Source organism: Undibacterium sp. Ren11W, from assembly GCF_049340485.1.
In the GTDB taxonomy this organism is placed as follows: Bacteria; Pseudomonadota; Gammaproteobacteria; order Burkholderiales; family Burkholderiaceae_D; genus Undibacterium.
The window spans coordinates 1-230,686 of record NZ_JBMPPB010000007.1; the positions used below are offsets into that span (position 1 = coordinate 1).

The window sequence follows — 230,686 nt, forward strand, 5'->3', positions numbered from 1 at the left end:
CCCGAACAGGACCGTGAAACGACTCCGCGCCAATGATAGTGCTGCAACCAGTGTGAAAGTAGGTCATCGTCAGGCTTTTATTAGAAAACCCCTCAACAGATTACTGTTGAGGGGTTTTTGCTTTGCGGCTTCCAATTCACTGCGATTCTGATTTGCTCGCCTCTTCCCCCCTCATTGCTTCATCCCTGCTACCGGCCGGGGCGAACTGCACTTGCATAGCCATCGCAAAGATACTCCGCCATGTATATTTACAATACGCACGTCGTCCATGCGCAATTGGGTTGTTTCAGGGAAATATTGAGGGGGTATATGCTTAGCAGGTATGATTTCTGATGAGAATCGGCCATATTCTGCGTTACGCGTAATACATATCTGTCACAATGTTTGATTTTTCAAACACTATTCCTACTCAATTCCAGTCCAAATATACTTAGCGTTGCTGGGGGGGGTCTATGCAGCGAAAAAATTTTCCACGCATAATGGCTTCATAAAAAATCGAAAATGGATAATCAAGCAAGAGTTAAAAAGATAGCGTTTCTGGGTATTGGCTTGATGGGCGCGCCTATGGCCAGGCGGTTGCTTGCCGCAGGCTACGACGTCAGTGTTTGGAATCGAACTCAGTCCAAGGCACAAGAGTTGGCCGTGGATGGTGCTCTCGTTGCCGACAGTCCTAGTGCTGCAGTCACCAGCAAAGGAAAAACGGCAGACGTCATTTTTACTATGCTTGAGGCGGGCGGTGCGGTAAGGCAAGTAATACTAAATATTTTACCGGTGCTTGCAGAGCGTTCTATTGTGATTGATATGAGTTCCACGCAGCAATCTGAGGCGCAAGAATTTGAACGATTGCTTAGAGAGCATAATGTTGGTTTTATCGACGCGCCGGTGTCAGGCGGTGTCTTGGGAGCGGAATCTGGCAGCTTAGCAATTATGGCCGGTGCCCACGTATCCGACTATCGACAGGTTGAGGGACTCTTGAGCGTGTTCGGTAGATCAACACTTGTTGGACTACCTGGCTGCGGTCAATTAGCGAAACTTTGTAATCAATTGATAGTCGGAGGAACGATTGGGATCGTCGCTGAAGCTTTGTTATTAGCACAGTGCGGTGGTGCGGATCCCGCCGCTGTGCGAAATGCGATCCGTGGTGGTTTTGCCGAGAGCCGTATTTTAGAGGTACATGGGCAGCGTATGTTAGACAGAAATTTCATACCGGGCGGCCAGATTAAGAGTCAGGCTAAGGATATGGAAAATATTTTGTTGGCTGCCAAATTATCGGGTCTGGAGTTGCCACTGGCAGAGATGGTCGCTGCCGCATTTCGCTCTTTGGTGGCCACAATACCTTTGGCAGATCATTCCGCATCATTATTGGAGTTGGAGCATCGCAATCCTGGCGCAAGGCTGGGAAACTCAGAGAATATTCTGCCAAAGTAAGGTATTGCGGTTGCCGCGCGCGAGCAATTTTTTGAGTATTCTCGGGATGGAAGCCGGAACCTCCTCCCGCCAGAACATCAATACAGTTTTGATATTTTACTGGGCCGTAGCCAGTAGTCATACATTGAATGAGAGATTGAAAATATGAGTACCAATATAGTAAGGGCGGTATGCCCTCACGATTGCCCAGACACTTGCGCGCTACTGGTCACCGTTAAGGATGGTGTAGCAACCGAGGTTCGCGGTGATCCTGATCATCCGACCACGGCCGGGGTCTTATGCACTAAGGTCTCTCGGTATACAGAAAGAACTTATCATGCTGAGCGATTGCTGTATCCGCAGAAACGGGTTGGAAAAAAAGGTGAAGGGAGATTCGTCCGGATTAGTTGGGACGAGGCTTTAGACATGATTGCTAAGCGCTTAAAGAGTATCGCTGCAAAAGATCCTTTAGCGATACTCCCTTACAGTTACGCCGGAACTATGGGTTTGGTGCAGGGTGACAGTATGTCGCAACGATTTTTTCATCGCATAGGCGCGTCGTTTTTAGACAGAACGATTTGCGCCACCGCCGGCGGTGTTGGATATAAGTACACGATAGGTGCACGTATTGGCACTGACATAGAGCAGACGCAAAACGCTAAGCTGATCATTATCTGGGGTGGCAATCCGATCGCATCGAGTCTGCATTTTTGGATGCGGGCGCAAGAGGCGAAACGCAATGGCGCCAAACTTATCGCGATCGATCCGTATCGATCTTTGACTGCAGAAAAATGTCACCAGCATATCGCCTTATTGCCGGGCACAGATTCGGCACTAGCTTTAGGCATCATGCATGTGTTGATCAACGAAGATTTGTTAGACCACGACTATATCACTCGGTACACCTTGGGCTTTGATCAACTGGCAAATCAGGTGCGGGAATGGCCCCCCGAGCGGGTTGCAGAAGTTTGCGGAATTACCGCTGCGGAGGTGATAGATCTGGCTCGTCAATATGGCACATCTGCGCAGCGTGGCGAGCCTAGTATGATACGCATGAATTACGGCGTACAACGGGTACATGGTGGTGGCATGGCGGTGCGAAATATAGCCTGTCTGCCAGCTTTGGTCGGTGCCTGGCGTCATGCTGCCGGTGGCGTCCAATTGTCCCTATCTGATTCCTTTCCCAAGAATATGGCGGCCTTGCAAAGACCGGATTTATTCCCAGTGGACGCTAATCAGCGAACCATCAATATGAGTACCATAGGAGATGATTTATTGCGAGAAAGTAGCGAGACATTTGGACCAAAGATAGACGCTCTGATCGTCTACAACTCAAATCCTGTCGCTATCGCTCCAGAGTCTAGTGTGGTTGCGCAAGGCTTTGCTAGAGAGGATTTGTTTACTGTCGTGCTGGAGCATTTTCAGACAGATACTGCCGATTATGCGGATATATTATTGCCAGCCACAACACAGCTGGAACACGTAGATGCGCATAGTGCATACGGCCATCTGTATATGATGGCGAACACTGCCGCGATTGCACCTATGGGGGAAGCTAAGCCGAATACCGAGATATTTCGTCTACTCGCTGAACGTATGGGTTTGCATGATGCCTGCTTCCAGGAGTCAGACGATGAAATTGCTGCACAGGCTTTCAAAATGAGCGATGCACGCGCGCGACATACTGATTGGGCTACGTTAAAGAAAAATGGCTGGAGCAAACTGCGGGTCGATGCGGCACCTTTTGCGTTAGGACGTTTTCCTACCCCTTCAGGTAAATGTGAGTTCTATAGTGAAACCATGTTGCAACATGGTTTTGACCCCTTACCTAGCTATATACCGCCCTATGAATCGCTAGCAAGCAACCCTGACTGCGCCGCGAAATACCCGCTCGCCATGATCTCTCCTCCAGCGAGAAATTTTCTCAATTCTAGTTTCGTTAATGTCAAAAGTTTGCGCGATACTGAGGGCGAACCTCATTTGGATATACACCCTGAGGATGCTTTGCTGCGCAATATCAGTACCGGCGACATGGTCCGTATTTATAATGACCGTGGTTCTTTCGTGGCCCTGGCGCGCGTCACCGAAAAAGCCAGAACTGGCTTGGTGGTGGGGCTTTCGATTTGGTGGAAAAAATTCGCATCGGACAAAAAAAATGCGAATGAAGTCACCAGTCAGAACTTAACCGATATGGGAAGCGGCCCAACGTTTTATGATGTATTGGTGCAAGTCGAAAAGGCCGAAATTGTCGGAAGTTGACATTAAATGTAACGACCGTGCTTTTTTGTAACACTATGTAAAACTAAATGCAAACCCTGTTTTAATTATCTTTTCATGTTGTCGTATTTTGCTAGAGGATGTACTCGGCTTGAATGCAAAAGACTTGCCTAGGCTTATTGAAGTAGATAGCATCAAGTTATGACATGGTGTATTGTCGATCACATAGCTTGCGTTATGAGCTGTGATACGAACGTGTACAAACAAATATAAAATCAGAGACGAGGTAATGAGTATGGATAAGTTTTGGCTGAAGTCGTACCCGGAAGGCGTTCCCGCAGAAATCGATGTATCGCAATACAAATCGTTAGTGCAGCTCCTGGAGGAGTCGTTTCAGAAGTTTTCTGCGCGTAACGCCTATGTGTGTATGGACAAATTTCTGACCTACGGCGAACTCGATACTCTCTCAAAAAAAATCGGAGCATGGCTGCAAAGTAGAGGACTGAAAAAAGGCGCTCGGGTTGCCATTATGATGCCCAATGTCTTGCAATATCCAGTTGTTATGGCCGCTATATTGCGTGCTGGTTTTGTTGTTGTGAACGTCAACCCTTTGTACACACCACGGGAGTTAGAGCACCAGTTAAAAGACTCCGGTGCTGAGGCGATTTTCATTTTAGAAAACTTTGCTACTACCTTGGAAAAAGTCATCGCTAAGACCGCAGTAAAGCATGTCGTGGTGGCCAGCATGGGAGATATGTTAGGAGCACTTAAGGGGACGATAGTTAATTTTGTCGTGCGTAACGTTAAGAAAATGGTTCCTGCTTTTTCCTTGCCGAACGCAATCCGCTTTAAGCAGGTGCTTGCAGAATCTGCGCAAATGCAAATTCAGCCAGTGAGTTTGGGTCATGACGATATCGCATTTTTGCAATATACCGGTGGCACTACCGGGGTATCCAAAGGTGCAACGCTGAGTCATAAAAATGTCGTCGCCAATGTGTTACAGAATGACGCCTGGCTAATGCCCGGCATGCAAGGCCAGCATGGTAAAGAACAAAAAATTATCGTGTGCGCGTTACCGCTCTATCATATTTTTGCCTTGACAGTATGTAGCTTACTAGGAACACGAATAGGTGCATTAAATCTGCTGATTCCTAATCCTCGTGATATGCCCGGGTTTATCAAGGAGTTAGCAAAGTACAAGGTGAATGTTTTCCCAGCGGTGAATACTTTGTATAACGGCTTGTTAAATAATCCTGAGTTCGCAAAGCTGGATTTTTCTGGCTATGAAATTTGCAGTGGTGGCGGTATGGCAGTACAAAAAGCCGTGGCTGATAAATGGTTAAAGGTTACCGGCTGCGCGATTGCTGAAGGTTATGGCCTATCCGAAACTTCACCGGTGGCGACTGCCAATCCTGCGACCACTAAAGAATTCTCGGGAACGATAGGAATGCCTATACCTTCGACCGAAGTGGTGATTTTAGATGACGACGGTAATCATCTTCCGCTGGGACAACCTGGAGAAATCGCAATTCGAGGACCGCAAGTCATGGTTGGTTACTGGAATCGTCCGGACGAGACCGCAAACTCGATGACGGCCGACGGCTTTTTCAAAACAGGTGACGTGGGAATTATGGATTTTCGTGGCTACACGACCATAGTTGATCGTAAAAAAGACATGATTTTGGTCTCCGGATTCAATGTATATCCGACAGAGATTGAAGGTGTGGTAGCGATGCATCCTGGCGTTTTAGAGTGCGCCTGTGTTGGCGTAGCAGATGACAACTCAGGTGAAGCCGTTAAGTTGTTTGTGGTCCGTAAAGATCCAGCGTTGACTGCTGAGCAGTTGATGGACTATTGCAAGGAGCAGTTCACGGCCTACAAAAAACCAAAATACATAGAATTCCGAAATGATTTGCCCAAAACAAATGTGGGAAAAATACTGAGACGAGAATTACGCGACGAGAAAAAAGCCGCCTAAGTTTTTTTTAGAAATTTCTATTTGTTTAGATTCGTGAATTGTTTTTTGATGCGTTATCTTGAATTAGGAGTGTGATTAAACTGCATGACGTAATTTCGTTAGGACTATTCACTATTTCACAAAAAGAGGAAGGCCGATGCCTTCCTCTTTTTTAGTCAAATTCGATGAATTTGACAGGGCGACAATGGAAGCCGCATTGTCGTCACAGTATACTTATTAGCAACTAGGAAAAAAGCATGGACAAATTTTGGTTAAAATCGTATCCGCAAGGCGTGCCTGCAGAGATTGATGTTTCGCAATACAAATCGCTGGTTCATTTGCTGGAAGACTCATTTCAAAAATACGCGTCTCGAAATGCCTATGTTTGCATGGACAAATTTTTGACCTATGCTGAACTCGATGTTTTGTCAAAAAAAATCGCAGCTTGGTTACAAAGTAAGGGACTGAGTAAAGGCGCTCGGGTTGCAATCATGATGCCGAATATTCTTCAATATCCGGTTGTCATTGCCGCAGTCTTGCGCGCAGGGTATACCGTAGTGAATGTCAACCCTCTCTATACTCCGCGTGAACTAGAGCACCAGCTTAAAGATTCCGGCGCCGAAGCGGTCTTCATATTAGAAAATTTTGCCATCACCTTGCAACAGATCGTCGCGAAGACAAATGTTAAGCATATTATTGTTGCTAGCATGGGCGATTTGTTAGGCAGCATAAAGGGTAGGCTGGTTAATTTTGTAGTTCGTAAGGTAAAAAAGATAGTTCCTGCTTACGCACTTCCTAGTTCTGTCAGCTTTAAACAGGTCCTTGCAGAGGCGGCTGTATTGCCGTTTCAGCCCGTCAGTCTTGAGCATGATGACATCGCTTTCTTGCAATATACTGGCGGTACAACCGGGGTCTCCAAAGGAGCTGTTTTAAGCCATAGAAACATTGTGGCAAATGTCTTGCAAAACGATGCCTGGCTGATGACTGGTGCCGATGGTCAACGTGCGACAGATCAGAAAATTATGGTCTGTGCTTTACCGCTGTATCATATCTTCGCCCTTACCGTTTGTAGCCTGGTTGGTACTCGTATCGGTGCGCTGACTTTACTGATACCAAATCCGCGCGACATGCCAGGTTTTGTCAAAGAATTGGCAAAGTTTAAAGTGAACATCTTCCCGGCAGTCAACACCTTGTATAACGGATTATTGAATAATCCCGACTTCGCCAAACTGGATTTTTCAGGTTATCAAATTTGTGTCGGCGGCGGTATGGCAGTGCAAAAAGCGGTTGCTGACAAGTGGCTTAAGGTCACTGGATGTGCCATCCTGGAAGGTTATGGCCTTTCCGAAACTTCGCCAGTCGCCACCGCTAATCCGGCTACCACCAAAGAGTTTTCAGGCACCATAGGCTTACCTTTGCCGTCTACTGAAATTGCTATTTTAGATGATGATGGTAATCGTTTACCCTTGGGGCATTCAGGGGAAATTGCTATTCGTGGTCCGCAAGTGATGATGGGATATTGGAATCGTCCTGAAGAGACCTCAAATTCTATGACTGCTGATGGTTACTTTAAAACTGGCGATGTCGGTATTATGGATTTTCGCGGTTATACCACCATCGTTGATCGTAAAAAAGACATGGTTTTGGTGTCTGGATTCAATGTCTATCCAAATGAAATAGAAGGCGTGTTAGCTTTACATCCCGGAGTTTTGGAATGCGCTTGCGTTGGCGTACCTGATGTCAATTCAGGTGAGGCGGTGAAACTATTTGTGGTTCGCAAAGATCCTAACTTAACCGTTGAACAGTTAATGGATTATTGCAAAGAGCAATTTACCGGATATAAAAAGCCCAAGTACATAGAATTTCGTACGGATTTACCTAAAACAAATGTCGGTAAAATTTTACGCCGCGAACTGCGCGACGAGAAAAAAGCCGCGTAATTTGTGACTTGTACATGGGATGCATCTCTGTCAGCAGAGTTGCATTTATCCTAAGCGATCAGGACAGGCGTCGGTGCCGTACTAACACTTGTTCTGATTTTTTGAAGTAGGCCGCCAGTTTTTCCACCATAAAAACTGAGCGATGTTGTCCGCCCGTGCAGCCTATTCCTATCGTCAAATAACTGCGGTTGTCGCGCTTAAAGGCGGGCATCCATTTTTCTATGAAATGACGTATATCTTCGTATAATTCCTGCGCCATACTTTGTTCATCGAGAAAATCCACTACCGCTTTGTCGCGCCCAGTCAATGGACGTAGATTGATGTCATAGTAGGGGTTGGGCAGCATACGGACGTCAAAAACAAAATCCGTATCCAGCGGCACGCCTATTTTGAACGCGAATGATTCGAACATCAGCGTTAAAGGTGCATGTTCAATTTGAATTACATCTTTCACCCAGTCCCGCAAAGTGTTTGCGCTCAAGCTCGATGTGTCGACTACATGTGCAAGAAACTGTAACGTTGCTAGCATCTCCCTTTCTTCCTCTATGCACTCAGTCAGGCTTAGCCTATCCCCAATTGCCTGGGTTTTTTGCAATCTGTGGGAAAGCGGATGACTGCGGCGCGTTTCGGAAAATCGAGCCACCAATGATTCAGTGCTAGCTGTCAGGAATAAGATAATAACTTCATGCCCAATTAGTCTTAACTTTTCGATAGTGTCAGGCAGGCCAGTTAGCAAATGCGCACTGCGTGAATCTATCGCCATCGCGGCTTTTTGTATGCCTTCGTTCGTTAACGTGGTGATAAGCTCTGGCAAGAGGCTAGGTGGAAGATTATCTACGCAATAGTAGCCAGCATCCTCCACGACATTAAGTGCAACCGATTTTCCTGAGCCGGAAATACCTGAAATAAGCAAGATGCGCATAAGTGGTGGCGATAAAGAGTGAGAACTTACTATTCGTTATCTTCGTTCATGGCACGTCTTTGTCGCTCCATGAATTCTTCTAAGGTGTTAATTCCGCGTAGCTGAAGAATCGTGTTGCGAACCGCAGCCTCTAGCAAAACTGCAATATTTCGACCTGCAGCAACTGGAATGACTACCTTCTTGATTGGCAAGCCCAACACTTCTTCTGTGACCGAATCGATAGGCAAACGTTCATAGTTTTCTTCTAAGGTACTACGTCTAATCAGATGAACGATCAATTTCAAACGCATTTTACGACGTACCGCCGTTTCACCAAAAATAGTCTTGATATCGAGTAGGCCCAAGCCTCGCACTTCCAATAAGTTCTGCAATAGATCGGGGCAACGTCCTTCTATCATATTCGGCGCAATGCGCGAAAATTCAACCGCGTCGTCTGCCACCAGACCGTGACTACGTGAGATCAATTCCAATCCTAATTCACTCTTGCCTAAGCCAGACTCGCCAGTAATCAGCACCCCAACGCCTAGTACATCCATAAACACGCCATGCATGGTAATCCGTTGCGCCAGTTTTTTGGATAAGTAGACCCGCAGATAATCAATTACCTGGGCTGCAGGTAAGGGAGTGGAGAACAGGGGAATACTATTGTCATCGCAGGTCGTCAGGAAGGGCGCTGGCGATTCCAAGCCTTGTGCGACGATCAGCGCAGGTGGTGCGCCAGCGACTAATTCTTTAATTAGATTGCCACGTGAAAGTGGTGATAGCCTATGGTAGTAAGCAAGTTCTTGATGACCTAAGACCTGGATACGGCCAGGATGTATCAAGTTAAGATGGCCCACCTGATCGGCCGAGGATGTTGCATCACCCGTAATTTGTTTTTCTCCACCAGAAAAACCAGCGAACCATCCTAGTTGTAAAGCGTCACGATTGTCATCATAGATTTTTTGTACGGTCAATTCAGTGAGTATTGGCATAGTAGCTGCTTAATGATAGATCGTCGTACGCATAAGGATGAATTACAGAGGGCAATTAGGAAATAGATTGTAAATCGGGCTTCCAGGTTGTAATTTTCTCGTAAATCGCATGAGCATCCGTTTCTGTACTCAATGATACTCGGAAAGCTTCACTTGAGAGCATTTCAGCAATTTCTGAAAGAATTTCCAAATGCTGTTGTGTCACATGATCTGGCATCAATAAAAATATCAGCAGATTCACTGCTTGCCCGTCCGGTGACTCGAAAGGAATCGGCTCCGCTAAGCGCACAAAGGCAGCAATAGGAGCTTTTAAACCCTTGATTCTCCCATGGGGCACGGCAACACCATGTCCTAAACCAGTCGATCCAAGGCGTTCTCGCGCAAACAAATTATCCGAGACGATGGAGCGAGCAATGCTGCAATTATTCTCAAATAAGAGACCAGCTTGCTCAAAAGCACGTTTTTTGCTGGAGACTTCGAGATCTAGCAGCACATTAGCGAGAGGGAGTATTTTTGCGATATTCGTCATGATGCAAAATCAGTGATGGTGCTCATTGGTAAGGCGTGGACAGTCCGCGCGCGCCAAATTATAGACTTCTTTTTTACACTACGCGCAAATCATCACTTGGGAGTGTGATTAATAAGTAAATTTTCAAAATCATTTGCGGATAATGGCTTACTGAAAAGAAAACCTTGCATTTCTTGGCAACCAGAGTCGGTTAAAAAGCGTAATTGCTCGGTTTTTTCCACACCTTCGGCAGTGACGCTTAAACCTAGCGCATTCGCCATAGCGATAATCGCACGTGTCAGCACCACCGAGTCTTGTTTTTCCGGAATGTCACGAATGAAGGATCGGTCTATCTTTAAATTGTCGATAGGAAAGCGTTGCAAATAGGACAAAGACGAAAAGCCTGTACCAAAATCATCTAGAGAAATGCTGACGCCTAATTTTTTTATGGCATTAAATACGGGGAGTAGTAGATCTAACTCGCCCATGAGTAAGCCCTCCGTAATTTCCAGTTGCAAGCCTTGTCCAGGTAACTTAGTCTCATTTAAGACTTGTTGAATGAAGTTAAACAAGCCAGGGTCTTGAAACTGCTTAGGTGAAATATTCACGCTGATCACGAAATCGGGAGAGAATTTGTCTCTCCATAATTTTGCCTGCAAACAGGCTTGCTCCAGGATCCAGCGACCGATAGGCAGTATCAAGCCTATTTCCTCAGAAATAGGAATAAACTCATCAGGAGGAATAATGCCAACATCGGGCATCTGCCAGCGAATTAATGCCTCGGCACCCACGATGCAGGACGTTTTCAGGCAGACCTTAGGCTGATAAAAAACCAGAAACTCTTGCTCAGACAGGGCCCGGCGCAGATTTTTTTCTAATGCATAGCGATGCTGAGCTCTTACATTGAGTTCCGTCGTGAAGAATTGGTAGTTATTGCGGCCAGATTCTTTGGCTAGGTACATCGCCGAATCGGCGCAACGTAACAAGGTAGAGCCATCCGCTGCATCATGCGGATAGACGCTAATCCCTATCGACGTGCCGAGATGGTATTCATTTCCATCAATCAGAAAGGGTTCTCGCATACGCGCCAAAACACGTTCTGCCAGATCTTTCAAGTGCAAAGCACTATCAAATTCCTCTGCCACGATGACAAACTCATCCCCGCCTAAACGTGCCAACATGTCTGAGGTACGTATGCAGGAACTGAGGCGCGTGGCTACATCGCATAAAAGCGTGTCGCCGGCGGCATGTCCGGCAGTATCGTTAACGTTTTTAAAACGATCCAGGTCTAAAAAAAGAAGGGCGATTTTTTTCTGTTGATGCTGTGCATTTGCCAGTGCCTGCGCCAATCTTTGACTTAATTGATGGCGGTTGGGTAAGCCAGTCAATGCGTCATGAGCAGCGATGTATTGCAGTTGTCGCTGCGTTTCTCTGACCTCGGTGGTATCTGTAAAAGAAATGAGAACTGCGCTAGTGAGGCTACTATTGGCCTCATTGATCGGTAGTACATTGACCAACAACCACACTACGGTATGGTCTTCTAACTCCAATCCTATCGATAAATTGAAGATAGGGTGGCCGCTGCGAAATACCAGGGAAGCCGGGTCGTTGCGAATATCAATTGTCGCACCATCTTCACTGATGATACGTTTAAAGTAGCGATGTCTGCGTCCCACCGCATTGCAGTCGGAAATTTTTAAAATGCGTTGCGCACTAGGATTGCAGGTCAAAATTTGACCCTGCGACGCCAGCACCATGATGCCTTCGGTTAAGTTAGTGACGACCGCTCGATAGCGTTCTTCGCTCTCTTCCAGACTGCGCTCCATGTTTTTTTTGTCGATTGCCAGAGCAACCAGCGCACTGACATCGATCATTAAGGCTTGTTCGTCCTTGCTGGGAGTGTGCGGTGTACGGTGGTAGACATCGATGGTGCCGAGTATGGTGTTAAACGCGGTCTTAATCGGCAGCGACCAGCATGACAGGAGATCATGACTTAACGCCAGTTCGCGGCAATTTCCCCAGAGCGGATTACTGGCAATATCTTCGACTATGCTGAGCTGTTTGCTGGCCATTGCCTCACCGCAAGAACCTGAATGCAAGCCTTTGCCTTGTTTTTCTAACTCTTGGAAATATTCTTCGGGCAGCGAGGGCGCGGCACCCAAATTTAAGCTTCCTTTGTCCGCATCATATAAAATAATAGCGCACAGACTGCCATTGTCCAGCAGGCGTTCCATGCGATCACACACATCTTCAAGTATATGCACCAGCGGCTTGTCTTGAGCGATCATCTCAAGAATTTCCCGCTCATGATGCAAGGCCTCATTAGCCTGACCAAACACGTTTTGAGTAATGATCTTCGCTTCTGGCTTGAGCTTGGCCGTTGCAGAAAAAGGATGGAAATTCAGATCCCGCACAGTGAGATGCATGATGCTGCGTGCATTGTCAATAAAACCCTGGCTGCGTACTTCAACCTCTATTAATTGCTCGTCCAGAGTTCGGCATAAGCAGTAGAGAGGGCCTGCGCCGAGCAGATCTTTGACTAATCTTTTCTGGAATAGTTGTTGATCGTTCAGCGTAGGATCTTGCAAAAATGCCGAGGGCATCATGCCAAGTAGCTGCTGAGATTCGTCGGCCCTAAGCAAACGCAAGGCCGCCAGATTGCTGTGAACAATCAGTCCATCGAGCAAGAAAAAACTGGCATCTTGCTCGTGTTTTAAGCGCAAGTTCTGCCAAAAAACATCGTCATCGACGGGTTTCGGTCTTGTGGATAATGGGGCTAATTGACTCACTGCAGGGTCTGCTTTTGCTTATAATAAAATTGACAGCTACTGTAGCGTAAGCAACGCGCGCTCACAACTACAATTACAATTCATGCCATTCCTGTCAATGGCGATTAATTCAGGTCTAAGCGCAAAAATAAGAGCAGCACGTCGCCGTTCCCTTTGTTTTGCGATAGACGAGGTATATACGCCGCCATCAGTTTACTGCTACGAGTACCGATAGAAGCGACCGGTAACACTCCTGGAAATGGTATGCCAGAAAAATAATCGGTACGGCTAATTAAAAGGGCAGTGTAACCAACACCCGCTTCGAAATTACCACCTATCGGTTGCATCCATTGATGCATATAGCCGGCCATAAATTGCGGCTTGAAATGCGAGTCGGAAATGGCCAGACCATACAGGGAGTCTTCATTATCCTTTTTATTCCGGACGGCCTTGCTAAACCCCAAGCCCCAGGCTTTTTCATTGAGTTCTGCGATGCGTTCAGCGGTATAAGTATTGCGACCATGTCTGGCGTAGCCAGATAGCACGATGGAGAGCGCACCGTGGTCGACGATGTTCATAGTCCCGGCCTTGGTTTGATCCCACCAGCCAGCTTCTGTGCTCGCGGTAGTTGCGCTGGTGACTGTTGCTTCGGTGGTGTTTGGCGTTTCTTGTGCCCAGCTGGTGCTGCTTAGACTTAATAAGAATGTCGTGAGTGCCAGTACAGGGATGAGTTTTCGAAAATTAAATAGTGACATAGGATATGCTTAAATTAAAGGACTTAAATCTAGAATGTGTACGCTGATTATTGGCGCGCATTACGGGCATTGGGAGGTTTTTGGGAACTACTAAAATTGCTGCGCCATGGATTGATATCGAGTCCGCCGCGCCTGGTGTAACGGGCATACACAGAGAGTTTTTGTGGCGTGCATTGCTGCATGATGTCGGTAAAAATACGCTCGACACATTGCTCATGAAATTCATTGTGTTCGCGAAAACCGATTAAGTATTTCAACAGACTTTCCTGATCGATAGGCGCACCGATATAACGTATCTGTACGCTACCCCAGTCTGGTTGTCCGGTCACCAGACAATTCGATTTGAGTAAATGCGAGACCAGGGTTTCTTCTACCGGTGCGACCAGATTATCGCTCTTGAGTAAGGCTGGATTTGGGACATAGCTATCGACTTCTATATCTAGTCGGTCGAGCAGAATGCCGTCCAGTTCCTGCATGGATAGTTTGCAGAAATCTTCTTGCGTGACCAGCGTCACATGAACTGCCGCACCAAAGCCTGCTGACAGATCAGTGCGCAGCAGATTGAGTAGTGCATCAGCGTCCGCCAATTTGGTCTGATTGAAGGAATTCAGATACAGCTTAAAAGATTTCGATTCTATGATATTGGCGGAATCGGCTGGCGCCATAATCGTGGCAATCGCCACTTGCGGCTTGCCGCGCAGATTTAGCCAGGATACCTCATAGGCGTTCCAGATATCCATGCCGAAGAAGGGCAAACTACTGGTGATGCCTATTTCCTGGCGCTTGTCGGCTCTAGGTATAGGGAAAAGCAACGAGGCGTCATACTGTGCTGTATAGCTCGCGGCTTTGCCTAGCTCCGATTGCTCGGGGCTATTGTGTTTTTCTGTGATGGTCATGGGGCAATTACTAAAGGGCTTAACCTAAAAAAAGTTGGTAGACAGGGTTATTGCTTTCGTCCCAGTAGCGATAGCCAAGTGTGTTCAAAAATTCTTTGAAGGCTTTCATTTCTTTTTTCGGGACCTGCAAACCAACCAAAGTCCTACCGTAATCTGCGCCGTGATTGCGGTAGTGGAACAGGCTGATATTCCAGTTCGGTGCCATGCTATTTAAAAAACGCATCAAGGCACCCGGACGCTCGGGGAACTCAAAGCGATACAGCAACTCATTTTCCGCCAAAGCACTCTTGCCGCCAACCAAATGGCGTATGTGCAGTTTGGCCAGTTCATCATTGGTCAAATCTAAAGTCGGAAAACCATTTTTAATGAAATTTTTCGCGATCTTCTCAGATTCGCCACGATTCGTCACTTGGATGCCGACAAAGATGTGCGCCGCTTTTTGATCGCTGATACGGTAATTAAATTCGGTGATGTTGCGGGCACCTATGGTTTCGCAGAAGCGCCGGAAACTACCGCGTTCTTCCGGTATCGTAACGGCGAACACGGCTTCCCGGGCTTCACCAATTTCTGCGCGTTCCGCAACGAAACGCAAGCGGTCGAAGTTCATGTTGGCACCGCAGGCGATGGTCACCATGTTCTCGTTTTTTAGCGGTTTTTTATTTGCTTTGGCGCGTTCGATGTAGGCCTTGCAACCGGCAATTGCCAAGGCTCCGGCGGGCTCCAAAATGCTGCGGGTATCCTGAAACACATCTTTAATCGCAGCGCATACGGCGTCGGTATCGACCAGTATGACTTCGTCTACGTATTGCTTTGCAAGGCGGAAAGTTTCCTCTCCTACCAATTTTACCGCCGTGCCATCCGAGAACAAGCCCACATCGGCCAGCGCCACGCGTTTTCCGGCTTTGAGGCTGCGTGCCATTGCGTCGGAATCGATACTTTGCACGCCAATGATTTTGATGTCAGGACGCACCGCCTTGACATAGGCAGATACGCCTGCGATCAGACCACCGCCACCGATGGCGACAAATATTGCATGTATCGGCGCTGCGTGTTGACGCAAAATTTCCATGCCTACCGTGCCTTGGCCTGCGATCACATCCGGATCGTCAAACGGGTGAACGAAGGTCAGCTTGTGCTTTTTCTCAAGAGTCAAAGCATGCTCATACGAATCGCTATATGAATCGCCGTGCAGCACGATCTCAACAAACTCGCCACCATGCGTGCGTACCGCGTCAATTTTTACCGCCGGTGTGGTGGTCGGCATCACAATCACGGCTTTACATTTGACGCGCGCTGCGCTCAGTGCCACGCCTTGCGCATGGTTACCAGCCGAGGCGCAGATCACTCCACGTTTGAGCTGTGCCGCGGTCAGATGGGCAATTTTATTGTAGGCACCACGCAGTTTAAAGCTGAACACACTCTGCATGTCTTCACGTTTAAAGTGAATCCGGTTTTCCATGCGCGCTGATAGGCTAGGAGCAAACTCCAGCGGAGTCTCTATGGCGACGTCGTAGACGCGCGCCGTAAGGATTTTTTTCAGGTAATCAGTTGTCATGAATGGGCCACATGTTGAAAGTTCAAAGCGATTAAATTTGCGTCATTATAATGTATGGTTTTTATAAAGGCTCAGGATCACGATGATCGTTGCTGCGGTTTACTGGTTATTGGGAGTGCTGGCGTTGCCGCAAGTCGGCTTGAGCGCGGTTTTTTTGATCAGCTTTATCGCCGCCACTTTGTTGCCTTTAGGTTCAGAACCGACCGTGTTTGCGGTCATTAGCGCCAATCCCTCTTTGTACTGGGCGGTGATTGCAGTGGCCACTTTGGGTAACTCACTCGGTGGGGTGGTCGACTATTGGATGGGCTATTATGCCAAGCAGACTTTTGCGGCGGAGCGGAGTAGTCGCTGGTTTGCTTACTTGAGTCGGTTTGGGGCCAAAACTATGTTACTGGCTTGGCTGCCGGTGATCGGAGACCCTATGTGCACCTTGGCGGGTTGGCTCAAATTACCTTTTTGGCCTAGCGTGATGTACATGACGATAGGGAAATTTTTGCGCTACATCAGCATGACCTGGATCTTGCTCAGTCTGCCTGATGGCTTTTGGAGAACTTTGGGAGAGTGGTTTTTTTGAAAAACCGCTCTAATACCAATTTTAATACCAGTTTGCTTGATAAACTCGGTAGTAAACATATACTGGTAGGGGGTATATTTTATATCCGCCGTCATATGTGCGTAATGAGCATCGTTTTAGCATATACCCCCATAGTAGTGAGAAACACTGGCCTAACCACTTGCCGAATATTCTTAGGCGAAAATCCGATTTTTCCCCATTAAATACTTTGTTAAGGCGTAGCGACTGTAGGGCTGTTCGCTCATGGTGCATCGCAATACGCTAGAATGGCTTAATTCTGTCTTTACGCTTTTAAATCGCTTTTTAAATTTCCTTACTCATATCGTCGGTCGAGTTACGGTTCGCCATCCTCAGCCTTCAGTCTAAAAGATCCCACTGATGAATGCTCCAGCACAAATCCAGGCCTTACTCTCTGATGCTCCTAAGCCCGCCAACACTGCTGGCAGCAGCCGCGTGCGCGAAATTCCGTATAACTACACTTCTTTTTCCGATCGTGAAATCGTCATACGCTTATTAGGTGACGATGCCTGGCAATTGCTCGATCAGTTACGCGGCAAACGCCAGACCGGGCGTTCGGCGCGCATGTTGTACGAAGTCTTGGGTGATATCTGGGTGGTGCGGCGCAATCCCTATCTGCAAGACGATATGCTGGATAATCCCAAGCGCCGGCAAGAGCTGATCGATGCACTTAACCACCGTCTGGCAGAAGTTGAAAAACGCCGCCTGAGTACCGCCAGCGATGCCGATGCCGAGCGCAGCAATAGCGTAGAGATACTGGTGCTGGCCGCGCGTAAAGCGGTTGCGGCTTTTTCGCAAGAGTTTCGCGATACCTATGATTTGCGCAAAAAAGCGAATAAATTACTCGCCAAATACACGGCCAAAGACAATATCAAGTTCGACGGCTTAAGCCGGGTTTCGCACGTAACCGATGCCACCGATTGGCGCGTCGAATATCCTTTCGTGGTCTTGACACCGGATACCGAAGACGAAATGGCCGGCCTGGTGAAAAGCTGTATCACACTAGGTTTGACCATCATCCCGCGTGGCGGCGGAACCGGTTACACCGGCGGTGCGATTCCATTGACGCCGTTTTCGGCCGTCATCAATACCGAAAAACTAGAGCTGTTGGGCGCGGTTGAAATGACCATGTTGCCTGGCGTAGACCGCGAATACGCGACGATTTACTCGGGTGCCGGGGTTGTCACCAAACGTGTTTCCGATGCTGCCGATAAGGCCGGTTTCGTGTTTGCGGTCGATCCGACTTCGGCTGAAGCGTCTTGCGTAGGTGGTAATGTCGCTATGAATGCCGGCGGTAAAAAGGCCGTGTTGTGGGGCACCGCGCTGGATAATCTAGCGTCCTGGAAAATGGTCGACCCGAACGGCGACTGGCTGGAAGTGACGCGTTTAGAGCACAATCTGGGCAAGATCCATGATGCGCCTATGGCCAAGTTCAAATTGGAATGGCGTCATCCGGGTGAAAGCAAGGTGTTCAAATCTGAGCAGCTCGATATCCCTGGTCGCAGCTTCCGCAAAGAAGGCTTGGGCAAAGACGTTACCGATAAATTTTTGTCCGGTTTGCCTGGCGTGCAAAAAGAAGGTTGCGATGGTCTGATCACCTCGGCGCGCTGGATTTTGCATAAGATGCCTAAGTTCACGCGCACCGTTTGTCTGGAGTTTTTCGGTCAGGCACGCGATGCGATTCCTAGCATCGTCGAGATCAAGGATTACCTCGATGGCCTTCCAGTAAAAGGCGGTGCCGGGTTTGCGTCAATTAGATTGGCCGGTCTGGAGCATCTGGATGAGCGCTATCTGCGTGCGGTCGGCTACACCACTAAATCCAAGCGCGGTGTCTTGCCCAAGATGGCTTTGTTCGGCGACATCGTCGGTGATGATGAAAACGCGGTAGCGCAAGCCGCATCGGAAGTGATACGCATCGCCAACACCCGCGTTGGCGAAGGCTTTGTGGCCGTTAGCCCGGAAGCGCGCAAAAAATTCTGGCTCGATCGCGCTAAAACCGCGGCGATCTCCAAGCATACCAATGCCTTCAAAATTAACGAAGACGTGGTCATCCCGCTCAATCGCATGGGTGAATACACCGATGGCATAGAGCGTATCAATATCGAACTCTCGATACAGAATAAGCTGGCGCTGGTGGCCGAGCTGAAAAACTTCTTTGCCCGGGATCATCTGCCGCTAGGAAAGAGTGAAGATGCCGATGGTGATGATATTCCAGCCGCCGAATTACTCGAAGATCGCGTTAATCAAGCCGATAGCCTGTTGCAAGCGGCCGAGGCACGCTGGACCTATCTACTCAATAATCTGGACAAGCCACTGAGCGATGCCAAGAGCGAGATGCTGGCGCTGGGGCTAGACAAGCTGGACTTTGTATTCGATCAGCGACTCTTAAGTCAACCAGATGCCACCGTGTTTTCTATCGTTCAGGATCGCACCGTGCGTATCTCGTGGAAGGCGGAGATACGCGCAGTTCTGCGTCAAATTTTCAATGGTGCCGCATTCAAATTGATACTCGACGAATGTACTGCCCTGCACCAATCGGTCTTGCGTAGCCGCGTGTTCGTCGCTCTGCACATGCATGCTGGTGACGGCAATGTGCATACGAATATCCCAGTCAACTCGGATAACTATGAAATGCTGCAGGTCGCGCATCACGCGGTAGCGCGCATTATGCTGCTGGCTCGTTCACTCAATGGCGTGATTTCGGGTGAACACGGTATCGGTATCACCAAACTAGAATATTTGACCGAAGACGAGATCAAGGATTTCCGTGCATACAAATTGCGCATAGATCCGGAAGGGCGTTTCAATAAGGGGAAGCTGCTTAATCTGCCTGAATTTGCGGCCGATCTGCGCAATGCTTACACCCCATCGTTTGGTCTGATGGGACATGAATCTCTGATCATGCAGCAAAGCGATATCGGCGCGATTGCCAATAGCGTCAAGGATTGCTTGCGTTGCGGCAAATGCAAGCCGGTCTGCGCCACCCATGTGCCGCGCGCCAATTTGCTGTATTCACCACGGAATAAAATTCTCGCCACTTCGCTGTTGGTAGAAGCCTTTTTGTACGAAGAGCAGACCCGGCGCGGGATCTCGATCAAGCACTGGGAAGAATTTGAAGACGTGGCCGATCATTGCACGGTTTGCCATAAATGTCTGACACCTTGCCCGGTCGATATCGATTTCGGTGATGTCTCTATGAATATGCGCAATTTGCTGCGTAAGATGGATAAAAAATCCTTCAATCCCGGCACCGCCAGCGCCATGTTTTTCCTCAATGCGAAAGACCCGGCCACCATCAAGGCGGCGCGCCAGGTGATTTTCGGCTGGGGCGTGACGGCGCAAAGATTGGGCAATACCGTCTTGAAAAAACTGGCGAAAAAACAGACCAAGGCACCGCCGGCCAGTTTAGGTAAGCCAGCGATGCGCGAGCAGGTGATTCACTTCATCAATAAAAAAATGCCGGGTAATTTACCCAAGAAAACTGCGCGCGCTTTGCTCGATATCGAAGACGATAAGATGGTGCCTATCATCCGCGATCCGCAAACCACTACGGCCGATACCGAAGCGGTGTTTTACTTCCCCGGTTGTGGTTCCGAGCGCCTGTTTTCGCAAGTCGGATTAGCGACCCAGGCCATGCTCTGGAATGTCGGGGTGCAAACCGTGCTGCCGCCGGGTTATCTGTGCTGCGGTTATCCGCAACGCAGTGCCGGTCAGTACGATAAAGCCGAGAAGATGATTACCGATAATCGCGTACTGTTTCATCGCATGGCAAATACCCTGAATTATCTCGACATTAAGACCGTGGTGGTCTCTTGTGGTACTTGTTATGACCAGATCCAGGGCTATGAATTCGATAAGATTTTTCCAGGTTCGCGCATTATCGATATTCACGAATATTTACTGGAAAAGAACGTCAAACTGGCAGCGGTCAACGGTACCCGGTATATGTACCACGACCCTTGCCATACGCCGATGAAACTGCAAGATCCTTTAAAAACCGTGAATGCGCTCATCACGACGATAGACGACGTCAAAATCGAGAAAAATGAACGCTGCTGCGGCGAGGCCGGTACTTTGGCGGTATCGCGTCCGGATATTTCTACCCAGATCCGTTTCCGTAAAGAAGAGGAAATGACTAAGGGTGCCGATAAATTACGGGCCGATGGCTTTACGGGCGAGGTCAAAATTCTGACTTCTTGCCCGGCTTGCCTGCAAGGCTTGACACGTTTCGATGAAGACTCAGACACCAGCGCCGACTATATCGTGGTGGAAATGGCGAAACATATTTTGGGGCCAAACTGGATGCCAGAGTACGTCGCCAAAGCGAATAACGGCGGTATTGAAAGGGTCCTGGTCTGATGTCTAGTTGCGAACTCTGCGTAAGCGTAGCGGGCGGTTCTGATTTGCTACACGCGACTGAAAAGTGGCGCGTAGTCTTGGTGGATGATGCCAATTACCCGGGTTTTTGCCGGGTAATCTGGAATGCGCACGTCAAAGAAATGAGCGATTTGTCAGAATCTGAGCGTAATGAGATGATGGCCGTGGTCTGGATCGTCGAACAAACGATCCGCGATGTCATGGCGCCGCACAAGATCAATCTGGCCAGCCTGGGGAATGTGGTGCCGCATTTGCATTGGCATATCATTCCACGCTATCAGGACGATGCGCATTTTCCCAATCCGGTATGGGCGGTCGCTAAGCCTATCTTGCCCGACGTCAGTGTACGCATGGCTTTATTGCCCAGCTTGCGCGAAGAATTGCTAAAGCGCCTAAAATAAGCGATATTAATTGCCGCTAGCATCAGTATTTATTATTGGATGTGGCGGCCAACAGTATCAACAGGAGCAATAAAATCAACATGAACGCGCCCAAAAAACTTATCCCTACGCCAGCACCCACCGCGCTCAATGTCCGTACCCAGTCACGCGTGCTGGAAATCAATTTTGACGACGGCAAAGAGTTTTCTTTACCGTTCGAATTATTGCGCGTGTATTCGCCCTCGGCCGAAGTGCGCGGCCACGGCATCGGTCAGGAAACCCTGCAAACCGGCAAACGCGAGGTTGGCATGACAGGTTTGGAACCAGTTGGTAATTACGCGGTCAAACCTTTGTTCTCGGACGGTCACGAATCCGGGATATTTTCCTGGGATTACCTGTATTGGTTAGGCGACAATCAGGGTAGTCTGTGGCTAGATTACATGGAAAGACTGCATGCGGCCGGGCATCCGGATGATACTGGCCGCGATCTGACGGTGCAGATCAAGTCCGGTGGCTCTTGTGGGCACAAGCATTAGACGCAAGCTAGAGTGGCGGCGCTAGCTCGGGGATCGGGCTTGCCCTATAATGCCCGCAATTCCCGCGCCTGCAACGCGCACCTATCATAAGGGCCACATCATGAGCAATACCACCCATTTCGGTTACGCCACCGTAGAAGAAGATCAAAAAGTCCATGAAGTGGCTAAGGTCTTCCACTCAGTCGCGGCCAAATACGATGTTATGAACGACCTGATGTCGGCTGGCTTGCATAGAGTCTGGAAAATCTTCACGATCGCACAAGCAGGGGTGCGTCCGGGGTTTAAAGTTCTCGATATCGCTGGTGGCACTGGCGATCTGGCCAAGGAGTTTGTCAAGCAAGCCGGCAAGAGCGGCGAGGTCTGGCATACAGATATCAATGAGTCCATGTTAAGAGTAGGGCGCGATAGGCTCTTGAATAAAGGTCTGATCACCCCCACCTTACTTTGTGATGCAGAGAAACTACCATTCCCTGATAATTACTTTGACCGTGTCAGCGTGGCCTTTGGTTTGCGCAATATGACGCACAAGGATAGAGCTCTGGCGGAAATGCGCAGGGTCTTGAAGCCGGGCGGGAAATTGCTAGTACTGGAATTTTCCAAAGTGCCGGAGATCATACAAAAACCTTATGATCTGTACTCTTTCAAGGTCTTGCCTTGGTTGGGGCAAAAAATCGCTAATGACGCCGAGAGTTATCGTTATCTGGCAGAATCGATACGCATGCATCCGGATCAAGAGACTTTAAAAGGGATGATGCAAGAGGCCGGTTTGGAAAGAGTGGAGTATTTTAATTTAACCGCCGGTGTAGCTGCGCTGCATGTCGGTATTAAGTTTTGAATTTTAAGTTTTAAGCAAAATTTTAGGAGCAAAGAATGAAAAAATTTCTGTTTGCAATGATGTTAATGGCGGGTGCCTTAACCATGACAGTAGGCGATGCCGAAGCCAAGCGCATGGGCGGTGGCGGATCTATCGGCCGTCAGTCAAGCAACGTCTCGCGGCAAGCTGCCCCCGCTGCGCCTAATCAGGCTAAGCCTGCTGCGGCTCCAGCTGCGGCACCCGGTGCGACTCCACCGAAACCGGCTAGTCCTTGGAAGGGTATCGTTGGTGGTCTGGTTGGTGGTGCCTTGTTAGGCGCGATGTTCTCGCATTTTGGTATGGGTGCCGGTTTGGCTGGTGCTTTAGGTTCTATCTTGCCGATGTTGCTGTTGGCTGGTGCTGCCTTCTTCCTGTATCGCTTGTATCAAAACCGTAAAGGCGGCGGCGCTGCGCCTTCCGCATTTTCTCAGCCTGCCTACGCTGGTGCCTCATCGACGGCCTTGCCTGAAATCGGTTCACGCATAGAACCGCAGGCTTTCCTGTCGAACTCATCGAGCTTCGGTTCCGCAGCTGCCACTAGTAATGCGGCAGACCAGGGTACTTGGAGCATTCCTGCAGATTTCGATGTGCCTGCCTTCCTGCGCAATGCCAAGACCTATTTTATTCGTCTGCAAGCAGCATGGGATAAAGCCGATATCAACGATATTCGGGAGTTCACCACGGCCGAAATGTATGCAGAGATTAAACTGCAAATTCAAGAGCGCGGCGCTTCTGCCAATGTCACCGATGTGGTGACTGTGGATGCCGAGTTGCTTGGTCTTGATACTGTCGGCAATGAGTATCTGGCCAGCGTCAAGTTCAGCGGCATGATCAAAGAAGATCCAAACGCCCCGGCAGAAGCCTTCAAAGAAGTCTGGAATCTGACTAAAGCTTTGAATGGTCAAGGCGGCTGGACCTTAGCTGGCATACAGCAGCTATAGTTTTCGCTGGCACAAGCTGCTTTATGTAGCTGTGCACGCCAAGTTTGATCAATCACAGGCTCCCTTCGCGGGATAAACTGTTAAACTTGAAACCGCTCATGATTTTCATGGGCGGTTTTTTTATTTCATTATGATTCCTCTCTCTCCGCCCTTCGCCCTGTTCGTCAATCATTTGCTGGCTCAAGAATCCTGGGCCAGAAGCAAATTGCAAAAGCACGCAGGAAAAGTCGCCTGCATCGATCTGCAAATGTTTTCCTTGAGACTACAAATTACCGGCGATGGCATGCTGCAAGCGGCTGCTGGCGAGGCTGCTCCTGATGTCACAATACGCCTGAAAGCGGCAGACCTGCCCTTGATCGCACAACACCGGGAACACGCTTTTTCTTACGTGAAAATCGAGGGCGATGCCGATTTTGCTAACAGCATTTCGCATCTGAGCCAACACCTGCGCTGGGAAGCGGAAGAAGACCTGAGTAAGCTGTTCGGTGACGTGGCGGCAGTACGCATAGTGACAAGCGCTAAATCGCTGCTAGACACCGTCAAGCAAACGCATCAAAACATCCAGGAAAACCTGGCAGAATATTTTCTGGAAGAGCAGCCCATGCTGGTGCGTCCGGCGGCGGTGCAGGCTTTTGGCAGTGAAGTCAATAAAATACGCGATGATGTCGAACGACTCATGAAGCGCGTCGCCAAATTAGAAAGGTTGTCGTAGATGGGCTTGAAATTTTTAAGGTTGTTTAAAATCATACGGGTGGCAGTGCGCTACGGTATCGATGAAATCGCCATGTCCGGTTTGCCGGTGCCGCGTACCGCGCGTTTTATAGAGGCGCTCTTGTTCTGGCGCGATTTGTCTGCTCCGCGTGGCGAGCGCTTACGTAAGGCACTAGAAGATCTCGGCCCTATCTTCGTCAAGTTCGGTCAGGTCTTGTCGACCCGCCGTGATCTGATGCCGCCCGATATCGCCGATGAGCTAGCCCGCTTGCAAGACCGCGTGCCGGCCTTCGATACAGATCTGGCGATCGCTCAGATCGTCAAATCCTTAGGCGCGCATCCGGATCAATTGTTTGCCAGTTTTGATCGCGTACCGGTGGCCTCGGCGTCCATCGCGCAAGTCCACTTCGCCACCCTCAAAGATGGACGGGAAGCGGCGGTTAAGGTGCTGCGCCCGGGTATGAAAGGCGCGATCGACAACGATGTGGCTCTGATGCAGATCGCGGCTGGCTGGCTGGAGTTTTTATGGGCCGACGGCAAACGTCTGAAACCCAAAGAAGTGGTGGCTGAGTTCGATAAATATCTGCATGACGAGTTAGATCTGATGCGCGAGGCCGCCAATGGTAGCCAGTTGCGTCGCAATTTTGCTGATTCCGATTTGCTGCTGGTGCCAGAGATGTACTGGGATTATTGCTCGCCTTCGGTGATCGTGATGCAGCGCATGAAAGGTATTCCGATTTCACAACTAGACAAGTTGCGCGAGGCCGGCATCGATCTGCAAAAACTCTCACGCGATGGTGTCACCATCTTTTTTACGCAGATCTTCCGTGACGGTTTTTTTCACGCCGATATGCATCCGGGTAACATCCTGGTCTCTACCGAGCCTGCCACTTTTGGGCGCTATATCGCGCTCGATTTCGGTATCGTCGGCACCCTCAATGATTTCGATAAAGACTATCTGTCACAAAATTTTTTGGCCTTTTTTCAGCGCGATTACAAGCGCGTGGCCGAGGCGCATATAGAATCAGGCTGGGCCCCGAAAGAAACGCGCGTCGATGAATTAGAAGCGGCCGTGCGCGCCTGTTGCGAACCTATTTTCGATAGACCCTTAAAGGATATTTCTTTCGGTCAGATCTTGCTCAGACTGTTTCAAACTTCGCGCCGTTTCAATGTGGAAGTACAGCCACAACTGGTCTTGTTGCAAAAAACTTTGTTGAATATTGAGGGCTTGGGGCGTCAACTTGACCCAGAACTCGATCTCTGGAAAACCGCTAAACCTTATCTGGAGCGCTGGATGAGCGAGCAAATCGGCTGGCGCGGCTTGTTTGAAAAGCTCAAAGCCGAAGCGCCGCGCTACAGCCATATTTTTCCGCAATTGCCACGACTAGCGCATCAAGCCCTGATGCGTGCTGCTGATCCACCGCAAAACGATGCCATGCTGGCTGCTTTGCTGAACGAGCAGCGCGCTACCAATCGTCTACTGCGTACTATTATTTACTTCGCCGGCGGGATGTTTGCCGGAGTTTTGCTGGCGCAGTTCCTGTTCCACTTTGTCGAGTATTGAGATGAGCACGTTGCCGACGTTTCCCGGTAAAGACCCGACGCAAGCCGAGTTCTGGAATCAGCGTTTTGCGGCGCAATTTATGCCCTGGGATAAGGGCGGAGTGCCGCAGGATTTGCAAGAATTTGTGCGCCTGGCAAAGCAGCCTATGGCGACTCTGATACCCGGTTGCGGTATTGGTTACGAAGCGGCTTTTCTGGCGCAATCTGGCTGGGATGTGACGGCCATCGATTTCTCCCCAGCCGCAGTGGCCAGTGCCAGGGCTGCGATAGGTGAGTGGGGCAAGCACGTGATCGAAGCCGATTTTTTTCAATACCAGCCAGCGCAGAGGCTGGACTTGATCTACGAACGCGCTTTCCTGTGCGCCTTACCGCCAGCGATGCGGTCAGCCATCGCCAGACGTTGGGCCGCATTATTGCCGGCCGGTGGCATCTTGGCAGGTTTTTTCTTTCTCGATGAGTGTGCCGAACGTAGTCTGAAGGGCCCGCCCTTTAGCATCACTGCCGCCGATTTGCAGGCGCTGTTATTACCGTATTTTGAATTGCAAGAACAGCGTGCCGCCAGCGATTCTATCCCCGTGTTTGTCGGCAAAGAAAGCTGGCAAGTATGGCGACGGCGCAGTGATTAGCAAGTAACGAGTAGCGATTAACGAGCAGTAAGTAAATTCGCTAGATTTCTAAATTTAAAAATGCATGCCGCCCTTGCGCATATCCCATGCGGGTTTGCGGACAGGCAGGCTGGAAACCCGCATGGGATATGCGCGCTGGGCTAGGCAGCTTTTAAAACTGCTAGTCAGAGCAGCGCCGCTACAATAAATAGGCTGCCATGATAAAAACCGATGCGCCCCGTTTCGTTCCCAAGGGCTTAATCCCTACCGCCGAACAAGTGGCAATCCAGCTGGCCAAAAATAAGACGGTCATCATCAAGGCCAATGCCGGTGCCGCTAAAACCACCACGCTGGCGCTGCGAATCGGCGAGGCGATTGCGCGCAAGTTAGAGCCTGAGAATATTCTGGCGCTGGTGTTTACGCCCGAAGCTAAAGAGGTCTTAAAAAAACGCCTGCTGGAAATCGGCATACCGGCCACCACCGCCGCCCGCCTGCACGTCGCCAGCTTTAATGACTTTGCCAGCGAGATACTCGAGAAGATAGAGTTGCGCAAGGTGCCATATCTGGCGCAGAGTAAAGACCTGAAAGACTATGTGATCGCGGCGATGGAAAATCTCAGCGACAAGTGCAGTGAACAATACCGCGACCAGGTCGAATTTTTAGAGATCAGCACGCATAGTCTGGCGATTAGCCAATTCATCAATGCGCAATTGGCGATGAAGGCCAAAATGTCGCTGCAAGGCGATTTTGAGTCTATGGAGCTGGAAGAAGTCAGTACTCTGCTCGGGGTACAACTGGCCGAATATCTGACAGCCATCGAGTATGAGCTGATTCGCCTTGGCAATGATGACAGGGTGCTGTTTCGCGGCCCGTTTGATGCCAGCTACGATCTGGCCAGAATACTTGATGCCGAGCCGTATACTAAAAATCTGCTACCACGCTATCGCCTGATTTTATGCGATGAGCTACACGATCTGAACGAAGCATCGTTCCGCATCTTGCTGCATTTGATCGATCCTAGTTATACCTATTTTGTCGGTGCCGGTGATAAGGATCAGGTCATCCATTCCAAGCTCGGCGCCAGCGACGAATACATCAATAGTCGCTTCAAAATGAGCTTCCCTGCGATGGTCAGCTACCCGCTCACCAACTGCTACCGGCATGGTCCGCATCTGGCCTACGCCATGGAGGCGTTTAAAAATAAGCCTATAGAGTCACCGCTGGCGCTGCGCACCGAGATCAGTCAGCTCACTTACGACATGCAAGAAAATGGCGACAACAGTGCCTGTGCGGCACAGGTGATAAGCGCCATACAGCGCTGGCACAAGGCCAAACATGCTATTAGTGCTTGCGCGATTCTGGTACGCGAAAGGCATCAGTCTATCGCCATAGAAAACGCCCTGATGCAAGCCGATATCGCCTACCACACGCTGGAGATGAAGAGCTATTTACAACGCGAAGAGATTTTGTTTTTGCGCGGTGTGATTGCGATTGCACTGAAAAATTTTGGCAGCGTTAAGTCAAAAAAAATCCGTGGCGAGATCTTTGATTCGCTCTTGATTTTTGCCGAAATCAGTCTGGCAGAAGGCGAGAATATAGAAGACTTCCGCGCCAGTGCGATCGATACCGAACATACGCCAGAAGCGCTCAGCTGGTTCTTCGCTGGCCGTCTGAGTCAGGATGGCAGCAAGGAGCTCAGGCAGCTTCTGCACACCCTGCTGGAGCAGTTGCAAGCTAGCGCAAAAACGCAGAGCGCCGAGCTGGTCTTGGGCCAGCTCAATAGCGCGTTGGCGGGGTTACTCGACTATGTGCGTGCGGCCGTAGTGCATGGCCTAGAGTCGCAGGTGTTTGGCGAGGTCGAAGACAAACTGCAAGAAATTAGCGCCTACCTGCAGCGCAGTATTTTGGCCTCAGAAGCGGAGTTGCTATTGCGCGAATTACGCAATAGCCTGCTCAGTCTGCAAAACAGCCTGGATCGCAGCGTAGAGCAGGGCGTCAAGAATCGTATGGCGGTGGTGGTGGCGTATGTCGCCAGTCTGGATGCCGATACGCCGGCCGACGCAGTGTTGCGCGAGATCTGCCGGCTGATCGATATACAAGCGCTGGCCAAGCGCCTGTATGTGCATGCTTACGACGCCATGGTGGTGAGTAAATCGGTGCAAGGTTTTATCGCGGCCGCGGCGCAAACAAAAATGAATCTGCGCGATTTTTCGGTTTGGATAGGTGCCGCCGACGAGTTTATTTCGGCCCGTAAAACCAAGCAATCTGTACTGCTAGAATGCGCCGCCAACGCCAAAGGCAAAGAGTTCGATCACGTGATCTTGCCTTATCTTGAGAAGACCGAATTCCCTTTCGCCGGACAGACTTCGACCGAAGAAGAGAATCTGTTTTATGTCGCCGCCACCCGCGCCAAATTATGCCTGACCCTGATCAGCCCAAAAGAGGAAGCGCAGCGCAGCCCCTACATCGCGCGCATGAAAATCAGCGGCAGCAAAGCCCGCGCCGATGCCGCAGTCGACAAAAACGACGAGCAACTTAGCGGCCCGAACAACAATACGCGCATAGAATTTAAAGCCAATGGCGATGATTGGGCACTGGCAAAATCGCTAGGTGCTCATTGGGATTTCGCCCGTAAAGTGTTCTACCTAAAAGAAGACCAAGACCCCATGCCCTTCGTCAAGTGGCTGCGCAGTATGGATAGGTTTTAGATTTATTGGGCTAACTGCTTCACCAGAATTTGCAAGCGCAATCCAGATGCGGCCGCTGGCACGATATTGGACTGGAAGGCGCAAGGGATATGCGGGTGGGGTTTTGAATTTCGCATGAATAAGACGAGCGTTTGAAAATTATAGAAATGAGCAGCCCGATCATTACCCCCGAATTGATAGAAAAAATTTTTAAGCTGATTGAAGCGGAAACTAGCTTTCCAAGAAATTCAATTTGGTATGAAATACAAGACGATTTTCAATGCATATTAATTTTGATCTCGATTGACGAATTTGATGAGGAGGATCTTAATCCAGCATTTCGGCTTGTCGCGGATATATTGAATCGGACGGTGCCTGGAAGAGATGACGATCTATCTTGGTTGGTCGCTTTTATGAAAAATGACAAGAGGATTGAGGCATATTTTGGTGGCAATTTGAGCGCTCCAAAGATGGGGCTTCCATAAAAATAGCCGGGCGGGTGTAACCTGGATTGATCATGCGGTGCTCTTGATTATTGGCTGATTTATCGCGCTAGTTGTATGCGCCCTACATGGCTAAATCACCTTATATATTTTAATAAAATAGCCGGTAGGTGCGATTAGCTAGGCGTAATCGCACGCATATCGATGTACCGTAAGGTATTTAAAAGCCGACCCTGCCATCACGCATATCCCATGCGTTTCTTCAGGCATGTTGGCCTGCGAGCCGCATGGGATATGCGCAGTGGCAGGGGGCTTGGTTTACTTCTGTCGTTGTTGTTCGATTGCCAGTCTACCACCGGCCAGCAATCGCACATAAACGACGGAAGTAAAAACACGACCTGGCCACAGCAAACCAAAAGCACCAGAAAACCAAAAACACCAGCAAGCCACTGCGCATATCCCATGCGGCTGCTGGCACGATATTGGTCTGGAAGGCGCATGGAATATGCGTGTAGCATTTTTAAAATTCACTGTTCAGAGCAATCTGCTTCATACCAGCAGCTGTTTCTTATGAGATAGTTGAGTTTTTAGCACTTTTTCAATAAAAGCCCTTACAATGCGACCCTGTCGTTTTAATCGAAACGATATGCTGTTTGTCTTTATATCCCTGCATTTTAAAATTATCTAACGTGGATTGTTCTATGCGATATCGCTATTTGGCTTCAATAGGTTTTTGTCTGCTGGCGCTTAGCGCTTGTGGTGGTGGTGGTGGTGGTGGTAGCTCTAGTCCGGTTACCGCGGTGGCATCGGTCGCTCTAAGTTTGATGGCTGACGATGCCAGCGTTTCTTGGAATAAACCTAGCAGTATTCCTGTCTTGCAAAATGATAGCGCAAGTCGCGGTAGCCTCACTCTAAGCGCAGTCGGTGCGCCGGCGCACGGTAGTGCAAAGTTGCTTGGCAATGCCATAGAATACACTCCCAACGCGGGCTATTTCGGCCCCGATACGCTGAGCTACACGGCAGAAGGGGAAGGCGGAGTCCAGGCCAGTGCCAGCGTTAATATCAAGGTCAGTGCCGATATAAAAATTAGCGGCGTGGTAAGCGATGGCCCGATTGCCAATGCGCAGTTGAGCGTCACTCTGGGTGCCCAGACTGTTAATACGGTCGCGGCAGCCGATGGCAGTTATAGTCTGACGCTTAAACTGGATAAACCCGAGGATATGATTAGCATTGTCGCTACTGGTGTCGGTGCGCAGAGTAAGGTCAAGCTGCAGAGTTTGATTGGCGACGCCGCCACTCTGGCGAAGTTGGCGAATAACCAGGGTGAGGTTAGTGCCGCCGCGACGTCATCATTAAATGTCAGTCATTTGAGTACCGCTTCAGCCATGCTGGCTATACAGGGCAACGGTAAACAAATGCCGAAGTCACAGCTGGAATTGAACTCGGCAGTCTCGAGCTTGCATATTGAAGATCAAATAGAAATTGCGACGGCGATCAAGCTGATTGTTGATAAAGGGGTTGCCTTACCAGCAGGTATTGCCGATACCTTAGTTTTTGCTAGTAATCCGGTATATTCAAGCCAATTGTATTCTTTTGTTGAAGATCAAAAAATCACTAATAACGCTCTTTTTAATGAAACCTATGGCGAAGTATTGAGAGCTATTTCAACTGATGTGCGCCCAGTATTCGCCCCGACCAAGACACTAAGTTTGGTCTATCTTAACGGAAAAACATCGGAAACTGACGGGATGGCTGTTGATTATCAACCTGATGGTAATGCTAGCGTACATACTGTTTACGGTAGCCGCCCTGCCACTTGGTCGCTTGATGCCGGTCGGCTGAATATTAAGTTGAGCACTCCCTATTTAATTGATGACTTCGACAGTTCTACGCACGATCGAACAGTCTTTGAAGTTGATGCCTTTAGCTTCGTATTGGTAGCCGGTCGTGCCGATTCCGGCACTGTAAATATTTATCGCAGTGGAAAAATTACTTTATTAGAGGGACCGAACGTCGGAAAAGTGACGGTGTTTGATAGTGGCGCAAATGGAACTTTTAATAAAGTGATGGATCGTGCAAAATCAACGCCTCTTAGCGCCGCTGATTTTAGCGTAGGTTCAAAATGGGCTGGTATTGAGAGTAACTTAAATTTGTTTGATAGCGGTCTTATAAAAGAAACCGATATTTTTGAAGTCACCGGTAGTAATAGCGGACGCATGTTACGCGGTGGCCTATCCGTCACGTGGTCGTTTTCAATTGATACATTAACCTTAGCGGGCGGCACGAAGGTGGTGAGGTTTTCTCGCTTAATCCGGGATGAAAAGAGTGGTACTGAAATATGGCTGATGAACGATGGTGAAAAAATCAATTTAAAGACAGTCGCTAAAGTTGAGCCGAATCGCCGTTTTGTACGTGATGGTTCGTTTTATCGGCAGTGGCAGGTAAATACAAACAGCGCTCTTATTAGTTCTGTTTTCTCAGATGGTAAGGGTATCGATAATAGTCAAGGACCAACAATATGGGTGCTGGATGATCAAGGTGTTTTAACCCAAACCGAACAATTCAATACTGACTATCCAGTGAAACGTGTTTGGTACCTATTGAGCGTCAAAGAAAATTTCTATACTGTGATGGAGCATAGATATATTCTTGCGAGCGGATACAGCCAGTGGTTCGTCAAAGTAATTAAAGACGTAGGTCCCGCAAGCAAATAGCAATTGATACGGTGATCTTATACGCTTTAAATAACACCCTGATTTGTGGAATTCCAGGTCAAAATTCAAGTCAGACGTAGAGTAAGAAGCAGCACCTGATTAGCTTTACTCAAAATGTTGGAATATTTGCCGTTCGGAGAAGAGGAGGTCACAATCGGGATGATTGGTTTTGATTTTCAACTTGCACAAGCGGTTAGTTCACTATACGGTCGTTTTTTTTGCGAAGGGCTTCGCCAAGAAAAGTAAGCAAAAGAAGGCGACGCAAAGTCGCTGCCCTTCGGGTGCCCAATTATGCAGGTCGTAAAATGGGAAATGAAGCAAACTCGCTGCGCTCAGACAGCTTCACTTCTGATCCATTTTCCGCCCCGCACAATTGGCAGCGCCACATGCGAATTCGATTCAAAAGCAGAGTCAAAAGCCAGGTCAAAAACAAAGTCAAAAACCAAGTCAAAAACCAAGTCAAAAACCAAGTCAACAGCAGCAGATTGCCGTAGCTCGATGTGTTTGGGCGTTGCCTGTTCAGTTGAACGGCGGCAGCACCACGGATGTGTTGACGTTTGCCTTTCGCATGTGGCGCTGCCGCTTGTGCATGGCAGAAAATGGATTAGAAATGAAGCTGTCTGAGCCGCAGGCGAGTTTGCTTCATTTCCCATTTTTTGACCTGCACAGGCGGGCACCCGAAGGGCAGCGACTTTGCGGCGCCTTCTTTTGCTTCCTTTTCTTGGCGAAGCAAGAAAAGGAAGTAGCCGCCGGTCTACCACCGGCCAGCAATCGCACAACAACGAAAGAAGTAAAAACACGACCTGGTCACAGCAAACCAAAAGCACCAGAAAACCAAAAACACCAGCAAGCCACTGCGCATATCCCATGCTGCTTCTGGCACGATATTGGTCTGGAAGGCGCATGGAATATGCGTGTAGCGTTTTCAAATTCACTGTTTAGTGCAATCTACCTCATATCTCCAGTTGTTTTTTTTATGAAATAGTTGAATTTTTGGCAGTTTATTCACTAAAGCCCTTACAATTCTGCGCTATTAGTCGCTATAGCGTGTCTTGCGAATTCCGCTGTGCCTGCCATTCTTGGATAGCAATAGCTCTCTTTACGAAAGAAAACCATGATGCCATTTTCGACTTTCTTCGCCTCTCGCTACAGCTCGACTGCGATGCTGGTTTTTGCTTTGCTCAGTGCCACAGCGCCGCTTACGCTTAATGCTCAGCCTGCTGAGAACCCTGTCTTGCCAAAGACCGCTGCCGATTGGCGGCATGCAGCGATTATTGATATCGATGCTGCGTATCAATTGAGCATGGAAAACCATCCCGGCGTTTACGATACGGCTAATCCTGATTTCTTAAAGAATCTGCAGGCGGCTAAAGCGTCTGGCTTGGCTTTGGCGGTTAGGGTGGAGGATGCGGCTGGGTATGTGGCCGCGACTCAGGGGTTTAATGTGCGGATACACGATGGTCATGCCGGTATGTCTCACAACCTGGATGTGAGTCAGTTGCCTGCAGAACGCTGGCCTGGCTTTATTACCGTGTGGCGCGGCGATGCTCTGTATGTGTATGCTGCCGAGATGGGTGGGCCATCTGTGGGGGCCGAAGTGTTGGCCTGCGATGGTAAGCCTATCAAGCAAATTATCAGTACGAATGTGTTCGGCTTTCAAGGCCGTAGTGATGAGGCTGGCCACTGGTGGGTGCGGGCACCGCGGGTATTTTTAGATAGAGGAAATCCTTTTCTGGCGTTGCCTAGGCGCTGCCAGTTTAGTTTGAATGGCAAGAGCTCGCAGCATAGTTTAGTCTGGAAAGCGTTGAGCGAACAAGCGAGCAAATGGAGGACGGAAAGTTATAACGGCGAGCAGCTTGAGGTCGGCATGAGTGAGCCGCGCAAAAAAATATTATGGTTGGCCATGCCCACATTTGCGCCGGATGAAAAACAGCGCGAGGCCTATCGCCTGATGCTAAAAGGTCTGGCTGAGCATAGAAAAAATTTCCTCGAGGCCGATGCTGTTGTGATCGATTTGCGTCAAAACCAGGGTGGCTCGTCTGAATGGAGTCAGCTTTTTGCCGAAGCTCTGTGGGGTAAGGGCAGGGTCGATAGGCGTGTGGCTGCATATGGTGCCAAGACTGAAGTCTGGTGGCGTGCGTCGCTAGGGAATACCGATTATGTTGCGGGTTTGGTCGAGGTGCTGACGCAGCAAAAACAAATCGAAGGCGCGCAATGGGCCAGAATCCAAAGTGAAGGCATGCAGGCGGCCTTAGCGCGTGGTGACAAATTTTTTGTCGAGGCTGAACAAAAAGCGTTAAAGCAATCGACTCAAGAGGCAAATGCCGATGTGTTTGGCGATCCGCCTGCATTTAAGGTGCCGCTGTATGTGATTGTGCCCGGCCAATGCGCCAGCGCTTGTCTCGATGCGATCGACGTTTTTTCTCTATTTTCTAATACCAAACTGATAGGCGCGCCTAGTTCTGCCGACTCCACTTATATGGATGTGCGTACCCAAAGACTGGCCTCAGGACTGGCCGATGTGATCATCCCTAACAAGGTTTATGTCAATCGTCCTAGAAAGAATGGCCAGGTGTATTTACCAGCGATCTATGTGAAAGATCTGCAGTGGTCAAACGCCAATTTATTGAAGGCGGTGGAGGCCGACTTAATGCAAACAAAACTGCAAACAAAACAGCAAAAAAATCAGTGAACTTGCTTAGCCAAGCTTAGGCAATATCATCGCTTTGCAGCATGAAGTTCGCTGGTAAATAAGTGAGGCACATGTTATTTTTTACTTCTTGCAGACTATCCTAATCGTATGAGTATCCTGTCCTCAGACACCATGTCGTTCTATTTGCTGGGCGAGAGCGCTGCCGTGATACAGACCTGCGCGCCAGTCAGTCTGTTTTGTCAGCGCCGCCTGTGGTCGCTGGCGCAGCAGTTGCGCGCTATCGGTAGCTACCGCGAGGTGGTGCCTGGCATGAATAATCTGACACTGGTGTTTGATCCTGATCTCACTAGCGGGGCGGAGCAACTGGCACTGTTGGCCGACTTATGGGAGCGTAGCGAGGCGCAGGATTTTAGCTCGCGATCGGTGCAGATCGCGGTGACTTATGGCGGCGAGTTTGGTCCCGATCTGGAGTTAGTCGCCGAACACACCGGGCTGAGCCCCGAACAAGTGATTGTTGAACATACGGCGGCCGACTACATGGTGTATTTTTTAGGTTTTCAGCCCGGCTTCGCTTATTTGGGTGGCTTGCCGCCAGCGTTGGCGACGCCGCGCCGCGCAGTGCCGCGCTTGTCGGTGCCAGCCGGATCTGTGGGTATAGGCGGCATGCAGACCGGCATCTATCCGGCGGCAAGTCCAGGCGGCTGGCAGTTGATAGGACGCAGCTCCATGTCGCTGTTTAATCCAGAGCTGGCTCAGCCTAGTTTGCTGCAGCCTGGCGATTTGGTACGGTTTGTCGCGGTATGACAATCGCTAAATCTACTCAGTCCACTTTAGAGGTGGTACGCGCTGGGATACAGTCTACGGTGCAGGATCAGGGCCGTGGCGGCTACCGGCATCTAGGCGTCGCACAGAGCGGCGCTTTGGATGCGCCGGCGCTGCTGTTGGCGAATCGTCTGGTGAATAATCCTGCGCATTTTGCCGGTCTGGAACTCGTGGTAGGGCCGATCGCATTGCGCTTTTCATCTGCCAGCTGGTTTGTTATCTGCGGCGCTGATTTTGAAGCAGAGCTCGATGGCGACCCAGTACGCAGCGGTTGGCGTAGTTACGCTGCGGCCGGGCAGTTGCTCACTTTGCGTGGTGCCAAACAGGGGATGCGGGCTTATCTGGCCGTGGCGGGCGGGATTGCCGTGCCGCAGATCTTGGGCTCGCGCAGCACCGATATCGCGGCGCAGTTTGGCGGATTTTTTGGACGCGCTTTACAAAACGGCGATCGTTTGCCAATTGGCGTAGTGGCGGCCGGGGCGGAGTGCGATCGGCCCGCCGGTTGTTTGCAAAGGCTGTGGACGCCGGAATTAAGGGTCTTGCCCGGGCCGGAATATCAAGAGTTTGGGGACGCCGCTCAGCAGGCATTCTGGCAGCAGGCCTGGGGTGTTAGTCATCAGAGTAATCGCATGGGCTATCGGCTAGAAGGCACGCCTTTGCTGCGCGCAACGCCCGGCGATTTGTTGTCGCATGCGGTGCTGCCGGGGGTGATACAAGTGCCGCCGAATGGCTTGCCGATAGTCTTGCTGGCCGATGCACAGGCCACCGGTGGGTATCCGCGCATAGGGGTGGTGATACAGGCGGATTTGTGGAAATTGGCGCAGGCACGGCCGGGTACGCGTTTTTGCTTTATCCAGAGCGATCTGGCACAGGCAAGGGCAGCCCAAAAAAAATGGCAACAGGAACAATATCGTTTGGAATGGAGTTTGTATGGGACATGATTTTGGGCACGCGGTGCCGGCCACTGAGCTAGGTATTACCAGCATCGATTTAAATGCCGATCTGGGCGAGGGCGCGGACTGCGATGCGGCGATCTTGGCCTGCGTCAGTTCGGCCAATATCGCGTGTGGCGGCCATGCCGGTGATGCGGACAGTATGCGTACGGCAGTGCGTCTGGCGCTGCAGCATGGGGTGGCGATAGGCGCGCACCCTAGCTTTGTCGATAGAGAAAATTTTGGCCGCAGCGAGATGCATTTGCCGCTAGATCAAGTGGCTGAAATGCTAGACGGGCAGATCCGCGCGTTACGCACGATAGTGTTGGAACAGGGTGCTCAGCTAACGCATGTGAAACCGCATGGTGCACTGTATAACCAGGCCGCGCGTGATCCGGCATTGGCGCAGCGTATCGTACAGACGGTGGCGGCGATCGATCCTGGTTTGCGTATCTTTGGTTTGTCTGGTGGCGCACTAATCAGCGCGGCACAACAGGCCGGTTTGGCGGTGGCGGCAGAGGTGTTTGCCGATAGGCGCTATCAGTCCGATGGCGCGCTGGCATCGCGCAGTTTGCCGCGCGCCACCATAGACGATGTGCAACTGGCGCTGGCGCAAGCCCTGTGCCTGATACGGCAGGGCAAAGTGCTGGCGCTGGACGGTCATTACTTGAGTCTGCAGGTCGATACTGTTTGTCTGCATGGCGATGGTGCCCATGCTCTGGAGTTAGCGCAATTGTTAAGGCATACCCTGACCCAGCAAGGTATCGCGGTGCGCGCATTTGGGCAAGCGCAATAGGCTTAGCGACAAGCTCAAAAAATATATTTTTAATTTAGGAGTTTGCATGGATCTTAGCCTTTGGCTGCCCTTGATTGGTATCCCCATCGTGGTGATGGGATTTGCCTTGCGTTTTAATCCGCTGATGGTGGTGACGGTGGCTGGTTTGGCGACCGGTTTGGCGGTCGGCATGGATACGCTGAGCCTGCTTGAAACCTTCGGCGAAAAGTTTATGAGTAGCCGCCAGTTGGCCAGTGCTTTATTGATTTTGCCGGTGATAGGTTTGCTGGAGCGCTATGGTTTAAAGCAGCGTGCGCAAACTTGGGTGGCGAGCATACGTAGTGCCACCACCGGGCGTATTCTGATGCTGTATTTTGTGGTGAGAGAGGCCAGCGCGGCCCTGGGTTTGTTGAGCCTGGGCGGACAGGCGCAGACGGTGCGACCCTTGTTGGCACCGATGGCAGAAGCGGCCGCCAGTAATTTGCATGGCGATTTGCCGCAGCCACTCCGTGATCGCATCGCTGCCCACGCGGCGGCTTGCGATAACGTCGCACTGTTTTTTGGCGAAGATATTTTTATTGCCTTCGGCGCGGTGTTGTTGATGACCGCCTTCCTGAAAGAAAACGGCATCAGCGGAGTGGAGCCACTGATGATAGGTTTGTGGGCAATCCCTACCGCCTTGTGCGCTTTGGTGATCCATTTATTTCGGTTGTCGCGTCTGGATGCGCGCATCGCCCGTGACATGCAGGCCTGGCGTTTGGCACAAAGCGCGCTTGCCGTTTCCGCCAAAGCCGAGGTGGTGGCATGAGCGGCATAGACAGCATTATCAGTATCAATCTGGTGTTCTATCTGATCGGTGCGATCGCCATGCTGGTTGCTGGCCTGAGCTGGCGCGATGCCAGCAATCCTAAGCGCTATAGCACCGCTCTGTTCTGGTTTTTATTTGGTGTTAGTTTCTTGTTCGGCGACCTGATGCTGAGTCTGCTGGGCAAGCAGCTCACTTACCGGCTGGTTGGTGTGATCGTATTGCTGATCGCTGCGCTGGCCGGTGCCAATCTCTTGGGCGTCGGCGTGCCGCCGCCTGAGGATGAGGCAGAGCATCAGCGCTCAGCCAAGACCTTAGGCAATCGTCTGTTTTTACCGGCGCTGGCGATACCCGTAATCACCGTGTTGTTGACCTTGTTTGCCAAAGAACTCAAGTTTGGCCACTGGTTTTTACTCGACCAAAAGAATTTGACTCTGGCCTCGCTGACCATCGCTTGCCTGGCCGCGCTGCTACTTGGCAGCAAGCTCACCGGCGGCTCTCCCTTGCTGGCGGTACGCGAATCGCGCCGCCTGGTCGATGCGATGGGGTGGGCGCTGTTGTTGCCGCAGATGCTGGCGATGCTGGGCGGGGTGTTTGTGGCGGCGCAGACCGGGCGCTCGATACAGGCTATCGTTACGCTGTTCGTCGAGCCGGAAAATCGTCTGGCGCTGGTGGCGATTTACTGTGTTGGCATGGCCTTGTTTACCATGATTATGGGGAATGCCTTTGCCGCTTTTCCGGTGATGACGGCTGGTATCGCTTTACCGTTTTTAATCCTCGGGCATCATGCTAATCCGGCTCCGCTGGTGGCGATAGGCATGTTCTCCGGTTATTGCGGAACCTTAATGACACCGATGGCGGCCAATTTTAATATTGTGCCGGCGGCTTTGCTGGAGCTGAAAGATAAATATCAAGTCATCAAGATACAAATCCCGACCGCCCTGGCGGTGCTGGCCTGCAATATACTGTTAATGTATTTTCTGGTTTTTCCTTAAAGGTAGGGACGCATGAAGACTATTTTACTCACCGGTTTTGAGCCCTTCGGCGGCGAGCATAACAATCCCTCCTGGGAAGCGGTGCGGCGTCTGGACGGCAAACATTTACACGATGGTAGCCGCATTGTGGCGGCGCTGTTGCCGTGCGCCTTCGGTGCTGCGCTCGATACCCTGGCCGTCAAAATCCGGCTAGTCGCGCCTGATGTGGTGGTCTGTGTCGGGCAGGCCGGCGGCCGCGCCGATCTGACGATAGAGCGGGTTGCAATCAATGTCGATGACGCACCGATGGCCGATAATGCGGGCCAGCAACCGATCGACGCCCCTATTGTGGCCAATGGCCCGGTCGGCTATTTCGCTACTCTGCCGATCAAAGCCATCGTTCAGGCCTTGCATGCCAAAGGGATACCGGCGTCGGTCTCGCAAACGGCCGGCACCTATGTCTGCAACCATGTGTTTTACGGCCTGATGCATATGGCAAGTAGCCGCCATGCGATACAACATGCCGGATTCGTCCACATCCCTTATCTGCCTGAGCAAGCGGCGGCACATCGTGGCGCGCCCAGTATGTCGCTCGCTATGATGATGGACGCTCTGATGATTTTGCTGGAAACCACCATCAGTGTGAAGCACGATAGCCACGTCAGCGGCGGCAGCACCCATTAGTAGATACCCCTCTCTAGTATATTTTTATCGCGCTCTATCTATATGCGCAAAACGCTAGTTTTATTCGAAAATGGGGGGAGTATGCTTATATCTTGGCCTATTCTCGGGTGATTTATAGAGCTGCACGCTGGTCAGTGCCGGTATTTTAAAAGTCGATCAGCCAAGGCTAACGATCTGCGCTATTCTTTACCTTATTGTGGTATTTCAGCTTTTCACCAGGAGGCAAACATGCCGGCAGCACCGCTAGAGGATGGCAATGCCGAAGACGGTGCCAACTTCGCACTACTCGAGCGTTGTCGCGAATTATGTCTGGACGAAAATTTCCAGGCCCTGGCGCTGCAGATGCAGACTTTGCGGCAAAAAACTTTGAGCCCATTGCACGCATTTCTGGCTGATTTGCTGCAACTGTATCCGGGCGTGCTGCCCGAAGAACTGCCGAATACCCTGCTATTGCAACGCGCTACCGCCCAGCTAGAAAACACCGTTGCGCTAGAATTTCCGCTGGCGCAGGCGTGGATCTGGGAGCTCATGCAATCTTTGCAAATTTCCATCAATCTGTATCACCCAGCGTTGCACAGCACCGCCATGGCCGCTGATTTGTATGCGCGTTGCGGTCGCGATAAGGACGTTGCCAGCATGCGCGCCAGCCGCTGCCGCGTCATGATGCTGTGTGAGATGTATCCGGCAGTGGTGCAACTGAGCGATGCTATTTTGGCGCATAGAGAGCACCTAAGCGCTACCCGGCTCTGTGGCGTGCTGAGTAATGCCGCCTCGTCGCGCTATTTTCTGGCGTTGGAAGCCGGGGTGTCTTTGGGCGCGCAACCATGGGAGGCGGCGCTGGTATTGCATCAAGAGTGTCTACAAGTAGCGCAGGCTGCGGGCCTGACCAAAATGCTGTTTTATAGCAATGCCAATATCGCCATCCTGAGTGCCTTACTGGGGCGACCTGACAACGTGCACCGTCATATGCAGGCATTGGAGCAAATTCCTTTTGCGAATAGCCATACGTCCTGGCCGTATTGGGCGCGTTTGTGTGAGGCGTTGTTGTTGTGCCAAAGTGCAGAAAGAGAGCGGGGCTGGGTCGCCTTGTTGCGCTTGGCTCAGGATTTGGCTGAAATGAACACGGAGGTGCACGCCGATCATTTACCAGTACAAGAAGCGGTATTGCGCATGATCGTCCTGATCGGGCGGCAGGCTGGCCGATTTGAAGCTGCTTTGCTGGCCAGCGAACTCCATATCAGCCTGCAACAAAGGCAAAGACGCATGCTCTCCAAACAATTGGGTGAAAGTGTCGATGGCGTACTGGCCTTGCCACAGTTGCAAAGCAAAAATAAGCAACTCACTGCCCACGGTGAGTTACTGGAACATTCGCTGCAGCAGCGCAATAGCGAGTTGCGCAACGCTCTTGATAGTTTGCAAGCTGAGGCCAAGGTGAGACTGGCAGCAGAAGTCGCTCTACAACAAGCGCATGACGAGTTGGAGCATAAGGTCAGAGTCCGTACCGCTGAGCTGGAGCAGGCCATGAGTTTAGTCATGCGTCAGGAAAAACAGCTGGCGCTGGGGCGCATGGTGGTCGGCATCGCGCATGAGATGAATACTCCGCTAGGCAATGCCCGTATGGCCGCCAGTACCATTTATGATCAATGTCAGCAACTGATTGCCGATTTGCTGGCGGCCAATCTGCGCCGCAGTGAATTGCTGACATCCCTGGAAGGCTTGGCGCAATGTGGCAATATCGTCGATCGCTCGCTGGTGCGCGCTTCTGATCTGGTGCAACGCTTTAAGGCGCTGGCGATAGGTCAGCACACCGAGACCAGTGTGGAGTTTGATGTGGTGGCGCTGATACATCAGTTGGTCGAGAGTTGGCAAACCCGACTCGCGCTGGAGCGTGTGCAATTGGTGCTGCAGATACCTGAGCATTTGTGCGTGATTGCTTACCCGAATGCCTTGTTTCAGGTATTGGATCAACTGTTTGAAAATAGTCTGGCGCATGGTTTTCTCAATGCCGAACAGGGCCAGATTAGTCTAGACATACTAGCGCAGGAAGAACAATTGACGATACAGCTGCGCGACAATGGCTGCGGCATCAGTGACGCCAATTTACCGCATGTATTCGAACCGTTTTTCACTACCCAAATGGGGCAGAGCGGTGCCGGATTGGGCCTGAGTATTGTCAGTAGTCTAGTCTGCGATCTGATGGGTGGACGTGTGCAGATAGAGAGTAAGCCAGCATCGGGTACTTTGATACGCCTGAATTTCCCGGTTCAGCATCTGGCACGTTTGAGTTAATTTCCTTGCACGATAACGGCGTGGTGTATTTTTTGCCGTTGATGCTAGTCTATATCCTGACGATACTTCGCTATAATGCCCGCAATAAATTGTCAGGCGAATTTTTCGCTTTTCCTAGAATATTGTTGGCTTTTGCATGAATACCTTACTTTGGTTTGTCGTTTTATATTGGGCAATTTCGGTCGGTATCGGCCTGTACGCCGCCCGCTATGTCAAAAATTCTAAAGACTTTGCGCTGGCCGGGCGCTCTTTACCTATGTCCGTGGTGACTGCCACTGTGTTTGCTACCTGGTTTGGCTCGGAAGCGGTGCTGGGAATTTCGTCCACCTTCGTCAAGGAAGGTTTGCGTGGCGTAGTGGCTGATCCCTTCGGCTCATCGCTGTGCCTGGTCTTGGTCGGCATCTTTTTTGCGCGCCCGCTGTACCGTATGAACCTGCTAACCATAGGCGATTATTATAAAAATAAGTTCGGACGCACGGTCGAAGTGCTGGTCAGCCTGTGTATCGTGGTCTCTTACTTAGGCTGGGTGGCTGCGCAGATCAAGGCGCTAGGCCTGGTGTTTAATGTGGTATCCGGTGGTTATCTGTCTATGGAGATAGGCATGATGATAGGAGCTGCCAGCGTCTTGATCTATACCCTGATGGGCGGTATGTGGTCGGTGGCGATTACCGACTTTTTACAGATGATTATCATCGTGCTCGGTATGTTTTATATAGGTTGGGAAGTGTCCGGTATGGTGGGAGGCGCTGCGGCTGTGATTACGCATGCCTCAGACGCCGGCAAACTGGCGTTCTGGCCGGCACCGACCGCGCGCGAGTCGCTCTGGTTCTTCGCCGCCTGGATCACCATGATGCTAGGCTCAATTCCGCAGCAAGATGTGTTTCAGAGGGTGGCCGCGTCTAAAAACGAAAATATCGCACGCAACGCCTCGATCTTGGGAGGGCTAATGTATTTTTGCTTTGCCTTCATTCCCATGTTTCTGGCGTATTCGGCCACTTTGATTGATCCTGCCATGGTGGCAAATTTGATCGATAAGGATCCGCAAATGATCTTGCCTACCCTAATCATGACCAAGGTGCCTATGCTGGCGCAGGTGATGTTTTTCGGCGCCTTGCTGTCGGCGATCAAGAGCTGTGCCAGCGCGACCCTACTGGCGCCTTCGATTACTTTTTCCGAAAATATACTCAGACCTATGTTGCCTGCGCATAGTGACCGCCAATTTTTGATGCTGATGCGGGTGGTGGTATTGGGCTTTACTGCCATTGTGACGGTATTTGCCATGCATACCGAGGCCAGTATTTATAAGATGGTAGAGAATGCCTACAAGGTGACTTTGGTGGCCGCTTTCGTGCCGCTGGCATTCGGTTTGTACTGGAAACGTGCCAGCACCCAGGGTGCCTTGCTGTCGATATTCTTAGGCTTGTCTTCCTGGATCTTATTAGAATATCAAGCTCCCGAAGGACTATGGCCGCCGCAATTGGTCGGCGTATTAATGAGCATGACGGGCATGTTGTTAGGTTCCTGGCTGCCGCAGAGAGGGGAAAAACAGTTAATGGCCAGTAATTGAGGCGTAATTGAGGTGTAATTGAGCTAGACAGCCAGTGGGCAGTACCAGGGTAGCTGTGAAAAGCACTAAAAAAGCTTTATAATTCAGGGTTTTACAAGATTTTTTTCGGATTGATAAAATGCCTATTTATGCTTACCGCTGCGAAGAATGTGGATTTGCCAAGGACGTATTGCAAAAAATGTCCGACGAGCCTTTGAGCGTTTGTCTGTCCTGTGGCAAGCCTAGTTTTAAAAAGCAAGTGACCGCTGCCGGTTTCCAATTGAAGGGATCGGGTTGGTATGTCACTGATTTTAGAGACGCAAAAGGTGGAGCTCCGGCTGCAACTGGTGGTGCGGTGGCAGCGACTGGTGAGACCTCGTCCGCCAGCGACGCACCGGCAAGTTCAGGCACGACTGACGCAGCGCCAACTGCCAGCACAGCGCCGGCAGCCAGTGCTCCTGCAAGTAGCGGCGGCGAGAATAAAGCGGCTTGACGTGCATGCCAACTCCAAACCAGGGCGAATAAAAAATCATGCGTAAATATTTTATTACCGGACTACTGATTTTAGTGCCATTGGCGATCACGCTTTGGGTACTGCATTCTGTCATCAGCACTATGGATCAATCCTTGTTGCTGCTACCTGCACAATGGCAGCCTGAGCAATTGTTTGGTTTTAAAGTGTTGGGTATTGGTACTATCTTGACGCTGTTGATTGTGTTTGTGACCGGCTTACTGGCACAAAATTTTATCGGCAATTATGTGGTCGAGGCCTGGGAGGCTTTGCTTAAACGCATCCCTATCGTCAACTCCATCTACTCTAGCGTTAAGCAGGTGTCAGATACCTTGTTTTCATCGAGCGGCAATGCCTTTAGCAAGGCCTTGCTGGTGCAGTATCCGCGTGAAGGCAGTTGGACTATCGCCTTCCTGACCGGGGTGCCTGGCGGCGCAGTGGCTAGCCATTTAATGGGCGAGTACATCAGCATCTACGTACCGACCACGCCGAATCCTACCTCTGGTTTTTTTCTGATGGTGCCCAAGGCGGACACGATAGAACTCGATATGTCGGTCGATGCAGCGCTGAAGTATGTGGTGTCTATGGGTGTGGTGGCGCCGGATGCCTTACCGCAAGTGAAAAATAAGTAATAAAAAATTAGTAAGACTGAATAAGTAAGACAGAATAAGTATAGGACTTACGCAAAATTGTTCCAGCAAGGCGAGTGCAACAACGCTGGGGCGGTTTTTCTTAAGTCTTAAAGTAAATAAGCAGCACGTAACATCTAATTCCATATTTAAATAAAGACAGGTAGAAACTATGTCCATGCGTACCAATTACTGTGGCCTCACCAATGAGGAATTACTCGGTCAAACCGTTAGCCTGTGCGGCTGGGTACATCGTCGCCGCGACCATGGCGGTGTAATTTTTATCGACTTGCGCGACCGTGAAGGTCTGGTGCAGGTCGTCTGCAATCCAGATGCAGTGGAAGTGTTCAAGGCGGCCGAATCGGTACGTAATGAATTCTGTCTGCGCGTGACCGGTGTAGTACGCCCGCGCCCAGATGGCACAGTCAATAACAATCTGAAATCGGGCAAGATAGAAGTAGTCTGCGATATGCTGGAAGTGCTGAATGCTTCGGTCACGCCGCCGTTCCAGTTGGATGACGATAACCTGTCCGAAACCACACGCCTGACGCATCGCGTACTCGATTTGCGCCGTCCGCAAATGCAAAATAATTTGCGTCTGCGTTACAAGGTAACAATGGAAGTGCGTAAGTTCTTGGACGCTAACGGTTTCATCGATATCGAAACCCCTATGCTGACCAAATCGACGCCAGAAGGCGCGCGCGATTATCTGGTGCCTTCGCGTGTCAACGCTGGTGAATTTTTCGCTTTGCCGCAATCGCCGCAATTGTTCAAGCAACTGCTGATGGTGGCTAACTTCGACCGTTACTACCAGATCGTTAAATGCTTCCGCGATGAAGATCTGCGTGCTGACCGTCAGCCAGAATTTACCCAGATCGATTGCGAAACTTCTTTCATGTCCGAGCAAGAAATCCGCGACATGTTTGAAAACATGATGCGCCTGATTTTCAAGAATACGCTAGACATCGATTTGCCAAATCCTTTCCCTGTCATGGATTACTTCGAAGCCATGGGTCTGTATGGTTCGGATAAGCCAGACATGCGCGTCAAGCTGCAATTTACCGACTTGACCGCAGTCATGAAAGACGTCGATTTCAAGGTCTTCAGCGGTGCTGCGAATATGCCAAATGGCCGCGTGGTTGGCTTACGTGTACCAGGTGGCGCCAACATGCCACGTTCCGAGATCGATGCTTACACCCAGTTCGTGGCGATCTACGGCGCTAAGGGTCTGGCTTACATCAAGGTCAATGAAGTGGCCAAAGGTCGCGATGGTTTGCAATCGCCTATCGTCAAGAATCTGCACGATGCAGCACTGGCACAAGTGCTGGCATTGACCGGCGCGCAAGACGGCGATCTGATTTTCTTCGGTGCTGATAAGGCCAAGATTGTCAATGACGCTATCGGTGCTCTGCGTGTCAAAGTCGGACACAGCGAATTCGGCAAAAACAACGGCTTGTTCGAGAATGTCTGGAAGCCATTGTGGGTAATCGACTTCCCTATGTTCGAATACGATGAAGCGAACGACCGTTGGTCTGCTACGCACCATCCTTTCACTGCGCCAAAAGACGGCCATGAAGATTTGATGGAAAGCGATCCGGGCAATTGCATCTCGAAAGCCTACGACATGGTCTTGAATGGTTGGGAGCTCGGTGGCGGGTCAGTCCGTATTCACCGTGCCGATGTACAGAGCAAGGTATTCCGCGCCCTGAAGATCGATGCCGAAGAAGCGCAATTGAAGTTTGGTTTCTTGCTGGACGCATTGCAATACGGCGCGCCTCCACATGGTGGTCTGGCCTTCGGTCTGGATCGCATCGTTACTATGATGACTGGTGCCGAGTCTATCCGTGACGTGATCGCTTTCCCAAAAACCCAGCGTGCCCAGTGTCTGTTGACACAAGCGCCGTCAGCAGTGGACGAGAAGCAATTGCGTGAATTGCACATCCGTTTGCGTGCTGTAGAGCCTGTGATCAAGGGCTAATCGCGCTTGATGATGAATAAAAAAAGACACAGTGATCTGTGTCTTTTTTTTATCTTGATTTCCGCTTATTTTGAATCCACACTATTCATGCGCGCTGTAGGGCGAAAATGCCTGAAGAGGCCCATCGATAGTGTGTTGTCGAAAATTGTTTGTGTAATTAGTTGGGCGCTAATGCCTACTCCACGGCAAAGTGGATATGGTCGTATTTGAATTAACCTGAGCAAACGCAACAAAGTATGAATTTTAAAATCCCTGAATCTGTCCTGGTCGTCATTTATACTTCAGAATTGGAAGTGCTGTTAATCGAGCGTGCCGATAAACCGGGTTTCTGGCAATCGGTAACCGGTTCCAAAGAGAGTCCGGATGAAGCCTGGGCCTTAACGGCACAGCGTGAGGTGCAAGAAGAAACCGGCATTGGCAGCGAATTGTTTGCATTGCGTGACTGGCAGATTTCTAATGTGTATGAAATTTATCCGGTCTGGCGTCATCGCTATGCACCCGGTGTGACACAAAATACCGAGCATGTTTTCGGACTCTGTGTGCCGCGTGATATCGCGATTACTCTGGCGCCGCGCGAACATTTGCGCTACCAGTGGTTGCCACATAGAGCCGCAGCCGACCTGTGTTTTTCGGCCTCGAATGCGGAAGCCATTTTGCAGTTACCGAAGTTAAAGTAAACGGAGAGCAAGGATGAAACTGCGCATTGCCACCTATAATATTCACAAAGGGGTCAGCGCTTTTGGGCGCAAGGCGCGAATTCACGGTCTCAAAGAAGCTATTAGTTTACTCGATGCCGATCTGGTGTTTTTGCAAGAAGTGCAGGGCCAGCATGATTATCACGCTGAAAACCATACGCGCTGGCCAGAGATGGGGCAAGATGCCTTTATCGCTGGTGATACTCATGAAGTCGCGTATGGCATGAACGCCGTCTATGAGCACGGTCATCATGGCAATGCCTTACTGAGTCGTTTTTCCATCAGCTCTTCTTTTAATCATGATGTCTCCGACCATGCCTATGAGCAGCGTGGGATCTTGCATGTGGTGATACGGGTGGCCAACATTGATGTCCATTGTTTTGTGATACATCTGGGTCTATTTGCCACTAGCCGAAGGCGTCAGGTGCAGGCTTTGATCAAAGAGATACAAAGCAATTTGCCGGCCGATGCGCCTCTCATTATTGCGGGTGATTTTAATGACTGGAGCAAGGGTCTTAGCCAGATCTTGTATCAAGAGTTGGGGGTCAGGGAGGCTTTTGACGGCGAACGCAGCCAGAGCGCTTCTTTGCTCAGTCTGAGCGGTATGCGCGGCTTAATTCCTCAGGCTCGCTTTAAACACGCGCATACCTTCCCGGTAGAAATGCCCTGTTTATGTCTGGATAGGGTGTATCTGCGCGGTTTTCAGGTAGAGCAAGCCAAGGTCTTGCGAGGCTCACCCTGGACCACCTTGTCGGATCATTTACCTATCCTTGTTACACTCGATTTTTCCTCAGCAATTGCGGCTGCCAGGCGAGTCGATGTCGCAGCTGTTTAAATGCGAAAACTGATTTTAATTCCAGGCAATAAGCTGCGTTTGTTGCATTGCGGAAGTGATTATTTCTCCAGCCTGTTAGAAGAAATTGCGCAGGCACACAGCGAAATTTATCTCGAAACCTATATTTTTTCTGATGACGCGATCTCGTTGCAGGTGCGCGATGCCTTGATCGCTGCCGCCACCCGCGGTGTGCAAGTGCGTGTCATTATTGATTGGATAGGAAGTGGTGATCGTCGTTCGCAGTTGCTGATGCATGAGTTTGCGATGGGCGGGGTGGAATGTCGTTGTTTTAACCCCTGGTTTAAGCGCGGGTTGGCGCGCACGCATAGAAAAATCGTGGTGATCGACCAGAGTGTCGCCTTGCTCGGCGGCCTCAATATCATTGATGACTATGTGGCAGATGACGGATCGGGCTTGATACTGGCGTTTCCGCGCTGGGATTTTGCGGTTACAGTTCAAGGTGCTTTGTTGGCGCATATCCATCTTGAGGTCGAGGCGCAATGGTTGCGGCTGGGTAAGCTTGCCTTGACGACGCGAGTTAAACTGATACGTGAGTTGCGCAAACAATTGATAGTGAAGTCGCATCAGCCTATGTTGGCAGCACTGGTGGTCAGAGATAATCTGCGTAATCGCAGCACCATACAGCGCGCCTATTTACATGCATTGGGGATGGCAAGAAAGCGTGCCATTTTAGCCAATCCCTATTTTGCGCCAGGACGTAAGCTGCGCAATGCCTTGATATCAGCCGCTGCGCGCGGGGTCGATGTCACTCTCATCATCGGTGTGGGTCAGTTTGCATTGCAGGATGCGATCACCCATTCTTTCTATCCCAAGTTATTGCAGCATGGGGTAAAAATCGTCGAGTACAGAAAAACCCAATTGCATGCCAAAGTGGCGGTAATCGATGATGAGTGGGCTACGGTAGGTTCAAGTAATTTCGATGGTCTGAGTTTATTCGTGAATCAGGAAGCAAATGTTGTCATTCGCGATCAGGGGTTTGCCCGTGATTTAAGCGAGCATCTGGAGCAAGGTATCAAGGATGGGATTACGGTGGCGGCAGAGGATTACGCGAATCATCCCTGGTATCGACGTTTCTGGTACGGCACCGCCTACCTGATGTATCGCGGTTTGATGCGTATCGCCACTCTGGGTGGCTATACTTAGGAATAGTTCGGCACCAAGCTTACTGAGCTAATTATGTGAACAAAAGTGGCGAGTCGCCTGGGTCTATGCGGCGATCGGGAAGCTGATGAAAAAACAGGTTCCCTCTCCGGCCTTAGATTCGTAGCTTATCTTGCCGTGCATCAGAGTGACTAAATCCCGTGTAATCGATAACCCCAACCCGGTACCACTTACTTTGCGGGTGTCGGACGAATCTGCTTGTGCAAATCGTTGAAACATTTTGTCCTGAAAGTCTAACGGTATACCTTGTCCTTGATCGCGTATGCTAATGCATATCAGTTCGCCAATTTGGTGTGCGCTTACTGTGACGCAGCTGTCGGCTGGAGAGAACTTGCAAGCATTCGATAAAAGATTTGCCATGATTTGCTGGAAGCGACCTTCATCGACGCAGACTGCAAGCTCAGGAATGTCACCATCGATCACGATGTTGACCCCGAACTGTGTGGCGTAGGCTTGATTTGATTGGCAGGCATCTTCGATTAGGCCGCCCAGTTTAACTGCACTCAGTTTAAACTCCATTTGCCCCGCTTCCATTTTTTGGATATCGAGCAAATCATTGATCAGCCGTGTTAATACCTCGGTGTTTTTATAGGCCATCTCCAGCATGTCGGCACCGATTTTTGGTAAGGCTCCAACTACGCCACCACGCAATAAGCCAAGCGCGCCGCGCATGGCAGTAAGTGGAGTGCGTAGCTCATGGCTAACTGTCGAGATAAATTCGGTCTTGGCTCTCTCCATTTTCTTACGCTCGCTAATGTCCCTGAGAATAATCACTTGGTGTTGCTGCCCTGAAAGCTGAAAGTTGGCGGTAGAAAGTTCACACGGAAAGTTCACTCCACTTCCACGTTTGGCTACATGCTCATGGTTGATTTTGGCATCGGGCGAGAGATCCAGATTTAAGTCTAGGATCAGAGTATTGACGGCATGAGCGTTGATCGCCTGCGCGGGCAAAGCAAAGATTTGTTCTGCCGCCCGGTTGCAAGAGATGATCAGTCCTGCTGCATCGGTAATGAGGATCGCATCTGGTGCATTATTAAGAATGGCCGCCATATGCTCGGACGAGTCTGTTAGTGCTTGCTGATTGCGCGAAAGATTTTCTAATAAGATCGATTTTTCATTGTTTGACTGCTCCGCATCCTGTTTTAGACCTATTGTGGTCAGCAGATTCTGTTCATTTTTGCGCAAGGCGCGAACCAGCAGAGTGAAGGCCAGTAGCAGGGCAATGATGCTGCTGGCCGCAACGATTAATATTACTCGGGTAGTAGCGCGCCAGGCACCGAGATAGACATCTTCGTCTATGGTAAAGTTGACGATCAGCGGATATTTTTTAACCATGCGTACCGCACCCATGCGCGTATGCCCAGGCTCACTATTGCTGGAAAGACGAGGCGCATCGGTGATCAGCACGCCCTCGCTACGTTGTTGATCATGAATCACTTTATACGTGGTGCCAGTCAGATTTTTTTTGCCCAATATATCGTCGAACATAGGCCAGCGTGCCAGAATCGTAAAATCATCGCGTAACAAGATAAATGCCGCCTTGCCGCCCATACTTATGCGTTCATAAAAGTCGGAGTAGTAATCGGTAGAAATACCCAATAAAACCATCCCTATGAAATTTCCTTGCGGGTCGTTGAGGCGACGGCTAATGTAAAAAGTCCATTTGCCATTGCCTTTATTGCGCACCGGATCGCTGACTAATACGCCTAATTTTGCATCGCCGTGATGCGCCTTAAAATAATCGCGTTCTGCCAAATTGATTTTTGGCGCAGGCCATTTGCGAGTGAAGTTGATGACGTCGCCATTTTGAGCAACTACGGTCGCGACATCGATTTGTGGTGAGTTGGCGGCCTTGGCTGCCATGATCTGGAAAAAATCTTCACTCCCTATCAGTGCTCGTAGCGCTTTGTCATCGGCCGGTGTTTTTGCTTTGATGCGGTCAGCGATATCGTCCAGGGCGAGATAGGCCGTGGTCATTTGCTGTGCGGTGTTTTCAGCCAGTATCAAGGCGATGTTGCTGGCCTGCTGACTCCAGTCACGGATGGCCTTGTCACGTAATACCTTGATCGATATGCCGGTGCCTAGCGCAATAATCAGGCTAAGAAATATGCCTAACATGATCGCCGCATTGCTGATGTTGATGCGTTTCATCCCATGATCCCAGGTCGAGGTAGTCGTCGCGTGGACTGACAAATTGGCGGCTAAGAGCTAACAATGCGATGCCTATTCTAGCCGAGAATCACGAATTTTTATGGCATATGGAAAGGGCGGATTATTGATTACTTAAGAAATCTCAAAGATTGAGAGGTGAATTACTTAAATAATATGACATGTCGTTTTATAAACCACGATTTTCTTCATATTCTCTTCTTATGCTGTAGAAAACGCTGTGTAAGCGTGAATAAAGTGAAATCCATCGTAGAAAATAGTATGATCGTTTTTAAATTAATGGAGCGTGCTTTTTTTATGAGTGAGACTGTTCGAATTGATAAATGGTGCTGGGCCGCCAGGTTTTTTAAGACCCGTAGTCTGGCCACGCATGCCATCGATCTGGGTCGAGTTTTGCAAAATCAAGAACGCGTTAAGCCTTCGCATACAGTCAAACTCGGTGACCTGATCGAGATACAACATGCCGATCAAGTTTGGCAAATCAAGGTGCTCAAGCTACTCGAGGTACGCGGCTCGGCCAGTGTGGCGCACACCATGTATCTGGAAACCGAGCCGAGCATAGAGAAACGCGCCTTAGTCGCGCAACAAAAGAAGCTCTATCAGGAGCCAGGCGCCGTTTTGGCGCGCCGACCTACCAAGCGTGAACGCCGTCAGCTAGATTTTGCCAAGAGCTGAAGCCGTTTTAAGAGGAACATAGCCTATGCATAAGTAGATACTCTCCTCTAAAGCATCTTTCTAGTTTGACTTTTAGTGCGCTGTGATTAATAGTACGAGCGTTCGATTAATTTTACTTTTTGCATTAACTAAATGCATTCACGAATCATCTTAATAAGTACAATGTAATATGAATATGACATCGAAATTCATGCGCAAGGGGGAACTCACCCGCGCAGCCATCCTGGACGTTGCCCTCGATGCTGCCAGTCGCGATGGTATCGAAGGTCTGACGATTGGCTTACTAGCCGATAAGATGAATATGAGTAAATCTGGCGTGTTCGCGCATTTTGGATCGCGTGAGGATTTGCAAATAGAGGTGTTGAAGCTTTACCACCATCACTTTGAGCAGGAAGTGTTTTACCCGAGTATGAAGGAAGAGCGCGGCCTGCCGCGTTTGCAGGCGATGTTTGCCTTATGGGTTAAGCGTGTCACGGTAGAGATTGCTTCTGGTTGTATCTATATCAGCGGCGCGGCGGAATACGATGACCGTCAGGGCCCGATACGGGAAGAGTTAGTCGGAATGGTGCATGCATGGCAAGGCGCCTTACAGCGTGCGGCAACCCAGGCAATCGCCTTAGGTCATTTGAATGCCGACGTTGATCCGGATCAAATCGTGTATGAAATGTATGGATTGATACTGGCTTTGCATCATGATGCGCGTTTTCTGCGCAAGCCCGGCAGTGTTAACCGGGCGGAAATTGGTTTTGAAAGAATGATTGATTGTTATGCACCCGCCAAAAGCTGAAAAGTAGAATTTCCGGCTTTGGCATTAATGTGTGCAACATGAAATTTTGAATTTGTGAATTGTAATTGTTTAAATTAGCTGTTTTAACTTTGTCTTCAGGAGAAAATTATGGGTCAATACGTCGCTCCCTTGCGTGATATGCAATTCGTTTTGCATGAGCTGTTAGCCGTTGAAGGCGAACTAAAACATTTGCCAAAATACGAAGAAATTGATGCCGATATCATCAATCAGGTATTGGAAGAAGGCGGTAAATTTACTTCCGAGGTTCTGTTTCCTTTGAACCATTCAGGTGACCGCGAAGGCTGTCACCACGATAAAGTCACAAAAGAAGTGACGACACCAAAAGGTTTTAAACAAGCCTATCAGCAATACGTTGCAGCCGGCTGGCCTGCACTGTCTTGTGATCCTGAATTCGGCGGCCAGGGTTTGCCTTTGGTATTGAATAATTCATTTTACGAAATGATGAATTCCGCCAATCAGGCCTGGACTATGTACCCTGGCTTGTCACACGGTGCTTACGAATGTATCCATGAACACGGTACTGCCGAGCAAAAAGCCCTGTATCTGCCAAAATTGATCTCCGGCGACTGGACTGGCACAATGTGCCTGACCGAGCCACATTGTGGTACCGATCTGGGTATGTTGCGCTCTAAGGCTGATCCTCAGGCTGACGGTTCGTATAAAATTTCCGGTGCGAAGATTTTCATCTCTGCCGGTGAACACGATATGGCTGACAATATCGTCCATCTGGTGCTGGCACGTTTGCCAGGCGCGCCAGAAGGTTCTAAAGGTATTTCGCTGTTCATCGTACCTAAATTTTTGCCAAATGAAGATGGTTCTAATGGCGCACGCAATCCGATTTTCTGCGGTGCGATCGAAGAAAAAATGGGTATCCACGGTAACTCTACTTGCCAGATGAATCTGGATGATGCGACCGGCTGGTTGATCGGTGGCCCGAACAAGGGTCTCAATGCGATGTTCGTGTTCATGAACGCGGCTCGTCTGGGTGTTGGTATGCAAGGTTTGGGCTTGACCGAAATCGCTTACCAAAATGCTTTGGTTTACGCGAAAGACCGTATCCAGATGCGTAGTCTGTCTGGCGTGAAAGCACCAGAGAAACAAGCAGATCCAATTATCGTGCACGCCGACGTACGTCGCATGTTGTTCACGGCAAAAGCTTACGCAGAAGGCGCGCGCGCATTCTGTTCTTACGTTGCCTTGCAACTTGATAAAGAACTCAATCATCCTGACGAAGCAGTGCGTAAAGATTGCGCTGACGAAGTCGCCTTGTTGACACCGATCATCAAAGCCTTCATTACTGACAATGCCTGGGTTGCGACTTCTGAATGTATGCAAGTGTACGGCGGTCACGGTTTCATCTCCGAATGGGGCATGGAGCAATACGTGCGCGACGCTCGTATTAACATGATTTACGAAGGTACTAACACTATCCAGTCTCTCGATTTGTTGGGTCGTAAAATCCTGGGTGACAACGGCGCGAAATTGCGTAAGTTTGGCGCTAAAGTGCAAGCCTTCGTCGAAGCCAATGGCACCAACGAAGAGCTGTCCGAGTTCATCACACCTTTGGGTGAGTTGGGCGACAAAGTCACTAAACTGACGATGGAAATCGGCATGAAAGCGTTCCAGAATGCAGATGAAGTCGGCGCTGCTGCGGTACCTTACCTGCGCGTAGTTGGTCATTTGGTGTATAGCTATTTCTTCGCACAAATGGCGAAGATCGCTCTGGAGAAAAAAGATTCCGGCGATACTTTCTATACCGCCAAACTGGCAACTACCCGTTTCTACTTCGCTCGCTTGTACCCTGAGACAGCGATGTTGATACGTCAGGCGCGTTCCGGTTCTGCCAACTTGTTGTCCTTAGATGCGGATTTGTTTTAAAGCCTAAACACCTAGTCCACGAAAGGCAGTAAACAGATAAACGGAAAATTCCAAAAGCGACTACGCAGTATGGATGCGGCTTACAGGGCGAAAATGCTCCAAGAGGCGCGCCGTTATTGCGTATTGCCTTTAAATTTTCTTGAATATCGTGTCTTGAGTGGATAAAAAAGATTTTGCTTTTCGCCGTTGTTCGAATTTCACATGAGGTTAAAAATGACCAATTTCATCGTTAAAAAAGTCGCCGTTCTTGGCGCAGGCGTGATGGGTGCGCAAATTGCCGCACATTGCATCAATGCTAAAGTGCCAGTTATCTTGTTTGACCTGCCTGCTAAAGAAGGTCCTAAGAACGGTATCGTGTTGCGCGCTATCGAGAACCTGAAGAAACTCAATCCTGCGCCTTTGGGTAACAAAGATGATGCAGCTTTGATCGAAGTAGCTAACTACGAAGACAATCTGGACCTGTTGGCAGGTTGCGATCTGATCATCGAGGCGATTGCCGAGCGCATGGACTGGAAGCACGATCTGTACAAGAAAGTTGCTCCGCACATTGCCCCTAATGCGATCTTCGCATCCAACACTTCTGGCTTGTCGATCACGGCATTGTCTGAAGGTTTTGATTCTGAATTGAAAGCGCGTTATTGCGGCGTGCATTTCTTCAACCCACCACGTTACATGCATTTGGTTGAGTTGATCCCTACCGTGGCAACTCGTCCTGAGATCATCGACCAGCTCGAAGGCTTCCTGACTACCACACTAGGCAAGGGTGTAGTGCGCGCTAAAGATACGCCTAACTTCATCGCTAACCGTGTCGGCGTGTTCGGTATGTTGGCAACCATCTATCAAGCACAACAGTTTGGTTTGTCTGTCGATGTCGTCGATGATCTGACCGGTAAAAAACTCGGTCGCGCTTCGTCCGGTACTTTCCGTACTGCTGACGTGGTGGGTCTGGACACCATGGGTCATGTGATCAAGACCATGCAAGACAATCTGACAGATGATCCTTTCTTCGCTGTCTACCAGACACCTGAAGTGCTGGCTAAATTGGTCGCTGCCGGTGCCCTGGGTCAAAAAGCCGGTGCTGGTTTCTACAAAAAAGTCGGTAAAGATATTCAACGCCTCGATTTCGCGACAGCACAATACGTGACTGGCGGCGCTAAGGCGGATGAAGTTGTGGCCCGCATGTTGAAAGAAAAAGATCCGGTCAAGAAGATGAAGACCTTGCGTGAATCGACCAATGTACAGGCGCAGTTCCTGTGGGCGATTTTCCGCGATGCTTTCCACTACATCGCCGTGCATAGCGCCAGCATTGCAGACAATGCACGCGACATCGATTTCGCGATGCGTTGGGGTTTTGGCTGGAACGTCGGTCCTTTCGAAACATGGCAAGCTGCAGGTTGGCAAGAAGTCGCTGGCTGGGTCAAAGCAGATATCGATGCTGGCAAAGCACTGTGCAATGCACCGTTGCCAGCTTGGGTATTTGATGGCCGTACTGGTGTTCACACTCCAGAAGGTTCATGGTCTGCCGCTAGCAGCACATACGTGCCACGTTCGACTCTGGCTGTGTACGACCGCCAAGCTTTCCGCGCCACCGTATTCGGTACTGGTGTGGCGACTGGTGCGACTGCCGGCACGACTTTCTTTGAAGATGAATCAGTGCGTATCTGGCACGAAGGCACAGTTGCACAGCCTGATGATGTGTTGATCTTGTCGCTGAAAACCAAGATGCACGTTCTTGGCCCTGGCGTGATCGACGGCATGGAAAAAGCAGTTGCTGAAGCCGAGAAAAACTTCAAAGGCTTGGTGATCTGGAGTTCTGATGCTGCTGAAGGCGGCGCCTTCTCCGCTGGTGCTGATTTGCAAGCGATGTTGCCATTGTTTATGTCCGGCGGCGTCAAAGCCATAGAGCCAGCCATCGTACGCTTGCAGCAAGCGCATCAAGGCCTGAAATACGCTAACGTACCAGTGGTGGCAGCCGTATCTGGTCTGGCACTGGGCGGCGGTTGCGAACTGATGATGCACGCAGCCAAACGCGTCGCTTCTATCGAATCGTATATCGGCTTGGTTGAAGTCGGTGTTGGTCTGATCCCTGCTGGTGGTGGTCTGAAAGAGGCAGCAGTACGTGCCGCTAAAGACGCTAAAGGCACTGACTTGTTGCAGTTCCTGAAGAACTACTTCACCAATGCCGCGACGGCTGCTGTCTCCAAATCCGCTCTGGAAGCACAGAAGATGGGTTACCTGTCGGCTGACGACGTGATCGTTTTCAATGCCTACGAGTTGTTGCATGTGGCTAAGGTAGAAGCGCGCGCCATGTTTGATGCCGGCTATCGTGCACCGATGAAATCGCCAGTGCCAGTGGCAGGTCGCTACGGTATGGCAACTATCACGGCACAGTTGGTGAATATGCGTGATGGTGGTTTCATCTCTGCACATGACTACAAATTGGGCGCGATGATTGCTGAGATCGTTTCCGGTGGTGAAATCGAAAACGGCGCTATCGTCAATGAACAATGGTTGCTGGATCTGGAACGCAAAGCATTCATGGAATTGCTGAATCACCCTAAGACGCAAGAGCGGATCATGGGCATGATGCAGACCGGCAAACCAGTCCGTAACTAGTCAATAAGTAGTCAATGAGTAATCGGAGCATATAAAATGACAAAACAACTTCAAGACGCCTACATCGTAGCCGCAACCCGCACACCTATCGGTAAATCTGGTCGCGGTATGTTCAAGAACACACGTCCGGATGATTTGCTGGTACGTGTATTGCAATCGGCGCTGGCACAAGTGCCGAATCTCGATCCGAAACTGATCGAAGATGCGATCGTTGGTTGCTCTTTCCCAGAAGCCGAACAAGGTAGTAACCTGGCTCGTATGGCAGTGTTATTGGCAGGTTTGCCAAAATCGGTAGGCGGTATCACAGTCAATCGTTTTTGCGCTTCCGGTATCAGTGCCATTGCGATGGCGGCTGACCGCATTCGTGTTGGCGAGGCCGATGTGATGATCGCTGCCGGTGCTGAATCGATGTCCATGGTGCCTATGATGGGTCACCACCCATCGATGAACATGGGTATCTTCAAAGATGAAAACATCGGTATGGCCTATGGTATGGGTCTGACTGCCGAGAAGGTTGCTCAGCAATGGAAAGTCTCGCGCGAAGCGCAAGATGCTTTCGCTTTGCAATCGCATCAACGTGCCATCGCCGCACAAAATGCTGGTTACTTCGATGCTGAAACAACTTCGGTTGAAATCATCGAACGTATCCCGAATTTGGCGACTGGCCAAATCGAGTTGAAAACACGCACTGTCAGCCGTGACGAAGGCGCACGTCCAGAAACTTCGCTCGAAGGTTTGGCTAAACTGCGTCCGGTATTTGCTGCTAAAGGTAGCGTTACTGCCGGTAACAGCTCGCAGACTTCGGATGGCGCTGGTGCCTTGATCCTGGTCAGCGAAAAAATTCTGAAACTGTTTAACCTGACTCCATTGGCACGTTTCGCCGCTTTTGCGGTACGTGGCGTACCACCGGAAATCATGGGTATCGGTCCTAAAGAAGCGATCCCTGCGGCTTGCCGTGCGGCTGGCATCACACAAGATCAGATCGACTGGTTTGAACTGAACGAAGCCTTTGCTGCGCAATCTATCGCTGTAGTACAAGACCTAGGCCTGGATCCAGCCAAAGTCAATCCTATGGGCGGCGCGATTGCTCTGGGTCATCCGCTGGGTGCGACTGGTGCGATCCGTGCGGCTACTACCATCCATGCTTTGCATCGCAATAACCTGAAATACGGTATGGTGACGATGTGTGTTGGTACTGGTATGGGCGCTGCTGGTATTTTTGAACGCATGTAATTTTGGCTGCTTAGCCAAACGATAGGCCAAAAAGCCGCACATGATTTTTTGTGCGGCTTTTTTTACGGAGGTAGGATGGAGACGATACAGATAGTCACTGCGGACCAAACCATACTGGCGGCCAAAAAATTCACGCCGGCTGGGGAAGTAACAGCGGTAGTGGTGATGCCGGCAGCAATGGGCGTAGCGCAGAGTTTTTATCTGCCTTTTGCTGAATTTCTGGCAGAGAACGGCATTGCGGTTTTGAGTTTTGATTACCGCGGTATGGGCGAATCCATCCCTGTAGAATTTCGTGATTCTTTACGCGGCTTTAGGGCGAATCTTAACGACTGGGCCGAGCAGGATTACAATGCCGCGCTGCACGCCGCTAAAGCTTGGCAACCCGCTGTGCCGCTGTTGGTGGTCGGGCATTCTCTGGGCGGGCAGTTGCCAGGTTTGGTGCCCGATCATGGCTTAATCGATGGCATGCTGACGGTCGGTTCCGGGAGCGGTTACTGGCGCGACAACGCGCCGGCTTTAAAACGCATAGTCTGGCTCATGTGGTACTTTGTGGTGCCCTTGTTTACGCGTCTTTGCGGTTATTTCCCGGGCAAAAAACTCCGTATGGTTGGTAATTTACCCAAGGGAGTGATTTACCAATGGTCGCGCTGGTGTCGCAGCCCCTATTATTTCGCCGATAAATTTGGTCTGCGCCTGCAAACGGCGCATCACAAAATGCAGATACCGATACTGTCAATGAGCTTTACCGATGATGAATTGATGAGCCGTCGTAGCATCGATAGCCTGCATGATTATTACAGCGGCGCGCAAGTCGAGCGTCGTTACATCCATCCGCAAGAAGTCGATGCCAAACGCATAGGGCATTTCGGTTTTTTCCGTCCCCAGTTCCGTCATACCTTGTGGCAGCAAGCCTTACAATGGCTGCTTGCCACACCTTCCAAACCCCCTATTTAAAATACCAGAGACCACTATGGATATCCTGACCCACAAAGAAAACGGCATTTTAACCATCAGTTTTAATCGCCCTGAAAAGAAAAATGCCATCACCTCGGCCATGTATCAGGCTATGGCAGATGCCTTGATCGCAGCCGAGACCGATGTTGCGGTGCGCGCGATCTTGATCACCGGTAAGCCAGAGATTTTTACCGCCGGTAATGATCTGGAAGATTTCATGAAGAATGCCGCTAGTCTGGCTTCCAGCACCACGGTGCCGCCGGTGTATCAGTTCATGCAAGCGCTGAATAATTCCGGCAAGCCTGTGATCGCTGCCGTGAGTGGTGCCGCAGTCGGTATCGGTACCACCTTGCTGATGCATTGCGATTTGATCTATCTGGCCGATAACGCCAAATTGTCTATGCCATTCACTCAATTGGGTCTGTGTCCGGAATTTGCCTCAAGCATGATCTTCCAAAATATCGTCGGCTACCAACGCGCCGCTGAAAAGCTGATGTTAGGCGAAGCGTTTAACGCCCAAGAAGCGTACCAGATGGGCTTCGTGAACAAGGTCTTGCCATTGGAAGAGTTGCTACCGTATGCGCTGCAGCAAGCGGCCAAACTGGCAGCGCTGCCAGCCGCTTCAGTGCGCGTCACCAAAGCCTTAATGAAGGGCGGCCAACCAGCAGCCATCGCGAGCAAAATGAAGGAAGAAAACCAACACTTCGCCAGCATGCTGAATGCCCCGGAAGCCAAGGAGGCCTTCATGGCTTTCTTTCAGAAACGTAAGCCAGACTTTGCTCAGTTCAATTAAATTCAAATAAATTTAATTTGGCACCACGCCAGTGCGCAATATCCATGCGGGTTTCCAGCCTATCTGGCCTGTAACCCGCATGGGATATGCGCGCTGGCAGGGGCACTTATAAAAACCTCTTGCTCGGGTGCATCGCGTCCTTACAAATCCTCGCAATCCCGAGGTATTGCTGCGGTTTGTGCCTGGCGCTGCATCCCGATTAAGGGTTTTTTAGAAGTTATCAGGGGACGGTTAGGCGCCCCAGCAATCAGGCGGAAGTAGACTTTTTTGCTTGCGCAATTGCAGGATAGACCGGCCCGAAACTGGCTGCGGCCATCCTGCATCCGGACTAAATCTCGGCCTTATTTTCCTGCATCCTGTGCCATTTTGCGCAGGGTTTGTAAGCTCGCTCCCGGTGTGATCAGATTGCCGTCATAACGCAATTCTATCAAGGCCGGCAGCTGATACTGGCGTGTATGTGCCAACGCCCTTGCCAGTGCAGGGGCGAACTCTTCCGTGCTGTTGACCACTTCGCCGCTGGCACCATAGGCGCGCGCCAGTGCCGCGAAATCCGGATTGTGTAATTCCGTCCCAGAGACACGCGCCGGGAATTCTTTTTCCTGATGCATACGTATGGTGCCGAACATGCCATTGTTAAAGACGATGATGACGAGGCCGGCTTTGTATTGCACGGCGGTGGCCAGTTCCTGACCATTCATCATGTATTCGCCATCGCCTGCGAAGGTGATGACGGTGCGCTCAGGATGGACGATTTTTGCCGCCACTCCTGATGGTACGCTATATCCCATAGCGCCCGAAGTGGGGGCTAACTGCGTACGGAAACCGCCGTAGCGATAGTAGCGGTGCGCCCAGGTGGCGTAATTGCCTGCACCATTGGTGATGATGGTGTCGTCCGGGGTATTCGCCTGGATAGTCTGCACCACTTGCCACAGATTGAGGGGCGCGTTTTCTTGTGCAAAAATCGCTGGCTCTTGTTGCCATGCCTGCAGATCGGCCTTGGCCTGTGCCACCGTATGCTGCCAGGCGCTGGCGTCTAGCGGGGCCATAGTCGACAATGCTTCAGCGATTTCTTTCATGCCGCTATTGATCATCATGTCGGCCTGATACACACGTCCCAACTCTAAGGCATCGCTATGGATGTGGATCAGTTTTTGTTTGGCAATCGGTGCTTCCAGTACGGTATAGCCGCCGGTAGTCATTTCGCCCAGACGCGGTCCGATCGCGATCACCAGATCGGCGTCTTTGATGCGTTGCGCTAATTTTGGGTTTATCCCTATCCCGACGTCGCCTATGTAATTGGGGTGGGCATTGTCTACCAAATCCTGGAAGCGGAAAGCGCAGGCCAAAGGCAGATGGTTGATTTTTGCAAAGTCACTGATACGCTGACAGGCCAGCGTATCCCAACTGGTACCACCAAGTAGCACGAGTGGTCTTTGTGCTGCGGCTAAATGTTCACGTAATTGGCTTAATTGTGTCGCCGATGGCGAGGCTTGCACCGGCGTGTAATGGCGGGTGTCCGCTACTTGCGCCATGGCGGCCAGGCAATCTTCCGGCAAGGCCAATACGACCGGGCCGGGGCGGCCGCTGGTGGCGACCTGAAAGGCGCGCGCAATGTATTCAGGGATGCGTTCGGCTCGGTCTATCTGCGCCACCCATTTCGCCATTGGGCCAAACATACGGCGATAATCGATCTCTTGAAATGCTTCGCGTTCGACGAAATCGTTGCCGACCTGGCCTATAAATAAAATCATCGGGGTCGAATCTTGATATGCGGTATGTACACCGATAGAGGCATTGGTGGCGCCAGGTCCGCGTGTCACGAAGCAAATACCGGGTTGACCGGTGAGCTTGCCGTAGGCGTCCGCCATGAATGCCGCGCCACCTTCCTGACGATTGATGATGAAGCGTATCTTACTGTCGTGCAGGGCATCAAGCACAGGCAAATAACTCTCGCCCGGTACTCCAAAAATAAGTTCGACGCCGTGTACTTGCAGTGCGTCCACGACCAATTGACCACCAGAACGAGATATAGACATGACAAGAAGATGAATTTAAGGAAAGCGATACGCTACCAGAAAGTCAAGACTTCGTGCGAATTCTTCGGCTCTAGTGGTAATCACACTGGCAACAGCGCGGGATTACTCAGCAGGCTAGTCGTCATGCTGTTACAATAGCGCCCGAAGCAGGCCAGACAATCGCTGGTCGCCATGTTTTGCATGGCGGCGGGAGGAAGGTCCGGACTCCATAGAGCAGGGTGACGGCTAACGGCCGTACGTTGAAAGCGCAAACGCAAGTGAGCGTATAAGACGAGGAATAGGGCCACAGAGACGAGCGTATTTAGTTACGGTGAAACGCGGTAACCTCCACCCGGAGCAATTTCAAATAGGCACGCGTTGAGGCGGCTCGCGGAGCGTGCGGGTAGAAAGCTTGAGCCTGGGAGTAATCCCAGGCCTAGAGGAATGATTGTCATAGCATGAAGCAGCAATGCAAAGTGCCGTAACAGAATCCGGCCTACCGGCCTGCTTCACTTTTTATGCAAATGGCTAGCGCATAAAATCACCACAATAAAATGCTTTGAAGCATTTTTACTCAATTTTTTCGTATCTCATTGGCATTATTCTTTTTTTGCTTGCGAAATTTTGCTTTCTCCAATGTTACACTGAGTCTCATATTTTCCCGTCCGGATTAATAATTCTCAAACATGTGTACATTCAAATTCTTTGGTTTTTATTCACAACCGGTGATGAGAGCATGTCTTTGCTGAGCAAAGGGCGCGCACATGGTTTCCATGCATATCAAGGTATTGCATGAAGAAGGGGTTCCGTATTCGGGAGCCTTGGGATATGTCTTCCATAGGTTTCGCATTTTGCACTGTCTTGATCGTCCTCGTGATCACGGGGCAAACGTGGTGGTCTATTGTTCAGGATAAAAAAACGACACTGTCTTCTGCGCAGGAGAATAGTTTTTTGGCCGTTCGTATTTTGGAAGAGCATGCCAATCGTATTCTGCATGATGCTGCACGCGCCATAGGTGCCGCCGCTGACGAGATTCAGGGGGAGGGCGAGGCTGTGCTGCATGATGAGACCTTGATACGCCAAATTTTGATTGGTCAACGGCAAGATTCGCAATTTTTGCAATCCATTGCGATTGTTAATCCTCAAGGCATACTCTGGGCGAGTTCTTTTCAATTTCCAGCCGAACCAATTGATCTGAACTTACAGCAACATGTGCTGTATTTGCTAGAACATCCAAATGATAGAAATGTTGTGGTCGGCAGGCCTGTGCAATTTCAGCGTAGCAAACGTTGGGTATTGCCGGTGGCAAAAAATATCTTCAACGCGCAAGGCGTGCATCTGGGTTTAATCCAGACCGATATCAATCTCAATTATTTTAAAGATTTCTATGAGCGTGTTGCCCGAGATGGTGCCGCGGTTATTTCTTTGCACAGTAAAGAGGGCGCCTTGTATCTGCGCGCGCCTTATGACGAGCGTTATGATAATGTAAATATCACTTGGTCCGCTCTGGTCGCGGGGATTAAGTCGGATTCTGTCGAAGCTGCGGTGACTGATGCCCCCTTAATCGGTGGCAACAGCAGTCTCATTTATACCTATAGGAAAATGTCTGACTTTCCCCTGACTTTGGTATACGGTCGGAATGTCGAGGATATTTTGGCCGAGTGGCTACAAAGGGCGAAGCAAAAGCTATTTTTTGCAGCACTGACAATCTTATTTATCGTCGCTTTAGCTTTCTTGTTGCTCAAGAAAATTAAGCACTTACGCAGCTCTCGCGCCAAGCTGGCCGACAGCGAAAGTCGTTATCGTTTATTGTTTTTAGATGCGCAGGACGCGATTATGTTGATCAATCGCGACTATGTGTACGTGGACTGTAATAACGGCGCTTTGAACCTGCTTGGCTTGCAGGATGCCGAAGATTTGCTAGGAACTGAAGTCGGAAATTATTCGCCAGAAAATCAGCCCGGTAGCCTGCAAACACACTTAAAAAAGACTGAGCTGATTAAGCAGTATATTGACGCAACGTTTAATGGCGAGCCACAAAGATTTGAATGGATAGTTAAGCGCAAGGGAATATTGCAGTACAGCGATGTGAGCTTGACTCAGGTCGAAATTGGTCGTGAGGTATTGGTTTTTTGCGTGATGCGGGATGTGAACGCGACCAAATACGTAGAGCATCTGCTGGAAGGACAAAATCAATTATTGCAGTTGATAGGCGGCAGTGAAAACCTGTCATTGATTTTGGAGGAGACCTGCCATTTCGTCGAAAAAATGATGCCGCATTGGCGTTGCGGCATACAACTTCTGGATGAGAATCAACGTTGTTTTAAACAGGCAATCGGACATCAGTTTCCGCCAGCCTTGTCTCAGCAATTGATCGATATGCCTGTCAGTTACGGGAATGGCGTATGGAGTGAAGCTGTGCTAAGCGCTGTGCCAATCTGGATTAGTAATATTCAGAACTCGCCCTCAATGCAATTCGTCAATCAACTGGAAGATCTGAAAAATTTTTCTGCTTGCGGATCATGGCCCATCATGGGGAAAAATGGTCAATTGCAAGGAACGTTTACTTTGTTTATTGAGTCTAGCGTTCCTTTGAGTACTGATGATCTCGGGTTTATTAGTATTACAACGGATATTGCGAGTATCGCGATCGAAGGAAAACGATCAGAAGAAAAAGTCTTGAAGTTGGCACATTATGATGAGTTGACCGGTTTGCCTAACCGCTTCTTATACAACCAGCATTTAAGTAAATCACTCGCGTACGCCGATAGAAGTCGGACTAAATTGGCCGTGCTATTTCTTGATCTGGATAGGTTTAAAAATATCAATGATACCTTTGGTCACAATGAAGGTGACGCGGTCTTGAGAAGTGTCGCGCAGCGCTTTAAACAATGCCTGCGAGTCTCAGACACGATTGCGAGGGTTGGAGGCGACGAGTTCATTTTGTTGGTCGATCAATATACCGAGCCTAGAGACCTGGGGGATATTGCGGACAAGCTTTTGGTGGCAGCAGCGTTGCCTTTTGAGATTCATGGGCAAGAATGTCAGCTAAGTGCGAGTATAGGAATTGCCACTTATCCTGATGACGGTGGTGATGCGCAAACTCTCATGAAAAACGCTGATATCGCCATGTATAGGGCCAAAAACAAAGGGAAAGACAATTATCAGTTTTATGCATCAGAAATGAATGTGCATACGATAGAGCGTTTGGCTTTTGAGGCGAGATTAAGACGGGCTTTAGAGCGACGCGAGTTTGTCGTCTACTATCAGCCTAAAGTGTCGGTAGCAAGCGGGCAGATCGTCGGTGCTGAGGCCTTAGTGCGCTGGAATCATCCAGAGCGAGGAATTTTATTGCCGGGAGAGTTCATTGCGCTGGCGGAGGAGGCTGGACTAGTTGGGCGTATGGGGATGCTGGTTTTGGATATCGCGTGCCGTGATATTCTTGCTTTCAGAGCCGTCGATAAAAATTTTGGCAGAGTCGCCATTAATCTCTCCGGCGCCCAGTTTAACGACCAGCGCTTGTTGGAAGACGTACAAAGTGTGGTCGATTTTTGGCGAGTTGACAGCGGTTGTATAGAGTTCGAAATTACCGAAAGTATGGTCATGCATAATCGTGACCAAGCGATCGTACTCATGGATGGCTTGAAAAAAGCCGGATTTACCCTTTCCATCGACGATTTTGGCACCGGTTATTCCTCCCTTGCCTATTTGAAGCGCTTCCCGGTCGACAGCGTCAAGGTTGATCGATCCTTCATTAAAGACATTCCTGAGGATCCGAATGACACGGCTATCGTACTCGCGATTGTTGCTATGGCTCATACTTTGGGTTTGAAGGTGATCGCCGAAGGTGTAGAAACCCCCATACAGCTACAAACACTGGTCGATTCTTGTTGTGATGAATATCAGGGTTTTTACTTCAGTAAAGCAGTTCCTGAGCATGAATTCTTGCAGTTGCTTAGCCGGCAAATGAGTAGTTCTCTTTCCTAAAGTGTCTTTCTAAGGCACATCTCCCCGTAGTCACCTTTGCCAATAAACACATGGGTATATGTGATGTGGCACTTTCACACCTTATCGTAAGTCCCTAATTTATTGGGATATTCTCTTTTTCTGTTGATTTAAGTAAATACGCTAAGTCATTGACTTTATTCAGTAATTTCACATTTACTCACATGAATTCACTTGACCGAGCGCAAGTCATCCTCTAAAGTGGGTGATAGTGTGAAAAAGTGTATATTTGTGGTGTAAATTAAATCCTGACCCTAGAAATAATCGGGGTAAATTTAGAAAAAAGGCGATATCGTGTTTCAAGGGGCGGCAGCACTCAATCTCGATGCAAAAGGCAGAATGTCCATTCCTGCCCGGCATAGGGACGCGCTTGTTTTGCAATGCGAAGGGCGTATTACGCTTACACGTCATCCGCACGGATGCATCTTGCTGTTTCCACGCCCGGTGTGGGAGTCGCACCGCGAGCAAATCGCTGCGTGGCCTATGAATGCCCGAGCCTGGCAAAGGATTTTTCTGGGCAACGCCTCAGATGTCGATATGGATGGTGCTGGTCGCATCCTGATCGCGCCTGAGTTGCGTCATGCGGTCGGCATGGATCGCGATGTCATGTTGCTCGGCATGGGTACGCATTTTGAAATATGGGATGCCGCAAAATTGGCAGAGAATGAAGCGCAAGCTTTGGCTGGTGGCATGCCCGAAACTTTAAGTAATTTTTCTTTCTGATTGAGAATGATGATAGTCAAACAATCAGACGAATATATCCATCAAACGGTGTTGTTGGCTGAAGCGGTTGACGCTCTCGCGCTTGCTGGCGAGCGTGCTGGCGGTATATATGTCGACGGTACTTTTGGACGCGGCGGCCATAGTCGTCGAATATTAGAAAATCTCAGTTCGTCAGGTCGCTTAATCGCTTTCGATAAAGATTTGCAGGCGATTGCTAACGCGCAGCAGATCAATGACTCTCGCTTCGAGATTGTTCATGACAGTTTTGCTGAGATGAACTCTGAACTGAGCTCTCGTGGAATTACTCAAGTTGACGGTATTTTGATGGACTTGGGTATTTCTTCACCGCAGGTAGATGAGGCTGGGCGTGGTTTTAGTTTTAGAGCTGATGGCCCCCTGGATATGCGTATGGATACCACCCGTGGAATTTCTGCCGCGGAGTGGTTGGCAACAGAAGATGAGCAGATAATTAGAGAGGTAATAAAAAATTATGGGGAAGAACGGTTTGCTTTTCAGATTGCAAAGGCGATTGTTGCTCGCAGGCAGATCGAGCCCATTTCAAGTACTCGACAGCTCGCCGAGATTGTCGCACACGCCGTCAAAACTCGCGAGAAGGGCAAGGACCCGGCAACTCGCACCTTTCAGGCTATACGGATTTTCATCAATAAGGAATTGGAAGATCTCGAAATAGGCCTGGCTGCTGCTTACGCATGTCTGGCGCCATTTGGACGTATGACAGTGATTAGTTTCCACTCATTGGAAGATAGAATCGTCAAACAATTTTTTGCTTCCAAGGTCAATGTCTTGCAGCCGGACCGGCGTTTACCTATACGCACCGTGGATTTACCTAAGGCGCAAATGAAATTGATCGCAAAGATCAAGCCGTCGGAGCTAGAGATTGCCGGGAATCCTAGAGCACGTTCGGCCATCATGCGAGTCGCAGAGCATTTACCGGGGGCTGTATCTTGAGCGGGCGCTTAAATGTTTTTTTTGCAATCGCTTTGATTGCTTGTGCCTTGTCTATGGTGAACTCACAATACCAGGCACGCCGCTTGTTTATTGAGCTAGAGCGTGCGCAGACTGTAAGTAAGCTATTTGAACTGCAATGGACGCAGTTGAAGTTGGATCAATCCACCTATGGTAAGCATGCAAGAATTGAATCAGTTGCCACCAAGGAGCTAAATATGGTGGCGGTAACGCCGGAGCGCACGCAATATCTTACAGCCGCAGACGCAAAATGAGCCGTTCCGCTAAAGGAGTCTCGTTTTCATCTAGCCCTGTCCTTGCGGTGAAGCTACCGGTGTGGCGTTCTAAGCTGGTCTTGTTTTTTTTGTTCGTCGCATTTTTTGCTTTGTTGGTGAGAGCTTTATGGTTGCAAGGGATGACCACAGAGTTCTTGCAAAAGCAAGGTGCGTCGAGGTACACGCGGACCTTGGAGTTGCCTGCCACCCGAGGCAAGATTACCGATAGAAACGGTGAAGTTCTGGCCTCATCAGTTCCGGTGAAAGCGATCTGGGCTATTCCGGATGATGTTTTGGATGCGTCGAAAGAGAAATTGCGTGAACTGGCCGGCTTGTTGGAAATGAGCGAGGCTGAACTTCGCAAAAAACTTGATTCGGATAGGCAGTTTGTGTATCTGCGCCGTCAAGTTGAGCAAGATGTGGCGGACAAAGTGCTAGCGCTTGGAATTGGTGGAATCGAAACTCGGAAAGAATATAAACGCTTTTATCCTGAGGGTGAGGTGATGGCGCATGTGGTTGGCTTTACTAATGTAGAAGATATAGGGCAGGAAGGCATTGAACTGGCGTCGCAAAATAACCTGGCTGGAAAAACCGGTAGCCGTCGGGTTATCAAAGATCGTTTGGGTCGTATAGTTGAGGACATAGAGTCGATACGTGAGCCGCATGATGGCAAAGAATTGACTTTGTCTATCGATAGCAAGATTCAATATATTGCCTACACCCACCTGAAGGAAGCGCTGGAAAAACACAAGGCGAAAGCCGGTGGCGCTGTGGTGTTGGATGTAAGGACGGGGGAAGTGCTAGCACTGGTTAACTTACCTAGTTTTAACCCGAACGAACGATCCGTATTGACCGGTGCGCAGTTGCGTAACCGTGTCATGACCGATACGTTCGAGCCCGGTTCTACCATGAAGCCATTTACAGTTGCGCTCGCTTTGGAAACTGGGCGGGTGACACCTGACACCGTAATACAAACGGCGCCAGGTAGTATGACGATAGGCACGGCAACTATCCATGACGCACATAAACAGGGCGCTCTGACGGTAGCGCAAGTTATACAAAAATCTTCGAATATCGGCACGGTTAAAATGGCCTTGCAGATGCCTCCACAAGAAATGTGGGAAATGTTTACGACCTTGGGCTTTGGGCAGCAACCGAAATTTGGTTTTCCCGGTGCTGTTGCCGGACGTTTGCGTAACTTTAAAACCTGGCGTCCTATCGAACAAGCGACCATGAGTTACGGGCATGGTATTTCTGTTTCGCTGATACAAATCGCGCGTGCCTATATGATTTTTGCCCGGAATGGCGACACCATACCGCTTACCTTTCAAAAATCAGCAGAAATGCCCGCTGGGCACCGGGTGATTTCAGAAAAAACCGCGCAACAAATGCGTTTGATGTTGGAAGCTGCGACGGAGCCGGGGGGGACGGGTACTCAGGCTAGGATTGCTGGATATCGAGTAGGGGGCAAGACCGGTACTGCGCATAAATTGGAGCATGGCCGCTATGTGAATAAGTATGTGGGCGATTTCGTCGGCTTTGCCCCAGCTTCGAATCCACGCGTGATTGTTGCGGTAATGATCGATGAGCCTAGTAGCGGTGGTTATTATGGCGGCACAGTGGCTGGGCCAGTATTTTCTGCGATTACTGCTAACGTTTTGCGTTCATTAAACGTCGCACCTGATACTTCCGTGACCAATCTTATTCCTGACACCAGTGTGCAGGAGAGTATGTGATGTCAGACGTGAACAACATCAAAAATAATATGCAAGAATTAATAGACTGGCTTAAAAGTTATGCGCCAAACGCACAGCTAAGTTCCGATTCGCGGGCCATTAAAGCTGGTGACGTGTTTTTCGCGTTTCCTATCGCAGGCAGTGTGGGCGACGGACGTAGGCATATTCAAAGCGCGATCAATAACGGCGCGGCGGCGATTGTTTTTGATCCGGATGGCTATGACTGGGATTCGAAATTGGCCGTTCCGCATAGCGCCTTTACAGATCTACAATCGCATTTGGGTATTATCGCAAACACTTGGTATAACCAGCCTGATAAAGAGCTGCTAACCGTCGCAGTGACTGGTACCAATGGCAAAACTTCTTGTTCGCAATGGATAGCCAAAGCCCTGTCCCAGACCTACGCGCCGTGTGCCGTCATTGGGACCTTGGGCGTAGGGAATTACCGAGATGGTAGTTTGGAACATTTAGAGGAAACTGGATTTACCACGCCAGACGCAATTCAACTGCAACGTCGTCTTGCCGAGTTAAGCAGCGCTGGCGCCGCTGCATTGGCAATTGAGGCCTCGTCAATAGGATTGCATCAGGGGCGTATGAGTGGCATGCATGTCGACGTGGCTTTATTTACTAACTTAAGCCGCGATCATCTTGATTATCATGGCGATATGGATGCTTATGCTGCTGCCAAACAGATCTTGTTTGATTGGCCGAAGTTGAAAACAGCAATTGTCAATTTGGATGATGACTACGGTCTGCAATTGTTGGAAAAAATGAAGCGGAAAGCCGCCGCCTCTGAATCCCCGCAACCTTCGTTGTTGGCATATAGCCTGGAGTATAAAGAGCACCCTGGTACTACGTTGGTATTTGCCAGTAATCTACGGACTCAGAATACTGGCACGAGTTTTCACGTTGATTCGCCTTACGGTAGTGGTATTGTCAAGACACATATGATAGGTCGTTTCAATGTCAGTAATGTACTTGGTGTGCTAAGCGTCTTATTGGCGAACGGCGTTGCCTGGAATAAGGCAGTGAGCGCGATTGAGAAGCTGGAATCTGTTCCTGGTCGCATGCAACAATTGGGTACTTCAGGTCATGTGATGGTGGTGATCGATTACGCTCATACCCCGGACGCCTTGGAGAAAACGCTAGTCACACTGCAGCAGGTGGCTCAAGAACGCCAGGGGGAGTTGTGGTGCGTATTTGGATGTGGCGGCGATCGCGACCCGGGTAAGCGTCCACAAATGGGTAAATTCGCAGAGTTGGCACAACACGTAGTTGTGACTAGTGATAATCCAAGAACAGAGAATCCTGCACTGATCATACAAGACATACTCAAGGGCATGAGCTGTACTCCTCATGTGATCGAAGATAGAGCGAACGCCATTTTGTATTCAATACGACATGCTGCCAATAACGACGTGGTTTTGTTGGCTGGAAAAGGGCATGAAACCTATCAAGACATCAATGGCAAAAAATGGCCATTTTCAGACGAAGCGCATGCTTCGCTCGCGCTTGCCACAGTTGCGACAAGCGCTAATATGAAGCGAGGTGTTTGATGCGCGCATCTTTAATCGAGTTGCAAGCTGCCATGACATCGGCTCAGTTATCGAACGCAACAGTTGACGTGCAAGTGACAGGATTGGCGACAGATAGTCGCTGCATCCATCAAGGTAATCTTTTTCTCGCGCTTCGTGGTGAGCAGTTTGACGCCCATGATTTTTTAGAGTCAGTTTCGGCTTCAACTGCGGTCGCAGTGGTCGCTGAGCATGTTCCTGACGGTTATAAATTACCCGCTTTGATCGTACCTGATGCCCACGTTGCATTGATGGAGATAGCGCGTTACTGGCGTCGCCAGTTTGAAATTCCTGTGATAGGCGTTACCGGTAGCAACGGCAAGACTACTGTCAAGGAAATGATCGCATCAATCTTTCAGGTCTATGCTGGCGCTGAGCACTATCTGGCGACAACCGGCAATCTCAATAATGAGATCGGGGTGCCGCTTACCGTACTTAGATTGCAGGTACAACATCGTTGTGCTGTCATAGAACTGGGAATGAATCATCCCGGTGAAATCGCATTACTCACATCGATCGCAATGCCGACAGTAGGGTTGGTGAATAACGCGCAGCGTGAACACCAGGAGTTCATGCAAAGCGTTGATGCAGTGGCTGAAGAAAACGGTAGTGTATTGCGTGCTTTGCCGATCGATGGAGTTGCCGTGTTCCCAGCCGATGACCCCTATACTTCTTTATGGCGCTCTTATGCAGCTGAGTCGCCCCATCGTAAAGTACTCACTTTTGGTATGTCTGAAAATGCTGATGTGCGGGGCAATTATCAGCCGCATGCGTTTGGTAGCACAATAAAAATTAGCATTGGTGATGGCGAATTTTCGGTAAATCTGTCCGCCGCAGGTAGTCATAATGTTTTGAATGCTTTGGCTGCGGCCGCTTGTTGTCACAGTATCGGTGTGCCAAACGATATTATCGCTTGTGGTCTGGACGCATTTCAACCGGTTAATGGGCGTTTGCAACGTAAGCAAGCCAGTAACGGCGCAAATATCATTGACGATACTTATAATGCGAATCCTGATTCGGTCCGCGCTGCGATTGACGTATTAGCGCAAATCGGCGGATCGGCTCTGCTGATCTTGGGTGATATGGGCGAAGTAGGGGATGAAGGGATAGTCTTTCATGAGGAAATCGGCGCTTATGCGCGCGCGCGCGGTATCCAGCACATGCTGACGATGGGCGCGCTGGCACAGCATTCCGCATCTGCCTTTGGTAACGCGGCCAGACATTTTGACGCTATCGACGATCTATTGTCGGCACTTGATTCAAGTATTTCGTCGACCAGCACCGTGCTGGTAAAAGGCTCACGTTTTATGAAAATGGAACGTGTAGTAGCTCATCTTACTCAACAAAAAACTCTAGGGAATCACTGACATGTTGCTGTGGTTAGTACAATTTTTCAAACAAGATCTCGGCCTCTTGCGGGTTTTTGGCTTTATTACCTTTCGTGCCGTCTTTGCCACTATGACCGCTATCTCTATCGGTCTGTTTGCGGGCCCGGCTGTGATAAGAATGCTGACGCGATTGAAGGTTGGGCAGGCGGTTCGCACTGATGGACCGAAAACGCATTTAATAAAATCTGGTACACCAACTATGGGTGGTGTATTGGTATTGATTTCTATCGGCGTCTCGACACTGTTGTGGGCAGATCTGAGTAATCGTTTTATTTGGGTAGTGTTAATCGTCACACTTGGCTTCGGTGCTGTTGGTTGGGTGGATGACTATCGTAAGGTGGTTTACCAAGATCCAAATGGTATGCGTTCGAGAGAGAAGTACCTTTGGCAATCTCTTATTGGTATTGTCGCCGCCGTGTATCTGGCATTTTCCGTTTCCGCTCCGACCAACACTAAGGTGTGGGAATTGTTTGTGGCGTGGGTGCAATCGGGTTTCAGTATGGATCTCCCGCCTAAAGCGGATTTGATCGTTCCGTTTTTTAAAACGTTTAGTTACCCTTTAGGTGTTTGGGGGTTTATTGGTCTCACTTATTGCGTCATTGTTGGGACTAGTAATGCCGTAAATTTTACCGATGGACTCGATGGCTTGGCGATCATGCCGACTATCATGGTTGGTTCCGCATTAGGCCTATTCGCCTATCTGGCTGGGCATCTTGGGTATTCAAAATATTTACTGATACCGCATATTCCAGGCGCTGGTGAATTATTGATTTTTTGCGGCGCGATGGCTGGTGCGGGTTTAGCGTTTCTTTGGTTTAACGCACATCCAGCGCAAGTATTTATGGGGGACGTAGGTGCACTGGCTTTAGGCGGCGCGCTAGGTACGGTTGCCGTCATCGTCCGCCAGGAAATCGTTCTCTTCATTATGGGGGGGATTTTTGTTGCCGAAACTGTTTCGGTGATTTTGCAGGTAACTTATTTTAAATTTACAAAGAAACGTTATGGCTCGGGGAAACGACTTTTCCTAATGGCACCTCTGCACCATCATTTCGAACAAAAAGGCTGGAAAGAAACCCAAGTTGTCGTACGTTTCTGGATTATTACCATGTTGTTGGTGTTGGTTGGTTTGTCCTCTTTAAAACTACGTTAATTGAAGCACATTGTGAGTATGGATTTTTCAGGTAAGCACGTATTGGTTCTAGGTCTCGGTGAGTCGGGACTTGCTATGTCTCGTTGGCTGCTGCGCTGCGGTGCCAAGTTGCGTGTTGCTGATACGCGAACAGCACCTGATAGATTGGCGATACTCACAGAATTGTCTTCGGAAATCGAATTCATCGGTGCTAAGTTTTCTCTCGCCTTGTTATCCGATATTGATATAGTTGCAGTGAGTCCTGGTTTGTCACCTTTAAATGAGCTGGCAATCTTGTTGCCGGAGATGACGCAAAACAATATCCCGCTTTGGGGCGAAGTTGAAATATTCGCACTTGCCTTGGCAGCATTGCAGAACTCGCACGGATACCAACCGAAGCTAATAGCGATTACCGGTACCAATGGCAAAACCACAGTGACTAGCTTGGTTGGTTTATTGTGTGAACGTGCTGGTTTAAGCGTTAAGCTTGCGGGGAATATCAGTCCGGCTATGCTTGATGTCTTGCGTGAAGCAATCGATGCCGACTCACTGCCTCAAGTCTGGGTGTTGGAATTATCTAGTTTTCAGTTGCATACTAGTTATAGTCTACAAGCAGATGCTGCAACGGTATTGAACATTAGTCAAGATCATCTGGACTGGCACGGCGATTTGAAATCATATTGCGCTGATAAGGCGCGCATATTCGGAGCCAGAACCACTCAAGTATTGAACCGCGATGATGCCTTAGTCATGGCGATGCACAAATCGACTCCACAAGCTGAAAATAAACAACTTACCTTTGGTGTTGCGTCACCAATAATAGATGGCGACCTAGGCTTGCTCAACGAACACGGCATGATATGGCTGGCCGCGGCAAATAGTGCGGAAGAAGAGCAATCCGTAAGCCGTCGTAAAAAGAAAAATATAGAAGAAGCGCCTGTCATCATCGCTCGCCTAATGCCGGCCGACGCCTTGAAAATTAGAGGACTTCATAATGCAGCAAATGCTTTGGCAGCGTTGGCATTATGCCGTGCTATAGGTTTACCTTTGGCGCCGCTATTGCATGGCCTGCGAGAATATACTGGCGAACCACATCGTGTTGAACTGGTCGCCACTATAGGCGGAATCGATTTTATCGACGATAGCAAAGGCACTAATGTAGGTGCCACAGTTGCCGCATTAAAAGGTTTAGGGGCGCAAGCTCATGGCAATGGAAAACGGATCATTCTAATTGCTGGAGGTGAAGGGAAGGGGCAAGATTTTTCTCCATTAAAAGAGCCCTTGATCCAATACGCAAAAGCTGTTTTTTTGATAGGGAAGGCGGCGGACGAGATGCGTCAGACGTTTCAGACTTGCCAACTTGAGTTATGTGATTCCCACACTCTAGAGCTGGCAGTACTGGCCGCTGCGGAGTTGGCCCAAGAGGGCGACATCGTTCTCCTTTCGCCCGCCTGCGCCAGTTTTGATATGTTTCGTAATTATTCGCACAGAGCGCAGGTTTTTGTTGAATCGGTTCGTGAGTTTGCCTTGAATCGTGGAGAGATCGCTTAATGAAGCAGTTACTCTTCTCATTTAATAAGTGGTTGCCATTTGCTGCCGAGCCAGTGGCTCCGTCGCACTTGGCGAAGCGCTCAAAAATGATGGAGTACGATCAAGCCTTGATTTGGGTCACCATGATCTTGATGTTGTTTGGCATGGTGATGGTTTATTCGGCTTCAATTTCTTTGCCCGATTCACCGAAGTATGCCAACTACAAGAATGCTCATTTTTTGATACGACAGGCGATCTTTGTGGCGGTCTCAGTGCTCGTAGGGCTATTTGTTTTTCGAATTAAAATTTCTGATTGGCAGCGTGCCGCACCTTATTTATTCGTGCTCACTTTGCTCTTATTGGTTGCCGTTTTGATCCCGGGGCTCGGTAAGGGCGTCAATGGCGCAAAGCGCTGGTTGTCGTTTAAAGTCTTCAACATTCAGCCGTCGGAATTAATGAAATTGTTTATGGTGTTGTACGCAGCAGACTACACCGTACGCAAGCAGGAATTTATGCATAAATTGACCAAAGGCTTCCTTCCTATGATGGCGGCAGTCGCACTGCTGGGATTGTTGTTGCTGTTAGAGCCGGATTTAGGCGCATTCGGAGTGATTGTTTGTATCGCAATGGGTATTTTGTTTTTGGGTGGGATAAATGGCGTTTGGTTCGCTGGTATCGCGGCCACCTTGGTCGGTATTTTTAGCATGGTGATTATTTTTTCACCATTCCGGCGCGAGCGTATCTTTGCCTATTTAGACCCATGGGTCGAAGAACACGCACTGGGTAAGGCCTATCAATTATCGCATTCGCTAATCGCGTTTGGGCGCGGTGAGTTATTTGGAGTTGGATTAGGTGCAAGCGTAGAAAAATTACATTACCTGCCAGAAGCGCATACGGATTTCTTATTGGCCGTCATCGGCGAAGAATTGGGTTTTGTCGGCGTCATGACCGTTGTTCTTTTGTTTTATTGGATAGTCAAACGATCCTTTGAGATAGGTCGGCAAGCCATCGTTCTTGATTTGACATTTGCCGGACTGACAGCAAAGGGTATTGGCATCTGGATAGGTGTGCAAACATTTATTAACATGGGCGTAAACCTTGGTTTGCTGCCGACAAAAGGTTTGACGTTGCCATTAATGAGCTACGGCGGTTCGGGTGTTTTGATTAATTGTGTGGGTTTAGCGATTTTATTGAGAATAGATTACGAAAATCGCATGTTGATGCGTGGAGGCCGGGTATGAACCCATCCACTCAAAAGGGCAAAAATTTGCTCATCATGGCGGCTGGAACCGGCGGACATATCTTCCCCGGTCTGGCAATTGCGGAGACCATGCAGGAGCGAGGTTGGAATGTTACCTGGCTAGGTACTAGCAAAGGGATGGAAACCCAAATAGTACCCAAGCATCAGATACCTATGGACAATATCGACTTCACCGGCGTGCGTGGAAAAGGTTTACTGCATAGCCTGAGCGGGTTCTATAAGTTGATAGCAAGTTTTTTCGCTTGCGTACGTATTTTAGGAAAGCGAAAACCCGATGTAGTGCTAGGAATGGGGGGGTACGTCACAGTCCCAGGCGGTTTAATGGCGGCTTTACGCGGCAAGCCCGTGGTCTTGATGAACGCCGATGCTGCTTTGCTTTTGTCAAACAAAGCCTTACGTCCGGTGGCAAAAAAATTGTTATTTGGGCTGCCATCGAGTTTACAAAATACAGATGGAAAAATGGTATTGACCGGTAATCCTATTCGTAAAGAAATTTGTCAGTTGCCATCGCCGCAAGTGCGTTATGCAGAACGTCGAGGGGCATTACGGATACTTGTGGTGGGTGGTAGTTTAGGCGCTAAAGTCTTGAACGAAAGTATCCCGGATGCGCTTGCATTGATACCCGCCGAAATGCGTCCAATAGTGACGCATCAATCAGGCAAACAACATATCGAGGCTTTGAAAAAACGCTACTCAGATTGTGAAGTAACAGCTGAAGTATTGGATTTTATTGATGACATGCCTAGACGCTATGCTGAAGCGGATCTGGTAATTTGCCGGGCTGGGGCGATCACTATTTCGGAATTGACGGCGGCAGGTGTCGCAAGTATTTTGATCCCTTTTGTGGCATCGAGTACCTCGCATCAAAAAGACAATGCTCTCTGGATGGAGGAAAAAAAAGCAGCTATCTATTTGCCGCAGGCAGAACTTAATGCAAAGACTCTGGCGGAAACTTTACAGAAGATGAATAGAGCGCAATGCCAGAATATGGCGCAAACGGCTTACGCCTTAGGGCAACGCGAGGCGAATCAGGTAATCGCAGAAATTTTGGAAAATTTAGTATGAAACATAAAGTCAAACATTTGCACTTTGTCGGTATTGGCGGCTCAGGGATGAGCGGTATCGCTGAAGTATTGTTGAACCTAGGATACGTTATATCCGGTTCCGACCTAAGCAGTAATACTGCGTCACAAAGATTGGCAAGTTTAGGTGCCAATGTGATGTTAGGGCATGCGGCTGAAAATATTGCCGGTGCTGATGCAATCGTTACCTCCACCGCAGTCAAAACCGACAATCCTGAAGTGATTGCTGCCAGAGAAAAACATATTCCCGTCGTCCCAAGGGCTTTGATGCTGGCAGAATTGATGCGCCTGAAGAGCGGTATTGCGATAGCCGGAACCCACGGAAAAACCACGACCACTAGTTTGGTCGCGAGCATCTTGGCGGAAGGCGGTTTTGACCCTACTTTTGTGATTGGAGGGCGTCTCAATAGTGCCGGCGCCAACGCCAAATTGGGAAGTGGTGATTTTATCGTGGCCGAAGCAGATGAGTCAGATGCCTCATTTTTGAATCTATTGCCAGTGATAGAAGTCATTACGAATATCGATGCCGATCATATGGAAACCTATGAGCACGATTTTTCTAAGCTCAAACAAGCGTTCATTGAGTTCACGCAAAGACTACCATTTTATGGCGTCGCGATACTTTGCCTTGATGATGTGCACGTCAGAGAGATCATGCCCTTCGTTTCTAAACCTATCGTGACCTATGGCTTCCATGAGGATGCCGAGGTAAGGGCGATTGATGCGATAGCGGTTGGTGGAAAAATGCAATTTACTGTGATTCAAGATGGCTACGAAGATATGCCAGTGAGCCTGAATCAGCCTGGTATGCATAATGTCCAGAATGCTTGTGCGGCGATCGCGATTGCACGCGAAGTGGGAGTGGCCGATATCGCAACTCAAAAGGCATTAAGTGAATTTAATGGAGTCGGCCGCAGATTTACCCGCTATGGTGAAATCGATTTGCCGCAAGCAGGTAGTTTTGCACTTGTAGATGACTATGGACACCATCCGGTTGAGATGGCAGCCACTATTGCTGCCGCACGTGGCGCTTACCCTGGCCGCAGATTGGTACTGGCGTTTCAACCGCATCGATATACCCGTACCCGTGATCTATTTGAAGACTTCGTCAAAGTAATTTCCACTGCCGATGCGGTGGTGTTGGCCGAGGTGTATGCCGCCGGTGAAGCTCCGATTGTTGCTGCAGATGGTCGGGCTTTATCACGCGCTTTGCGTGTGGCGGGAAAGCTCGAACCAGTATTTGTTGAGGATATTTTGGATATGCCGGAAAATTTATTGCATGTATTAAAAAACGATGACGTCTTGATAGTTATGGGCGCGGGTTCGATCAGTGCTGTGCCAGCAAAAATGGCACAGGCCAAATCGAAATAGAATAGAAATCATGAGCGAAATGAAAATGGAAAAATTGGGAAAAGTTGGTGTTTTGTTTGGCGGACGCTCTGCCGAACGGGAAGTTTCCATCATGTCTGGTAACGGGGTCTTGTCTGCATTAAAAAGTCAAGGCGTTGATGCGCACGCTTTCGATCCTGCCTTGCGTAGTTTGGCTGATTTGGAGTCAGAGAAATTTGACCGTGTTTTTATTGCGCTGCATGGCCGTTACGGTGAAGACGGTAGCTTGCAAGGTGTCTTGGAGCAGCTAGCTATTCCGTACACAGGTAGCAGTGTGATGGCCTCTTCGATAGCGATGGATAAAATTTTCACCAAGAAAATTTGGCAGAGCCATCAACTCATCACACCAGATTATGTGGTGCTTACACCGGACAGTGATCTGGAAACGGTTGCTGCTGAGTTGGGTTTGCCTTTAATAATCAAACCACCGCATGAAGGCTCTACCATAGGAATTACCAAGGTCAATGTTGCTACTGAGATGCATGCCGCTTACAGTTTGGCGTCACAGTTTGATGACGAAGTATTGGCTGAAGAGTTTATTCAGGGTCGAGAGTTAACTGTTGCCGTGTTGGGCATGGGGGCGAACGCATACGCACTTCCTATTATTGAAATCGTAGCGCCAGAAGGTAATTACGATTATCAAAATAAATATTTTACAGATGACACTAAGTATCTTTGCCCGGCACCGTTAGATGTGCAATTGACTGCGGAAATACAGGAGATGTGTGTTGCGGCTTATCGTGCTATCAATTGCGAAGGGTGGGCGCGGGTCGACGTGTTGCTAAGAGCTTCAGATAATAAGCCATTTTTGATTGAAATTAATACTTCACCAGGTATGACCGGGCATTCCTTAGTGCCTATGGCAGCGCGCGCAGCAGGGATGAGTTATGAAGATGTCTGCATGGCGATTCTTAAGACCGCACGTCTGAAGATAAAACCAGACACAAAAAAGGAAAGTAGTTAAACGCCATGTGGCATGACGTCAAAATATTGAATGCAATGACAAATGCCTTGGTTGGTATATTGTTGCTCGCATTTTTGATGTCCGGGATCTGGTGGGTCATTCAGCGCCCCATGTTTACTTTGACAGCAATTCGAATCGAAGGCGTAGATAAAGGAAATTTAAGACATGTCAACGCCTTGACGGTTAGAAATGCCGCGATACCGAAAATCAAAGGGAATTTTTTCACCAGTAATTTAGATCTGGTCAGAAGCGCTTTTGAAATGGTGCCCTGGGTGCGTAAAGCGAGTGTACAAAGAGAGTGGCCGAATAAACTTATTGTGGTACTCGAAGAGCACGAGGTTCTTGGTACTTGGGGGGACGAGGGGCGACTCATCTCAGCAAAAGGTGACGTGTTCACTGCAAATTTGGCTGAGGCAGAGGAAGATGCTGACCTGATCGAATTTGTCGGACCGCAAGGTAGCGAGAAAGAAGTGTTGGCGCGGTATTTAGATTTTAAAAAGTGGTTTGCGGTCATCAATCTGGAACCAGATGCCGTGCAATATTCAAATCGTTATGCCTGGAGTTTAAAGCTGAGCAATGGCATGAAAGTCGAGTTGGGGCGTATGCAGGACGAGTTGATTTTGAAGAAACGAGTGGATCAGTTATTGGCGGTATATCCGCAGTTGCTCACGAGTTTGCGAGATAGTATTGAAAGTGTGGATATGCGGTATCCGAACGGACTGGCTCTAAAATCGAGTAAAAGTTCACTAGGATTGAAAAGCAAACTTAAGTAAGTGGAATGACATGACAAAAGATGCAAAAAACCTGATAGTCGGTCTCGATATTGGCACTTCAAAAATCGTTGCGGTGGTGGCTGAAGTCATGCCTGATGGACGACATGAGGTAATCGGTCTAGGGCAGCACGAATCCAAGGGACTCAAGAAGGGCGTGGTCGTCAACATCGAGGCAACCGTAGAGTCGATACGACGGGCACTGGAAGAAGCTGAGTTGATGGCCGACTGTAAGATTCGACATGTCTACACTGGAATTGCCGGCAGCCATATCCGTAGCTTCAATTCTAGCGGCATGGTCGCGATTAAAGATAAGGAGGTCACAGCGGCCGATGTCTCACGCGTCATAGAAACAGCTAAAGCGGTGAATATTCCTACCGATCAGCAGTTGCTACATACCTTGCCGCAAGAATTCATCGTGGATAGTCAGGATGATGTGCGCGAACCGATAGGCATGAGCGGAATTCGTCTTGAAGTAAAAGTGCATATCGTTACCGGTGCGGTTTCAGCAGTACAAAATATCGTGAAATGCGTGCGCCGTTGCGGCCTCGAAGTTTCTGATTTGATCTTGCAACCGATGGCGTCCGCTGAAGCGGTTCTGACCAAAGACGAAAAAGAACTGGGCGTGGTTCTGATTGACATCGGCGGCGGCACTACCGATGTGGCGGTATTTAGTGAAGGGGCGATTCGTCATACGGCAGTGATACCGATAGCCGGTGATCAGATCACCAACGATATCGCGATGGCGCTACGTACGCCGACTTCAGAGGCTGAAGAAATTAAGATCAGATTTGGGGTTGCCAAACAAGTCTTGGCCGATCCTTCTGATACGCTGGATGTCCCGGGTTTAGGGGATCGCGGTCCGCGCTCCTTGTCGCGTCAGGCTTTAGCTGCAGTAATAGAACCTAGGGTTGAGGAGTTATTCGCGTTGGTGCATCAGGTTGTACGCGAGTCGGGATACGAGGATGTACTTTCTTCCGGTATCGTTTTGACGGGCGGTTCGTCCATCATGCCAGGAATGGTAGAGATGGCTGAAGACATATTTTTGAAGCCAACCAGATTGGGAATGCCGGTCTATTCTGGTCAGTTGGCCGACGTGGTGCGCAGCCCTCGTTATGCGACGGTTTTGGGGTTGTTGTTGGAAGCAAAGAAGCAGTATATGCGCGGGCATATCGTGACCAAACAAGAGGGTTCGGCAAAAGCGGTCTGGCAACGCATGAAAGAGTGGTTTTTGGGGAATTTTTAGATTATTTCTACGTATAAATCGCGTATAAAGTAAGCATAAATTGTAGTAATCATTTTATAATGTTGTTATCTGCAGTTTGCATTCGCTAGTCGTGACATTGGGTGATGACTAGCGACTGAAAACTGCCTACTTGGAGGATGCATGATGGAGTTCGATATGGTCGATAACGCTACGCAAGGCACCGTAATCAAGGTGGTCGGTGTTGGTGGTGCCGGTGGCAATGCTGTACAGCACATGATTAACAAAGGTGTCTCTGGCGTCGAGTTCATTTGCGCCAATACTGACGCACAGGCATTGACGCAATCCAAAGCGCACAATGTTATTCAAATCGGTGAGACCGGTTTGGGTGCAGGGATGAAACCTGAAGTTGGTCGCCAGTTAGCGGAAGAGTCGCGAGCACGAATTGAAGACGCATTGCGAGGTTCGCATATGGTTTTTATCGCTGCAGGTATGGGCGGTGGAACAGGCACCGGAGCTGCGCCGGTCGTTGCGCAGATCGCCAAGGAATTAGGCGCCCTGACCGTTGCGGTGGTTTCCAAACCATTTTCTTACGAAGGTAAGAAATGCATGGATATCGCAGACGAAGGTTTGGAGGCATTGTCCAAGCACGTAGACTCTCTCATCATCATCCTCAACGAAAAGTTGGAAGAAATTTACGAAGATGACAGCATGATAGAGTGGCTGCAACACGCAGACAATGTTCTCAATAATGCGGTTGCGGGTATCGCTGAAATCATCAATGTACCAGGTCATATCAACGTCGATTTTAACGATGTGAAAACGATTATGGGCGAGCAGGGTAAGGCCATGATGGGAACTGCAACCGCTTCTGGTGTAGATCGCGCCCGCATTGCGGCGGAGCAGGCGGTGGCCTCTCCACTGCTCGACGGTATCGATTTGTCTGGTGCGCGTGGCGTCTTGGTTAACGTTACTGCTAGTCGTAGTCTGAAGGGTAAAGAGATCAAAGAAGTCATGGCAGCGGTACGTGCATTTGCTGCGGATGATGCTTCGATAGCTCAAGGGATTGCGTATGACGACAGCATGGGTGATGATATCCGTGTGACTGTGGTCGCGACAGGTTTGGGACGTGGCAAGAAAAATATTCAGTTGGTGCAAACGCCTATGTTGCGTACTGGTACTCACAATGAGCCTATGATGATGGCAACTACTGCCAGCACTACAGCGAATATGGGGATGACATCCTCTGCCGGATTCGAAAGCCTGAGTAAACCAGCAGTATGGCGACGTGAATCTGCTTCTGATCAGGTCCGTGCTTTGGAAAAAAATGGTATGGAAACTTACGATATTCCGGCTTTTTTACGCAAGCAAGCTGATTGATTTTGGTTCTCCAAAATATAGTGCGATGTAGCTTGAAATAGTTTTAAAATAGTTTGAAGCAAAACGCCGGCAATCGCCGGCGTTTTGCTTTCTGCAAGAAAATTCAGAGTCAGGCATACTTGCGCTCAGTCCGTTTTTTTAACAATAAGAAAAAATGATATTTGTTAGAAACGGTGTACTTTCTATCTATTAATGGAGCCAGATATGACTATCAAGATCGCAGAAAAATTACCAGAAGGCAGTTTAGCCGAATTCATCGAAGTTGAATCTGAGGGCTGCTCACTCGGACCGAATACTTTCAGCGTCGCAGATCTGAGTAAAGGTAAAACCATAGCAATTTTTGGTTTGCCTGGCGCATATACACCTACCTGCTCGGCGAAACATGTGCCAGGTTATGTGGAACACGCTGCCGCTTTGAAAGCCAAGGGCGTCGATGAAATCTGGTGTATCTCGGTTAATGATGCGTTTGTCATGGGTGCCTGGGGGCGTGATTTGAAAGCGACTGGCATCGTACGTATGATGGCTGACGGAAATGGCGAATTCAGTAAAGCTTTGGGTTTGGATGCTGATTTTAGTAAGTTCGGTATGGGTACTCGTTCCCAGCGTTATTCTTTGCTGGCGGTTGATGGTGTCGTTAAGCAATTGAATATTGAGGAGGGCGGTAATTTCGCAGTCTCTAACGCCGAAACGATGTTGGCGCAATTGTCATAATTTTTCTGTTCTTGGAAAAGCGCACAAATTTTTGTGCGCTTTTTTATTTGTGAAAAATTTAATTTGATATTCCGAGCGACCCGATTGCGGGTCTTGATTTTGACAAGCAGATATAATGGTTAGATGTTAAAACAAAGAACAATCAAAAAACAGGTCAAAACCATAGGTGTTGGAGTTCATTCCGGTACCAAGGTTGATCTGATATTGCGCCCGGCACCTATCGATGCAGGCATTGTGTTTACGCGTATCGATTTGACCCCGCCCGTAGTTTTTGAAGCGCAAGCCTTAAATGTCGGGGATACCCGTATGGCATCGACCTTGACAAATCAAGGCGCCAAAGTGTCTACCGTTGAACATTTGTTGTCCGCTTGCGCCGGTTTAGGCATCGATAATTTGTATGTCGATGTGAGCGCTGAAGAAATACCCATCATGGATGGATCTGCTTCTTCCTTTGTCTATCTTTTGCAGCAAGCAGAAATGCAAGAGCAAAATGCTGCGAAAAAATTTATCCGTGTATTAAAACCAGTAGAGATACGTGAAGGCTCAGGGAAATCTGAAAAATGGGCAAAGTTAGAACCTTTTGATGGTTATAAATTACATTTTTTCATAGAGTTTAATCACCCCGCGGTGGATGGCACGACCCAGACTGCCGAGGTGGATTTCTCTAAAGTGTCCTACGTAAAAGACGTCGCCAGGGCTCGCACCTTCGGCTTCATGCAGGATGTGGAGATGTTGCGCGGTATAGGATTGGCACGTGGCGGCTCGATGGAAAACGCCATCGTGATGGATGAATTTCGTATTTTGAATGCCGATGGACTACGTTTTGACGATGAATTTGTACGTCACAAAATACTCGATGCGATTGGTGATTTATACCTCATAGGGCATCCCTTGTTGGCAAGTTATACCGCGCATAAATCTGGTCATGGATTGAATAATCAGTTATTGCGCGCCTTGTTGGCGCAGCCAGATGCGTATGAAATCGTGACATTTGAAGATACTATACGGGCACCCTCGTCGTATGCAGAGCAAGAGCGCCGTGAGTGGGCTCTATCCTAATCATTGGACGGATCAGGTTTATCTGAATCGAAATTGAAAAACGATATTTCTACGATTGATTGCGTTGCACCAGCCTATGTAATGCCGCCCTTAGCTCTGCATTTTGGGGCGTATCGTCTAAGCTCTGTTCCAGCGCATCAAAAGCATGAATGGCGCTACTGGAGAAAATTAGCTGCTTGACCGGACTAGGTTTTTCTATGGTTTTCCTAACTTGTACTTTGATCCGTATTGCGTTAATCTGCCAACCTCGTAATTGCAATTGAGAGAGTAATTTAGGCAAGGTTTGTTTTAACTTGCTTGCCAGAGATGCATTTGGAGCGGCTAGACTTAATTGCTCATCGGCTAATTGCAGCACTTCGCAGCTATCAAATATCGTCGGTAGTATGGCTTCACATTCTTTCTGTAGTGAGGCATTGCGCTTGATGCTAGGTAGTAGTGGCGAAATTTTGTCATTGCGGGCTAAATAGTTGGCGATGCCGCTGGCATCGGGTAATTTTCGACCGCGTTTGATATTGAGTTTAAATGGAGGTGGCGTTAATGATTGCATGGATAGCACCTTACCACAGCTGCCTGTTTACCTGTCATGGGGACGTCAACTAATGCAAATCATTTTCATGCATTCTCGCTTCACGCAAGCGAAGTCGATTACTCTCAGCTCTACCCATATCCTACTGTCCGTTCTGGGCTTTTTAACTCTCACGATGTTGTGCTCCGCAGTGATGGCTGCCTTAATTTTACGGCTGGCGAGTAGCGATCTACCTATCTTGAAAGGCTTGATGCCGGCCAACGTGTCTAGCTTACAAAGCAATGACCCGAATGCAAAAGATAAATATTTGAAAGAAAATCTGGCCGCGATGGCTATCAAACTAGGTGAGATGCAGGCGCAATTGATACGATTAGACGCTCTGGGCGAGCGGGTTCAGGGACTGGCAGGAGTGAAGCCAGAAGAGTTTAATTTTAAAGAGACGCCCGGACGCGGTGGTGCTGAAACCTCTACACTGTCGCCTCCCCGAGAGTTAAATTTGTCGCAGTTTCAAACCGCCTTAGATGCAATGTCCAGGGATCTGGAGCAGCGTTCGGATTTTATGAGCGTGGTCGAGACCAAGCTGATGGGTTTTAAGTTGCAATCCAAATTATTGCCAACCATACAGCCTGTCAATGTCAGTTATAACGCATCCGGTTTCGGCTGGCGCTTAGACCCATTCTCCGGGCGCAGTGCTTTTCACGAGGGAATTGATTTTTCTAGTCCTACCGGGACGCCGATTATTGCAGCCGCCGGCGGCGTGATCATTGCGGCAGAGTTTCATCCACAATTCGGGAATATGCTGGAAATCGATCATGGCGGTGAAATTATGACGCGCTACGCTCATGCCTCAAAAATTTATGTCAAGGTCGGCGACATTGTTAAGCGGGGTCAGCATATCGCGGATATAGGTTCAACCGGACGTTCAACCGGGTCGCATTTACACTTTGAGGTTCATGTCAAAGGCGTGCCACAAAATCCGCATAAATTTCTTAATGCCGGTGTCAATCAAGCCAGTATGGCAGCATTGAATCAAAAATAAGTTCGCTTGTTTGGCGGCAGTCATTGCTGCGCGGAACAGTAAGAATTTTCTGTTGCCCCTATTGATATTCTCTTTTTTGTCACCAATTTTGCCTAGTTACGTGAGCGTGACCAGGCATTTGCTGGTTAATGGGCGGGGTCGTGGTAAAATCGCGAGTTAGTCTATGTTGCTGCCCAGTCAAGTTTGTTGGCAGCTTTTTTCAAGAATCTACTTACTCATTCATAGCATGTCATTCCTGACCAAGATATTCGGCAGCCGTAATCAGCGGCTCTTGAAACAATACCAAAAAACGGTGCGTGATATCAACGCCCTGGAACCCACTCTGGAAGCCTTGTCAGATGAGCAGTTGCAAGCAAAGACAGCCGAATTTAAAGAGCGTATCGCTAAAGGTGAGACTCTAGACGCGATTTTGCCTGAAGCGTTTGCTGTATGCCGTGAGGCCAGTAAGCGTGTCTTGAAAATGCGCCATTTCGACGTGCAATTGATAGGCGGTATGGTTTTGCATTTTGGCAAAATAGCCGAGATGGGCACTGGCGAGGGTAAAACCTTGATGGCCACCTTGCCAACTTACCTCAATGCCTTGTCGGGCAAAGGCGTACACGTCGTTACCGTGAATGATTATCTGGCTCAGCGCGATGCCGAGTGGATGGGTACTTTGTACGGTTGGTTAGGGCTCACTACCGGGATTAATCTCTCGCAGTTGGAACACGATGCCAAGCAAGCTGCGTATGCTGCCGACATTACTTACGGTACCAATAATGAATTCGGTTTCGATTATCTACGCGATAACATGGTGTATGAAGCCAAAGACAGAGTGCAGCGCGCGCTCAATTTCGCCGTGGTCGATGAAGTCGATTCGATCCTGATCGATGAGGCTCGTACACCTTTGATCATTTCTGGTCAGGCTGAGAGTCATACCGAGCTGTACTATAAAATTAATGAAGTACCGAAGATGCTCACTTTGCAGATCGGTGAGGAAACTCCCGATGGTAAAGGCCATATCGAGGTGGCGGGCGACTACACCAAAGATGAAAAAGCACATCAAGTCTTGTTGACCGAAGATGGTCACGAGCATGCTGAGCGTCTGCTAACACAAATGGGCTTGTTGCCAGAAGGCGCGTCTTTGTACGATGCCGCGAATATCTCATTAATTCATCATTTGTATGCAGCCTTGCGCGCGCATGCACTGTATTTTAAAGATCAACACTATGTGGTGTTGAACGATGAAATCGTGATCGTTGATGAATTTACCGGCCGTATGATGACGGGGCGTCGTTGGTCAGATGGTCTGCATCAGGCGGTGGAAGCGAAAGAAGGCGTAAAGATTCAGAATGAGAATCAGACCTTGGCTTCGATTACTTTCCAAAATTATTTCCGTATGTATGTGCGCTTGTCAGGCATGACCGGAACGGCCGATACTGAAGCTTACGAATTTCAGGAAATCTACGGTCTGGAAACCGTGGTGATCCCACCGAATCGTCCTTCGCAACGTAAAGATAGACAAGACCAGGTGTATAAGACAGCGCAAGAAAAATATAATGCGATGTTGATCGATATTAAAGACTGTTATGAGCGTGGTCAGCCAGTCCTGGTGGGTACGACCTCGATCGAAAATTCGGAAATGTTGTCGGATATTTTGACTAAGGCCAAGCTGCCGCATAACGTTCTCAATGCTAAACAGCATGCGCGCGAAGCCGAAATTATTGCGCAGGCGGGACGTCCTAAGGGCATCACCATCGCTACCAATATGGCTGGCCGTGGTACTGATATTGTGCTCGGTGGAAACGTCGCTAAGCAAGTGCAATTGATAGAAGCCGATAGTAAATTGTCGGATGCCGACAAGCAAACTCAGTCGCAAAAACTGCGCGATGAGTGGAAGTCTTTGCATGAGCATGTAGTCACCGCAGGTGGCCTGCATATCATCGGTACTGAGCGCCACGAATCACGTCGTGTCGATAATCAATTGCGTGGCCGTTCTAGTCGTCAAGGCGATCCTGGGTCTTCACGTTTTTATCTGTCACTCGATGATGCCTTGTTGCGTATTTTTGCCGGCGACCGTGTCCGTGCCATCATGGACAGACTGAAAATGCCGGAAGGCGAGCCTATCGAGGCCGGTATCGTGAGTCGTTCCATCGAGTCGGCGCAGCGTAAGGTTGAGGCGCGTAACTTCGACATTCGTAAGCAATTGTTGGAGTACGATGACGTCGCCAATGATCAGCGTAAGGTCATTTATCAGCAACGTAACGAGCTGCTCGAAGCGCACGATATGTCTGAGATGATTAGCTCTTTGCGCAGCGGTATGTTTGAAGAAGTTGTGCGTGCTTATGTGCCGGAAGAATCAGTCGAGGAGCAATGGAATATTCCCGCTTTGGAAACGACGCTGGCGAATGAATGGTCACTCGATTTGCCTATCGCAAAAATGCTTGCTGCTGAACCAAATCTGAGTGATGAAGACATACTTGAACGGGTACAAACTGCCGCTAATACCGCCTATGAGTCCAAGTTAGCGATGGTCGGTAAGGATGCCTTCGCAGGCTTTGAGCGCAGTGTCATGTTGCAGAGTATCGATAGCCATTGGCGCGAACATCTGGCGGCTTTGGATCACTTGCGTCAGGGTATACATTTGCGCGGTTACGCACAGAAAAATCCTAAGCAAGAATACAAACGCGAAGCCTTTGAATTATTCTCGCAGATGCTCGATTTGATCAAGAACGAAGTGGTCAAGACCGTGGTCACCGTGCGCATACAATCGCGTGAAGAAATCGAAGCGGCCGAGCAGCAAATGGCAGCAGCGCAGATCGAGAATGTGCATTATCAACACGCTGATTTTGATGCGAATGCGACCCCGGAAGAAATGTTGGCACCGACGGCAAATCCTGAACAGAGTGCAAATCAACCGCAGGTGGATCATAGCTTTAAAGTCGGACGCAATGATGCCTGCCCTTGCGGTAGCGGCAAAAAATACAAGCAATGCCATGGTAAATTAGCCTAAGAATAGTTTGTAAATTTACACGAAAAGGGACGGAATTTTCTGTCCCTTTTTTATTTCCTGATTCTAATTTTTATTAGCAAAAAGGCAAAATTGAATGCTTCGAATGTGGAAGGTGTTACGTCGATTTCGAATTTTTGTTGATCGAAAATAAAGCTTCCTTGCTATATCTAAGCGATTATTTACCTACTTTCCCGTGAATAAGTGCAAACAAGAAATGTCTGTGTTATTTTGTATAAATATCCGACGTTTTTTACTCATGACTGTGAATCAAGGATCACTATGCGCATTGCACTCTCTTTGATTTCTATGGTATTTGCACTTGCTTCCGGTTTTGCTGTTGCAGCCGAAGGCCCTGATTGTTCACGTTCATTTACCTTGGCTTTGCATGAACACGGCTTACTGTATTCTAGTCAGACTGGTGCAGGCATAGACAAAGATTTTTCTGATGAATTGATGCGTCGTAGCGGTTGCAAGCTCAGTGTCAGCGTCTTGCCTAGAGCGCGAATTTGGCAGTTAATCGAATCTGGTGCCCTCGATTTTAGTTTGTCTGGCATCAGTAATGCTGAGCGCGAACGTTATGCCGGATTTGCCTGGTATTTTTCAAATAAATATTATCTGTTGTTGAGGGACGGTCTGAAGTTGAAGACCTTAACTGAATTTCAAAAAAATCCGGATTTGAAACTTGGAGTGATCCGCTCTTTTTGGTACAGCAATAATGCCAATCTGCTTATCGATCTGTTGCGCCCAGAAAATCGCCTAGTCTACGCGACTGGCTTCGACCCTCTTTTTAAAATTTTTCAGACCGGCCAAATCCAGGCAATGATCATAGAGCCCTTCGATTATCCGCAGATAGAAAATACAGCGCTACGTGAACAGAGCATGATCATTGATACTGAGGATGCGGCGATTCCGCATGGACTGATTATGTCGAAAAAATCGCTATCAGCGCTCGAGCAGGACAAATGGCGAGCTTTGGTGCAAAGCATGCGCAGGGACGGTAGTGTGACCAGGATTTTCAGAAAATACATGAAGCCTGAATTGGCCGATGCGATCACCAATTTTAAGGATTAGCGTGAACTGGTTAGTGCGACAGCGTTTGGTTATCATCGTTTTAGCATGCGCTTTGAGTGTGACTGCGCTGCTATGGCAGCATGAAAAAAGTAATGCAAATCACGAGCTACGTGCTGCACTCGATTTTCATGTGCGAGATTTCAGTGCGCGTATCGAGCAGCGCATGGTGAGCTACGAACAGCTAATGTATGGCGCGCAGAGTCTGTTTGCGACATCTCTCGCGGTACCCCAGAATGATTTTTCTGACTATGTAAAAAATTTGCAGTTAGGCGCAAATTTTTCCAGCATGGAGGCGCTAGGCGTGGTGTGGCAGGTCACGGCGCAACAAGAGGATAGTTTCATGCAAACAGCGCAGCTTGAAGTGGCGAAGGATTTTCATATTCACCCTGAAGGAGTGCGGCCCACTTATGCTCTGGTGCAGCGTATCGAACCTAGCACAGGCGAAAATGCGCGCATGTTAGGGTTTGATATGTCGCTTGATCCGACCTTGCAGGCTGCTATGGAGCGCGCCAGAGATAGCGGAGTGATGGCGGTCTCGGCTAAGCTCGAATCGGCGCTGTCCGGCCATGCCAGCGCACAAAGCTGCTTCATGATGTATTTACCCGTCTATAAAAAAAACAGTCCACAGGAAACGATCGCTCAGCGCAGAGCCAATCTTGATGGCTGGGTGTTTGCAGAATTTAAGGTTAGTGCGGTACTCGCTACCTTGTATGGCGAAACCCCGCCTCTGATTCATCTGCAAATTTATGATGGCGTTGATGTCCGTGCCGATAACTTGATGTACGACTCTGCGCCAGCACAAGCGATGCATCCAACAACTTTGCAGATGACTGAGTATATCGTCAGTGGCGGTCATACCTGGGCCGTTGTGATGCGTCCTCTGCCTGGATTTGCCAGCCAGTTGGGGCGCGATAAGTCGGCTCTGATTGCCTTCGTCGGTAGCGTATTGAGCATATTGCTGGCATTGATGACATGGCAATTGGTTTCTGGACGCGAGCGTGCGCTGACGCTGGCGCGCGCCATGACGCGTGACTTGCGGGAGAGCGAGGCGAGGTTTCGCTATCTGGCGCAATACGATGAGTTGTCTGGCCTACCTAATCGCGCCATGTTTCGAGATCGCCTGCAGCAAGCCATCGTGCAGGCCAAGCGCGATAAAGCTCGTCTGGCGCTGATGTATCTCGATTTGGATAAATTTAAACCTATCAATGATCAATTGGGTCATCATGTCGGCGATATTTTGTTGCGCGCGGTCGCCGAAAGAATGCAGCTCTGTGTGCGAGAATCCGATACCGTGGCGCGCATCGGCGGTGATGAATTTGTGATCCTGTTGCCGTTGATAGAAAACGATGATGATGCGCTGCGAGTTGCTGAGAAAATCCGCTGTGCGCTAGCTGAATCGTTTGCGGTGGCCGGTGGGCATGTCCTTACGCTCAGTGTCAGCATAGGCATTGCGATTTATCCTGAGCATGGCGAGAGTGAAGTGACGCTGGCCAAAAATGCCGATAATGCGATGTATAAAGCCAAGGAAAAAGGCCGGAATCAGGTGTGCATGTTTGATGCCTTGCCATGAACCTGTGATGAGTTCGTCGTCCGCAAGTTACCTCATTTATGTCGATTTTAGCGCATACTCCCCTATATCTATTAATAAATCGGCTAGTCGCGCATACAGCTTATGCGTAATAAAATAATACTTAGGGGAGTATTATTTTTTTGCGCAGTTAAGGTGCTTGTTGCAAGTTGCTCTTTAGCTTGACTAAGGCCCGTTCTAATATCAGAAAATCTTCCTCACGGTAGTCGCTGAAACACTCACTCCCTTGCTCCACCACTTGCGGGAAAATATCGTCAAAGCTTTGTTCACCGAGTGGCGTAAGCTGTATCAATTGCTGACGCCGGTCTTCGCTACTCGCGCTGCGTTGCAATAAACCCTTTTGCTCCAGACGCTTAAGCACTCCGGTTAAGGTGCCTTTGGTGATGAGGGTTTTTTCACCCAACTCTTTGCAGCTCATGCCCTTTGTGTTACCGAGGGTTGCAATAATATCGAACTGTGATTCGGTAAAGCCATGCGCACGCACTCTTAAAGAAGAGTTTTTTTCAAACAATTGCATGCATTCGGCGAGTAGCCGTATGCTGCGTAGATAGCGTTTATTCATGCGTAAGTTCGTATCAAGTGGTGCTGTGCACTACTCGAACACGCCAGCAGCGCGTGCTCAAGTAGCCAATCAGACTGCGTGCTATCAGTTAGCTTTAATTGCTTCTACTTGTATCGCTAGTTTAACGTCAGGTGAAAAACCGTATGCGATGCCATAGTCCAGACCAAAATCGCTGCGTTTGAATTCTGCCGTGGCGTCCGCGCCGCAAGCTTCTTTCTTATGCATAGGATGCATGATGCACTTGAATTTATTGATCGTCAGCGTCAGTGGTTTGGTGACGCCCATCAAAGTAAATTCGCCTTGCACAGCCACAGGGATGTCACCGTTAAATTGTATAGACGTGCCTTTGTAGACCGCAGTCGGGAATTTTTCAGCATTGAAAATATCTTTGGATTTTGCATGCTTATCCATGTCCGCCATCCCGAAATTGATGGAGTTGATGTCGATAGTAATGTCTACTGTGCCCGTTTTTGCGGCGCGATCCAGGGTGATTTTCCCACTGCTCTTATTGAATTTTCCGCGCCAGAAAGAGATGCCCATGTGATCAGCTTCGAAACTAGGATAGGTATGGCTAGGGTCGACGGTATAGGTTTGTGCAAATGCAGGGGCGGCGGCGAGGACTAAGGCTGCGGCGAAAAATTGGTTTAGTTTCATGTTAAATATCCTTGGAGTAGCTGGTAAGAAATCGAGGGAAATAATAAGTGCTGCGTTGTTAATATATGTTTAATGCGTTGTTGTTGCATGCTTACTGCGTTGTTACTACGTGAAATTTAATCAGTACTTCATCTGCCACCATCGAAGTGTCTTTCCATTCGCCTTCACCGATATTGAAGGCCAGACGTTTGATCGGCAAACTGCCATCGAATACTTGTGTCGCGCCGACATTTTTTACCGTTAAAGAAAAACGGGTAGGCACAGTTTTGCCTTTGATGCTCAGATTTCCCGCTACCTCTAGTTGGCCGTTAGCGCCGGCTTTCATGCTGGTCGAGACGAAATTGGCTTTGGGGAATTGGGCTGCGTTAAACCATTCTTTTTTCAGTACTTCGGCATTGTATTGAGGGTCGCCTAAATCAAAACTATTGAGATCGATCTCGACGCTCGCTTTTGAACTTTCTGGTTTGGCGCTGTTGTAATCGATGCTGGCGTTAAATTTTTTGAATTTGGCATCGACCGCGACATTCATTTGTTTAAACACGATGCCTACACTGCTTTTTGCGTCGTCGATTTTTGCGATGGCAGCCAGGGCTGGGATTGCCACAGCTAGGCTGATGGCGGCAAGGGCAAGCTGGCTGCGTTTTGAAATCTGTAAAAGAGTGAGCATGGCGCTTCCTAGAAGGATAGTTGAAAATGAAAATTAATTGAGCGGCAAGATGCGTTTAAAAATGCCATCTCTATCGATGAAGTGATGTTTAAAAGCCGCAGCCACATGTAAACCGACCACTACCAGCATCACGTTGGTGAGTGCTTCATGCACTTCTTTGAGTACGGGTTTGAGTTCGGGGTTGGGGCCGATTAAGGCGGGCAATTCAAATAGTCCTAAATACACCACAGGAAAACCGGCGGCATAGGTGTACAAATATCCAGACAGTGGCACGGCAAACATCAATGCATATAAAAAGACGTGCGTTGCGCCAGCTAGTTGACGTTCCCATTTTTTCATACTGGCCGGATGGTCAGGCGCGCCTGCCAGTAAGCGACTGATCAAACGCAGCGCGACCAGGCCTAATACGGTAATCCCCAGCCATTTATGCCAGGAATAATATTGCAACTTGCTCGGACTGATTTTCATGTCGGTCATGACACTGCCAAGTGCAAAGGCGGCTACGATCAGGATGGCGACTAGCCAGTGTAGTAACATCGTTAAGCGACTATAACGCTGCATAAGAACTCCTAGTAAAAGACATAATTAGTTCGAGGTAGGACTAATAATAGCAAAAAAAGTTCCATCGTGTTGGAACCGGTGTTTTTTGGGATGGACTAAAATTTGTGCTCGAGCAGCAGTTTTACCGACCGATAGCTGGGCGCAGTCGTGCTCAGATTGCGTGCGCCTTGTTGATCTTGATAATTGTCTATACTTACTTTATCTTGTGGCAGCAGGTTGTTGACGCTGAGTCTGAGCTGGGTTTGCTTTTGCAGATTCCATGCTGCATACGCATCGAGTTGGCGGCGCTGATTGGTATAGCCGCGCTGCACCGCAGAGACGCGCACCGTGCCACCTTGGGTGTAGCTGAAGGTGCATCCCATGCTCAGTTGCTGGCTAGCTTTGTAAGCTATGGCCAGATTGGCGCTCAGCGGCGCTTGTCTATCGAGCCGGTTGTCAGGCCCAGGCACTTGCTCTACGCGCGACCAGTTGCGATTCAGGTTCCCGCTCAAGGTCATGTCTGGGGCGCTAGCGAGCCAGCTTTGCAATGGCCATTTTAGTTCCAGTTCCAGACCGCGAATATACGCCTGGCCGCTGTTGGCGGGAGTGCTAATCCAGGTGCCGTTTTGCAGCGATAACTGATCCAGGATCACATCATCAATTTTGCGTAGATAGGCGCTGGCGCTGAACAAAGCACCGGCACCGAAGTATTGCTCAAAGGCGGCGTCCAGACCCCAGGCTAGTTCGGGTCGTAACTGCGGATTGCCCTGAGTATCCGGATTGGTCGCGTTATTATTATTGTCGCTAGTGTAGCGTCGCGGGATTAAGCTGGTGGTGGTGGGGGCCTTGTAGGTACGGGTCAACGCCAGTCGCACTTGTTGCTGCTGATTTTCTAGTTCTGAGAGTTTCCACACCGTTTGCAGTAGTGGGCTAAAGACGCTGGAGCGGTTCTCGACTTGGCTCAGTACATTGCCGCTGGTGTTGGTTTGTAGACCTTCCCAGCGCAAGCCTAAGGACGCGTTCCAAAGTCGGCTGATATCCCATTCGTCCTGCACGAATAAGGCCAGGCGCTTGACGCCGGCGCGATAGGCTTCATTGCTACTGGCAGTGCTATTACTTAGTAGATCATTGATGCGCTCTACCCGGTCTTCAGTGCGCTGTATCAGACTGCCATCCCAGCCAACTATCAGCGCATGGTTTTCTATGAAGGGCGCACTATATTTTCCACTGAGCGTCAATGATTGATCCTGTATCGATGAGTTGACCAGATGTCGCTCCAGCATTTGCTGCTCCAGATTGAAACCTTGGAAGTCAAAGTCGGTGTCACGGTGACTCAGATAGACGCCGAATTTGCTATCGAGTTTGGCGCTGTCCTCCAGTTTGCGCAGCCAGTTCAGATCGCTGCGCAAGGCCTTGGTGTAGGCGTTCCAGTTGCTGTGATTGAGTGGAAATTCTGAAGGTGTATTGAGTACGCTGCTCTCGCGTCTATCTTTGATATCGTTGATGTGGCCGCTACTGAGAAAACTTTGCGATGTCACACTGTCGCCATTCTCCAGCTTCCAGATCAGGCGCGGAGCCAGGCTGAGTTCGTCGCGGCTCATACGTTCTTCTAAACTTGTTTGCCTTTGTAGATTAAGCAGACCGTTCTGATCAAAGCCTGTTTCCTCGAGGTTTTCGGACGTGGCGCGTAACTGTCTTTGTATGATTGCCGCTAGCGTATAAGACAAGTTACCGCTGCGCTCCGATAACTGCAAGGCGACATTCGGCGAGAGTTGGCTGCGTGATTCTGCCAGTCCCAGCTTGATTTCTCGTTGACCTGTTTGTATGGTTTTTTTTAAGACGATATTGATGGTGCCAGCGATCGCCTGCGTGCTAAATTCTGCGGTCGCGGTGCGCATCACTTCGATACGCTCGATCAAATCAGGCGCAATGCTATCGATGGAAAACCCATTTGGCGTAGCTTCGCCATTGAGCAAAATCTGCGTATAACCATTGCCTAATCCGCGCATTTGTACTTCGTTGCCGCGTGCGCTGGAATTGCTAATGGTGATGCCGGGCAGGCGTTTTAATACTTCGCTCAGATTACTATCGCCGTAACGCGTAATTTCTTCACGCAGGATCACGCTCTTGCTGGCGCTGGCACGCTGACGTTCGTCGCCCGCGTTACGGCTAGCTTTTATTTCTACGCTTGCCGGCACGGGATTGTCTGCGATGAAGTCGGCGGCCAGACTGGAGAATGGAAGCAGGCTAAGGAAGCTAAGGACGTAGTACGGTGAGGGCTTAGGAACGCGAAAAGCAAAGGGCATATGAAGATAGCTAGCCAGGAAAGACAGCGATGAGTTAAAAAATTGCCGGAAGATATACGGCCTAGCGCGTTAGGCGCAAGAACCTGGAAAAAGTTCAAAAGTGCGGTCTAAAAATAACAAGTGCAACACTTCTGTAGAATTTATACAAACAGGAGTGAACATGAGCTACACGCATTTAAGCGAATTAGAAAGAGAATTGATCGCAAGGCAGCTGCAAGCGAAACAGAGTAAGCGGGAGATTGCCAGGCAACTGGGTCGCAACGTCACGTCGATCTGCCGGGAAGTAAAAAAAAGCTGTGATGAGCATGGCCAATATAGACCCATCCATGCTCACCAAAGCGCCCACCAGAAACGTCGTATTGCCAGGCGTCCGCGTAAATTGGCGTCCTCCTATACGCAAGGATTATGGGTTAAAGTAAAATTCAAGTTAGAACGAGATTGGTCGCCACGGCAGATTTCTTTATGGTTGCAAAGAGCTTTTCCAGATACCCCGACCTATCAAGTGTCGCACTCAACGATTTATCATCATATCGAGCGCTTACCTAAGGGCGAGCTGAAACGACAGCTGCTCAGCCATTTGCGGCAAGAGGGCAAGAAACGTAAAAGCAGCAGACGCGGCAATGGTAAAACCTGGATCAAAGAGATGATTCACGCCCGTCCCGGAGAGGTCGAATTACGCGCGCGACTTGGCGATTTCGAAGGTGACCTGTTGCTCGGCGCGATCGATTCGCCAGGCGCGGTGGACGTGTTATATGAGCGCACCAGTCGCCGCGTGAGCCTGATTAAATTGGAGCGACGCGATGCCTATAGTGCGTATCAAGGCTTCGCCAATGTCTTGCGCAGGATGCCAGAAGAAGTGTGTTTAACGATGACCTACGACCAGGGATCAGAAATGGCAGAGCACCAGCGCATCACCGACGCGACCGGAATTAAAGTGTATTTCTGCGACCCGCACAGCCCCTGGCAACGCGGGGGTGTCGAGAATGTGAACGGTTTATTGCGCCAATATGTACCGAAGGGAATGCAGATGTCTGAGCTCACGCAATACCAACTTCACAGTATCGCCCTCAAATTAAACGAACGTCCCCGTGAAATCTTAAACGGACGCTCACCCAATGAAGTCTGGACACACATGCTGGCAGGACTAAACTTTGAAGAAGCCACTAACCAGCCTCTACTAAAAATTTAGTGTTGCACTTGGAACTTTAGACCGCCAGTGGCGGTCCCAGCGCGCATATTCCATGCGGGTTTCCAGCTAGTCGACTCTGTAAGGCGCATGGAATATGCGTGAGCGGGGTGCTCATTTTAGAATGTGTAGGCGCTGTGTTTCATACGGCGCAGTTTTTGCATCGATACGGCTGCGCGATTTGGAAAAAACGGGGTTCAGGCTGCTGATGCCTGAACCCCGTTGTATACGGATGTGCTGGTGCTGTAGAGGCGCTTAGATGCCTTTCGCCAATTGAGCGGCGATGCCTATGTAGTTGGCCGGTGTCATCGCCAACAGCAAGTCTTTTGCGTCTTGCGGTATGCTTAATCCGAGGACAAATTCACGCAAAGCGTCTTTTGAGATGCCCTTGCCGCGCGTCAATTCTTTCAGTTGTTCGTAAGGGTTTTCTACGCCATAACGACGCATTACGGTTTGCACCGGTTCTGCCAGCACTTCCCAAGTATTGTCCAAATCTTCGGCCAGACGCGCGGGGTTGGTTTCCAGCTTATTCAGACCGCGTACACAACTGTCGTAAGCGAGCAGGGTGTAACCGAAAGCGACGCCGATATTGCGCAAGACCGTAGAATCGGTCAAGTCACGCTGCCAGCGTGAGATAGGCAATTTTTCCGACAAATGCTTGAGCAGTGCATTGGCCAGACCCAGATTACCTTCGGAATTTTCGAAGTCGATAGGGTTAACTTTATGCGGCATGGTGGACGAGCCGATTTCGCCCGCCTTGGTTTTTTGCTTAAAATAACCGACCGAAATATAGCCCCAGATATCGCGATTCAAATCGAGCAGTATGGTGTTGACGCGGGCAAAGGCATCAAACATTTCTGCCATATAATCGTGCGGCTCGATTTGGATGGTGTAAGGGTTGTAGGTCAGACCGAGACGCTGCTCGATCACGCTCTTGGAAAAACTTTCCCAATCGTAGCCAGGATAGGCCGCCAGATGGGCGTTGTAATTGCCCACGGCGCCATTCATCTTACCCAGAATTTCTACTTGTTCTATGCGCTTGATGGCGCGTTGCAGACGCGCTACCACGTTGGCCATTTCCTTACCTAGCGTGGTCGGGCTGGCAGTTTGTCCATGCGTGCGCGACAGCATAGGTACGTCGGCATTGTCGTGCGCGATTTCGCTTAAGCGTGCGATTAGTTTTTGCAGCGCTGGCAGCATCACTTCATCACGCGACGATTTCAACATCATGCCGTGCGAAGTATTGTTGATGTCTTCGGAAGTGCAGGCGAAATGGATGAATTCCGCCGCGGCTTTCAATTCTTGCGTGATGGCGGCGTCGATGTTGAGGACGCGTGCTGGCAAGTGGCCGTAGCTGTCCGGCAGTGGTAGACCGACTGACTCTTTTAACCAATATTCGACCGCTTTAACGTCATGATTCGTCACCGCTTCGATAGACTTGATGCGGGCTGCATCGTCTTCCGAGAAATTCGTTACCACCTGATCGAGCAGGGCCGAGGCAGCGGCTGAAAACGGCTTGATTTCACTAAAACCAGCCAGCGACAGGGCTTGCAACCAAGAGACCTCGACCTTGACACGGTGACGCATGAAACCGGCTTCCGAGAGAGTGGCGCGCAGGGCGTCGACTTTGCTGGCGTAACGACCGTCGAGCGGGGATAAGGCGGAAAGAGTAGATAGGGACATGATCTTGGACTCGGTGTAAAGGATGGATGAAAAGCGGCAGAACGAAAAAATGCTGAGTGCATTGCGTAAAAAACCACAAAAACTCAAAATCGATTAAGATTTCGTTTATTGTCAAAATTGTCAAAAATGATGAATTTCAGCTAGTTTTTTAAGGTTTTACGCGCAATCTGAGATTTTACCATTAGCTGGCGTCGATGACATCTGTCCTTGCCGGTGACCTGCATGCTGCGCTGCAATGCTATAATCATGATTAAATAATTATCAAAGCTACTATGAAACTAATTGGTTCTCTCGCCAGCCCCTTCGTTAGAAAAGTCCGTGTCGTGTTGGCGGAAAAGAAATTAGATTACGATCTGATACTGGAAAACGTCTGGGCTCCAGAAACGACGATACAAGAATCAAACCCCTTGGGAAAAGTGCCGTGTCTAGTGATGGAAGACGGTGGCTCGATGTTTGATTCTCGCGTCATCGTTGAATATCTCGATACTTTAACGCCAGTCGGCAAGCTGATTCCAGCCAATGGCCGCGGTCGTGCCGAAATTAAATGCTGGGAAGCGCTGGCAGATGGCGTGCTCGATGCCGCCATTCTGGTTCGACTTGAACGTACTCAGCGCCCGCCAGAACTGCAAAGTGAAGCATGGGTGACGCGTCAGATGCAGAAGGTCAACGCAGGTTTAAAATCCATGTCCAGCGGCTTAGGCGAAGCAGCTTTTTGCTCCGGCAATCATCTGACACTGGCCGATATCAGCGTAGTCTGCACTTTGGGTTGGCTATCATTTCGCTTCCCAGAAATCGACTGGCGTGGCGATTATCCGAATTTGTTGAGATTATTTGAAAAAATGTCTGAGCGTGCTTCGTTCAAGGAAAGTTTCCCAGAATAATCGATTCGGGAATAAAAAAGGGAGGCATAGCCTCCCTTTTTTATTCCCGTTCTGATTTATTCGTCATCCAAAATTTGCGCTTGCAAGTAATTTTGCAGACCAATTTTCTCGATTAATTCGATTTGTGTTTCTAACCAATCGATATGCTCTTCGGTGTCGTCTAGTATCATTTGGAACAGCTCGCGTGACACATAATCGGTCGCTAATTCGCAAGTGGCAATGCCTTCCTTGACGGTTTTCTGCGCCGCCATTTCGAGCTTGAGATCGCATTGCAGCATCTCCGGCGTATTCTCGCCTATCATCAATTTATGCAGCGCTTGCAGATTGGGCAGGCCGCCCAGCATCAAGATGCGATCTATCAATTTATCGGCATGCTTCATTTCGCCTATCGATTCCTGATACTCTTTCTTGGCGATTTTCGCCAAGCCCCAATGCTTATACATGCGTGCATGCAAGAAATATTGATTGACAGCGCTGAGTTCATTGGTCAATTGAGCGTTCAGCAATTTAATGACTTTGGCATCGCCTTTCATGGGCACTCCTGAGGTAAAGGTGGTGAGGCTGATTAGCCGCTATCATCTTAGTACAAAACCATCAGGATGAACAAGTCTGTATTTCTCGAAACAATTATCCGTTGAGGCTAAAACTTATGGTCGCGGTGGCCAGCATCATGAGCGCCTTGCCGTCTTCTATATACGGCTTGAACAGGGCGCGCATCAAAGCTACACGAGCGGCTTCATCTAACCTATGTGACCCAGAAGATTTTTGTATTTCGACTTTTTCGGCGCGGCCCTTTTCATTCACCAAGACTAGCAGGCTCACTTTTCCCTCTTCGCCCATGCGGCGCGCCAGAGGTGGATAATCGGCTTGTGGCGCTTGCAAATATTCGACTCCGCTGACCAATTTTGGCTGTGCTGGTGCGCTGACTGCCGGGGCGGTATTTGTCACCACGCTGCTGGCTTCACTGCTAGGCTTACTCGCTAGCACTGGCACTGGTGCCGTAGTGATCGCATTGTCTGGGTTGACGCGAGCCACGGTCTGCAGCTCAGGTGGCGGTGCGATCAAGCTTGGCGGCGGTGTTAACGGCTTGCTTAGTGCTGGTGGTGGCAGAACGCTAGGCGGCACGGTTTCTGCCATTTGTAGCACATTAATGTAGACTTCTTTGGGTATGGCCTGTACTACTTTAGTCAATGCGCCGTGTTGTAAGGCGTAGAGCAATAGTAAGTGCCCGAGCACAATTGCCAGCAAGGCGAAATGGCGCGAACTGTTATTTTTCTGTTCGTGCTGGTTCATAGTCAGTGTCATGCTGGTTCTCACAAAAATGATCAGGCGGCGATGCCAATTGCTTCGTGCATAGTCTGGAAATGGACTGGGTGTGTCACCATGCTTGGTGGTGCGACGTGCGGCTGGCAGTCGCGCAGCACCTGACGCGCGCAGCTAAGACATTTTCCGCAGCAGCTGCCTACCTCAAGATTACTGCGCAATTGGGCAAGGGTAGAGATTCCCGCTTCTACCGCAAGCCGAATTTTTGATTCAGAAACATTATTGCAGACACAAACTATCATCTTAGACCTCAGTAAAAACGCTGAACTAGCGGGTTGCCCCGACCAGGCGAGCCAGTAAATTTAATTTATTTTGTTGCGGCAGACTACGTTCGACTAAGCCTGCCCATTGTTCAGATAATTGTTGGCAAGTGGCACTTAAGACTGGTGCCAGTTCGGGTAAATCAGCCAATATCTTTAAGTGGCGCTCTATCACCGATGCCAGCTTGACGCAGGAGCCCGTCTCGGCTTGGCTATTGGCGGTGTAATGCGACATCAGATGCAATACGGCAGCGAGCAATAATTCTGGCTGCGCAGGTTGTTGACCCGATACGAAAAATTCTGAATTTACGCTAAGCATCAAACTCTCCTTGAAGAATGGGTTTTGGCTTGCGCTCTCGCTTCAGAAATATTTTCGACTTGTGGGGCATCGGTTTCATACTCTGAGTGCGAAATCTGAGATGGCTGGCTGCTGGTGTGCAAATTAGGCTGTCAAAATCAGTTTGTTTAACTGCGTTACACGCAAACGATAAATTCGACCTTCATGATCGATTTCCACTTCACGCATTTGCTGCATCAGTTCGCCGCTTTTTAATCGCAAGACCTCTTTAGCTCCTGCAGTCGAGCCGGGGCGAACGCTGTTTTGGCTAAGCTGTATGGGCTTGGTCAGCGAGGATGTTTCTGAGGCCATTTTCCACTCCTTAATCTAAACGAGAACAATTCTTATTTAGATTATTATGTAAGCAGCGCGGATTTGCAAGAACTTTTTTGAAATGAGCCTATAAAAGAATGTCTATTTGTTAAAATTTTCTCTACGTAACCGCAAGACATTGCAGGTTTCGCTACAAACTTTCAGGCCTGAAAAGCAAAAGGGGCAGAAAATTCTGCCCCTTTTTGTGTGTTGCTCTGCTCGTTTTCGTCGCTAACTGATCGTTAGCTCAGGTTTTTTGGCATATCACCCATTTGCTCGCCTAAACGAACTGCGGCGGAGGCGCTCCAATTAGCATTGAACTCCAGCGTATCTTTAGGAAATAACATGACCACGGTAGAGCCGAGTAAAAAGCGGCCCATTTCTTCACCTTTTTTGAAGCGTATATTTTGATCGTCGTAGCGCCACTCACGCACTTCTTTGCTGCGTGGCGGATTAACGATGCCATGCCAGGTGGTTGCCATGCTGCCCACTATCGTAGCGCCGACTAAAGTCAGCACAAAAGCTCCTTGTTCGGTATCAAACACGCATACCACCCTTTCATTGCGGGCGAATAAGCCTGGCACACCACGCGCCGTGGTGGGGTTGACTGAAAACAAGTCACCAGGTACGTAAATCATACGTGTTAGCTTGGCATCGCAGGGCATGTGGATACGATGGTAGTCGCGTGGACTTAAATAGATCGTGGCAAAACTGCCATCGTGAAACTGTGCAGCGAGAGTGCTATCGCCGCCGACTAGGGCTGTCGCGGAGTAATCGTGGCCCTTGGCCTGGAATATCTGACCCTGTTTGATAGCGCCGAACTGGCTGATAGCGCCATCCACCGGACAGATAAATTTACTGGAATTGAGGGGGCGGGCATCCGCTCGCAATGGGCGCGTAAAAAACTCATTGAAACTAGCGTAGCTGCTGATGTCTGGATTGGCCGCCTCGGCCATATTAACTTGGTAGCGAGCGACGAACCAGCGTATTACGCGTGTCGTCAGTTGGCCCGCCTGGGCATTCGCACCTGTTCCGAGTAACTCGGTAATAGCACGTTTTGGAAGTAAATACTGCGGCAATACGGCAAGGCGATCAGACACGATAGGGAACCTTTAAGCTGAGGAAGCAGGGATTATAACCGCGACTGTCTTGCTGCCAGCGAAAAGCTCTAGGCGGGGGAAATAGCCACAACAACAGATATGACCTACAATTAATCGCGGACTTGCTAGTTGTGCATGCATAAAAAAGGTATGCTCTAAACTTAGCTCAGTATTTGATTAGTTAAACCAAATGAAGGCGTCATGGCGGACGATACTCAACTCATTGCGATAGATCAGGTCAGGATAGGCATGTTCATCAAACTCGATCTGAGCTGGTTTCAGCATTCCTTTCCCATGAGTTCATTTAAGATCACCAACGAACAGCAACTCCTCGATTTGCGCGCGCTTAAACTTAAGCAAGTGCGTTATATTCCCGCAAAAACTGATCCCGTGTCGGTAACGCCTAGCGTGCCACTCAGCAAACCGCCTGCAACTGAAAGTGAAATTCAAGTATTCGATAGCATGATCGCGGCCAAACAAGCGCGCTTTGAAAAACTGCAGGCACAGAGAGCAGAAATTGCACGTTGCGAAGAAAAATTTGTGCATGCTGCAACTGTCGTTAAAAATATCAATAAAATGATTTTTTCCAAGCCTGCTGAAACTATCGTTGAGGCAGCTAAATTAGTCGACAGTATCGCCGATGTGTTTTTAAATGGAAATGACGCGGTGATGCATTTGATACAGCAAACTGGCGGTAGTGAAGAATTGTATTTTCATTCCCTAAATGTATCGGTGTTGGCGATGATGTTGGCGCATGAGATGAAATGCACAGAATCGCAAATGAAATCAATAGGGATGGCTGGCTTGTTTCACGATCTTGGAAAAGTCAATGTGCCAGACAATATCGTGAATAAAACCTCGCCACTCACCAAGCCTGAGCAGAATTTTTTTGAGTTGCATACCCAGTATGGAGTCGAGGTGGGTGAAAAAGCGGGCATGCCAAAAATTGTTCTGGAAGTGATGGCGGCCCATCATGAATTCGTCGATGGAAGTGGCTATCCTTTAAAATTGAAAGGTGATGCAATACGCCTGCCTACCCGCATCGTGACGATCGCTAATGTCTACGATAATCTGTGTAATCACGTCGATCCGAATCAATCATTGACACCGCATGAAGCTTTGTCGTCTATGTATGCGCATAGACGCGCGCAATTTGATCCGGCTGCTATGGCTACTTTGGTAAAAAGCCTAGGCGTGTACCCGCCCGGTACTCTGGTGCGTTTATCGAATGAGGCGATAGGTCTGGTGATGAACGTCAATGTCGGTAAGCCGCTACGTCCGCGCATTATGGTATATGACGAGGAAATCCCTAAGGCCGAGGCAATTATTCTTGATTTGGCGGTAGAAAATCAGGATCTCGGTATCAGCGCCAGTATCCGCCCCGGATTACTGCCACGGACTATCTTTGACTACCTGAATCCACGCAAAAGAGTGAATTACTATGTCGATTCACAATCGAAAAAAACGCCAACAAATGTTGCGGCGCAGACAGGCTAAGTATGGACCCATCTGAACAGCTTTCGGTGAGCAATCAGGGGCATCTCAGCGATGCTCTGATGCGTCATGTGATAGAGCGTTCCAGGGATGCGATCATGGTGGTAGACGCGGAACGATTGATCTTGCTCGACGTTGATCAAAATGTTTGTCAGATGCTTGGGTACACACGCGAGCAATTATTGGGACAAGCGCTGGCAAATGTTGAGTGCTCCTTGCTGGATGTGTTTTTTTGGGAGGACCTAAAACAAGTTGCGTTGCTGAAACTGAGTCGTGTCGCCGAGACCGAGTGGATGCGTAGTGATGGCAGTTCTTTTCATGTGGAAAAGAGGGTCTCGTATTTTTCTGAAAACGGTAAGAATTTTTGGATCATTCACGCTGAAGATATTACCCGCAGGCGACTGATCGAAGAGCAGCAAGTGCAATTGGTGTCGCAATTACAAAGCTCTATGGACGCCACCGCGGAGGGGATATTGGCGGTCGATTTATCGGGCAAGGTAATTAACTTGAACCGACGTTTTGCGACGATGTGGAGCCTGCCTGAAGAGATCTTGGTCGGACGCAGTACCGACGCCACCATGGCGTATTTACGCTCGTGTCTGATCGATGGCGCAAGGTTTTCTGCCAGTCTTGATGAAGTGTTACTGGTGCCGCAAATGGAAACTGAAGATCTTCTGGCGTTGTGCGACGGGCGCTATTTTGTGTGCGTCTCCAAGCCCGAATTTTTGCGCGACCGTCTGATCGGGCGCGTCTTTAGCGTACGAGATATCACTGCCATGAAAAAAGTCGAGAACGATCTTCTGGCCGCCAGGGATGCCGCCGAGTTGGCCAGTCTGGAAAAAACCGTCATGTTAGAAGCCTTGCAAGTCAGTGAGTTGCGTTTGCGCAGGTTGCTCAATTCTAGTCTGATCGGCATCATGCAGGGCGATATTCGTGGCCACTTAACTGAGGCTAATGAGGTTTTACTTCAGCTATTGGGTGTTAGTCGTAGTGAATTTATGACTACCGACCACGATTGGTTGGCGCTGACTGCGCCTGACAGCTATGCCAACTACCAGGCCGCCATGTTAGAGCTACATAAGCATGGACAGGCGGCGCCGTTCGAAGTTGAATTAAGGCGCAAGGATGGCAGCACGGTTCCAGTGATGGTGGGTCTGGCGCAACTGGAGGGTTCACGGGTAGAGTGGGTGGGCTTTGTGCTTGATTTGACCGAGCAACGTAAGGCGGATCGCATCAAAGCCGATTTCATTTCCATGGTTAGTCATGAATTGCGTACGCCATTAACCTCTATTCGTGGCGCGCTCAGTTTGTTGGAGCATGGGGTCGGTGGGGTACTTCCACCAAAAATTATGGATCTGGTCAAAATAGCGCATAAGAACAGCCAGCGTCTTGGGGTCTTGGTAAATGATCTGCTGGACATGGAAAAACTGGCATCCGGCAAGATGGCTATCAGTGTCGATAGATTTGATTTGATGGCGGTCACGTATCAAGCGCTGGAGGCGAATGTCGCTTATGCCCAGACTTTAGGTGTGCAATATCGGCTCACTGAGCATCCTGAGCATGCTTTGGTGAATGGCGACAGCAATCGCTTAATGCAAGTATTTGCCAATTTATTGTCGAATGCTGCGAAGTTCGCACCGGCTGGTGATTTTGTTGAGATAAGGGTAGTCGCGCAAGACGCGACTTTCCGGGTCGAGGTCGTGGATAGAGGGCGGGGCATTCCCCTGGCGTTTCGAGAAAGAATTTTTAGTAAATTTGCGCAAGCCGATGGTGGTGATACCCGTCAGCAAGGCGGAACTGGTTTGGGTTTAAATATTTCCAAAACGCTCATAGAAAAAATGGGCGGGGAAATCGGTTTTGAGAGTGAGGAAGGGCGAGGGACCGTATTTTGGTTCACTCTGCTGGCTGGAGCACATCGGCTTAGCGATAAATAAGCCAGTTTTTTTGCAGTTTGCTGGATGCAAAAGCAGAGCTCTCAGGGATATTTTTTAGCTAAGAGGATGTTAGTTATAATCTATTGGATATTTAAAATTCATAGTGATATGCTTGTCTACGTTGTGAGCGATATGTTCATTTTGTAGCACTTATTTTAGTAATTAATTAGGGGAATTTTATGAAAACTGTAGGTCAAAAACTCGACGCATTTAAAGTTGCTGCTGCTAAACCAGGTTTTAATCATCACGAAGAAAACGGCGTGTCTGCATTTGAAGACATCACCGAAGCGTCTTTCCCAGGCAAATGGAAAATCATCTATTTCTACCCAAAAGACTTTACTTTTGTGTGCCCGACTGAAATCGTAGAATTCGCTAAATTGGCTAATGATTTCGCCGAGCGCGATGCTGTCTTGATGGGCGGATCTACTGATAACGAATTTTGCAAATTGGCATGGCGTCGTGAACATAAAGATCTGGATAAATTGAATCACTACGCTTTCGGTGATGCAACAGGTTCTTTGGTTGATATGTTAGGCGTACGTGATGTCAACGCTGGCGTGGCTTTGCGCGCGACTTTCATCGTCGATCCAGACAATGTCATTCAGCACGTATCTGTGAATAACCTTAACGTTGGCCGTAACCCTACAGAAATCCTGCGTATTTTGGATGGTCTGCAAACTGACGAACTGTGCCCATGCAACCGTACAGTTGGCGGCGCAACGCTGTAATCGTTAGACTGTGCTGGCGAAAAAGTAAGCTAAGCTCAGCAATCTGCTTAGCGCTACGATGAAACCCGCTGAGGCGGGTTTTAAAATCTCTTATTGATAGGAAAATACTATGGAATTCTTGACTTTAATTAAAAATTTGATTCCTGATTATGCCAAGGATATCCGTTTGAATATCGATGGCACGATTGCCCGCACCAGCTTAGAGGGTAGTGATGCGGTGGGCGTGGCGCTGGCAGCAGCCTTCGCGGTCAAGAGTAAGCCCATCATAGATATCATCAAAGCCAGTGGCGTGATGAGCCCGGAAGAAGTCAATGCAGCGCTGACTGCCTCTGCATTGATGGGGATGAATAATATCTGGTATCCGTTTGTCGAGATGACGGACGATGCCGATATGAAAACCCAGGCCGCGCAATTACGCATGAATGCCTACGCCACCAATGGCGGCGTCGATAAGCGCCGTTTTGAGATGTATGCGCTGGCCGCATCTGTCATAGGCAAGTGCCATTTCTGCGTGAAATCGCACTTTGAGCTATTGAAAAAAGAGGGTATGTCTACCGTGCAATTGCGCGATGTAGGGCGTATCGCCGCGGTGATTAACGCTGCTGCACAAGTGATTGCGGCCGAATAAACACTGGCAGAAAATAAAAAAGCTGACTAAAACAGTCAGCTTTTTTTCTTGTTTTTCGGGCTACGTCGGCCAGCCTATTCCTGCTCACTGGTATCGACCGGAGTCGGTTTGCGCGCTGCCTGAGTGCCGCCCTGATACAACCAGGGCATGACAAATTTAGTCATTTCCGAGGCCGAATGTACCGGTGACTTGGCTTGATGCGCAACCGCACTACAGATTGCCTCTATCAGGCACAGGGCGGCACCCTCGGAGTTCGGTGAGAACTGACGCCTAGTCTGTGCATATAAGGTGACATTGGCATGCGAGGCCAGTGGTGAACTAGGGACATCCGTCAGGGCTAGTACCGGTACGCCTTTTTCCCTGACCTGGCGCAGCATGGTGATGACATCCTCAGCGTAACGCGGGAAAGAAATGCCGATCACCAGATCGCGCGGTGTGTATTTAAACAATTGTCTTGCCACATGGGACGGGCCGCCTGAGCCTACCGTGCATTGTATGGTGTCGCAAAATGGATCTAGACCATGCGCCATTAAGCCGCCCAAAAATGCGCTGGCACCGTAACCAACGATGTAAATGCGCTCGGCGTTCAAGATCATGCGCACGGCCTGATTGCACAAGTCCGGCGACAGCCCGCGTCTGGTGGCTTCCAGGTTGGCCATATCCTCGCTTAATGAATCACCGATGATTTCAGTACTGGTGGCAGGCCGCTGTACTTCGGTGCGCAGATTGTCGATAGGCGCCAACATCGCTTCAAAACCACAGACCAGTTCGGCGCGAAATTGCGGATAGCCATCGAAGCCCAGCGCGCGCGCGAAGCGATTCGCGGTAGCGATAGAAATGCCGACAGAATTGGCTAGCTCATCAATCGACATGGTGGCCGAGCGAAACGCATTAGACAGCACGTAATCAGCGGTTTTTCTATGCGCCTTGGACAGGCTTAAATAGACCTTGCCTATGCGAGCATTAACCGTACCGCCGGGTGTGGGTGTGTCGATATGTATCATGGGAGCAAGCACCGATGGAAAGTGGAAATGTAAATATAATTTCATCTCTTCTAATTGTAAAGAAATGAAGTACATCAAATCGATCTGCGCGCCATTTCATATTAGAAGTGTGCATTTGTTGTTCAAGGCATCATTAAACGCGACAAAACTCAAGACGAACAGAAAACACCGTAGAGTAAACCTAAACAGGGAAATTTTCTTCTGAATTTTTCAAATATTTCCACTAATAATTCTGCTTATCTGGCTACCAATTTGCGACTAAATACATACTCCCAGCGGGTATATTTTTATCACGCACGTACTATATGCGTAATTGGAACATTTTTATGAAAAGTGAGGGGAGTATATGTTTTGCTTAGTTCGCGCAAAGCTAAGGCGAAGTTGAGCGAGACTATGGTCTCGACAGCCACCACTGTGGCATTTGGACGTATCCAGCAATTACCTGGCCTTTAAAGCCGACCCGATAAGACATTTTTAAAATCGCATCCGCCAGCGCGCATATCCGATGCGGCTTTCAGGCCGGATGCCGCCAGCAGGCGCTTGGAATATGCGCCTTGGGCCTGGTTACTTTTGAAATTGGCAAAGTTCTTGCCGCTAGACCGCCGAGCTATTGATAATGCCGCCACCCAGGCAGATATCGCCATCGTAGAGCACGGCCGATTGGCCGGGGGTGACGGCCCATTGCGGCTGTGCAAAAGCGAGCTGAAATTCTTGCTCGTTGCCGCTAAAGCTACAGGCCATGTCGGCTTGGCGATAGCGAGTTTTGGCGGATAAAGCGCTGATCTCAGGCGCGTGGCCGGCCACCCAACTCACTTGTGCCGCCTCTAAGGAAGACGAAAGTAACCACGGATGATCGTGTCCCTGCACCACGTACAGAGTGTTGCTGGCGACGTCTTTGCGCGCCACATACCAGGCATCGCTGCTGCCATCGGCATTTTGATGCGATTTAATCCCGCCTATGCCTATGCCCTTGCGCTGGCCCAAAGTGTAGAAACTCAGGCCGACATGCTGGCCTATGACCAGACCTTCCGGTGTTTTCATGTCGCCCGGCGTGTACGAGAGGTAGCGGTTCAGGAAGTCGCGGAAAGGACGTTCACCGATGAAGCAAATACCGGTCGAATCTTTCTTTTTGGCGTTTGGCAATTGCAATTGTTCGGCAATTTTACGTACTTCGGTTTTTTGAATTTCACCTAAGGGGAATAGGGTATTGGCCAGTTGCGCCTGATTTAACCTGTGCAGGAAATAACTCTGATCCTTACTGGCATCGAGCGCTTTGAGTAATTGAAACTGGCCTTGCACTTCGCGTACGCGGGCATAATGGCCGGTGGCGATGTAGTCGGCTCCCAGCTTCATGGCGTGATCCAGGAAGGCCTTGAATTTGATCTCGGCATTGCACAGCACATCGGGATTCGGTGTGCGGCCAGCCTGATATTCGCGTAAAAATTCGGCAAACACCCGGTCTTTGTATTCGGCGGCAAAGTTCACCGCCTCGATATCGACGCCGATCACGTCCGCGACGCTGACTGCATCAATCCAGTCTTCACGGGTCGAGCAGTACTCGGAGTCGTCATCATCTTCCCAGTTTTTCATGAACAGGCCGATGACTTCGTAACCTTGCTCTTTCAATAGCCAGGCCGAGACCGAAGAATCGACCCCGCCCGACATCCCGATCACCACTCTTTTTTTACTCAATTTTAAACTCCAAGTGCACTAGCGTGCGTAAACAAGAGCGACAGCGGAGCGCGCTGGCCTTGCAGGTAATCGTTCACACACTGCATTACCAGGGGGCTGCGATGGCGTTCTTGCGACGCGATTAATTCTTCCTGCGTCATCCACAGGGTGCGCAGTATGCCGGTGTCCAGTGGCCGCGCATGTGCCGCGCCAAGCTGACCGGTAAACGCAAAACGTAAATAGGTGTTTTGCTCACCCGTGCTGGCCGAAACATAACGCGACAGATAGCTACCAATTAAGGCGGTCGGCACGAAATCGTGCGCGGTTTCTTCCAGGGTTTCACGGATCACCGCTTGTTCCAGGGTTTCATTCGGATCGAGATGACCTGCCGGCTGATTGATGCGTATGCCGTCGGGAGTCTGTTCTTCTATCATGAAAAACTCATGGGTATTGCCATTTTTGCGGGCAATGATGGCCGCGACCGTGACTGAGGGCTTCCAGATTATTGACATAGCTGCTTTCGAATAGTCCGACATTTTACTTTGACATCAAATAATATGTGCGAAACTAGCAAATTTGACGAAAAATTAGCTAATGCGAATTTTGTATATCGGCCGATTTTATTCTTGGCTAAGCCCGTGAATTTGCGGAAAACTAGCCAGTCCGGTTTCTCTGATCGGCTGGAAAGCCTTATGGCTAGGGGTTCTCGGATGTTTTTTCTATTTAACGCCAAAGTAATATTTTGTCGCTAGCATAGTAAACATTGGTAAATGAGTAAAAATTCGAACGGTTGTGCTAAAAAACATTTTGCGTGTAATATTGTTGTCGAATATCAAATGTAAGATTCGGGTAAGAATTTTAAAATTGCAAACCAAGGAGTAAGTCTATGAGAATCGGCATTCCCGCCGAGAGCCGGCCGGGCGAGACGCGTGTAGCGGCGACCCCAGAAACCATTAAAAAATATGTTGCAGCTAAGCATAGCGTTATCGTGCAAGCCGGCGCAGGTATCGCTGCCAGCATTACCGATGAAGCTTATCAAGCTGCCGGAGCCCAAATCGGCACGGCGGCGGAAGCTTTTGGTGCCGAACTGATCTTGAAGGTCAGAGCGCCATCGGCAGAAGAGCGTGCTCTGATCAAGTCCGGTACTGTACTGGTTGGCATGCTCAATCCTTTTGATGCTGAGAATATCGCAACGATGGCCGCACACGGCATCTCTGCTTTTGCACTCGAAGCGGCACCGCGTATTACCCGTGCGCAGTCGCTCGACGTCTTGTCATCACAAGCCAATATCGCCGGTTACAAAGCCGTGTTAATGGCGGCCAATACCTATCAACGTTTCATGCCTATGCTGATGACTGCCGCTGGTACCGTTAAGGCTGCGCGCGTCCTGATCATGGGCGTAGGTGTCGCTGGTCTGCAGGCGATCGCTACCGCCAAACGTCTGGGTGCCGTGATTGAAGCCTCTGATGTACGACCTCCGGTGAAAGAACAGGTTGAATCGCTGGGCGCGAAATTTATCGATGTGCCTTACGAAACTGATGAAGAGCGCGAGATCGCCAAAGGCGCAGGCGGTTACGCTCGCTCTATGCCGGCAGCGTGGATGGCACGTCAAGCGGCCTTGGTACATGAGCGCGCCAAACAAGCCGACATCATCATCACCACCGCCTTGATTCCGGGTCGCAAAGCACCGATCCTGATCTCGGAAGAAACCGTCAAGGCTATGAAGCCAGGCTCGGTGATCGTCGATATGGCGGTCGAGCAGGGCGGCAATTGCCCACTCTCCGAACTAGGCAAGACCGTCACCAAGTACGGCGTGCATATCATCGGTGAGCCAAATCTGGCGACTCTGCTGGCGGCCGACGCCTCAGCCTTGTATGCCCGCAACGTACTTGATTTCCTCAAGTTGATCATCGATAAGGATGCGGCGCTGGTGATCAATAAAGAAGATGAAATCATCGCTGCCACGCTGGTCTGTGCCGGCGGCGAAGTACTTAAAAAATAATACTGAAATAGAAATACGGAATTAGGAATTACCATGCAAAGAAATATGCTACGCGCCAAAATTCATCGCGCAACTGTCACCCAGTGCGATCTCCACTACGAAGGTTCGTGTGGTATCGATGAAAATCTGCTCGATGCCGCCGACATCAAGGAACATGAGCAAATTGAGCTGTACAACGTTAACAATGGCGAACGCTTCTCCACCTATGTCATCAAAGGCAAACGTGGTAGCGGTGAAATCTCCTTAAACGGTGCAGCAGCACGTCGTGTACAACTGGGCGATCTGATGATTATTTGTACCTACGCACCGATGACGGATGAAGAAGCGAGTAACTTCAAACCGAAAGTGGTGTTTGTCGATGTCAAGAATCACATCACTAGTCTAAAAGAATATTAATCTGGCTTAATTTTAGCTAATTTCAGCGAACAAAGAGATTAATACGGATTAATTAAGATTGCGGGTTTAAGGCTAATTCTAAGCCTTATCAATAAATTTAACAGAGAGGACATCATGGAAGTTAGTCATACCCTTACCAACCTCATCATATTTGTGTTGGCGATTTACGTCGGTTACCACGTGGTCTGGACCGTTACCCCTGCTTTACATACGCCTTTAATGGCGGTCACCAATGCCATATCTGCCATCATCATTGTCGGTGCTATGTTGGCTGCCGGTCTGACTGAAGGCTTGCTGGCGCAAGTGATGGGCACGGTTGCCGTGGCTTTGGCTGCGGTGAATGTTTTTGGCGGATTTTTGGTGACTCAGCGCATGCTGGAAATGTTCAAGAAAAAAGAACCTAAAGCAGCCGCCAAGGAGATCAAATAATGAGTATGAATTTGGTCACTATGTTGTACCTGATTGCCTCAGTCTGTTTTATTCAGGCGCTTAAGGGCTTGTCGCATCCATCTACTGCAAGACGTGGTAACGCCTTCGGTATGGCGGGTATGGCACTGGCAGTGTTCACCACGATCGCCTTGATCGTTAAGCTCAAATCAGAAGCATCTGGCTCTGGTCTTGGCTATGGCTTGGTAATCCTCGGCGTAGTAGTCGGTGGCGGTATCGGTGCCACTCTGGCCAAACGGGTAGAGATGACGAAGATGCCTGAACTGGTGGCAGCGATGCATTCTTTGATCGGTCTGGCAGCGGTTTGTATCGCGGTGGCAGTGGTGGCTGAGCCTTGGATTTTCAATATCACGGCACGCGATGCGGCGATCCCTTTTGGTAATCGTCTGGAGTTGTTTATCGGTACCTTTGTCGGTGCGATTACCTTCTCAGGTTCTGTCATCGCTTTCGGTAAATTATCGGGTAAATATAAATTCCGTCTATTCCAGGGGGCGCCCGTCAGTTTTGCCGGTCAGCATATGTTGAACCTCTTGCTGGCTTTGGCGATGCTGGGTTTCGGCCTGATGTTTTGCTTCGCACCTGGTACTGCGCCAGCCTGGTTGCCGTTTGTCCTGATGGCGGCGATTGCCTTTGTGCTAGGTGTATTGATCATCATCCCTATCGGCGGTGCTGATATGCCGGTGGTGGTGTCTATGCTCAATAGTTACTCTGGTTGGGCCGCTGCAGGTATCGGTTTTTCTTTGAATAACTCGATGTTGATCATTGCTGGTTCGCTGGTCGGATCTTCCGGTGCAATTTTGTCTTACATCATGTGTAAGGCGATGAACCGTTCCTTCTTCAATGTCTTGCTGGGTGGCTTTGGTGGCGCTCCGGTAGAGGCTGCAGCAGGTGGTCAGGTACAGCGTCCGGTAAAATCCGGCTCTGCCGATGACGTCGCCTTTTTGCTGGGCAATGCCGAGACCGTCATCATTGTTCCTGGTTATGGCTTAGCCGTGGCACGTGCCCAGCATTCGCTCAAAGAGTTGACTGAGAAGCTGACACATAAAGGTATCACCGTTAAATATGCAATCCATCCTGTGGCTGGTCGTATGCCTGGCCACATGAACGTCTTGTTGGCAGAAGCGGAAGTGCCTTACGATCAGGTGTTTGAGATGGAAGACATCAATAACGAGTTCGCGCAAGCCGACGTAGTGCTGGTGCTGGGTGCCAATGACGTGGTGAATCCTGCCGCTAAAGATCCAAAATCAGCGATTGCCGGTATGCCAATTCTCGAAGCCTACAAAGCTAAGACGGTGATCGTCAACAAACGTTCTATGGCCTCCGGTTATGCTGGTTTGGACAATGAATTGTTTTACATGGATAAAACTATGATGGTGTTCGGCGATGCCAAGAAGGTCATCGAAGACATGGTCAAAGCGATCGATTAAGTTTTAAGGCCCAATAAAAAGCCCTCTCAATTGAGAGGGCTTTTTTATTTCTTTCGCATTTTTTTGCGTCGCTCTGAGTCAGAACTTAAAATGACTTCAGCACTTGCTTGTGTTTGATGCGGTTGATGATCTGTTCGGCTTTTCCTGCGATGCTTTTGCCTTCGCAGAAATAATCGTAGAACAAGGTGCTATGTTGCTTATTCGCTCCAGTATCAGGAATCCTGTCCCATAGCTCGCGGCGTGAATTTGACCAGCTACCGTCACTACGGCCGAAGGCGTATAGTTTTTTCTCGCCAGTCTGGCAGCGTATCCCTTCATAGCTGATGTTCTTGGCACCACCAGTGCTATTCGACACCAGGGTATAGCGTACGCTGCCATCGCTATTCACGCTCAATGATTTGGCATCGATAAAAAAGGCCTGACTACCACTGTCATAAAACGCCAGCAAATTTTCTGCCAACGGTGCACTAGGTAAAGTGATCGCAATTTCCTGCCATTCTTTGTTCACTTCCTCTTCTATGTCGCGACTAGTCGCTGCCAAGGCCAGTTGCGTCAAGCCGCTCAGAGCCAGCACTGAAAAAATAAGTTTTGGCAGCGGTAGCGCTAGGCGGAATTCAGATCGTCTATTTTGCTTCATCTTTGCCATCTTCATTGATTGAACTCGTTGTGATATCTACGCTGATACTGGTCTGTATGGACTGCAGACTAGTTGTAGCGGTAACTTCTATTGTTGCATCCACGCCGCGCGCAGTTTTGCGTTGCGCGCTCGGATGATCGGTTCTGTGGATGAAACGTGATAACTCTTGCAGAGCGAGTTGATACACGCCGCGCTTAAACTCTATCACCACATCTAAAGGCACCCAATAGTCATGCCAACGCCAGGCGTCAAACTCCGGATGGCTGCTGGCACGCAGATTAACATCGCAATCCCGTCCAACCATGCGCAGCAGAAACCAGATCTGTTTTTGACCACGGTAGTGTCCGCGAATTTCACGCTTGATGAAATGATCCGGCACCTCATAGCGCAGCCAGTCGCGGGTGCGACCTATGATCTTGACGTGCTCGGGCCGCAAACCGGTTTCTTCTTCCAATTCGCGAAACATGGCCTGTTCCGGTGACTCGCCGTACTTGATACCACCTTGAGGAAATTGCCAAGAATGTTCCCGTACCCGCTTGCCCCACCAAACTTCATTGCTCGCATTGAGCAATATGATGCCAACGTTAGGCCGAAAGCCTTCACGATCTAGCATGTTCAACCTCAATACTTTCTGCGGCTAAACGGCGTGCTCCTGAAATGTCAAATGATGTCGTGCGTGATTTATCGTGTATTTTCACTATGTAACACGGTGTTCATCACATAAAAATGCAAATAAGGCGCAGTTTCCATCATCAAATATGCAAAGAGTAGGCGCATTAGCCAACTAATCCTTTAAAATTGAGATGATTATAACCCTCTATTTTTGAAAAGAATCATTGTCATGCGTGCTACACGGTTTTTTATTTCCACTTTGAAAGAAGCCCCTGCCGATGCAGAAATCGTCAGCCATAAATTGATGATGCGTGCCGGCATGATTAAGCGTCTCGGTTCCGGTATCTACAACTACATGCCTATGGGCTTGCGCGTCATCCGCAAAGTGGAAAATATCGTGCGCGAAGAGATGAATCGTTCAAATGCGATCGAGATGTTGATGCCAGTGGTTCAGCCTGCTGAGTTGTGGCAAGAGACTGGTCGCTGGGATAAAATGGGCCCGGAACTGATGCGTGTCAAAGACCGCCACGGTCGTGAATACGCGATCCAGCCTACCTCAGAAGAAGTGATTACCGACGTAGTACGTTCTGAGATCAAATCCTATCGCCAGTTGCCACTGAATTTTTATCATATCCAGACCAAGTTCCGCGACGAGCGTCGGCCACGGTTTGGCCTGATGCGTGGCCGCGAGTTCACCATGAAGGATGCCTATTCTTTCGATCGCAATGTAGATGGCCTCAAACAGTCGTATCAAGTGATGTTTGATGCCTACACGCGTATTTTTACGCGCTTTGGCCTGGAGTTCCGTGCCGTCGCGGCTGACAATGGCGCTATCGGCGGTTCCGGTTCGCACGAGTTTCATGTGATCGCCGATACCGGTGAAGATGCGATTGTGTATTGCCCAAGTTCGGATTATGCAGCGAATATGGAAGCGGCCGAGGCCGTTGCACCTAGCGGTGACCGCGCTCCTGCCAGCGCTGCGCTAACTAAAGCGGCGACACCAGGCAAGGCCAAATGTGAAGATGTTGCTGAGTTACTGGCGATTCCTTTGACATCGACCGTGAAATCGATCGTGCTGACGGTAGAAACTGAAGAGAAGGGTGCTGTACATAAGCAAGTCTGGTTATTGTTGTTGCGCGGTGATCACGAGCTCAATGAAATCAAAGTCAGCAAGATCCCAGGTCTGGCAAATAACCGCTTCGCCACTGAAGACGAGATCATAGAACATTTTGGTACCCGTCCAGGTTACCTCGGTCCTATCAATACCACGTTGCCAGTCAAAATAGTCGCTGACCGCACGGTTGCCATGATGAGTGATTTTGTCTGTGGCGCGAATGAGGCCGATTTCCATTTTACCGGTGCCAACTGGGGCCGCGATCTTCCCGAAGCCCAAGTCGCTGATCTGCGTAATGTGGTCGCGGGCGATGCCTCGCCCGACGGCAAAGGCGTGTTGGCGATACAGCGCGGGATAGAAGTTGGTCACGTGTTCCAACTCGGCACTAGCTATTCCGAGTCCATGAAAGCCACTTTCCTGGATGAAAACGGCAAGCCACAATTTTTGCAAATGGGGTGTTACGGCATAGGCGTGACACGCATCTTGGGCGCGGCGATAGAACAGAATTTTGACGACAAGGGCATCATCTGGCCAACCGCGATCGCGCCGTTTGAAGTCGTGCTTTGCCCTATGGGGATGGATAAGAGCGAAGCAGTCAAAGAACAAGTTGAGAGCTTGTACGCAGCATTGCTGGCCGCTGGTGTCGATGTAATTTTAGATGATAGAGGTCAACGTCCGGGTGCCATGTTCGCCGATTGGGAATTGATCGGTGTCCCGCATCGCATCGTGATTGGCGAGCGTGGTCTGAAGGATGGCATGCTCGAATATCAAGCTCGTCGCGATACCGAAGCCAGTGCAGTCGCGGTAGCAGATATGCTGTCCTTCATCCTGGCGAAATTGGCTGGGAAATAAACTACAGGGATGGAGTATATTTTAATGCGCACGTCTATAGTGCGAGGTAGACCTAAATTGAGCGATACCCCCGGGTTTTCGCTTAATCGGTGGTTCAGGCAGCAGCTTCGTTTATTGAGTATTTCTGCATTTATCTGCGCGCTTTTTGCTTCTCAGTTGGCCTTGGCCGGGAATCAAAAAGAGGAGGCGATGGCCGATTCGGTACGGCTGGCCTTATCCAAATTGGTCAGCGATCCGCGTCCCCCTAAACCTAGTTTTGATCAGATCGAAGAGCGTATCAAATATCTGCATTGGCTGGCAGAGATGTCGGATCGCCTGAAGCGACGTCTGACCGATAAGCAAACCAGACTCGAATTCATAGAGGCCGTCTGGTACGAATCGAAACGCGCCGGACTCGATCCTGCCATGGTGATGGGCCTGATACAGGTGGAGTCGGGCTTTCGTAAATATGCTACCTCAGTGGTCGGTGCCCGCGGCTATATGCAGGTGATGCCATTCTGGTCGCGCGTGATCGGCGACCGTGATGCGCAAAAGCTATTTCAGATGCAATCGAACCTGCGTTATGGCTGCGCAATTTTGCGCATGTACATCGATATGGAAGCGGGCAACCTGTATCTGGCCTTAGGACGTTACAACGGCAGCCGGGGCCGGCCTGAGTATCCGAATGCAGTTTTGGCGAACTGGAAGAATTGGGAATACAAAAAGTAGCGCTACTAAAACCTCGCATGCTTAGGCTAGGACTGAAATTTTCCCCGTCTGTTCCTTTATGCTGAAACTCACACGCATATTCCACGCGCCTCGCAGCCGCTTTTTGCTCTGTGAGGCGCAACTACGTTGCGTACTCGGTTTTCAATTTTTGCAGCTTAATATGCGCAGATAGCTTGTGGTGGAATGCATATCGTCTTAAGGGGCGATGAGCTGCGCATTAAATGATTTGTGAATAATTTTCCATTCGCCGTCCACTTTTAACAGGCTCATGTAATCGACAAATTTCACAGTCGGATAATCCAAAACAACCCTGGCAACGGCGGCATCGCCGGTCATATCAATGACTTCGAAGCGGCGTTTTCTTAGTGCCTCATCGGCCGCAGGTTTCCCACTGAATCGGCGCGCGTAGTCCTCTACGCTCCACACTATCATCTTGCCGCCCATGTAACCAACTACTTTGGCATCAGCGCTGAAGGCTTTTCGCATGAAATCAGCATTGCCGGTTTCATGCGCGCGTAGGTAGTTTTGTAATGGGAGCTTGGCTGATTCTGACTCTGTGCTTTGTGCAAATAATGATGTCGCCACCAATAGTGTTCCAAAAAACATTGCGAATTTCATGTTGTCTATTCCTTGCATATGTAGATACGATGATCCCAAGCGCTCGCTGGATGCAAGCAGTAAGCGGCGTGCTGTTGGGGGGGGCTTACACCTGATTGAGGCCTATGTGCTTTAGTTGGTTTTCTTAGGCTTGCTATACCAGAGCGCATTGACAATGACCCAACGCTCGCCGAAGCGGCCCATATGAAAATAGTCGATAAACCATGGTGTTTCTAAGCGCACCGAGGCGGCGCTATCGCTCACATCCAGTACTTTGCAACTACGATTCCATTCTTCGAATGGGGTTTTCAGTACGCCTACTTTGGTAAGTTCTACCAGTTCTTCTTTTGACATACGACGCAGGCCTAAGCGCTCATCAGGTGTATCACCAATCACCGATCGCTTTGCTAAATCGGGATGGAGCGAGCGCGCGACACGTAGCGGATTCGCTTCTAATTGACCGTCGATATAGTCGAAGCAGGTGGCTTCAATTGCGGCGATAGTCGCTTTGTCTATCTCGGCAGCGGGTGCATTTTGAGTATTTGCCAGGATGGCTGCAGAGACGAGGAGTGCTGAAAAGATCATAGTGTTTTAATCCTGACTGGAAGTGAACGAAACACAAAAAAATCTAAAATAATGCATGGTTCTGCTGGCCGCCGTGCTGATACTTGGCGCTAGCTAGCGACGATTAAAGATCTTGCTATCCTCAGACGCGATAGGCAGCGTTTAGTTCCACCTCCACGCTAAATTGAAATATGCGCGACTTTTACTAAGGATTACATCGCCGCCATAGCGTGCAGAGTTTTTGAAAATCCCGAAGCGTTCACGCTTATTCTATGCGCCTCACAGCCGCTTTTTGCTCGTAAAGGCGCATCTACATTGCGTGCTTGGGTTTTGTTTTTATGCAGCTGTGCGACTATCGCTTGCGGTGGAATGCATTCCTCAATAGCGAAAAGCGACGTGAAAACTTTGCACAAATAAAATCTGGATACAAAAAAGCCCGCGCGTTGCGGGCGTTTTTGTTTGGGATTGGGTTAAACACACCCAATAGTTTCCCAAAAAACTGCGGCTACACTAAATATCAGGACAGGTGGCCAGAAATCAGTTTAGTCATCTCAAACATAGACACTTGTGCTTTACCGCCGAAAACGGCTTTCAGCTTGTCATCTGCATTGATGTTGCGACGATTCGCGGCATCTTGCAAATCATGCTTTTTGATGTATTCCCATACTTTTTTAGTGACTTCAGTACGTGGAATTGCTGCTGTACCGATCACTGCTGCCAATGTAGTGGAAATAGTCATTGGCTTCATGAAGGCTGCGTTTGGCTTACGCGCTGGGGCGTCTGCTTTAGCTGCTTTTGGTGCGGCTTTAACTGCTGGCTTCGCTGCTGCCTTAGTTGCCTTAGGGGCTGCTGCTGGTTTTTTAACTGCGGCTGCTGGTTTTGCTGCTGCTTTTTTTGGTGCTGTTGCCATATTGAGGCTCCTTCACAAATTCGTTGAAAATGCGCCATTTCACGCATCTCTTATAGTGGTGGGCTTTGCAGGGCGATGCAAGTCTTTTTTGTCACTTTTTGTAGAAAATGTGACGGATTTAGCAGCGTGACGCCCTTCAAGGCGAAAAAAAACCGGATCTGGCGTATTTTCGCGAGATCCGGTAGCGGCTAGGTGCTGCTTAGCGTTTGCCTGGCATCATGCCTTTCATGCCGCGTAACATCTTCATCATGCCACCGCCTTTGAGTTTTTTCATCATGGTTTGCATTTGATCGAATTGCGCCAGCATGCGATTGACTTCTTGAATCTGCACCCCAGCACCGGCGGCGATGCGACGTTTGCGCGATGCCTTGATCAGATCTGGTTTGGCTCTTTCTAGCGGCGTCATGGAGTTGATCATGCCTTCCATGCGGCGCACTTGCTTGTCGGCCTGGCCCATATTGGCGCCATTCGCCGCCTGCTGTAATTGCGCCGGCAGTTTATCCATCAGGTTGGCCATGCCGCCCATTTTTTTCATCTGGCTCAGTTGCAGCTGGAAATCGTTCATGTCGAACTTGCCGCCGACCTTGAGCTTTTGCGCCAGATCTTGCGCGGCGGCGACGTCCATGCCTTTTTGGGCAGACTCAACCAGTGCCAGAATATCGCCCATGCCCAAAATACGATTGGCCATGCGGGTAGGATCAAAGGCTTCCAGACCGTCGAGCTTTTCTGAGATACCGGCAAATTTAATTGGTTTGCCAGTGATATGGCGTACCGATAAAGCGGCACCGCCGCGTGCATCACCGTCTAATTTAGTCAGCACCACGCCAGTCAGCGGCAAGGCATCGTTAAACGCCTTGGCGGTATTGACTGCATCTTGCCCCAGCATGGCATCGACCACAAACAGGGTTTCGATAGGATGCACCGCGGCGTGGACTGCCGTAATCTCTAGCATCATGGCTTCGTCGATACCGAGGCGACCGGCGGTATCAATGATCAAGACATCGTGGTGATGTTTTTTAGCGTAATCTAAAGCTGCCAGCGCGATATCGACAGGTTTGTCAGTGGGCAGGGTAGGGAAAAAGTCGGCACCGACTTGTGCGGTGACTGTTTGCAGCTGGCCGATCGCAGCAGGGCGATAGACGTCGGCAGAGACGGTTAAGACCTTTTTCTTCTTTTGCTCTTTTAAATACTTAGCCAGCTTACCGACCGTGGTGGTTTTACCCGCACCTTGCAAACCCGCCATCAGAATGATCGCTGGCGGCTGGGTGGCAAAGCTTAGTTGATACGCTTCTTCGCCCAGATCGGCACCCATTAAGGATGCCAGCTCTTTCTGCACCACCCCGACTAGTGCCTGGCCTGGTGTCAGTGAGCTGATGACTTCTTCACCTAGCGCTCTTTCTTTAACACGGGCGATCAGGTCGCGCACCGCTGGCAGTGCAACGTCGGCCTCTAATAGTGCCATGCGTACTTCGCGCAGCATTTCTGCGGTATTCGTTTCGGTCAAGCGCGCTTCGCCACGCATGGTCTTGACCACTTTGGCGAGGCGTTGGGTAAGGTTATCTAGCATGGTGGATTTGGATTCTTAATAAGTAGTGGTTCTAGCCATCTAAGCCAGATCTGGCGCTTAGCATAAATTAACCCGCCATTTTAACCGATGTATAGCTGCTGACTACTGCTTACCATTACTTACAGCAAGTTTGCGGGACTGACGGCAAGATGAAAGTATTAGTGCTGCATGATCCGGGTCGCAGTGTAAATTTGCTTTTTTGTCTGAAAATACAGAAAAATGATATAGAAGGCCTGAGTTTTGACACTTATTTCGTACTTAATTAGTACTTCTACCGATGTTGCTTAAAGAAAACTATGATTAAATCAGCTCGGCCAAAAGCGTGTTGGCGGGCAGTTGGGATGGCATGAAATTGTCATATAGAAATTGCATTCAGAATAAATGGAGACAAAATGAGATTAAATACGCCGCTATTACAAAAGCATAGAAAGCTAATCAAGCTGGCATTCTGCACTAGCCTGTTGTGCCTGGCCGCACCGGTGTTGGCTGAGGAGGGCGTTAGCGATAGTACGATACTGATAGGCCAGACGGTAGGCGTGAGCGGGCAGATTGCCGGGCCGGTGAAAGAAATGATGGCGGGTGCCAATGCCTATTTTGCCGCGACGAATAAAAATGGCGGTATCAATGGCCGTAAAATCGAGTTGCTCACTTTGGATGATAAATTCGATCCGGCCTTAGCCGCTGCCAACGCCGAGACTTTAATCAAAAAAGAGCATGTGCTGGCGCTGTTTCAATCCCGAGGCACGCCGCATACTGAGGCAATTCTACCCTTGCTCGCTGCACACAAAATCCCTTTGATTGCGCCCAGCACCGGTGCCACGGTATTTCATCAAACTACCAATCGGTATTTATTTAATGTGCGCGCCAAATATCAGGATGAAGTGGTGAAGGCGGTTGTGCAATTTTCGACTATCGGGATAAAGAAAATATCTTTGATGTACGTTGATGACAGTTTTGGCAAAGACGGATTGGCTGGTTTTGAAAAAGTCATGGCGCAGCAAAAGCTGACGCCAGTCAGTATTAATAAATTTGAGCGGGCCAAGCCTGATCTCGATAGTGTTGTCGCAAGTGTGGTGAAGACCGCCCCACAAGGTGTTCTTATCGTCGGTTCGGCAGCAAACACGATCGACATCATAAAAAAACTGCGCGCACTGAATCCCTTAATCCAATTGATGACCTTATCGAATAATTCTTCGCAATCCTTTGTCGATGAGTTGGGTAAATTGGGGCAAGGTGTGATGATGTCGCAAATTATGCCGGATGCGTCTTCACTCGCGACCGGGCTGGGCCAAGAGTTTAAGAGCATGGCGCAGGCAAATGGCGTGAATCCCTCGTACGCGGCAATGGAAGGCTTTGTTGCCGCCAAAGTCTTGGTCGAAGGCTTGAAACGCGCCGGCCGTAGTTTGACGCGTGAAAGTCTGATCAGTGGTTTGGAGTCTATACGTAAAGTGGATTTGGGTGGCTTGATACTTAGTTATAGCGAGCGCGATCATAATGGTAGTGAGTTTGTTGAGCTCACCATGATCAATAAGAGCGGAAAATTTATTCGCTGAAGACGTGCTCGATAGCTAAGGATCATCGAGTTTATGTCGTTTCTCGCTTAAACTCGGGCTTACATCTAAAAACAGGAGATCTTCATGTTAAAAAAAATCAAAATCGCCAGTCTGTTATTGCCTTTGCTCGCCATGACGGCGCAGGCTCAGGAAGTTATACGCTTAGGTAATCTCAAGTTCGCCCATTACGGAGCAGTCTCGTATATTAAAGAGATCGCCCCTAAATGCGGCATCAAGGTCGAAGAGCGGGTCTTTGCTAAAGGTCTGGACGCCATGCAAGCGGTGATCGCAGGTGAGCTTGATGTGGCGGCAGTCTCGTCGGAAGCGGTGATTTCGGCGCGTGCCAGCGGTACGCCTATCTATCTGGTGGCCGGATTTGCCAAAGGCGGGGCGCGTCTGATGGGGCGGGCCGATCTGGGTATGAAGACCGTCAAAGATCTCAAGGGTAAGAAGATCGGTGTGACGCGCGGCGGCATACAAGAGATCTTGCTGGCGGCCGAATTATCGCAAAACGGTTTGACGTATTCCGATCAAGCGGGTAAAGACGTGCAAATTATTTACCTCGGTTTCCCAGACTTGAACCAAGCTTTGCTGGGCAAAAATCTGGATGCCATCATGCAGTCAGAACCCTATTCCTCGCAAGCCATTAGCAAGGGTTTTGGTAATGAAATCATCAAGCCTTACGATACGCCGATCGGCGAGCCGGTACGCACCATGGTGATGACAGAAAAATTCTATAAAGAGCGCAGGCCGGTAGCAGAAAAGTTTATGCGTTGCTTCGTCGAAGCCACCAAAACTTTTATCGATAATCGCGATCTGGCCGAAAAATATGTACGTGAAAATATGTTCAAGGGTCAGGTCAGTCACGAAGATTTTGTCAATGCCATAGAAAACTCGCCGTATTCGTTTGACGTCACTGCTGAGCATATCCAGATCACCACCGATCTGATGCAAAAATACGGCATAGGAAAAATGAGCAAGCCACCCGTGGCCAAAGACTGGGTCAAGACCGACTTGCTGGAGCAGGCGAAAAAGAGCATGAACATCAAATAATGTCGCTCATTTAATGTTGTTCGTTTCTAGCACAGCGGTGGGTCCGCTGTGCGCTGCAAAAAATCAAGGACATATATGAAATTAAATTGGCGTGAAATGGGCGCGGGACTGATCGTACCCACGTTGCTGATCTTATTCTGGCAGCTGGTGACCAGCATGGCCTGGGTTAATCCTCAGGTCTTGCCTAGTCCCTGGGCGGTGGTGATCAAATGGCTGGAATATGCCTCGCCTTATGAAGCCTACGACGCCGCCAGCATGAATCGTTTGAGCTGGCTGTTTTCGGGGGAATTGATACGCGACACCATGGGCAGTATGTATCGCGTTGTGGTCGGTTTTGTGATCGGTGCCGGTTTGGCCTTGCCGCTGGGTTTGGCGATGGGGGCCAGTCAGCGCGTGTATGCCTGGCTCAATCCGCTGATGCAGGTATTGCGTCCGATACCGCCGATTGCGTATATCCCCTTGTCGATTTTGTGGTTTGGTCTCGGCAATCCACCGGCGATATTTTTGATTGCGCTCGGTGCGTTTTTTCCGGTGCTGATGAATACCATTGCCGGCGTGCGCCATGTCGACAGCATCTACATCCGCGCAGCCCGCAATCTCGGTGCTAGTCAAACTACTTTGTTTTTGCGTGTGATGTTGCCGGCCTCGGTTCCGTATATCTTGTCGGGGGTGCGTATCGGTATCGGTACCGCCTTTATCGTCGTGATCGTCTCGGAAATGATCGCGGTCAACAATGGCCTGGGCTTCCGGATTCTGGAGGCGCGCGAGTATTTCTGGTCAGATAAAATCATCGCCGGTATGTTCAGCATAGGGATGTTGGGCCTGGCGATAGATCTGGCGATGAATAAACTGAATAATCATTTACTGCGCTGGCACCGTGGTTTGGAGAACTAAGATGACTACGCAAACTTATGCGGCAAGCAGCTCCGCGCAAATCTTGGTGAGCGGCGTAAACAAAATTTTTAAGACGGCCGACAAAGAAGTGGTAGCGCTGAAAGACATCAATCTGGAGATAGCGCAAGGCCAGTTCGTTTGCCTGCTAGGGCCCTCAGGTTGTGGAAAATCGACTCTGCTCAATGCGATAGCCGGTTTTGCTTTACCTAGTTCAGGGAGCATCATTGCCGATGGCAAACTGGTCAATGCACCAGGGCCGGAACGTGGCATGGTATTTCAGGAGTACGCCCTGTTTCCCTGGATGACGGTAGAGAAAAATATCGCGTTCGGGCTGGAAATTAAGGGCATGGGCAAGGCCGAGATCGCTCAGCGGGTAGCTAGTTTACTGGGCATGCTGGGTCTGGCTGATTTCAAAAATCGCTTCCCGAAAGACCTGTCGGGTGGCATGCGTCAGCGCGTCGCGATTGCCCGGGTGCTGGCGCTCGATTCTCCCATCATGCTGATGGACGAGCCCTTCGGCGCACTCGATGCGCTGACGCGTCGCAATCTGCAAGATGAGCTATTGCGGATTTGGGCCGAGCTGAAAAAAACCATCATCTTTGTCACGCACAGCATAGAAGAAGCGATCTATCTGGCCGACCGTATCGTGGTCATGACGTATCGACCTGGTACCGTCAAGCGCGACATCACGGTCGACTTGCCACGTCAGCGCGATCCATCCTCGGCGGAGTTCAATGCGCTCAAGCGCGAGCTGGGGCAACTGGTGATGGAAGAGCAGCAGCGTCATCACAATGACGAATTGAAGATGGCGGCAGTCGATTAACTGAGGTTGAAGATGCTCGCTCGCTAGCGCTGGCTCAGCGCCAGACCCAGAGCTAGTACCACAGAAACTCAAACGCGATCAGGCCCAGCGCGCATTTCCAGGCAGGCTTGCCAGCCTGCCTGGCCTGCAGAGCGCATCGGATATCCGTGTTGGCGGCAAGCGTATATAGATAGCGCGAATGCGTTGCGTCGACTGTCGTTGCAAGTGCTAGTTCATTCGGGCAACAAGGCGATCTGATCACGAGCAAGCACATGATCCAAGTGTGTCTGCACTAAGTAGTCAAAATATTTCCTTTTGAGAAAGAGGGTCTGTTGGATTTTTGAAATTACCATGGTAAAATTACAATTGTTAAATTGGACAACCATGACCGATACTGACAAAAAATGGTGATCCTTGGTTGATCTTATCTGGCGACACGGGATTATTTTTAATGCAAACCCATTATTGAAGATACTTACCATGAAATTATCGCAACTCTGTTTACTTGTATTTCCCGTGCTAACTGCGTGTGCTACTGTTGAAAATACCAGTAGTGATGCAAAAGGATTTGAAGAAAAAGAATATGTGACGGGTAGTCGCATTCCAAGTCAGGGTCAGAAAAGCACAAAAACGCTTTCGCCTGACGCTATAGAAGAATTGCGTACCCAGGTACAGATGGCCAAGCCGGTTCCACAAGCGGGCGGTGGAAAGTAATTACACTTAATTTCGACGACGCACTTTGCGTCCAATTAATATTCTTTGTGTTGTTTTAGAAAAAGCGATAACTGGATCGGTGCTCTTTTGTCTTTAATGTGACGAAAAGCACTGATCTTACTCTGACTTCCAGTGCCTTTGTCGTGCTGTACTCTGCGAAAAACAGCCTGTGATCGTCGCTAATTAATGCAGTTTCACCGCTATGATTAGCGACATCCACCGATATTTATTCACTGGCATCCCCCCGCCATGAACCTACTTTTTATACTCACCGCTTTCATCTCTTTTGCCTGGGCACTTTGGCTAGTGCGGATTAATCGCTGGCCGCGGGTGCAGGTGAAGGTGTTACGCACGTGGGAAGAAGTCACTGGGCAAGAAGGGCATTGGAATACCGGCTTCTTGCATGCAGAATTGGAATATAGCTATCAGGGGCAGCGCTATCAGGTGCTATGGCGCACTGATTTGAGCCTTCATCGACATTTACCGCCTGCTTGCAGCATGGTGTTGGATCCGCTTCACCCGGATCAACCGCAGTGGCCGGCCAGCTGGAAATTGCCTTCGGTCTTGATTGCCGTTGCGCTGCTACTGAGTCTGAATGTATATAGTCAGTTGGGCCGCTAGTTCGCGAGGTAAGCCACATAAGTCGCATAAGTCGCCTAAACAGTGCGCACCGCGGTCGCTGAATTTTCACATTAGCTTGATGCGAGAGCCCGCTCCAAAATTTCTTGTTGCAGAGCTTGCTCGCAGTCTGCCCCCAGACTACCGTAGATGCGGCCGCATTCTGGATCCAGCCTGCTGTTGATAAAGGCCGTCGCATGTGCCGGTGGCGCCAGTTCCAGCATCAGTAATGCCTGCATCCCCAGTACCAGTTTTTGCGTGAAGCGACGTGCCCGCATCTCTTGTTGCTCGGGCGTTGCGTTCAACTCCGCCTGCAATTCAAGCGCTAAACGCTGCAGCGCGGGTGCGCTTGAGGTGTCTAATTGCGCCAGCAAGAGTTGCATGCCTTGCGGGTCGCGGGCGATGGCGCGCAAAACATCCAGGCACATCACATTACCCGAGCCTTCCCAGATAGAATTGACCGGCGCTTCTCTATACATGCGTGCCATAGGGCCGCTTTCTACATAGCCATTGCCGCCCCATACTTCCATACATTCGCCGGTAAATTCGAGAGTGCGCTTGCAGATCCAGAACTTGGCAGCCGGCGTGATGATGCGCTTCCAGGCGCGGGATAATAAATCGTCCGGCGCATCGAGCGCGCTGGCCAGTTTCAGCATCAGCAGCGTGGCCGCTTCACTCTCCAGCGCCAGGTCGGCCAACACATTGCGCATCAGGGGCTGATCGGCCAACAGGCGGCCAAAGGCGCTGCGATGCCGTGCATGATGGATAGCTTGGGTCAGCGCGTGGCGCATCAAGGCCGCGCTGCCTATCACGCAATCGAGCCGCGTCAGGTTCGCCATTTCTATAATGGTGGGGATGCCACGCCCGTCTTCGCCGACCATGATACCTAGCGCGTCCTGAAATTCGACTTCACTGCTGGAGTTGGAGCGGTTGCCGAGTTTTTCTTTCAGCCTTTGTACCAGCACGGCATTCTTGCTGCCGTCCGGTTTCCAGCGTGGCACGAAGAAGCAGGATAGGCCGGCCTCGGTGCGCGCCAGTACCAGATGGGCATCGCACATCGGGGCCGAGAAAAACCATTTGTGGCCGGTCAGCAAGTAGTCGGCACCGCGCCCGCCGGTGGCTAAGGGCACGGCGAAGGTGCTGTTGCTGCGCACATCCGAGCCGCCCTGTTTTTCGGTCATGCCCATGCCTATCATGATAGAAGTTTTTTGTGCGATAGGCAGATCACGCGCGTCGTGATGCCGTGCATAGAGTTTGTCTTTGAGTTGGGCAAACAGCGCAGGCTCATTTTGCAATACCGGTATGGCGGCGAAGGTCATCGTGGTCGGGCACAGTGAGCCAGCTTCCACTTGCGATTGCAGGTAGTAACCAGCCGCGCGCGCCACATGCGCCCCTTTTTGCGGCTGCATCCTTGGCAGGGCCTGCAAGCCCTCTTTGCGCAACAAATCTAACAGTTGGTGCCAGCTTGCATGAAACGCTACTCTGTCGATACGTAGTCCGTTGCGGTCATGCGTCTGCAGTTCGGGCAGATGGTGATTCGCCAGTTCACCAAGCTGTAATATTTCTTTGCTACCCAGTTCGGCACCGTAACGCAGCAGATCGGTCTGATGCCAGCTAGCCTGAAAATGTTCTAAGCCTTGCATTAACACTGCATCGCTGCTGAAAATATTGTAGTCTTGCAGCTCTGGAACTTGATTCGTCACTTCGTGGGTAGGCCATTGCATGATCTGTCTCCGTCTGATGGATGCTTAAAATTGTGTGCTTCATTCTAGACCTCTTGGGGTTCAATCATGTTCGGCTTTATAGGTAAGTAAAATTGTCTGCCAGCTCGCTTGTTAAACCTGCCGCTAGCCCGGTGGCTAACTCTGTCGTTAACCCTTTAAAGGCGCGCCGCAAGCCGGTGCAGCAACGCTCGTTAATGACGCAGGCGGCGATCATCGATGCCTTTGTTCGGCTTTTGCTGGAGAAAAGCTACGAAAAGCTGACCATGCGTGATATCGCCCTGGTGGCCGGGGTCGGGCTGGGGACCTTGTATGAATATTTCCCGAATAAGAAATCGATCGCGGCGCACAGTATCCAGCAGCGTTTTAAGTTGGCGGGGGTGCGGATGCAGGCCTGCATAGACGCACAACGCGGCGGCGCGCTGCTGGCGCTGGTCAATCTGATACTCGACCAGATGGTGGCACTGCATACTCAAGGCGTAGCAGAATGGTCGGCGCTGATTTTTCTGGAAAGAAAAATCTCCGATGCCGAGGCTTACCGGGTTTTGTATCAGCAGATTCTGGAGCTGTGGCAGCAAGCGTTTCTGGCCAGTAGCGACCTCAGTCTGTATCCCGGTAAGCAGGCCAGCGTGGTGCATGCAGCAGTGTATGGCTTACTGTACCAGCGCCTGATGACGGCGCCGCAAGAGGTCGCCAGCACAGCGTTTCGCCAGCAACTGGGCGAGCTGGTGCTGGGGTATTTACAAGCTTAAGAGATCAGACTGAGCTGGCGCAATGCAAAAAATAAATCTAGGCATGCCGCTCACGCATATTCCATGCGGTCCGCAGGCCAGGCAGGCTGGAAACCCGCATGGAATATGCGCAAGCGGGCTTGCTCAAAAATTAACGTGCACTCATGCTGGCGATCGCTTCCAGCGGCGGGATCTGGCGAGGCTTACGGTCATCACCGGTGGCGACATAGGTCAGGGTGGCTTCGGTGACCTTGACAGTGTCGGCTTGCAGGCGATTGCGCTCGGCATACACTTCGACTGCGACGGTCAGCGAGGTATTGCCGACACGGGTCACTTCTGCATAAAACGAGAGTAAATCGCCAACGAACACTGGATGCTTGAACAAGAAGGAATTCACCGCGATGGTGGCTACGCGGCCATTGGCACGGCGCGCTGCCGGTATCGCACCGGCAATATCGACTTGCGCCATGATCCAGCCGCCGAAGACGTCGCCGTGCACATTGGCATCGGCTGGCATAGGCATTACGCGCAATTGTGGCATGCCGGGCGGAAGGGTGGTTTTGGTGAGTTCGGACATGAGCTTGCCTTTAAGACGTTACAATTGCTGGAATAATAAACTAAATTGATACTCCGCATTTTTTCGCCTTGTATCGCGCCTTGCTTTTTTTACTCTCTATTTAAATAAGCCCCTCCATGCGTCGTAATTCCTCTTCTTCCGCACCTGCGCCCTTGGCTAGCTCTGGCCGTGGCGACTGGTCCACCGTCAAGACCCTGTTACCGTATCTGTGGGCGTATAAATGGCGCGTCTTGCTGGCCTTGCTGTTTCTGGTCGGCGCTAAGCTAGCCAATGTAGGCGTGCCGCTGATACTCAAGCGCCTGATCGATAGTTTGACCATCGCTCCCGGCGACCCTTTAGCCTTGATGGTGTTGCCGCTCAGTTTGCTAGTGGCCTACGGCGTATTGCGGGTCTCAACTACCTTGTTTACCGAGTTACGCGAATTTGTCTTTGCCAAGGTCACGCAAAGAGCGGTGCGTAATATCGCCTTGAAGGTGTTTCGCCATCTGCATGCTTTGTCGCTGCGCTTCCATCTGAACCGTCAAACCGGCGGCATGACGCGCGACATCGAGCGCGGTACCCGTGGTATTTCTTCTTTGGTCTCGTATGCCTTGTTCAGTATTTTCCCCACATTGCTAGAAATTTCACTGGTTTTGATTTATCTGGCGACCCATTACGACATCTGGTTTAGCCTGATTACTGTGATTGCTTTGCTTAGCTATATTATTTTCACCATCAGCATGACCGAGTGGCGCACGCATTTCCGGCGCACCATGAATGAGCTCGATTCCAAGGCCAGTACCAAGGCTATCGATTCTTTGCTTAATTATGAGACCGTCAAATATTTTGGCAATGAAGATTATGAGGCCAAGCGCTACGACGCCGGCCTGCAGCATTATGAGATCGCAGCGGTAAAATCGCAGACCACGCTGTCCATGCTCAATACCGGGCAATCGTTGATTATCGCGACTGCCGTGACCTTGATCTTATGGCGCGCGACTCAGGGTGTGATTGACAAGAGCATGAGTATAGGCGATCTGGTGTTGGTGAACGCCTTCATGATACAACTCTACATACCGCTGAATTTTCTGGGGGTTTTGTACCGCGAGATCAAGCAAAGTCTGGCTGATATGGAAAGACTATTTTCTTTGCTAGACCAGAATCGTGAAGTCGCCGATAAGCTTGACGCGCCCGATTTGCTTATTCAGCAGCATACAGCACGCCATTCCGGCGGCGCGATACGCTTCTCACATGTCGATTTTAGTTACGAAACCAAGCGGCAGATCTTGTTTGACGTCGATTTTAGTATCGCAGCGGGCACCACCACTGCGGTAGTCGGGCATAGCGGTTCCGGTAAATCGACTTTGTCGCGCTTACTGTTCCGTTTTTACGATGTGCAGGCCGGCAGTATCACGATCGATGGCCAGAACATCATGGATGTGAATCAGCATTCTTTGCGCAATGCGATCGGTATCGTGCCACAAGATACAGTGTTGTTTAACGACACCATTGAATACAATATCGCCTACGGTAAACCTGGTGCCACTAAGGAGGAAATCATTGCAGTGGCCAAGGCGGCCTACATACACGAGTTTATCGAGACTTTACCGGATGGCTATGCCACCATGGTCGGCGAGCGCGGGCTGAAATTGTCGGGCGGTGAAAAGCAAAGGGTCGCGATCGCGCGCACCATACTTAAAAATCCGGCGATCTTGATTTTTGATGAAGCCACTTCGGCACTCGATTCCAAATCTGAGCAAATGATACAGACTCAACTCAAAGAAATCGCCAAGAGTCGCACTAGTCTGGTGATTGCACATCGGCTCTCCACCATCGTCGATGCCGAGCAGATTTTGGTGATGGATAAAGGTCGCATCATAGAGCGCGGCACCCATCAAACTTTGCTGGCGATGGAGGGGGCGTATGCCCAGATGTGGCAACGTCAGCAGCATAAGCAAGAGGCCAGCAGCGATGCTGATGAATTGGAAACGCTGGCTACTGAGTGAAAATTACTCTGAAAATAAATGCAAACGAAGGTATATTCTGGCTATTCAAAATTTAATTTGTGCGGTTTTAATCTATTATCGCTCTAGGTTTATTTAAGGTTCTTACTTCTGCTTATCCTCTTCCAGGAATGATTATGACGAAATTTATACGTAGTATGACCGTGTTGTCTACGCTAGTCTTAGCTTCGGCGTGTAGCCGGCAAGTTGACGTAAAAATAGGCTTGGTCGGCCCTATGACAGGTGCCTTGGCGCATAACGGAAAAAGTATGGCGCAGGGCGCGCAAATCGCAGTCGACGAGTTAAATGAAGAAGGTTTTTTCATCAAAGGTAAACGCGCCAATTTCACTTTAATCGTGGAAGACGATAAGGCCTCGCCTGAAGAAGGCAAGGCAGCTGCGCAACGCTTGCTGGACGCTGGGGTAGTCGCTGTATATGGGCACTTTAATTCCGGCGTGACGATACCGGCGGCACCGATTTACGCGAAGGCCGGGATACCGCAAATGTCGGCGTCAACCAATCCCAAATACACCCGTATGGGGATCGCCAGTGCATTTCGCATCGGCGCTGATGATATTGAGCAAGGTGCCACTTTAGGCCGGGTCGCGGTCGATAAACTCAAGGCAAAATCGGTCTTTGTCGTGGATGACGGGTCCTTGTTCGGTACCGGTTTAGTGTTAGAAGTGAATAAAGTTTTGAGTGCTAAAAACGTGACTGCAAGCGTCGAATCAGTCAAGCCAAACGCAGTTGATTACGCCGCCTTGGTTAAGAAAATCGAAGAAAGCAAAGCCAGTGTGGTGATTTATGGCGGCGATGATCCGGTCGGTGTGGCACTCTTGAAAGCCTTGCGTGCTGGCGGCTCTGACGTGAAATTTATTGCTGGCGACTCTATGTGCGATGCGGGCATCATTAAAGCCGCAGCCGGCACAGCTAATCGCGATTACTTCTGTACCGTTGCTGGTGTGCCGCCGTCCTGGTTGTCGGGCGGCGCTGCATTCGTGCAAAAATATAAGACAAAATTTGGTGAGCCTGGTGCCATGGCTCCGATTGCTTATGATGGTATTCATGTGTATGCCCAGGCAATGCAAAAAGCCGGCTCTACCGATGCCGCAGCAATCGTTGCTGAACTGAAGAAAAATTCTTTTGATGGCAAGATACAGGGCAGCGTCGAGTTTGACGCTAAGGGCGATCTGAAAGACGGTTCTATCGTGATCTACGAAGCCATCGGTGGTGTTCTGACTGAGAAGTCCGGCCTATATTGATCGCTGCGAAAGCCTGCATAGGCTGTTGATATTTAAAAAACGCTGCCAGCTAGGTTTTAGCTCGCAGCGTTTTTTGCTTTTACCTGACTACTTATACTAAGATGCTGATATGGAAACAAAATGGCTAGAAGACTTCGTCTCATTGGCTGAAACTAATAGTTTCAGCCGTTCTGCTGAGCTGCGTCACGTGACGCAGCCGGCCTTTTCGCGACGCATACAATCCCTGGAGGCCTGGTTAGGCACCGATCTGATAGATCGCACCTCTTACCCTACGCGCCTCACTCACGCCGGCGATGTGTTTTTCGAACAGGCGATCGCCATGTTGGGGCAAATTAATAATGCCCGTGCCCTGTTACGCGGCAAACGAACTTCGACTCAGACCACGATAGATTTTGCTGTGCCACATACTTTATCGCTGACTTATGTGCCTAAATGGTTGACCAACCTAGAGCAAGCTTTTGGTGAGATGCACACACGCCTGCTGGCGCTCAATGTGCATGATGCGGTAATGACTTTGGTCGAGGGCGGCTGTGATCTTTTGCTGTGTTATCACCATCCGCGCCAGCCGCTGTTGTTGGATCCGGCACAATATGACATGATCAATATGGGCTCGGAAGCTTTGCGCGCCTATACCCGATGTGACAAAGCCGGTGTGCCAGATTTCGTGTTGCCCGGCAGCTTAGATGCGCCACTGCCGTTTTTGGCATATGCAAATAATGCCTATCTGGGGCGCATGGTCGATTTGATTTTGAACGACGCGCGCATTCCCCTGCATTTTGATAAATGCTACGAGACCGACATGGCCGAGGGCTTGAAGATGATGGCACTGGAAGGTCGCGGGGTGGCTTTTTTACCTGAATCGGCAGTCAGTCGCGAGATCAAGCAAAAACAATTGGCACGTGCCGATGGCGGACTCAAGCAATGGGAGGTCGAGATGGAAATCCGCTTATACCGCGAGCGCCCATCGCTGCAACGCCCAGGCAAGGCTATAGTATCAAAATTATGGGAATATTTAGAGCAAAAAAACGCATTGAGTACTAAACTTAGCCAAAAACCACGTAAGCTTAAATAAAGCTCGGTATTGGGTTTGTCGCTCGCATTTTTTGCTGCCTCATGATCTTTGAGTCTTTAGTGATGCTTCAGATTTTTCAAATTTTATTCGTAGGTTTTTGTTAAATTCCAAGAAATATTTGGAGAGAAAAGCCCACGCTGTTTTGCTGTCGCTAGAGTCAAATCAAGTAAATGAATAGTTATGTTTTTTTTGCATAGTTACATGCAAACAAAGCATTGGCAGTCATTAGAGCTGGTGCTCTACCATGCGTCAGCTTATCGGTAATTGCGTCAGAACAAGTTATTTTTGGAGGGGACTTGGGCTGAGCGGCTTGCCTGGGTATCCGCCAGCGAGCCTTGATATCTTCGATTACTTGATACCCTCAAACTAGAAGGAGAACGCATGACTACGTCCCACCTGGCCGAACTTTTGGCTTATGCGCAAGAACATACAGGCTCCGCAGCCGACCGCCAAGCCGGTTTCGTTGCCGCTTATTTTGAGAATACCGACCCTGATGAAGTACTGGCCCGTGGCTCAGCTACCTTATTTGCCGTCGCCAATGCGCACTGGCGTTTGCTAGATGCACCGCGCACCGCACACAGCGCTAAGTTAAGGGTATTTAACCCCACTTTGGCTGAAGATGGTTTTGTTAGCGAGCACACGGTGATACAGATCGTTAACGACAATATGCCGTTTCTGGTCGATTCCGTCACCATGGCGATCAATCGCAGCGGGCGTACCGCGCATTGGATCGTGCATCCTTTGATCAGTGTGGCACGTGATGCCCAGGGTGGCATTGCCGCCGTCAGTACGGTGGCTGCGGCTAGTGCCGCAGGCAAGCAAGAAAAAATAGAATCCCTGATTTTGGTTGAGTGCGATCGCATCGTTGCGGTGTCTGAGCAACAGGCACTGGCGGACGACCTGAGCCGGGTATTAGCCGATGTGCGTGGCGCGGTAGACGACTGGCCAGCCATGTTGGCAAGGGTGCAAAGCGTCACGGTAGCGGCCGAAAAGGCGCCTCTGTCGCCAGCCAATCGCGAAGAGGGTATCGCTTTCTTGCATTGGATGGAACAGCGTCACTTTACTTTCCTCGGTGCGCGTGACTACGATTTGAAGCGCGATGGTGAGAGCGTGACGATGGTGGCCAGACCCGACTCCGGCCTGGGTATTTTGCGCGGTGCCGCGCAAACTATAGAAACGGTATTGTCGCCAGAAGCGGTTGCACTGGTAGATTCGGATGAGTTGGTGCTGGTGACTAAAACCATGACACGCGCCACCGTACATCGTCCGGCCTGGCTCGACTATATCGGTGTGAAACGCTTTGACGAAGCGGGACAAGTGATAGGTGAGTCACGCTTTTTGGGCTTATACACCTCGACCGCCTATTCTTGCAACGTGGCCGATATTCCACAAGTACGCCAGCGCGCTGCCGATGTGATGAAAACCGCCGGTGTGGTACCGGATAGTCACGCCGCTAAATCTCTGCAATCAATTTTGGATGATTATCCGCGCGATGAACTGTTTCAGATCGATACTGCCACCCTGACAGAACATGCAGTCGGTATTTTACGATTGCAAGAACGCCAGCGCACCCGCTTATTCTTGCGCCGCGATCCTTTCGGGCGCTTTACTTCGGCCCAGGTGTTTGTGCCGCGCGATCGTTATAACACCGAGTTGCGTGTCAAAATCAGTGGTGAATTGATGGCCGCATTGAATGGTCAGTCGATTGAGTTCACGCCTATGCTGACCGATAGTCCTCTGGCACGCATACATTATCTGGTGCGCGCTAAAGAAGATGCGCCGCACAATGTCAATCTGCAAGCTCTGGAAGCGCGTATCGCTAAATTGGCGCAACGCTGGGAAGACGACTGCAGTGCCGAATTATTGCGCGCCCATGGAGAGGGCTTGGGTCTGGCCCTAGCACATCGTTTCGCGAACGCCTTCTCTACCGCTTATCGCGAAGACTTCTCAGCTTTAGTGGCAGCGGAAGACGCCGACATGTTAGCGAATTTGTCGGCCAGTTCTCCTTTGGCGGTCAAGCTGTATCGTCCACTCGACGCCGCGCCCGGCATGCTGCGTTTTAAAATTTACAATACCTCAAAAGTGGCCCTGTCGGATTCATTGCCGGTGCTGGAGCGGATGGGGGCTAGAGTCTTAGATGAACATCCTTACCATATCGCCAGTGCGAATGGCAGTGTCAGTGAGTCACTGTGGATACATGATCTTGGTTTGCAACTGCCGCCTGGTACCGATTTATCTACCGTTAAGGCACGTTTCGAAGCCTTGTTTGCTCTGGCTTGGGGTGCGCAGGTCGAAAGCGACGACTTGAATCGACTAGTCTTGAGTACGGCCTTAGATGCCCGTGCGATTGCAGTGTTGCGGGCGTATACGCGTTACTTCAAGCAATTGGGTTTTGCTTTTAGCCAAAGCTATATCGAGGCGACTCTGAATAAAAACGCCAGCATCGCCCAAGCGATTGCCGAATTATTCGATGCGCGTTTCAATCCTGCGGTGAGCGCTAACCGGGATGTCGAACAACCGCGTCTCAAACAGCAGATAGAAAGCCATCTGGGAAATGTCGCTAGTCTGGATGAAGATAGAATTCTGCGTCAATTCTTCACCACGGTACTGGCTACCTTGCGTACCAACGTCTGGCAAACGACAGCTACCGGCGCCGATAAGCCTTACATGAGCTTTAAGCTGAACCCGCGTGAAGTGCCGGGCGTGCCTGAGCCTAAACCTTTGTTTGAAATCTGGGTGTATTCACCTCGAGTAGAAGGCGTACATTTACGCGGCGGCAAAGTGGCGCGCGGCGGTTTGCGCTGGTCCGATCGCAGAGAAGATTTCCGTACCGAGATTCTCGGTCTGGTAAAGGCGCAGCAAGTCAAGAACACGGTGATCGTACCGGTCGGCTCCAAAGGTGGTTTTGTGCTTAAGAATGCGCCGCCAGCAAGCGATAGAGAAGCGTATCAGGCTGAAGGTATCGCTTGCTACAAGCTATTCTTGTCTGGCTTACTTGATCTTACCGACAATGTGGTGAAGGGTAATGTGGTGCCTCCACTGAATGTGGTGCGACATGACGTCGATGATCCGTATCTGGTGGTGGCGGCCGACAAAGGTACTGCGACCTTCTCGGATATCGCTAATGGCGTGTCTGCTGATTATGGGTTCTGGTTGGGTGACGCTTTTGCCTCGGGTGGCTCGGTAGGTTATGACCATAAGAAAATGGGTATCACCGCACGCGGCGCATGGGAATCGGTCAAGCGCCACTTCCGCTCCTTGTCTATCAATACCCAAACTACGCCATTTACCGTGGCCGGTATCGGCGACATGTCGGGTGACGTGTTTGGTAACGGCATGCTCTTGTCTGAGCAGATTAAACTGGTAGTGGCATTTGATCACCGCCATATTTTCATCGATCCAACACCGGACGTGGCCAGCTCGTTTGCTGAAAGGCAGCGTCTGTTTGCCTTGCCGCGTTCCAGCTGGGATGATTACGATAAGAGTTTGATTTCGGCAGGCGGTGGGGTTTATCCACGCAGTGCAAAATCGATTAGCCTGAGTCCCGAAGCACGTGCCGTGATCGGTATCGAAAATGCCGAAATCACACCGGTAGAATTGCTCAAGGCGATCTTGCAAGCACCGGTGGATTTGTTGTACAACGGCGGTATTGGTACCTATGTCAAGGCGGCGTTTGAGACGCACGCCCAGGTCGGTGATAAATCCAGCGATGCTTTCCGTGTCAATGGCAATGAGTTGCGCTGCAAGGTTTTGGCCGAAGGCGGTAACCTCGGTTGCACGCAAAACGGACGGATAGAATTTGCTCAGCATGGCGGGCGTATTTATACAGATGCGATCGATAATTCGGCGGGGGTAGATTGCTCCGATCACGAAGTTAACATTAAGATTTTGTTGGGAAGTATTGTCGAAGCGGGCGATCTGACACTCAAGCAACGCAATGATTTGTTAGCCTCCATGACGGACGAAGTCGGTTTGCTGGTATTGACCGATAATTACTATCAAAGCCAGGCCCTGGACATTGCCACCCATAGACCTATGTATGTGCTGGACGGACAGCAGCGTCTGATGCAAAGTCTGGAGAGTCAGGGACGCTTGAATCGTGCGATAGAATTTTTGCCGAATGATGAAGAAATAGCCCGTCGCAAGGCGCGCAAACAAGGCTTAACAGCACCCGAAGGAGCGGTGGTGTTAGCCTACGCAAAAATGTCGGTGTTTGACGAGCTGTTGGCGAGTAATTTACCGGATGATCCATATTTTAGCGGTGCCTTAAAAGCCTACTTCCCACAAGTATTGAGTGAGAAATTTGGATCGGCGATTGCGGCACATCCTTTGAAGCGCGAGATCATCGCTACCTTCATCACCAATACCGTGGTGAATCGTACAGGTGCGACTTTCGTTAATTTTATCGCTACTGAAGCCGGCGCTACTGCGGCCGACGTGATCCGTGCCTTCACCCTGGCGCGTGAGATTTTTGATCTGGAAGCATTATGGGATCAGATCGATGCGCTCGATTACCGTGTAGACTCGACTTTACAGTTGGATCTTTTGACTCGTCTTACCGCGATTGCGCAGCGTGCTTCACGTTGGATGTTGCGAGTGCGCGCTCAGAACACAGATCTGCCAACCTTGATCCAGCACTACCAGCCAGCAGCACGCGAAATGCGTGAACATCTGGCCGTATGGTTGCCATTAGCGGCATATGATAATTGGCAGCAAGCGGCTGAGATATTGACTAGTGCAGGCGTAGAAGCCGATCTGGCACAAGATCTGACGGCCTTGGAATTTATTTTTCCGGCCTTGGATTTGGTTGATTTGGCAGAAGGTTGCAACGTTGATTTAGAAGAAGCTGCCCGTGCCTATTTTGGCGTCGATGCCGAATTGGGCTTGACTGGATGGCGTACCCAAATCAATCGTTTGCCTACCGAGACCTTATGGCAAACCCAAGCGCGTGGCAGTGCGCGCGATGATGTATATTCGATCGCCAGCCAAATCACTAAGGGACTGTTGTCCAGAAACGAGGAAGTGAGCGCATGGCGCGAGCAGCACACCGCGGCAATCGCGCGTTTGTGCAAACTGCTGGCCACCATCAGCACGCAAGCCGCCGATCTGGCACCGGTATCGGTCGCCTTGCGCGAACTACGCCACCTGGCGTAAATTGAGCCTCGGGATGCGGGTTTCTGTTTGAAAACGAAAGCCGCATCAGCTACTCTGTACGGGAGAGAGGGAAATTTTAGAAATTTCCCTCTCTCGAAGAGTTTACTTACTTCAGATGCACTAGAGATTTCTAGCTTCAAATGTAACAATCAGTATTTCAGTTGAAGTTATTTCTTTCTTTCCGTTATTATTTGCAAAAATACCCTAAGGAAATTTATGAAATTCTCTAGCCCACTCAAGCTAGTCACACTTAGCGGCACAATCTGCCTGCTATTGACTAGCTTATCCCCTTCTTACGCTGCCGATACCCTCGCACGGATTAAAGAAACGCAATCCATCACCATTGCGCACAGAGAAGCATCGGTGCCGTTTTCGTATTTATCTGAGACGAAAAAACCGATAGGCTATTCTGTCGATGTCTGCATGAAGCTGGTAGATGCGATTAAAAAAGAGCTAAAACTGCCACAATTGACGGTCAATTATTTACTCGTCACCCCTAGTACCCGCATCCCCGCGATCGTTGAGGGTAAGGCCGATCTGGAATGTGGTTCGACTACGAATAATGCTGAGCGGCGCAAACAGGTGGCATTTACTATCCCCCATTTTTTTGCTACCACACGTATGGTGGTACGTAGCGATTCCGGGATCAAAAACTGGACCGATTTAAAATCGAAAACCGTGGTTGCCACCAAGGGCACGACTACTGTCAAATTATTAAATGACAGAGATAAAGTACGCGCACTGGATTTACAATTAATCGAAGGTAATGACCATCAAAATTCGTTTGAGATGGTCGATAGTGGTAAGGCCGCAGCCTTTCCTATGGACGATGTTTTGCTATACGGCTTGCGTGCCAATAGCAAAGATCCGGCCAAATTCAGCATACTCGGTGATGCACTCTCTACCGAACCGTATGCGATTATTTTACGTAAAGATGAACCTGCATTTAAAAATTTTATTGATAAAGAAATGGCGCGCCTGATGCTAGAAGGCGAAATTACCAAGCTCTACGATAAGTGGTTTAAATCTGCGATACCGCCCAAGGGGATTAATTTAAATATGGGGATGAATTCATTAATGCGCGATAATCTGCGCTTCCCCTCAGATAAAGTGGCGGATTAAGAATAAATAGGCAGCGAAAAGAAATTTTCCCTGCTTTTTTTATGTTTTTAAGTAGTATTACGTATGTTCTTGCGCGAAAAAGATACGGCGTTCCAGCTAGCTTTTGTTAGACTGAGTAACTTAATTTTTTTTGATCTTTTTGGATGTAAAATTTTTGGAGACAGTATGAAGTTATTAAAATTATTGATTGTTCTGGCAGGCGCGGGTGTGATTGCAAGTGCGGCTCAAGCACAAGAAACAGGAACATTAAAAAAAATCAAAGAAACTGGCACCATCACTCTGGGTGTGCGTGACTCTTCCATCCCTTTCTCCTATCTCGACGATAAACAATCGTATCAAGGTTACTCTATCGATCTGTGTTTGAAAGTGGTGACGGCAGTCCAAAAACAATTGGGCATGACTAGTCTGAACGTCAAACTTAATCCTGTCACTTCTGCCACGCGCATACCGCTGATGGCAAACGGCACCATCGATATGGAATGCGGTTCGACCACGAACAATATGGAGCGCCAAAAACAAGTCGCTTTCGCGCCTACCACTTTTGTGACCGCAAATCGGATTCTGGCTAAAAAATCGGCGAATATTAAGTCATTGGCTGATTTACGTGGCAAGTCGGTAGTCTCTACTTCAGGCACCGCAAACTTAAAACAACTGACGCAATTAAATGCAGATCAAAATCTGGGCATCAATATTTTGCCAGCTAAAGATCATGCAGAAGCCTTCCTGATGGTAGAAACTGGCCGCGCTGTGGCTTTCGTCATGGACGATATCTTGCTCGCCTCCCTGGCTGCCAATTCCAAAGCGCCTGCCGACTATGAAATCAGCAAAGAAGCTTTGTCGGTAGAACCGTACGGCATCATGATGCGCAAAGACGATCCTGCGTTCAAAAAGGCAGTTGATACTGCGATCTCGAATGTACTGACTTCGGGTGACATCAACCGTATTTATGCAAAATGGTTCTTGCAGGCGATTCCTCCAAAAGGTATCAATTTGAACTGGCCTATGTCGGACCAATTCAAAGTCGTTGCTGCTAAGCCTACCGATTCTGGTGAGCCATCTGCCTACGCTGCCGTACCTGAAGCACAAAAAGCGGTCTTGAAAAAGAAAAAATAAGCGAAGACGAACCGAGAGTTCGTGTAGCACAGAAAAACAAAACGGGAGCGCCGCGCCTCCCGTTTTGTTTTTCTTAAAGTTGATTTTGCCGATAGGCAAGATAATTGCCGTAAAAGCCGATGCAAAAGCAGAAGCAAATACAGAAGTAAAAATAGAAATAAGCAATGTGTAATAAAAGGAGAAGAATATGAATTATCACTGGAACTGGAACATCTTTTGGGAAGCGGCCCCGGATGGCGGCGGCACCTATTTAGATTCCCTGATCTCAGGCATGTTATGGACGCTAGCAACGGCTGGCCTGGCATGGATCATCGCCCTGGTATTGGGCGCCGTGATCGGCACCATCCGTACTGCGCCGAATAAATGGGCAGCGCGTTTAGCTAACGGCTACGTAGAATTATTCAGAAACATTCCGCTGCTAGTGCAAATGTTTCTGTGGTATTTCGTGATGCCTGAGTTGGTCCCGACTGAAATGGGTAATTGGCTCAAGTCTTTGCCAAATTCTCCCTTTATCACCGCGGTATTGAGTCTGGGTTTCTTTACCTCGGCGCGGGTGGCGGTACAGGTGTCTGCCGGTATCAATGCCTTGCCTAGCGGCCAGAAAATGGCCGGTACTGCCTTGGGTCTGACTCTGCCACAAACCTATCGCTATGTCTTATTGCCGATGGCGTTTCGTATCATCATCCCGTCGTTGACCAATGAGGTGGCGGCGATTATTAAAAATAGCTCGGTGGCTTTAACCATCGGTCTGATGGAACTGACTGCCAGTGCGCGCTCTATGCAAGAGTTTTCATTTCAAGTGTTTGAAGCTTTCACGGTCGCTACCCTGATTTATCTGGGCGTTTCTGTGGTGGCGATTATCTTGTCGAATCTGCTGGAAAAAGCCACTGCCGTCCCTGGTTACATCACATCCGGTTCGGCGACTGCGGGAGGAAAATAAGATGTTTGCAAATTTCGATTTTGATGTCATCCAGCGTTCCTGGGTTTACCTGTTTACTACCGGTATGGTGTTCACCCTGAAGTTGACGCTGTTCGCTATGGTGGGTGGTACAGTCCTCGGTACCATGCTGGCCATGATGCGTTTGTCTAGTAGTAGGGCAATTGCTCTGGCCGCTACCACCTATGTCAACATCATGCGTTCTATACCGCTGGTGATGGTGATTTTCTGGTTCTACTTTCTGGTGCCGTATATCGGTGCCTGGATCATAGGTTCGGATACGCCGGTGCAAGTCGGTGCCTTTTCATCCTGCCTGATTACCTTTGTCATGTTTGAAGCCGCCTATTATTGCGAGATCATGCGCTCGGGGATACAGTCGATACCGCGCGGCCAGATTTGGGCCGGTTACGCGATGGGGATGAGTTACTGGCAAACCATGGCGCATATCGTGTTGCCACAGGCGTTTCGCAATATGATCCCGGTCTTGTTGACCCAAACCATCGTCTTGTTTCAAGACGTGTCGCTGGTGTATGTGTTGTCGATTACCGATTTCGTCGGTGCCGCTTCTAAGGTTGCACAACGTGATGGACGCTTGGTAGAAATGTATTCCTTCGTCGCGCTGGTCTACTTCATCATGTGTTTTGCCTTGTCGAAACTGGTGACGAAGATACAGAAAAAAGTAGCGATCATACGCTAAGCGACCCTTGAAAAACGTGTAAAAGATTTGGAGAAAATGATGATAAAACTCAATAATGTCAGTAAATGGTATGGCCAGTTTCAAGTCCTGACCGATTGCACTACCCACGTCAGTAAGGGCGAGGTCGTGGTGGTGTGCGGCCCTTCTGGTTCCGGTAAATCGACTTTGATCAAGACCGTCAACGGACTCGAGCCTTTTCAAAAAGGCGAGATCATTGTCGACGGCATTTCGGTCGGCGATCCTAAGACTAATCTGTCTAAACTGCGGGCCCGTATCGGCATGGTGTTCCAGAACTTTGAACTGTTCCCGCACCTGTCGATACGTGAGAATCTGACGATTGCTCAAGTAAAAGTCTTAGGCCGCAGCGAAGACGAGGCCACCGAGCGCGGCTTGAAATATCTCGATCGCGTCGGTCTGCTGGCGCACAAGGATAAATTCCCGGGTCAACTCTCGGGTGGTCAGCAACAGCGCGTGGCAATTGCGCGTGCCCTGTCTATGGATCCGATTGCTATGTTGTTCGATGAGCCGACCTCGGCACTCGATCCGGAAATGATCAATGAAGTCTTGGATGTCATGGTCGGTTTGGCACAAGAAGGCATGACCATGATGGTGGTGACGCACGAGATGGGTTTCGCCAAAAAAGTGGCAAACCGTATCGTCTTCATGGATAAGGGACTGATCGTGGAAGACTGCGCCAAGGATGAATTTTTCACCGCGGCCCGTTCTGAACGTGCGCGTGACTTCCTGGCCAAGATCATCCATTAAGTTTGCCAGTCTTATAAATTAAACGCCATTGCGATTTTGCAAAGGCGTTTTTTTTATCCATTTTTTAAATATACTCCCCTATTAATCTAGTAAATATAGCCTCTTGCGCATATGGAACGTGCGTAATGAAATTATACTAGGTGGGAGTATAGGTATTTGAGCCCTTAGCGAGTCAGAAAAGGTAAAATGCTGGCATTCTGTAATAGCGAGCTGCCATGACCACGACTGCCCCATCCTCCGTTCAAGAAATCCAAATCACCCGCCCAGACGACTGGCATCTGCATTTGCGCGATGGTGCTGCACTGGCCAGTGTCTTGCCGCACACCGCGGCTCAGTTCGCGCGCGCCATCGTGATGCCGAATCTGAAACCGCCAGTGACCACGACCGCGCAAGCTGGCGCTTATCGCGAACGTATTTTGGCGGCTCTGCCAGCGGGCATGCGTTTTGAACCCCTGATGACTTTGTACCTGACCAATAGCACGCAGCCGGACGAAATCCGCCGCGCGAAAGACAGTGGTTTTGTGCATGCGGTGAAATTGTATCCGGCCGGTGCCACCACCAACTCAGACGCTGGCGTGACCGATCTGCGTCTGTGTTACAAAACCCTGGAAGTGATGCAGGAAGTCGGCTTGCCGTTTCTGGTGCATGGCGAAGTGACCGATCCCGAGATCGATCTGTTCGACCGCGAAGCCGTGTTCATCGAGCGCGTACTGCAACCGCTGCGCCAGGACATGCCAGAACTTAAAGTGGTGTTTGAACACATTACCACCAGCGATGCGGCCGCCTATGTGCGCGAGGCCAGCGGCCCTATCGCCGCCACCATTACCGCCCATCATTTGCTGTACAACCGCAACGAGATTTTTAAAGGCGGGATACGTCCGCATTACTACTGCCTGCCGGTCTTGAAGCGTGAATCGCACCGATTGGCCCTGTTGCAAGCGGCCACCTCGGGCAATCCGCGCTTCTTCCTCGGCACTGATTCTGCTCCGCATGCCAAAGGCGTCAAAGAAAACGCCTGTGGTTGCGCTGGTTGCTACACCGCTTTGCATGCGATGGAGTTGTACACGCAAGCCTTCGATCAAGCCGGTGCCTTGGATAAGCTGGAAGCCTTTGCCAGCTTTAACGGCCCGGCCTTCTACAATCTGCCGCGCAATAGCGGCCACATCACGCTCAAGCGCGAGAACTGGACCCTGCCTGCCGAGCTACCGTTTGTCGACAGCAGCATCGTCCCTTTAAATAGCGGCGAAACGATACACTGGAAAATGCTTGCAGAATAAAGTAGCGATGACAGCGCTTGTTTACGACTTCATAGATTGGCCGCAAGCCTGGTACGACTCGGTGCGGCCGCAGGCTGCTGGCCTAATCGTGGCCGATGACTGGCGCGCCCATCTGAATCAACGCGCCAGCCTGATGCAGCTGCATAACCATAATGGCTTGGCGCTGCAATTTATTCCTCAGGACGAGCTGCCCGAAGGCAGCGCCTATGAAGCGCATATCAGCGCCAGCGGCAAAGTGCCTACGCGTGAGAACCTGCATGATTTTTTTAATGCGCTGGTGTGGCTGACTTTTCCTAAGATAAAACGTCAACTCAATGCCTTGCAGTCGGCCCAAATCGCCACGCTAGGTATAGGTAAATCACGCGGTCCGGCGCGCGACGCGGCTACCATTTTTGACGAAAACGCCGCGATTCTGGTGCTCGACAAAAGTGAAGAGGGATGCAGCCTGTTAGAAAATCTCCGCCAGCACCAATGGCAGGCTGCCTTCGTCGAGCAAGCCGCACTGTTTGGTAGTCAGGCCGAGGTCTGGAGCTTCGGTCACGCCCTGATGGAAAAACTGGTGAAACCCTACAAAGCGATCACCGCCCATACCTGGGTAGTGTGGGCCGACGCTAGTTTTTTCAATCTGGAATGGGACGCGAAGAGGGCATGGCTGGACAACCAGATCGCTGAGCAACTATTGACTCACGACCTCACTACCGCCGATTACACCCCCTTGCCAGTGCTAGGCATACCAGGCTGGTGGCCGGGGCAGGATGCAGCGTTTTATGCCGACACCAGCGTGTTTAGGGTTAAGCGTAGTCGATAAGTAGCGTAAATAAGACGCACATAAAAAAACGGACAGCTTGCTGTCCGTTTGTCTTCAATGTAGCGGAAAACTTGTTGCTGACTTCAGGCATTCGCAGTCGATTGCAGTATTTGAAACAACTGATCTTTCAACGTAATACGCACTTTTTTCAGGCTTTCTAGCGCTACGTCCGCCAGATGTTCTACGCCGTTTTCTGCGCGGTTGATCGCCTTGTCTGTGTCGTCATACTCATCAAACAGCTTGGAAAAATGCGCATTGCCCAACTTTAATTCATGAATCGCATTTTTGAATTCTGGAAATTCTACTGACAGTGGATGATGTTCTACTTGCATGCTGGCTCCTGTTGGAAATTGAGAAAATGTTTTTCTGATTCCTATCCTAAGGGCTGAGGCGTTTTTGATACTGATCTAGATCAAGTTCAGACGCTTGCGAGTAGCAGAACGAAAAAAAGAGGGCAGCCCAGGGCGCATATCCGGCGCGGCCTGCAGGCCAGATACCTTGGGGAGCCGCATGGAATATGCGCGCTGGCCTGGGTATCAAAAGAAAACGGGAAGCTAGCTTCCCGTTTGTGTGTGCTGCTAGCGCTTACTCAGTGCTTACTCATTGCGTGCTTATTGCTCGCGTATCCAGACTTGGCTACGACCGATGAAGGCCATGCCGATATAGCCGCGTACATTGAGTTTCTTGTTGTTGTCGGTCACGCTCAATTTGCTGCTGTAGAGTTTGCCGTTTTCTGGATCCAGAATTTTGCCGCCATTGTATTCATCGCCGTCTTTTTTCAGACCTGTCAAAATCGTCATGCCGATAATTGGTTGGGCTTTATTTGTGCCTTCGCATTTATCGCACTTAGGATTTTGATCGGTGTCTGGATCGCGGAACAGTTTTTCTATCTTGCCCGTCAGTTCGCCACCGGTTTCGGTGATGCGTATCAGGGATTTTGGTTTGCCGGTTTTGTCATCGATGCTTTTCCACAGACCGGTAGGGCTTTCTTGTGCCGCTACCAGAGGGCTGATAGACAGTGACAATAGTACGGCCAGCAATGCGCTCAAGCTTCCTAATTTTTTCATGGTGTCCCCATTATTAAAGTTTTTAAATTGTTAAATGATTGTACGTGGCGGCTGTTTTCGCCACGTACACAATTTTTAGAGTAGTTACTTTAATTGATAGAATAAACAACACTTAACTTCTTAGTCAGTCGGCAACTTGGCAAATTGCTCGCGCAGTTTCTCTAAAGTCGCCGAGAAATTCGCCATCCGTTCTTGCTCTTGCGCAACCACTTGCGCAGGAGCACGAGCGACAAAGCTTTCATTACCCAGTTTGGCTTGCGCCTTGGCAATTTCTGCGTCCAGTCTGGCGATTTCTTTTGACATCCGCTCGCGTTCGGCCGCGACGTCGACCTCTACCTGCAGCATCAGCTTGCTTTCGCCAACGATGGATACCGGCGCCGGTGAGTCCGGCAAGGCATCGACCAGTTGCACTTCGGACAGCTTGGCCAGTGCTTGCAGATAAGGGGCGAAGGATTGCAGACGGGCTTTGTCCTCAAAATTGGCTGCTTGCAATAACAGCGGCACGCGTACCGCCGGCGAGAGTTGCATTTCACCGCGCAGATTGCGACATGCATCGGTCATGGATTTCAGGCCACTCATCCATTCTTCGGCAGCAGTATCGAGATTGTCAGAATTGGCAATCGGATAGGCCTGCATCATGATAGAGTCGCCAGCCGGATTGAGCGTCTTGCCCGCTAAAGGAGCGACGGTTTGCCACAAGGCTTCGGTGACAAACGGGATCACCGGATGCGCCATGCGCAAAGTCACTTCGAGTACGCGCAACAGCGTGCGGCGGGTTGCGCGTTGCTGCGCTTCTGTGCCATGCTGCATTTGTACCTTGGCCACTTCCAGATACCAGTCGCAATATTCATCCCAGACAAACTTGTAAATGGCGGAGGCAATATTGTCGAAGCGGTAGTCGCTAAAGCCTTTTTCCAGCTCCATCTCGCTGCGTTGCAGGGTAGAGATGATCCACTTATCGGCTTGTGAGTAATCCAGATCGGCGTCCGCGGCAGTTGGATTAAAACCGCAATCCTTGCCTTCGGTATTCATCAGGACGAAGCGGGTCGCGTTCCACAATTTGTTGCAGAAATTACGATAGCCTTCACAGCGGCCCAGATCGAAGTTGATGTTACGACCCAGCGAGGCGTAGCTCGCCATGGTGAAGCGCAAGGCATCGGTGCCATAGGCGGGGATACCATCTGCGAACTCTTTGCGGGTGGCTTTTTCTATGCTGGCTGCCTGTTTAGGGTTCATCAGGCCAAGCGTCCGTTTTGCCGCCAGTTCGTCAACGCTAATGCCATCGATCAGATCGATAGGGTCGAGCGTATTGCCCTTGGATTTAGACATCTTCTGACCGCTGGAGTCGCGTACCAGACCATGCACATACACGGTGTGGAACGGCACCTGGCCGGTGAAATGCGCGGTCATCATGACCATGCGCGCTACCCAGAAGAAGATAATGTCAAAGCCAGTGACCAAGACCGAAGATGGCATGAATAATTTCATGTCGGCGGTTTCTTCCGGCCAGCCCATGGTCGAGAACGGTACCAGGGCCGAGGAGAACCAGGTATCGAGCACGTCTTCGTCGCGCTTTAAGGCGCCGCTGTAGCCTGCCGCGACCGCTTTGGCTTTCGCTTCGTCTTCATTGCGACCGACGAAAATTTCGCCATTATCGCCATACCATGCCGGAATCTGATGGCCCCACCACAGTTGACGCGAGATGCACCAGTCTTGGATATTGTTGAGCCACTGGTTGTAAGTGGTGCTCCAGTTTTCCGGTACGAATTTGATTTCGCCGTTCGCCACTTTTTCCAGCGCCACTTCAGCGATTGATTTGCCGGGGAAGTGTGTGCCTTCCGGTGCCGGTTTGCTCATCGCCATAAACCACTGGTCGGTTAGCATAGGTTCAATAATCACATTGGTACGGTCGCCGCGTGGCACCATCAATTTGTGCGGTTTGACGGATTCGAGCAGGCCTTGCGCATCCAGATCGGCCACCATTTGTTTACGGGCGACGAATCTGTCCATGCCTTGGTAAGCTGCCGGCGCGTTTTCATTGATCTTGGCATCAAGTGTCAGGATACTGATCAGTGCTAATTTATGGCGCTGGCCAACTGCGTAATCGTTGAAATCATGCGCAGGCGTGATCTTGACGCAGCCAGTACCAAATTCTTTATCCACGTACTCGTCAGCAATGATAGGGATTTCTCTATCTGTCAAAGGCAGTTTCAGCATCTTGCCGACCAGATGGCTATAACGCTCATCAGTCGGATCTACCGCCACCGCGACGTCGCCCAGCAAGGTTTCCGGACGGGTGGTTGCTACCGTCAAATGACCGCTACCATCGGCAAACGGATAATGGATATGCCACATGGAGCCGTCTTCTTCGACTGACACCACTTCCAGATCGGAGACCGCGGTACCAAGTACCGGATCCCAGTTAACCAGACGCTTGCCGCGATAAATTAAACCCTGTTCAACCAGGCGTACAAACACTTCTGTCACACTTTTTGAGCGCGGCGCATCCATGGTGAAGTATTCGCGCTTCCAGTCGGTGGAGGCACCCATACGGCGCATTTGGCCAGTAATGGTAGAGCCGGATTTTTCTTTCCACTCCCAGACTTTTTCCAGAAATTTTTCGCGACCAAGGTCATGGCGCGAGATTTTTTGCGCGTCAAGTTGGCGTTCTACCACGATCTGGGTGGCGATGCCAGCGTGATCTGTGCCGGGTATCCAAGCCGTATTGTGACCGCGCATGCGGTAGTAACGCGTCAGACCATCCATGATGGTTTGGTTAAAAGCATGCCCCATGTGCAGGGTGCCGGTAACGTTGGGTGGCGGCAACTGTATGCTGAAAGAAGGCTTGGCCTCGTCCATGCTGGCGGTAAAGTAACCGCGTTGTTCCCATTCATTACGCCAGTACGCTTCAATATCGGCTGGCTCAAAAGACTTGGCTAATTCCATGATTTTTTGCTTGTTAGTGTGCTAAAGCATTGATTATAAATGAGAGCTGCCTGTGGACCGCTAGAAACCGAGATAAAAACTGGAGCTAGAGATAAAATGAGGGGGCCGTGCGCACAGCGGGAGGCCAAAGCGCATCTCAAATTTCAACAGACCTGGCGCAAGAGCGTAAATATGCAAAATATTGAAATTGCAACAATAGCAATTAATCATGAAGCGGTTTTGATCTAACCGGGCTATAGGTGCTACTTTCTATTGTGCTAAGCAATAAAATTTTACCTGACATGGTGTAAACTTAGCTGATGCTAATTTATTTATCCTTTCTGGCGGCAGCAATGTATGTCGCCTGCACCCTGATTTCAGGGCAGCGCCATGTTTTAAATTCGGGCTTGAGTGCACTCGCCTGGTTATTGCATGGCTTGGCTTTGTGGTTCACAGTTTTTTTTGATGATGGCTTAAGAGTCGGCTTTGCAGTCATGTTGTCGGCAGCCATGTGGGTTTCTGTACTGGTGTATTGGCTGGAAAATCAAAATTTCTCTCTGGACGGCTTGAAGGTTTTGCTATTGCCGGTTGCTGCAGTGATGGCTTTGTTACCTTTGTTTTTTCCTGGGAATCTGATTACTTTGGCCGGTAAAACGTCCATGTTTCCCTGGCATATCGCGGTGGCCTTGCTGGCCTATAGCACACTCACGATCGCTGCTTTTCATGCATTGGTAATGATCTTTCAAGATGCGCATCTGCATAAATTACGTGGCAATCAAGGTCAGCATTGGTTAAATACGGCGATCGAGCGCCTGCCGGCTTTGATGACCATGGAAAAAATTCTGTTTCGTTTGGTTTTTATCGGATTTATTTTATTGACGCTGACGGTGTTTTCCGGCGTTGTTTTTTCAGAACAGGTCTTAGGCGTTGCATTTAAGTGGGATCATAAAACCTTGCTCTCGCTCTTGTCGTGGGCCTTGTTCGGTGTCTTGTTAGCTGGGCGGCAATGGCGTGGATGGCGCGGTAAAACCGTGTTGAGTTTCACCTTGGGCGGTTTTCTGACATTGTTGTTGGCTTACGTTGGTAGTCGTTTTGTTTTAGAGGTTTTATTGCACCGGAGTCTGGCATGAGATTTTTGATGTGGTTGTTGTTGGGAGTGTTGGTGGTGTTTGCTCTGCGCAAGAAAGCGCAAAACCTGACGAGACCGGCTGAGCCATCTCAGCCATTTCAAGCGCCGCCACAAGAAGCAGAGTTTGCAACGACCGCCACTGAAAATGCTGAGACCATGGTGTGTTGCGAGCTCTGCCAGTTATATATTCCGGCCTCGGAAGCAGTAATTAAAGAGCACAAAAGCTATTGTTGCGCTGCGCATGCAGATCAGTCGTAAATGCCTACTATTTCACCGACCTCCCTCTCGAATAGCAGTACGTTCTGGCGCTCGCTGCAAACTTTAAATATTTCCAGAGTCGTCGTTGCTACCACTTTGCTGAGCTTCCTCAGCTTAAAGACCGGTAAGGAATTCTGGTACGTAGAACATTTTTGGTTTCGCTTATCGGCGATTGCGTATCTGGTGATTGCTATCGGCTTTGTGCTCATCAAAGCCAATTATCGTAAGCATTTTTTACTCCAGTTAACTTCTCAAATTATTGTCGACGTCCTGATTATTTCAGTGATGTATCTGGCCTCCGGCGGAAGCAAGGGGGGCTTTGCCATTCTGTTTCTGTTTCCGCTGGCAGGGGTCGGTATTCTGGCACCTTTAATTTGGGCCTTGTTTTTTGCTGCCGCTGTCACTTTATTTTTGTTGATGGACGGTGTTTATCACGTATTGCAATTAGATGATGGCATGCCGATTTCTCAGGCCGGTCTATATGGCGTTGCTTACTTTGCTGTCGTCTATGTACTCAATCGGCTGGCCGGAAATTTGATACGGCAAGAAGATCTGGCGATGCGGCGCGGTAATGAGTTAGCGGTGCAGCAGGCGATTAATCGGGTTGTGATCGCCGACATGCGCGATGGTATTTTGGTGCTTGATCAATACGAGCGTTTGCTGGAAATTAACCCCGCTGCAGAGCATATGCTAGGAGGCGATCTGGCCACCAGTATGAAAATTGCAGATGCGAAATTAAGCAATATTCCCGCTTTGCTGCCGATTGCTGAAGCTTTGACTGCGCGGCGTCAGCGCACTATCAGCTCAAATACGACAATGTGGCTGATGAATGAGGACGCATCCTTTGTCTCGATACGCCAATCGGATAAACGACTCAATGAAACGATGTCGCGCGATACGCAGCGCAGAGCCGAGCGGCCCGACTTTGTGACACATCTAAAGCTACGCTTTGTGATGGTCGACCATGCCGATCTGACGGAAGTGAAGCACGGTAAGGCTGCCTACACGATCATTTTTATGCAGAATGTATCCGATATAGAAAATCAGGCACAGCAATTGAAGTTGGCCTCTATGGGGCGCTTGACGGCGAGTATTGCCCATGAGGTCAGAAATCCCTTGTCGTCGATTTCTTATGCGGCATCACTGTTAAATGAAGACATCAACAACGAAGTGCAAACCAAGCGCCTCTTGAAAATTGTCGATGACAATGTGGCCAGACTTAATCAATTGATAGAAGATATTCTCAAGTTGTCACGCAAGGCGCAGACGGATATACGGCCATTTTTGCTGATGCCAGAAATAAGATCTATCGTGCATGACTTTATCGAGACCCGGTCTTTAGCCGATAGCCTGGTCAGGGTAGAGGAGGGCGTCAATTTTTCTGTGGTGTTTGATCCCCTGCATTTGCGCGAGGTCGTGGTGAATTTACTCTCGAATGCAGTGCGCTATGCCAGTGGGGATTCCGGCAGTATTCGTCTATATCCAAAACTAGGTGCAGGTAATCGACTTGAATTGCATATACTCGATGACGGACCGGGGATTTCTTCTGTGGTCAGATCACATTTATTCGAACCGTTTTATACGACTTCTAGCAAGGGCACAGGGCTAGGTTTGTATATGGCGCGCGAATTATGTTTGAATAACCATGCCTTACTCGATTATGAATATCGTAATGATGAGATGCAAAGAAATACCAGCGCGTCTACCGGGCGTTTCGTGATTAATTTTTCCCTACCTGATCGTCTATAAACGCCTATGAGCAATACTGAAACTTCAAGCACTATGCGCGTTTTAGTCGTCGATGATGAAGCGCATTTACGCGAATTATTAGAAATTACGCTCATTAAAATGGGTCTGGACGTCGATAGTGCGGAGTCCTTGTCTGTCGCTCGCAGCTATCTGGCTAAGACCAGCTACGCCCTGGTGTTAACGGATATGCGCTTACCGGATGGCTCGGGTATGGAATTAGTGCAAGAAGTCGGTAGTCTGTACAAGAATACGCCGATTGCGGTGATTACCGCTTTTGGCAGCGCCGACAATGCGGTGGTGGCACTTAAAGCTGGTGCTTTCGATTATGTCTCCAAGCCTGTCGCCTTGGACCAATTGCGTAAATTAGTCCGCTCGGCGTTGCAGATGAATCAGGTGCCGGTAGAAATCTCAAAAGAAACACAAGCTCCAGGCGCACAGAGTCCATCGTGCCTGATCGGGCAGTCGGCAGCCATGCAGGATGTGCGTTCTCAGATCGCGCGTTTGGCGCGCAGTATGGCCCCGGTAATCATTACTGGTGAATCCGGTAGTGGTAAAGAATTGGCCGCGCGTGAGATTCACGCCAATAGCGTACGTCTGGGAAAAGCGTTTATTGCCGTCAATTGTGGAGCGATTCCCGAAGCCTTGATGGAAGCTGAATTTTTTGGTTATCGCAAAGGTGCCTTCACAGGTGCGAGCGACGATAGAGATGGTTTTTTTCAGGCAGCTAGTGGCGGCACCTTGATGCTCGATGAGGTCGCCGATTTGCCTTTGGCGATGCAAGTGAAGTTGCTGCGTGCCATACAAGAGCGTCGCGTCCGCAAAGTGGGGGCGACTGTCGAAGAACCGGTCGACGTGCGTATCATTAGCGCGACCCATCAAAATCTGGAAGCCTGCGTGAGTGCGGGTAAGTTCCGGCAGGATTTGTACTATCGTTTAAACGTCATCGAATTGCATCTGCCGCCATTGCGTGAACGCCTGGGCGACATAGCGGTATTATCCGACGCGATACTGCAAAGATTGGGCAGCGCCGAGTATCCGGTGAGCTTGCATGCCTCGGCTTTGCAAGCATTGAGTGAATATGATTTTCCTGGCAATGTACGTGAGTTAGAGAATATTCTTGAGCGCGCCGTTGCTTTCGCTAATGATGGCAGTATAGAAGTGACTGACCTGGCTTTGCGTAGTAATGGTCGCAGTAAACCCGTCTACGCCAGTGACAGCACAGATGTTAAAGCTGGCGAGTCGCTTGATCTGCTCAACATCATGGCACAAGCGCCGCCTTTGATCGCGGGGATAATCTCGCCTGGCGAAGAGAATATATTTTTAGCGCCAGATTTGCCGTGTTGCCTGCCTGAATATCTGGAAAGAATAGAGCGCGAAGTAATCCGTCGCGCCTTGGAAAAAACCCATTACAACCGCACTCAGGCCGCCGAATTGCTGGGCGTAAGTTTCCGGCAGTTGCGTTACCAAATTCAAAAATTAAAAATCAATGATGTTGGCTAAGTTCGATTTCCGCAAAAAACCGACTGACTGGCAGATTAATCCAGATGGCTGGTGCGAGGGAGCGACGTATCTGCCTTCGCCCAACTACGGGCCGCGCCCGGCGGCGATCGATATTTCCCTGATCGTGGTACATAATATCAGTTTGCCTGCCGGGCAATTTGGCGGTGGCTATATACAAGACTTGTTTTTAAATCGACTCAACTGCGAGCTCCATCCCAGTTTTAGCGAGCTGCGCGAACTTAAAGTTTCCTCACACTTTGTGATCTTGCGTGATGGTGCACTACTGCAATGTGTGTCGACCCTGGAGCGCGCCTGGCATGCCGGATTGTCGACCTTTGAAGGTCGCAGTGGCTGCAACGACTTTTCTATCGGTATCGAGTTGGAAGGCACCGATGACTTAGCTTTCGAGCCGCAGCAGTATCAAACCTTGGCCACACTCTGTGAGGTTTTGCTGCAGCGTTTTCCTATTGCGCATATCGTTGGCCACAATGAGATCGCGCCTGGTAGAAAGACCGACCCAGGACCTTGTTTCGATTGGGCGCATTTGCAAGATCTATTGCGTACCTAAAGCTCACCCCTGCGCCACCAAAATTTTCTTTGATACGCATAGCCCATGCGGCTGTTGGCAGCAAAAGCCGCCAACAGCCGCATCCAGATTGCGCATCCGCCCGGGGAATTTAAACTGAGTAATTATCACCGCTATGCGATACTGAAAAGACCCGCATCGCATAGCGAGATCTGGTGCGTAACTAAAAAATACCTTGCAGCGAAATAGAGATTAATTTTGAGTCGCCAAAAAATGGATAAGCGTAATGTGACTTATCCTTGCTGACATCGTACTGCAATTTAAGTGCAGTATTTTTTCTGAAATCCCAGCGCAAAGACAGATATTGCGTGTTACGTCCTTCGGTCGGTTCGTTGACTGTGGTGTACTGTGAATAGGTGTACATCGGAGTCCATTCTTTATATTGATAGCCTACCGCAAATAAGGCGTATTTATAAATGTTGTTGAGCCCTTTAGCCGCATCGACCTGTTCATAGCGATCCACCTCAGTTTTGACCAACCAATTTTTATAATCCATATTGGCTGAGATGCCCATGATCTTGGTCGATTGATCCTGAACAAAATAGGTACGGCTGCCATCAGGATTATCTTGCCAGGTACTGTCTTTATATCCCATGAACATAGCACGTACGTCAAAAATACCGTTGTTCACCGCTACAGAAGTACCCAGAATATTTTTCCAGGATTCGTGAGTCGGTGTGGTGTAATAAATCAGGGTATCGTAGGCATTCTCTTTTTGAGTATAGCCACCCGTCCACGCGGCGATGGTGGCTGCCCAATCGCTACTGCCCACTTGAGTGCGATAACTGACATTCGCACCGTTGTAGGCATAGATAGGCCAGCCATACACGTCCGGTGCTGGTCGCACCCAAGGATAGGCGTAACCTATGTACAGATAATCGCTGTAATAGTACAAGGGGATGCGCATTTTACCGGCCTGAAAAGTCCATGCAGAATCGGCTGAAGGCGACCAGCTTGCATAAGCCCAGTCTACAGTCGGACGTGAGCCGTCATTGGGATTATTCGCGCGACTAATTAATTGTGCGGTCGCCGAAAAAGTAGGCGTGAAATCCTTTTTGATCTGAACACCGAATAATGACTCTTGATCGACTTGAAATCCCTTGCTCTTTTGATAGACGCTGGCATATTCCCAGCCCTGTATTGTGCACGGACATTTCCATTGCTGATAGGTCCAAGGGTCGCTACTGCCTAATGCCGAGCCACTTAATACCTTCGCGCCTGTCAGATTGTAGAATCCTGTCAATTTCCAGCTACCGTCTTCCGACAAATCAATTGCGGATGCCGTCACAGGAATAAGGCTGGCCAAGCTCAAGGCTAATAATGTGTGTTTCATCGCATAGTCTCCTAAAAGAGTAATCAATATGGCAGGCTTCAAGGTATAGTCGCGATGACTTTAACGCTGTCATCTACTGCCGATTTTTCTATATACCCGATGGCGTTCACATTCTCGCTTATCGCTTTTTTGACTTCTGCACTCGACTTATACTCTCTGGGCGGTTTGCCTTTGCCGGTGAAGACAATTTTGGCCCAGATTGCCTGCACCTGTGACGGTTCTTTTTCTAAGACTTTTTTATAGAATTCACTGCGGATAGCCGAACCGTCTACTTGCTCTAGCGGAGTAAACATCACCGAGCCACCAAGAAAAAATTGTGAGGCTTGCGCCGACGTCATGCGCGTGGCTGGATTTTGAGGATTGACTACGATGACAAGTTCGGCCAAGACGGGGAGCGTAATCATTGTTAAAACAGTGGCGATTACTGTGGGAAAAAAAGCGTTTTTCATTATTATTTTCCTAACTGTTGATATGCGTGACCAACATCGAAATATAAAAACTCAACAACGGGATTAGTCTACGCTTGTATGTCAGGTGTAGGCGCTTTGTAGCGTATTCGCAACGCTGCGCTGTCACCTTTACGGGCACATGAGAAGTTGACGATGGCCTAGGTAAAGGAGATAAAAATGTTCAGGATTTATTCGTGCAAACAAGTAAGCATCGCGGTCGATGGTAGTAGCGCCGCCATGTGATCGTCTGCTGCCGTTTTTTATCGCGGAGAGGTCACAGCGATGCGCTTGTTCGGACAAGCCAGCCGGCGAGGCACATCGGATATGTGTACTAGGGGGGGGCATAATTGTGAACGACAGACCTGCGATGCCGCTGTGCGTATCGCAGTGACGCTGTGCTAGGTTTATTGCGCTGGTGCTGCCGCAGGGGTTGCCAGCGGCTGGCCTTTTTCTATGACGTAGACGCCGACTAATTTGACGCTGCCGCTGCCGACATTTTTGGCTCCATGTACGGTGCCGGCCGGTATCACAAACCCTTCACCGGCTTTGACGATGCGGCTAGGCTGGCCGGCCACCATCAACTCGGTTTCGCCTTCCTGGATATAGCTGATCTCATCGCCCGGATGGGTGTGCCAGCCGACTACAACGCCGGGTGCGATCTCTACTTTTGCGATGACGGCTTCACGTCCGGCTTGCGCGACATCGGCGCGCGTGACGAGTGTACGGGTCAGTCCTGCGGTTTGTGCGTAACAGTTGCTGGCGCTGATGGCGAGTGCGGCTAGACTAGCGACCGCCAGTAGATTTTTTATTGAAGTAGTCAAAATGCCTCCTGGGATAGACGAGATAGAAAACCTAGAGCGCCGCAGCGGTTGGCTGGCGTAGGCGCGTAATGATTTGACGCTGTATCGGTTTTCTTGTCAAGCAGCTAGCTATAACGGGAGTCGCCCTACACACCACCGCAAGTGGTATGCGGGGAGATCAGGCTGCTGTTTTATGTGTGCTGACAGCGAAGCTGCTGGAGTTGATACCTGGCGTTTGGCGCAATGCGTCAAATCCGCACTCCAGGTCGCTGATCAGATCCTGTACGCCTTCCAGGCCTACATGCAGGCGCATCATAGGCGCTTGCCAGTGCCCGGCGTTGATGCTGCGGCAATTGCGCGGCGCGGTTGGTAGTATCAGGCTTTCGAAACCGCCCCAGCTAAAGCCTATGCCAAATAATTCGGTGCGGTCTATCAAGGCAGCCACTTGTTGCTCGCTAATATCTGCACGGAACACAGCGCCCATCAGGCCGCAGGCGTATTCGGGACGGAAATCGCGCTTCCATATTGCGTGACCAGCGCTGCCCTCCATCGGCGGGTATAGTACCTCGGCGATTTCTGGTTGCGCCTTGAGCCAGTTGGCAATCTGGTGCGCGCTGGTTCTGTGCATGGCAAGACGCGCCGACAGCGTGCGCAAACCGCGTAAGGCCAGTGCAGCATCGTCGCCGCTGATGGTTAAGCCTAGTTGTTTGTAAGTGCAGCGCAGGCGCTCGGCCAAGGCCGCGGTGGTCAGGATGATGCCCATCAGCGCATCCGAATGGCCGACGATGTATTTGGTAGCGGCGTGCAGCGAGACGTCGATCCCCAGCGCAAAACTGGACCATCCTATCGGTGTGGCCCAGGTGCTGTCAGACACCACCAGCGCATCTTGCGCATGCGCCACCTTGGCAATGGCGGGGATATCTTGCACCTCAAAAGTGAGCGAGCCTGGCGATTCTACGAACACCACTTTGGTATTGGCTTGCATCAGTGTGCGGATGTCTGCACCTATCAATGGATCGTAATAGGTAGTGCTGACGCCGATTTGTTTCAGCATGCCGTCGCAAAACAAACGGGTAGGATCGTAGGTGGTATCGACCATCAATAAATGGTCGCCCGGTTTCAATAAGGCTAACAGGGTAGTGGTAATGGCAGACAGGCCGGAGGGTGTCAGCAGACAGGCGGCAGCACCTTCGGCAGCGCATAGTGCGTGCTCTAAGGCATAGGTAGTCTCGTTGCCGTGGCGGCCGTAAATGCCGCGAGTACCGGTGGCTTTATTTAATGCGGCGACATCTGGAAACAACATGGTGGAGGCGCGTATCACCGGGGGATTGACCGGGCCGCTGTGCGCTTTGCCTTTGCGGCCAGCGTGGGTCAGCAGGGTATCCATTTGCCAATGTGGAGTGGGCTTGTGCATGTCATTCCTTATCGATTTTGATAGCCGCCGGCCAGTAGTCGACGGCGTTTTTATATGCCATTATCGTAACAAGGTCGCGATGAAATTTTTTACCAAAAACCACGCTAATTTTCATGTGATTGAGAAAATTTTTCTATAAAATAGGTTTTATGGATAAAAAAGATCTAGAAATATTGGCTATTCTGCAAAAAGACGCATCGGTCGCGCTGGCCGATCTGGCGCAGGCCGTGCATTTGTCGGTGACGCCTTGCTGGCGCCGCGTACAGCGATTGCAAGACGATGGGGTGATCCGTCAGCAGGTGGTGTTGTGCGATCCGACCAAGCTCAATCTGGGCTTGACGGTGATGGTGGCGCTAAAAGCGGCGCAGCATAATGATGCCTGGATGCAGCGCTTCATCAGCGGGGTTAGGGATATCCCCGAGATCGTCGAGATTTTTCGCATGAGCGGCGATATCGATTATCTGCTGAAGATCCATGTGCCGGATATGGCCGGCTTTGATGTCGCCTACAAGAAGCTGATACGGGTCGCCGATCTGCAGGATGTCAGCTCCAGTTTTGTCATGGAGGTGATCAAGAGCACCACTGCCTTACCGCTCGATTACGCTATCCTTAAGCCCGTAAAATAGGATACTGGGGGTAGGTATTTTTTAATTGCGCAAACAGTGTATGCGCAACCGCCTGATTTTTATTAAAAAATGGGGGGAGTATAGCTTCCCATCGACTATAGACAGAGAGTAAAGCTTGGATATCTTTGAACGCATCGTTGCCATTATTTTGCCGGTATTTATCATCATCGGCCTCGGTTATGCCTATGCCCGCTACAAGGGCGCGGCGCTCAAGGATGATATGCTGGCGGTGAACCGGGTCAGCATGGATGTGCTGTGTCCGCTGCTGGTATTCACGGCCCTGGCCGCCAAGGATTTTGATGTGGCGCAGAATGTCTGGCTGATCTTGGCAGGCAGCCTGATTGCGCTCGGCTCTGGCCTATTAGCCTGGCCGGTGGCACGCCTGTTTGGCTACGATGTGCGCAGCTTCATACCGCCCATGATGTACAACAATTGCGGGAATATGGGTTTGCCTTTGGCCGCGTTGGCGTTTGGTGCCAGCGGTTTGTCGGCCGCGGTGGCGCTGTTCATGGCCTGTAACCTGGTGTATTTCACGGTGGGCATCATGATTATTCAGCGTGGTCACCCTGATCATAAAGCTTCGCCGTTTAAATTTTTACTTAGCCCTATGATGCTGGCGATGATGACGGGCATGCTGTTTGCCATTCTGCAATGGCGTTTGCCAGCTTACTTATTTACCGCGCTCAAGATGTTGGGTGACGCTTGTATTCCTATCATGTTGTTTGCGCTGGGCGTACGTATGTTGGAGATTAATTTTTCTAGCTGGCGCATAGGCATGGTCGGTGCCATAGTCTGTCCGCTAGCCGGCATCATCATGGCCGTCTTGCTGGAGCAATTGTTGCCCTTGAGCGCGACCCAACGTGGCCAGATGTATCTGTTTGCGGCACTCCCGCCAGCCGTATTTTGCTTCATGGTGGCCGAGCAATATCAGCAAGAGCCGGATAAAGTAGCCTCGATAGTTTTGCTAGGCAATCTGGCTGCGCTGGTGTTCGTGCCTATCGGTCTGTGGCTGGGCTTGCGTTGAAAGTACAGAGCCCTTGGCTTGTTGCAAGAAAAAGACGCACTAGTCGAATATCGGCACCGGGCTAAGCTAAGAATAGGAGCTGGTCCTGCTGTCTTGTATTTTGTTATTGGTATGAAAAGTATTTTCGATAATAATTTGATATCCTAGTCAATTTACGTGTATCGATGATTCTTTTCCATGCTCACTACTGTCTCCGCCGCTTCCTTTAGAAACGATATCAATGGCCTGCGCGCCTGGGCGGTGCTGTTTGTTATTCTTTACCATTTCGGCGTGCCTGGTTTCGGCGGCGGTTTTGTCGGAGTCGATATCTTTTTTGTGATCTCTGGATTTTTGATGACGGGTATCGTCGTTAAAGGTTTGCAGCAGGGACACTTTTCCATCCTCGATTTTTATCTGGCCAGAGCCAGACGCATCTTGCCAGCGTTGCTGGTCTTATGTGCAATATTGCTCGGTTTCGGCTGGTTTCTGTTGATGCCGCCCGATTACCTGATGCTAGGTACACATGTCATCGCCAGCCTGCTGTTTGTGTCGAATCTCAAGTACTGGGATGAGGCTGGATATTTTGATCTGGCATCGCACGATAAATGGTTGCTGCACACCTGGTCACTCTCGGTGGAGTGGCAGTTTTATTTAATTCTGCCGCTACTGTTGTGGGGCGCTTGGCGACTCTGGCCGGGCCGGCGCACGCAAATAGCCGTGCTGCTGGGCGCGCTATTGCTGTCATTTTCAGCTTCGCTCTGGGTCACAGCTTTCCGACCGAGTATGGCGTTTTATCTACTGCACACGCGAGCATGGGAAATGTTGGCGGGTGGTTTGGTGTTGCTGGCCAGTGCGCGGCCCAACCTAACCGGTTCAATGGCGCGCTGGCTACAGGCGCTGGCCTTTGGGTTGATACTCGCCTCAGTCGCGCTGTTTGATAAGGCTGCGGCGTGGCCGGGTTACCGTGCCTGTGTACCTGTGCTGGGGGCCATGCTGATTTTGTGGCTAAATCATGCCTCGCTGTGGACTAGTAGTCGTGCTGCCCAATGGTTGGGAGATCGCTCGTATTCACTGTATCTATGGCATTGGCCCGTGTGCGTCGCCTTAGTGTATGCCGAGCTGAACAGCGATAGTCTGGCGACGCTCGCCGGGATTTTACTCACGCTGCTACTGGGACATTTTTCGTATCTGTTGGTGGAAAATCCTGCCCGTAAAGTGTTGTCGCGTAAGCGCGTAATGCCAGCGATAGTGGGATTAACTCTGGCCGGTATCTGCGTGTTGTTGCCAGCAATGCTGGTGCGTATGCAGACCGGCTTAGCAGGGCGCTTTGCCAGCCAGATAGAACTGGCGGCGGCCGAGGCCAATAATACCAATCCGCGCCGTAACCAGTGTCATGCACACCAGGGAGTTGAATCACCCTCCTGCGTTTACGGTGGCCAGAAGTGGAAACTGATACTAGCTGGTGATAGTCATGCAGGGGCGATCGTCACGGCATTGGCGCAAGCTCAACCGGATGTTGGCGCGGGTGTGGTGCAATGGACCTATAGTGGTTGCGCCTTCGTGCCCGGTATGCAGCTGATGCCCGACGCCAGCAATCTTGGTAAAGATTACCAATGCAGTGGATTTATTAATTGGGCCACTGCCCGCATGCAGAGCTTGCCGCGCAGCGTACCTCTGTTGATTGTGAATCGCTATCCAGAATACCCTGGTGCGACGCAGCTAAAGCCAGAAGCGCCGCCTATGTTTTTTTCAAAAGTCTATGCCAGCATGACGAGTGAATTTTTTAAGGAATTTGCTGATGCCATACGCAACACTTCCTGCGAGTTGGCACAGGGACGTCAAGTCTATCTGATGCGCCCCATCCCTGAGATGGGTGTCGATGTACCACGTCTGCAGTCGCGCCGTATGGCCTTTGGGCTGGATACCGATATTTCGATATCTCTGAAAGACTATCATGCGCGCAATGAGTGGGTATGGGCCGCGCAAGATGCAGCGCATGCGCAGTGCGGCGTACAAATACTCGATCCTCTACCTTATCTGTGCCACGATGGCCGCTGTTACGGCAGTAAGGATGGCAGGCCTTTGTATCACGATGATAATCACCTCAGCGAATACGGCAATAAGCTATTGCTACCTATGTTTGCCCAAGTGTTTCGGGCGCAATAGGCAGGCGCTGCTTACGTGCGCGACTGCAAACGGAAACGGTAATGTTCCTGAGTAAATAGATCGACTCCGCATTGCAGGTTTTCTATCCAGTCTAAAAAGGCGGGAATCGCCTCGCCGACCAGGTAGCGGCCGTGTTGCGGCACCAGCATTTGCACCTCCATTTGGCGCACCATATTCACCCAGAACCTGCAGACCTTATTCGACACCATATAGCGTTTATGGAAGCCGCTCATGCTGTGTAGCTGGGCATAGAATTCGTCTTTTGTTTTGATTGGTTCTTTAATTTCATGCGCGTCGACCATAGAGGCGCCCATGTCACCGGAGAACAGAATTTTTGATTTACTGTCGTAAAACTGAAAATTTCCTTCTGCATGTAAAAAATGTGCAGGTACTGCATACACCGTGGTGTCGCGTAAATGGATGGCCATGCCTTCGTCGGGAATGCCGGTGATGCGGCCATCGGCGCGATTTAGATTGCAAAAATGCGGCACAAAGCGCGACCATAAGGCCGAGACGTAGAGTTGACATTCTGTGCTGAATAACCACTTGTCGAGCGCACCGATAATGTCGGGATCCTGGTGTGAGGCAAATAGATATTTCAACTGTTTTTTGGGGATATGTTTTTGTAGCTCTAGCACCAGGCTATTGTAGGTGAGGTTGCCACTAGGGTCGATCAGGGCGCCCTCGCCATCCGAGACGATCAAGAATTGATTTGCCTGCACCGCTTCGTCACTGGCACCTTTTCCGAGATCGTTAAACATCAGACAAATGTGTTTACCGTCGTTGAATAATTCTATTGCCACTTGCTGCTCCCGTATCGCGCCCGGCCAGGTGTAGCCAAACTGTCATATTGTGTGATTTTAGGGGAGTTGAATTTTGGAAACTTGATTTGGATCAGGTAATTGTGCGAGCGGGGGCATGAAAATAGAAAAAGCTTGGAAATTCAACCAGGCTTTCTCGCAGATCCTCAATTTTTTATTGCTGCCACTAACATTACTGCCACTAAGCGAATTGCTTAATAACCAAGGGTCTTGCCATCCGGGTTACGCGGGTCTGAGTAGCCTTCAAAGCCATCAGGCGTAATTTGTATGGTTTGGGTGTGGCCCATAGGCCGGACTACCGCAATTTTTTGCCCCTTTTGCTCTAGCAGGCGTTGTGTATCGACGCTTATGCCTTTTTCTATGCGCAATTGATCGGGTTCCCATTGCTGATGGATGCGCGGTGTGACTGTTGCTTCTGCCACATTCATGCCATGATCGATCACGTTTAAGATCATTTGTAGAGTGGTGGTGATGATGCGACTACCACCAGGGCTGCCGGTTGCCAGGAAGGGTTTGCCATCCTTCAGAATGATGGTGGGCGACATTGAGCTTAAGGGACGTTTATTCGCTTCGACAGCATTGGCTGCGCCACCGATAAGGCCGAAGGCATTGGGCACTCCGGCCTTGATCGAGAAATCGTCCATCTCATTATTTAAGGTGATGCCAGTGCCAGCAGCCACGATGCCGCTGCCGAATAAAAGGTTGAGAGTATAGGTGGTGGCAACCACATTGCCATGTTGATCTGCCACCGAATAGTGGGTAGTCTGATCACTTTCGTAGGGCGATAATTTGCCTGGTTTAATTTGACTGGAGGGTGTCGCTAATTCGGGATTGATATGTTTGATCAAATCTTTGGCGTAGGCGGGTGAGGTGAGTGCCTGCACCGGCACTTTGCTAAAATCCGGATCGCCCAGATATTCAGAGCGATCGGCGTAAGCCAGCTTCATGACTTCGCTCATCAGATGCAAATTTTGGGCGCTATTCACACCCTGTTGACGCAGCGGATAGTTTTCTAGCATATTGAGCATCTGTACGATGTGCACGCCGCCAGAGCTGGGTGGCGGCATAGAAAGCACTTGATAGCCGCGATAATTACCTGATATCGGTTGGCGTTCTATTGCCTTGTAATTTTTCATGTCGGCGCTACTAATCAGGCCTTGATGTGCCGCCATTTCAGCGACGATTTTCTTGGCTATCTCGCCTTCATAAAAAACTTTAGGGCCTTGTTCGGCGATTAGTCGCAGCGAGCGTGCCAGATCTTTTTGTACCAAAATTTCTCCGGCAAGTAAGGGCCGCTCTCCCTTGAAGAAAATAGCCCGGCTGGCCGGCCATTTACCCAGATGCTGCTGGCTGTAGGCTAGCATTTCGGCCAGGTGTGGACTGACTTGAAAACCTTGTTCGGCCAGTTTAATGGCTGGTGCAATCAGGTCTTTGAGTTTCATGCTGCCATACTTGCTCAACGCCAGATCCAGGCCTGCCACCGTGCCAGGTACGCCTACCGCCAGATGACTAAAGGTAGAGCTGCGCGGTATCACTTTGCCGGCCGCATCTAGGTACATATCCGGACTTGCCGCGGCGGGTGCCAGTTCACGAAAATCGAGGGCAATGTCTTTGCCGCTCTTAGCATCATGAATTAGCATGAAGCCGCCTCCGCCTATATTCCCGGCATTCGGCAACACCACCGCCAAAGCGAAGCCGACTGCGACGCTGGCGTCGACTGCATTACCACCGCGCTTGAGGATATCCAGACCGACTTGGCTAGCCAGTGCCTGTTCAGTTGCTACCATGCCGTGCCGCGCCGTAACCGGGCTAAATATGCTGTAACTGGTATCGTAAGTTGGTAATGCGGCTTGCCCCTGGCAGATGGCGAGCGGCGCATACGAGCTTAGTGCCAGTGTGAGTGTAATCCATAGGGTAGCGGGAGTAGGCAAGATGTGTCCTTTTAAACGTGAGCGTAAATTTCTACTGCATATAAAAAATTGAGAAACACAGTCATCATAGGTTAAATCTCAGCTAAGTTGTTTTCGCTCCAAAAATCTCTCGCACATCGCCTTGATTTTGTGCGATCCCATTTTAGGTCGGAGATTTTTCCGGTAAGTAGTGGCACGCAACTTATTTTTGCACGAAAAAAAACCACCATCGCTGGTGGTTTTTTCGTGCTTATTTATCTGGCTCGCGCAGGATAGAAAGCGGTAATTATTTTGCTGGAACTTCAGCAACAATTGCACCGCGAGGTACAACTGCGATAGCAACAGTAGCATCGTCACCGTGGATAACTGCAGTAACGCCTTTAGGCAATGTCATACTAGAAACGTGCAGTGATTGGCCGGCTTCCAGAGTGGACAGATCTACAGTGATGAATTCTGGCAAGTCAGCAGGCAAGCAAGTAATATCCAGATCAACCAATACGTGGCTGATGACAGCTGCGGACAATTTCACTGCAGGAGAAACTTCTGCGTTGATGAAGTGCAAAGGCACTTTAACGTGTACGTTTTTAGTTGGATCTACGCGTTGGAAATCAGCGTGCAATACCAATTGTTTGTATGCGTGGATTTGGAAATCGCGCAACAGGACTTTTTCAACTTTACCGTCCAGATCCATATCCAGAATGGATGCGTGGAAGGCTTCTTTTTTCAATGCATGGTACAAAGCATTGTGATCCAGAGTGATCGATACTGGTGCAGCAGTGCCACCGTAAATGATACCAGGAGTTTGACCAGCGATACGCAGGCGGCGGCTCGCTCCGGTGCCCTGTAATGTGCGTGTAGATGCGATAACTTTCATTTTGTTGCTCCAAAAATTGCAAATCCAAACCGAGTGTTTGTCATTGCGGTGTTGAATTCCCGCGACCAGGAATTCAAAAAAGCCCCGTTGTTTAAAAACAGCAGGGCAGAAAATATAGGCTAAGAATTAGTCAGTAAACAAAGAGATGACTGATTCGCCTTTAGTAATGCGGCGGAAAGTTTCTGCCAGCAGGCTGTCGCAAGACAGTTGACGGATCTTGCCGCAGGCACGTGCTGCTTCCGATAATGGAATGGTGTCGGTGACAACCAGTTCATCTAACGGTGACTGGATAATGCGAGCAATCGCAGGACCAGACAATACCGGATGAGTACAGTAAGCCAACACTTTTTTAGCGCCGCGTTCTTTCAATACTTCTGCTGCTTTGGTGAGTGTGCCCGCAGTGTCGACCATGTCATCCATGATCACGCAATTGCGGCCTTCGACTTCACCGATGATGTTCATGACTTCTGAAACATTCGCTTTAGGACGACGCTTGTCGATAATCGCCAAATCACAACCCAGGCGTTTAGCCAAAGCGCGGGCGCGGACTACGCCACCTACGTCTGGGGATACGACTAACAGGTCTTCGTAATTTTTTGCCACCAAATCGCCCAGCAAGATTGGTGAAGCGTAGATATTATCAACCGGGATATCGAAGAAACCTTGAATTTGGTCAGCGTGCAAATCCATGATCAGGACGCGGTCAACACCAGCTTCTTCCAGCATATTCGCAACCACCTTGGCCGAGATCGCCACGCGCGCTGAGCGTGGGCGACGGTCTTGACGGGCGTAACCAAAATATGGAATGGCGGCAGTGATGCGACCAGCGGAGGCGCGCTTGAGAGCGTCGACCATCAGCATGATTTCCATCAGATTGTCATTGGTCGGCGCACAAGTCGATTGCAATACAAAAACATCTTTACCGCGGACGTTTTCGTTAATCTCGACCATAACTTCGCCATCCGAGAACTTGGAGACGTCTGCTTTGCCGAGAGGGATGCCGAGTTGTTTCGCTACACCTGCAGCCAATGCGGGATTGGCGTTACCGGTAAAGACCATCATGTTGTCGTTTATGCGTGGCATGAGATCACCTATTGGCTAAAGGTTAATGGATGCGAGAAATTAAAAAAGCCGCCGCATCATGTATATGCGGCGGCTCTGTATTTAATGGCAGGGGAGGAAGGATTCGAACCTTCGCATGCCGGAATCAAAATCCGGTGCCTTAACCAGCTTGGCGACTCCCCTACACAACTGTGTTGTCCGATGCGTTTTAAATTCTGCGCTATTTTAGCGTTAACTTCGCATCAAACCAAATTTTTTTATGCCTGCACCAGATGCGCCATCGGATGCTGACTCAGTGCTCTTGCTTTCCAAGACTTCCAGCGATCCGGTACTTGCTTTAGAACTTCATTGACTGAATTTTCATCAGCGAAGTCGCAAAAAACACATGCTCCAGATCCTGTCATCTTCGCATTTCCAAATCTGTTTAGCCAATTAATGACTTCAGCGACTTCCGGAAATAGCGTGCAGGCTACTGCTTGTAAATCATTTCTCAGGTACTTATGTGCGCTACCAGAGAAGTCCGTTATTCTGACGATCTTTGTGTCCCTTGTCAATTCTTTTGAAGAAAATATTGCAGGAGTCGGCACTTGGACTCCCGGCTCTATCACTAGATACCAGCAATCCGGGGTAGTGATTTCTTGTAAAACTTCGCCTACACCTTCGGCAAAGGCATTGCGGCCGAACAGAAAAAACGGCACATCGGCACCCAGTTGCAGCCCTAAATCCATCAGTTCCTGCCTGCGCAACCCGCACTGCCAAAGATGATTGAGTGCAATCAGCGTGGTGGCCGCATCCGAGGAGCCACCACCTAAACCGCCGCCCATGGGTAGAATTTTGTGTAAAGTCAGCTCGGCACCATATCGACTGGCGGTGTGTGCTTTGAGTAAGCGGGCGGCGCGTACGATCAGATCGCCGTCTTCCGGAACGCCGGCAATTTCATTGCGGCGGTGGATCACGCCGTCTTCGCGCCGCACAATATCAAGTGTGTCCCCATAGTCAATTAATTGAAACGCGGTTTGCAGCAAGTGGTAGCCATCGTCGCGACGTCCAGTGACATGCAAAAACAGATTCAGTTTGGCCGGAGCCGGACATTGCAGCATGGCTTGGTCCAGCGCCGTACCGAATTGGTGATCTATTTTTTGATCTATTGCGTGATTCATGGCGTGTTCCATTGATCGATAATAATCTTCAGACTCACGTCGCCAGCCTGCGGCGTGTAGCGTTGCAGATCCAGTCGCTTGGGGCGGATTTCGCCATTCTCCTGTATCCAGCTGACGTAACGCAATTGCCAGCCATCGGCCGTTAGTGTGAGCTGGTCTTGTGGCGATAGGGCGCTGCGTGGTTCGGTAGATGTGCGACGATAGCCTTGCAACCAGTCTTTTAGTCCGCCAACCGGCAATGGCCAGCCCAAGGCATCAACCAGCAAGTCATCCAGATTGGCGGCGCTACGCACGGGCTGATTGGCTTGCTGTAGGCGGGCGCCGTGTGCGTCTTGTTCTATACTAGCGATGGTTTGTCCCAGAGGATTGAGTAAGTTGATGTGGAGTTTTTCGTGGTCTTGGGACCATTCAAAACTACCGGGTAAGCTTTGCTCCTTGTTGTTTTGCTGGTACAGGACGTGGATGCGTCCACTGAGATTGATTTGCTCGCGGTAGTTGCGAGTCTGCTCGCTGGCGCTCTGGTTGTGTGACGGGCCGCTCTCAGGCGCGGCTTGCAGTCCTTGCCGGTTGACGCAAGCACTTAGCGATAGGCTCAGTGTGGCGCTCAGAAATAACGATAAAAGAGGGGAGTATCTAGACTTGTGCCGCGATTGCGCAATATTCATGGATGTTTCTGATGATTGCCGCCCTATACGTAGGGGAGTATAGGGTGGCGGTATGGTTACAGTTTGACGTTTAGGCGGAGCAGCGTGCTCTTCAGGCTTTCGTTGTCCGCATCTTTGCTTTTGGCGTCACGCCAAAACGCACGGGCATCTTCTTTTTTACCTGCCGTCCATAAGACTTCACCCAGATGGATGGCGATTTCCGGATCTGCTCGCAACTGGTAAGCGCGGCGCAAAGCTTGTTCGGCCTCGTCGTGCAGGCCAAGACGAAATTTGACCCAACCCAAACTGTCCAGAATGAAAGGATCTTCCGGTGCCAGCTGTAAAGCTTTTTCGATTAAGGACAAGGCCTCAGGAAGATGAATATTTCTATCTGCGTAGGAATAGCCCAAGGCGTTGTAGGCATGCTGGCTATTCGGTGCGAGTTCTATGACGCGCTTGAGTTGCACTTCCATCTGCTCGATTTTTTTCTGAGATTCGGCCAGCATGGCGTAATCGTAGAGCAGGTCTGCATTGTTAGGAAAACGCAGCACCGCGGTTTCCATCACCGCCATCGCCTCAGCACCGCGCTTGGCATTTCTGAGTAATTGCGATTGTGCCTGCAGGATTTGTATCTCTTCGCTCTCGTTCGCTGCTTTCAGGTTTTTCAGAAAGTCGAGTGCTTCTTTGAGTTTGCCGTCTTTCGCCATGATTTGGGCTCGGCGAAATTGTATGTTTAGCCAGGCGGCGTTTTTACCTTCATACGAATCGACCTTGCTCAACCAGCTCAATGCAGCCGCATTGTCTTTACGCTCTAGCGCTATTTGTGCCAAATTAACCAAGCTTGGGGTAGGGTCACGCTCTTCTTCTGGGTGCGCTTCCAGAATCGCCAGATATGACAGAAAGTATTTTTCGGCCAGTTTAAACTGACCGCTATCCATGGCTAACGCACCCAAGGTGTAGATGCTGGCGATATCATCGGGTTTATCGCGCAATAGCCGTTCAAATTCAAGGCTGGCTTTGTCTAATTGCTTCATTTCTATCAGCATGCTGGCATAGGCAAGTCTGACATCGCGCGAGTCCGGATTTTTTTCGACAAAGGCCGCAATTTCTCTGAGCGCATCCGGTTTTGACGAAGCCTGAGCGATCGTTAGTATCGCCAATTGCGAATCTGGTTTGAGTGCCAGGGCCACTTGTGCTTCGCTGATGGCACGTGGGTTGTCGTTATTGTTGTAGGCACCTTGGGCCAACGCCAGATGCGCTTCCATGCTCGCCTTGTACGGTGAGAGTATTTCTTCCAGTGTGACAAACGCTGCTTTTTTGTCGCGCGCGCGCGCCAGCAGGCGCTGGGCCTGCAACATGATCAGACCGTATTGTTGCGGTGTCGCGCTCTGAAGTTTTTCGCTGTAGACTTTTTGTATCTCCGCCAGATTACCATTGACGATCATAAAGCCCAGGTAATATTGACTCGCTTCGCTAGAGTCGGGCGCTAACTCACGCCAAAGACGGATGGCAGTCAGCGCTTCGGCCGGTTGCCTTACGGCTAAGGCCATTTCCGCGGCGCGCTTGGCGAGTCGGGGGTCGCGTGTTTGTTGTGCAGCGCCTAAAATCGTGACATAGGCGGATTGCCAATTACCACGTTGATAAGCGATTTCTGAAGTGAGTATCTTATATAAGAGCTCTTCGTTTAGGGTAACGTCGGGAAGTTTGTCTTTCGAGCTTGATTTTTCAGCTAACTCGGTGAGCTTATCGTGCGGGCTTGTGCCCGGGGCGCTTAAATCTGGCGCAGTCGGCATCTGTTCCGGCGCATGCTGGGCAAATCTGCTTAAGTTGGCACAGCCGCTTAAGCTGGCGGCGACACTAATCATTCCTACACAGAAAAGATGTCTGATGGGGCTTGCTATTACAATAGTCGCAAAATTGTTTTTCAAAACAGCGTCCTGAATTGATCGATGATGTCTGATTTTACGCTGAAGCGCTGCCTGCGTGGTGCGCTCTGCACTTGTTCCTTGTGTCAAATTGTAAATATTTTATAGAAAAATATGCCTGAATTACCTGAAGTCGAAGTCACACGGCGAGGTGTGACGCCTCATTTGCAAGCTCAGACCGTTACTGAGGTCGTGTTGCGCCGTAGCGGTTTGCGCTGGCCGTTCCCGCCAAATCTTGCCGACTTATTGCAAGGGCAGATCATCTTAAGTATCGGCAGGCGTGGCAAATATTTATTGCTTCATTTTGCACATGGCACTCTCTTGATACATTTAGGAATGTCTGGCCACCTGAGGATTTTGCCTTCACTGACTCCGGCAAACAAACATGATCATGTCGATATCGTGGTCGGGGCGCAGCTCTTGCGCATGCATGATCCACGCCGCTTCGGCGCGGTGTTGTGGCATGCGGCAATCGACGGTGATGTGGACACCCATCCGCTGCTGCGCGGTTTGGGGGTGGAGCCATTAGAAGGACAGTTCAATGCACAATTGCTGTATCGGCAATCTCGTCAACGTCATGCGGCGATCAAACAAGTTTTGCTGGCTGGCGATATTGTGGTGGGAGTGGGGAATATTTATGCATCAGAGAGCCTGTTTAAAGCTAGGATTAATCCAAAAATTGCTGCGGACCGTATCAGTTTAGCGCGCTATTCTTTGTTGGTAGAGGCGATACAGGACACTTTAGCCGCTGCGATCGAGAAGGGCGGCAGTACGCTGCGCGACTTTGTTGGCGTGGACGGACAAACAGGTTATTTTCAACAGTCATATTTCGTTTATGATCGCAGCGGAGAGCCTTGTCGTATTTGCGGCACCACGATTAGACAGATTAAACAGGGACAACGTAGCAGTTTTTACTGTGTAAATTGCCAAAAATAAGACAGAATGTTAAATTCTGATGTAATGCATAAAATTGATTGAGGGCAATATGAGTAATCTGGTTCAAAAATTCCAGGAATACAGCGATTGGCGTAAGGGCGTGCTGAGCGCACTCGAGCAATATCGCGCGTGGCTCAGTGGATCAGATTTAGCCGATGCGGCTATCGATCAAAGAATGGCGCGATTGCAGGAAAAATTGATCGATGACAAATTAACCATCGCCTTTGTGGCAGAGTTTTCTCGCGGAAAGTCTGAACTTATCAACGCGATCTTTTTTGCCGATTATGGCCAGCGTATTTTGCCTTCGTCTGCCGGACGCACCACCATGTGTCCTACCGAGTTATTGTATGACGAGACGATGCCACCGTGTATTCGCCTGCTGCCTATTGAGACGCGCGCTGAGGCATTGTCGACCAGCGACTACAAAGGACAGCATCATGTCTGGACAATATTGCCCTTAAACGTCAGTTCTGGCGATGGCATGCTAGAAGCCTTTAAACAGGTGAGTCTGACCAAGACGGTAAGTATAGAAACAGCCAAGTCTTACGGCCTGTATGATGAAAATGACCCCGACGCGGCTTTAGAATTAGACGAAAACGGTTGTGTCGAGATTTCTCAATGGCGTCATGCCATCGTCAATTTTCCACATCCTCTGTTAAAAGAAGGTTTAATTATCGTCGATACACCAGGTTTGAATGCGATCGGTACTGAGCCTGAATTGACACTCAATTTGATACCGAACGCGCATGCCGTGTTATTTATTTTGGCTGCTGATACCGGTGTAACCAAGAGCGATATTGAGGTCTGGCGTAATCATATTGGTGGCGGGCCTGGACGCATGGTGGTCTTGAATAAGATCGATAGCATGTGGGATGAGTTAAGGTCGCCGGAAGAAATTGAGCGTCAAATTGCGCATCAAGTGAGTACCGTTTCGCACATTTTGGCGTTGGATGAACATCAGGTTTTCCCTGTGTCGGCACAAAAAGGTCTGGTCGCAAAAATACATAAAGATGCACCCTTGCTGGCTAAGAGTCGTTTGCCCGCTTTGGAATATGCCTTATCGAAAGAATTGATCCCCTCCAAACAAGAGATAATTCGCGCGCAACTGGCCTCAGATTTGCATGAAATTATTAATGGCCAGCGTTCTGTGATCGCTGCCCGTGGTCGCAATATCGTTGACCAGATGCTGGAATTGAAAAGCCTGCGCGGCAAAAATAATACGGTAATCGAACACATGATGAAGCGCGTCGATGTCGAGAAAAAGGAATTTGATACCAGCTTAATCAAGATGCAGGGAACGCGTGCGGTTTTCACTAAATTGTCGACCGAAGTGTACACCAGCCTGGGAATGGAAATACTACGCGAGGAAATTAGAAAATCACGCGAAGACATGGAGGCGAGCAAATTTTCTGCTGGTTTAAAAGAAGCTATTCGAAATTTTTTTGCACAAATCAAATCGAATTTGATGACCTCGAATAAAAAAATCGATGAAATTTCGGAAATGATGAGCGTCATGTATCGGAAATTTTCGACTGAGCATGGCTTGGCATTAACAGCGCCTATGGCCTTCTCGCTGGATAAATATATCCAAGAAATTTCGAAAATTGAAGCGGTATTTCAAAAGCAATTTAGTACCATGACCATGTTGACGACCTCACATAAAGTGTTGATACAAAAGTTTTTTGATTCTGTGGCGGCGCGCGTTAAGCAAAGCTTTTTGCAGGCTAACCGCGATGTTGAAGCCTGGCAAAAAGTGGTGATGGCACCGTTGGAGGCGCAGATTCGTGAACATAAGAATCAGTTGAAAAACCGCATGCAGTCAATACAGCGTATTCACGTCGCAACCGATAGTCTGGAAGATAAAATTGCGTCTTTTGATGCCATGCAGGCAGAGATCGAAGCCTTAAAATCTTCCATGGAGAAATTCGAAGCTAGCTTGAAAGTTGCTTTGGCCACCGAGTTGACAGGTTTGAAAAACGCGGCTTGATAGGTAAAGAAATAATCAAAAAAAAGCACCGGTAGGTGCTTTTTTTTTGCCAATTTTTAAATACAAGCGACAAGCCAAGGTATGAAATTGGGAGATTATCTGTTCTCAGTGATAGGTGTGGCGACGTCCATTAACCAGGTGGAAAATTCTCCATCCATACTGCTGCCCCAACTACGTACTAACGCCTGGCAACGTGGAAAGTCGCCGCTGCGTGTCAAGCTTAAGAGTTGTTCAATTTTGTCTCTGTGTTTTTCCATCATGAAGCGTACCGCCAGATAGCCCCAGCTATAGATGCGTACAGTGCCATTATTACTTTCATAGCCGGTGTCGAACAATTGACTCAAGACGTAAGTTTTCGCGCCCGCTAGTTCAGTTGCAGGGGAGTTGTTTGCCCCTTTTGATATGTATTCGGCCACTCCCTCGCTCCACCAGACTAAATAGGGGCTCATGGGAGCTGGTTTTGCGCAATTCTCTGGCGCCGAGTGAGAATCGTGTAAGTTCGCGCAAAAATCTCCATAAAGGTTAAAGCGTCCATCGAGATAGTGCACATATTCGTGCCCGAGATTGTGTATGCTGCCATCCGATTTTTGATTGGCGACAAACTCAGCCTGGTTGCCAGGCTGATCTGGAAGCCCCTCCAGATACATGCCTCCATTTTCGGTTGGCATATCAAAATGCCTTGTTGCGTATTTTACGAAATCTTCGCGCGATTGATAAATATTGGCACGTAATGCGGTATTCAAATCATGTTTGACGGGCTTTCCTGCACTGCTAAATGTGGCGTGAAATTTCTGTTCTACCTCGCCCAGCATTTTGCAGGTACTTTGTTCTTGCTCAGGCATGAGTGCCTGCGAACGCAAAACCAAGGTGGGGCCGCAAGCATGGATGCGTGTCAATATTTTTTGTATTTCACTATCTTGTACTGCTTGAGTTCGCGCAATCGGTTCCTTTTTTATTGGCGCCGAGCCACATGCCATAAGGATGGCGGTGCAGGCTAAAATTAATATACGTAATTTCAAAAATATCTCCTTGGTGGTTGAATTATTTGTTTGACCCATGGTTTGCTAAGTGGATTATAAATATATTGCGTATATATTTGTTGGTTTGTGGTGTATATTTGCTTTTTTATGTGCGATGCGATGGCAAGAGCTAATTGCTCTATATCGCTTTGAATAGGTTGAAAATATTTGGAAATTCTATGAATAAGAATCTCTTTGCAAACTGGGAAGCTCCGGCTTCATGGCACAAAATGACCACCCTGGAATGTCATACCGGCGGTGAGCCTTTACGCATCATTACTTCAGGATTTCCTCTTCTTCGTGGGGAAACTATCTTGGAAATGCGCAGAGATTGCCTGCAGAACCACGATCATCTACGTACCGCGCTCATGTTTGAGCCTAGAGGTCATGCCGACATGTATGGTTGTGTTATTACGAGGCCTGAGCGTCCTGATAGCGATTTTGGCGTCCTGTTTCTGCATAATGAAGGCTATAGCACCATGTGTGGCCACGCCATCATCGCACTGACGCGGGCAGCCGTAGAGGCTGGTGTTGTTAGTGCACTAGAGCCTGTCACTAGCTTGCGCATCGATGCGCCTTGTGGACAAATTAAAGCGTATGCAGAGATCGAAGCTGAGGAAATTCGCCGCATCTATTTCGATAACGTGCCCTCGTTTGTGTACGACGCTGCGTCCCAAATAGTAGTGCCAGGCGTGGGTACGGTAGGTTATACGCTGGCCTATGGTGGTGCCTACTATGCGTATGTGGATGCTGAGTCAATCGGACTATCTTTGGATGCGGATAATCATCGTCAGATTATTGATTTTGGCCGCTGTATTAAACAAGCGATACAATCTTCAAGGACTATCATGCATCCGTTTCAGGCGGATCTGGGCTTCTTATATGGGACAATTTTTTCAGCACCAGCCGAGACTGAGGGCGTGCATAGTAGAAACGTCTGCGTCTTTGCCGACGGTGAACTCGATAGAAGCCCGACTGGCAGCGGCGTGGCCGGGCAAGCAGCAATTTTGCATGCTCTAGGGGTATTGCCCTTGGGTCAGAAAATCGTAATAGAGAGTATTCTCGGATCGCAGTTTCAGGTATCTGCCATCAGCACTGTGGCATATGGACCATACCAAGCCGTTATCCCGCGAGTCGAGGGAAATGCACATATCGTCGGGAAGGCGAGTTTTTATATCGACCCATCGGACCCGCTACAGCATGGATTTATTTTCAGATGAAACCACAATTTGAACGGAGACTGGCAATCCTCAGAAACAATATGCTCGACGCCGGGCAAGATGCTTTACTGATTTTTTCTCTGGATAATCTACGTTACCTCATCAATTACAGCGGTGAGGCGGCCTATGGGATCGTTACTCAATGTGGCGCATATCTGATTACCGACTATCGTTTTCTGGAACAAGCGCAGCAGGAGTGTGTCAATGGGAAAATTGATTGTCAGATTATCTGCCGGGATCGTGATCGCCAGACTTTGGGCGCGGTGATTAATGGGGTTTTGAAGCGCGCGCAAGCTCATCGCATTGTATTCGAACACGAGTATATTTCGGTGTCGATGTGGCAGGCGATCTGTATTGATAATCCGGGTCTTGTATTTACTCCGGCACAGGCTATGTTGGATTCGCAAAGAAAAATTAAGGATGAATGGGAGATCGCGCAAATTCGTCAGGCGGCCGCTATTTCAGATAGTGCGCTGGCTATTTTGTTGCCGCAATTGAAGCTCGGTGTGAGTGAACGAGAGATGGCACTGGAACTTGATTATCAAATGCAGCGTCTCGGTTCGGAAGGGATTTCATTTACGACCATATTGGGATTCGGAGAGCGTTCAGCACTCCCGCATTGCATACCTTCGGCGCGGCGACTACAGGAAGGCGATTTGATCGTGATCGATTTTGGCGCGGTCATTAATGGCTATCGATCCGATATGACGCGCAGCTTTGTTGCAGGCGAAGCGGACGCAAGGCAACAGGCAATGTTTGATACCGTGTATGCCGCACAAAGCGCAGCCCTTGCCAGTTTGCATGCCGGTCTGGCTGCACATGATGCAGACGCCGCCGCCAATGCGATACTTAAGGCCTCAGAATTTGCTGCCTACGCCGGTCTAGGCTTGGGGCACGGCCTAGGTATCAAGCTGCACGAACAGCCATTCATGGGGCCGCATTGCCAGGACATTCTGCAGACAAATTATGTAGTGACGATAGAACCGGGAATTTACATTCCTGGTTATGGAGGCATACGCTTAGAGGACGACGTTCAGATTACTCCGGATGGATACATCGCCCTAAGCCATGCACCAAAACAATTTGAGGTGGCAATATGAAGCTGATCGATGCAGATTTAGTCAATCGTAGCCTGCAATTTCCGGCTTTGATAGCGGCGTTGGAGCAGGGATTTCAACAAGATTTCGGTATGCCGCAAAGACAGGTGTTTGCCTTATCTAATGACCCCCTGAAACATGATGGTTTTGCGGTTTTACCGGCCTGGAATCAAGATGTGATTGGTGTCAAAGCGTTTACCTATTTTCCTGAAAATGCTCAGATGGGCTATGCGTCTTTGTACTCCAAAATACTTTTGTTTAGTCGCGAGCATGGAGTACCTCTGGCGATGGTTGATGGTACCTCGGTCACGTACTGGCGGACCGCGGCAGTCTCCGCCCTGGCATCTCGCTATCTGTCCCGTGGCAATTCTCAAAGCTTGCTTTTGCTTGGTACCGGCAGGCTGGCGATCCCCTTGGTGATTGCGCATATGACGGTACGTGAATTGACACGGGTATTTTTGTGGGGGCGCGATGCGGCAAAGGTCAGCGAGCTAAAACAACATCTGGAACTTATATTTCCGCATGTCCAATTCGTGGAGGTGCTTGATCTGGCCACAAGCACAGCGCTGGCCGATATCATCGTCAGCGCTACCGGCTCGTCTACCCCCTTGATTTTTGGTGCTAGTGTCAGTGCCGGATCGCATGTCGATCTGCTTGGTAACCATAGCCCGGTCGGCCGTGAGTGCGATAGCGCCTTAATTCAGAACGCAAGTGTGTTTGTCGATAGCCGGCAAAATGTCTTGAATGAGGCAGGTGAGTTGCTGATACCGATACAGGAGGGAGTGTTTCAGGCGACAGATATTAAAGGTGAACTAGCGGATTTGTGTAGTAAAAAATGCGCAGGCCGCGAACGTGATGATGAAATTACGGTGTTTAAGTCGGTGGGGACTGCTTTGAGTGATTTGATCGCCGCCCATCTGGTGTTGAAATCTCAGTAATTTTAGCTATTGCGGGTTAGTACCAGCTTAAAAAAAGAGCGAACTTGAGTCGCTCTTTTTTCTCCGATCTCGCCTATTCAGTTTTGACTCTGACCGGCACAGGCACATTACAAAGATCAATATAATTGGCCGCTTTCTTATACCATTCCCCCGAGAGATTGCGCTGCGCTTCGGTGATGGCTTTAAACAGTGGCGTATCGGTGCGCAAGATTTCTAGCTTGCTGCGTTCGGCTGGCGGCAGGTCTTGCGCGATACGCACGGATTTAATGGTGACTGTTTGTTCCGGTTTATCATAAAATCCCATCGCCGCCTTCCCGCGCGGCAGAGCCGATAGCAATTCCATGCCATGTATGACGCGTCCAAACAGCGTGACATTGCGATCGAGATGGCGCGGCGCATGGCCGATTACCGCATATAGTTCGGCTCCGCCACCGGAGTCGCTGGCATTGTCGCGCCCGGCACCGACCATGCCATAACAATGTGCCAGCCATGCGCGCCCAGTCTTGGGATCGCGTGCGGCAGGAAAACCGTTGGCGTGGCCGACCTGAGCGGCAAAGCCATCGTGATCGGGTAAGCGCGTGAATGCCATCGCCGCGTCATAGCGCACCGAGAATTCTTCCGGTAGCGTCTTTTTTGCCTTGACTATCGATCGTAGTTCGGTGGCATCACTCCATTGCACCACGTAATTATCTTGCGAGCGGTTGATGCTCAAACCATCGAAGTAGGCTTCGCGTATCAGCGCCTTGACGTTCGCCACATGATTGGGGGCGAAATATGGCGACATTTCTATCACCACGCGGCCTTTTTCCAATTCCATGTACAGAGTGTTTTCGGCATCGGGCATACGCCAGTCTGCGCTGGTGGACGTTTTAATTAATTCCGCCATCGTCATTTTAGGTCCGTGCACCAGGTCTTTTGCGCAAGCGGGCAGGCATATCAGACTGGTGAGTAGGAGTGCGCCTAAGTTGAATCTCACAGCGCGATTGGATGTAGGCATGATTTTAATCTTTTCAGAGTTGAAAAATGGCGGACGATGCAGCGTGGATATTGTATCGTTGATCGTCGTCAATATAAAAAACGATGCGCTTCCCTTGAATAGAAAGCGCACCGTTTTTGAACATTCTTCACCTAGCGGAAGTGCTTACTTTATCCGCCGAAAATCGGCTTAGAATTTCATCGATCCCGTCATATAGAAAGTACGGCCCATTGCATCGGCATAACGACCATCGTAACCAACCTGATCACCGTTGCCGTCTTTCAGTGACAGCGGTGGATTTCTGTCGAACAGATTCTTGATGCCGAAAGTAAGCGTGATATTTTTCTTTATTTGCGCACGTGTCTGCCAGTCGAAGGTGGTGTAAGAAGCGACATCACGATCCAGATCGACGAAATTGCCAAACGAGCCGTCGGCATTGACTTCACGCACGCTGGCCTGATGATCGTGGTAACCCGATTTGTAGTTAATCATCATGCTGTGTGAAAACATCTCTGAGGTTGTCAAAGTCGTTGCCAATCGTGTGATGACGCGGAAAGCGACGTTATTAAACTCATCGTAACGTCCTACGCTTTGTACCGTAGGATTTCCTGGAAGATCATAATCAGACTTGAGCAAATAGGTACCGGTCCAGTTCATGCTTAACTTACCAATGGGCGTGGCCGTTTTGAAACTGGCATCCCAATCTATACCTTGATACTGAGCGCTGGCGATATTAAAAGAAGGGAGGGTGGCGACCAGAATATTTCCGCCCTGGCCAGCTTCATAGAAAGTGGAAAACAAGTTATCGTATTTAGCTGGGTTGCCAAATACGACGGCTTCCGGCAGCGAGGCGATCTGGTTGCTCATTTTCACATCCCACCAGTCTAACCCTATGGACAGACTAGAGAGTGGTTCTATCCGGAAACCCAAAGTGGCTTGCTTGGACTCTTCTGCTTTCAAGCCGTTTTCTCCGGACAATCGGTTGCCGCCAGTTAAAATGTCGTACTGGGTTTTCCCTAAACAATTGACTGCGCGTGGATCGGGCGCTTTGACCGGGCAATCGTATTGGGCGCCGGTATTGCCGCTGTGAGTTAAGGGTGAAGTGATGGTGGACATGTCGGCCATCTTGAAGCCAGTACCATACGATCCGCGCAGCAGCAAGCTATCGATAGGACGCAAAGCGGCCGACAGTTTGTAGGTGAGCTTGTCCGCTTTGTTGCCCTGCGTCTCAGCGGCGATCGGTTTGCCTGCTGGGTCGAAGTTGGCGGTGTTTTTTATGGCGGTATAACTATCATAGCGCAGCGCCGCAGTGACATCGAAGCGCTTGCTAATCGGCATTAGCAATTCGGCGAATGCACCCCAGTTATTTCGGCTTGCGGCAATCGGCAAGTCGCCCGGCGAGTCACCCAAAGGCGCGTCGGTGTAATTCGGTTGCAAGGCATTGTTACCCATGCCGATAGGCGTCGTGTGGTAGTCGTAACCCTGTCTGGTGAAGTCGGTACCGAGACCTAATTGCGCTTTTCCGCCCGGCAAAGTGAACAATTCACGTGAACCCCTGAGACTCAGAACGTCCAGAGTATTTTGTGAGCTAGACCAATTTTCGTGCAAAACTGCCGGAGCTAATATCGCGCCCGATGATCCGGCCGGAGCAAATGGGTCATAACTGCTCGCTGGTGGCACGGCGTCGACGATGGCGTAGAACTTATCTTTGCTCAAGAAACCACCTGCAAAGTCTCTGCTGCGTTTCGATATCGAGTGCGTATATGAAGCGTTGTAGTCCATGCCAAATGCATTGCCATCCACACCGAATACCAGATGTTGAGCCTCGGTGCCGTAGGCGGTATTGCGGCCGCCGGCATCGGATATCCTCAGCCTCATCAGTGCACTATCGACGTTGGCCGGATCGACTCCCATTTGTCCCAGATAAGGAGCCACATATTTGCTGTACAGCGGGCTAGACAATGGGAGCGCCAGAGGTTGGGCGGCTGGCGCATAACGACCGGTTTGGGTAAATTTAGACACTACCGCTTCGGCAAACAGATTGGTATCACTATTGAGCTTGTAATTGACAGAGCCAAAGAAACTATCCCGCTTTGATTCCGGCACCAACTGTACGGTGGAGGCGAAATCAAAGCGACAACGACTTTCGACCTGAAAGGTATTCGGTCCGCATTTACCGTTTTTCAATAAATCAGGTGAAAACATCACCGGATCCGAGCCGTCTTTCATTTTCAACTGAGCAATCGCCGGGCTGGAGTTGTCTGACAGTGACCAGGTCGCATAATTTTTTCCGTTCTGAGAAAATTTTCTGACGCCGGTATCGGCAAACGGACGTTGCGATGCGTTCAGTTCTTTTTGCTCATCATGGCTGTATGCGAGCAAGACGTTGTAGCCGTCTTTTTCCAAGTCCCCAAAACCTTTGGAGATACCGAAGTTATACGACTTGCCGCCGCTATGCTGCGGTTGGTTATAGGTCAGATCGACTGAAAAATCTGTTTGGTTTTTACGTAAGATGAAGTTGACCACACCGGCGATCGCATCAGATCCATACAGCGTGGAGGCACCATCGGTCAGAATCTCTACCCGCTCTACCGCTGACATAGGGATGCTGGACAGATTGACTGCACTACCGGAACCGTAAGATGCGAGCCTGTGGCCGTTCAGCAGAACCAAGGTATATGAGGCACCTATGTTATGGATAGAGGCGGTCTGGATGCCGCCACCGCCGCCGTTAATGGTCTGATTCGCCGTGGCGAAACCCTGCATGCTAGGCAAGGCCGCGACCAGATCAGCGACGCTATTGGCACCACTTTTTTCTATATCGGAGCGGCTTAAAGTTTGTACTGGCAGGGCGGTTTCCTGATTGATACGCTTAATGGAAGACCCGGTGATTTCTACACGTTGCGTGCTGGTAGCGCTGTTCGCAGCCTCCTGAGCCATGGCGTAAGGCGCAGAGATACTCATAGCCAAGCCTAGGCTTCCGGCAAACATGATTCTTACAGAACGGGATAAAACGGTTTCTTTTAACATTGTCTACTCCATGATTATTGTGATTGTTCTTAACGTTTATGCGTATCGAGAATATTCAGATTTCTTTCAGACGCTTTTTCCATGCTGATGTTTGAACTTACGCATTTCGCGCCCCTTATCCATCCATTTTTTGAACGGTATTTGCTGGCGACAACGAAAATCCGGATCGCGAAATTTTTGTCAAATTTTCGTCAGTCTCAGGGGCGTCAATCTAACGACCAAAAAAGTTTCTAAACATCCAAGCAGTCAAAGAAGCGAAATCCATATATCTTAAATATTTACACAATATGCCATTAATATATTAAGAATCGGTATGTAATCATTCGTTACTTGCATTGTCAAGAGAGAAATGCGGAATAGGGCGAGATTGCAACAGACTGTCCGCGGGCTTCCTGGCGCGCTGATTTCGTTGTGGAGTGGCTAGTGAAGTGTGAATTTTTTTATTGGATAGTGTGTAATTTTTTCGCAAAGAAAATTCCGCGCCAGGCAGTTTTCATCCGGGCACGGCTGGGATGGTGGATCATTCTCGTTCGGTAACGCTGGTTTCACTTTTGTTTTTTCTGTGATGAGCTTGACGCTAGCCGCGCGAAGTGTCAGGCTCTGTCCGCGTTTTTGATCGAATTTCCCGCAAATGATCCTGCGCAGGAATAAGTTAATGTTTACGCGTATTGCCGTCTAGTATTACCCTCTTGCCTCAACCATTTGTATCGCCCCTTTGAAGAAGCAGCAATGAAGCCAAGCACAGCAAAAAACCAAGTACAAGAAAAAAATAAACTATTGCAAGCTTCTTATACCGATCCTCAATTTTCTGCCGCCATCATTAGCTGGCAAAAGCAGCATGGCCGCCATGCTTTACCTTGGCAGCAAACTAACGACGCGTATCGGGTCTGGCTCTCTGAAATTATGTTGCAGCAGACGCAGGTGAGCGCGGTGATCCCGTATTACCAACGCTTCCTGCAAAGTTTCCCTACCGTGTTTGCCTTGGCGGCGGCCTCATCGGAGCAGGTGATGGAGCACTGGAGTGGTCTGGGCTACTACACGCGGGCGCGCAATCTGCATCAGTGTGCCAAGCTGGTGGTGGCGCAGTATCAAGGACAATTTCCGGCTGATCCGGCCTTGCTGCAGCAGCTGCCTGGCATAGGTCGCTCGACTGCCGCCGCGATTAGCGCTTTTTCGTATGGCACGCTTGCGGCTATTTTGGACGGCAATGTGAAACGGGTGTTCGCCCGCGTGTTTGGCATCGATGGCTACCCCGGTTCTAAACCTATAGAAGACGCGCTGTGGTTGCGGGCCGAGGCATTATTGCCGCGTCAGGATATTCAAGCCTACACCCAAGGCTTGATGGATTTTGGCGCTACCTTGTGCACCCGTAGCAGCCCCTCCTGTGAGCGCTGTCCCTTGCAAACGCGCTGTTTGGCCTACGCGCAAGGACGTACCGCCGAGCTGCCAGTACGTAAGCCTAAAAAACTACAAAAACACAAACAGGCATTGATGCTGGTGCTGATCCATGAGGGCCAAGTCTTGCTGGAGCAACGCCCCGATAGTGGTATCTGGGGCGGGCTTTTGTCTTTGCCGGAGATCGGCGGTATGCGTGATTTTCAGGCTGCCGAGGTGTTGGCAATGAGCGAGCAGTTGCCAGCAGCGCGACACTTATTTGGGCAGTTTGGCGAGTTGACCGAGATGCTTGCCTTGCCAGATTTTACCCATGTGTTTACCCATTTTAAATTACATGTGACACCGCTGCGTGCCCAGATATCCAAACGCCATGCGATGGTGGCCGAGGCGCGCTATGTCTGGGCAGATATGGCAACAATCCAGTCGGCCGCCTTGCCTGCTCCGATCAAGGCATTATTGCTGAGCTTGGCGCAGTAAAACTTGCAGCGGCAACTGGTGATGATTCATTAAAACAAGAAATCGGCAGACTGGCTTCGTCTCACGCTATCAGGGTTTCGTCTCTGCCTATGCGGTTTTGTCACTTTTCTTTTCAGTTGCGAGAAGTCGATTTACACTGTGCTATCACTAACCGGTCTTTAAAACGATCTGGCGTCATTTCACTTTTCAGGAGCGTATTTTGCTAACCCCTTTTTTGTATCGTCACATGCCGCAACTAAGGCCTGGATTGATATCCTTGTGTCTGTTGCCGCTGCTGCTAGTTAATGTGGCAGAGGCCGCCACCAAGGCATGTCGTCATCCTGACTTTCCCCAGGAAGTGCAATGTGGCGAGATCTTACGGCCATTGAACCCGGCCCAGCCCGAGGGCAAAAAAATTACCGTCCATTATGTCGTGCTGCCTTCGCAAGATAGAAATAAACTGCCTGATGCGGTGTTCTTGCTAGCTGGTGGCCCTGGCCAGAGCGCCATCAATGTAGCGAGCTTCGGGCAAGCGGTGTTGAGCCGCCTGAACCGTAGGCGCGATCTGGTGTTTGTCGATCAACGCGGCACTGGCCGCAGCGCCCCTCTGCATTGCCCTGAGCTGGAAGAGGCTAGCGAGGTAGTGGATAACGAGAGCATGCAACGGATGGCGCAAAGCTGCATGAAAAATCTGCAGGCCTTACCGTATGGTGATTTGCAGTATTTCAGCACCAGTATCGCCGTGCAAGATCTGGAGGCAGTGCGTCTGGCGCAGAACTACGGCCGCATCAATCTGCTCGGTGTCTCTTACGGTACCCGTGCCGGGTTGGAATATCTGCGGCAATATCCGAAATCGGTGCGGCGTCTGGTGCTCGATGGCGTAACACCGCCAACTATGCGCTTGCCATCGGCCGATGCGCAAGCGGCATTAAACGGCGTATTTGCGGCCTGTCTTGCCGATGCTTTATGTAATCAGAATTACCCCGATCTGGCAGCGCGCTGGAAAAAATTACTGCATAAGCTTACACCTCAGCTTGCAAGCACGCCGCCAGGCAAAATCAGTTTCACGCATCCACGTTTGGGTAGCCAGATCACGGCTCCGCTGACGCGCGACGCCTTACTCGGACTGGTGCATAAGACTTTGTATTCGGCCGCCAGCACCGCCGGTTTGCCGTATGCGCTGACGCAGGCTGAGCTAGGCAATCTTAATCCACTGATTGCTCTGAGCAATGCCTACAATCTGGCCGGGCCAGGCGCAATCGCATATGGCATGCACTTCTCGGTGTGGTGTGGTGAGGCCTATGCGCGCCCTGTCACGGCAAGCCCGGCTATCGACGATTTTGATGCGCTCAGCGCGGGGATGTATGACCGCGTCTGTGAGAAATGGCCGCGCGCCACCATCCCCGCTGAATTTTTTAGCACGCCGCCGAGTCAGTCGCCAGTCTTGCTACTTAGTGGCGGTATCGATCCGGTCACGCCTAGTCGGCATGGTGCGGCAGTAAGCAAGGCGCTAGGCCAGCAAGCGCGCCATCTGGTGGTGGAGAATGTCGGTCATGGTTTGCTTACACATGGTTGCGTGCGGGATGTGGTGTATCGCTATCTGAATGCTAAAGAAGATGTAGATGCCATCAAGGTCGACGTCAGCTGCTTGCGCCAAATCCCAAGACCACTGGCCTGGCAAGCGCCGCTCACTACTAGCCCCGCGCCAAATAAACTAGCGGCGCAGAAAGCAGACAAGTCATGATCATCGCCGAAAATCTGCATAAAGAATTTGTGAAAACGACCAAGGCCTACTATGGCCTGGGCAAGGCCAAACTTGAGGTAGTTAAAGCGGTAGAGGGTATCCATTTTAGCGCCAGCGACGGTGCCATACTTGGTCTGCTCGGTGCCAATGGTGCTGGCAAGACCACCAGCTTACGCATGGTCGCGTCTTTGCTGACGCCTGATCAAGGGCGTATCAGGATTGATGGGGTAGAGGTGCGTGCCGGGCAACCAGGCACTCAGTCGCAGATGGGGGTGTTGTCGGATGCGCGCGGTCTTTACCCGCGTCTGAGCGCGCGTGAAAACATCCACTACTATGGCGCCTTGCATGGCATGCCGCCAGCCTTGATACAGCAACGCACCGAACAACTGGCGCATAGTCTAGAGATGCAAGCCTTACTCGATAGACGCACCGAGGGCTTTAGTCAGGGCGAGCGCATGAAGGTGGCGCTGGCCAGAGCGCTGATACACGACCCGAAAAATATTATTCTCGATGAACCTACCAATGGTCTCGATGTCGTCGCCACCCGTGGCCTGCGCGAATTTTTACGCTGGTTGTGCACCCCAGCTGGCGGCGGCAAATGCATTATTTTTTCTACCCACATCATGCAAGAAGTAGAGCGACTATGCGACGCGGTCGTGATTGTGGCGCGCGGTAAGACAGTTGCCAGCGGCACGGTGGCCGAGTTGATGCAGCAGGCCGGTGAAACTGATTTTGAAGATGCCTTCGTTAAACTGGCATTTCTCGATGCGCCTAACATTCACAGGACTCAAAGATGAACCCAATTATCACGATCTTCCGTAAAGAAATCAGCGATGCCATGCGCGACAGGCGCACCCTGATGATGGTCTTGTTTAGTGCCCTGATTTTCGTGCCTCTATTATTAGTGGTGTTTTCTGAAATCATGTCGCAGATAGAGGCGCAGGAAGACAAGCGCACGGTGTTGGCGGTCAACATCAAACAGGCTCCTCGACTAGAAAATTTCATCCTGCGGCAAGGCTATCAAATCGAGAACGCGCCGGACGACTATGAAGAAAAATTGCGCAAGAAAGATCTGTCGCAACCGGTCTTGCTAGTGCCTGAGCATTTCGATGAAGAACTAGCGCAGGCAAAAAAAGTAAGACTAGAAATCGTCTACGACACCTCGAATAAACAGGCCGAGTTTGCGCTACGCCCGCTCAAGCGTTTGCTCGACAGCTACACCCAAGAGAGCGCCATGCTGGGTCTGACCATGCGCGGCGTCTCTGGTGAGATTTTTCAGCTGATTGAAATCAAAGAAAAATATATAGGCCGCGCCGAAGAGCGACGCGTCACCGTCACCAGCATGCTGCCTTTCGCCCTGATCATGGCGATCGTGGTGGGCGGCATGTTCTCAGCCATCGACACCACCGCTGGCGAGCGCGAACGCGGCTCACTAGAACCCCTGATGATGAATCCGGTGACCGGCTGGCAACTGGCCCTGGGCAAATGGGGCGCAGTGGCCAGCATCAGCATGCTGGTCGCCTTGTTGACGGTGCTCAGTTTTTTTCCATCGCAATGGCTGATACGCAATGATGCACTAAAGGCGGAATTCCAATTCGGCGTCAGCGATGCGCTAGGCTTCTTGCTGATCTTGTTACCGCTGGCGGCCAGCATCTCGGCACTGCAAGTAGCGCTCTCGCTGACCTGCAAGAGCTTCAAAGAAGCGCAGGTGCGTAATCAAATCTTGAGCATGCTGATCTCGATGGCACCGATGATGCTGATGTTTAACACCGGCCGCGAACCGGCATGGTTTGTATGGGCACCATCGATCGCGCAATCGCTGATGATGAATCACGTCCTCAAGGGCGAGGCGCTAGAGTTGAATGCAGTAGCGATAGCCCTGCTAGTGTGCGCCAGCATGACAGTTGCCAGTCTGAGTTTTGTCGCCCATAAAATGCGCAGAGTGGTGATGCAGTAAAGTTTTGTTGGCCCGGTTAGCTAGCATAAGCTGGCGTATGCAATTTCAAATACCGGCACTGCCAACGCGCATATTCCATGCGCTTCTCCAAGCACATCGGCCAGCAAGCCGCATGGGATATGCGCGCTGGCAGGGGCACTAGTGAGAATTCATGCAGCGCAATAGATGCTAGCCATAGCGCCCTGCAAATGCTGACACCTTACCGACTCAGCCTATGCTTTAAATAGTTCTTGAAACGCGCTATTCCCTTTTGGCGTAATACTCACTATGCGGGATCGGGGTGAGCGTTGTATCCATTTTTTTGCGACAAATAAATCGAGTAAGGCCGCTCCTAAGACTCCACCCAGATGGGGGCGTCGTTCGGTAAGATCTACGCAGACGCGGGCAAATACTCTGCGTTTTACTTTCGTTAAGTCGACATTTAAAGCGCTCAATTCTTTTTCTCCCAAAGCGGTCATTAAGTATTCTTGTCCGTTCAACGTCAACCACTTGGTCTTTAGCATTGCATCGAGAATTTTGACCGCAACTTCTCCGGCTAAATGGTCGTAACAGGTTCTGGCATGTAAAAAATGCGCCGGCATGGCTCGCGCTAAGGACGGGCTTTTGGGCGATCTCGGCGGCGCTACCTTGCTTAGCGTCGCCATGTTCTCTATCAAATGGGCGACTTCTGGATTGGCTATCCTAAAATAGCGATGCCGACCTTGAGCCTCAGAATGAAGCAAGCCTCCTTTGACCAATTTTGCCAGATGCGTACTGGCCGATTGGGCAGAAATATTTGCGCTGTATGCCAACTCACCAGCAGGACGCATAGTGCCATCAATCAACACCCACAAAATTTTTGCGCGTGCGGTATCGGCCAATAACTGCGCCAGGCTAGCAATGTCGGGCATCTCATCCATACTTCATCGCTCCATGAAACGTTCATCGTACACCGTGAATATACTCAAGTCCATATCGTTGGCAGACTGAGGTGACGGGCGATATAAATTGTTAGCGGCTGGTTTTATTAACGACACGGAGAGCATATGAATACACAGCACAATGCAGGAGTGGCGATGCATATCGGTCGCTATAGTGATTCAGTGGCAGTCACAAGTAGCGCAAAAATATTGTTTGTATCCGGAACCCCCGGTACCAATCTGGACGGCACACTGCCCATAGATTTTGAAACGCAAGCCAGACTCGCATGGGACAACGTGATACGCATCCTTGCCAGCGCAGATATGCAAGTAAAGGACATCGTCAAGCTCACACAAACCCTGATCCGTAGAGAGGACCTGGATGCCTATCGAGCCATCCGTAACGACTATCTGGGCGAGCTACGTCCGGCATCGATGCTGAGTTTCGTTGATGGACTTATTTGGCCAGAGATACTGATAGAGCTAGAGCTGATCGCGGCGCGGTAAGGCGCGACTTTTGCGTAGAGCGTCCATTGCCGTAGAGGTATTGACGCCGCAGTGTGCAAATTTCAAATACCCACCCTGCCAACGCGCATATCCCATGCGCCTTTCCAGGCACATTGGCCTGCAGCCCGCATGGAATATGCGCGCTGGGCTAGGGGAACTTCTAAAAATCTATTTTTAGAACGCATAGCTTTGTTGCACATCCTCGCAATACCGACGTATTGCTCCGGTGTGCGCCGTGGTCTGCATCTCTATAAATGAGGTTGTTAGAAGTTTCCCTATGTTTTTTTAGAATAAGCTGATCAGCTATTTATAAAACAATGAATTGATTTGCCTATTTTTTAAGCTTAAGAAGACTTGAAAAGATATTGCTCTATCTCGGTAAAATTCTCGACGACGATTTGTTGCGCCTTCGGGAGCATGTCTAGATTGTGTAGATCGATATTAAATGCACGCAACATATATTCGACTAAGGGAGCCCGTGTCTTTACTTCGAGGCAGCCGTCTTGCATATTAAAATCGCGTGCGATTATTTCTTGCTGAGCTTGCTCAAGGCGGCTATCTGGCTTGATGCGTAACAGCACCTCGGTATTCCACAGCGTATCTTCGGCTGAGGTAGATTGACTCTCATCCAGAATTTCTGGCTCGCCACGGAAACGGCTCAGCACAAAATCGCGATACTTACCATGCTTTTCGCAATACGCGCGCACATGCCAGCGTAAGGGTGTACACACCAGCGTATGTGGCACGATGATGCGATCCTCCACAACAGCGGTAGTCATGGATATGTAGCTTAAATCAACACGTTTATGTTCGCGTGACGCCTGAACCAAGGCTCTTAAAATAGTAGGCTCTATGTGACGCAATGGTACCTGCAGCATCTCGGTATGGGCGAAACCTAGATCTAATCCCTGGAAGGTATGCGCGATATCTTTATTTCGGCTGAGCACATGCAAATACTCATCCGCCGTACCCGTCGTCAGCTTCGGTGCAAAGCTATTACTCGGGACATAGCCCTTTAAATACTTATCGTAAAACAGATTGCCCGGCGCGATATCGCGCAAATAGGCATTGATATCCTTACTCGCCTGTTGCCGGCCAATGCCAAAGCTATTGCACAAATGATTGGTCGTCAAACGCCCCTCCCATTGCGCCACGATTTCAATTAAACGATAACGCGTCAACAAATCCCAACGTAACGGCCAATTCAATTTGTGTCTCCTAGATGTGCCTGAAAAATCGACATGTGCATGTAATCAGTATGGATATGTAATCAATATCGACATACTATCTCAATCATCAAAAAAACAAAGCCAAAGTAAATTCGCTGCGGCTTAAATTTAATCTCAAGAAAAGTGTAGGCATGGAACGTATTACACCAATCGCACATGCGGCAAAAGATCAAAACGATATTTGGCGTGAGCCACATCTCCTTGATGAACACCTACGCGCGGTGGCGCAAATCGCCGCAACACAAGCAGGGCGCTTCGGCGGTTCTGAATGGGCGCATCTCGCCGGGTTATGGCATGACTTGGGTAAGTACCGTCCACGTTTTCAGCACTATATTCGGACAGTAAGCGGTTTTGAGGCAGACGCACATATCAAAGGCGAAGCAGGAAAAGCGCCGCATTCTACCGCCGGTGCCTTGCTGGCATGTGAGCGCTTTAAAAAGCCTGGACGTGTACTCGCTTATCTCATCGCCAGTCATCATGCAGGGCTTTATGATTGGTTTGGCGGACTGGATATTCGTCTACAACTGCAAGACAGCCGAGATGAATTTGACGAAGCATTAGCGCAACAGCCGCCATCTGACATTCTTGATCATGGGACGTTTGTCCCCGATTTGGGCAAAATTCCTGGCGGTAAGGATGGTTTTTCTTTGTGGGTACGTATGCTGTTCTCCTGTTTGATAGACGCAGATAGGCTAGATACCGAAGCCTACATGGATGCAGACAAAACCACGTTACGTAATAGCTGGCCAAATCTACCATGCTTGCTTGAACAATTTGATTGCTTCATGCATAGCAAAACAAATGCGGCAGAATCCACACCGGTAAATCAATTACGAACTAAAATTTTGCACGAGTGCCGAAAAAAAGCGCTTGATGCACCCGGCCTATTTTCTTTTACCGTGCCTACTGGCGGTGGCAAAACACTTTCTAGTCTTGCGTTCGCATTGGAACATGCGAAACATCACGACAAGCGACGCATCATTTATGTCATTCCGTATACCAGCATTATCGAGCAAACCGCTGATATTTTCCGTTCGATTTTTGGCGATGCCGTGATCGAGCATCACAGTAATGCCGAAGCTGATCCTCAAAAAGAAAATAGTAAAAGTCATCTCGCCTGTGAGAACTGGGATGCACCTGTCGTTGTTACCACCAACGTTCAGTTTTTTGAATCGCTGTTTGCCGCTAAAACCTCACGCTGTCGCAAACTCCATAACATCGTTGATTCCATTGTGGTGCTGGATGAAGCTCAATTATTACCTCCCGAATTTTTGCAGCCGTTACTCGATGTGCTTAATTTACTGACTAAGCACTATGGTGTCACCGTCGTGCTCTCTACCGCTACACAGCCCGCCTTATCCACCCGCGATTACTTTGACGCCAAAAACAATATGCGCGGCCTCAACAACGTGCGCGAGATCATGAGCGACCCTGATGCGCTTTATCGTGCATTGGATAGGGTCAAAGTAACGCTACCTGACGATTGGAATAATTCCGTAAGCTGGGACGCATTGGCAGAAGATATCACGCAAAAGGTATCGGTTCTCGCCATCGTCAACCGCCGCAAAGACGCACGTGAATTATGGCGACGAATGCCCGAAGGAAGCTTGCATTTATCGGCGCTGATGTGCGGCGAACACCGTTCACACACCATACAGGCAATCAAGGCCCGTCTCAAAAATGGCATCCCAACCCGCGTGGTGAGCACGCAGTTGGTCGAAGCGGGTGTTGATGTGGATTTCCCTGTCGTGTATCGCGCGTTGGCAGGCTTGGATTCTCTGGCACAAGCTGCAGGGCGATGCAATCGCGAAGGCAAACTCGCGATGGGCGAAGTTATCGTATTTATCCCGCCACAACCTGCACCACTCGGTCATCTACGCAAAGCTGAAGATGTCTGTCGCAGCGTTCTGCATGGTCAAACCGGCAATCCACTAGATAGAAAGCTATTCGCTGGATATTTTGAAAAGCTGTATCACGCTTGTGATTTAGACGCACAAGGTATCGTCAAATTATTGGAGGTGGATGGCGCAACACTAGCGAGCAATTTTCGCACTGCCGCTGACAAATTTAAACTGATTCAAGACGAGGACAGCGCACCAATTATCGTTCACTACCGTGGCCCGGGAAATGACGATGACACGATCGATAAATGGCTACATGCGCTGAAGAAAGATGGCCCAGATCGCTGGCTCATGCGCAAGCTTCAGCGCTACACCGTAAATGTCGCCAAGCGAGATGCCATGCGGCTTCTCGGACAAGGTGATATTGAAGAAATCATCCCCGGTTTATACGCGCAAGCGAACGATTATTTGTATCATGAACAACTTGGTCTTATTGTAGAGGGCATTTTGCCTTCTACCTCGGCACTCATCGTCTGAAAGGATTTGTCTTGAAACGCTATTGCCTAGAACTATCTGGTGACTTTGCATGCTTCACCCGCCCCGAGATGAAAGTCGAGCGAGTCAGTTACGACGTCATCACACCTTCCGCCGCACGCGCCTGTTTCGAAGCGATTTTATGGAAACCGGCGATTCGTTGGCATATCCGACAGATCGACGTATTAAAGCCGATTAACTGGATTAATCTACGCCGCAATGAAGTGGGTAGCGTCATCTCTACCCGTAACGTCGAGACGGCCATGAAGGGCGGCAATGCGATTCTTGGGTTAAACATCGAAGACGAAAGACAGCAACGCGCCGGTCTTTTTTTACGCGATGTCGCTTACCGTGTACATGCCGACTTGGAGTTTTTAGCAGGCCGCGACGCTAATGCGAACGCCAATAAATATTACGAAATGTTCGAGCGCCGGGTAAGCCGAGGCCAATGCGTCAATCAACCTTATCTTGGTTGCCGCGAATTCGCCGCTTATTTCAGGTTAGTCACAGACATGGCAACTGAGCCTTGTGCTATAGACGAAACCCGTGAACTAGGCTTTATGCTGCACGACCTCGATTTCAATAAACCTAGTGACCCGACGCCGCGATTTTTTCGTGCGCAACTGAAAAACGGCGTAGTAATGGTGCCAACCTGGGATAGTGAAGAGGTGCGAGGATGATATTGCAAGCACTGAACGATTATTACTTAAGGCGACAATGCTTACCGAACCCGCAAGATCGCTTGCCCGCTTTTGGCTTAGAAGATAAAGAGATCCCTTTCGTGATCGAAATCGATGCGCAAGGCCGCTTGGTAAACTTGGTCGATACAGGGACAATCGAAGGAAAGAAAAAGATAGCGCAACGTTTTTTGGTACCGCAGGGAGTTAAAAAAACTTCAGGCATCGCCGCGAATTTATTGTGGGATACGACCGAATATGTCCTGGGCGTGGATACAAAAGGCAAACCAGAACGCGTTGCAGAACAACACGCAGCTTTTCGCGCGCGGCTCACTGACTTATCTGAGGAGGCACAAAATGACGCAGGAATGCAGGCCATTTTTGCGTTTTACAATAACAATGACATAGCACAATTTGAAAATTTAACAGCCTGGCCTGACATCTTACTTAAAAACCCAGTCATGACATTTCGCTTGCATGGCGACGTCGAATTGATTTGCCAGCGCCCTGTCATTGTGGCTGCAACGGCGCAGAGTGCAGACACTTCCAGCATTGATGGGACTTGCCTTGTGAGTGGCAAACCCGACGAGATTGAGCGCTTGCATTCAGTCATTAAAGGTGTCTGGGGTGCACAAACTTCAGGTGCAAACATTGTCTCGTTTAACCTAGCCGCATTTAGTTCTTACGGTAAGGATCAAGGTAAAAACGCGCCACTTGGTAAAGCTGCTGTTTTTGCTTACACGACGGCGCTTAATGGCTTGCTGGCACGCGACTCGCGTCAGCGAATACAGGTAGGTGATGCCTCTACGGTTTTCTGGGCAGAAGAAGAACATGATCTTGAAAGCGCATTGCCTGATCTATTCGGTGATCCGCCCAAAGATGACCCTGATCGCGGAATAGATGCAATCAAAATGCTTTTACAAGCGGCGCAATCGGGCAAGTTTAGTCATGGCTCTGCCGAGACGCGCTTCCACGTTTTGGGGTTGGCCCCGAACGCAGCACGCATAGCGATTCGGTTTTGGGAAACGGCAAGCGCACACGCATTGGCAAAAAGAATCGTCGCGCATTTCGATGACATTAAGATTGCCCGCGCACCGCATGACCCAGAACATCTCTCTGTGTTTCGCTTGCTCACATCGCTGGCGTTGCAAGGTAAAGCGGACAACATCCCACCGAACCTTGGCGGTGATGTGATGCGCTCAATTTTGCAAGGCACGTGTTACCCCGCACCGCTGCTCAATCTTGCAGTGCAACGCTGTCGCGCAGAACAAAAGCCCACGTATGCCAGAGCTGCCGTCATCAAAGCCTCATTAAATCGCCTTATACGCCGCGCCAATCTTATTACCTCTCTCACCGCAACCCGCTCAGAAAAGGAATTTCAAATCATGCTCGATCCAAGCAACACCAATCCTGCTTATCTTTTAGGGCGACTATTTGCGACGCTCGAAAAAATTCAAGAGGAAGCCAGCCCCGGACTGAATGCCACCATACGTGATCGCTATTACTGCGCCGCATCCAGCACACCGGTCGCCGTGTTCACTACTTTGTTGCGCCTAAAGAATCACCATTTGGGAAAATTGACAAAAGGCCGTGCCGTGCAAATGGAACGATTGATTGCCGACATCATGGGTGGTTTAAATGATTTCCCCCGTATTCTTGCTTTACCAGATCAAGGCCGATTTGCACTCGGTTATTACCATCAACGACAAGCGTTTTTTACTAAATCTGAACCTACCAACAATCAAGAGGAATCGCAATGAGCCTGACTAATCGCTACGACTTTGTACTGCTGTTTGACGTAAAAGACGGTAACCCAAATGGTGATCCGGATGCAGGTAATTTACCTAGGCTGGACGCGGAGACCGGCCACGGTTTGGTCACCGATGTTTGTTTAAAACGTAAGGTACGTAATTTTGTCGGCATGGCAAAAGGCGAGCAGCCACCGTTTGAAATTTATGTCAAAGAAAAGGCGGTTCTGAATAATCAACATAAGCGCGCTTATGTGGGTATCAATCGTGAGGATTTGCTTGCTGGTGATGACAAAAAGCGTAAAGGTGGTGATGCAGTTGATGAGGCGCGTAGCTGGATGTGCCGTAATTTTTTTGATGTACGCACCTTCGGCGCTGTTATGTCTACCGGTATTAATTGCGGTCAGGTGCGTGGCCCGGTTCAGCTCACCTTTGCACGTTCTATCGATCCTGTTATCGCGCAAGAACATTCCATCACACGCATGGCGGTAGCAACAGAAGCCGAAGCAGAAAAACAGGGCGGTGACAACCGAACTATGGGACGCAAACATACTGTGCCTTACGGCCTGTATATGGCGCATGGCTTCGTCTCTAGCTTCCTGGCCAAGCAGACCGGTTTTTCAGAAGACGATTTAGAATTATTCTGGCAAGCCTTGATACAAATGTTTGAACATGACCGCTCAGCCGCCCGTGGCGAAATGTGTACACGGGGCTTGTATGTGTTTAAGCATGATTCAGAACTCGGTAATGCACCGGCGCACAAATTATTTGAGCGCATACAAGTCGCACGCAAAGAAGGTGTCGAAGTGCCGCGCGGCTTTGCCGATTACGAAGTGCAGATCCAGGATGCCGATCTACCGGCAGGCGTAACTTTGTTGAAAAAGGAATGCTGATTTTGGTTTGAATCAGTTTAATCTCCATGACAAAAAACTCCGCAGACGATCCAGTCGCACTCTCCGCGCTACAGCACTGGATCTATTGCCCACGCCAGTGTGGCTTGATTCATCTGGAGCAGGCGTTTGCGGAGAATATTCATACTGCCCGCGGTCAGGCGGTGCATCATTTAGTCGACACGCCCGGTTACGAAATGAAAGCCGGAGTGCGCGTTGAGCGTGCCTTGCCAGTATGGAGTGATAAACACAATCTGATTGGCAAGGCCGATTTAGTCGAATTTCATCCCGACGGCAAAGTGTATCCGGTCGAGTTTAAACACGGTGCCAAACGGCAGAAATTACATGACGATATACAGCTTGCCGCGCAAGCCATGTGTTTGGAAGAAATGCTAGCTCGTCCGGTGTCTAGTGGTGCGATTTTCCATGCCACTAGCCACCGGCGGCGCGAAGTCTTGATCACGCCAGAACTGAGGCAACTAGTGATTGCCACCGCAGACGCCATACGCACCATGCTGGCATCAGGCCAGTTGCCCCCGCCTGTGAACGATGCTCGATGTAAAGAATGCTCATTAAAAGAGATTTGTCAGCCAGAGGCGGTCGCGCAACGTGACAGGCAACATCAACAACGACTGCGTTTGTTTATTACGGAAAATTAACGTGCACACTGTCCAGAATACACTCTATGTCATGACTCCGAACGCCTATGCGCATTTGGAAAATTCAACCTTACGGATTGATCTTGATCATGAAAAGAAGCTACAAGTCCCCCTTCATCATTTGGGCGGTCTGGTCTGTTTCGGTAACGTCATGGTATCGCCCGCATTAATGCATAGGTTAGCGGGCGAAGGAAAATCGCTAGTACTTTTGGATAATTCTGGACGCTTCCAGGCGCGGCTAGAAGGCCCAGTCTCAGGCAATATTTTATTACGACAGGCGCATCATAGACTTGCTTGTGATCCTCTTTATAGTCTGGAGTTTGCTCGTGCGATTGTCGCGGGCAAACTTAAAAACAGTCGCGTTACGGTGCAACGCGGTGCGCGTGAAGCGGCAGATGCTGAAGAAGCCAGTACACTTGGCCGTATCGCCGACAATCTTGCTGCATCTTTGCGCGCGGCTGCAATTGCCAATAATTTGGATGAACTGCGCGGTGTAGAAGGGGAGGCAGCCAGAGGATATTTTGCAGCACTTAATTTAATTGTTAAGCCACAGATGCGCGCAATATTTACACTCAATGGCAGAACTCGTCGACCACCATTGGACAGGTTCAATGCCTTAATCTCATTTCTATATGCGATGTTGATGAATGATTGTCGTTCGGCCTGTGAAGCCGCAGGCTTAGATGCGCAGCTTGGTTTTTTGCATGCGGTACGCCCAGGTCGTGCCTCATTAGCGCTTGATTTACAAGAGGAATTTCGCTCCATACTCTGTGATCGTCTGGCATTGACTTTAATTAATCGAGGACAAATCAATGCCCGTGATTTTGATGAGCGCGAGGGCGGTGCTGTGATGTTAGGTGATAAAGGCCGTCGTACTGTCGTCACCGCATGGCAAGAACGTAAACAAGAAGAAGTCGTACATCCGCTGACTGAAAATAAAGTGCCTATTGGTCTGTTAGCCTTTATTCAGGCACGTTTTATGGCACGCGCGATACGCGGCGAGATGGAAGGCTACCTTCCTTATCTGCCTAAGTGAGTCGTTATGCTGATCATTGCTACTTATGATGTCTGCACCACCACAGCGGCTGGGCGAAAACGGCTACGCCGGGTTGCCAAGGTCTGCGAAAGTATAGGCCAGCGGGTGCAACATTCTGTCTTTGAATGTACGGTCACTGACATGCAATTTGAAGAATTGGAACGTAAGCTCCTAGCTGAAATTGACCAAACCAAGGATAATCTACGTTTTTATCGCATTACTGAACCGGTCGATTTGCGTGTTAAACAGTATGGCTGTTTTCGCGCGATTGATTTTAATGCGCCCCTTATCGTTTAAGCGCGAACGATAATCAACGACTCAAATGCGCTACATTCGCGCAAGCCTTAAGTCTATGATTAATATGATATTTCCCGAAGTGAAAATTTTTACAAACAAGGAACTTTGGTTCTTTGTTGCGGTTTCGCGAGAAACTGCAAAATACTCCATCAATAACAGTAACTTATGTTGATGGAGTATCGCCCGATCGCAAGATCGGGTGCGGATTGAAACCCCCATTTCTAAAGCTAGTTTTTTTGTCTCGGAAAGTATCGCCCGATCGCAAGATCGGGTGCGGATTGAAACTCTGATTCTGTCGTGAAGGCGGCTTGGTGCGCTGGGTATCGCCCGATCGCAAGATCGGGTGCGGATTGAAACATCAGGCCAGACAACAATTCACCGACCACCGGAATGTATCGCCCGATCGCAAGATCGGGTGCGGATTGAAACATGCTGTACAACACCGCCCGCGCGCCTGGGCAAAATGTATCGCCCGATCGCAAGATCGGGTGCGGATTGAAACTGATGAAAGCGGCGCTTCGCAAGTTGAAACCAAAGCGGTATCGCCCGATCGCAAGATCGGGTGCGGATTGAAACAATTATTCACATCCCTCACCGGGCGTAGCCCGATTCGTATCGCCCGATCGCAAGATCGGGTGCGGATTGAAACTGTCGATGCGGCCAATGACCAGCCGCTTGCGAGTGTATCGCCCGATCGCAAGATCGGGTGCGGATTGAAACCTATAAAAAGTTTTGATACAACATGACATTGCTAGGTATCGCCCGATCGCAAGATCGGGTGCGGATTGAAACTGGACGTCAGACAGCGGAAAAACGATTTATGGGAGGTATCGCCCGATCGCAAGATCGGGTGCGGATTGAAACTCTGGTAATAGCTACGCAATCAATACAGGGAAGGGCGGTATCGCCCGATCGCAAGATCGGGTGCGGATTGAAACACCCATGAGATCGCGTCTAGCCATGTGGTAGTGACGTATCGCCCGATCGCAAGATCGGGTGCGGATTGAAACTCTGCAAAAGGATTTGGCGTATCTGGCACTTTTCGTATCGCCCGATCGCAAGATCGGGTGCGGATTGAAACATACCATACCCAATCCACTAAGCCAGTTTTGCTGCGGTATCGCCCGATCGCAAGATCGGGTGCGGATTGAAACGCTTGAACAACCGTACGCAGATTGCAACTAAAACAGTCGTATCGCCCGATCGCAAGATCGGGTGCGGATTGAAACAAGATGCCAACACCGATACGTGCCGAATCATGAAGTATCGCCCGATCGCAAGATCGGGTGCGGATTGAAACAGATACGCAAGCCATGTTTGACGAGTCAACCAAGGTATCGCCCGATCGCAAGATCGGGTGCGGATTGAAACCATCTGGATTCCCAGCTTACACGTCAGTTATTGATGTATCGCCCGATCGCAAGATCGGGTGCGGATTGAAACTCGATCATTCGCAAGTCAGGATTAAGCACCTCGCAGTATCGCCCGATCGCAAGATCGGGTGCGGATTGAAACACCGAAGTATCGCCACTGGCAAAGCGCAACGCATGTGTATCGCCCGATCGCAAGATCGGGTGCGGATTGAAACTTAATGACGTCAATAGCCTCCCATCCTCCAATGACGTATCGCCCGATCGCAAGATCGGGTGCGGATTGAAACACGAGGGAGAGCGCATTACACCGGCCGCATATAACCGTATCGCCCGATCGCAAGATCGGGTGCGGATTGAAACTGGGATAGCTATCTGAAAGTTGGCCGGTGCGCGAGTATCGCCCGATCACAAGATCGGGTGCGGATTGAAACTTCGTCTATCGGCTTTTTACGCATGAGCGCAAACGGTATCGCCCGATCGCAAGATCGGGTGCGGATTGAAACAGTTTAGGACCAGATTGAACATCGTTTGAGGCCTGTATCGCCCGATCGCATGATCGGGTGCGGATTGAAACTTATGTGGCTTGCGCCACAATCTTTTGTAGCGGCGGTATCGCCCGATCGCATGATCGGGTGCGGATTGAAACTGGGATAGCTATCTGAAAGTTGGCCGGTGCGCGAGTATCGCCCGATCACAAGATCGGGTGCGGATTGAAACACCCTCACTGATAACAAAATGTACGATGTGCTTATGTATCGCCCGATCGCAAGACCTGGGGTGGATTGAAACAGGGTTTTCACGCGCTATTACTGCCTGTTACATTTGTATCGCCTGATCACAAGATCGGGCGCGGATTGAAACACATGAGTTTTTTCGCGGTATGGCTGGCAAAATTGTATCGCCCTAACACACGATAGGGCGTGGATTGAAACACTCTGTTCAGCTTATGGAGGTGGACGCAGCTTAAGTATCGTCTGATCGACGAGTAATTATACGATGTCTTAACAATTTTCGACTGAAATTGCATGAGCGTCGATAGCTTAGAGCGCCAGCACATAGACCCACCGCGTGTATTCCATGTTCGTTTATGAACGTAACATCGGTCTGTGTACTTTTGGGGATATGAGAGCAATTAAATAGGCCGGATTTTAAACCCGTGGAATTCGGCGGGTTTAAAAAAAGCTGGTCTGAATAGCTTTACGCTGACGCCCAAGCAATGGATAGCATGCGCCGGTGCAGTGCTGCGACTTAGGTCAGTTCACTTCCGCACAGGCAGCGATCAAGAAAAGTTAGTAGGTGTCGGTCTTACACTGATCGGTAATCACGCATCAACGAAAAAATAACATCAAGAACCAAGCAATTTAAGTCCCCCTGCCAACGCGCATATCCCATGCGCCTTTCCAAGCACATCGGCCTGCAGCCCGCATGGGATATGCGCGCTGGGCTAGGCCTTTTTGCGGAATTGTTTGGTTGTGCTGGGTTAAGTCGGGTCGACCACTCCGCGAGCTATCATGCGTAAGGCGGTCAGGCTGGGGACGAAGAAGTAATCTCCGCCGCGGGTTTCTACCAGACGCGGAATCTTGGAGAGAAAGTACGGGGCTTGATCGCCTTCCGGGTCTACCTGCAATACCGCCTTGCTAGGGAATCTGTCGTCGGCGCTATGGTTGCCGAGTATGACGTCCTTGTCATTGCCGGCCTTAAAGTCATTGCCGTAATTGATCCATTGTTGCTGGACGAATTCAAACTGGCGGGCGATGTCGGCATTGAGCATCATGATGATGATGCCGTGATTGCCGTCGTCGCGGCTGCGGTCTTTGACCTCGCCATACGGCAGGCCACGCCGTATGATGCGACGCCGGTTGCTGAGTGCGCCGGGGGTGTCGAAGGCACCGGTATTCATACACATGGAGCCCGGCGTCGCGCCTTGTGTCATCTCTAGCGAGGCGCGTGGATTGATGCGGCGTATGTGGGCGCTGAACGGGCATTTGGCACCGCTCATGTCGGCGTCGTAAGTGAAGTTACTCAGGAGTGCATCTTTTTCTGCCTCATTGGCGATGGCCAGCTCGGCATCAAACTTGGCCTTGCTGGCAGCGTCTGGGGCGCGTGTCAGCGGTGCGCCATTGTCGCGCCAGCGGCCGACAAATTTAGCGGCCAATAACTCCTTACCGCCCGGATAGGTTTTGCCGTGTTGCTCCAGGTAGGCGTCGAAGCTGGCGACGTTTTCGTGCAGCTTGCGATATACCATATAGCTGCCGTTGCGTGCCAATAAAATCGGTTCGGGCGCGGCTGGGTATTCTTTGGCTTCATCGATGTGGCCGAGTAAAAATTCACCGATGGCGAGCGGCTCCCAACTGCCATCTGGCATTTGTTTGCCGCGCCCGTTTTTATTCATGGCCTTGCTTGGCATGCCGACAAACACCGGGTCGCCGATGCCGTCGGTATAGCCGAAATGTTCTTTTGCGGTGGGCTGGCCGTTTTCCATGACGACCTGTACGTCTTGGTAGTCTAGTAGTACATCATCCTCGCCGAGATGGCCGCCTAGTATGACGGCGGCATCGGAAAATTCTTTTAACAGTGCAGTGAGCCAGGCATAAGCTTGTTCCAGCAGCGCCTGGTTGCGGGCATTAAAGGAGATAAAAATGTGTACGTCTTTTTCGCGCAGCTCGCGATTGCCTTGCCAGATCGGATCCCAGTGCTCGGGCGCGCTGGCACCGTCGTCGCCTAAGATATCTTTGCGCTGCTTCATGCCTGCGACAAACTCAGGCGAGAAGCCGATCAGCGACGAGCGCGGCAGCTCTAGCTCTTTTAAACCCTGATAACTGAAGGCCACATTCACGGTCCAGTCGGGTTGTTGGATTTGGCCGGGGCCCTTGCCCCAGTCCACCGAGGTGGTGACCTTGTTGGTGATCGCCGCCAGTAATGCACGCGCTTGGCTGGCATGGCGAATATTTAAAAAAACATAGCGTGCCACTGGATAACCGTAGCGACCATAAGCGCGTATGACATTGCCTTGAATATCGAGTAAGTCTAATTGTGGGTCCATCAGCTTTGCCTCTTCACTCTAAAGTTTATATTTGCCGGCACTCCAGCTCGGTGCGCTCAGGTTTTTCGGCGCTACGCGTTGCATGAAATCCTGTAGTTTGATTTTTAAACCAGGCGCATCCAGCCCCTGATTCTCTACCGCGAATTTACTGAATTCTTGTTTCAGATACAAGGCTTTTAATTGCTCGTCTAAAGAATCGTCATTCGATCCTACAAAAAATAATGAGGGCGGCAGACTGCAGCGTTTGATATAGGCGACAAATTGTTCGGCGCTGTCGACTTGCTCGAAACCATAGCAATAGCCCCAAACTTCTTTGATGCGTGGGCAGATGTTATGCCACATGGCGCGCAGATAGGGATCAGGATCGCCGCCAGGCCCGCAGTAAAAATTGCATGAGAACACCAGATAGCGCGATTGCAGATGATCTTCAACCGGAAGCGCAGAGCGGCGTAGCGGATCCGGTACTAGCGGCAAAAAATCGCTGATGGTATCGAGCGCACCGCCGCCCGGTAGTGATTGATAGACGACATCGTCGAGCACAAAATAGCGACATAAGTAGGTGTTGGGCACCAGCGCCATCGGGCTATTTTCTTCATCATTCCAGGCTTGCAGGCGATCTCTGACCAGGTCGGCGTAAGCGATCTGCTCTTGGGTGTAGGCATTTTTGATGGGCGATAAAACCGTTAAGGCATAGGCGTTGCCGCTGAGATTACTGGCCATGCTGTGCTCCTGCGTTTGTATTCGGATTACGCGCTGCAGCGCTAGCCGGCAGCCCCAATTCCTTTTGCGCATTTTTGCTGTGGCGTAGTTCGCGCTTCTGCACCTGGGCTGCGGCCATGCTGACGATAGGGGTTGGGTACATATCGCCCAGATCGTGCTGCAAGCCGCGCAGCAAGGCACGGTAACGTTGCATGAAGGCCTCATCACTATTATCGAGTGGATGATCTTGAAACGCGATCAAAGCTTGCTTGACTGCTTTGGCGCTCTTGACATCGTTAGCGGTCGCCAATGGGTAGGCGCTGTAGTAATGGATGGTTTCTAGCTGGTTATAGCGTATGTAGCGATGGAAGGGCGTCAATGCCACCGATTTTGGGTAGCGGATATTCCACTTCCAAAACATATCCAGGCCGCCCGGGATAGAAAAAGTGAAGGAATCTACGTACTGATCCCAACTGCCATTGAAGTTACTGAAAAACAGCATGTAGGAATATTTTAAGTTTTCTTTCGGCTGGTTCGCATCCAGATGCGGGAACTGATGCTTGCCTATGATGACCCAGCGCGCATAGTGGATGATGGAGAGCGTGATCAAGCCCTTGAGGGTAGACGGGGTTTTTAGCGCAAACCAGAAAATGAATTTATTCAGCCAGGTGGTGTAGGAACGTATCGGTGTGATTACGTTCATCGCATAGGCTTTGCCAGCAATATTCGACATACGCACTCCTTCTGTGTGTGAAACAAGAGCAAGAGAGTAGGAACAAAAAATGAGACTAGACTTAGAGTCAATTCACCAACGTTTGCATAGTGATCTGAGAATAATTTGTTGTCAATTTATTCTTTTGTGTTCTGGGTGTTGTGTGTTTTTTGCGTAGGTATGAAAGCTGCACGGTTTTTTTTAGCCATGCCGCCAGTGCGCATATTCCATGCGGGCTGCAGGCCGGCATGGCCGGGAAGGCGCATGGGATATGCGCCTTCAGGCATGCCTGATAAAATTTAAGTTCGCGCTGCAATGGGCTTGCGCGCTTAGCTTCAAACCGCAAATCTAAGCCTCAAAATCTAAGCCTCAAAATCTAAGCCTCAGAGTCTAAGCCTCAGAGTCTAAGCCGCAGAGTCTAAGCCGCAAGCTAATTCCTTAGTAAGCCAGTTGCATGCGCCAGTCTAAAGTTGTGGGCCTGATTGGCAAATGCACGCGAAATTGCTCGTACAGACCTATGCTGCCGGACCATAGATACACTCTGTCCTTATAGCTGCCGCTGTTCCAGGCAGTCAGATAGTAATCTGCTGCTCTGGCCCAACTCTTGAACGCCACGAGATCGCCTTCTTTCAGGCAAGCTTGCGGATTACTCAGATTGATCATGCGCAATTCTGGATCGGCTTGCAAGCTGCCCGAGCTAGAGTAGTAAGAGTACTGATTGCCATTGAGTGCGCCCGACCAGGTCAGAAAAGTATTCGCCAGATCGGCTCTTTCTATACGCAGGTAGTCGCCAGAACGCAGGCAGCCATTGTCGCGCATGGCAAAATTATTCGATAGATTAAAACGCGTGCGTGGCGCACCAAACTGAGCAGCATCGGTCCTGATCCAGCCTTGTTGGTCCGGCGCGCTTTGCAACCAGCGCCCGTTACCCACATTTTGCAAGCCGACCTGGCGATAGCTACCGGCCTGATCGACAAACGAGTGGGTAGGGGTGCTGGCATCGGCCCGGGCGAAAGCTTGTAGCGGGTAATGGTCAGAGTAATCGGTGTAGGCATAGCTGCGCTTGTTGACGGCATCTTGTACCAGCCATTGCGGCGAGGGTGGATCGATTGCCAGGTTGTGCCACACCGTAGGCTGGCGATGGTTGCGATCGACCAGGATGTAATCGAGATATTCTTGCGGATCGCCAGTGCGTGCGCCGTAACGTTCTAGCGCGACACCGTTACTAAGCGTATCAAAGGTATGCGGGACGCCGACATAGCGCGGTTCTTGCACATTCAGTGTGCTCAGCATGGCGCGGTATTCTGCGCTATTCCAGCGGTTGATATTGAAGTCGCCAGTGATCACTACCATCTCGCTATTTGGAATGCCTTTGCGGTCTATCCAGCTGCGAATTTCTGCCAATTGGGCCTGGCGTATCGCTGCATGGCCACCATTGCCACTGCAACCCCACGAGGATTCAGATTGTAAATGGGTGCTGATGACATGATAAAACTCGCCGAGCCGGTTAATCTTGGCATAGGCAAAACCCTTGAGTGAAGGAAAATCATCACCGCAACCGGCAGCGTTGTAGAGATATTGAATTTTTTCAGTGATAGGCCATTTGCTGACGATCGCCACGCCGCCGTCTTCTGGCACGGCATCACGCCAACTTCCCTCGGTACGATCCCAGCCATTTTTGTCGCGACCGATGACCGGTGTTTGATACGGAAAACGGGATTTCATGGCGGCGAGCAAGTCGGTCGAAGCCCGATTATCAAATAATTCCTGGAACGCCACCACCTCTTGTTGCTCCAGCGATGGTGCTTGCGCGATCAGTTGGGCGCGCTGCAGTTGGCCAAAATTAGGAAAGGCGGTAAGCGGCAGCAACATGGTGTTCCAACTGCTCAGTTTCAGGTCTTCCGGATAGGCCGCATGCGTTTGCGTCGCCGCCATCGCTAGTACTAGAGTACAAAGTATTTTTTTCATGGGTGAGCCAGGTAAACGCGATTGAAAAACAGAGATGTTTTTTACTTGGCGTACAGCGAATTTATCCAGTACCCGCCAGTAGCCGCCAGTAAGGCTAAGGATTTTAGTGTCAGAACATGACCGGCTAGTTACATAGAATTGTTATCCGAGAAATATCGTAAAGAGAGGGATGTATGACCGGAGTGAGGCAGCGCAGCTATTGTATGCGCTGGCTCGGGTAAAGCGAGGGCAATACTTATTGCATCGACTACTGACTTTATTGAGTTCAGTGATTAATTTTTCGATACAGCGTTTGACGGCTGATGCCAAGGCTGCGTGCCGCCTGGCTGATATTGCCCCGGCTTGAGCTTAAGGCTAATTCGATAGCCTGACGCGACAGTTGCTCTAGATTTTGAGTGCCGGCTAGCGCAGCGGTGGCCTGATGCGCTGGCGTATTCTTAAGCTTATTCACAAGCTCATTCGATGTCGATAATTGTAGAAGTTCTTCGATAATATCGTCCGATAAGTGCGCCATCTCAATACCGGTCTGCTCAGGATTGAGCATCGCAATGGCTGTACGCAAGACGCTGGAGTATTGCCGCAAGTTTCCCGGCCAGGGATGTGCCGCCAATTGCGCGAATAGCCCTGGCGTCAGATGCAATTCTCGCTGCGGACTGAGCTTGCGCAAGATCTGCGTCGTCAAGGCCAGAAAATCGCTGCGCTCGCGCAAGGCCGGCAACTGCACTGTTAAGCCGTTGATGCGGTAGTACAAATCGTAACGAAACTTGCCTTGTTCCGCCTGCTCGCGCAATTTGCAGTGGGTGGCGCAGATCAGCGCAAAATCCACCGCTACTGTTTTGCCGCCACCCAAGGGTGTTACGCTACGCTCTTGCAGCACGCGTAGTAATCTGCTTTGCATGGGGAGTGGCATATCACCGATTTCATCGAGAAACAGCGTGCCACCGTTGGCTTCCCGCAAGCGCCCCAAACTGCCTTCGCGCCGCGCGCCGGTGAAGGCCCCGGGCTGATAGCCAAATAATTCTGCCTCTATCAGGTTTTCCGGAATCGCCGCGCAGTTAATCGCAACAAAGGGCCCGTTGCGGCGTGGCCCGCTATCGTGCGCCGCCTTGGCAAAAAACTCTTTGCCGACGCCGGATTCACCCTGAACAATCAAAGGTATTGGTTTATCCAGAATGCGGCGGGTTTTCTCGGCGGCACTGCGCCAACGCGGATCACCGCTATCGAGTAAAGACAAGGCATCTTCAGCGGCAGGCTGGCTAGAAACTGCCGCCGATGATGCGCTTGTTACGGCTGGCAGCACGCTGTGATCCAGATGCACCTGCATCGCTAGCCGGGTGCCGTCATGACTATGTACCGTAATTGTTTGAAGTGCGTGCCCGCTATGCTGATGAAGCAGATGTTCCAGACGTACATTGAGCACACTGGTAATTTGTACTGCGCCCAACTGGTGTGCGCCAAGATGCAGCAAGCTCAGCGCGACACGATTGGCACCGACTATCCAGCCGTCTTCCGAGAGCACCACGATGCCCTCAGCAATCGTAGCGATCCCCTCTGGATGCGCGTGAAAATGCAGGCGAATATGGCGCTTGCTACCAGCAACGATCAGGCGGTTTTCTATCATGCGCACTGCCATGCTGACTAAATTTAAGGTGTGCGGATGGCCGCTGTGTCGATCGCCGGAAATATCGAGTATCCCCATCAAGCTACCATCGGCGGCCATAATAGGAGCGGCGGCGCAGGTGAGAAAACCGTTGCGTTCAAGAAAGTGTTCGGCACCGTGAATCTCGACTTCACTGGTCTCCGCCAAGGCGGTACCGATGGCATTGGTGCCGCGATGATCCTCATGCCAGGAAGCGCCACTGGCTAAAGCCACGCGCTCGGCCTTGTTTAAAAAACCTGCGTCACCCAGCGTATGCATGAGGGTGCCACGATTGTCGGCTAACACCACCACGCTTTGGCTATCGCGCACAGACTCAAACAGGTATTCCATGACGGGGCGCGAGTAAGACAAGAGATCATGGTTGCGCTCCAGCACTTGGCGTAGTTCATCACCACTAGCGTGCTCGGTCTGGCGCAAGCCGCCGACTGGCTGCAAACCGGCTGCAAGGCTGCGTTGCCATGAGCGCAGCAGGCGCTCGTTGATGGTGCCGGAAGGGCAGTGTCCATACTCCTGCAGATGCAGTCGTGCCTGGCGCAGCGTCAGCGCAGGTAGTGGTGTAGGCATGTTGTCTCCGTTATGGATACCTGAGAGCTTAGGCTCCCGAATTTTATCCAAATATAGTATAGGAAAACACCCGCCCCAACACGGCTAGCGTGGCAGTATTGATCACCTCAACTGTTGCGTTTTGTGACAGTTGTGAACTTATGCAACGTTACGTCTTTCCACATCTTTCCATATACCAGGGGCTTGCAAGCGCTCTGAAAAATAAAATCTGAATGAAATCAAAGACTTTCAGCTAAGTCATGTCTTGGCACGGAAATTGATAGTAGCTCTAGGCCACAAGGCAACATTCTTAGGACCTACGCAAAATCGCCCCAGTGTCGTTGTACTCGCCTTGCCGTACTAAAGTACTGTCTTCGGCGATACGCCTAGCTGGAGCAATTTTGCGTAAGTCCTAATTCTAATAAAATTGACCTATTCAGGAGACACGATGATCTACGCAGCCCCAGGTACCGCCGGTGCCAAAATCACTTACAAAGCGCAGTATGACAACTTCATAGGTGGTCAATGGGTGGCCCCGGTCAAGGGCGATTACTTTAACGTCATCACCCCTATCAATGGCAAACCCTACACCAAAGTCGCCCGTTCTGGTGCCGAAGACATAGAGCTGGCGCTGGATGCTGCGCATGCTGCTGCCGACGCCTGGGGCAAGACCAATGCTGCCGAGCGCGCCAACGTACTGCTAAAAATTGCCGATAGAATTGAAGCTAACCTGGAATTGCTGGCCTATGCCGAGACAGTGGACAACGGCAAGGCTATCCGCGAAACGCTGAACGCCGACATCCCGCTGACCATCGATCATTTCCGTTACTTTGCCGGCTGTGTGCGTGCGCAGGAAGGTGGCTTGAGCGAGATCGATGAAACGACCGTGGCTTACCATATTCAGGAACCGCTGGGCGTGGTCGGCCAGATCATCCCGTGGAACTTTCCTATCTTAATGGCGGCCTGGAAACTGGCACCGGCCATCGGCGCTGGCAATTGCGTGGTACTGAAACCGGCGGAATCCACACCGATCAGTATCCTGATTCTGGCCGAACTGATCGCCGATCTGCTACCACCCGGCGTGCTCAATATTGTCAATGGTTATGGTCGTGAAGCCGGCATGCCTTTGGCCACCAGCAAGCGCATCGCCAAGATCGCTTTTACCGGTTCCACCAGTACCGGCCGCGTGATTGCGCAGGCTGCCGCCAATAACCTGATTCCTGCTACGCTGGAGTTGGGCGGTAAGTCGCCCAACGTATTCTTTGCCGACATCATGGACAAAGACGATGCCTTTCTCGACAAAGCGATCGAAGGCATGGTGCTGTTCGCTTTTAACCAGGGCGAAGTTTGCACTTGTCCATCACGGGCGCTGATTCAGGAGTCAATCTATGACAAGTTCATGGAGCGTGTCTTGAAGCGTGTCGCCAGCATCAAACACATGAACCCGCTGGACACAGACAGCATGATGGGCGCACAGGCATCCAAAGAACAGCTGACCAAGATTATGTCTTATCTGGAACTGGGCAAGCAGGAAGGCGCAGAAGTTTTGATTGGCGGCGCGCAAGCGCATCTGGGTGGCGATCTGGAAGGTGGCTATTATGTTCAGCCTACCTTGTTCAAGGGCCACAACAAGATGCGTATCTTCCAGGAGGAAATATTTGGTCCGGTCTTGGCGGTCACCACCTTTAAGGATGAAGCCGAAGCGCTAGCCATTGCCAACGATACTTTGTATGGTCTGGGTGCAGGCGTGTGGAGTCGCAATGGCAATGTGGCCTACCGCATGGGCCGCGCCATCAAGGCTGGCCGCGTCTGGACCAACTGCTATCACGCTTATCCGGCACATGCTGCGTTTGGCGGTTACAAGGAATCAGGCCTCGGTCGCGAAAATCACAAGATGATGCTGGATCACTACCAGCAAACCAAAAACCTGCTGGTTAGCTATAGCGAAAACAAATTGGGTTTCTTCTGATCTGCTTATAGTCGAGTTAATAGTCGAGATAATTGTCCAGCTGAGTTTTGATTGTTAACTTTTGAATCAAGGGAATGGAGGGCAATGTATGCACGCCACTCCCTTTTTTTATTCGGAGAAAATATGCCAGACAAAGTCATTGCTACGGCAGCCGCGCTGGAACTGATAGAAGAATTAAAACGCGAACACGGCGCCATGATGTTTCATCAGTCCGGCGGTTGTTGCGACAACAGCGCCGCTAATTGCTATCTGCCCGGCGAGATCACGATAGGCGCGGGCGACGTGTATCTAGGTGAGATAGGCGGCTGTCCGTTCTATATTGGTAAATCGCAATATGCGTATTGGAAGCATACGCAACTGATCATCGATGTCGTGGAAGGGCATGGCGGCACTTTCTCTTTGGAAGGTGCGACCGGCAAGGCTTTTCACACGCGATCGCGGCTTTTTACTGATGTAGAAATGGCGCAGATAATTAAGGAAGAAACAAATCAGGACGCAGCAAAGCAGGAAGACGCAAAGTTCAAATAGAAAAAGCCAGGTATTTAGCCTGGCTTTTTTGTGCATTCAGCAAAATAAATTGCTAGCGGACGATAGGAATGATTATTCCGCGCCGATTTCTTTTAAGAGTTTGTCGGCCTTGTCGACATATTTCATTTCCCACAGCATGTAGCGCAGATCGACCACGATGGTGCGGGTCTTGGCCTTGTTAAAATCCCAGTCGGAGATGATGGAATCCAAAGTTCCGTCAAACGCCAGACCGATGAACTCACCTTTGGCATTGACCGCTGCTGAGCCGGAATTGCCACCGGTGATATCTAAAGTTGCCAGATAATTGACCGGTACCGTTTTCAGGATAGGATCGGCGTAGTTGCCATAGTCTTTTGCCTTGATCGCTGCCAGTTGCGCTGCAGGGGCATTGAAATCACCGCTGCCGGTAGCTTTTGCCGCTATTCCTTTGAGCGTGGTGAAGGCAGTCCAGTTGGTGCCATCCGCGCCGTGGTCACGACCGGCAACTTTGCCGAAAGTCACGCGCAAGGTGCTGTTGGCATCTGGGTATACTGCCTGACCCTTGCTGTTCATAAAGGCGATTTTTGCCTTCATGTAGTTGGCGTAGGCTTGCTGGATATGACCATCGAGTTCTTCCTCTTCGGCTTCGCGCTTCAAGCCGCCTTCATACATTGCAACAGCGGTTTTGATGAAGCTATCTTGGCTGGCTTCAAACTCGGCAGCAGATTTACCCATCCAGGCTGAACGTGTGGTCTGCTCGCCCATCTGACTATTTACATACAGTTTATCCAGCAGGGTTTTTAGATCTGCAGTCGACATAGCGTCTTTGATTCCAAGAGCGGTATCAAAATTGGCGTCGCGCGTTGCTTTTGGCTGTGTCGCATATTGACTTAAGCTATGCAATACCAGCGCCTTGTCGACTTTATCGTCATAGCTACGTTCGATGGCATCGATCTTGCCTTTGATACGTGGCAGATCGCGTGTTTGATAGCCGGCTTTGCGTTCGGTATCCGGTTTTTCGCTTTCCTTGGCCAAACGATACAGATTGCGTGCCGTGCTGAGCATATTAGGTGATGACGACATCAGGAAAAAGTCGCGCTTGTATTGCGCATCGCGTTGAGCGATCAATTTTTCTATCTGTGCGATATCGGCTGCGTATTCGGCGTTACGTGCCGGTGTCGCCGCTACCCAGTTCTTAAGTTCCGCGTGTTCTTTGGTTTTGCGCGCCAAAAAATCGCTGTCGGCGTAACTGTCTAGCATGCCCTGGCGGTTTTTATAGTAATTGTTGATGTTAGCAACCCGGCCAGCGTATTTCAATTTAGTGTCCGGATTGTCTTGCGTCTCTTTGGCGATGATCGCCAAAGATTCACCGGACGCCTTGACGAAGGCTGGGTAGCTCCAGTCGAAAGTGTAGGCAACTTCGGATGGCAGGCGGTGACGGTTGGTGCGGCCAGGGTAGCCCAATACCATGGCGAAATCGCCTTCCTTCAGGCCGTCTTTGGCCAGTTTCAGGAAATGCTTAGGAATGTAAGGGACGTTGTCTTTGCTAAAGTCGGCAGACTTGCCGTCTTTGCTGACATAGGCACGATAGAAACCGTAATCGCCGGTGTGGCGCGGCCACATCCAGTTATCGGTATCGCCACCAAATTTGCCGACACCGGCGGCTGGAGCATGCACCAGACGTACGTCGCGGATTTCCAGCTGTTTAATCAGGTAAAACTCCAGGCCACCGTAATACGAGGCGACATTGCAGCGATGACCCGCATCTTTTTCGCACTCGGCGACCAGAGATTTTTCATTTTTTTCGATCGCGTCTATGCGTTTTTTACCGCTCAGTTTGGCGGTTTCTGCATTGATTACCAGTTTGCTGACATTTGCCACCTCTTTGGTCACGTAGATGCGTGAGCCTGGCGATGCTGGCAATTCGTCAGCAATATTTTTCGCCAAAAAACCATTTGCCAGCAGATCATTGGCCGGTGTCGAATTATGTGCCACGCTGCCGTACACGCAATGATGATTGGTTGCCACTAAGCCTTGCGGCGAGACAAACGACGCTGAGCAACCGCCCAGACTGACGATCGCACCCATAGGGAATTCAGTGAGCTTGGTCAGGCTGGCTGGATCCAGTTTCAATCCTGCAGCTTTGAGTTGTTTGGCTACTTGTGGTAGCTGCTGTGGCATCCACATGCCTTCGTCGGCATACGCGACGTTGCTCAGGACGGCCAGCGCAATCAGTGTTTTTTTCATCGGTGTCTTTTGTTTTAGTGTTGTTGAAAGTATCAAGTAAGCTCCGGCTATCCCTCTGAAGCCAGAAGCAGAGCGCGATAAGTACAAGCTTAATCAGGCACTTAGTCGGCGATTTTTCTAAAAAGTTCCCCTTGCGTGGAATAAAGTTAGGCCTATTGTGCATGTGGAAATGTTGCATTTTCACGCAAAAAGAGCATAGACTAGCTTCGTACAATGCTAGGATGGCAAGCCAAATAAATAAAGTCGCGCAATCGAAGGGATAAATTTATGTTGAAAGTAGTGACTTTTTCATCGATTGCTCGCGTTTGCACATTTCTTGCGATGTGTTTGCTGCTCAACACTGCGATGGCAGATGTGGCTGACGAAAAAAACGACATTGTCAGAATCAACGAGATTCAAAATCTGTCGGATAGGGATAATGCCGAAGCACTCAAGCAATTGCAGGCATTTAAAGAGCACCTGTCTGCGGACTCGAGTTATGCCGTACGCCTGGAGCTTCTTAAAGTTTTATTTAGTTTGCAATACTCTGCCGCTGATCCTAAATCAGCCAAGGCAACTATAGATGAGTACCTAAAACTGGCTGAGATACACCAGGATAAAGACAATATAGCATTGGCGAATATTGGCAAAAGTTTTAGCTTCATGGACGATAACAAGCCAGAATTGGCCTTGGATCAACTCAATAAAGTACAGACAGAGCACGGTGCCAGCACTAATCCAGAAGTGCAGATGCGCTTACATCGCGCTTACGGTGCTGTGTACCAGGGTCAAGGTAAATTTGAATTAGCTTTGAGCCAGCTATTAGAGGCTTTGCGCTTGAGTGAGTTGCAACCCAGACGCAAAGTAGAGGCGCGGCTGTATGGTCTGGACGCTGTCGCCGGACTGTATATCTCCATGAAGGATCCGGTCAAGGCCTTAGCGACTGTACAAGAAGCGCAGGCGCTGTCATCTCTGGCAAATACACCTAAAACTTTTTCAACTTTGCTGATAACCCAGGGCTTAGCCTATTCCTTATTGAGCAAAAAGGAAGAATCTTTGGCCTCCTATCAGAAGGCATTGAAATTAGGAATCGATGCCGGTATGCCTGGTATCGAGGCAAACGCGCTGGGAAATATCGCGGATTATTATTTGATTGCACATGATTTCAAAAATGCAGAACTGTATGCGCGGCGGGCCTTGAAGAAATCGGATTCTATCGAGGACAAAATTAATGCAGCAATTGCTAAGGTGAATATCGGTTTTGCTTTGGGGGGGCAAGGTAAGATTACTCAAGGGGCCGAGTACATCAATGAAGTAATTCATTTTTTTGAGGAGTCAGATTCCAAGTCTGAAATTGAAGGCATACTCGGTGAATTGGCCACGATGTATGAGGATGCGGGATTGTATAAAGAGGCGCTAAGCATCTTGCGGCGCCAGCAAAAACTTAGCGCTGAATTATTTAACGTCGGCCGTTCGAAAGCGGTCGCTGGCTTGCAAGAACAATTTAACGCAGAACAAAGGCAAAAGCAGATTGAGTTATTAGGCAAAGAAAACGCGCTTAAAGATGCCGATATTAAAAATCGCCATCTGCAACAAGTGGTGACCATCTTGGGTGCGATACTCACGGTAATGGTGGGTATCTTTGTTTTTCTGATGTATCGCCGCGTGAAAAAGGTCAATGAACAGCTCAAGCAAGTCAATACGCAATTAGAATTTCATGCGGTCAGAGATCAGTTAACGGGTCTACATAATCGACGCTCTTTTGTGGAACTGATGAAGTCGCGCGTGGCCTTGGCGAATGCGGAAAGACGTGAAGAAAGCGCCGATAATCCGGATTGCCTGATCTTGCTTGATATCGATTTATTTAAACATATTAACGACACATGGGGTCATGCCGCAGGGGATAGCGTGTTGACAGACATCGCCGCACGACTGAAAAAATCGGTGCGGGATAGCGACATGGTTTTGCGTTGGGGCGGCGAAGAATTTTTGATTTATTCGCCTAAATCGAACCCCACTCAGATCACCAGACTAGTCGATAGAGTGTTGCGCGCGATTGGTGATACTCCTGTTAAGGTCGGTGATTTACAGATACCGGTGACCGTGACCGCGGGTTTTATTTCTCTGCCTTTTTCTGGCGTTCCCGAGAATGCTTGCGACTGGGAAAAAACCTTGCAGATTGCCGACATGGCGCTGTATCTGGGTAAGGCGCATGGCCGCAATCGAGCATATGGTCTGGCACGTTTGCTGGTGCCGTATGAAGTGGCGATGCCGATTTTAGAACGCGATTTATCGGCTGCAATTAGTGCCAAGATGGTCGATATGATAGAGGTGATAGGCCCAGTTCAAGATAAAGCAGCGCATGCCTGAATCGACTTCAAGCAGTGAGAACATAAACTAGAGATAGAAAAATCAGTCACCAAAAAAAACGAATACTCGTTATAATTCGTCAGCTTGTGATGTTAAAGCAGAAATAAAAATTAAGTAGTACCGAATACCACGCTAGGGGTCCTGACAGTTTTTCTGTCGGGTGAGAAATACCCTCGAACCTGATCTGGATAATGCCAGCGAAGGGAAGCAGCCGCTACCGGCGCAAACCACGTTTGCCGCCCTCAACGGCAACTCCTTTGCTGGCTCCAAGCCATTAAGCAACACGCAAAGGAGCCAACCATGAATGCTAACCCGAAGTTTTTGTCTGCCACGGCGACCGTCGATACGGCCGCTATTCAAGCTTTACCGAATTCAAAAAAAATCTACGTACAGGGCTCGCGTCCTGATATCCGCGTACCTATGCGCCAGATCACGCAAGCCGATACCCCGGCCATGTTTGGCTCAGAAAAAAATCCGCCGATTTACGTCTACGATACCTCGGGTCCCTACACCGACCCCGCCGCTACGATAGATATCCGTTCTGGCCTGGCATCGGTGCGTGGCGCCTGGATAGCCGAGCGCAATGACACTGAAGAATTGGCTGGCCCCTCCTCGCAATATGGGATAGAGCGCATGAATGATGCGGCGCTCGCTGAGTTGCGCTTTAACCTGACGCGCAAACCTCGGCGCGCTCTGGCGGGTAAAAATGTCAGCCAGATGCATTACGCGCGGCAAGGCATCATCACACCGGAAATGGAATACATCGCGATCCGCGAGAATCTGCAGCGCAACCAATATCTTGCCGAACTGAAAAGTTCGGGTCCTATGGGTACGCGTCTGGTCGAGGTAATGGGGCGTCAGCATCCGGGCCAGTCTTTTGGTGCGAGTATTCCAGCGGAGATTACGCCAGAATTTGTGCGTAGCGAAGTCGCCCGTGGCCGCGCCATTATCCCCGCCAATATCAATCATCCTGAAGTTGAACCTATGATCATAGGACGCAATTTTTTGGTGAAGATCAACGCCAATATTGGTAACTCTGCCCTGACTTCGTCGATCGGTGAGGAGGTCGAAAAAATGACCTGGGCGATACGCTGGGGTGGCGACAATGTGATGGATCTCTCGACTGGAAAACACATACACGAAACGCGCGAATGGATAATCCGTAATTCACCAGTCCCTATAGGCACGGTGCCGATTTATCAGGCCTTGGAAAAGGTCAACGGCAAGGCAGAAGACCTGACCTGGGAAATTTTCCGCGATACCTTAATCGAGCAAGCGGAGCAGGGCGTCGATTACTTCACGATACATGCAGGCGTCTTGCTGCGCTACGTGCCCATGACCGCTAAACGCCTGACCGGCATCGTCTCGCGTGGCGGCTCCATCATGGCGAAATGGTGTCTGGCGCATCATAAAGAGAGTTTTTTGTACGAGCATTTTGAAGATATCTGTCAGATCATGAAGGCTTACGATGTTTCGTTCTCGCTTGGCGATGGCTTGCGTCCCGGTTCGATTTACGACGCGAATGACGAAGCGCAACTCGGTGAGTTAAAGACTCTGGGCGAACTGACCCAGATCGCCTGGAAGCACGATGTACAAGTCATGATAGAAGGCCCCGGTCATGTGCCTATGCACCTGATCAAAGAGAATATGGATTTGCAACTGGAGCAATGTCACGAGGCACCTTTCTATACATTGGGGCCGTTAACTACCGATATCGCACCCGGTTACGATCACATTACCTCTGGTATAGGCGCAGCGCAAATCGGCTGGTATGGCACCGCGATGCTGTGTTACGTCACGCCGAAAGAACATCTGGGTTTGCCGAATAAGGCCGATGTTAAAGACGGCATCATTACTTACAAGATTGCCGCCCATGCGGCGGATCTGGCGAAGGGGCATCCGGGGGCGCAGATCCGTGACAACGCGCTATCTAAGGCGCGCTTTGAATTCCGTTGGGACGATCAATTCAACATCGGTCTCGATCCGGATAAGGCGCGTGAATTCCACGATGAGACTCTGCCTAAGGATTCTTCTAAAGTGGCGCATTTTTGCTCCATGTGTGGCCCGCATTTTTGCTCTATGAAAATCACGCAAGAAGTGCGCGATTACGCTGCCAAGCAAGGCATCAGCGAGATCGCTGCGCTGAAAAAAGGGATGGAGGTGAAGTCTATTGAGTTCATTAAATCCGGCGCTGAAATTTATCAAAAACAATGAGTTGAAGATGATCACAATAGTCTTGAATGGTGAAGCCTATGAGTGCGCTCAGGAAAAAACTCTGGCGCAGTTGATCAGCGCCTTGCAGCTAGATGGGCAGGCGATCGCGGTGGCGGTAAATCGCCAGATCGTAGCGCGCTCCTCTTGGATTGACCAAATTTTGCATATGCAAGATAAGGTCGATGTAGTGCGTGCCATAGGCGGCGGCTAACATCAGGACATACGAAAAACTGCCCCAGCGTCGTTGTCATCACCTTGTCGTACTCACGTACTGTCATCGGCGATGCGGTGAAGTCGGGAATTCGGACAATATATTGTCTGCCGACGTAACGGGCATCCCCTACCAGGGGTGCTTCCTTAGCACCAAAGTTAGTATGCCTAGCTGGAACAATTTTGCGTAAGTTCTGAAAAAAATTAAATGAAATTGAGAAAATTATGCAAACAGAAATCACAGAATCGGGCTTAATCATCGCCGGTAAATCTTACCGCTCACGCCTATTGGTCGGCAGTGGCAAATATGCCGATCTGGAACAAACCCGTTTGGCAACCGAAGCCAGCGGCGCAGAAATAATCACGGTGGCTATACGCAGAGTGAACATCGGCCAGGACGCGAATGCGCCTAGTCTGCTGGACGCCGTGCCTCAAAGTAAATACACGATCTTGCCCAACACCGCCGGTTGCTATAACGCCGAAGATGCGATCTACACCTTGCAACTTGGGCGTGAACTGCTAGGCGGCCAGCAGCTGTGCAAGCTGGAAGTCTTGGGTGATGAGAAAACCTTGTTCCCGAATATGCCGGAAACCCTGAAGGCCGCCAAGGTCCTGGTTAAAGACGGCTTTGAGGTGATGGTGTATTGCAGCGACGATCCTATTCAGGCGCGCATGTTGGAAGACATCGGTTGTGTCGCCATCATGCCGCTGGCGTCCTTGATAGGCTCGGGCATGGGTATTTTGAATCCCTGGAATCTGTCTTTGATTATTGCGCGAGCCAAGGTGCCGGTGCTGGTCGATGCCGGTGTCGGTACTGCCTCGGATGCGGCGATCGCGATGGAGTTAGGTTGCGATGGTGTGCTGATGAACACGGCGATTGCTGGTGCGCGTGAGCCTATCCGCATGGCACGCGCTATGAGCCTGGCGGTGCAAGCCGGGCGCGAGGCATTTATGGCTGGGCGGATACCGAAGAGGTTTGCCGCCTCTCCTTCTTCACCTATGGCTGGACGGGTTACCTAGATATGCACGCAACTGAGCGCCCCTGTGTACTGGTGTTTGCCGGTCACGACCCTAGCGGTGGTGCCGGGATACAGGCCGACATAGAGGCGATCGCCGCTCAGGGCGCGCATGCCTTGACGGTGATCACCGCCTTGACGGTGCAAGACAACGACAGGGTGTATGCGGTGCATGCCGTGGATGCCAGTATTATCTTGCAACAGGCGCGGGCCTTGGTCGCCAAGATCAAGGTGGCGGCGATCAAAATTGGCATCGTCGCACATGCTGAAAATGCTTTGGCGATTGCCGGATTTATTCAAGAGATGCAGAGCTTGCAGCCGGATTTGGCGGTGGTGCTCGACCCGGTTCTGGGCAGCGGGCGCGGCGATGCGCTGGCGCTGGATGATGCGGTAGCGGCGATCCAGCCCTTGCTGCAAGTGGCGACCCTGATCACCCCGAATTTACCCGAAGCCAGACGTCTATGCCCTGATTTGCCTGAGGGCGAAGCGCAAGCGCAGCATTTACTTGTGCATCGCTGTCAGGACGTCTTGATCAAAGGCGGCCATGCTAGCGCTGCACAAGTGCGCAATAGTTGGTTTAGTCAGCAGGGGCGAATAGATTGGCAATGGCCGCGCTTGTCTGGCGAGTTCCATGGCAGTGGTTGCACCCTGGCTGCCGCTGTTGCAGCGCAGCTTGCGCTAGGACGGAATATGCGAGATAGTTTGCAATTTGCACAAGATTTTACTCAAAATAGTTTGCAACAAGCGTACGCGATCGCAGATGGACAATTGATACCGCAACGACAGCGCAGCAATCACTTTAATTGAAAAGAAAATTATGCATACACTCGCCGGTCTGTACGTCGTCACTCCGAATTGGGACGATACCGATAAGCTCATCAAAATAACCGAACAGGCGCTGTTAGGCGGTGCCTCACTGGTGCAATACCGGCATAAATTTGCCACTCCCGGCGTGCGTTTGCAGCAGGCGCGCCGCTTGTTAGAACTGTGCCGCAGTCATCAAACGCCCTTGATCATCAATGACCATTGGGATCTGTGCATGGAATTAGGCGCCGACGGTATCCATGTTGGCGGCACCGATATGACCGTGGCGAAAGTGAGGGCCATCGTTGGCAACGATAAAATAGTCGGCGCTTCCTGTTATGGCGACCTCGGTTTGGCGCGTGCGGCGCAGCGGGCCGGCGCCAGTTATATTGCGTTGGGTGGTTTCTATCCATCGGCGGTGAAAGAGTATCCGGTCACCACCCCTTTCGATATGGTGCGTAGCGCCAGTACCGAGATTAGTTTGCCCAATGTGGTGATAGGCGGCATGACGATACAGAATGCCAAACCCCTGGTGGAGCGTGGTGCCCACATGGTGGCGGCTATCAGCAGCATATATCTGGCACCTTATCCGCGCACCGCAGCACAAAACTTTGTCCGCCTGTTTGCGCCAAGCTAACCGGTTTATAGAGACGATTATTTATATACTGGGGTGGGTATTTTACAATTACGCACACAGAATATGCGCAATACGCAGTATTTATTTAAAATATAGGGGAGTATAGCTATTGTCAGCTTAATCCCCTAGCTTAAACGCGGCTTTTCCATGGCGCGCCTGGTGATCGTCAGCTCAGGGTTTTTCTGGCTACAGCGGCTAGCTCCCGTATAATCTAGGGATGCAAAATCTTCTCCATAATCTCAATCCCGAGCAGCTCGCTGCCGTCACCTTACCCGCCCAATCGGCACTTATTTTAGCTGGGGCTGGCTCCGGCAAAACCCGGGTACTCACCACCCGTATCGCCTGGCTGATACAAACCGGGCAAATGTCGCCGCAAGCGGTGTTGGCGGTGACGTTTACAAACAAGTCGGCGAAAGAAATGCTGAGTCGTCTGTCGTCCATGCTACCGATCAATACACGTGGCTTGTGGATAGGGACGTTTCACGGTCTGTGTAACCGCTTATTGCGCGCCCATCATAAAGATGCCGGCTTGCCGCAAACCTTTCAGATTCTCGACTCTTCAGATCAACTGTCTTTCATCAAGCGTTTGCTGAAAGCGAACAATGTCGATGATGAAAAATTCCCGCCACGTAGCGTGATGTATTTCATCAATGGTGCCAAGGATAAGGGCTTGCGTGCCGCCGCGGTCGATGCTTACGATGACAACGATAGAAAAATGGTGGCGCTCTACGATTTGTACGATGCGCAATGTCAGCGTGAAGGCGTAGTCGATTTCGCCGAATTATTATTGCGCACCTATGAATTGTTGAGCCGCAATCAGCCTTTGCGTGAGCATTATCAGGCGCGCTTCAAGCACATCCTGGTCGATGAGTTTCAAGATACCAATGATTTGCAATATAAGTGGCTGAAACTGATGGCCGGTAACCAGGCGGCGGTGTTTGCGGTGGGGGATGATGATCAGAGTATTTATGCCTTTCGCGGTGCCAATGTAGGGAATATGTCGGCCTTCGAGCGCGAATTTCAGGTGAAAAATCTGATTAAGCTGGAACAAAATTACCGTTCTCATGGTCATATACTAGACACGGCCAATGCCCTGATCGCCCACAATAGCAAGCGTCTGGGCAAGAATCTGCATACCGATGCCGGTCATGGCGAGCCGGTGCGCATCTCTGAATCGAGTAGTGATATCCAGGAAGCGCAATGGATAGTAGAAGAAGCAAAAAATCTGATGCGCGAAGGTTCATCCGGTAGTGAGATCGCGATCCTGTACCGCTCAAACGCGCAATCGCGGGTGCTGGAGCATGCACTGTTCTCGGCCGGTTTGCCGTATCGCGTTTATGGCGGTCAGCGCTATTTCGAACGTGCCGAAATCAAGCACGCGATCGCGTATATGCAGTTGATGGATAATCCGCACAATGATTCGGCCTTTTTACGCGTGGTGAATTTTCCTACCCGTGGCATAGGCGCGCGTTCGTTAGAACAATTGCAAGATGCCGCCAAACAGTACGGGATTTCTTTGTATGCGGCGGTGCCTTACGTGTCAGGTAAGGCGGGTAATTCTTTAGGCGGTTTTGTCAAATTGATAGAGGGCGCACGCTTCGAGACGCAAAATCTTCCCTTGCCGGAAATGGTGCAGGTGGTGTTGGATCTGAGTACTTTGCTGACCCATTATCAGACCGAAAAGGAAGGCGCCGACAGGATAGAAAATTTGGAACAATTGGTCAATGCCGCCACCGTGTTTGTCTCAGAAGAAGGCTTTGGACAGAATGCGCCGGCTTTGACCGGGCCTAGTTCGCAAGCGGCAGGATTATTGGCGCTACCGGGCGGTATAGAAATCATCGATGCCGATGCCGCCTTGCCTATGGTGATGTCGCCGCTCTCGGCCTTTTTGTCGCATGCATCTCTTGAAGCAGGAGACAATCAGGCGCAGGCCGGGCAAGACGCCTTGCAATTGATGACGGTGCACGCCGCCAAAGGTCTGGAGTTTGATGCGGTCTTCATCACAGGGCTGGAAGAGGGTTTGTTCCCGCATGAGAATAGCGCCAAGGAAGAATCCGGAGTCGAAGAAGAGCGTCGCCTGATGTATGTGGCGATTACCCGCGCCCGCAAACGCCTCTACATCAGCTTCTCGCAAACCCGCATGTTGCATGGGCAAATTCGTTATAACATGCGCTCGCGTTTCTTTGATGAGATGCCGGAAGAATCGCTGAAATGGTTGTCGCCGAAAGTGCAGGCCAACTGGTTCGGAAATAAAAAATCGGCCTGGGACGAAGCCCCTGAATCTGGTGTGAATGCGATTGCACAAGGATTTACCAAGAACACCGGCAGTGGCTGGCGCATAGGTCAGGGCGTAGCGCACGCCAAGTTTGGTGAAGGCGTGATCGTCAACATAGAAGGCAGCGGCAATAATGCGCGCGCGCATATTAATTTCGGCCAGTTCGGCATGAAATTACTCGATTTAAGCATCGCCAAATTAGACAAAATAGCGTCTTGATACTTGGCCCGCTGTATAACTCAGGAGAACTATGGATAGCAATCAATTCATCCAGTACGCCGGTGCCGCGATTTTTGCGGTGGCGGTCTTGCATACCTTTAGTACCGCCAGATTTCAGCATCTGGCGCATGTGAGTAAACGGCATTCGGGCTTTTGGCATTTGATGGGCGAAGTGGAAGTGGTGTTTGGTTTCTGGGCTTTTGTCCTGATTGCCGCCATGGCGCTTATTTCGAATCAAACGGTAGCGATTGATTATCTAGAAGCGCAAAACTTTACCGAACCATTGTTTGTATTTGTGGTGCTGACAATTGCCGGTACTCGACCCATTTTAATGTCGGTGCAGTGGCTGGTCGCGCGTATCAATGCGCTCTTGCCTATCTCCGCAGCGGTAGGCACGTATTTTCTATGTTTATCACTAGTGCCTTTGCTGGGCTCTTTTATTACCGAGCCCGCTGCTATGACCTTGGCCGCACTGATGTTGCGTGATGGTTTCTATGCCAAGGGAATTTCGCAGCGCCTGAAATATGCCACTTTAGGCGTCTTGTTCGTGAATATTTCGATAGGCGGCGTATTGACCTCGTTTGCCGCACCGCCAGTCTTGATGGTGGCGGAGAAATGGGGTTGGAATATGCACTTTATGTCTAGTGTGTTTGGCTGGAAGGCCGCGATCGCCGTCGGTATCAACGCTTTGGCCGTGACTATGTTATTCCTAAAAGAGTTGAAAACATTGCCCGTAGAGCCGCAGCAGGAAGACAGAAAGATGCCGTTTGCGGTCACCCTGGTGCACTATCTGTTCCTAGGCGCAACTGTGGTATTTAATCACCACCCTGTGGTCTTCATGGGTTTGTTTTTGTTTTTTCTGGGCTTTACCGAGGCCTATAAACAATACCAAGACCGGTTGATGTTGCGTGAGGGTTTGTTAGTCGCCTTTTTTCTGGCGGGTTTAGTGGTCTTGGGTGGTAAGCAGCAATGGTGGTTGCAACCTATCATTGCCGGCATGAATTCAACCTTGATGTTTTTCGGTGCCATGGGCTTGACCGCCGTGACCGACAACGCGGCACTGACTTATCTGGGCTCTCTGGTGGAAGGGATTTCGGATGCGGGGAAATACGCCTTGGTGGCTGGCGCTGTCAGCGGTGGCGGTCTGACTGTGATCGCGAATGCACCAAATCCCGCTGGATATTCTATTTTGAAAGAGTATTTTGATGAACAGGCGATACGCCCTTTGGGTTTATTTGGGGCAGCTGTTCTACCGAGCGTGGTCGCTGCGGCCTGCTTTTTATTGCTTTGATGCGTTTTAGATGAGTCAGTCGAGTCTCAGGCTTAAAACCAGGGAACTCGACTGATTCATTAATTCATTAATTCATTAAGTCATTAAGTCATTAATAGGACTTACAGGATTTACGCAGAATTAAATATAGTAAGCGGTCGTTGTCATTACTTTGGCCATCGCTCGCATCGTTGCTTTGACTGGCAAAGGTAAGTCGCTAGCACCTAAGGCTAGTGCCGCTGCGCCATGGGCGATTTCGTCTTGTCGCATTTGCTCGACGATCGCCCGTGATTTACTATCTTCTACCGGCAATTTTTCAAGATGACTGGCCAAATGCGCCGCCACTTGTTTTTCGGTTTCAACCACAAAGCCCAAGCTAGTAGCATCGCCACAACGTGCCGCTATCGTTCCGCAGACATAGGCACCGACATACCAGAGTGGTGTTAGCAGGCTAGGGCGCGAATTCAGTTCAGCAATTCGTTGCGCCGACCACGCCAGATGATCCTCTTCCTCTATCCCTGAATGCGTGAATTGCTGGCTGATCGCCGCCGTGTTGGTGAATTGTGCCTGCGCATCATATAAGGCCTGGGCGCAGATTTCACCCACATGATTGACACGCATCAGACCAGCACTAAGTCTTTTTTCTTGATCCGATAAGCTATTTTCTCGTACTGCCTGTGCCGGACTTGGACGTCGCGCTAAGGCTTGTCCGCTAACTACACGCAGCGCACGGTCCACGCCTAAAACCAGATGATCTATATTGGAAAATAACATAGTAAGAAAGTGTGCATGAGAAATAGCTATTGTAAGCTTGTTAGGGTGCTTCTGCCATCGGGCAAAATCCGTTCTTAAATTGTATTGTTTTTGATTAAATAATGTTTTTTAGGAAAGTTAAATAGTCGCAATGTGGCTTTTGTGCGACATTTAATTTGTTTAAACACGGTCGTTCGCAAATTATCTTTGCCGAAAAGTGTGAAATTTGTTCCAATGAGCTATCGCTTCTTAACCATGAAGGTTGATAAGTTTTGGCAAGAGTAGTGAAAATGATGATGTGACCTGGCTTGTTCATGAGCACATGGTCAACTTATAGAATAATAATTTTGGAGACAGTACAATGAAAAAAACGTTAATCGCTTTCGCAATTCTGGGCGCCTTCGCCGCCAACGCTTCCGCTCAATCTAGCGTGACTATTTACGGCATTATCGACGCTGCGACCGTATACACGACGAATCAAACTGCTACTGGTGGTTCTAAAATGTCTATGGAAGCTGGTCAGATGGCGGTTTCTCGCTGGGGTTTCAAAGGCACTGAGGATTTAGGCGGCGGTTTGAAGGCGAACTTTAACTTTGAAGGTACTTTGTCGAATGATACCGGCACCGCTGGCACCGCTTACGGTGGCGACGGCAAGATAGATCCTAAAACAGGTTTGTTCGCGGCATCTGGTACTAGCGCCACTTTATTTGATCGTAATGCCACTGTGGGTTTGTCGGGTGGTTTCGGTACCGTTAATTTGGGTCGCCAAAATATGTTGGGTGCAGATTCTATCGGTCTGGCGGATCCGCTGGGCCTGGCGCATGCCGCCAGTAACCCTAACGTGGTGTATAGCGCGATGAACTCTGGCGCTTTGTTTGGCGGTTACGGTGCCAATGGCGGCGGTAGTGCTTTACGTCAAAATAACTCTGTTAAATACCTGACTCCTATGGTGTCTGGTTTCGGTGGCGCCGCGATGTACGCTTTTGGCGAACAAGCTGGCAGTACTTCCGCCAATACTTATGCTGGTTTGTCCGCGTATTTTACCGACGGTTCTTCAGGCGTGGCTTTTGCTTACGCAAAAATGAAGGACAATACAGGTAACTCGACTTTGACACTGCTGGGTGGTGGTGGAAAATTAAAACTCGATGCGGTCGCACTTAAATTGACTTATGTCGAAAATAAAGTGGATGGCGGACTTTTGAATAATCGCAAAATTGCGACGGTCGGTGCAGGCGTTGATTTTGCACTTTCCCCAGTGACTACTTTAACGGCAGCTTACTACGACACTAAACTTTCTGGTTTCGGTAGTGGTAAAGCGGATCAGTATATTGCCATGGGTAAATATGCGTTGAGCAAGCGCTCTACTATTTATGCTTCTTTTACTTATGCAAAAGCGGGATCTACTGCACTTGGCGATACTTTGATGTCAGGTGGATTGATTCCTAATGGCGCGAATCAAGATAAAGCCTACCGTACTGCGGTTGGTATCAATCATTCGTTCTAAATATGTTGATGTACGTATGATGAAATGTATCTGTTGAAAAAGGCCACCTGTCGGTGGCTTTTTTTTGAGAAATTTTCTGTAATTTTAAACGCTGATCTTAGATATATTCCTCTAGCATATGATCGAAAACTCGGCATATTCGTGGTGTTTTTCATATCAATTGGTTGTGTTTTAGAGACAAAAATGGAATTTTAAGCATCAAAAAGTCGATTTCTCTTGGTGCTAGTGCCTGATTTTTGTTCAAATACCTTATCTTCTAATTAGCAGCTTTGTACTTTTTGAAGTATTAGTCTGTGTTACACAATTCTGAATTTGTCATATTTGTCATATTTATGTCATATTTGTCTTAAGTAACGCCGTACAGACTTAACGTAGTTCATGTCAACATGAAAACCTTTGGAGAAATATCAATGAAAAAATCCCTAATTGCTCTGGCAGTTTTGTCTGCAGTTGCAGGCGCAGCACAAGCTCAATCTTCAGTTACAGTCTACGGTTTGGTAGATATGGGTCTGCAACGTCAAGAAATCGGCGCAACTCGTGCTAACGGCGCAACTCCAGCGACTGCGTCCTCTACTACTACAGCATTGGATAGTGGTAATCAATCTGGTTCACGTTTGGGCTTCAAGGGTAGTGAAGATCTGGGCGGCGGTTTGAAAGCCAATTTCAAATTGGAAATGGGCGTTTTTGCTGATACCGGCGCATCACAAGGTGGTAAGACATTTGGTCGCCAATCCTACGTTGGTTTGTCTGGTGATTTCGGTGCTGTGAACTTTGGTCGTCAATACACACCAATGTTTATTGCCGTTGACAGTTTTGATCCGTTCAGCACCGGTATGACTAGTGGTACCGCCGGCTCTAGCACAAGTACTTTCGGTGCTGCTGCGTATTTTGAACCGAATGTCGTTGGTCCACGTAAAGACAATAGCGTTACCTACTCGACTAACGACTTAGGTGGCTTTACAGCCAACCTGATGTACGGCATGGGTAATGAAACTCCAGGCAATAACCAATCAGGTCGATACTTGAGTATGAGTGCTGCATACACAGCAGGCCCATTGTTCTTGACTGGTGTGTATAGCGATTCGCAAGCAGCTTCTGGCAAATTTGCAACACGCAGCTCTTTGTTCGCTGCAACTTATGATTTCTCAGTAGTGAAATTGGCTGGTGCGTAT

187 protein-coding genes, 1 tRNA gene, 1 other RNA gene, 1 CRISPR repeat array and 1 riboswitch (1 of these 191 cut by a window edge) are annotated in these 230,686 nt (G+C 50.0%); of the genes, 129 read left to right on the forward strand and 60 right to left on the reverse strand.

Translation table 11 applies throughout. The annotated features are described in order from the left end of the window. Positions 1 to 501 precede the first annotated feature (501 nt). The 4 genes from ACO0K8_RS15435 (at position 502) to ACO0K8_RS15450 (ending at position 7,521) form a co-directional block, all read left to right on the forward strand. A complete protein-coding gene (locus ACO0K8_RS15435; RefSeq protein WP_422947549.1) occupies positions 502 to 1,428 on the forward strand; it encodes an NAD(P)-dependent oxidoreductase in 927 nt (308 codons plus the stop codon). A 144-nt stretch (positions 1,429 to 1,572) separates the two neighbouring features. Beyond that, positions 1,573 to 3,666 (forward strand): molybdopterin-containing oxidoreductase family protein, encoded by a 2,094-nt coding sequence (locus tag ACO0K8_RS15440; RefSeq protein ID WP_422947550.1) that lies wholly within the window; start codon positions 1,573 to 1,575, stop codon positions 3,664 to 3,666. Between the two features lie 253 nt (positions 3,667 to 3,919). Next, the gene (locus ACO0K8_RS15445; RefSeq protein ID WP_422947551.1) at positions 3,920 to 5,602 is read left to right on the forward strand and encodes a long-chain fatty acid--CoA ligase; all 1,683 of its coding nucleotides are present in this window, start codon (positions 3,920 to 3,922) and stop codon (positions 5,600 to 5,602) included. 236 nt (positions 5,603 to 5,838) lie between these two features. Continuing rightward, on the forward strand, positions 5,839 to 7,521 hold the full coding sequence (locus ACO0K8_RS15450) for a long-chain-fatty-acid--CoA ligase (protein WP_422947552.1): 1,683 nt from the start codon (positions 5,839 to 5,841) through the stop codon (positions 7,519 to 7,521). Between the two features lie 58 nt (positions 7,522 to 7,579). Here the strand turns inward: ACO0K8_RS15450 and rapZ are convergent, their stop codons facing one another. The 7 genes from rapZ to ilvA all read right to left on the reverse strand — a co-directional run bounded on the left by rapZ (position 7,580) and on the right by ilvA (position 15,899). Continuing rightward, positions 7,580 to 8,443 (reverse strand): RNase adapter RapZ, encoded by an 864-nt coding sequence (gene rapZ / locus ACO0K8_RS15455; protein WP_422947553.1) that lies wholly within the window; start codon positions 8,441 to 8,443, stop codon positions 7,580 to 7,582. A 29-nt stretch (positions 8,444 to 8,472) separates the two neighbouring features. Then, on the reverse strand, positions 8,473 to 9,417 hold the full coding sequence (gene hprK / locus ACO0K8_RS15460) for an HPr(Ser) kinase/phosphatase (RefSeq protein WP_422947554.1): 945 nt from the start codon (positions 9,415 to 9,417) through the stop codon (positions 8,473 to 8,475). Between the two features lie 55 nt (positions 9,418 to 9,472). Beyond that, entirely contained in the window at positions 9,473 to 9,946 is a 474-nt protein-coding gene (locus ACO0K8_RS15465; protein WP_422947555.1) for a PTS sugar transporter subunit IIA, read from the reverse strand. Positions 9,947 to 10,038: 92 nt separating this feature from the next. Further along, positions 10,039 to 12,714, reverse strand: coding sequence for a sensor domain-containing phosphodiesterase (locus ACO0K8_RS15470; RefSeq protein ID WP_422947556.1), 2,676 nt, complete (start codon positions 12,712 to 12,714; stop codon positions 10,039 to 10,041). Between the two features lie 104 nt (positions 12,715 to 12,818). Continuing rightward, entirely contained in the window at positions 12,819 to 13,448 is a 630-nt protein-coding gene (locus ACO0K8_RS15475; protein WP_422947557.1) for a hypothetical protein, read from the reverse strand. Positions 13,449 to 13,495: 47 nt separating this feature from the next. Beyond that, the gene (gene queF / locus ACO0K8_RS15480; RefSeq protein ID WP_422947558.1) at positions 13,496 to 14,344 is read right to left on the reverse strand and encodes an NADPH-dependent 7-cyano-7-deazaguanine reductase QueF; all 849 of its coding nucleotides are present in this window, start codon (positions 14,342 to 14,344) and stop codon (positions 13,496 to 13,498) included. Positions 14,345 to 14,363: 19 nt separating this feature from the next. Continuing rightward, positions 14,364 to 15,899, reverse strand: a complete 1,536-nt coding sequence (gene ilvA, locus ACO0K8_RS15485) for a threonine ammonia-lyase, biosynthetic (RefSeq protein WP_422947559.1) — start codon at positions 15,897 to 15,899, stop codon at positions 14,364 to 14,366. 82 nt (positions 15,900 to 15,981) lie between these two features. On the opposite strand from ilvA, the gene ACO0K8_RS15490 reads away from it, so the two are divergent. The 28 genes from ACO0K8_RS15490 (at position 15,982) to clsB (ending at position 49,593) form a co-directional block, all read left to right on the forward strand. Further along, entirely contained in the window at positions 15,982 to 16,473 is a 492-nt protein-coding gene (locus ACO0K8_RS15490; RefSeq protein WP_422947560.1) for a YqaA family protein, read from the forward strand. A gap of 378 nt (positions 16,474 to 16,851) precedes the next feature. Beyond that, positions 16,852 to 20,850 (forward strand): DUF3683 domain-containing protein, encoded by a 3,999-nt coding sequence (locus tag ACO0K8_RS15495; protein ID WP_422947561.1) that lies wholly within the window; start codon positions 16,852 to 16,854, stop codon positions 20,848 to 20,850. Next, positions 20,850 to 21,269: an HIT family protein gene (locus ACO0K8_RS15500; RefSeq protein WP_422947562.1), complete on the forward strand. Its 420-nt coding sequence runs from the start codon at positions 20,850 to 20,852 to the stop codon at positions 21,267 to 21,269. The genes ACO0K8_RS15495 and ACO0K8_RS15500 overlap by 1 nt, the downstream gene beginning before the upstream one ends. 80 nt (positions 21,270 to 21,349) lie before the next feature. Further along, a complete protein-coding gene (locus ACO0K8_RS15505; protein WP_422947563.1) occupies positions 21,350 to 21,784 on the forward strand; it encodes a gamma-butyrobetaine hydroxylase-like domain-containing protein in 435 nt (144 codons plus the stop codon). Between the two features lie 100 nt (positions 21,785 to 21,884). Next, the gene (ubiE, locus tag ACO0K8_RS15510; protein ID WP_422947564.1) at positions 21,885 to 22,619 is read left to right on the forward strand and encodes a bifunctional demethylmenaquinone methyltransferase/2-methoxy-6-polyprenyl-1,4-benzoquinol methylase UbiE; all 735 of its coding nucleotides are present in this window, start codon (positions 21,885 to 21,887) and stop codon (positions 22,617 to 22,619) included. Between the two features lie 35 nt (positions 22,620 to 22,654). Beyond that, complete coding sequence (locus ACO0K8_RS15515) at positions 22,655 to 23,578, forward strand: Tim44 domain-containing protein (protein ID WP_422947565.1); 924 nt, start codon at positions 22,655 to 22,657, stop codon at positions 23,576 to 23,578. A gap of 130 nt (positions 23,579 to 23,708) precedes the next feature. Next, positions 23,709 to 24,290: a ubiquinone biosynthesis accessory factor UbiJ gene (locus tag ACO0K8_RS15520; RefSeq protein WP_422947566.1), complete on the forward strand. Its 582-nt coding sequence runs from the start codon at positions 23,709 to 23,711 to the stop codon at positions 24,288 to 24,290. Then, positions 24,291 to 25,853, forward strand: coding sequence for a ubiquinone biosynthesis regulatory protein kinase UbiB (gene ubiB, locus ACO0K8_RS15525; protein ID WP_422947567.1), 1,563 nt, complete (start codon positions 24,291 to 24,293; stop codon positions 25,851 to 25,853). 1 nt (position 25,854) lies between these two features. Beyond that, positions 25,855 to 26,478, forward strand: a complete 624-nt coding sequence (locus ACO0K8_RS15530) for a methyltransferase (protein ID WP_422947568.1) — start codon at positions 25,855 to 25,857, stop codon at positions 26,476 to 26,478. A 197-nt stretch (positions 26,479 to 26,675) separates the two neighbouring features. Continuing rightward, complete coding sequence (locus ACO0K8_RS15535) at positions 26,676 to 29,165, forward strand: 3'-5' exonuclease (RefSeq protein ID WP_422947569.1); 2,490 nt, start codon at positions 26,676 to 26,678, stop codon at positions 29,163 to 29,165. 146 nt (positions 29,166 to 29,311) lie between these two features. Continuing rightward, the gene (locus tag ACO0K8_RS15540) at positions 29,312 to 29,629 is read left to right on the forward strand and encodes a hypothetical protein (protein ID WP_422947570.1); all 318 of its coding nucleotides are present in this window, start codon (positions 29,312 to 29,314) and stop codon (positions 29,627 to 29,629) included. Between the two features lie 782 nt (positions 29,630 to 30,411). Then, on the forward strand, positions 30,412 to 32,301 hold the full coding sequence (locus ACO0K8_RS15545) for an Ig-like domain-containing protein (RefSeq protein ID WP_422947571.1): 1,890 nt from the start codon (positions 30,412 to 30,414) through the stop codon (positions 32,299 to 32,301). Between the two features lie 373 nt (positions 32,302 to 32,674). Next, positions 32,675 to 33,286, forward strand: coding sequence for a hypothetical protein (locus ACO0K8_RS15550; RefSeq protein ID WP_422947572.1), 612 nt, complete (start codon positions 32,675 to 32,677; stop codon positions 33,284 to 33,286). A gap of 129 nt (positions 33,287 to 33,415) precedes the next feature. Then, positions 33,416 to 34,993 carry a S41 family peptidase gene (locus ACO0K8_RS15555; protein WP_422947573.1) on the forward strand — a complete coding sequence of 526 codons (1,578 nt, stop codon included), beginning with the start codon at positions 33,416 to 33,418 and terminating at the stop codon, positions 34,991 to 34,993. 108 nt (positions 34,994 to 35,101) lie between these two features. Further along, positions 35,102 to 35,758 (forward strand): 5-oxoprolinase subunit PxpB, encoded by a 657-nt coding sequence (gene pxpB, locus ACO0K8_RS15560; RefSeq protein WP_422947574.1) that lies wholly within the window; start codon positions 35,102 to 35,104, stop codon positions 35,756 to 35,758. Further along, positions 35,755 to 36,717, forward strand: a complete 963-nt coding sequence (locus tag ACO0K8_RS15565) for a biotin-dependent carboxyltransferase family protein (RefSeq protein WP_422947575.1) — start codon at positions 35,755 to 35,757, stop codon at positions 36,715 to 36,717. Before pxpB ends, ACO0K8_RS15565 begins: the two co-directional genes overlap by 4 nt. A gap of 34 nt (positions 36,718 to 36,751) precedes the next feature. Beyond that, positions 36,752 to 37,504 (forward strand): 5-oxoprolinase subunit PxpA, encoded by a 753-nt coding sequence (locus ACO0K8_RS15570; protein WP_422947759.1) that lies wholly within the window; start codon positions 36,752 to 36,754, stop codon positions 37,502 to 37,504. Between the two features lie 46 nt (positions 37,505 to 37,550). Beyond that, the gene (locus ACO0K8_RS15575; protein WP_422947576.1) at positions 37,551 to 38,291 is read left to right on the forward strand and encodes a DUF969 domain-containing protein; all 741 of its coding nucleotides are present in this window, start codon (positions 37,551 to 37,553) and stop codon (positions 38,289 to 38,291) included. A 5-nt stretch (positions 38,292 to 38,296) separates the two neighbouring features. Further along, positions 38,297 to 39,283 carry a DUF979 domain-containing protein gene (locus ACO0K8_RS15580; protein WP_422947760.1) on the forward strand — a complete coding sequence of 329 codons (987 nt, stop codon included), beginning with the start codon at positions 38,297 to 38,299 and terminating at the stop codon, positions 39,281 to 39,283. 12 nt (positions 39,284 to 39,295) lie between these two features. After that, on the forward strand, positions 39,296 to 39,946 hold the full coding sequence (gene pcp / locus ACO0K8_RS15585; RefSeq protein ID WP_422947577.1) for a pyroglutamyl-peptidase I: 651 nt from the start codon (positions 39,296 to 39,298) through the stop codon (positions 39,944 to 39,946). Positions 39,947 to 40,174: 228 nt separating this feature from the next. Beyond that, positions 40,175 to 42,235, forward strand: coding sequence for a sensor histidine kinase (locus ACO0K8_RS15590; protein WP_422947578.1), 2,061 nt, complete (start codon positions 40,175 to 40,177; stop codon positions 42,233 to 42,235). A 136-nt stretch (positions 42,236 to 42,371) separates the two neighbouring features. After that, a complete protein-coding gene (locus ACO0K8_RS15595; protein WP_422947579.1) occupies positions 42,372 to 43,802 on the forward strand; it encodes a sodium:solute symporter family protein in 1,431 nt (476 codons plus the stop codon). Positions 43,803 to 43,920: 118 nt separating this feature from the next. Then, a complete protein-coding gene (locus tag ACO0K8_RS15600; RefSeq protein ID WP_422947580.1) occupies positions 43,921 to 44,274 on the forward strand; it encodes an FmdB family zinc ribbon protein in 354 nt (117 codons plus the stop codon). A gap of 38 nt (positions 44,275 to 44,312) precedes the next feature. Beyond that, positions 44,313 to 44,924 carry a DUF502 domain-containing protein gene (locus tag ACO0K8_RS15605; protein ID WP_422947581.1) on the forward strand — a complete coding sequence of 204 codons (612 nt, stop codon included), beginning with the start codon at positions 44,313 to 44,315 and terminating at the stop codon, positions 44,922 to 44,924. A gap of 169 nt (positions 44,925 to 45,093) precedes the next feature. Next, entirely contained in the window at positions 45,094 to 46,899 is a 1,806-nt protein-coding gene (aspS, locus tag ACO0K8_RS15610; protein WP_422947582.1) for an aspartate--tRNA ligase, read from the forward strand. A gap of 236 nt (positions 46,900 to 47,135) precedes the next feature. Beyond that, positions 47,136 to 47,576, forward strand: a complete 441-nt coding sequence (gene nudB / locus ACO0K8_RS15615; RefSeq protein WP_422947583.1) for a dihydroneopterin triphosphate diphosphatase — start codon at positions 47,136 to 47,138, stop codon at positions 47,574 to 47,576. Positions 47,577 to 47,589: 13 nt separating this feature from the next. Beyond that, positions 47,590 to 48,429 carry an endonuclease/exonuclease/phosphatase family protein gene (locus ACO0K8_RS15620; protein WP_422947584.1) on the forward strand — a complete coding sequence of 280 codons (840 nt, stop codon included), beginning with the start codon at positions 47,590 to 47,592 and terminating at the stop codon, positions 48,427 to 48,429. Next, entirely contained in the window at positions 48,430 to 49,593 is a 1,164-nt protein-coding gene (gene clsB / locus ACO0K8_RS15625) for a cardiolipin synthase ClsB (protein WP_422947585.1), read from the forward strand. Positions 49,594 to 49,656: 63 nt separating this feature from the next. On the opposite strand, the gene ACO0K8_RS15630 is transcribed toward clsB, so the two are convergent. Next, the gene (locus ACO0K8_RS15630) at positions 49,657 to 51,762 is read right to left on the reverse strand and encodes an ATP-binding protein (protein ID WP_422947586.1); all 2,106 of its coding nucleotides are present in this window, start codon (positions 51,760 to 51,762) and stop codon (positions 49,657 to 49,659) included. A gap of 315 nt (positions 51,763 to 52,077) precedes the next feature. On the opposite strand from ACO0K8_RS15630, the gene ACO0K8_RS15635 reads away from it, so the two are divergent. The 7 genes from ACO0K8_RS15635 (at position 52,078) to ACO0K8_RS15665 (ending at position 60,737) form a co-directional block, all read left to right on the forward strand. After that, positions 52,078 to 52,455: an RNA-binding S4 domain-containing protein gene (locus ACO0K8_RS15635; RefSeq protein ID WP_422947587.1), complete on the forward strand. Its 378-nt coding sequence runs from the start codon at positions 52,078 to 52,080 to the stop codon at positions 52,453 to 52,455. Between the two features lie 190 nt (positions 52,456 to 52,645). Next, positions 52,646 to 53,242, forward strand: coding sequence for a TetR/AcrR family transcriptional regulator (locus ACO0K8_RS15640; protein WP_422947761.1), 597 nt, complete (start codon positions 52,646 to 52,648; stop codon positions 53,240 to 53,242). Positions 53,243 to 53,350: 108 nt separating this feature from the next. Further along, positions 53,351 to 55,141 (forward strand): acyl-CoA dehydrogenase C-terminal domain-containing protein, encoded by a 1,791-nt coding sequence (locus tag ACO0K8_RS15645; protein WP_422947588.1) that lies wholly within the window; start codon positions 53,351 to 53,353, stop codon positions 55,139 to 55,141. 213 nt (positions 55,142 to 55,354) lie between these two features. Next, positions 55,355 to 57,757 (forward strand): 3-hydroxyacyl-CoA dehydrogenase/enoyl-CoA hydratase family protein, encoded by a 2,403-nt coding sequence (locus ACO0K8_RS15650; RefSeq protein ID WP_422947589.1) that lies wholly within the window; start codon positions 55,355 to 55,357, stop codon positions 57,755 to 57,757. Between the two features lie 36 nt (positions 57,758 to 57,793). Continuing rightward, on the forward strand, positions 57,794 to 58,990 hold the full coding sequence (locus tag ACO0K8_RS15655) for an acetyl-CoA C-acyltransferase (protein WP_422947590.1): 1,197 nt from the start codon (positions 57,794 to 57,796) through the stop codon (positions 58,988 to 58,990). Between the two features lie 75 nt (positions 58,991 to 59,065). After that, complete coding sequence (locus tag ACO0K8_RS15660) at positions 59,066 to 59,944, forward strand: alpha/beta fold hydrolase (RefSeq protein WP_422947591.1); 879 nt, start codon at positions 59,066 to 59,068, stop codon at positions 59,942 to 59,944. Positions 59,945 to 59,960: 16 nt separating this feature from the next. Beyond that, a complete protein-coding gene (locus ACO0K8_RS15665; RefSeq protein WP_422947592.1) occupies positions 59,961 to 60,737 on the forward strand; it encodes an enoyl-CoA hydratase in 777 nt (258 codons plus the stop codon). Between the two features lie 341 nt (positions 60,738 to 61,078). On the opposite strand, the gene ACO0K8_RS15670 is transcribed toward ACO0K8_RS15665, so the two are convergent. After that, a complete protein-coding gene (locus tag ACO0K8_RS15670) occupies positions 61,079 to 62,773 on the reverse strand; it encodes a thiamine pyrophosphate-binding protein (RefSeq protein ID WP_422947593.1) in 1,695 nt (564 codons plus the stop codon). A gap of 143 nt (positions 62,774 to 62,916) precedes the next feature. Here ACO0K8_RS15670 and rnpB point away from each other — a divergent pair. From rnpB to lpxC, 19 genes are all read left to right on the forward strand, one after another. Next, positions 62,917 to 63,267: RNase P RNA component class A (gene rnpB, locus ACO0K8_RS15675), an RNA gene on the forward strand. A gap of 277 nt (positions 63,268 to 63,544) precedes the next feature. Next, positions 63,545 to 66,739, forward strand: a complete 3,195-nt coding sequence (locus tag ACO0K8_RS15680) for an EAL domain-containing protein (protein WP_422947594.1) — start codon at positions 63,545 to 63,547, stop codon at positions 66,737 to 66,739. 312 nt (positions 66,740 to 67,051) lie between these two features. Next, positions 67,052 to 67,480: a division/cell wall cluster transcriptional repressor MraZ gene (gene mraZ / locus ACO0K8_RS15685; protein WP_422947595.1), complete on the forward strand. Its 429-nt coding sequence runs from the start codon at positions 67,052 to 67,054 to the stop codon at positions 67,478 to 67,480. 9 nt (positions 67,481 to 67,489) lie between these two features. Further along, on the forward strand, positions 67,490 to 68,449 hold the full coding sequence (rsmH, locus tag ACO0K8_RS15690; RefSeq protein WP_422947596.1) for a 16S rRNA (cytosine(1402)-N(4))-methyltransferase RsmH: 960 nt from the start codon (positions 67,490 to 67,492) through the stop codon (positions 68,447 to 68,449). A gap of 53 nt (positions 68,450 to 68,502) precedes the next feature. Then, positions 68,503 to 68,721: a cell division protein FtsL gene (ftsL, locus tag ACO0K8_RS15695; protein WP_422947597.1), complete on the forward strand. Its 219-nt coding sequence runs from the start codon at positions 68,503 to 68,505 to the stop codon at positions 68,719 to 68,721. Then, positions 68,718 to 70,457 (forward strand): peptidoglycan D,D-transpeptidase FtsI family protein, encoded by a 1,740-nt coding sequence (locus ACO0K8_RS15700; RefSeq protein ID WP_422947598.1) that lies wholly within the window; start codon positions 68,718 to 68,720, stop codon positions 70,455 to 70,457. Before ftsL ends, ACO0K8_RS15700 begins: the two co-directional genes overlap by 4 nt. Next, entirely contained in the window at positions 70,457 to 72,013 is a 1,557-nt protein-coding gene (locus ACO0K8_RS15705) for a UDP-N-acetylmuramoyl-L-alanyl-D-glutamate--2,6-diaminopimelate ligase (protein WP_422947599.1), read from the forward strand. Before ACO0K8_RS15700 ends, ACO0K8_RS15705 begins: the two co-directional genes overlap by 1 nt. Beyond that, the gene (locus ACO0K8_RS15710) at positions 72,013 to 73,398 is read left to right on the forward strand and encodes a UDP-N-acetylmuramoyl-tripeptide--D-alanyl-D-alanine ligase (RefSeq protein ID WP_422947600.1); all 1,386 of its coding nucleotides are present in this window, start codon (positions 72,013 to 72,015) and stop codon (positions 73,396 to 73,398) included. The genes ACO0K8_RS15705 and ACO0K8_RS15710 overlap by 1 nt, the downstream gene beginning before the upstream one ends. 1 nt (position 73,399) lies before the next feature. Continuing rightward, entirely contained in the window at positions 73,400 to 74,569 is a 1,170-nt protein-coding gene (gene mraY / locus ACO0K8_RS15715; RefSeq protein WP_422947601.1) for a phospho-N-acetylmuramoyl-pentapeptide-transferase, read from the forward strand. A gap of 18 nt (positions 74,570 to 74,587) precedes the next feature. After that, a complete protein-coding gene (gene murD, locus ACO0K8_RS15720) occupies positions 74,588 to 76,099 on the forward strand; it encodes a UDP-N-acetylmuramoyl-L-alanine--D-glutamate ligase (RefSeq protein ID WP_422947762.1) in 1,512 nt (503 codons plus the stop codon). Beyond that, positions 76,099 to 77,319 (forward strand): putative lipid II flippase FtsW, encoded by a 1,221-nt coding sequence (gene ftsW / locus ACO0K8_RS15725; RefSeq protein WP_422947602.1) that lies wholly within the window; start codon positions 76,099 to 76,101, stop codon positions 77,317 to 77,319. The genes murD and ftsW overlap by 1 nt, the downstream gene beginning before the upstream one ends. Further along, positions 77,316 to 78,404: an undecaprenyldiphospho-muramoylpentapeptide beta-N-acetylglucosaminyltransferase gene (murG, locus tag ACO0K8_RS15730; RefSeq protein WP_422947603.1), complete on the forward strand. Its 1,089-nt coding sequence runs from the start codon at positions 77,316 to 77,318 to the stop codon at positions 78,402 to 78,404. The genes ftsW and murG overlap by 4 nt, the downstream gene beginning before the upstream one ends. Further along, a complete protein-coding gene (gene murC / locus ACO0K8_RS15735) occupies positions 78,401 to 79,792 on the forward strand; it encodes a UDP-N-acetylmuramate--L-alanine ligase (protein WP_422947604.1) in 1,392 nt (463 codons plus the stop codon). The genes murG and murC overlap by 4 nt, the downstream gene beginning before the upstream one ends. A gap of 10 nt (positions 79,793 to 79,802) precedes the next feature. Continuing rightward, positions 79,803 to 80,774, forward strand: a complete 972-nt coding sequence (locus ACO0K8_RS15740; protein WP_422947605.1) for a D-alanine--D-alanine ligase — start codon at positions 79,803 to 79,805, stop codon at positions 80,772 to 80,774. Positions 80,775 to 80,779: 5 nt separating this feature from the next. Beyond that, complete coding sequence (locus tag ACO0K8_RS15745) at positions 80,780 to 81,547, forward strand: cell division protein FtsQ/DivIB (protein ID WP_422947606.1); 768 nt, start codon at positions 80,780 to 80,782, stop codon at positions 81,545 to 81,547. A gap of 10 nt (positions 81,548 to 81,557) precedes the next feature. Further along, positions 81,558 to 82,790 carry a cell division protein FtsA gene (gene ftsA, locus ACO0K8_RS15750; RefSeq protein WP_422947607.1) on the forward strand — a complete coding sequence of 411 codons (1,233 nt, stop codon included), beginning with the start codon at positions 81,558 to 81,560 and terminating at the stop codon, positions 82,788 to 82,790. A gap of 144 nt (positions 82,791 to 82,934) precedes the next feature. Then, positions 82,935 to 84,128, forward strand: a complete 1,194-nt coding sequence (gene ftsZ, locus ACO0K8_RS15755) for a cell division protein FtsZ (protein WP_126129910.1) — start codon at positions 82,935 to 82,937, stop codon at positions 84,126 to 84,128. Positions 84,129 to 84,332: 204 nt separating this feature from the next. Then, a complete protein-coding gene (locus ACO0K8_RS15760) occupies positions 84,333 to 84,839 on the forward strand; it encodes a peroxiredoxin (RefSeq protein WP_422947608.1) in 507 nt (168 codons plus the stop codon). A gap of 123 nt (positions 84,840 to 84,962) precedes the next feature. Next, positions 84,963 to 85,898, forward strand: coding sequence for a UDP-3-O-acyl-N-acetylglucosamine deacetylase (lpxC, locus tag ACO0K8_RS15765; protein WP_422947609.1), 936 nt, complete (start codon positions 84,963 to 84,965; stop codon positions 85,896 to 85,898). A gap of 49 nt (positions 85,899 to 85,947) precedes the next feature. Here the strand turns inward: lpxC and ACO0K8_RS15770 are convergent, their stop codons facing one another. Continuing rightward, positions 85,948 to 86,445 (reverse strand): DciA family protein, encoded by a 498-nt coding sequence (locus ACO0K8_RS15770; RefSeq protein ID WP_422947610.1) that lies wholly within the window; start codon positions 86,443 to 86,445, stop codon positions 85,948 to 85,950. A gap of 52 nt (positions 86,446 to 86,497) precedes the next feature. On the opposite strand from ACO0K8_RS15770, the gene ACO0K8_RS15775 reads away from it, so the two are divergent. The 4 genes from ACO0K8_RS15775 (at position 86,498) to ACO0K8_RS15790 (ending at position 93,096) form a co-directional block, all read left to right on the forward strand. After that, positions 86,498 to 87,463, forward strand: a complete 966-nt coding sequence (locus ACO0K8_RS15775; RefSeq protein WP_422947611.1) for a M23 family metallopeptidase — start codon at positions 86,498 to 86,500, stop codon at positions 87,461 to 87,463. 226 nt (positions 87,464 to 87,689) lie between these two features. Next, positions 87,690 to 90,455 carry a preprotein translocase subunit SecA gene (secA, locus tag ACO0K8_RS15780; RefSeq protein WP_422947612.1) on the forward strand — a complete coding sequence of 922 codons (2,766 nt, stop codon included), beginning with the start codon at positions 87,690 to 87,692 and terminating at the stop codon, positions 90,453 to 90,455. A 279-nt stretch (positions 90,456 to 90,734) separates the two neighbouring features. Then, a complete protein-coding gene (locus ACO0K8_RS15785; RefSeq protein WP_422947613.1) occupies positions 90,735 to 91,526 on the forward strand; it encodes a substrate-binding periplasmic protein in 792 nt (263 codons plus the stop codon). Position 91,527: 1 nt separating this feature from the next. Continuing rightward, positions 91,528 to 93,096 (forward strand): CHASE domain-containing protein, encoded by a 1,569-nt coding sequence (locus ACO0K8_RS15790; protein WP_422947614.1) that lies wholly within the window; start codon positions 91,528 to 91,530, stop codon positions 93,094 to 93,096. 148 nt (positions 93,097 to 93,244) lie between these two features. Here the strand turns inward: ACO0K8_RS15790 and ACO0K8_RS15795 are convergent, their stop codons facing one another. The 5 genes from ACO0K8_RS15795 to ACO0K8_RS15815 form a co-directional block, all read right to left on the reverse strand. Then, positions 93,245 to 93,676 (reverse strand): MarR family winged helix-turn-helix transcriptional regulator, encoded by a 432-nt coding sequence (locus ACO0K8_RS15795; protein ID WP_422947615.1) that lies wholly within the window; start codon positions 93,674 to 93,676, stop codon positions 93,245 to 93,247. Positions 93,677 to 93,760: 84 nt separating this feature from the next. After that, entirely contained in the window at positions 93,761 to 94,330 is a 570-nt protein-coding gene (locus ACO0K8_RS15800) for a YceI family protein (protein ID WP_422947616.1), read from the reverse strand. Between the two features lie 91 nt (positions 94,331 to 94,421). Beyond that, on the reverse strand, positions 94,422 to 94,997 hold the full coding sequence (locus tag ACO0K8_RS15805) for a YceI family protein (RefSeq protein WP_422947617.1): 576 nt from the start codon (positions 94,995 to 94,997) through the stop codon (positions 94,422 to 94,424). 33 nt (positions 94,998 to 95,030) lie between these two features. After that, the gene (locus ACO0K8_RS15810; protein WP_422947618.1) at positions 95,031 to 95,558 is read right to left on the reverse strand and encodes a cytochrome b; all 528 of its coding nucleotides are present in this window, start codon (positions 95,556 to 95,558) and stop codon (positions 95,031 to 95,033) included. Between the two features lie 95 nt (positions 95,559 to 95,653). Next, the gene (locus tag ACO0K8_RS15815) at positions 95,654 to 97,843 is read right to left on the reverse strand and encodes a TonB-dependent receptor plug domain-containing protein (RefSeq protein WP_422947619.1); all 2,190 of its coding nucleotides are present in this window, start codon (positions 97,841 to 97,843) and stop codon (positions 95,654 to 95,656) included. Positions 97,844 to 98,003: 160 nt separating this feature from the next. Here ACO0K8_RS15815 and ACO0K8_RS15820 point away from each other — a divergent pair, with 160 nt between their 5' ends. Beyond that, positions 98,004 to 99,032 (forward strand): IS30 family transposase, encoded by a 1,029-nt coding sequence (locus tag ACO0K8_RS15820; protein ID WP_422947620.1) that lies wholly within the window; start codon positions 98,004 to 98,006, stop codon positions 99,030 to 99,032. A gap of 252 nt (positions 99,033 to 99,284) precedes the next feature. Here the strand turns inward: ACO0K8_RS15820 and purB are convergent, their stop codons facing one another. Then, the gene (gene purB / locus ACO0K8_RS15825) at positions 99,285 to 100,712 is read right to left on the reverse strand and encodes an adenylosuccinate lyase (RefSeq protein WP_422947621.1); all 1,428 of its coding nucleotides are present in this window, start codon (positions 100,710 to 100,712) and stop codon (positions 99,285 to 99,287) included. A 272-nt stretch (positions 100,713 to 100,984) separates the two neighbouring features. Between purB and ACO0K8_RS15830 the strand changes: the two genes are divergently transcribed. Continuing rightward, on the forward strand, positions 100,985 to 101,593 hold the full coding sequence (locus ACO0K8_RS15830) for a glutathione S-transferase N-terminal domain-containing protein (RefSeq protein WP_422947622.1): 609 nt from the start codon (positions 100,985 to 100,987) through the stop codon (positions 101,591 to 101,593). Positions 101,594 to 101,649: 56 nt separating this feature from the next. Here ACO0K8_RS15830 and bfr read toward each other — a convergent pair whose 3' ends face one another. The 6 genes from bfr to asd all read right to left on the reverse strand — a co-directional run bounded on the left by bfr (position 101,650) and on the right by asd (position 104,925). Continuing rightward, complete coding sequence (gene bfr, locus ACO0K8_RS15835) at positions 101,650 to 102,126, reverse strand: bacterioferritin (protein ID WP_422947623.1); 477 nt, start codon at positions 102,124 to 102,126, stop codon at positions 101,650 to 101,652. A gap of 94 nt (positions 102,127 to 102,220) precedes the next feature. Then, the gene (locus ACO0K8_RS15840) at positions 102,221 to 102,898 is read right to left on the reverse strand and encodes an energy transducer TonB (RefSeq protein ID WP_422947624.1); all 678 of its coding nucleotides are present in this window, start codon (positions 102,896 to 102,898) and stop codon (positions 102,221 to 102,223) included. Positions 102,899 to 102,918: 20 nt separating this feature from the next. Beyond that, positions 102,919 to 103,158, reverse strand: coding sequence for a (2Fe-2S)-binding protein (locus ACO0K8_RS15845; RefSeq protein ID WP_422947625.1), 240 nt, complete (start codon positions 103,156 to 103,158; stop codon positions 102,919 to 102,921). A gap of 25 nt (positions 103,159 to 103,183) precedes the next feature. After that, the gene (locus ACO0K8_RS15850) at positions 103,184 to 103,495 is read right to left on the reverse strand and encodes a hypothetical protein (RefSeq protein ID WP_422947626.1); all 312 of its coding nucleotides are present in this window, start codon (positions 103,493 to 103,495) and stop codon (positions 103,184 to 103,186) included. A 123-nt stretch (positions 103,496 to 103,618) separates the two neighbouring features. Next, entirely contained in the window at positions 103,619 to 103,825 is a 207-nt protein-coding gene (gene hemP / locus ACO0K8_RS15855) for a hemin uptake protein HemP (protein ID WP_422947627.1), read from the reverse strand. A 242-nt stretch (positions 103,826 to 104,067) separates the two neighbouring features. Continuing rightward, complete coding sequence (gene asd / locus ACO0K8_RS15860; protein ID WP_422947628.1) at positions 104,068 to 104,925, reverse strand: archaetidylserine decarboxylase; 858 nt, start codon at positions 104,923 to 104,925, stop codon at positions 104,068 to 104,070. 201 nt (positions 104,926 to 105,126) lie between these two features. Here asd and ACO0K8_RS15865 point away from each other — a divergent pair, with 201 nt between their 5' ends. From ACO0K8_RS15865 to ACO0K8_RS15880, 4 genes are all read left to right on the forward strand, one after another. Next, on the forward strand, positions 105,127 to 106,422 hold the full coding sequence (locus ACO0K8_RS15865) for an HD-GYP domain-containing protein (protein ID WP_422947629.1): 1,296 nt from the start codon (positions 105,127 to 105,129) through the stop codon (positions 106,420 to 106,422). Positions 106,423 to 106,424: 2 nt separating this feature from the next. Continuing rightward, positions 106,425 to 108,353, forward strand: a complete 1,929-nt coding sequence (locus ACO0K8_RS15870) for a PAS domain-containing sensor histidine kinase (protein ID WP_422947630.1) — start codon at positions 106,425 to 106,427, stop codon at positions 108,351 to 108,353. A 179-nt stretch (positions 108,354 to 108,532) separates the two neighbouring features. Beyond that, positions 108,533 to 109,081: a peroxiredoxin gene (locus tag ACO0K8_RS15875; protein WP_126128204.1), complete on the forward strand. Its 549-nt coding sequence runs from the start codon at positions 108,533 to 108,535 to the stop codon at positions 109,079 to 109,081. A gap of 109 nt (positions 109,082 to 109,190) precedes the next feature. Then, positions 109,191 to 109,709: a carboxymuconolactone decarboxylase family protein gene (locus ACO0K8_RS15880; RefSeq protein ID WP_422947631.1), complete on the forward strand. Its 519-nt coding sequence runs from the start codon at positions 109,191 to 109,193 to the stop codon at positions 109,707 to 109,709. 74 nt (positions 109,710 to 109,783) lie between these two features. Here ACO0K8_RS15880 and ACO0K8_RS15885 read toward each other — a convergent pair whose 3' ends face one another. From ACO0K8_RS15885 to ACO0K8_RS15895, 3 genes are all read right to left on the reverse strand, one after another. Next, positions 109,784 to 110,758 (reverse strand): MurR/RpiR family transcriptional regulator, encoded by a 975-nt coding sequence (locus ACO0K8_RS15885; protein WP_422947632.1) that lies wholly within the window; start codon positions 110,756 to 110,758, stop codon positions 109,784 to 109,786. A 549-nt stretch (positions 110,759 to 111,307) separates the two neighbouring features. Then, positions 111,308 to 112,405: a tRNA 2-thiouridine(34) synthase MnmA gene (gene mnmA, locus ACO0K8_RS15890; RefSeq protein ID WP_422947633.1), complete on the reverse strand. Its 1,098-nt coding sequence runs from the start codon at positions 112,403 to 112,405 to the stop codon at positions 111,308 to 111,310. A 2-nt stretch (positions 112,406 to 112,407) separates the two neighbouring features. Beyond that, on the reverse strand, positions 112,408 to 112,896 hold the full coding sequence (locus ACO0K8_RS15895; protein ID WP_422947634.1) for an NUDIX hydrolase: 489 nt from the start codon (positions 112,894 to 112,896) through the stop codon (positions 112,408 to 112,410). A gap of 374 nt (positions 112,897 to 113,270) precedes the next feature. Between ACO0K8_RS15895 and ACO0K8_RS15900 the strand changes: the two genes are divergently transcribed. The 4 genes from ACO0K8_RS15900 to ACO0K8_RS15915 all read left to right on the forward strand — a co-directional run bounded on the left by ACO0K8_RS15900 (position 113,271) and on the right by ACO0K8_RS15915 (position 116,656). After that, entirely contained in the window at positions 113,271 to 114,386 is a 1,116-nt protein-coding gene (locus ACO0K8_RS15900) for a Re/Si-specific NAD(P)(+) transhydrogenase subunit alpha (RefSeq protein WP_422947635.1), read from the forward strand. A gap of 33 nt (positions 114,387 to 114,419) precedes the next feature. Next, positions 114,420 to 114,782 carry an aspartate 1-decarboxylase gene (gene panD, locus ACO0K8_RS15905; protein ID WP_422947636.1) on the forward strand — a complete coding sequence of 121 codons (363 nt, stop codon included), beginning with the start codon at positions 114,420 to 114,422 and terminating at the stop codon, positions 114,780 to 114,782. Between the two features lie 114 nt (positions 114,783 to 114,896). Further along, on the forward strand, positions 114,897 to 115,211 hold the full coding sequence (locus ACO0K8_RS15910) for a proton-translocating transhydrogenase family protein (protein WP_422947637.1): 315 nt from the start codon (positions 114,897 to 114,899) through the stop codon (positions 115,209 to 115,211). Then, positions 115,211 to 116,656: an NAD(P)(+) transhydrogenase (Re/Si-specific) subunit beta gene (locus tag ACO0K8_RS15915; RefSeq protein WP_422947638.1), complete on the forward strand. Its 1,446-nt coding sequence runs from the start codon at positions 115,211 to 115,213 to the stop codon at positions 116,654 to 116,656. Before ACO0K8_RS15910 ends, ACO0K8_RS15915 begins: the two co-directional genes overlap by 1 nt. A gap of 85 nt (positions 116,657 to 116,741) precedes the next feature. Here the strand turns inward: ACO0K8_RS15915 and ACO0K8_RS15920 are convergent, their stop codons facing one another. Together ACO0K8_RS15920 and ACO0K8_RS15925 are read right to left on the reverse strand one after the other, a co-directional pair. Next, positions 116,742 to 117,293: a CNP1-like family protein gene (locus tag ACO0K8_RS15920; protein ID WP_422947639.1), complete on the reverse strand. Its 552-nt coding sequence runs from the start codon at positions 117,291 to 117,293 to the stop codon at positions 116,742 to 116,744. Further along, on the reverse strand, positions 117,280 to 117,906 hold the full coding sequence (locus ACO0K8_RS15925; protein ID WP_422947640.1) for an RNA pyrophosphohydrolase: 627 nt from the start codon (positions 117,904 to 117,906) through the stop codon (positions 117,280 to 117,282). The genes ACO0K8_RS15920 and ACO0K8_RS15925 overlap by 14 nt, the downstream gene beginning before the upstream one ends. Positions 117,907 to 118,134: 228 nt before the next feature. Between ACO0K8_RS15925 and ACO0K8_RS15930 the strand changes: the two genes are divergently transcribed. Both ACO0K8_RS15930 and ACO0K8_RS15935 read left to right on the forward strand, forming a co-directional pair. Beyond that, positions 118,135 to 119,871: a proline--tRNA ligase gene (locus tag ACO0K8_RS15930; protein WP_422947641.1), complete on the forward strand. Its 1,737-nt coding sequence runs from the start codon at positions 118,135 to 118,137 to the stop codon at positions 119,869 to 119,871. 189 nt (positions 119,872 to 120,060) lie between these two features. Continuing rightward, positions 120,061 to 120,579 (forward strand): lytic transglycosylase domain-containing protein, encoded by a 519-nt coding sequence (locus ACO0K8_RS15935; RefSeq protein ID WP_422947763.1) that lies wholly within the window; start codon positions 120,061 to 120,063, stop codon positions 120,577 to 120,579. A gap of 195 nt (positions 120,580 to 120,774) precedes the next feature. Here ACO0K8_RS15935 and ACO0K8_RS15940 read toward each other — a convergent pair whose 3' ends face one another. From ACO0K8_RS15940 to ffh, 4 genes are all read right to left on the reverse strand, one after another. Then, positions 120,775 to 121,197: a nuclear transport factor 2 family protein gene (locus ACO0K8_RS15940; RefSeq protein WP_422947642.1), complete on the reverse strand. Its 423-nt coding sequence runs from the start codon at positions 121,195 to 121,197 to the stop codon at positions 120,775 to 120,777. A gap of 111 nt (positions 121,198 to 121,308) precedes the next feature. Beyond that, a complete protein-coding gene (locus ACO0K8_RS15945) occupies positions 121,309 to 121,761 on the reverse strand; it encodes a nuclear transport factor 2 family protein (RefSeq protein WP_422947643.1) in 453 nt (150 codons plus the stop codon). A 496-nt stretch (positions 121,762 to 122,257) separates the two neighbouring features. Next, complete coding sequence (locus tag ACO0K8_RS15950; RefSeq protein ID WP_422947644.1) at positions 122,258 to 122,650, reverse strand: SWIB/MDM2 domain-containing protein; 393 nt, start codon at positions 122,648 to 122,650, stop codon at positions 122,258 to 122,260. 199 nt (positions 122,651 to 122,849) lie between these two features. Then, on the reverse strand, positions 122,850 to 124,217 hold the full coding sequence (ffh, locus tag ACO0K8_RS15955; protein ID WP_422947645.1) for a signal recognition particle protein: 1,368 nt from the start codon (positions 124,215 to 124,217) through the stop codon (positions 122,850 to 122,852). 392 nt (positions 124,218 to 124,609) lie between these two features. Here ffh and ACO0K8_RS15960 point away from each other — a divergent pair, with 392 nt between their 5' ends. The 6 genes from ACO0K8_RS15960 (at position 124,610) to ACO0K8_RS15985 (ending at position 129,854) form a co-directional block, all read left to right on the forward strand. Beyond that, positions 124,610 to 125,770: an ABC transporter substrate-binding protein gene (locus ACO0K8_RS15960; protein WP_422947646.1), complete on the forward strand. Its 1,161-nt coding sequence runs from the start codon at positions 124,610 to 124,612 to the stop codon at positions 125,768 to 125,770. Positions 125,771 to 125,854: 84 nt separating this feature from the next. Further along, positions 125,855 to 126,823 carry an ABC transporter substrate-binding protein gene (locus ACO0K8_RS15965; RefSeq protein ID WP_422947647.1) on the forward strand — a complete coding sequence of 323 codons (969 nt, stop codon included), beginning with the start codon at positions 125,855 to 125,857 and terminating at the stop codon, positions 126,821 to 126,823. Between the two features lie 75 nt (positions 126,824 to 126,898). Continuing rightward, positions 126,899 to 127,717, forward strand: coding sequence for an ABC transporter permease (locus ACO0K8_RS15970; RefSeq protein WP_422947648.1), 819 nt, complete (start codon positions 126,899 to 126,901; stop codon positions 127,715 to 127,717). Position 127,718: 1 nt separating this feature from the next. Continuing rightward, the gene (locus tag ACO0K8_RS15975) at positions 127,719 to 128,540 is read left to right on the forward strand and encodes an ABC transporter ATP-binding protein (protein WP_422947649.1); all 822 of its coding nucleotides are present in this window, start codon (positions 127,719 to 127,721) and stop codon (positions 128,538 to 128,540) included. A 459-nt stretch (positions 128,541 to 128,999) separates the two neighbouring features. Beyond that, positions 129,000 to 129,233 (forward strand): hypothetical protein, encoded by a 234-nt coding sequence (locus ACO0K8_RS15980; protein ID WP_422947650.1) that lies wholly within the window; start codon positions 129,000 to 129,002, stop codon positions 129,231 to 129,233. Positions 129,234 to 129,482: 249 nt separating this feature from the next. Continuing rightward, entirely contained in the window at positions 129,483 to 129,854 is a 372-nt protein-coding gene (locus ACO0K8_RS15985; protein ID WP_422947651.1) for a hypothetical protein, read from the forward strand. Positions 129,855 to 129,925: 71 nt separating this feature from the next. Here ACO0K8_RS15985 and ACO0K8_RS15990 read toward each other — a convergent pair whose 3' ends face one another. Beyond that, a complete protein-coding gene (locus ACO0K8_RS15990; protein WP_422947652.1) occupies positions 129,926 to 131,575 on the reverse strand; it encodes an isovaleryl-CoA dehydrogenase in 1,650 nt (549 codons plus the stop codon). Between the two features lie 92 nt (positions 131,576 to 131,667). On the opposite strand from ACO0K8_RS15990, the gene ACO0K8_RS15995 reads away from it, so the two are divergent. Further along, positions 131,668 to 132,324, forward strand: coding sequence for a TetR/AcrR family transcriptional regulator (locus tag ACO0K8_RS15995; protein ID WP_422947653.1), 657 nt, complete (start codon positions 131,668 to 131,670; stop codon positions 132,322 to 132,324). 130 nt (positions 132,325 to 132,454) lie between these two features. Here the strand turns inward: ACO0K8_RS15995 and ACO0K8_RS16000 are convergent, their stop codons facing one another. Then, positions 132,455 to 132,880, reverse strand: coding sequence for an acyl-CoA thioesterase (locus ACO0K8_RS16000; RefSeq protein WP_422947654.1), 426 nt, complete (start codon positions 132,878 to 132,880; stop codon positions 132,455 to 132,457). 116 nt (positions 132,881 to 132,996) lie between these two features. Here ACO0K8_RS16000 and ACO0K8_RS16005 point away from each other — a divergent pair, with 116 nt between their 5' ends. The 11 genes from ACO0K8_RS16005 to ACO0K8_RS16055 all read left to right on the forward strand — a co-directional run bounded on the left by ACO0K8_RS16005 (position 132,997) and on the right by ACO0K8_RS16055 (position 149,069). Next, a complete protein-coding gene (locus ACO0K8_RS16005; RefSeq protein WP_422947655.1) occupies positions 132,997 to 134,865 on the forward strand; it encodes an ABCB family ABC transporter ATP-binding protein/permease in 1,869 nt (622 codons plus the stop codon). 134 nt (positions 134,866 to 134,999) lie between these two features. After that, complete coding sequence (locus ACO0K8_RS16010; protein WP_422947656.1) at positions 135,000 to 136,124, forward strand: branched-chain amino acid ABC transporter substrate-binding protein; 1,125 nt, start codon at positions 135,000 to 135,002, stop codon at positions 136,122 to 136,124. A gap of 109 nt (positions 136,125 to 136,233) precedes the next feature. After that, positions 136,234 to 137,196: a LysR family transcriptional regulator gene (locus tag ACO0K8_RS16015; protein WP_422947657.1), complete on the forward strand. Its 963-nt coding sequence runs from the start codon at positions 136,234 to 136,236 to the stop codon at positions 137,194 to 137,196. Positions 137,197 to 137,577: 381 nt separating this feature from the next. Continuing rightward, positions 137,578 to 142,350 carry an NAD-glutamate dehydrogenase gene (locus ACO0K8_RS16020; protein WP_422947658.1) on the forward strand — a complete coding sequence of 1,591 codons (4,773 nt, stop codon included), beginning with the start codon at positions 137,578 to 137,580 and terminating at the stop codon, positions 142,348 to 142,350. A gap of 216 nt (positions 142,351 to 142,566) precedes the next feature. After that, positions 142,567 to 143,472, forward strand: a complete 906-nt coding sequence (locus ACO0K8_RS16025; RefSeq protein WP_422947659.1) for an amino acid ABC transporter substrate-binding protein — start codon at positions 142,567 to 142,569, stop codon at positions 143,470 to 143,472. Between the two features lie 165 nt (positions 143,473 to 143,637). Then, on the forward strand, positions 143,638 to 144,585 hold the full coding sequence (locus ACO0K8_RS16030; protein WP_422947660.1) for a transporter substrate-binding domain-containing protein: 948 nt from the start codon (positions 143,638 to 143,640) through the stop codon (positions 144,583 to 144,585). 187 nt (positions 144,586 to 144,772) lie between these two features. Continuing rightward, positions 144,773 to 145,525, forward strand: a complete 753-nt coding sequence (locus ACO0K8_RS16035; RefSeq protein WP_422947661.1) for an amino acid ABC transporter permease — start codon at positions 144,773 to 144,775, stop codon at positions 145,523 to 145,525. A 1-nt stretch (position 145,526) separates the two neighbouring features. Next, positions 145,527 to 146,219, forward strand: a complete 693-nt coding sequence (locus ACO0K8_RS16040; protein ID WP_422947662.1) for an amino acid ABC transporter permease — start codon at positions 145,527 to 145,529, stop codon at positions 146,217 to 146,219. A 39-nt stretch (positions 146,220 to 146,258) separates the two neighbouring features. Continuing rightward, positions 146,259 to 146,984, forward strand: a complete 726-nt coding sequence (locus ACO0K8_RS16045) for an amino acid ABC transporter ATP-binding protein (RefSeq protein WP_422947663.1) — start codon at positions 146,259 to 146,261, stop codon at positions 146,982 to 146,984. Positions 146,985 to 147,199: 215 nt separating this feature from the next. Beyond that, positions 147,200 to 148,261 (forward strand): dihydroorotase, encoded by a 1,062-nt coding sequence (pyrC, locus tag ACO0K8_RS16050; protein WP_422947664.1) that lies wholly within the window; start codon positions 147,200 to 147,202, stop codon positions 148,259 to 148,261. A 7-nt stretch (positions 148,262 to 148,268) separates the two neighbouring features. Continuing rightward, positions 148,269 to 149,069: a DUF3025 domain-containing protein gene (locus tag ACO0K8_RS16055; protein ID WP_422947665.1), complete on the forward strand. Its 801-nt coding sequence runs from the start codon at positions 148,269 to 148,271 to the stop codon at positions 149,067 to 149,069. Between the two features lie 83 nt (positions 149,070 to 149,152). On the opposite strand, the gene ACO0K8_RS16060 is transcribed toward ACO0K8_RS16055, so the two are convergent. From ACO0K8_RS16060 to ACO0K8_RS16070, 3 genes are all read right to left on the reverse strand, one after another. Next, positions 149,153 to 149,401, reverse strand: a complete 249-nt coding sequence (locus ACO0K8_RS16060; RefSeq protein ID WP_422947666.1) for a YdcH family protein — start codon at positions 149,399 to 149,401, stop codon at positions 149,153 to 149,155. A gap of 279 nt (positions 149,402 to 149,680) precedes the next feature. Then, entirely contained in the window at positions 149,681 to 150,136 is a 456-nt protein-coding gene (locus tag ACO0K8_RS16065) for a DUF2147 domain-containing protein (RefSeq protein ID WP_422947667.1), read from the reverse strand. Between the two features lie 120 nt (positions 150,137 to 150,256). Then, positions 150,257 to 153,082: a valine--tRNA ligase gene (locus ACO0K8_RS16070; RefSeq protein WP_422947668.1), complete on the reverse strand. Its 2,826-nt coding sequence runs from the start codon at positions 153,080 to 153,082 to the stop codon at positions 150,257 to 150,259. 299 nt (positions 153,083 to 153,381) lie between these two features. Between ACO0K8_RS16070 and ACO0K8_RS16075 the strand changes: the two genes are divergently transcribed. The 5 genes from ACO0K8_RS16075 to ampD are packed head-to-tail and all read left to right on the forward strand — an operon-like array spanning position 153,382 to position 158,265. Beyond that, the gene (locus ACO0K8_RS16075; protein WP_422947669.1) at positions 153,382 to 154,191 is read left to right on the forward strand and encodes a cytochrome C assembly family protein; all 810 of its coding nucleotides are present in this window, start codon (positions 153,382 to 153,384) and stop codon (positions 154,189 to 154,191) included. Continuing rightward, the gene (locus ACO0K8_RS16080; protein WP_422947670.1) at positions 154,188 to 154,448 is read left to right on the forward strand and encodes a PP0621 family protein; all 261 of its coding nucleotides are present in this window, start codon (positions 154,188 to 154,190) and stop codon (positions 154,446 to 154,448) included. The genes ACO0K8_RS16075 and ACO0K8_RS16080 overlap by 4 nt, the downstream gene beginning before the upstream one ends. Further along, a complete protein-coding gene (locus ACO0K8_RS16085) occupies positions 154,449 to 156,197 on the forward strand; it encodes a two-component system sensor histidine kinase NtrB (protein WP_422947671.1) in 1,749 nt (582 codons plus the stop codon). Between the two features lie 6 nt (positions 156,198 to 156,203). Beyond that, positions 156,204 to 157,697, forward strand: a complete 1,494-nt coding sequence (locus ACO0K8_RS16090; protein ID WP_422947672.1) for a sigma-54-dependent transcriptional regulator — start codon at positions 156,204 to 156,206, stop codon at positions 157,695 to 157,697. After that, entirely contained in the window at positions 157,687 to 158,265 is a 579-nt protein-coding gene (gene ampD, locus ACO0K8_RS16095; protein ID WP_422947673.1) for a 1,6-anhydro-N-acetylmuramyl-L-alanine amidase AmpD, read from the forward strand. The genes ACO0K8_RS16090 and ampD overlap by 11 nt, the downstream gene beginning before the upstream one ends. A 181-nt stretch (positions 158,266 to 158,446) precedes the next feature. On the opposite strand, the gene ACO0K8_RS16100 is transcribed toward ampD, so the two are convergent. The 4 genes from ACO0K8_RS16100 to metC form a co-directional block, all read right to left on the reverse strand. Further along, complete coding sequence (locus ACO0K8_RS16100) at positions 158,447 to 159,616, reverse strand: hypothetical protein (RefSeq protein ID WP_422947674.1); 1,170 nt, start codon at positions 159,614 to 159,616, stop codon at positions 158,447 to 158,449. A 38-nt stretch (positions 159,617 to 159,654) separates the two neighbouring features. Then, positions 159,655 to 160,065, reverse strand: a complete 411-nt coding sequence (locus tag ACO0K8_RS16105) for a hypothetical protein (RefSeq protein ID WP_422947675.1) — start codon at positions 160,063 to 160,065, stop codon at positions 159,655 to 159,657. A 404-nt stretch (positions 160,066 to 160,469) separates the two neighbouring features. Continuing rightward, a complete protein-coding gene (locus ACO0K8_RS16110; RefSeq protein ID WP_422947676.1) occupies positions 160,470 to 160,886 on the reverse strand; it encodes a cupin domain-containing protein in 417 nt (138 codons plus the stop codon). Positions 160,887 to 161,043: 157 nt separating this feature from the next. Next, positions 161,044 to 162,279 carry a cystathionine beta-lyase gene (gene metC / locus ACO0K8_RS16115; protein ID WP_422947677.1) on the reverse strand — a complete coding sequence of 412 codons (1,236 nt, stop codon included), beginning with the start codon at positions 162,277 to 162,279 and terminating at the stop codon, positions 161,044 to 161,046. A 149-nt stretch (positions 162,280 to 162,428) separates the two neighbouring features. On the opposite strand from metC, the gene ACO0K8_RS16120 reads away from it, so the two are divergent. The 3 genes from ACO0K8_RS16120 (at position 162,429) to ACO0K8_RS16130 (ending at position 166,074) form a co-directional block, all read left to right on the forward strand. Continuing rightward, positions 162,429 to 162,905 carry an Lrp/AsnC family transcriptional regulator gene (locus ACO0K8_RS16120; protein ID WP_422947678.1) on the forward strand — a complete coding sequence of 159 codons (477 nt, stop codon included), beginning with the start codon at positions 162,429 to 162,431 and terminating at the stop codon, positions 162,903 to 162,905. A gap of 115 nt (positions 162,906 to 163,020) precedes the next feature. Next, positions 163,021 to 163,929 (forward strand): AEC family transporter, encoded by a 909-nt coding sequence (locus ACO0K8_RS16125; protein ID WP_422947679.1) that lies wholly within the window; start codon positions 163,021 to 163,023, stop codon positions 163,927 to 163,929. Between the two features lie 177 nt (positions 163,930 to 164,106). Then, complete coding sequence (locus ACO0K8_RS16130) at positions 164,107 to 166,074, forward strand: acyltransferase family protein (RefSeq protein ID WP_422947680.1); 1,968 nt, start codon at positions 164,107 to 164,109, stop codon at positions 166,072 to 166,074. An 11-nt stretch (positions 166,075 to 166,085) separates the two neighbouring features. On the opposite strand, the gene ACO0K8_RS16135 is transcribed toward ACO0K8_RS16130, so the two are convergent. The 8 genes from ACO0K8_RS16135 to ACO0K8_RS16170 all read right to left on the reverse strand — a co-directional run bounded on the left by ACO0K8_RS16135 (position 166,086) and on the right by ACO0K8_RS16170 (position 174,410). After that, entirely contained in the window at positions 166,086 to 166,877 is a 792-nt protein-coding gene (locus ACO0K8_RS16135) for an MBL fold metallo-hydrolase (RefSeq protein ID WP_422947681.1), read from the reverse strand. Between the two features lie 212 nt (positions 166,878 to 167,089). Next, complete coding sequence (gene ggt / locus ACO0K8_RS16140) at positions 167,090 to 168,790, reverse strand: gamma-glutamyltransferase (RefSeq protein WP_422947764.1); 1,701 nt, start codon at positions 168,788 to 168,790, stop codon at positions 167,090 to 167,092. 301 nt (positions 168,791 to 169,091) lie between these two features. Continuing rightward, positions 169,092 to 169,679, reverse strand: coding sequence for a 50S ribosomal protein L25/general stress protein Ctc (locus ACO0K8_RS16145; protein WP_422947682.1), 588 nt, complete (start codon positions 169,677 to 169,679; stop codon positions 169,092 to 169,094). 126 nt (positions 169,680 to 169,805) lie between these two features. Further along, complete coding sequence (locus tag ACO0K8_RS16150) at positions 169,806 to 170,762, reverse strand: ribose-phosphate pyrophosphokinase (protein ID WP_422947683.1); 957 nt, start codon at positions 170,760 to 170,762, stop codon at positions 169,806 to 169,808. A gap of 85 nt (positions 170,763 to 170,847) precedes the next feature. Next, positions 170,848 to 170,924: transfer RNA gene (locus tag ACO0K8_RS16155), tRNA-Gln, on the reverse strand. A 74-nt stretch (positions 170,925 to 170,998) separates the two neighbouring features. Beyond that, on the reverse strand, positions 170,999 to 171,853 hold the full coding sequence (gene ispE / locus ACO0K8_RS16160) for a 4-(cytidine 5'-diphospho)-2-C-methyl-D-erythritol kinase (protein WP_422947765.1): 855 nt from the start codon (positions 171,851 to 171,853) through the stop codon (positions 170,999 to 171,001). A 44-nt stretch (positions 171,854 to 171,897) separates the two neighbouring features. Then, entirely contained in the window at positions 171,898 to 172,566 is a 669-nt protein-coding gene (gene lolB / locus ACO0K8_RS16165; RefSeq protein WP_422947684.1) for a lipoprotein insertase outer membrane protein LolB, read from the reverse strand. Positions 172,567 to 172,622: 56 nt separating this feature from the next. Next, positions 172,623 to 174,410: a tetratricopeptide repeat protein gene (locus ACO0K8_RS16170; protein WP_422947685.1), complete on the reverse strand. Its 1,788-nt coding sequence runs from the start codon at positions 174,408 to 174,410 to the stop codon at positions 172,623 to 172,625. A gap of 174 nt (positions 174,411 to 174,584) precedes the next feature. On the opposite strand from ACO0K8_RS16170, the gene mutM reads away from it, so the two are divergent. Beyond that, positions 174,585 to 175,406 (forward strand): bifunctional DNA-formamidopyrimidine glycosylase/DNA-(apurinic or apyrimidinic site) lyase, encoded by an 822-nt coding sequence (mutM, locus tag ACO0K8_RS16175; protein WP_422947686.1) that lies wholly within the window; start codon positions 174,585 to 174,587, stop codon positions 175,404 to 175,406. Positions 175,407 to 175,455: 49 nt separating this feature from the next. Then, positions 175,456 to 177,393 (forward strand): dynamin family protein, encoded by a 1,938-nt coding sequence (locus ACO0K8_RS16180; protein ID WP_422947687.1) that lies wholly within the window; start codon positions 175,456 to 175,458, stop codon positions 177,391 to 177,393. Positions 177,394 to 177,488: 95 nt separating this feature from the next. Here ACO0K8_RS16180 and ACO0K8_RS16185 read toward each other — a convergent pair whose 3' ends face one another. Then, positions 177,489 to 178,412 (reverse strand): collagenase, encoded by a 924-nt coding sequence (locus tag ACO0K8_RS16185; RefSeq protein WP_422947688.1) that lies wholly within the window; start codon positions 178,410 to 178,412, stop codon positions 177,489 to 177,491. Between the two features lie 179 nt (positions 178,413 to 178,591). Here ACO0K8_RS16185 and ACO0K8_RS16190 point away from each other — a divergent pair, with 179 nt between their 5' ends. From ACO0K8_RS16190 to ACO0K8_RS16200, 3 genes are read left to right on the forward strand one after another with little or no spacing between them, the layout of a single operon-like run. Next, positions 178,592 to 179,632 carry a proline racemase family protein gene (locus tag ACO0K8_RS16190; protein ID WP_422947689.1) on the forward strand — a complete coding sequence of 347 codons (1,041 nt, stop codon included), beginning with the start codon at positions 178,592 to 178,594 and terminating at the stop codon, positions 179,630 to 179,632. Continuing rightward, positions 179,629 to 180,732 carry a M24 family metallopeptidase gene (locus tag ACO0K8_RS16195; protein ID WP_422947690.1) on the forward strand — a complete coding sequence of 368 codons (1,104 nt, stop codon included), beginning with the start codon at positions 179,629 to 179,631 and terminating at the stop codon, positions 180,730 to 180,732. The genes ACO0K8_RS16190 and ACO0K8_RS16195 overlap by 4 nt, the downstream gene beginning before the upstream one ends. Then, positions 180,729 to 181,667, forward strand: a complete 939-nt coding sequence (locus tag ACO0K8_RS16200) for an ornithine cyclodeaminase family protein (protein WP_422947691.1) — start codon at positions 180,729 to 180,731, stop codon at positions 181,665 to 181,667. Before ACO0K8_RS16195 ends, ACO0K8_RS16200 begins: the two co-directional genes overlap by 4 nt. Positions 181,668 to 181,740: 73 nt before the next feature. On the opposite strand, the gene ACO0K8_RS16205 is transcribed toward ACO0K8_RS16200, so the two are convergent. Beyond that, positions 181,741 to 182,664, reverse strand: coding sequence for a peptidylprolyl isomerase (locus ACO0K8_RS16205; RefSeq protein WP_422947692.1), 924 nt, complete (start codon positions 182,662 to 182,664; stop codon positions 181,741 to 181,743). Positions 182,665 to 182,832: 168 nt separating this feature from the next. Further along, positions 182,833 to 185,673, reverse strand: coding sequence for a TonB-dependent receptor (locus tag ACO0K8_RS16210; protein ID WP_422947693.1), 2,841 nt, complete (start codon positions 185,671 to 185,673; stop codon positions 182,833 to 182,835). Between the two features lie 729 nt (positions 185,674 to 186,402). Here ACO0K8_RS16210 and mutY point away from each other — a divergent pair. The 4 genes from mutY to ACO0K8_RS16230 all read left to right on the forward strand — a co-directional run bounded on the left by mutY (position 186,403) and on the right by ACO0K8_RS16230 (position 191,225). Next, positions 186,403 to 187,545 (forward strand): A/G-specific adenine glycosylase, encoded by a 1,143-nt coding sequence (gene mutY / locus ACO0K8_RS16215; RefSeq protein WP_422947694.1) that lies wholly within the window; start codon positions 186,403 to 186,405, stop codon positions 187,543 to 187,545. A 199-nt stretch (positions 187,546 to 187,744) separates the two neighbouring features. After that, positions 187,745 to 189,268 (forward strand): alpha/beta hydrolase, encoded by a 1,524-nt coding sequence (locus ACO0K8_RS16220; RefSeq protein WP_422947695.1) that lies wholly within the window; start codon positions 187,745 to 187,747, stop codon positions 189,266 to 189,268. Beyond that, positions 189,265 to 190,065, forward strand: coding sequence for an ATP-binding cassette domain-containing protein (locus tag ACO0K8_RS16225; RefSeq protein WP_422947696.1), 801 nt, complete (start codon positions 189,265 to 189,267; stop codon positions 190,063 to 190,065). Before ACO0K8_RS16220 ends, ACO0K8_RS16225 begins: the two co-directional genes overlap by 4 nt. Continuing rightward, positions 190,062 to 191,225 carry an ABC transporter permease gene (locus ACO0K8_RS16230; protein ID WP_422947697.1) on the forward strand — a complete coding sequence of 388 codons (1,164 nt, stop codon included), beginning with the start codon at positions 190,062 to 190,064 and terminating at the stop codon, positions 191,223 to 191,225. Before ACO0K8_RS16225 ends, ACO0K8_RS16230 begins: the two co-directional genes overlap by 4 nt. A 212-nt stretch (positions 191,226 to 191,437) precedes the next feature. On the opposite strand, the gene ACO0K8_RS16235 is transcribed toward ACO0K8_RS16230, so the two are convergent. Beyond that, positions 191,438 to 192,124 (reverse strand): ArsR/SmtB family transcription factor, encoded by a 687-nt coding sequence (locus tag ACO0K8_RS16235; RefSeq protein ID WP_422947698.1) that lies wholly within the window; start codon positions 192,122 to 192,124, stop codon positions 191,438 to 191,440. Positions 192,125 to 192,250: 126 nt separating this feature from the next. On the opposite strand from ACO0K8_RS16235, the gene ACO0K8_RS16240 reads away from it, so the two are divergent. Next, positions 192,251 to 192,631, forward strand: coding sequence for a RidA family protein (locus ACO0K8_RS16240; protein ID WP_422947699.1), 381 nt, complete (start codon positions 192,251 to 192,253; stop codon positions 192,629 to 192,631). A gap of 344 nt (positions 192,632 to 192,975) precedes the next feature. Here the strand turns inward: ACO0K8_RS16240 and ACO0K8_RS16245 are convergent, their stop codons facing one another. Continuing rightward, the gene (locus ACO0K8_RS16245) at positions 192,976 to 193,839 is read right to left on the reverse strand and encodes a WYL domain-containing protein (protein ID WP_422947700.1); all 864 of its coding nucleotides are present in this window, start codon (positions 193,837 to 193,839) and stop codon (positions 192,976 to 192,978) included. Between the two features lie 152 nt (positions 193,840 to 193,991). Here ACO0K8_RS16245 and cas3 point away from each other — a divergent pair, with 152 nt between their 5' ends. Genes cas3 through cas2 form a run of 7 tightly spaced genes read left to right on the forward strand, consistent with a single transcriptional unit; the run spans position 193,992 to position 201,542 of the window. Then, positions 193,992 to 196,238: a CRISPR-associated helicase Cas3' gene (gene cas3 / locus ACO0K8_RS16250; protein WP_422947701.1), complete on the forward strand. Its 2,247-nt coding sequence runs from the start codon at positions 193,992 to 193,994 to the stop codon at positions 196,236 to 196,238. An 11-nt stretch (positions 196,239 to 196,249) separates the two neighbouring features. After that, positions 196,250 to 196,915: a type I-C CRISPR-associated protein Cas5c gene (cas5c, locus tag ACO0K8_RS16255; protein ID WP_422947702.1), complete on the forward strand. Its 666-nt coding sequence runs from the start codon at positions 196,250 to 196,252 to the stop codon at positions 196,913 to 196,915. Continuing rightward, a complete protein-coding gene (cas8c, locus tag ACO0K8_RS16260; protein ID WP_422947703.1) occupies positions 196,912 to 198,672 on the forward strand; it encodes a type I-C CRISPR-associated protein Cas8c/Csd1 in 1,761 nt (586 codons plus the stop codon). Before cas5c ends, cas8c begins: the two co-directional genes overlap by 4 nt. Beyond that, positions 198,669 to 199,553: a type I-C CRISPR-associated protein Cas7/Csd2 gene (cas7c, locus tag ACO0K8_RS16265; RefSeq protein ID WP_422947704.1), complete on the forward strand. Its 885-nt coding sequence runs from the start codon at positions 198,669 to 198,671 to the stop codon at positions 199,551 to 199,553. Before cas8c ends, cas7c begins: the two co-directional genes overlap by 4 nt. Before the next feature lie 26 nt (positions 199,554 to 199,579). Further along, positions 199,580 to 200,209 carry a CRISPR-associated protein Cas4 gene (cas4, locus tag ACO0K8_RS16270; protein WP_422947705.1) on the forward strand — a complete coding sequence of 210 codons (630 nt, stop codon included), beginning with the start codon at positions 199,580 to 199,582 and terminating at the stop codon, positions 200,207 to 200,209. A gap of 1 nt (position 200,210) precedes the next feature. After that, on the forward strand, positions 200,211 to 201,245 hold the full coding sequence (gene cas1c / locus ACO0K8_RS16275; protein ID WP_422947706.1) for a type I-C CRISPR-associated endonuclease Cas1c: 1,035 nt from the start codon (positions 200,211 to 200,213) through the stop codon (positions 201,243 to 201,245). Between the two features lie 6 nt (positions 201,246 to 201,251). Further along, complete coding sequence (gene cas2 / locus ACO0K8_RS16280) at positions 201,252 to 201,542, forward strand: CRISPR-associated endonuclease Cas2 (RefSeq protein ID WP_422947707.1); 291 nt, start codon at positions 201,252 to 201,254, stop codon at positions 201,540 to 201,542. 176 nt (positions 201,543 to 201,718) lie between these two features. Then, positions 201,719 to 203,847: direct repeats of the CRISPR family, unit length 37 nt; unit sequence GTATCGCCCGATCGCAAGATCGGGTGCGGATTGAAAC. A gap of 548 nt (positions 203,848 to 204,395) precedes the next feature. On the opposite strand, the gene ACO0K8_RS16285 is transcribed toward cas2, so the two are convergent. The 5 genes from ACO0K8_RS16285 to ACO0K8_RS16305 all read right to left on the reverse strand — a co-directional run bounded on the left by ACO0K8_RS16285 (position 204,396) and on the right by ACO0K8_RS16305 (position 211,561). Beyond that, positions 204,396 to 205,958: a Dyp-type peroxidase gene (locus ACO0K8_RS16285; protein ID WP_422947708.1), complete on the reverse strand. Its 1,563-nt coding sequence runs from the start codon at positions 205,956 to 205,958 to the stop codon at positions 204,396 to 204,398. 18 nt (positions 205,959 to 205,976) lie between these two features. Further along, the gene (locus tag ACO0K8_RS16290; protein ID WP_422947709.1) at positions 205,977 to 206,678 is read right to left on the reverse strand and encodes a hypothetical protein; all 702 of its coding nucleotides are present in this window, start codon (positions 206,676 to 206,678) and stop codon (positions 205,977 to 205,979) included. Continuing rightward, positions 206,668 to 207,390 carry a hypothetical protein gene (locus tag ACO0K8_RS16295; RefSeq protein ID WP_422947710.1) on the reverse strand — a complete coding sequence of 241 codons (723 nt, stop codon included), beginning with the start codon at positions 207,388 to 207,390 and terminating at the stop codon, positions 206,668 to 206,670. The genes ACO0K8_RS16290 and ACO0K8_RS16295 overlap by 11 nt, the downstream gene beginning before the upstream one ends. A gap of 417 nt (positions 207,391 to 207,807) precedes the next feature. After that, positions 207,808 to 209,337 carry a sphingomyelin phosphodiesterase gene (gene sph / locus ACO0K8_RS16300; RefSeq protein WP_422947711.1) on the reverse strand — a complete coding sequence of 510 codons (1,530 nt, stop codon included), beginning with the start codon at positions 209,335 to 209,337 and terminating at the stop codon, positions 207,808 to 207,810. 265 nt (positions 209,338 to 209,602) lie between these two features. Continuing rightward, on the reverse strand, positions 209,603 to 211,561 hold the full coding sequence (locus ACO0K8_RS16305; protein WP_422947712.1) for a sigma-54-dependent Fis family transcriptional regulator: 1,959 nt from the start codon (positions 211,559 to 211,561) through the stop codon (positions 209,603 to 209,605). Between the two features lie 427 nt (positions 211,562 to 211,988). On the opposite strand from ACO0K8_RS16305, the gene ACO0K8_RS16310 reads away from it, so the two are divergent. Both ACO0K8_RS16310 and ACO0K8_RS16315 read left to right on the forward strand, forming a co-directional pair. Further along, positions 211,989 to 213,509, forward strand: coding sequence for an aldehyde dehydrogenase family protein (locus ACO0K8_RS16310; RefSeq protein WP_422947713.1), 1,521 nt, complete (start codon positions 211,989 to 211,991; stop codon positions 213,507 to 213,509). A gap of 123 nt (positions 213,510 to 213,632) precedes the next feature. Beyond that, entirely contained in the window at positions 213,633 to 214,037 is a 405-nt protein-coding gene (locus tag ACO0K8_RS16315) for a DUF779 domain-containing protein (RefSeq protein WP_422947714.1), read from the forward strand. Between the two features lie 72 nt (positions 214,038 to 214,109). Here ACO0K8_RS16315 and ACO0K8_RS16320 read toward each other — a convergent pair whose 3' ends face one another. Next, the gene (locus tag ACO0K8_RS16320; protein WP_422947715.1) at positions 214,110 to 216,263 is read right to left on the reverse strand and encodes a S46 family peptidase; all 2,154 of its coding nucleotides are present in this window, start codon (positions 216,261 to 216,263) and stop codon (positions 214,110 to 214,112) included. Between the two features lie 267 nt (positions 216,264 to 216,530). On the opposite strand from ACO0K8_RS16320, the gene ACO0K8_RS16325 reads away from it, so the two are divergent. The 8 genes from ACO0K8_RS16325 (at position 216,531) to ACO0K8_RS16360 (ending at position 227,278) form a co-directional block, all read left to right on the forward strand. Beyond that, the gene (locus ACO0K8_RS16325; RefSeq protein ID WP_422947716.1) at positions 216,531 to 218,612 is read left to right on the forward strand and encodes a diguanylate cyclase; all 2,082 of its coding nucleotides are present in this window, start codon (positions 216,531 to 216,533) and stop codon (positions 218,610 to 218,612) included. A 124-nt stretch (positions 218,613 to 218,736) separates the two neighbouring features. Beyond that, a riboswitch (TPP riboswitch) is annotated at positions 218,737 to 218,835 on the forward strand. A 77-nt stretch (positions 218,836 to 218,912) separates the two neighbouring features. Continuing rightward, positions 218,913 to 220,826, forward strand: coding sequence for a phosphomethylpyrimidine synthase ThiC (thiC, locus tag ACO0K8_RS16330; RefSeq protein ID WP_422947717.1), 1,914 nt, complete (start codon positions 218,913 to 218,915; stop codon positions 220,824 to 220,826). A gap of 7 nt (positions 220,827 to 220,833) precedes the next feature. Then, on the forward strand, positions 220,834 to 221,037 hold the full coding sequence (thiS, locus tag ACO0K8_RS16335; protein WP_422947718.1) for a sulfur carrier protein ThiS: 204 nt from the start codon (positions 220,834 to 220,836) through the stop codon (positions 221,035 to 221,037). A 224-nt stretch (positions 221,038 to 221,261) separates the two neighbouring features. Then, positions 221,262 to 222,056 (forward strand): thiazole synthase, encoded by a 795-nt coding sequence (locus ACO0K8_RS16340; protein WP_422947719.1) that lies wholly within the window; start codon positions 221,262 to 221,264, stop codon positions 222,054 to 222,056. Between the two features lie 2 nt (positions 222,057 to 222,058). Next, on the forward strand, positions 222,059 to 222,859 hold the full coding sequence (thiD, locus tag ACO0K8_RS16345) for a bifunctional hydroxymethylpyrimidine kinase/phosphomethylpyrimidine kinase (protein WP_422947720.1): 801 nt from the start codon (positions 222,059 to 222,061) through the stop codon (positions 222,857 to 222,859). Between the two features lie 10 nt (positions 222,860 to 222,869). Further along, a complete protein-coding gene (gene thiE, locus ACO0K8_RS16350; protein ID WP_422947721.1) occupies positions 222,870 to 223,493 on the forward strand; it encodes a thiamine phosphate synthase in 624 nt (207 codons plus the stop codon). Between the two features lie 217 nt (positions 223,494 to 223,710). After that, the gene (locus ACO0K8_RS16355; protein WP_422947722.1) at positions 223,711 to 225,987 is read left to right on the forward strand and encodes a UvrD-helicase domain-containing protein; all 2,277 of its coding nucleotides are present in this window, start codon (positions 223,711 to 223,713) and stop codon (positions 225,985 to 225,987) included. A 31-nt stretch (positions 225,988 to 226,018) separates the two neighbouring features. Continuing rightward, positions 226,019 to 227,278 (forward strand): putative Na+/H+ antiporter, encoded by a 1,260-nt coding sequence (locus tag ACO0K8_RS16360; protein ID WP_422947723.1) that lies wholly within the window; start codon positions 226,019 to 226,021, stop codon positions 227,276 to 227,278. 120 nt (positions 227,279 to 227,398) lie between these two features. On the opposite strand, the gene coq7 is transcribed toward ACO0K8_RS16360, so the two are convergent. Beyond that, a complete protein-coding gene (coq7, locus tag ACO0K8_RS16365; RefSeq protein ID WP_422947724.1) occupies positions 227,399 to 228,031 on the reverse strand; it encodes a 2-polyprenyl-3-methyl-6-methoxy-1,4-benzoquinone monooxygenase in 633 nt (210 codons plus the stop codon). A gap of 340 nt (positions 228,032 to 228,371) precedes the next feature. On the opposite strand from coq7, the gene ACO0K8_RS16370 reads away from it, so the two are divergent. Both ACO0K8_RS16370 and ACO0K8_RS16375 read left to right on the forward strand, forming a co-directional pair. Next, a complete protein-coding gene (locus tag ACO0K8_RS16370; RefSeq protein ID WP_422947725.1) occupies positions 228,372 to 229,514 on the forward strand; it encodes a porin in 1,143 nt (380 codons plus the stop codon). A gap of 410 nt (positions 229,515 to 229,924) precedes the next feature. After that, on the forward strand, positions 229,925 to 230,686 hold the 5' portion of the coding sequence (locus ACO0K8_RS16375; RefSeq protein ID WP_422947726.1) for a porin. It continues 339 nt past the right edge of the window; 762 of the gene's 1,101 nt are visible here — the first part of the coding sequence; the start codon lies at positions 229,925 to 229,927; the stop codon falls past the right edge of the window.

Coding starts and splice junctions, on each gene's coding strand:
- ACO0K8_RS15555 (WP_422947573.1), top strand. CDS start 33,416: ATGATGCCATTTTCGACTTTCTTCGCCTCTCGCTACAGCTCGACTGCG.
- thiE (WP_422947721.1), top strand. CDS start 222,870: ATGCATACACTCGCCGGTCTGTACGTCGTCACTCCGAATTGGGACGAT.
- ACO0K8_RS15945 (WP_422947643.1), bottom strand. CDS start 121,761: ATGATCTTTTCAGCACTCCTCGTCTCTGCAGCCATCCTGGCAAATACT.
- ACO0K8_RS15700 (WP_422947598.1), top strand. CDS start 68,718: ATGAGCCGTTCCGCTAAAGGAGTCTCGTTTTCATCTAGCCCTGTCCTT.
- ACO0K8_RS16010 (WP_422947656.1), top strand. CDS start 135,000: ATGACGAAATTTATACGTAGTATGACCGTGTTGTCTACGCTAGTCTTA.
- ftsL (WP_422947597.1), top strand. CDS start 68,503: ATGGTGAACTCACAATACCAGGCACGCCGCTTGTTTATTGAGCTAGAG.
- ampD (WP_422947673.1), top strand. CDS start 157,687: ATGTTGGCTAAGTTCGATTTCCGCAAAAAACCGACTGACTGGCAGATT.
- ACO0K8_RS16290 (WP_422947709.1), bottom strand. CDS start 206,678: ATGGCCAGTAATCTCAGCGGCAACGCCTATGCCTTAACGGTTTTATCG.
- ACO0K8_RS15620 (WP_422947584.1), top strand. CDS start 47,590: ATGAAACTGCGCATTGCCACCTATAATATTCACAAAGGGGTCAGCGCT.
- hemP (WP_422947627.1), bottom strand. CDS start 103,825: ATGGCCTCAGAAACATCCTCGCTGACCAAGCCCATACAGCTTAGCCAA.
- clsB (WP_422947585.1), top strand. CDS start 48,430: ATGCGAAAACTGATTTTAATTCCAGGCAATAAGCTGCGTTTGTTGCAT.
- mutM (WP_422947686.1), top strand. CDS start 174,585: ATGCCTGAATTACCTGAAGTCGAAGTCACACGGCGAGGTGTGACGCCT.
- murC (WP_422947604.1), top strand. CDS start 78,401: ATGAAACATAAAGTCAAACATTTGCACTTTGTCGGTATTGGCGGCTCA.
- ACO0K8_RS16320 (WP_422947715.1), bottom strand. CDS start 216,263: ATGAAAAAAACACTGATTGCGCTGGCCGTCCTGAGCAACGTCGCGTAT.
- ACO0K8_RS16305 (WP_422947712.1), bottom strand. CDS start 211,561: ATGCCTACACCACTACCTGCGCTGACGCTGCGCCAGGCACGACTGCAT.
- ACO0K8_RS16000 (WP_422947654.1), bottom strand. CDS start 132,880: ATGTCCGAACTCACCAAAACCACCCTTCCGCCCGGCATGCCACAATTG.
- ACO0K8_RS15870 (WP_422947630.1), top strand. CDS start 106,425: ATGGACCCATCTGAACAGCTTTCGGTGAGCAATCAGGGGCATCTCAGC.
- ACO0K8_RS15605 (WP_422947581.1), top strand. CDS start 44,313: ATGCGTAAATATTTTATTACCGGACTACTGATTTTAGTGCCATTGGCG.
- mutY (WP_422947694.1), top strand. CDS start 186,403: ATGAAGCCAAGCACAGCAAAAAACCAAGTACAAGAAAAAAATAAACTA.
- ACO0K8_RS16310 (WP_422947713.1), top strand. CDS start 211,989: ATGATCTACGCAGCCCCAGGTACCGCCGGTGCCAAAATCACTTACAAA.
- ACO0K8_RS16240 (WP_422947699.1), top strand. CDS start 192,251: ATGAATACACAGCACAATGCAGGAGTGGCGATGCATATCGGTCGCTAT.
- ACO0K8_RS15660 (WP_422947591.1), top strand. CDS start 59,066: ATGGAGACGATACAGATAGTCACTGCGGACCAAACCATACTGGCGGCC.
- ACO0K8_RS15630 (WP_422947586.1), bottom strand. CDS start 51,762: ATGAAACGCATCAACATCAGCAATGCGGCGATCATGTTAGGCATATTT.
- ACO0K8_RS16080 (WP_422947670.1), top strand. CDS start 154,188: ATGAGATTTTTGATGTGGTTGTTGTTGGGAGTGTTGGTGGTGTTTGCT.
- ACO0K8_RS15640 (WP_422947761.1), top strand. CDS start 52,646: ATGCGCAAGGGGGAACTCACCCGCGCAGCCATCCTGGACGTTGCCCTC.
- ACO0K8_RS15910 (WP_422947637.1), top strand. CDS start 114,897: ATGGAAGTTAGTCATACCCTTACCAACCTCATCATATTTGTGTTGGCG.
- ACO0K8_RS16100 (WP_422947674.1), bottom strand. CDS start 159,616: ATGAAACACACATTATTAGCCTTGAGCTTGGCCAGCCTTATTCCTGTG.
- ACO0K8_RS15785 (WP_422947613.1), top strand. CDS start 90,735: ATGCGCATTGCACTCTCTTTGATTTCTATGGTATTTGCACTTGCTTCC.
- ACO0K8_RS15965 (WP_422947647.1), top strand. CDS start 125,855: ATGTTAAAAAAAATCAAAATCGCCAGTCTGTTATTGCCTTTGCTCGCC.
- ACO0K8_RS15575 (WP_422947576.1), top strand. CDS start 37,551: ATGGATCTTAGCCTTTGGCTGCCCTTGATTGGTATCCCCATCGTGGTG.
- lpxC (WP_422947609.1), top strand. CDS start 84,963: ATGTTAAAACAAAGAACAATCAAAAAACAGGTCAAAACCATAGGTGTT.
- ACO0K8_RS15980 (WP_422947650.1), top strand. CDS start 129,000: ATGAAATTATCGCAACTCTGTTTACTTGTATTTCCCGTGCTAACTGCG.
- purB (WP_422947621.1), bottom strand. CDS start 100,712: ATGTCCCTATCTACTCTTTCCGCCTTATCCCCGCTCGACGGTCGTTAC.
- ACO0K8_RS15465 (WP_422947555.1), bottom strand. CDS start 9,946: ATGACGAATATCGCAAAAATACTCCCTCTCGCTAATGTGCTGCTAGAT.
- ACO0K8_RS15875 (WP_126128204.1), top strand. CDS start 108,533: ATGAAAACTGTAGGTCAAAAACTCGACGCATTTAAAGTTGCTGCTGCT.
- ACO0K8_RS16370 (WP_422947725.1), top strand. CDS start 228,372: ATGAAAAAAACGTTAATCGCTTTCGCAATTCTGGGCGCCTTCGCCGCC.
- ACO0K8_RS16150 (WP_422947683.1), bottom strand. CDS start 170,762: ATGCCACGCATAAACGACAACATGATGGTCTTTACCGGTAACGCCAAT.
- ACO0K8_RS15935 (WP_422947763.1), top strand. CDS start 120,061: ATGGCCGATTCGGTACGGCTGGCCTTATCCAAATTGGTCAGCGATCCG.
- ACO0K8_RS16295 (WP_422947710.1), bottom strand. CDS start 207,390: ATGTCGAATATTGCTGGCAAAGCCTATGCGATGAACGTAATCACACCG.
- ACO0K8_RS15815 (WP_422947619.1), bottom strand. CDS start 97,843: ATGCCCTTTGCTTTTCGCGTTCCTAAGCCCTCACCGTACTACGTCCTT.
- ACO0K8_RS16090 (WP_422947672.1), top strand. CDS start 156,204: ATGAGCAATACTGAAACTTCAAGCACTATGCGCGTTTTAGTCGTCGAT.
- ACO0K8_RS16195 (WP_422947690.1), top strand. CDS start 179,629: ATGAAACCACAATTTGAACGGAGACTGGCAATCCTCAGAAACAATATG.
- ACO0K8_RS16225 (WP_422947696.1), top strand. CDS start 189,265: ATGATCATCGCCGAAAATCTGCATAAAGAATTTGTGAAAACGACCAAG.
- ACO0K8_RS15925 (WP_422947640.1), bottom strand. CDS start 117,906: ATGCTAGATCGTGAAGGCTTTCGGCCTAACGTTGGCATCATATTGCTC.
- ACO0K8_RS15830 (WP_422947622.1), top strand. CDS start 100,985: ATGAAACTAATTGGTTCTCTCGCCAGCCCCTTCGTTAGAAAAGTCCGT.
- ACO0K8_RS16045 (WP_422947663.1), top strand. CDS start 146,259: ATGATAAAACTCAATAATGTCAGTAAATGGTATGGCCAGTTTCAAGTC.
- ubiB (WP_422947567.1), top strand. CDS start 24,291: ATGGGCTTGAAATTTTTAAGGTTGTTTAAAATCATACGGGTGGCAGTG.
- ACO0K8_RS16065 (WP_422947667.1), bottom strand. CDS start 150,136: ATGAAAAAATTAGGAAGCTTGAGCGCATTGCTGGCCGTACTATTGTCA.
- cas3 (WP_422947701.1), top strand. CDS start 193,992: ATGGAACGTATTACACCAATCGCACATGCGGCAAAAGATCAAAACGAT.
- ACO0K8_RS15975 (WP_422947649.1), top strand. CDS start 127,719: ATGACTACGCAAACTTATGCGGCAAGCAGCTCCGCGCAAATCTTGGTG.
- ACO0K8_RS15540 (WP_422947570.1), top strand. CDS start 29,312: ATGAGCAGCCCGATCATTACCCCCGAATTGATAGAAAAAATTTTTAAG.
- ACO0K8_RS15915 (WP_422947638.1), top strand. CDS start 115,211: ATGAGTATGAATTTGGTCACTATGTTGTACCTGATTGCCTCAGTCTGT.
- cas2 (WP_422947707.1), top strand. CDS start 201,252: ATGCTGATCATTGCTACTTATGATGTCTGCACCACCACAGCGGCTGGG.
- ACO0K8_RS15635 (WP_422947587.1), top strand. CDS start 52,078: ATGAGTGAGACTGTTCGAATTGATAAATGGTGCTGGGCCGCCAGGTTT.
- ACO0K8_RS15535 (WP_422947569.1), top strand. CDS start 26,676: ATGATAAAAACCGATGCGCCCCGTTTCGTTCCCAAGGGCTTAATCCCT.
- ACO0K8_RS15895 (WP_422947634.1), bottom strand. CDS start 112,896: ATGTCAATAATCTGGAAGCCCTCAGTCACGGTCGCGGCCATCATTGCC.
- ACO0K8_RS15795 (WP_422947615.1), bottom strand. CDS start 93,676: ATGAATAAACGCTATCTACGCAGCATACGGCTACTCGCCGAATGCATG.
- ACO0K8_RS16340 (WP_422947719.1), top strand. CDS start 221,262: ATGCAAACAGAAATCACAGAATCGGGCTTAATCATCGCCGGTAAATCT.
- ACO0K8_RS15970 (WP_422947648.1), top strand. CDS start 126,899: ATGAAATTAAATTGGCGTGAAATGGGCGCGGGACTGATCGTACCCACG.
- ACO0K8_RS15850 (WP_422947626.1), bottom strand. CDS start 103,495: ATGCTTAGCGTAAATTCAGAATTTTTCGTATCGGGTCAACAACCTGCG.
- ACO0K8_RS15770 (WP_422947610.1), bottom strand. CDS start 86,445: ATGCAATCATTAACGCCACCTCCATTTAAACTCAATATCAAACGCGGT.
- ACO0K8_RS16230 (WP_422947697.1), top strand. CDS start 190,062: ATGAACCCAATTATCACGATCTTCCGTAAAGAAATCAGCGATGCCATG.
- ACO0K8_RS16205 (WP_422947692.1), bottom strand. CDS start 182,664: ATGCCTACATCCAATCGCGCTGTGAGATTCAACTTAGGCGCACTCCTA.
- pyrC (WP_422947664.1), top strand. CDS start 147,200: ATGACCACGACTGCCCCATCCTCCGTTCAAGAAATCCAAATCACCCGC.
- ffh (WP_422947645.1), bottom strand. CDS start 124,217: ATGCTAGATAACCTTACCCAACGCCTCGCCAAAGTGGTCAAGACCATG.
- rapZ (WP_422947553.1), bottom strand. CDS start 8,443: ATGCGCATCTTGCTTATTTCAGGTATTTCCGGCTCAGGAAAATCGGTT.
- ACO0K8_RS16030 (WP_422947660.1), top strand. CDS start 143,638: ATGAAGTTATTAAAATTATTGATTGTTCTGGCAGGCGCGGGTGTGATT.
- ACO0K8_RS16325 (WP_422947716.1), top strand. CDS start 216,531: ATGTTGAAAGTAGTGACTTTTTCATCGATTGCTCGCGTTTGCACATTT.
- thiC (WP_422947717.1), top strand. CDS start 218,913: ATGAATGCTAACCCGAAGTTTTTGTCTGCCACGGCGACCGTCGATACG.
- ftsZ (WP_126129910.1), top strand. CDS start 82,935: ATGGAGTTCGATATGGTCGATAACGCTACGCAAGGCACCGTAATCAAG.
- ACO0K8_RS15930 (WP_422947641.1), top strand. CDS start 118,135: ATGCGTGCTACACGGTTTTTTATTTCCACTTTGAAAGAAGCCCCTGCC.
- ilvA (WP_422947559.1), bottom strand. CDS start 15,899: ATGACAACTGATTACCTGAAAAAAATCCTTACGGCGCGCGTCTACGAC.
- ACO0K8_RS15500 (WP_422947562.1), top strand. CDS start 20,850: ATGTCTAGTTGCGAACTCTGCGTAAGCGTAGCGGGCGGTTCTGATTTG.
- ACO0K8_RS15985 (WP_422947651.1), top strand. CDS start 129,483: ATGAACCTACTTTTTATACTCACCGCTTTCATCTCTTTTGCCTGGGCA.
- secA (WP_422947612.1), top strand. CDS start 87,690: ATGTCATTCCTGACCAAGATATTCGGCAGCCGTAATCAGCGGCTCTTG.
- ACO0K8_RS15450 (WP_422947552.1), top strand. CDS start 5,839: ATGGACAAATTTTGGTTAAAATCGTATCCGCAAGGCGTGCCTGCAGAG.
- queF (WP_422947558.1), bottom strand. CDS start 14,344: ATGACCATCACAGAAAAACACAATAGCCCCGAGCAATCGGAGCTAGGC.
- ACO0K8_RS15655 (WP_422947590.1), top strand. CDS start 57,794: ATGACAAAACAACTTCAAGACGCCTACATCGTAGCCGCAACCCGCACA.
- ubiE (WP_422947564.1), top strand. CDS start 21,885: ATGAGCAATACCACCCATTTCGGTTACGCCACCGTAGAAGAAGATCAA.
- ACO0K8_RS15515 (WP_422947565.1), top strand. CDS start 22,655: ATGAAAAAATTTCTGTTTGCAATGATGTTAATGGCGGGTGCCTTAACC.
- ACO0K8_RS15590 (WP_422947578.1), top strand. CDS start 40,175: ATGCCGGCAGCACCGCTAGAGGATGGCAATGCCGAAGACGGTGCCAAC.
- ACO0K8_RS16355 (WP_422947722.1), top strand. CDS start 223,711: ATGCAAAATCTTCTCCATAATCTCAATCCCGAGCAGCTCGCTGCCGTC.
- ACO0K8_RS15900 (WP_422947635.1), top strand. CDS start 113,271: ATGAGAATCGGCATTCCCGCCGAGAGCCGGCCGGGCGAGACGCGTGTA.
- ACO0K8_RS15435 (WP_422947549.1), top strand. CDS start 502: ATGGATAATCAAGCAAGAGTTAAAAAGATAGCGTTTCTGGGTATTGGC.
- murG (WP_422947603.1), top strand. CDS start 77,316: ATGAACCCATCCACTCAAAAGGGCAAAAATTTGCTCATCATGGCGGCT.
- ACO0K8_RS15710 (WP_422947600.1), top strand. CDS start 72,013: ATGCGCGCATCTTTAATCGAGTTGCAAGCTGCCATGACATCGGCTCAG.
- aspS (WP_422947582.1), top strand. CDS start 45,094: ATGTCCATGCGTACCAATTACTGTGGCCTCACCAATGAGGAATTACTC.
- ACO0K8_RS15665 (WP_422947592.1), top strand. CDS start 59,961: ATGGATATCCTGACCCACAAAGAAAACGGCATTTTAACCATCAGTTTT.
- ACO0K8_RS15865 (WP_422947629.1), top strand. CDS start 105,127: ATGGCGGACGATACTCAACTCATTGCGATAGATCAGGTCAGGATAGGC.
- ACO0K8_RS16060 (WP_422947666.1), bottom strand. CDS start 149,401: ATGCAAGTAGAACATCATCCACTGTCAGTAGAATTTCCAGAATTCAAA.
- ACO0K8_RS16235 (WP_422947698.1), bottom strand. CDS start 192,124: ATGGATGAGATGCCCGACATTGCTAGCCTGGCGCAGTTATTGGCCGAT.
- ACO0K8_RS16285 (WP_422947708.1), bottom strand. CDS start 205,958: ATGGACCCACAATTAGACTTACTCGATATTCAAGGCAATGTCATACGC.
- ACO0K8_RS16315 (WP_422947714.1), top strand. CDS start 213,633: ATGCCAGACAAAGTCATTGCTACGGCAGCCGCGCTGGAACTGATAGAA.
- ACO0K8_RS15745 (WP_422947606.1), top strand. CDS start 80,780: ATGTGGCATGACGTCAAAATATTGAATGCAATGACAAATGCCTTGGTT.
- ACO0K8_RS15520 (WP_422947566.1), top strand. CDS start 23,709: ATGATTCCTCTCTCTCCGCCCTTCGCCCTGTTCGTCAATCATTTGCTG.
- sph (WP_422947711.1), bottom strand. CDS start 209,337: ATGAAAAAAATACTTTGTACTCTAGTACTAGCGATGGCGGCGACGCAA.
- panD (WP_422947636.1), top strand. CDS start 114,420: ATGCAAAGAAATATGCTACGCGCCAAAATTCATCGCGCAACTGTCACC.
- ACO0K8_RS16105 (WP_422947675.1), bottom strand. CDS start 160,065: ATGAAAAACGCTTTTTTTCCCACAGTAATCGCCACTGTTTTAACAATG.
- ACO0K8_RS16005 (WP_422947655.1), top strand. CDS start 132,997: ATGCGTCGTAATTCCTCTTCTTCCGCACCTGCGCCCTTGGCTAGCTCT.
- ACO0K8_RS15800 (WP_422947616.1), bottom strand. CDS start 94,330: ATGAAACTAAACCAATTTTTCGCCGCAGCCTTAGTCCTCGCCGCCGCC.
- ACO0K8_RS16210 (WP_422947693.1), bottom strand. CDS start 185,673: ATGTTAAAAGAAACCGTTTTATCCCGTTCTGTAAGAATCATGTTTGCC.
- ftsW (WP_422947602.1), top strand. CDS start 76,099: ATGAAGCAGTTACTCTTCTCATTTAATAAGTGGTTGCCATTTGCTGCC.
- ACO0K8_RS16025 (WP_422947659.1), top strand. CDS start 142,567: ATGAAATTCTCTAGCCCACTCAAGCTAGTCACACTTAGCGGCACAATC.
- cas4 (WP_422947705.1), top strand. CDS start 199,580: ATGACAAAAAACTCCGCAGACGATCCAGTCGCACTCTCCGCGCTACAG.
- ACO0K8_RS15820 (WP_422947620.1), top strand. CDS start 98,004: ATGAGCTACACGCATTTAAGCGAATTAGAAAGAGAATTGATCGCAAGG.
- metC (WP_422947677.1), bottom strand. CDS start 162,279: ATGCACAAGCCCACTCCACATTGGCAAATGGATACCCTGCTGACCCAC.
- ACO0K8_RS15990 (WP_422947652.1), bottom strand. CDS start 131,575: ATGCAATGGCCTACCCACGAAGTGACGAATCAAGTTCCAGAGCTGCAA.
- cas7c (WP_422947704.1), top strand. CDS start 198,669: ATGAGCCTGACTAATCGCTACGACTTTGTACTGCTGTTTGACGTAAAA.
- ACO0K8_RS15475 (WP_422947557.1), bottom strand. CDS start 13,448: ATGTCACTATTTAATTTTCGAAAACTCATCCCTGTACTGGCACTCACG.
- ACO0K8_RS16145 (WP_422947682.1), bottom strand. CDS start 169,679: ATGAAAGTTATCGCATCTACACGCACATTACAGGGCACCGGAGCGAGC.
- ACO0K8_RS15440 (WP_422947550.1), top strand. CDS start 1,573: ATGAGTACCAATATAGTAAGGGCGGTATGCCCTCACGATTGCCCAGAC.
- hprK (WP_422947554.1), bottom strand. CDS start 9,417: ATGCCAATACTCACTGAATTGACCGTACAAAAAATCTATGATGACAAT.
- ACO0K8_RS16085 (WP_422947671.1), top strand. CDS start 154,449: ATGCCTACTATTTCACCGACCTCCCTCTCGAATAGCAGTACGTTCTGG.
- ACO0K8_RS15705 (WP_422947599.1), top strand. CDS start 70,457: ATGTCAGACGTGAACAACATCAAAAATAATATGCAAGAATTAATAGAC.
- ACO0K8_RS15885 (WP_422947632.1), bottom strand. CDS start 110,758: ATGAAATTATATTTACATTTCCACTTTCCATCGGTGCTTGCTCCCATG.
- mraY (WP_422947601.1), top strand. CDS start 73,400: ATGTTGCTGTGGTTAGTACAATTTTTCAAACAAGATCTCGGCCTCTTG.
- ACO0K8_RS16075 (WP_422947669.1), top strand. CDS start 153,382: ATGCTAATTTATTTATCCTTTCTGGCGGCAGCAATGTATGTCGCCTGC.
- ACO0K8_RS15760 (WP_422947608.1), top strand. CDS start 84,333: ATGACTATCAAGATCGCAGAAAAATTACCAGAAGGCAGTTTAGCCGAA.
- ACO0K8_RS15495 (WP_422947561.1), top strand. CDS start 16,852: ATGAATGCTCCAGCACAAATCCAGGCCTTACTCTCTGATGCTCCTAAG.
- pcp (WP_422947577.1), top strand. CDS start 39,296: ATGAAGACTATTTTACTCACCGGTTTTGAGCCCTTCGGCGGCGAGCAT.
- ACO0K8_RS15545 (WP_422947571.1), top strand. CDS start 30,412: ATGGCTGACGATGCCAGCGTTTCTTGGAATAAACCTAGCAGTATTCCT.
- ACO0K8_RS16180 (WP_422947687.1), top strand. CDS start 175,456: ATGAGTAATCTGGTTCAAAAATTCCAGGAATACAGCGATTGGCGTAAG.
- thiD (WP_422947720.1), top strand. CDS start 222,059: ATGCACGCAACTGAGCGCCCCTGTGTACTGGTGTTTGCCGGTCACGAC.
- ACO0K8_RS16035 (WP_422947661.1), top strand. CDS start 144,773: ATGAATTATCACTGGAACTGGAACATCTTTTGGGAAGCGGCCCCGGAT.
- ACO0K8_RS15950 (WP_422947644.1), bottom strand. CDS start 122,650: ATGGCAACAGCACCAAAAAAAGCAGCAGCAAAACCAGCAGCCGCAGTT.
- ACO0K8_RS15740 (WP_422947605.1), top strand. CDS start 79,803: ATGAGCGAAATGAAAATGGAAAAATTGGGAAAAGTTGGTGTTTTGTTT.
- ACO0K8_RS16015 (WP_422947657.1), top strand. CDS start 136,234: ATGGAAACAAAATGGCTAGAAGACTTCGTCTCATTGGCTGAAACTAAT.
- ACO0K8_RS15670 (WP_422947593.1), bottom strand. CDS start 62,773: ATGTCTATATCTCGTTCTGGTGGTCAATTGGTCGTGGACGCACTGCAA.
- coq7 (WP_422947724.1), bottom strand. CDS start 228,031: ATGTTATTTTCCAATATAGATCATCTGGTTTTAGGCGTGGACCGTGCG.
- ACO0K8_RS15845 (WP_422947625.1), bottom strand. CDS start 103,158: ATGATAGTTTGTGTCTGCAATAATGTTTCTGAATCAAAAATTCGGCTT.
- cas8c (WP_422947703.1), top strand. CDS start 196,912: ATGATATTGCAAGCACTGAACGATTATTACTTAAGGCGACAATGCTTA.
- nudB (WP_422947583.1), top strand. CDS start 47,136: ATGAATTTTAAAATCCCTGAATCTGTCCTGGTCGTCATTTATACTTCA.
- ACO0K8_RS15775 (WP_422947611.1), top strand. CDS start 86,498: ATGCAAATCATTTTCATGCATTCTCGCTTCACGCAAGCGAAGTCGATT.
- ftsA (WP_422947607.1), top strand. CDS start 81,558: ATGACAAAAGATGCAAAAAACCTGATAGTCGGTCTCGATATTGGCACT.
- lolB (WP_422947684.1), bottom strand. CDS start 172,566: ATGAATATTGCGCAATCGCGGCACAAGTCTAGATACTCCCCTCTTTTA.
- ACO0K8_RS15445 (WP_422947551.1), top strand. CDS start 3,920: ATGGATAAGTTTTGGCTGAAGTCGTACCCGGAAGGCGTTCCCGCAGAA.
- ACO0K8_RS15530 (WP_422947568.1), top strand. CDS start 25,855: ATGAGCACGTTGCCGACGTTTCCCGGTAAAGACCCGACGCAAGCCGAG.
- ACO0K8_RS15840 (WP_422947624.1), bottom strand. CDS start 102,898: ATGACACTGACTATGAACCAGCACGAACAGAAAAATAACAGTTCGCGC.
- ACO0K8_RS16200 (WP_422947691.1), top strand. CDS start 180,729: ATGAAGCTGATCGATGCAGATTTAGTCAATCGTAGCCTGCAATTTCCG.
- ACO0K8_RS15565 (WP_422947575.1), top strand. CDS start 35,755: ATGACAATCGCTAAATCTACTCAGTCCACTTTAGAGGTGGTACGCGCT.
- pxpB (WP_422947574.1), top strand. CDS start 35,102: ATGAGTATCCTGTCCTCAGACACCATGTCGTTCTATTTGCTGGGCGAG.
- ACO0K8_RS16040 (WP_422947662.1), top strand. CDS start 145,527: ATGTTTGCAAATTTCGATTTTGATGTCATCCAGCGTTCCTGGGTTTAC.
- ACO0K8_RS15505 (WP_422947563.1), top strand. CDS start 21,350: ATGAACGCGCCCAAAAAACTTATCCCTACGCCAGCACCCACCGCGCTC.
- thiS (WP_422947718.1), top strand. CDS start 220,834: ATGATCACAATAGTCTTGAATGGTGAAGCCTATGAGTGCGCTCAGGAA.
- ACO0K8_RS16070 (WP_422947668.1), bottom strand. CDS start 153,082: ATGGAATTAGCCAAGTCTTTTGAGCCAGCCGATATTGAAGCGTACTGG.
- ACO0K8_RS15940 (WP_422947642.1), bottom strand. CDS start 121,197: ATGAAATTCGCAATGTTTTTTGGAACACTATTGGTGGCGACATCATTA.
- ACO0K8_RS16360 (WP_422947723.1), top strand. CDS start 226,019: ATGGATAGCAATCAATTCATCCAGTACGCCGGTGCCGCGATTTTTGCG.
- ACO0K8_RS16170 (WP_422947685.1), bottom strand. CDS start 174,410: ATGATTAGTGTCGCCGCCAGCTTAAGCGGCTGTGCCAACTTAAGCAGA.
- ACO0K8_RS15680 (WP_422947594.1), top strand. CDS start 63,545: ATGAAGAAGGGGTTCCGTATTCGGGAGCCTTGGGATATGTCTTCCATA.
- ACO0K8_RS16190 (WP_422947689.1), top strand. CDS start 178,592: ATGAATAAGAATCTCTTTGCAAACTGGGAAGCTCCGGCTTCATGGCAC.
- ACO0K8_RS15595 (WP_422947579.1), top strand. CDS start 42,372: ATGAATACCTTACTTTGGTTTGTCGTTTTATATTGGGCAATTTCGGTC.
- ACO0K8_RS15600 (WP_422947580.1), top strand. CDS start 43,921: ATGCCTATTTATGCTTACCGCTGCGAAGAATGTGGATTTGCCAAGGAC.
- ACO0K8_RS15880 (WP_422947631.1), top strand. CDS start 109,191: ATGGAATTCTTGACTTTAATTAAAAATTTGATTCCTGATTATGCCAAG.
- rsmH (WP_422947596.1), top strand. CDS start 67,490: ATGATAGTCAAACAATCAGACGAATATATCCATCAAACGGTGTTGTTG.
- ACO0K8_RS15650 (WP_422947589.1), top strand. CDS start 55,355: ATGACCAATTTCATCGTTAAAAAAGTCGCCGTTCTTGGCGCAGGCGTG.
- ACO0K8_RS15920 (WP_422947639.1), bottom strand. CDS start 117,293: ATGAAGCAAAATAGACGATCTGAATTCCGCCTAGCGCTACCGCTGCCA.
- bfr (WP_422947623.1), bottom strand. CDS start 102,126: ATGAAAGGCGATGCCAAAGTCATTAAATTGCTGAACGCTCAATTGACC.
- ACO0K8_RS15490 (WP_422947560.1), top strand. CDS start 15,982: ATGATCGTTGCTGCGGTTTACTGGTTATTGGGAGTGCTGGCGTTGCCG.
- ACO0K8_RS15810 (WP_422947618.1), bottom strand. CDS start 95,558: ATGCAGCGTTATAGTCGCTTAACGATGTTACTACACTGGCTAGTCGCC.
- ACO0K8_RS16130 (WP_422947680.1), top strand. CDS start 164,107: ATGCTCACTACTGTCTCCGCCGCTTCCTTTAGAAACGATATCAATGGC.
- ACO0K8_RS15805 (WP_422947617.1), bottom strand. CDS start 94,997: ATGCTCACTCTTTTACAGATTTCAAAACGCAGCCAGCTTGCCCTTGCC.
- ACO0K8_RS16020 (WP_422947658.1), top strand. CDS start 137,578: ATGACTACGTCCCACCTGGCCGAACTTTTGGCTTATGCGCAAGAACAT.
- ACO0K8_RS16120 (WP_422947678.1), top strand. CDS start 162,429: ATGGATAAAAAAGATCTAGAAATATTGGCTATTCTGCAAAAAGACGCA.
- ACO0K8_RS15645 (WP_422947588.1), top strand. CDS start 53,351: ATGGGTCAATACGTCGCTCCCTTGCGTGATATGCAATTCGTTTTGCAT.
- murD (WP_422947762.1), top strand. CDS start 74,588: ATGGATTTTTCAGGTAAGCACGTATTGGTTCTAGGTCTCGGTGAGTCG.
- ACO0K8_RS16055 (WP_422947665.1), top strand. CDS start 148,269: ATGACAGCGCTTGTTTACGACTTCATAGATTGGCCGCAAGCCTGGTAC.
- ACO0K8_RS15960 (WP_422947646.1), top strand. CDS start 124,610: ATGAGATTAAATACGCCGCTATTACAAAAGCATAGAAAGCTAATCAAG.